This is a genomic window from Pseudomonas sp. MF6747, from assembly GCF_963890955.1.
Lineage (GTDB): Bacteria > Pseudomonadota > Gammaproteobacteria > Pseudomonadales > Pseudomonadaceae > Aquipseudomonas.
In genome coordinates this window covers 340237-517135 of record NZ_CAWPSZ010000001.1, presented here as the reverse complement: position 1 = coordinate 517135, position 176899 = coordinate 340237, and the positions used below count along the sequence as shown (strand labels likewise).

General features: G+C 58.2%; 166 protein-coding genes and 6 pseudogenes. 86 read left to right on the top strand and 86 right to left on the bottom strand.

Annotation, left to right across the window (positions count from 1 at the left end; all coding sequences use genetic code 11):
• Positions 1-31 precede the first annotated feature (31 nt).
• The 8 genes from tssH to tssA all read right to left on the bottom strand — a co-directional run bounded on the left by tssH (position 32) and on the right by tssA (position 9891).
• Positions 32-2689, bottom strand: coding sequence for a type VI secretion system ATPase TssH (gene tssH / locus AACW30_RS02420; RefSeq protein ID WP_200622626.1), 2658 nt, complete (start codon positions 2687-2689; stop codon positions 32-34).
• Positions 2682-3725 (bottom strand): type VI secretion system baseplate subunit TssG, encoded by a 1044-nt coding sequence (gene tssG / locus AACW30_RS02415; RefSeq protein WP_179610027.1) that lies wholly within the window; start codon positions 3723-3725, stop codon positions 2682-2684. Before tssG ends, tssH begins: the two co-directional genes overlap by 8 nt.
• Positions 3689-5548: a type VI secretion system baseplate subunit TssF gene (gene tssF / locus AACW30_RS02410; RefSeq protein WP_200622623.1), complete on the bottom strand. Its 1860-nt coding sequence runs from the start codon at positions 5546-5548 to the stop codon at positions 3689-3691. Before tssF ends, tssG begins: the two co-directional genes overlap by 37 nt.
• Positions 5545-6060 carry a type VI secretion system baseplate subunit TssE gene (gene tssE / locus AACW30_RS02405; protein WP_005792513.1) on the bottom strand — a complete coding sequence of 172 codons (516 nt, stop codon included), beginning with the start codon at positions 6058-6060 and terminating at the stop codon, positions 5545-5547. The genes tssF and tssE overlap by 4 nt, the downstream gene beginning before the upstream one ends.
• Positions 6061-6153: 93 nt before the next feature.
• Positions 6154-6642 carry an Hcp family type VI secretion system effector gene (locus AACW30_RS02400; RefSeq protein ID WP_005792512.1) on the bottom strand — a complete coding sequence of 163 codons (489 nt, stop codon included), beginning with the start codon at positions 6640-6642 and terminating at the stop codon, positions 6154-6156.
• Between the two features lie 169 nt (positions 6643-6811).
• A complete protein-coding gene (gene tssC / locus AACW30_RS02395) occupies positions 6812-8308 on the bottom strand; it encodes a type VI secretion system contractile sheath large subunit (protein WP_119737190.1) in 1497 nt (498 codons plus the stop codon).
• A gap of 2 nt (positions 8309-8310) precedes the next feature.
• Complete coding sequence (tssB, locus tag AACW30_RS02390; protein ID WP_017135823.1) at positions 8311-8817, bottom strand: type VI secretion system contractile sheath small subunit; 507 nt, start codon at positions 8815-8817, stop codon at positions 8311-8313.
• Between the two features lie 54 nt (positions 8818-8871).
• Positions 8872-9891, bottom strand: a complete 1020-nt coding sequence (gene tssA, locus AACW30_RS02385) for a type VI secretion system protein TssA (protein WP_106575883.1) — start codon at positions 9889-9891, stop codon at positions 8872-8874.
• A 404-nt stretch (positions 9892-10295) separates the two neighbouring features.
• On the opposite strand from tssA, the gene tagH reads away from it, so the two are divergent.
• The 13 genes from tagH (at position 10296) to AACW30_RS02320 (ending at position 27832) form a co-directional block, all read left to right on the top strand.
• Complete coding sequence (gene tagH / locus AACW30_RS02380) at positions 10296-11660, top strand: type VI secretion system-associated FHA domain protein TagH (protein WP_200622621.1); 1365 nt, start codon at positions 10296-10298, stop codon at positions 11658-11660.
• Positions 11661-11716: 56 nt separating this feature from the next.
• Complete coding sequence (gene tssJ, locus AACW30_RS02375) at positions 11717-12226, top strand: type VI secretion system lipoprotein TssJ (protein ID WP_106575881.1); 510 nt, start codon at positions 11717-11719, stop codon at positions 12224-12226.
• A gap of 18 nt (positions 12227-12244) precedes the next feature.
• A complete protein-coding gene (tssK, locus tag AACW30_RS02370) occupies positions 12245-13579 on the top strand; it encodes a type VI secretion system baseplate subunit TssK (RefSeq protein ID WP_200622615.1) in 1335 nt (444 codons plus the stop codon).
• A 6-nt stretch (positions 13580-13585) separates the two neighbouring features.
• Positions 13586-14875: a DotU family type VI secretion system protein gene (locus AACW30_RS02365; RefSeq protein ID WP_200622613.1), complete on the top strand. Its 1290-nt coding sequence runs from the start codon at positions 13586-13588 to the stop codon at positions 14873-14875.
• On the top strand, positions 14872-18372 hold the full coding sequence (gene tssM, locus AACW30_RS02360; RefSeq protein WP_200622612.1) for a type VI secretion system membrane subunit TssM: 3501 nt from the start codon (positions 14872-14874) through the stop codon (positions 18370-18372). Before AACW30_RS02365 ends, tssM begins: the two co-directional genes overlap by 4 nt.
• The gene (gene tagF / locus AACW30_RS02355; RefSeq protein WP_106575877.1) at positions 18369-19022 is read left to right on the top strand and encodes a type VI secretion system-associated protein TagF; all 654 of its coding nucleotides are present in this window, start codon (positions 18369-18371) and stop codon (positions 19020-19022) included. The genes tssM and tagF overlap by 4 nt, the downstream gene beginning before the upstream one ends.
• Positions 19023-19742 (top strand): PP2C family protein-serine/threonine phosphatase, encoded by a 720-nt coding sequence (locus AACW30_RS02350; RefSeq protein WP_106575876.1) that lies wholly within the window; start codon positions 19023-19025, stop codon positions 19740-19742.
• Entirely contained in the window at positions 19739-22726 is a 2988-nt protein-coding gene (locus tag AACW30_RS02345) for a serine/threonine-protein kinase (RefSeq protein WP_200622606.1), read from the top strand. The genes AACW30_RS02350 and AACW30_RS02345 overlap by 4 nt, the downstream gene beginning before the upstream one ends.
• Positions 22726-23430 (top strand): ABC transporter ATP-binding protein, encoded by a 705-nt coding sequence (locus tag AACW30_RS02340; RefSeq protein WP_106575874.1) that lies wholly within the window; start codon positions 22726-22728, stop codon positions 23428-23430. Before AACW30_RS02345 ends, AACW30_RS02340 begins: the two co-directional genes overlap by 1 nt.
• Complete coding sequence (locus AACW30_RS02335; protein ID WP_119737202.1) at positions 23430-24614, top strand: ABC transporter permease; 1185 nt, start codon at positions 23430-23432, stop codon at positions 24612-24614. The genes AACW30_RS02340 and AACW30_RS02335 overlap by 1 nt, the downstream gene beginning before the upstream one ends.
• On the top strand, positions 24607-26319 hold the full coding sequence (locus AACW30_RS02330; RefSeq protein ID WP_119737204.1) for a formylglycine-generating enzyme family protein: 1713 nt from the start codon (positions 24607-24609) through the stop codon (positions 26317-26319). The genes AACW30_RS02335 and AACW30_RS02330 overlap by 8 nt, the downstream gene beginning before the upstream one ends.
• Before the next feature lie 84 nt (positions 26320-26403).
• A complete protein-coding gene (tagQ, locus tag AACW30_RS02325; RefSeq protein ID WP_106575871.1) occupies positions 26404-27327 on the top strand; it encodes a type VI secretion system-associated lipoprotein TagQ in 924 nt (307 codons plus the stop codon).
• Positions 27328-27451: 124 nt separating this feature from the next.
• On the top strand, positions 27452-27832 hold the full coding sequence (locus AACW30_RS02320) for a helicase (RefSeq protein ID WP_119737206.1): 381 nt from the start codon (positions 27452-27454) through the stop codon (positions 27830-27832).
• 135 nt (positions 27833-27967) lie between these two features.
• Here AACW30_RS02320 and AACW30_RS02315 read toward each other — a convergent pair whose 3' ends face one another.
• The 6 genes from AACW30_RS02315 to exbB all read right to left on the bottom strand — a co-directional run bounded on the left by AACW30_RS02315 (position 27968) and on the right by exbB (position 34855).
• Positions 27968-29368 carry an aminoacyl-tRNA deacylase and HDOD domain-containing protein gene (locus tag AACW30_RS02315; protein ID WP_119737208.1) on the bottom strand — a complete coding sequence of 467 codons (1401 nt, stop codon included), beginning with the start codon at positions 29366-29368 and terminating at the stop codon, positions 27968-27970.
• Positions 29369-29445: 77 nt separating this feature from the next.
• On the bottom strand, positions 29446-31521 hold the full coding sequence (gene recG, locus AACW30_RS02310; protein WP_119737210.1) for an ATP-dependent DNA helicase RecG: 2076 nt from the start codon (positions 31519-31521) through the stop codon (positions 29446-29448).
• Positions 31522-31529: 8 nt separating this feature from the next.
• On the bottom strand, positions 31530-32450 hold the full coding sequence (locus AACW30_RS02305; protein ID WP_015886540.1) for a hydrogen peroxide-inducible genes activator: 921 nt from the start codon (positions 32448-32450) through the stop codon (positions 31530-31532).
• A 246-nt stretch (positions 32451-32696) separates the two neighbouring features.
• On the bottom strand, positions 32697-33446 hold the full coding sequence (locus AACW30_RS02300; RefSeq protein WP_200622594.1) for an energy transducer TonB family protein: 750 nt from the start codon (positions 33444-33446) through the stop codon (positions 32697-32699).
• Positions 33443-33868, bottom strand: a complete 426-nt coding sequence (gene exbD, locus AACW30_RS02295) for a TonB system transport protein ExbD (RefSeq protein ID WP_003195519.1) — start codon at positions 33866-33868, stop codon at positions 33443-33445. The genes AACW30_RS02300 and exbD overlap by 4 nt, the downstream gene beginning before the upstream one ends.
• A 6-nt stretch (positions 33869-33874) precedes the next feature.
• Positions 33875-34855 (bottom strand): tonB-system energizer ExbB, encoded by a 981-nt coding sequence (gene exbB, locus AACW30_RS02290; protein ID WP_200622592.1) that lies wholly within the window; start codon positions 34853-34855, stop codon positions 33875-33877.
• Positions 34856-35043: 188 nt separating this feature from the next.
• Between exbB and AACW30_RS02285 the strand changes: the two genes are divergently transcribed.
• On the top strand, positions 35044-35901 hold the full coding sequence (locus AACW30_RS02285) for an SDR family oxidoreductase (RefSeq protein WP_200622575.1): 858 nt from the start codon (positions 35044-35046) through the stop codon (positions 35899-35901).
• Here the strand turns inward: AACW30_RS02285 and AACW30_RS02280 are convergent.
• The 7 genes from AACW30_RS02280 to AACW30_RS02250 form a co-directional block, all read right to left on the bottom strand.
• The gene (locus AACW30_RS02280; RefSeq protein WP_200622573.1) at positions 35898-36671 is read right to left on the bottom strand and encodes a hypothetical protein; all 774 of its coding nucleotides are present in this window, start codon (positions 36669-36671) and stop codon (positions 35898-35900) included. The two genes, AACW30_RS02285 and AACW30_RS02280, sit on opposite strands and share 4 nt — an antisense overlap.
• 77 nt (positions 36672-36748) lie before the next feature.
• The gene (locus AACW30_RS02275) at positions 36749-37492 is read right to left on the bottom strand and encodes a hypothetical protein (protein ID WP_200622571.1); all 744 of its coding nucleotides are present in this window, start codon (positions 37490-37492) and stop codon (positions 36749-36751) included.
• Between the two features lie 56 nt (positions 37493-37548).
• Positions 37549-37929, bottom strand: a complete 381-nt coding sequence (locus AACW30_RS02270) for a RidA family protein (protein WP_003176922.1) — start codon at positions 37927-37929, stop codon at positions 37549-37551.
• A 24-nt stretch (positions 37930-37953) separates the two neighbouring features.
• Positions 37954-40059, bottom strand: coding sequence for a bifunctional GTP diphosphokinase/guanosine-3',5'-bis pyrophosphate 3'-pyrophosphohydrolase (gene spoT / locus AACW30_RS02265; protein WP_083356111.1), 2106 nt, complete (start codon positions 40057-40059; stop codon positions 37954-37956).
• A gap of 60 nt (positions 40060-40119) precedes the next feature.
• Positions 40120-40383 (bottom strand): DNA-directed RNA polymerase subunit omega, encoded by a 264-nt coding sequence (gene rpoZ / locus AACW30_RS02260; protein ID WP_003176920.1) that lies wholly within the window; start codon positions 40381-40383, stop codon positions 40120-40122.
• A gap of 167 nt (positions 40384-40550) precedes the next feature.
• Complete coding sequence (gene gmk, locus AACW30_RS02255) at positions 40551-41171, bottom strand: guanylate kinase (RefSeq protein WP_106575862.1); 621 nt, start codon at positions 41169-41171, stop codon at positions 40551-40553.
• A 10-nt stretch (positions 41172-41181) separates the two neighbouring features.
• Complete coding sequence (locus AACW30_RS02250) at positions 41182-42045, bottom strand: YicC/YloC family endoribonuclease (RefSeq protein ID WP_200622569.1); 864 nt, start codon at positions 42043-42045, stop codon at positions 41182-41184.
• A 217-nt stretch (positions 42046-42262) separates the two neighbouring features.
• Here AACW30_RS02250 and rph point away from each other — a divergent pair, with 217 nt between their 5' ends.
• Positions 42263-42985: a ribonuclease PH gene (rph, locus tag AACW30_RS02245; protein ID WP_106575860.1), complete on the top strand. Its 723-nt coding sequence runs from the start codon at positions 42263-42265 to the stop codon at positions 42983-42985.
• Between the two features lie 22 nt (positions 42986-43007).
• A complete protein-coding gene (locus AACW30_RS02240) occupies positions 43008-43376 on the top strand; it encodes a DUF4870 domain-containing protein (RefSeq protein WP_200622567.1) in 369 nt (122 codons plus the stop codon).
• 58 nt (positions 43377-43434) lie between these two features.
• Here AACW30_RS02240 and AACW30_RS02235 read toward each other — a convergent pair whose 3' ends face one another.
• Positions 43435-44214 carry an exodeoxyribonuclease III gene (locus tag AACW30_RS02235; protein ID WP_003195493.1) on the bottom strand — a complete coding sequence of 260 codons (780 nt, stop codon included), beginning with the start codon at positions 44212-44214 and terminating at the stop codon, positions 43435-43437.
• An 83-nt stretch (positions 44215-44297) separates the two neighbouring features.
• On the opposite strand from AACW30_RS02235, the gene pyrE reads away from it, so the two are divergent.
• A complete protein-coding gene (pyrE, locus tag AACW30_RS02230) occupies positions 44298-44942 on the top strand; it encodes an orotate phosphoribosyltransferase (RefSeq protein ID WP_106575858.1) in 645 nt (214 codons plus the stop codon).
• Between the two features lie 198 nt (positions 44943-45140).
• Here the strand turns inward: pyrE and argB are convergent, their stop codons facing one another.
• The 4 genes and pseudogenes from argB to coaBC all read right to left on the bottom strand — a co-directional run bounded on the left by argB (position 45141) and on the right by coaBC (position 49397).
• A complete protein-coding gene (argB, locus tag AACW30_RS02225; protein WP_015886532.1) occupies positions 45141-46046 on the bottom strand; it encodes an acetylglutamate kinase in 906 nt (301 codons plus the stop codon).
• Between the two features lie 19 nt (positions 46047-46065).
• Positions 46066-47487 (bottom strand): annotated as a pseudogene (locus AACW30_RS02220) (phosphomannomutase/phosphoglucomutase); the annotation flags it as partial.
• 240 nt (positions 47488-47727) lie between these two features.
• Positions 47728-48183 (bottom strand): dUTP diphosphatase, encoded by a 456-nt coding sequence (dut, locus tag AACW30_RS02215; protein ID WP_200622556.1) that lies wholly within the window; start codon positions 48181-48183, stop codon positions 47728-47730.
• 5 nt (positions 48184-48188) lie between these two features.
• A complete protein-coding gene (coaBC, locus tag AACW30_RS02210) occupies positions 48189-49397 on the bottom strand; it encodes a bifunctional phosphopantothenoylcysteine decarboxylase/phosphopantothenate--cysteine ligase CoaBC (protein WP_010207499.1) in 1209 nt (402 codons plus the stop codon).
• A gap of 143 nt (positions 49398-49540) precedes the next feature.
• Here coaBC and radC point away from each other — a divergent pair, with 143 nt between their 5' ends.
• The gene (gene radC / locus AACW30_RS02205; protein ID WP_119737230.1) at positions 49541-50215 is read left to right on the top strand and encodes a RadC family protein; all 675 of its coding nucleotides are present in this window, start codon (positions 49541-49543) and stop codon (positions 50213-50215) included.
• A 27-nt stretch (positions 50216-50242) separates the two neighbouring features.
• Here radC and AACW30_RS02200 read toward each other — a convergent pair whose 3' ends face one another.
• Complete coding sequence (locus tag AACW30_RS02200) at positions 50243-51835, bottom strand: ABC transporter substrate-binding protein (protein WP_169367842.1); 1593 nt, start codon at positions 51833-51835, stop codon at positions 50243-50245.
• Between the two features lie 458 nt (positions 51836-52293).
• Here AACW30_RS02200 and rpmB point away from each other — a divergent pair, with 458 nt between their 5' ends.
• A complete protein-coding gene (gene rpmB / locus AACW30_RS02195) occupies positions 52294-52527 on the top strand; it encodes a 50S ribosomal protein L28 (RefSeq protein ID WP_003176907.1) in 234 nt (77 codons plus the stop codon).
• A gap of 11 nt (positions 52528-52538) precedes the next feature.
• Positions 52539-52694 carry a 50S ribosomal protein L33 gene (rpmG, locus tag AACW30_RS02190; RefSeq protein ID WP_003176906.1) on the top strand — a complete coding sequence of 52 codons (156 nt, stop codon included), beginning with the start codon at positions 52539-52541 and terminating at the stop codon, positions 52692-52694.
• A 71-nt stretch (positions 52695-52765) separates the two neighbouring features.
• On the opposite strand, the gene AACW30_RS02185 is transcribed toward rpmG, so the two are convergent.
• The gene (locus AACW30_RS02185) at positions 52766-53128 is read right to left on the bottom strand and encodes a cupin domain-containing protein (protein WP_145158135.1); all 363 of its coding nucleotides are present in this window, start codon (positions 53126-53128) and stop codon (positions 52766-52768) included.
• Positions 53129-53358: 230 nt separating this feature from the next.
• On the opposite strand from AACW30_RS02185, the gene AACW30_RS02180 reads away from it, so the two are divergent.
• Complete coding sequence (locus AACW30_RS02180) at positions 53359-54852, top strand: aldehyde dehydrogenase (protein ID WP_179610014.1); 1494 nt, start codon at positions 53359-53361, stop codon at positions 54850-54852.
• Between the two features lie 187 nt (positions 54853-55039).
• Positions 55040-56182, top strand: coding sequence for an MFS transporter (locus AACW30_RS02175; protein ID WP_200622554.1), 1143 nt, complete (start codon positions 55040-55042; stop codon positions 56180-56182).
• A 124-nt stretch (positions 56183-56306) separates the two neighbouring features.
• Here the strand turns inward: AACW30_RS02175 and AACW30_RS02170 are convergent, their stop codons facing one another.
• Together AACW30_RS02170 and AACW30_RS02165 are read right to left on the bottom strand one after the other, a co-directional pair.
• Positions 56307-57875, bottom strand: a complete 1569-nt coding sequence (locus tag AACW30_RS02170) for a phospholipase D family protein (protein ID WP_179610013.1) — start codon at positions 57873-57875, stop codon at positions 56307-56309.
• A 62-nt stretch (positions 57876-57937) separates the two neighbouring features.
• Positions 57938-59362, bottom strand: coding sequence for an aminotransferase-like domain-containing protein (locus AACW30_RS02165; RefSeq protein ID WP_200622552.1), 1425 nt, complete (start codon positions 59360-59362; stop codon positions 57938-57940).
• A 165-nt stretch (positions 59363-59527) separates the two neighbouring features.
• Here AACW30_RS02165 and AACW30_RS02160 point away from each other — a divergent pair, with 165 nt between their 5' ends.
• A complete protein-coding gene (locus AACW30_RS02160) occupies positions 59528-59752 on the top strand; it encodes a DUF1127 domain-containing protein (RefSeq protein WP_169367839.1) in 225 nt (74 codons plus the stop codon).
• Here the strand turns inward: AACW30_RS02160 and AACW30_RS02155 are convergent, their stop codons facing one another.
• The gene (locus tag AACW30_RS02155) at positions 59753-61045 is read right to left on the bottom strand and encodes an NAD(P)/FAD-dependent oxidoreductase (protein ID WP_200622550.1); all 1293 of its coding nucleotides are present in this window, start codon (positions 61043-61045) and stop codon (positions 59753-59755) included.
• A gap of 115 nt (positions 61046-61160) precedes the next feature.
• On the opposite strand from AACW30_RS02155, the gene AACW30_RS02150 reads away from it, so the two are divergent.
• Entirely contained in the window at positions 61161-61514 is a 354-nt protein-coding gene (locus AACW30_RS02150; protein ID WP_003176897.1) for a YkgJ family cysteine cluster protein, read from the top strand.
• A gap of 128 nt (positions 61515-61642) precedes the next feature.
• On the opposite strand, the gene AACW30_RS02145 is transcribed toward AACW30_RS02150, so the two are convergent.
• Complete coding sequence (locus AACW30_RS02145; protein ID WP_003176896.1) at positions 61643-62131, bottom strand: Lrp/AsnC ligand binding domain-containing protein; 489 nt, start codon at positions 62129-62131, stop codon at positions 61643-61645.
• Between the two features lie 155 nt (positions 62132-62286).
• Here AACW30_RS02145 and dadA point away from each other — a divergent pair, with 155 nt between their 5' ends.
• The 6 genes from dadA (at position 62287) to AACW30_RS02115 (ending at position 68387) form a co-directional block, all read left to right on the top strand.
• The gene (gene dadA / locus AACW30_RS02140; protein ID WP_106575845.1) at positions 62287-63588 is read left to right on the top strand and encodes a D-amino acid dehydrogenase; all 1302 of its coding nucleotides are present in this window, start codon (positions 62287-62289) and stop codon (positions 63586-63588) included.
• Positions 63560-63913 carry a RidA family protein gene (locus tag AACW30_RS02135; RefSeq protein WP_016970573.1) on the top strand — a complete coding sequence of 118 codons (354 nt, stop codon included), beginning with the start codon at positions 63560-63562 and terminating at the stop codon, positions 63911-63913. The genes dadA and AACW30_RS02135 overlap by 29 nt, the downstream gene beginning before the upstream one ends.
• 80 nt (positions 63914-63993) lie before the next feature.
• A complete protein-coding gene (gene alr / locus AACW30_RS02130; RefSeq protein ID WP_119737240.1) occupies positions 63994-65067 on the top strand; it encodes an alanine racemase in 1074 nt (357 codons plus the stop codon).
• Between the two features lie 116 nt (positions 65068-65183).
• Positions 65184-65732 carry a cupin domain-containing protein gene (locus tag AACW30_RS02125; RefSeq protein ID WP_106575843.1) on the top strand — a complete coding sequence of 183 codons (549 nt, stop codon included), beginning with the start codon at positions 65184-65186 and terminating at the stop codon, positions 65730-65732.
• 182 nt (positions 65733-65914) lie between these two features.
• The gene (locus AACW30_RS02120) at positions 65915-66331 is read left to right on the top strand and encodes a c-type cytochrome (RefSeq protein WP_099488297.1); all 417 of its coding nucleotides are present in this window, start codon (positions 65915-65917) and stop codon (positions 66329-66331) included.
• Positions 66332-66464: 133 nt separating this feature from the next.
• Positions 66465-68387 carry an acetyl-CoA hydrolase/transferase family protein gene (locus AACW30_RS02115; RefSeq protein ID WP_200622548.1) on the top strand — a complete coding sequence of 641 codons (1923 nt, stop codon included), beginning with the start codon at positions 66465-66467 and terminating at the stop codon, positions 68385-68387.
• 152 nt (positions 68388-68539) lie between these two features.
• Here the strand turns inward: AACW30_RS02115 and AACW30_RS02110 are convergent, their stop codons facing one another.
• Positions 68540-69112, bottom strand: coding sequence for a xanthine phosphoribosyltransferase (locus AACW30_RS02110; RefSeq protein ID WP_094948722.1), 573 nt, complete (start codon positions 69110-69112; stop codon positions 68540-68542).
• Between the two features lie 58 nt (positions 69113-69170).
• The gene (gene rep / locus AACW30_RS02105) at positions 69171-71180 is read right to left on the bottom strand and encodes a DNA helicase Rep (RefSeq protein ID WP_200622547.1); all 2010 of its coding nucleotides are present in this window, start codon (positions 71178-71180) and stop codon (positions 69171-69173) included.
• Between the two features lie 269 nt (positions 71181-71449).
• On the opposite strand from rep, the gene AACW30_RS02100 reads away from it, so the two are divergent.
• Entirely contained in the window at positions 71450-73114 is a 1665-nt protein-coding gene (locus tag AACW30_RS02100) for a putative bifunctional diguanylate cyclase/phosphodiesterase (protein WP_106575841.1), read from the top strand.
• A 138-nt stretch (positions 73115-73252) separates the two neighbouring features.
• Here AACW30_RS02100 and AACW30_RS02095 read toward each other — a convergent pair whose 3' ends face one another.
• Positions 73253-74656, bottom strand: a complete 1404-nt coding sequence (locus AACW30_RS02095; RefSeq protein ID WP_200622545.1) for a NorM family multidrug efflux MATE transporter — start codon at positions 74654-74656, stop codon at positions 73253-73255.
• Between the two features lie 136 nt (positions 74657-74792).
• Between AACW30_RS02095 and AACW30_RS02090 the strand changes: the two genes are divergently transcribed.
• Positions 74793-75713 carry a LysR substrate-binding domain-containing protein gene (locus AACW30_RS02090; RefSeq protein ID WP_124418743.1) on the top strand — a complete coding sequence of 307 codons (921 nt, stop codon included), beginning with the start codon at positions 74793-74795 and terminating at the stop codon, positions 75711-75713.
• Positions 75714-75890: 177 nt separating this feature from the next.
• Entirely contained in the window at positions 75891-77867 is a 1977-nt protein-coding gene (locus AACW30_RS02085; protein ID WP_200622543.1) for a methyl-accepting chemotaxis protein, read from the top strand.
• A 3-nt stretch (positions 77868-77870) separates the two neighbouring features.
• Here the strand turns inward: AACW30_RS02085 and AACW30_RS02080 are convergent, their stop codons facing one another.
• Positions 77871-78785, bottom strand: a complete 915-nt coding sequence (locus AACW30_RS02080; protein ID WP_177410054.1) for an ABC transporter six-transmembrane domain-containing protein — start codon at positions 78783-78785, stop codon at positions 77871-77873.
• A gap of 113 nt (positions 78786-78898) precedes the next feature.
• Between AACW30_RS02080 and AACW30_RS02075 the strand changes: the two genes are divergently transcribed.
• Positions 78899-79477 (top strand): TetR/AcrR family transcriptional regulator, encoded by a 579-nt coding sequence (locus AACW30_RS02075; protein ID WP_200622541.1) that lies wholly within the window; start codon positions 78899-78901, stop codon positions 79475-79477.
• Positions 79478-79703: 226 nt separating this feature from the next.
• Here AACW30_RS02075 and AACW30_RS02070 read toward each other — a convergent pair.
• Positions 79704-80303, bottom strand: a pseudogene (locus AACW30_RS02070) (ATP-binding protein); the annotation flags it as partial.
• A 310-nt stretch (positions 80304-80613) separates the two neighbouring features.
• Between AACW30_RS02070 and AACW30_RS02065 the strand changes: the two are divergent.
• Both AACW30_RS02065 and AACW30_RS02060 read left to right on the top strand, forming a co-directional pair.
• Positions 80614-82275, top strand: coding sequence for an ATP-dependent nuclease (locus AACW30_RS02065; protein ID WP_200622656.1), 1662 nt, complete (start codon positions 80614-80616; stop codon positions 82273-82275).
• Positions 82214-83455 carry a UvrD-helicase domain-containing protein gene (locus tag AACW30_RS02060; protein ID WP_325167477.1) on the top strand — a complete coding sequence of 414 codons (1242 nt, stop codon included), beginning with the start codon at positions 82214-82216 and terminating at the stop codon, positions 83453-83455. Before AACW30_RS02065 ends, AACW30_RS02060 begins: the two co-directional genes overlap by 62 nt.
• 40 nt (positions 83456-83495) lie before the next feature.
• Here AACW30_RS02060 and AACW30_RS02055 read toward each other — a convergent pair whose 3' ends face one another.
• The 4 genes from AACW30_RS02055 to arsN2 all read right to left on the bottom strand — a co-directional run bounded on the left by AACW30_RS02055 (position 83496) and on the right by arsN2 (position 86056).
• Positions 83496-83939: a hypothetical protein gene (locus AACW30_RS02055; RefSeq protein WP_234452435.1), complete on the bottom strand. Its 444-nt coding sequence runs from the start codon at positions 83937-83939 to the stop codon at positions 83496-83498.
• The gene (locus AACW30_RS02050) at positions 83932-85101 is read right to left on the bottom strand and encodes a DUF3800 domain-containing protein (RefSeq protein WP_200622531.1); all 1170 of its coding nucleotides are present in this window, start codon (positions 85099-85101) and stop codon (positions 83932-83934) included. Before AACW30_RS02050 ends, AACW30_RS02055 begins: the two co-directional genes overlap by 8 nt.
• Before the next feature lie 61 nt (positions 85102-85162).
• Positions 85163-85531: a hypothetical protein gene (locus AACW30_RS02045; protein WP_200622529.1), complete on the bottom strand. Its 369-nt coding sequence runs from the start codon at positions 85529-85531 to the stop codon at positions 85163-85165.
• A 72-nt stretch (positions 85532-85603) separates the two neighbouring features.
• Positions 85604-86056 carry an arsenic resistance N-acetyltransferase ArsN2 gene (gene arsN2, locus AACW30_RS02040; RefSeq protein ID WP_234452434.1) on the bottom strand — a complete coding sequence of 151 codons (453 nt, stop codon included), beginning with the start codon at positions 86054-86056 and terminating at the stop codon, positions 85604-85606.
• A gap of 141 nt (positions 86057-86197) precedes the next feature.
• Here arsN2 and AACW30_RS02035 point away from each other — a divergent pair, with 141 nt between their 5' ends.
• From AACW30_RS02035 to AACW30_RS02000, 8 genes are read left to right on the top strand one after another with little or no spacing between them, the layout of a single operon-like run.
• Complete coding sequence (locus AACW30_RS02035; protein ID WP_083375579.1) at positions 86198-86620, top strand: arsenate reductase ArsC; 423 nt, start codon at positions 86198-86200, stop codon at positions 86618-86620.
• Positions 86617-86973 (top strand): metalloregulator ArsR/SmtB family transcription factor, encoded by a 357-nt coding sequence (locus AACW30_RS02030; RefSeq protein WP_032894886.1) that lies wholly within the window; start codon positions 86617-86619, stop codon positions 86971-86973. The genes AACW30_RS02035 and AACW30_RS02030 overlap by 4 nt, the downstream gene beginning before the upstream one ends.
• 24 nt (positions 86974-86997) lie before the next feature.
• A complete protein-coding gene (locus AACW30_RS02025) occupies positions 86998-88281 on the top strand; it encodes an arsenic transporter (RefSeq protein ID WP_200622511.1) in 1284 nt (427 codons plus the stop codon).
• Positions 88282-88297: 16 nt separating this feature from the next.
• Complete coding sequence (locus tag AACW30_RS02020) at positions 88298-88768, top strand: arsenate reductase ArsC (RefSeq protein ID WP_150580699.1); 471 nt, start codon at positions 88298-88300, stop codon at positions 88766-88768.
• Positions 88769-88815: 47 nt separating this feature from the next.
• Positions 88816-89529: an arsenical resistance protein ArsH gene (gene arsH / locus AACW30_RS02015; protein WP_150580698.1), complete on the top strand. Its 714-nt coding sequence runs from the start codon at positions 88816-88818 to the stop codon at positions 89527-89529.
• 20 nt (positions 89530-89549) lie between these two features.
• Positions 89550-89972 (top strand): arsenate reductase (glutaredoxin), encoded by a 423-nt coding sequence (arsC, locus tag AACW30_RS02010; RefSeq protein ID WP_200622508.1) that lies wholly within the window; start codon positions 89550-89552, stop codon positions 89970-89972.
• Between the two features lie 37 nt (positions 89973-90009).
• Positions 90010-91083, top strand: a complete 1074-nt coding sequence (locus AACW30_RS02005) for an ArsO family NAD(P)H-dependent flavin-containing monooxygenase (RefSeq protein ID WP_200622498.1) — start codon at positions 90010-90012, stop codon at positions 91081-91083.
• On the top strand, positions 91083-92270 hold the full coding sequence (locus tag AACW30_RS02000) for an MFS transporter (protein WP_234452433.1): 1188 nt from the start codon (positions 91083-91085) through the stop codon (positions 92268-92270). Before AACW30_RS02005 ends, AACW30_RS02000 begins: the two co-directional genes overlap by 1 nt.
• On the opposite strand, the gene AACW30_RS01995 is transcribed toward AACW30_RS02000, so the two are convergent.
• Both AACW30_RS01995 and AACW30_RS01990 read right to left on the bottom strand, forming a co-directional pair.
• Entirely contained in the window at positions 92251-92808 is a 558-nt protein-coding gene (locus AACW30_RS01995) for an arsinothricin resistance N-acetyltransferase ArsN1 family B (protein WP_200622496.1), read from the bottom strand. The genes AACW30_RS02000 and AACW30_RS01995 overlap by 20 nt on opposite strands.
• 118 nt (positions 92809-92926) lie before the next feature.
• The gene (locus tag AACW30_RS01990) at positions 92927-93259 is read right to left on the bottom strand and encodes a hypothetical protein (protein WP_200622494.1); all 333 of its coding nucleotides are present in this window, start codon (positions 93257-93259) and stop codon (positions 92927-92929) included.
• A gap of 464 nt (positions 93260-93723) precedes the next feature.
• On the opposite strand from AACW30_RS01990, the gene AACW30_RS01985 reads away from it, so the two are divergent.
• The gene (locus tag AACW30_RS01985) at positions 93724-94164 is read left to right on the top strand and encodes a 3'-5' exoribonuclease (protein ID WP_200622484.1); all 441 of its coding nucleotides are present in this window, start codon (positions 93724-93726) and stop codon (positions 94162-94164) included.
• Between the two features lie 158 nt (positions 94165-94322).
• Positions 94323-95804 carry a Shedu immune nuclease family protein gene (locus AACW30_RS01980; protein WP_200622475.1) on the top strand — a complete coding sequence of 494 codons (1482 nt, stop codon included), beginning with the start codon at positions 94323-94325 and terminating at the stop codon, positions 95802-95804.
• 274 nt (positions 95805-96078) lie between these two features.
• On the opposite strand, the gene AACW30_RS01975 is transcribed toward AACW30_RS01980, so the two are convergent.
• From AACW30_RS01975 to AACW30_RS01965, 3 genes are read right to left on the bottom strand one after another with little or no spacing between them, the layout of a single operon-like run.
• Positions 96079-96468, bottom strand: a complete 390-nt coding sequence (locus AACW30_RS01975) for a hypothetical protein (protein WP_234452432.1) — start codon at positions 96466-96468, stop codon at positions 96079-96081.
• Between the two features lie 2 nt (positions 96469-96470).
• Positions 96471-96941 (bottom strand): hypothetical protein, encoded by a 471-nt coding sequence (locus tag AACW30_RS01970; RefSeq protein WP_177068470.1) that lies wholly within the window; start codon positions 96939-96941, stop codon positions 96471-96473.
• Between the two features lie 40 nt (positions 96942-96981).
• The gene (locus tag AACW30_RS01965; protein WP_007246714.1) at positions 96982-97377 is read right to left on the bottom strand and encodes a DUF6957 family protein; all 396 of its coding nucleotides are present in this window, start codon (positions 97375-97377) and stop codon (positions 96982-96984) included.
• Positions 97378-97534: 157 nt separating this feature from the next.
• Between AACW30_RS01965 and AACW30_RS01960 the strand changes: the two genes are divergently transcribed.
• Positions 97535-97990 carry a helix-turn-helix domain-containing protein gene (locus tag AACW30_RS01960; RefSeq protein WP_007246715.1) on the top strand — a complete coding sequence of 152 codons (456 nt, stop codon included), beginning with the start codon at positions 97535-97537 and terminating at the stop codon, positions 97988-97990.
• A 43-nt stretch (positions 97991-98033) separates the two neighbouring features.
• Here the strand turns inward: AACW30_RS01960 and AACW30_RS01955 are convergent, their stop codons facing one another.
• The 6 genes and pseudogenes from AACW30_RS01955 to AACW30_RS01930 form a co-directional block, all read right to left on the bottom strand.
• Complete coding sequence (locus AACW30_RS01955; protein ID WP_200622473.1) at positions 98034-99074, bottom strand: DUF4062 domain-containing protein; 1041 nt, start codon at positions 99072-99074, stop codon at positions 98034-98036.
• A gap of 89 nt (positions 99075-99163) precedes the next feature.
• Positions 99164-99625, bottom strand: coding sequence for an SH3 domain-containing protein (locus AACW30_RS01950; protein WP_200622655.1), 462 nt, complete (start codon positions 99623-99625; stop codon positions 99164-99166).
• 121 nt (positions 99626-99746) lie between these two features.
• Positions 99747-100223, bottom strand: coding sequence for a hypothetical protein (locus AACW30_RS01945; protein ID WP_200622471.1), 477 nt, complete (start codon positions 100221-100223; stop codon positions 99747-99749).
• A complete protein-coding gene (locus AACW30_RS01940; protein WP_200622468.1) occupies positions 100220-100429 on the bottom strand; it encodes a hypothetical protein in 210 nt (69 codons plus the stop codon). The genes AACW30_RS01945 and AACW30_RS01940 overlap by 4 nt, the downstream gene beginning before the upstream one ends.
• Positions 100430-100475: 46 nt before the next feature.
• A pseudogene (locus AACW30_RS01935) lies at positions 100476-100651 on the bottom strand (NAD-dependent dehydratase); the annotation flags it as partial.
• 34 nt (positions 100652-100685) lie between these two features.
• Entirely contained in the window at positions 100686-101759 is a 1074-nt protein-coding gene (locus AACW30_RS01930; protein ID WP_200622466.1) for a hypothetical protein, read from the bottom strand.
• A 555-nt stretch (positions 101760-102314) separates the two neighbouring features.
• On the opposite strand from AACW30_RS01930, the gene AACW30_RS01925 reads away from it, so the two are divergent.
• The 5 genes from AACW30_RS01925 (at position 102315) to AACW30_RS01905 (ending at position 107444) form a co-directional block, all read left to right on the top strand.
• Positions 102315-102716: a hypothetical protein gene (locus tag AACW30_RS01925; RefSeq protein ID WP_200622464.1), complete on the top strand. Its 402-nt coding sequence runs from the start codon at positions 102315-102317 to the stop codon at positions 102714-102716.
• 84 nt (positions 102717-102800) lie between these two features.
• Positions 102801-103265 carry a hypothetical protein gene (locus AACW30_RS01920; RefSeq protein WP_200622462.1) on the top strand — a complete coding sequence of 155 codons (465 nt, stop codon included), beginning with the start codon at positions 102801-102803 and terminating at the stop codon, positions 103263-103265.
• Positions 103266-103337: 72 nt separating this feature from the next.
• Positions 103338-104039 carry a DUF3223 domain-containing protein gene (locus tag AACW30_RS01915; RefSeq protein ID WP_200622460.1) on the top strand — a complete coding sequence of 234 codons (702 nt, stop codon included), beginning with the start codon at positions 103338-103340 and terminating at the stop codon, positions 104037-104039.
• A 353-nt stretch (positions 104040-104392) separates the two neighbouring features.
• Entirely contained in the window at positions 104393-107005 is a 2613-nt protein-coding gene (locus AACW30_RS01910) for a UvrD-helicase domain-containing protein (protein WP_200622458.1), read from the top strand.
• A gap of 220 nt (positions 107006-107225) precedes the next feature.
• Complete coding sequence (locus AACW30_RS01905; RefSeq protein ID WP_200622443.1) at positions 107226-107444, top strand: hypothetical protein; 219 nt, start codon at positions 107226-107228, stop codon at positions 107442-107444.
• An 8-nt stretch (positions 107445-107452) separates the two neighbouring features.
• Here the strand turns inward: AACW30_RS01905 and AACW30_RS01900 are convergent, their stop codons facing one another.
• From AACW30_RS01900 to AACW30_RS01875, 6 genes and pseudogenes are all read right to left on the bottom strand, one after another.
• On the bottom strand, positions 107453-108004 hold the full coding sequence (locus AACW30_RS01900; RefSeq protein WP_200622441.1) for a hypothetical protein: 552 nt from the start codon (positions 108002-108004) through the stop codon (positions 107453-107455).
• 79 nt (positions 108005-108083) lie between these two features.
• Positions 108084-109457, bottom strand: a complete 1374-nt coding sequence (locus AACW30_RS01895) for a tyrosine-type recombinase/integrase (protein WP_200622439.1) — start codon at positions 109455-109457, stop codon at positions 108084-108086.
• Positions 109447-109980, bottom strand: coding sequence for a hypothetical protein (locus AACW30_RS01890; RefSeq protein ID WP_200622433.1), 534 nt, complete (start codon positions 109978-109980; stop codon positions 109447-109449). The genes AACW30_RS01895 and AACW30_RS01890 overlap by 11 nt, the downstream gene beginning before the upstream one ends.
• Position 109981: 1 nt before the next feature.
• Positions 109982-112039, bottom strand: coding sequence for a hypothetical protein (locus AACW30_RS01885; RefSeq protein WP_200622430.1), 2058 nt, complete (start codon positions 112037-112039; stop codon positions 109982-109984).
• Positions 112032-114359: a hypothetical protein gene (locus tag AACW30_RS01880; protein ID WP_200622428.1), complete on the bottom strand. Its 2328-nt coding sequence runs from the start codon at positions 114357-114359 to the stop codon at positions 112032-112034. Before AACW30_RS01880 ends, AACW30_RS01885 begins: the two co-directional genes overlap by 8 nt.
• A gap of 514 nt (positions 114360-114873) precedes the next feature.
• Positions 114874-115665: pseudogene (locus tag AACW30_RS01875) on the bottom strand (YifB family Mg chelatase-like AAA ATPase); the annotation flags it as partial.
• 48 nt (positions 115666-115713) lie between these two features.
• Here AACW30_RS01875 and AACW30_RS01870 point away from each other — a divergent pair.
• The 3 genes from AACW30_RS01870 to AACW30_RS01860 all read left to right on the top strand — a co-directional run bounded on the left by AACW30_RS01870 (position 115714) and on the right by AACW30_RS01860 (position 120048).
• A complete protein-coding gene (locus AACW30_RS01870) occupies positions 115714-117396 on the top strand; it encodes a recombinase family protein (RefSeq protein WP_200622426.1) in 1683 nt (560 codons plus the stop codon).
• A gap of 254 nt (positions 117397-117650) precedes the next feature.
• Positions 117651-118040, top strand: coding sequence for a hypothetical protein (locus tag AACW30_RS01865; RefSeq protein ID WP_200622424.1), 390 nt, complete (start codon positions 117651-117653; stop codon positions 118038-118040).
• Positions 118041-118296: 256 nt separating this feature from the next.
• Complete coding sequence (locus tag AACW30_RS01860; protein WP_200622416.1) at positions 118297-120048, top strand: replication endonuclease; 1752 nt, start codon at positions 118297-118299, stop codon at positions 120046-120048.
• Positions 120049-120051: 3 nt separating this feature from the next.
• Here AACW30_RS01860 and AACW30_RS01855 read toward each other — a convergent pair whose 3' ends face one another.
• The 5 genes and pseudogenes from AACW30_RS01855 to AACW30_RS01835 all read right to left on the bottom strand — a co-directional run bounded on the left by AACW30_RS01855 (position 120052) and on the right by AACW30_RS01835 (position 125707).
• Complete coding sequence (locus AACW30_RS01855) at positions 120052-121578, bottom strand: relaxase/mobilization nuclease domain-containing protein (RefSeq protein ID WP_200622407.1); 1527 nt, start codon at positions 121576-121578, stop codon at positions 120052-120054.
• A gap of 6 nt (positions 121579-121584) precedes the next feature.
• Positions 121585-122337 (bottom strand): hypothetical protein, encoded by a 753-nt coding sequence (locus tag AACW30_RS01850; RefSeq protein WP_200622397.1) that lies wholly within the window; start codon positions 122335-122337, stop codon positions 121585-121587.
• A gap of 266 nt (positions 122338-122603) precedes the next feature.
• The gene (locus tag AACW30_RS01845; RefSeq protein WP_234452431.1) at positions 122604-125075 is read right to left on the bottom strand and encodes an AAA family ATPase; all 2472 of its coding nucleotides are present in this window, start codon (positions 125073-125075) and stop codon (positions 122604-122606) included.
• A gap of 30 nt (positions 125076-125105) precedes the next feature.
• A pseudogene (locus AACW30_RS01840) lies at positions 125106-125231 on the bottom strand (hypothetical protein); the annotation flags it as partial.
• A gap of 212 nt (positions 125232-125443) precedes the next feature.
• The gene (locus AACW30_RS01835) at positions 125444-125707 is read right to left on the bottom strand and encodes an accessory factor UbiK family protein (RefSeq protein ID WP_058421153.1); all 264 of its coding nucleotides are present in this window, start codon (positions 125705-125707) and stop codon (positions 125444-125446) included.
• 423 nt (positions 125708-126130) lie between these two features.
• Between AACW30_RS01835 and glnK the strand changes: the two genes are divergently transcribed.
• From glnK to sutA, 4 genes are all read left to right on the top strand, one after another.
• Positions 126131-126469 (top strand): P-II family nitrogen regulator, encoded by a 339-nt coding sequence (gene glnK, locus AACW30_RS01830; RefSeq protein WP_002555808.1) that lies wholly within the window; start codon positions 126131-126133, stop codon positions 126467-126469.
• Positions 126470-126504: 35 nt separating this feature from the next.
• Entirely contained in the window at positions 126505-127845 is a 1341-nt protein-coding gene (locus AACW30_RS01825) for an ammonium transporter (RefSeq protein WP_017135897.1), read from the top strand.
• A 208-nt stretch (positions 127846-128053) separates the two neighbouring features.
• The gene (locus AACW30_RS01820) at positions 128054-128479 is read left to right on the top strand and encodes a secondary thiamine-phosphate synthase enzyme YjbQ (protein WP_071485166.1); all 426 of its coding nucleotides are present in this window, start codon (positions 128054-128056) and stop codon (positions 128477-128479) included.
• Positions 128480-128581: 102 nt separating this feature from the next.
• Positions 128582-128908: a transcriptional regulator SutA gene (gene sutA / locus AACW30_RS01815; protein WP_106575834.1), complete on the top strand. Its 327-nt coding sequence runs from the start codon at positions 128582-128584 to the stop codon at positions 128906-128908.
• 207 nt (positions 128909-129115) lie between these two features.
• Here sutA and AACW30_RS01810 read toward each other — a convergent pair whose 3' ends face one another.
• The 6 genes from AACW30_RS01810 to lptM are packed head-to-tail and all read right to left on the bottom strand — an operon-like array spanning position 129116 to position 133701.
• Complete coding sequence (locus AACW30_RS01810) at positions 129116-129811, bottom strand: HAD family hydrolase (RefSeq protein ID WP_119737255.1); 696 nt, start codon at positions 129809-129811, stop codon at positions 129116-129118.
• Positions 129808-130707, bottom strand: coding sequence for a tyrosine recombinase XerC (gene xerC, locus AACW30_RS01805; RefSeq protein ID WP_124418740.1), 900 nt, complete (start codon positions 130705-130707; stop codon positions 129808-129810). The genes AACW30_RS01810 and xerC overlap by 4 nt, the downstream gene beginning before the upstream one ends.
• A gap of 2 nt (positions 130708-130709) precedes the next feature.
• Complete coding sequence (locus AACW30_RS01800) at positions 130710-131426, bottom strand: DUF484 family protein (protein ID WP_106575831.1); 717 nt, start codon at positions 131424-131426, stop codon at positions 130710-130712.
• A gap of 13 nt (positions 131427-131439) precedes the next feature.
• The gene (gene dapF / locus AACW30_RS01795; RefSeq protein ID WP_200622395.1) at positions 131440-132270 is read right to left on the bottom strand and encodes a diaminopimelate epimerase; all 831 of its coding nucleotides are present in this window, start codon (positions 132268-132270) and stop codon (positions 131440-131442) included.
• A gap of 3 nt (positions 132271-132273) precedes the next feature.
• Complete coding sequence (lysA, locus tag AACW30_RS01790) at positions 132274-133521, bottom strand: diaminopimelate decarboxylase (protein ID WP_179610006.1); 1248 nt, start codon at positions 133519-133521, stop codon at positions 132274-132276.
• 9 nt (positions 133522-133530) lie between these two features.
• Positions 133531-133701 (bottom strand): LPS translocon maturation chaperone LptM, encoded by a 171-nt coding sequence (lptM, locus tag AACW30_RS01785; RefSeq protein WP_106575828.1) that lies wholly within the window; start codon positions 133699-133701, stop codon positions 133531-133533.
• 238 nt (positions 133702-133939) lie between these two features.
• Here lptM and cyaY point away from each other — a divergent pair, with 238 nt between their 5' ends.
• From cyaY to rnk, 3 genes are all read left to right on the top strand, one after another.
• A complete protein-coding gene (gene cyaY, locus AACW30_RS01780; RefSeq protein WP_094948747.1) occupies positions 133940-134272 on the top strand; it encodes an iron donor protein CyaY in 333 nt (110 codons plus the stop codon).
• Between the two features lie 2 nt (positions 134273-134274).
• Positions 134275-134493, top strand: a complete 219-nt coding sequence (locus AACW30_RS01775; protein ID WP_106575827.1) for a DUF1289 domain-containing protein — start codon at positions 134275-134277, stop codon at positions 134491-134493.
• 131 nt (positions 134494-134624) lie between these two features.
• Positions 134625-135035 carry a nucleoside diphosphate kinase regulator gene (rnk, locus tag AACW30_RS01770; protein WP_106575826.1) on the top strand — a complete coding sequence of 137 codons (411 nt, stop codon included), beginning with the start codon at positions 134625-134627 and terminating at the stop codon, positions 135033-135035.
• An 11-nt stretch (positions 135036-135046) separates the two neighbouring features.
• Here the strand turns inward: rnk and AACW30_RS01765 are convergent, their stop codons facing one another.
• The 3 genes from AACW30_RS01765 to AACW30_RS01755 form a co-directional block, all read right to left on the bottom strand.
• Positions 135047-137887 carry a class I adenylate cyclase gene (locus tag AACW30_RS01765; protein ID WP_200622393.1) on the bottom strand — a complete coding sequence of 947 codons (2841 nt, stop codon included), beginning with the start codon at positions 137885-137887 and terminating at the stop codon, positions 135047-135049.
• 168 nt (positions 137888-138055) lie between these two features.
• Entirely contained in the window at positions 138056-138310 is a 255-nt protein-coding gene (locus AACW30_RS01760) for a TIGR02647 family protein (RefSeq protein ID WP_106575824.1), read from the bottom strand.
• A 151-nt stretch (positions 138311-138461) separates the two neighbouring features.
• On the bottom strand, positions 138462-138746 hold the full coding sequence (locus AACW30_RS01755; RefSeq protein ID WP_106575823.1) for a hypothetical protein: 285 nt from the start codon (positions 138744-138746) through the stop codon (positions 138462-138464).
• A gap of 127 nt (positions 138747-138873) precedes the next feature.
• Between AACW30_RS01755 and AACW30_RS01750 the strand changes: the two genes are divergently transcribed.
• Entirely contained in the window at positions 138874-139533 is a 660-nt protein-coding gene (locus tag AACW30_RS01750) for a glutathione S-transferase family protein (RefSeq protein WP_200622391.1), read from the top strand.
• Positions 139534-139690: 157 nt separating this feature from the next.
• Here AACW30_RS01750 and argH read toward each other — a convergent pair whose 3' ends face one another.
• Positions 139691-141085 (bottom strand): argininosuccinate lyase, encoded by a 1395-nt coding sequence (gene argH / locus AACW30_RS01745; protein ID WP_200622389.1) that lies wholly within the window; start codon positions 141083-141085, stop codon positions 139691-139693.
• A gap of 388 nt (positions 141086-141473) precedes the next feature.
• Here argH and AACW30_RS31455 point away from each other — a divergent pair.
• From AACW30_RS31455 to rsd, 8 genes and pseudogenes are all read left to right on the top strand, one after another.
• Positions 141474-141590 (top strand): annotated as a pseudogene (locus AACW30_RS31455) (sensor histidine kinase); the annotation flags it as partial.
• A complete protein-coding gene (locus AACW30_RS01740) occupies positions 141587-142333 on the top strand; it encodes a LytR/AlgR family response regulator transcription factor (RefSeq protein WP_119737269.1) in 747 nt (248 codons plus the stop codon). The pseudogene AACW30_RS31455 and the gene AACW30_RS01740, both read left to right, overlap by 4 nt.
• A gap of 137 nt (positions 142334-142470) precedes the next feature.
• On the top strand, positions 142471-143412 hold the full coding sequence (hemC, locus tag AACW30_RS01735; RefSeq protein ID WP_200622387.1) for a hydroxymethylbilane synthase: 942 nt from the start codon (positions 142471-142473) through the stop codon (positions 143410-143412).
• Positions 143409-144158, top strand: a complete 750-nt coding sequence (locus AACW30_RS01730; RefSeq protein WP_200622380.1) for a uroporphyrinogen-III synthase — start codon at positions 143409-143411, stop codon at positions 144156-144158. Before hemC ends, AACW30_RS01730 begins: the two co-directional genes overlap by 4 nt.
• A 41-nt stretch (positions 144159-144199) precedes the next feature.
• Positions 144200-145315 carry a uroporphyrinogen-III C-methyltransferase gene (locus AACW30_RS01725; protein WP_106575817.1) on the top strand — a complete coding sequence of 372 codons (1116 nt, stop codon included), beginning with the start codon at positions 144200-144202 and terminating at the stop codon, positions 145313-145315.
• 5 nt (positions 145316-145320) lie between these two features.
• A complete protein-coding gene (locus tag AACW30_RS01720; RefSeq protein ID WP_106575816.1) occupies positions 145321-146562 on the top strand; it encodes a heme biosynthesis protein HemY in 1242 nt (413 codons plus the stop codon).
• Between the two features lie 236 nt (positions 146563-146798).
• Positions 146799-147320, top strand: coding sequence for a disulfide bond formation protein B (locus AACW30_RS01715; RefSeq protein ID WP_200622378.1), 522 nt, complete (start codon positions 146799-146801; stop codon positions 147318-147320).
• Between the two features lie 209 nt (positions 147321-147529).
• Entirely contained in the window at positions 147530-147988 is a 459-nt protein-coding gene (gene rsd / locus AACW30_RS01710; RefSeq protein WP_200622377.1) for a sigma D regulator, read from the top strand.
• Between the two features lie 53 nt (positions 147989-148041).
• Here the strand turns inward: rsd and AACW30_RS01705 are convergent, their stop codons facing one another.
• The gene (locus AACW30_RS01705; protein WP_119737275.1) at positions 148042-148719 is read right to left on the bottom strand and encodes an FKBP-type peptidyl-prolyl cis-trans isomerase; all 678 of its coding nucleotides are present in this window, start codon (positions 148717-148719) and stop codon (positions 148042-148044) included.
• A gap of 192 nt (positions 148720-148911) precedes the next feature.
• Here AACW30_RS01705 and AACW30_RS01700 point away from each other — a divergent pair, with 192 nt between their 5' ends.
• Entirely contained in the window at positions 148912-149988 is a 1077-nt protein-coding gene (locus AACW30_RS01700) for an AlgP family protein (protein ID WP_200622375.1), read from the top strand.
• On the opposite strand, the gene AACW30_RS01695 is transcribed toward AACW30_RS01700, so the two are convergent.
• Complete coding sequence (locus AACW30_RS01695) at positions 149985-150449, bottom strand: TIGR02444 family protein (protein ID WP_200622365.1); 465 nt, start codon at positions 150447-150449, stop codon at positions 149985-149987. The two genes, AACW30_RS01700 and AACW30_RS01695, sit on opposite strands and share 4 nt — an antisense overlap.
• A gap of 50 nt (positions 150450-150499) precedes the next feature.
• Between AACW30_RS01695 and AACW30_RS01690 the strand changes: the two genes are divergently transcribed.
• The 3 genes from AACW30_RS01690 (at position 150500) to AACW30_RS01680 (ending at position 153704) form a co-directional block, all read left to right on the top strand.
• Positions 150500-152410, top strand: coding sequence for an ATP-binding cassette domain-containing protein (locus AACW30_RS01690; RefSeq protein WP_119737279.1), 1911 nt, complete (start codon positions 150500-150502; stop codon positions 152408-152410).
• A complete protein-coding gene (locus AACW30_RS01685) occupies positions 152410-152982 on the top strand; it encodes a mechanosensitive ion channel family protein (protein ID WP_106575809.1) in 573 nt (190 codons plus the stop codon). The genes AACW30_RS01690 and AACW30_RS01685 overlap by 1 nt, the downstream gene beginning before the upstream one ends.
• A gap of 89 nt (positions 152983-153071) precedes the next feature.
• Positions 153072-153704, top strand: coding sequence for a LysE family transporter (locus tag AACW30_RS01680; protein WP_106575808.1), 633 nt, complete (start codon positions 153072-153074; stop codon positions 153702-153704).
• 138 nt (positions 153705-153842) lie between these two features.
• Here the strand turns inward: AACW30_RS01680 and AACW30_RS01675 are convergent, their stop codons facing one another.
• From AACW30_RS01675 to AACW30_RS01660, 4 genes are read right to left on the bottom strand one after another with little or no spacing between them, the layout of a single operon-like run.
• A complete protein-coding gene (locus AACW30_RS01675) occupies positions 153843-154583 on the bottom strand; it encodes a penicillin-binding protein activator LpoB (RefSeq protein ID WP_106575806.1) in 741 nt (246 codons plus the stop codon).
• Positions 154584-154586: 3 nt separating this feature from the next.
• Positions 154587-155174 carry a penicillin-binding protein activator LpoB gene (gene lpoB, locus AACW30_RS01670; RefSeq protein ID WP_106575805.1) on the bottom strand — a complete coding sequence of 196 codons (588 nt, stop codon included), beginning with the start codon at positions 155172-155174 and terminating at the stop codon, positions 154587-154589.
• 35 nt (positions 155175-155209) lie between these two features.
• Positions 155210-155581 (bottom strand): YcfL family protein, encoded by a 372-nt coding sequence (locus AACW30_RS01665; protein WP_106575804.1) that lies wholly within the window; start codon positions 155579-155581, stop codon positions 155210-155212.
• A gap of 10 nt (positions 155582-155591) precedes the next feature.
• On the bottom strand, positions 155592-156986 hold the full coding sequence (locus AACW30_RS01660; RefSeq protein WP_200622354.1) for a COG3014 family protein: 1395 nt from the start codon (positions 156984-156986) through the stop codon (positions 155592-155594).
• A 257-nt stretch (positions 156987-157243) separates the two neighbouring features.
• Between AACW30_RS01660 and AACW30_RS01655 the strand changes: the two genes are divergently transcribed.
• Complete coding sequence (locus AACW30_RS01655; protein WP_200622352.1) at positions 157244-159139, top strand: FTR1 family protein; 1896 nt, start codon at positions 157244-157246, stop codon at positions 159137-159139.
• Positions 159140-159141: 2 nt separating this feature from the next.
• Positions 159142-159597: a YaiI/YqxD family protein gene (locus tag AACW30_RS01650; protein WP_101273534.1), complete on the top strand. Its 456-nt coding sequence runs from the start codon at positions 159142-159144 to the stop codon at positions 159595-159597.
• A gap of 228 nt (positions 159598-159825) precedes the next feature.
• Here the strand turns inward: AACW30_RS01650 and elbB are convergent, their stop codons facing one another.
• A complete protein-coding gene (gene elbB / locus AACW30_RS01645) occupies positions 159826-160491 on the bottom strand; it encodes an isoprenoid biosynthesis glyoxalase ElbB (protein WP_119737287.1) in 666 nt (221 codons plus the stop codon).
• A 116-nt stretch (positions 160492-160607) separates the two neighbouring features.
• Here elbB and AACW30_RS01640 point away from each other — a divergent pair, with 116 nt between their 5' ends.
• Positions 160608-161843, top strand: a complete 1236-nt coding sequence (locus AACW30_RS01640; protein ID WP_106575800.1) for a sterol desaturase family protein — start codon at positions 160608-160610, stop codon at positions 161841-161843.
• On the opposite strand, the gene AACW30_RS01635 is transcribed toward AACW30_RS01640, so the two are convergent.
• Positions 161824-162471: a DedA family protein gene (locus AACW30_RS01635; RefSeq protein ID WP_106576073.1), complete on the bottom strand. Its 648-nt coding sequence runs from the start codon at positions 162469-162471 to the stop codon at positions 161824-161826. The two genes, AACW30_RS01640 and AACW30_RS01635, sit on opposite strands and share 20 nt — an antisense overlap.
• Positions 162472-162679: 208 nt before the next feature.
• On the opposite strand from AACW30_RS01635, the gene hemB reads away from it, so the two are divergent.
• On the top strand, positions 162680-163693 hold the full coding sequence (gene hemB / locus AACW30_RS01630; protein WP_200622350.1) for a porphobilinogen synthase: 1014 nt from the start codon (positions 162680-162682) through the stop codon (positions 163691-163693).
• A gap of 18 nt (positions 163694-163711) precedes the next feature.
• The gene (ppk1, locus tag AACW30_RS01625) at positions 163712-165934 is read left to right on the top strand and encodes a polyphosphate kinase 1 (RefSeq protein ID WP_106575798.1); all 2223 of its coding nucleotides are present in this window, start codon (positions 163712-163714) and stop codon (positions 165932-165934) included.
• A 138-nt stretch (positions 165935-166072) separates the two neighbouring features.
• Here the strand turns inward: ppk1 and ppx are convergent, their stop codons facing one another.
• Positions 166073-167575 (bottom strand): exopolyphosphatase, encoded by a 1503-nt coding sequence (gene ppx, locus AACW30_RS01620; RefSeq protein WP_106576072.1) that lies wholly within the window; start codon positions 167573-167575, stop codon positions 166073-166075.
• 483 nt (positions 167576-168058) lie between these two features.
• Here ppx and AACW30_RS01615 point away from each other — a divergent pair, with 483 nt between their 5' ends.
• The 4 genes from AACW30_RS01615 (at position 168059) to AACW30_RS01600 (ending at position 172578) form a co-directional block, all read left to right on the top strand.
• Positions 168059-168706: a DUF1120 domain-containing protein gene (locus AACW30_RS01615; RefSeq protein WP_106575797.1), complete on the top strand. Its 648-nt coding sequence runs from the start codon at positions 168059-168061 to the stop codon at positions 168704-168706.
• 132 nt (positions 168707-168838) lie between these two features.
• Positions 168839-169528, top strand: a complete 690-nt coding sequence (locus AACW30_RS01610; protein ID WP_200622348.1) for a fimbria/pilus chaperone family protein — start codon at positions 168839-168841, stop codon at positions 169526-169528.
• Positions 169529-169598: 70 nt separating this feature from the next.
• Positions 169599-172037, top strand: coding sequence for a fimbria/pilus outer membrane usher protein (locus AACW30_RS01605; RefSeq protein WP_234452430.1), 2439 nt, complete (start codon positions 169599-169601; stop codon positions 172035-172037).
• Positions 172027-172578, top strand: coding sequence for a hypothetical protein (locus tag AACW30_RS01600; protein WP_106575794.1), 552 nt, complete (start codon positions 172027-172029; stop codon positions 172576-172578). Before AACW30_RS01605 ends, AACW30_RS01600 begins: the two co-directional genes overlap by 11 nt.
• Here the strand turns inward: AACW30_RS01600 and AACW30_RS01595 are convergent.
• The 4 genes from AACW30_RS01595 to AACW30_RS01580 are packed head-to-tail and all read right to left on the bottom strand — an operon-like array spanning position 172550 to position 175392.
• Positions 172550-173287, bottom strand: coding sequence for an amino acid ABC transporter ATP-binding protein (locus tag AACW30_RS01595; RefSeq protein ID WP_200622338.1), 738 nt, complete (start codon positions 173285-173287; stop codon positions 172550-172552). The two genes, AACW30_RS01600 and AACW30_RS01595, sit on opposite strands and share 29 nt — an antisense overlap.
• Entirely contained in the window at positions 173274-173924 is a 651-nt protein-coding gene (locus AACW30_RS01590; protein WP_200622336.1) for an amino acid ABC transporter permease, read from the bottom strand. The genes AACW30_RS01595 and AACW30_RS01590 overlap by 14 nt, the downstream gene beginning before the upstream one ends.
• Positions 173921-174589, bottom strand: a complete 669-nt coding sequence (locus AACW30_RS01585; RefSeq protein WP_064454658.1) for an amino acid ABC transporter permease — start codon at positions 174587-174589, stop codon at positions 173921-173923. The genes AACW30_RS01590 and AACW30_RS01585 overlap by 4 nt, the downstream gene beginning before the upstream one ends.
• 17 nt (positions 174590-174606) lie before the next feature.
• On the bottom strand, positions 174607-175392 hold the full coding sequence (locus AACW30_RS01580; RefSeq protein ID WP_106575791.1) for a transporter substrate-binding domain-containing protein: 786 nt from the start codon (positions 175390-175392) through the stop codon (positions 174607-174609).
• A 255-nt stretch (positions 175393-175647) separates the two neighbouring features.
• Between AACW30_RS01580 and AACW30_RS01575 the strand changes: the two genes are divergently transcribed.
• Both AACW30_RS01575 and trxA read left to right on the top strand, forming a co-directional pair.
• A complete protein-coding gene (locus tag AACW30_RS01575) occupies positions 175648-176343 on the top strand; it encodes a FadR/GntR family transcriptional regulator (protein ID WP_106575790.1) in 696 nt (231 codons plus the stop codon).
• Positions 176344-176464: 121 nt separating this feature from the next.
• Positions 176465-176794, top strand: a complete 330-nt coding sequence (trxA, locus tag AACW30_RS01570; RefSeq protein WP_106575789.1) for a thioredoxin TrxA — start codon at positions 176465-176467, stop codon at positions 176792-176794.
• The last annotated feature ends 105 nt before the right edge of the window (positions 176795-176899 follow it).

Genomic DNA, 176899 nt, shown 5'->3' with positions numbered 1-176899 from the left:
GCTCCCACAGTTTTGATCGCATTCCGTCAGGTCAATCGTTGAAGTCGTAGTGCAATTCGTTATCCCGCGTGCTGATCCGCACGCCCGCCAGCGCCTTGCCTTCGAGCATGCGGGTGAGGAACTCGCGGCTCATGTCCGGCAGCAGGCTGTTGGTGAGGATGGTGTCGATCATCCGCCCACCGCTTTCGGTTTCGGTGCAGCGGGACACGATGAGGTCGACGACTTCGTCGTCGTAATCGAAGGCGACTTTGTGGGTGTTCTCCACACGCTTTTTGATGCGGTTGAGTTGCAGGCGGGTAATTGCCTTGAGCATCTCGTCGCTCAGCGGGTAGTAAGGAATCGTCACCAAACGGCCGAGCAGCGCCGGCGGGAAAATTTCCAGCAATGGCTGGCGCAACGCCTTGGCGATTTCTTCCGGCTCGGGAATATTCGCCGGGTCTTTGCACACCTGCGAAATCAACTCAGTGCCGGCGTTGGTGGTCAGCAGAATCAGGGTGTTCTTGAAGTCGATAACGCGGCCTTCGCCATCTTCCATCACGCCCTTGTCGAACACCTGGAAGAAGATCTCGTGCACGTCCGGGTGGGCTTTTTCCACCTCGTCCAGCAGCACCACGCTGTAGGGTTTGCGCCGCACCGCTTCGGTCAGCACGCCGCCTTCGCCGTAGCCGATATAGCCCGGCGGCGCGCCCTTGAGGGTCGACACGGTGTGGGCTTCCTGGAACTCGCTCATGTTGATGGTGATCACGTTCTGCTCACCGCCGTACATGGCTTCAGCCAGCGCCAGCGCGGTCTCGGTCTTGCCCACACCCGAGGTGCCGGCCAGCATGAACACGCCAATCGGCTTGCTCGGATTGTCGAGGCCGGCGCGGGAAGTCTGGATGCGCTTGGCGATCATCTGCAGGGCGTGGTCCTGGCCGATGATGCGTTTTTTCAGGTGCTGGTCGAGGTTAAGCACCGTTTCCAGTTCGTTGCGCGCCATGCGGCCCACCGGGATGCCGGTCCAGTCGGCGACCACCGAGGCCACGGCCTGGTAATCCACGGTCGGCAGGATCAGCGGGGTTTCGCCTTGCAGGGCGGTGAGGCGTTGTTGCAGGTCCACCAGCTGTGCGCGCAACTCATCGTTGCCGCTGTCCACAACACCGGCTTTCTCGCGCAGGGTTGCACGGGTGGCGAGCAGCTCATCGACCAGGGTTTTCTCTTCGGCCCAGCGGCTTTCCAACGTCGCGAGGCGTTCACGTTCAGCGCTCAGCAAGGCTTCGCTGTTGCTCTGGCGTGCGCCGATGGCGATGCCGATGGCATGCTCGCGGGCGATGATTTGCAGCTCGGTTTCCAGCGCTTCGATGCGACGGCGGCTGTCGTCGACTTCGGCCGGCACGGCATGCAGGCTGATGGCGACGCGAGCGCAGGCGGTGTCCAGCAGGCTCACGGATTTATCCGGCAGCTGGCGCGCCGGAATGTAGCGGTGCGACAGCTTCACCGAGGCTTCCAGGGCTTCATCGAGGATCTGCACCTGGTGGTGTTTTTCCATGGTCGAAGCCACGCCGCGCATCATCAACAGCGCCTTGTCTTCCGACGGCTCGGCCACCTGTACCACTTGGAAACGGCGAGTCAGGGCCGGGTCTTTTTCGATGTGTTTTTTGTACTCGGCCCACGTCGTCGCGGCCACAGTACGCAAGGTGCCGCGGGCGAGGGCGGGCTTGAGCAGGTTGGCGGCGTCACCGGTCCCGGCAGCGCCACCGGCACCCACCAGCGTGTGGGCTTCGTCAATGAACAGGATGATCGGCTTGGGCGAGGCCTGGACGTCTTCGATGACCTGGCGCAAGCGCTGTTCGAACTCGCCTTTCATGCTGGCGCCGGCTTGCAGCAGGCCCACGTCGAGGCTGCGCAGCTCCACGTCTTTGAGTGCGGGCGGCACGTCCCCGGCGACGATGCGCAGGGCGAAGCCTTCGACCACGGCGGTCTTGCCCACACCGGCCTCGCCAGTGAGGATCGGGTTGTTCTGGCGCCGACGCATGAGGATATCCACCAGTTGGCGGATCTCTTCATCACGCCCGACGATTGGGTCGAGCTTGCCGCTGCGGGCTTGTTCGGTCAGGTCCACGGTAAAGCGCTTGAGCGCCTCCTGCTTGCCCATCGCGCTCGGTGCCATGGCGCCGCTGGCTTCGCCGGGTACAGCGCCGGCATTGAAGCCGTCGCTGGCACTCAATGCATTTTCGGGCGAGTCGCCGACGTATTCGTCGAAGCGTTCGCTCAATGCTTCAGCTTTGATTTTGTCGAACTCGGACGACAAGCCCAGCAGTGCATGGCGCAGGCTTGGGGTCTTCAGAATGCCGAGCACCAGGTAACCGGTGCGCACCTGGCTTTCGCCGAACATCAGGCTGCCGTACACCCAACCGCGTTCCACCGCTTCTTCCACGTGGGACGACAGGTCGGTGATCGACGTTGAGCCCCTTGGCAGGCGGTCCAGTGCTTCGGTCAGGTCACGGGCCAGGCGGGCGGGCTCGACGTTGAACTGGCGAATGATACGGTGCAGGTCCGAGTCCTGCAGTTGCAGCAACTGGTGAAACCAGTGGGCCAGTTCCACGTACGGGTTGCCCCGCAGTTTGCAGAACACAGTGGCGGCTTCGATGGCCTTGTAGGCCACGCTGTTGAGTTTGCCGAACAGTGCGGCGCGACTGATTTCACCCATGCTCTGGATTCCTTGAGGTGGTGGCGTGGTCGGCGTAATGCCGAGCCAGGATTAGGTCGTTGGCGTCATGCTCGGGTCGGCCGAGCCAGGTGTTGAAGCCCAGGCGGAACTGGCCATTGAGCTGCAGCGCCGGTACTTCGGGTTGTTGCAAAACCAGGTTCAGGTCCCAGTCCAGTTCATGGCCCAGGTACTCGGCCACCCACGCCACCAGCTCGTTGAACGGCTGGCTGCCGGGCAGCATGCCCATGTAGTCATCCAGCGTGAGCGGGCCGAGGCGGATGCGGAATTTATGCTGGCGGTCCCACACGTGGCTGCCCAGGCAAAAATCCACGCCCAACTGGTTCGCGCTGACGCTTACGCGGCTGCGCTCGGGCAATTCCAGCCATTGGCCGACGTATTCTTCAATCTCCACCGGCAGGCCGAAATACTCGCTCAGAATCGCCTTAAGCCCATCCGGGTAGCGGGTTTGCGCTGACAGGTGGCCGCTGTAATGCAGCTTCGCCGTGTCGGGAATCAGCCCCTGATTCAGCAGGCTCGGCATTCCTCGGCCGCTCAGTGCTGCCAGGCGTGCCGACCAGTAATCGTCATCCGGGCGGTCGTGGCTGACCGTTGGCCGCGCCTCAGCCCAGGCCCGGTAAAACAGGCTGAGCAGGCGATGGTGGAACACGTCCAAAAACTGCTTGCTGGTGCTGTCGGCGTTGTTGCGCTGGCGCTCGCGCACGTACTCGGTGATGTGCAGCGGCAACGGGCCGTTGGGGCCGCCGAGGCCGAAGAAGAACTGCTCAAGCCGCGCTGGTTTGCCCTCGCCACCGGGATCGACCGAGGCCAAAGTGGCCGGGGCGAAGGTGCAATCGGCCTGTTGCCCTAGGCGCAACGGGTCATCCGCCAGGCGCAGGGAATGGCCCAGGCGCGGCAGCTGCGGCGATTCGCACTCGATACGCCGCAGCGCCTGGAAGAAATCGTATTCCCAGGGCTCCTGATGCATCGCATCCAGTGTGTTCACAGGGTCGGACGCCGCCCGGGCTTGGCTTTCCATCGCATGATCTCGCCGCGTTCGGTGGTACGGATCACCGTCTCGGTAAAACTGTTGATCGACACGTAGCGTGCCAGGAAGCGCTCCAGCACCGCACCGAGCAGAAACACGCCGGTGCCGCGAAACGCGTTTTCATCGAATTCCAGGGTAATTTCCAACCCACGGCCAAACACGATCGGGCCAGGCATCGGCAGGCGCCGGGTCACGGCTTTGCTGCTGACTTCGCGCAGGCCTTCGATTTGCAGTTGCAGCGCCGCGTCGTTGCTGTCGCCATACAGGCGCAGCAGTTCACGCAAAGCGCCGGCGCCCTGGCCCTGTTCGCTCAGCGACAGGTAGTTGAGCGACAACTGGCTGATCAGGCGCCAGGCCTTGGCGTCATGCGCGTGGCTGGCGCGTGGGCGGCTCGGGCCGGCGACGCAGCGCACCGACAACACGGGCGCGCTGTCGGCCAAAGTAAAGTCGGTCTTGCCGTTGCCCACGCTCATGAACAACGGCAGATCGCGGTTGGTGCACAGCGCGGTCACGCCGAGTTGGCGCAGGTCGTGGCGGTAGGGCGCTTGCTGGCTGTCGACCAGGCTGACAAAGGTTTCGCTGCCCACGTAGGTAGAGCGCGGGCCGTTGCGGCGTTGGTCGCTGGACAACACGCGCGGCTCGCGGCGCAGCGTGTAGTAAGCCTGATCGCGCCCATAACGTGACGGGTCGCGCACCGCGTAGAACGGCAGGAACGGCTGCTCCGGCCCGGTGCCGTGGCCGGTGATGCCGCTCAGCGAGTGAATCTCGAAATCCATTGGCCGCGTGCGGTCGGCAATCACGTGGTGTTCGTTAACGCGGTCAGACAAATGAATACGGTCCACGCGTTTGGGGAACAGGTTGATCGCCGGCGTGCAGAACGGCATGAACTGCGCCGGGCCGACACTGCCTTCCAGGCTCGGCTCGTGGCGGTCGAACAGCACGATCAGTTCCAGCTCCTGACCGTCGCAGCGTTTGACCGCGCGGCTCAGTTCAGCAAATTCGACGAACAGGAAGCGGTGGGGCAGGGCGAAATATTCCTGCAACAGGCGATAGCCCTGGAATGCCCGGGCCACCACCGGCATGGCCGCATCAGCGTCGTCAAAGCCGCGCGAACGCAACGCGTCGTGCGGCAGGCGTTCGACCCAATCACCGCCGGGTTTGCGCGCAAACACCGCGCAGGCGTTGCCCAGCAATTGTTCGTAGAGGCGAAACGGCTGCTCGTCGGCGCCGCTGAGGTACAGCGGCAGGTTGTCGAGGCCGAGGCTGTTGAACGGCAATTCGGCGCCGGTGCGCAGGGTCAGGCGCAAACCGGCCTTGGCCTTCGGCTCGCTGGCGGCCAGGCGGCCGAGCACGGCGGCAGGGTTGCCGAAGTACTCGGCGCCGCTGACCTGCAACGGCCACAGCGTCACCGGGTGCGCGGTGCGGTACTCGCAGCAGGTCTGGGTTTCGCGGCCCAGCGCGGCACGCAGCACGGTGTCGCGCGGCAACGGAAAACCGCTGGCCAGCGAGCCTTCGTCCGGGTCGGTCTGCAATTGCACCACGGTCATCGACGGCGTCGGCGCCAGGTAGTGCGGGTAGGCGATTTCCAGCAGGTTGTGGGTGAAGGTCGGGTACTCGGCGTCGAGCTTGAGTTGCACGCGGGCGGTGAGGTAGGCAAAGCCTTCGAGCAGGCGTTCGACGTACGGGTCGGCGCAGTCCATACCGGACAGGGTCAGCCGACTGGCGATCTTCGGGTATTCCTTGGCGAACTCGGCGGCGCTTTCGCGCACGTGGTGCAGTTCCTGGTTGTACAGCTCCAGCAGGCGCGGGTTCATGGGCGCCTCCGCTGGTCGGCGTTCACCACGCGCACATGGCCGGATTCCAGGTCGAGGTCGGTTTGCAGCAGCAAGCGCAATGGCACCGGCTGCGCCCACAGGTCGCCTTCGATCTCGAAGCTCAGCGCGTTGTGGTTCATTTCGCCGTGGCCGACACGGGCCTTGACGCGCAGGGTGTGGCGCAAAATACGCGGTTCAAAGGTGGCGATGGCCTGGTAGATCAGGGCTTCCAGGGCTTTGATATCGACACTGGAAACGCTGTTGCCCGCCAGTGCCGGCAAACCGTAATTGACCACCGACGTACCGGCCGGGGTGTGCAGCGTAGCATCGGCGTCCAGCAACGACGTGGTGTTGAGCAGCCACGCCAGGTCGCGCAGCACCGAGGCTTTCAATTGGGTCAGGGAGAGCACGCGTTTGTCGGCGCTTTCCTTGGGATTGGTTGGGTCGTCGTCGGTCAACCGGTCCAGCAGGGACGGTTGCAGACGGTCGCGGGAAGCGATTTCAGTTACCACCAAAGCAGCTCCACGGACGGGTTGTGAGAGGGACGGTTTCTGCGAGAAGCCGATGCCTGGGGCCGTGGCGGCGAGCCACGGCCACCGGGTTTATCAGCGCTTGGTGTTGGAACGGATGTTCCAGCCAAACTTGATCGCGCCGCCGTCTTTGGTGCCGTCGGCTTTCTGCGGCTGGTAGTCGACCATCACTTGGGCGAAGTTCAGGGTGACGTTTTCGGTCAGGCGATCATCGGTGCCCGAGCCGCCGGTGCTCAGGGACGTGACCAGCACTTCTTCCAGGTTGATCACCATGTACTCGACCTGGCTTTCGCCACCGGCCTTGCGCACGGTCAGCTTGACCTTGTCGATGTGCTTGCCGCTGGCGCAGTGCATCATCAGGTTTGGCGAAGCCTTGTCGACGTACTTGGTCAGCGACAGGTCCTGGATATTCACCTTGCCCGCACCGCCGCCACCGCCAACGTGCATGTTGCCGGACTGAGCCATGCCCCAGCTCCAGTTCAGCACGTCGATTTCGTCCTTGTGGGCCTTGTCCATGGACTCGCCCTTGATGTCGCCGATCTTGATGAAAATATCAACAGCCATGTTTTCTCCCTGTGTGGACTCAGCCACGATATTTGTTTAAGCCCAATGGGCAGTGCTTTCTGTGGGAGCTGGCTTGCCTGCGATTGCATCAACGCGGTCTGACTGGCAGACCGTGTCGCCTAAATCGCGGGCAAGCCCGGCTCCCACAGAAGAGCCGGCTCATTCGTGGTTACGCGCTTTTCGCCGAAGGCAGCTTCGATACCAGACGCAACGACACGGTCAGCCCTTCAAGCTGATAGTGCGGGCGCAGGTAGAACTTGGAGTTGTAGTAACCCGGGTTGCCTTCGACGTCTTCCACGATCACTTCGGCGGCAGCCAATGGGTGCTGGGCCTTGGTGGTTTCGGTGGAGTGCGCCGGGTCGCCGTCGACGTAGTTGAGGATCCAGTCCTGCAACCAGCGCTGCATCTCGTCCTTCTCTTTGAAGGAACCGATCTTGTCGCGCACGATGCACTTCAAGTAGTGCGCGAAACGGCAGGTGGCGAACAGGTACGGCAGGCGCGCGGCCAGGTTGGCGTTGGCAGTGGCATCCGGGTCGTCGTATTCAGCCGGTTTCTGCAACGACTGGGCACCGATGAAGGCGGCAAAGTCGGTGTTTTTCTTGTGCAGCAGCGGCATGAAACCGTTCTTCGCCAGTTCCGCTTCACGGCGGTCGCTGATAGCGATTTCGGTCGGGCACTTCATGTCCACGCCACCGTCATCGGTCGGGAACGTGTGGGCTGGCAGGTTTTCCACTTCACCGCCGGACTCTACGCCACGGATGCGCGAGCACCAGCCGTAGTGTTTGAACGAGCGGTTGATGTTCACCGCCATCGCGTAGGCGGCGTTGGCCCAGGTGTACTTGGAGCTGTCGGCGCCGTCGGTGTTTTCTTCGAAGGCGAAGGCTTCCACCGGATCGGTCTTGGCGCCATAGGGCAGGCGCGCCAGGAAGCGCGGCATGGTCAGGCCGATGTAGCGCGAATCTTCCGATTCACGCAGCGAGCGCCAGCCGGCGTATTCCGGCGTGGTGAAGATTTTGGTCAGGTCGCGCGGGTTCGACAGTTCCTGCCACGAGCCCATGCCCATCACGGTCGGCGACGCCGCAGCGATGAACGGGGAGTGCATGGCGGCGCAGACTTTCGACAGCTCGCCCAGCAGCTCTACGTCGGGTGGCGACTGGTCGAAGTAGTAGTCGCCGACCAGGCAGCCGTACGGTTCGCCGCCAAACTGGCCGTATTCTTCTTCGTACATCTTCTTGAAGATCGGGCTCTGGTCCCACGCGGTGCCCTTGAATTTCTTCAGGGTCTTGTGCAGGTCCGGCTTGGAGATGTTGAGCACGCGAATCTTCAGTTGCTCGTCGCTCTCGGTGTTGTTGACCAGGTAGTGCAGGCCACGCCAGGCGCTTTCCAGTTGTTGGAAATCCGGGTGATGGATGATCTGGTTGACCTGAGCGGTGAGCTTGGCGTCGATGGCGGCGATGATCGACTCAATCGACTTGATCGCGTCATTGGACACCAGGTCCGTCTGTGCCAAGGCCTGTTCGGCCAGGGTGCGCACAGCGGTTTCCACGGCTTCGCGGGCACGCTCGGTCTTGGGTTTGAATTCTTGCAGCAGCAGGTTGGCGAACTCGCTGGCTTCTTCGGTGGCACCCAGGATCTGGGAGCCTTCGCGGGCGGTATTGTCAGTCATGATTACTGGTCCCCTGCAGGCTTAGGCGCGCTGGCAAGTGCCTGAAGCAGTGCCGGGTCCTTGATCGCCTTCATGATGATTTCTTCAGCGCCAGTCTTGCCGTCCATGTAGGTCAGCAGGTTGGCCAGCTGGGTGCGGGCTTCGAGCAGTTGCTTGAGCGAATCGACCTTGCGGGCCACGGCGGCCGGGCTGAAGTCGTCCATGCTTTCGAAAGTGATGTCCAGGCTCAGGTTGCCTTCGCCGGTCAGCTCGTTCGGTACGTGGAACGCTACGCGTGGCTGCATGGCCTTGAGGCGCGAGTCGAAGTTGTCGACGTCCACTTCAAGGAACTTGCGGTCGGCCACGGGTGCGAGCGGTTCGGCAGGCTTGCCGGCGAGGTCGGCCATCACACCCATCACGAAGGGCAGCTGGACCTTTTTCTCGGCGCCGTAAAGCTCGACGTCGTACTCGATCTGCACTCGAGGCGCACGGTTGCGCGCGATGAATTTCTGAGAACTTTGCTTCGCCACGTTGCTGCTCCTGGTCGCTTGAGCGACGGTGTTGTTACTGCACAGCCGGGCGGCTTACTCGCCGTCCGGGCCGCGCAGGTTTTCAAATTGGGACATGCCGTCGGGAATCAGATTGCGCACGATGGCCGCGAAGTCGGCGTGCACCAGATTCTTCGCCCGGTTCAACAGCACCGGCAGCGGGCTCGAAGGCTCGTGACGGGTGTAGTACGCAAGGATCTTGTCGAGGCTGCGCAGCACGTCATCGCGGCTGGCGATGTCGCCAGTGGGGCGCGGTGCGGCGGGGGCAGCGGCGAAATCGACCGAGGGGGCATTGTCGTCACTGACGGCCTCGGGTTCGCTGCTGGTATCGCTGTTCGGTACGAATTGGTTGAGGACTTGCAGCGCCTGCTTGAGCGGTTGCTTCAACAGGCTGAGGTCCACGCCCTGGGCCGAACCGACCTGGTCGCTGACCTGTTGTTCGATGGCTTCGCAGGCGGCGCGCGCGGCGCTCAAGGCATCGCGCGTGGCTTGCAGTTGTTCGGGATCGCTGTCCAGAAATGCCGCGTTGAGTTGCTGGGCACCGAGCTGTTCATCGGGGAAGCTCATCAGGCCGCTGGCGTTCAGCGCGGCACGCAGGCTCACCGGCCCGAACGTGCGCGAGCGTGTGAGGATGCTTTCGCGCAGTAGACGAATGGTTGCGTCGCTGGTCAGGCCGGATAAGGCATTGATGCGTACGGTGGGGTCGTTATCGTCGTCGGCATCCAGGCGCGGGTGCAGGTCGGCCCAGTACTCGCGCAGCAGCGCGTTGATCAGCGTGAGGACTTCGGCCAGCCCGGCCACACCCTGAAGGGCGAGGGAGCTTTGCAACAGAAAGTGGGTGATGCGCAGGTCTTTGCTGCGCTGCAACAAGTCGAGGCTTTGCTGCTGGATGCTGCGCCATTCCGGTGGCTCAGCGGGCAGGATAGAGTCGCCCATGCTGCGCTCGGGTTGGCCCTTGGCGTCACGCTCCAGTTGGAGAAATTGCGCGTCATATTCCATGTCTTCGCCACATGGCGAAGTCGCGGAAACGGCGGCGAGCAGCAACGGCACATCCACTTGATTCGATCTCCCTATCAGCCCGTTAGATGCCGGGCAATGCATGCATTAGTTGCGCGATAAACTTTGCATGTTTTCTTGGTCATACAGTCAGAGTGCCACTACCGTGCCACCACTGATGTTCAAGAAGTTGTGCATTTTTGGTGTAGTAGTTACGCCTTGTCAAGGTAAGCTATTCGCCCTCTGTGACAGATGTGCGGTGCTTAACACCCTGCGCGACTGGCGGGTCGAACGGCGCACCGGGACAGGGTTTTTGTCATAGAGGCCAGTTAAGATCAGCGATCATGCTGGTAAAAGCATATTTTTACGGTCGTTAACGCGACTGGCGGTATCGCTCGGGAAGTCTGGTTCCTTCAGGTAGACCCTTGGATAGACCGCGCGCGATGTATCAGCAAGGAGGCAAGATGTCGCTGTGTTTGACTATCACTAGTTATCACAAGATCACCCCTGGGCAATGCCCTGAAAAGTCCATGAATCAGGGCGTGATGGCTATTGGCCGCAGTTCTGATAATGACTGGGTATTGCCTGATCCAGAGCGCCTTGTCTCCTCGCAACACTGCGTTATTCAATACAAAGATGGCCGTTACTATTTAACCGATAACAGCACCAACGGCGTTGAATTGGTTAACGCCGGTATTCGTATGCGCCGAGGGAACAGCGAACCGTTGCAAGACGGTGAATTGATCCGCATCGGCGACTACGAAATCCAGGCGCGTATCGACTTCAACGTGCAAACCATCGATAGCCAGCCGTTTGCCGGCGATTCGCCGAACAGCTTCGAGGCGTTGATGGGCGCGGTGGTGAACGCGCCCGCGCCGACGCCGGTGATCGCGCCGCAGTTTCATGGCGCCTCGTCGATGGACACGCTACCGGACCTGTTCGATTTCCTCACGCCCACCGCCGTGCCACCACCGACCGTGGCGGACCACGTGCCGTCCGAGCAACACGACTTTCGCCCGCCGACCCCCGTTGCCGTGCCGGTGGTGGAGAAGCCGGCGGTGTCTGGTTCGGTGATTCCCGAAGACTGGGACGTGTTTGGCGACACACCCACGCCTGTGGCCAGTACCCCGAAGCCCGTTGCACCGCCTCCCGCGCCGTCGGTCATCCAGTCGCCACCCGCGCCGCCAGTCATCCAGTCGCCGCCCGTGGTCGAGCCCGCGGTCCCCGTGGCGGACAGCCAACAGCCCGACCTGTTGCAAGCCTTCCTGCGCGGCGCCGGCCTCGACCAGCTGCGCCTGGACAAGGCTGACGCCTGCGCGCAGATGGAGAGCATTGGCCGCAGCTACCGGTTGATGGTCGAAGGCCTGATCGACGTATTGCGCGCCCGCGCCAGCCTCAAGGGCGAGTTCCGTATGCAGCAGACGATGATCCGGCCTGCCGAAAACAATCCGTTGAAGTTCGCGCCCAACGCCGACGAAGCCTTACTGCTGCTGCTTCGGCATGGAAACCAAGCGTTCATGGCGCCGGATATCGCTGTGCGCGACAGTTTCGACGACCTGCGCGCCCATCAACTGGCGGTGATGGCCGGTGTAGAAGCAGCCATCAAGCACTTGCTCGCGCGCTTTGAACCGGCGCAACTCGAAGAGCGCATGGGCAAGCCCGGCGGGCTGTCGAGCATTTTCAACGGCTCGCGCCAGGCCCAGTACTGGCAGCAGTTCACCGAGCTTTACAGCAATATTTCGCGCGAAGCCCAGGAAGATTTCCAGGACCTGTTCGGTCGCGAATTCAGCCGAGCCTACGAAGAACACAGCGCACGACAGCGTCGCTAAACCGCAACGCAGTAATGGATAAAACGGATAGCTAAGTACGTCATTGAGGACGCAGGATGATTCCCAGGTTTTTACTCGCAGCCGCCACGGCGCTGCTGCTGACGGCGTGTGCCAAGGATGCCGCCAAGCCCGAGGCGGCCACTGAAGCCGAAGCGGACACCGCCGCCATCGAACTGCATTTTCACGCCATTGCCGGGCTCAACCCCGGCGCCAACGGCCAGGCCGCGCCGGTTCGCGTACGCATTTTTGAACTGAAAAACGCCGCCACCTTCAGCCGCTCCGATTACTTCGCGCTGGCTGATCGCGCGCAATCCACGCTCGGCCTCGATCTGCTGGACCAGGACGAAGTGATGGTGCAACCCGGCCAGCAACTGAGTATTCAGCGCAACCTCGACCCGTCCACGCGCCAGATCGGCCTGCTGGTGGGCTATCGCGAGTTGGACCGCGCGCAATGGCGCACGGTGCTTACCGTCCCGGCACGCCAATACACCGAATACCAGATCAGCCTCGATGTGCGTGCCGTACGCGCCGACGTCGTGGTTCCCCCATCCAGCCCTGCCCAATAAGAAGCAAACGGAGCTCCCATGTCCTGGAACAATCGCGTGGTCTGGTCGGAAGGCATGTTCATCGGAACGCAGCACTTCCAGCAGCATGACCGTTACCTGGAAAACCTGATTGACGCCCGCAGCCGCCCGTTGTCCGCCGGTGCCTGGGGTTTCTCCGAATTGCTCATCGACCAGGGCCTGCTGGCCCAGGGCAAGCTGGCGATTGTGTCGGCACGTGGCCTGTTGCCGGATGGCACGCCGTTCAATATTCCCCAGGATGATCTGGCGCCGAGCCCTTTGAATATCGACGACAACCTGCGCGATGGCCTGGTGTACCTGGCCTTGCCGCTCAAGCGTGCAGGCGCGCGTGCCACCGTCGATGACGGCGAAGACCTCGGCGCTGCGCGTTACGTCAGCCAGGTGCGCGAAGTGCGAGATGACAACGCCCCGTTCGAAAACCGCGCGCCCGTGGCCTTGGGTTCCCGTGCGTTGCGCCTGCTGACTGCGCAGGATGGCATCAGTGACTACGCCGCCATCGGCCTGGTGCGCATCAAGGAAAAACGCGCCGACCGCGCGCTGGTGCTGGATGACACCTACATCCCGCCCGTGCTGGACGTGGCCGCAAGCAAACCGCTGACGGCCTTTCGCAGCGAATTGCTGGGCCTGCTGCACCAGCGCGGCGAAGCCCTGGCCGGCCGCGTGGTCGCCTCGGGCGCCGGTGGTGCGTCAGAGATTGCCGACTTCATGCTGCTGCAACTGGTCAACCGCGCGCAGCCGCTGCTCCAGCATTTCAGCCAGTTGAGCCCGCTGCACCCGGAGCGTTTTTTCAGCGAACTGGTGAGCCTGGCCGGTGAGTTTTCCACCTTCTCGACGTCGGGCCGTCGCCCCCAGGAATACCCGCAATACCAGCACGACGACCTGGCCCTGAGCTTCACTCCGGTGATGGCAGCGTTGCGTGAGGCGCTGTCGATGCTGATCGACAGCAAAGCCACACCGATCCCGATTGTGGAAAAAGCCTACGGCATCCACGTGGCGATGCTCGCCGACAAAACCCTGCTCGACAGCGCCAGTTTCATCCTCGTGGTGCGCGCCGATGTGCCCGGCGAAACCTTGCGCGCGCGTTTCGGCCAGCAGAGCAAAGTCGGCTCGGTGGAGCACATCCGCGACATGGTCAACCTGCAACTGCCGGGCATCGGCCTGCTGCCGTTGCCGGTGGCGCCACGCCAGATTCCGTACCACGCGGGCAGTACCTATTACGAGCTGGACCGTGGCAGCGAGCACTGGCAACAACTGAATAACTCCGGCGGCTTTGCCTTCCACATCGCCGGGCAATTCCCGGGTTTGAACCTGGCCTTCTGGGCGATCCGAGGATAATCCGCGATGCATCCCAATGATGATGACCGCACCCAGTTCATGCCGCGCCCGGGTGGCCGTGCGCCGGAACCTGCGCGTGCAGAGCCGGCGCCGCTGTCGGTGCCGGCCGCGCCGATCCTGACCGGCAAAAGCCAGGGCCTCAACCCGCTGGAAAGCGCCGCCGGCCCACTGTTGGCGCTGTTGACGCGCCTGCGCAACACCATCGCGCACCCGGCACCGGCCAGCCTGCGTGCGCAGTTGCTGGCTTACCTGCGCCAGTTCGAAGAGCGCGCCGAAGCCGCTGGCGTGGCGCGCAACGAAGTGCTGCTGGCACGTTACGCGCTGTGCACCGCACTCGATGAGGCGGTGCTCAGTACGCCGTGGGGCAGCACCAGCGACTGGGGCAAGCAGAGCCTGTTGATCACGGTGCACAACGAAGCCTGGGGCGGCGAAAAAGTTTTCCAGTTGCTCGACCACTGCCTGCAAAGCCCGCGCGAGCGCCTGTACCTGCTGGAGCTGCTGTACCTGTGCATGTGCCTGGGTTTCGAGGGCCGTTACCGCGTGATGAACGACGGTCGCAGCCAGCTCGAAGCCTTGCGTGAACGCACCGCCGCCGCCATTCGCAGTGCGCGTGGCGAGCACGAGCGCGAGCTGTCGCCGCACTGGCGCGGCGTGACCGTGGCGCGTGATCGCCTGGCGCAATTCATGCCGCCGTGGATCGCCGTGGCCATCGGCCTGGCGCTGCTGCTGGCGTTGCTGTTCGGCTTGCGCATGAAACTGGCGTCGGATGCCGAGCCGGTGTTCAAAAATATTCATGCCCTGGGCGAGATCCCGGTACAGGCCATCGACCGTCCGGTGGCGCAGCCCAAAGTCATCGAGCGGCCACGCCTGGCCGGTTTCCTGGCGGAAGACATCAAGGCTGGCCGCGTGGCGGTGGAAGACAAGGTCGACCGCTCCGTGGTGACGATCCGGGGCGATGAGTTGTTCGCCTCGGCCAGCTCCAGCATCGTCGATGACTATCAGCCGCTGATGCTGCGCATTGCCGATGCCATCCGCAAGGTCAAGGGGCAGGTGCGCGTCACCGGGCACAGCGATAACCGCCCGATTGCCACGCTGCGCTTCCCGTCCAACTGGGCGCTGTCCGAAGCCCGCGCCAAGTCGGTGCTGGAGATCCTGGCAGCCAAGACCGGCCAGGCGGATCGCTTCAGCGCCGAAGGCAGAAGTGACACCGAGCCTGTGGCGACCAACGCCACCGCAGAAGGCCGTGCCCGCAATCGTCGGGTTGAAATCACCGTATTGGCGGAGGGCGTCGAGTGAAGGCGTTTTTCAGTTTCATGATTCGCTGGGTGATTCCCGTGCTGGGCCTGATCGCCCTGAGCCTGATCATCTGGTTTGTGGGGCCACTGCTCGATGTGCTGGTGCCGGAAGGGCGGCGCTGGGCGCTGATCATTCTGGTGTTTGCGGTGTGGATCGCGTATCGCGTGTTCCGCATTATCCAGGCCCGCCGCCAGGCCGCCGAAGTGATGCGCAGCCTGGCCGCGGAAACCCCGGTCGACCCCAACAGTGTCGCCACCGCCGAAGAACTCAGCACCCTGCGCCAGCGCATGGACGAGGCCCTGGCGCTGCTGAAAAAGGCCAAGCTCGGTGGCGATGAACGCCGCAACCTCTACGAGCTGCCGTGGTACGTGATCATCGGCCCACCGGGGTCGGGCAAGACCACGGCGCTGGTCAATTCCGGTCTGCATTTTCCACTGGCTGCGCAATTGGGCGCGGGTGCGGTGCGGGGCGTCGGTGGCACGCGCAACTGCGATTGGTGGTTTACCGACCAAGCCGTTTTGCTCGACACCGCGGGCCGCTACACCACCCAGGACAGCAACTCGACGGTGGACAAGGCGGCATGGCTGGGCTTTCTCGACCTGCTGAAAAAGCAGCGCTCGCGCCGCCCGATTGATGGTGCGTTTATCGCCATCAGCCTCTCGGATTTGCTGCTTGGCACAGACGCCGAACGGGCTGCCCATGCGGCGGCGATTCGCTTGCGTATTCAGGAGCTGTACACCCAGTTGGGCGTGCGGTTCCCGATTTACCTGATGCTGACCAAGCTCGACCTGGTGCCGGGCTTCATGGAGTTCTTTGACAACCTGAGCAAGGAAGAGCGCGCTCAGGTGTGGGGCATGACCTTTGCGCTCGATGACGGCAAGCACAGCGACAGCCCGTTGGCGACGCTGCAAAGCGAGTTCGCCGGCCTTGAGCAGCGCCTCAACGAACGGTTGGTGGAGCGCCTGCAACAGGAGCGCGACCCGGCGCGGCGCGACCTGATCTACGGCTTCCCGCAGCAGTTCGGCGCGTTGAAAGATTGCCTGCAAAGCTTTCTCGAAGGCGTGTTCAAACCCAATGCCTTTGAAGAGCGCGTGCTGCTGCGCGGCGTGTACTTCACCAGCGGCACCCAGGAAGGCAGCCCGATTGATCGCCTGATCGGTGCCATGGCCCAAAGCATGAACCTGGACCGCCAGCACCTGGCGCGCCAGAGCGGCACCGGGCGCAGTTACTTCATCGAAAAACTCTTCACCGCCGTGGCCTTCGCCGAGCGCGGCCTGGTGGGCGTGAACCCCAAGGTCGAGCGTCGGCGCAAGTGGATCGCACGCGGCGTGCTGGCAGCCACCGTCGCTTTGGTGGTGGTGGTCAGTGGTTTGTGGTGGGTGAGTTATCGCGCCAACCAGGCGTATATCGCTCAGGTGGATCAGAAGGTCGCGCCGTTGGGCCAGGCCGTACAGAATCTCAGCCCGGCGCAACGCGAAGTGCTCGCCGTGCTGCCGTTGCTCAATGCGGTGAAGAGCCTCGCGGGTGATTCGCCAAGCTGGTCCGAAGGGCTGGGCCTGTACCAGGGCGACATGCTCGAAGCCGAATCTGCCAGCGTCTACCGCAAGCTGTTGATCGCCGTGTTTGCGCCGCGTCTGGTGACGCGCATCGAAGAGCAACTGCACGGTGGCGGCAATTCCGATTTCCTGTACGAAGGCCTCAAGGCCTACCTGATGCTCGCCGACGCCGAGCACTACGACCCGGACTTCATCAAGGCCTGGATCGCTCTCGATTGGGACCGCAACCTGCCGCGCGACCTGCCGGCCGATCAGCGTCAGGCGCTGACCGGGCACTTGCAGGCGTTGTTCGAGCGCCACCCGCCAAACGCGCGCCTGGACCCACGGCTGATCGACGACCTGCGTCGCCAGTTGCAACAACTGCCGGTGGCGCAACGCGTCTACTACCGGGTCAAGCGCCAGAAGCTGCCCGACGGCATCCCGGACTTTCGCATCAACGAAGCCGCTGGCCGCGATGCTGCGCTGGTGTTCAGCCGCAAAAGTGGCAAGCCGCTGGGTGAGCCGCTGAGTGGGTTCTTCACCGCCAAGGGGTATCGCCAGGCGTTCTTGCTGAGCAGCCTGAACCAGACCGGCACCCTCGCCGAAGAGCAATGGGTGCTGGGCCGTGAACAGGCCGACCAGCAGAACGTGGTCAGCCTCGCTGCGGACGTGCGCCGCTTGTACTTCCAGGACTACCAGCGCCAATGGGACGCCTTGCTCGCCGACATCGACTTTGTGCCGATCACCAGCGTGGCCCAGGCGGCCGATGTACTGCGGGTGATTTCCGGCCCGACCTCGCCGCTGAAAAAACTGCTGGTGGCCGTGTCCAAGGAAACCGATCTGCAAGCCGAAGAGCGCCAATTGGCCGCTAAAGGCGTGCCGGTGGAAGGCGGCGTCGACAAACTCAAGGAGCGCCTCGGCAGCCTGCTCGGCCAGGAACAACCGACCGCCAACGCGCCGGCTGCTGCGGATGACCCGGTCACCGCGCACTTCGCCGAACTCAACAGCATCGTCAGCAAGAATGAAGGCGAACCGGCTGCCATCGACGGCCTGCTGGCAGACATGAACGCGCTGTACGTGCAGGTCAGTGCCATGGTCGGCGCCAGTGGCGATGCTTTGCTTGGCGAGGCCAAGAACCAGGCGGCGGCTGCGGCCACGCGGGTCAGCCTGAATGCCGAACGCCAGCCGCCGCTCGTACAGGGCATGGTCAAGTCGGTGGTCAATTCCACCACCAACAGCATGATGGGCGGCGTGCGTAACCAACTGAACGCGGCGTGGGTCAGCGAAGTGGTCAACGTCTACCGCCAGTCGCTGGCCGGGCGTTATCCGATGTCGCCGGGCAGCGCTCGCGACGCCACGCTGGATGACTTCGGTCAGTTCTTCGGCGTGGGCGGGGTGATGGACAACTATTTCCGCAAGTACCTGCAGCCTTACGTGGACACCTCCGCGCAGACCTGGCGCTGGCAACCGGGCGCCGCGCAGAAGCTCGGGATTGCGCCAGGCGTGTTGCAGACGTTCCAGCGTGCGGCAGCGATTCGTGATGCGTTCTTCCGCGCCGGTGGTACGCAGCCCATCGTGCGTTTCGAACTCAAACCAGTGTCGATGGACCCGACCATCACCCAGTTCCTGCTTGATCTGGACGGCCAGCAATTGAGCTACGACCACGGCCCAAGCCGCCCGGTCGCCATGCAATGGCCGAACCCCGGCAGCATCGGCGTGGTGCGTATTTCGATCATGCCGCCATCGGCCAGCGGCCGTTCGGGCGTCACCCTGGACGGCCCGTGGGCCTGGTTCCGCTTGCTGGAACAGTCGGACCTCACCGCCGGCAATTCGCCGGACCGTTTCAACCTGCGCCTGCGGGTGGACGGGGCGAGCATCGCCTACGAGTTGCGCGCCAACAGCGCCTTCAACCCGTTCAAGAGCCGCGTACTCAGTGGCTTCAGCCTGCCGGAGCGGTTATGACGACGCTGGGTTTCTACGGCAAGTTGGCCAGCCGCGGTGACTTTGTCAGCCGCGCCTTGCCCCAGAGTTTTATCGGCCCCTGGGACAGCTGGCTGGCGGCAGGACTGCTCGCCAGCCAGAACAGCCTGGGTGGCGACTGGCTCAATGTGTACCTGGTCAGCCCGTTGTGGCGCTTTGTGCTGGCGCCGGGTGTGTGCGGGCCGGACGCGGCGGCGGGTGTGGTCATGCCCAGCATTGACCGTGTCGGCCGGTATTTTCCGTTGGCGGTGGTGGCGTTGCTCGATCACGACACCAACCCCGCATCGCTGGTGGGCGGGCCGGACACCTGGTTTGAGCAGGCCGAAGAGCTGCTGCTCAGCACGCTGGATGCCGGCGCGACCTTTGAAGGCTTCAACGATGGCGTCGACAAACTCGGCATCCCGGCCAGTGAGCAACGCGCCGTGGACAGCCGCTTTGCCGGGCTGCAACGCGTTGCCGCCACCGTGCCCCACAGCCGCATGACCGCGCTCGCCGAACAGGCCTGCGAGGGCGCGAGCCTGTGGTGGGGGCGTGGCTCGCAGGTGATTTCCCCAGGTTTATTGCGGTGTCAGGGTTTGCCTGCCGCCGGCGATTTTGCGCAGTTTTTGCTCGGACAAGAAGGTGTGGTGTAGATGGGGGCGACGTTCAAATCCGCGAGCAAAAGCCATGTGGGCATGGTCCGTCAGGTCAATGAAGACGCCTGCCTGGACCTGCCGGAAAACCGTCTGTGGGTGGTGGCCGACGGCATGGGCGGGCATGCGGCGGGCGACTACGTCAGCAGCCTGATCGTCGACAGCCTGCGCGCTGTGCCGGTGGGGCGTTCCCTCGACGAATATTCGGCGGCCCTGCGCAATGACCTGATCCGCATCAACGCAACCGTGCGCGAAGAAACCGCCAACCGTGGCGTGACCATGATGGGCAGCACCGTGGTGGTCCTGGCCGCACGCGGCTTGCGTGGTGTGTGTTTGTGGGCCGGCGACAGCCGCCTGTACCGCCTGCGCGACGGCGTGTTGGAAGGCATTTCCCGCGACCACAGCTACGTGCAGGACCTGCAAGACAGCGGCTTGCTCAGTGAAGCCGATGCCCGTGTGCACCCTCGCGCCAATATCGTCACCCGTGCGATTGGCGTGGAGGCGCAGTTGGAGGTGGCGGTGGTCGACCTGCTGATCGCTCCAGGTGACAGCTACCTGCTGTGCAGCGACGGCCTGAACAAGACCGTCGAGGATCATGAAATCCGCGAAGTGCTGGGCCACGACGCGCCGGATGAAATCGTGCGCAGCCTGGTGCACCTGGGCCTCAACCGGGGCGCGCCGGACAACATCACCGCCATTGTCGTGAAGGTTTCGCCATGAACATCGTGATTCCGGGTTATGACATCGAAGGCGAGATCGGCGAAGGCGCCATGGCCAGCGTGTACCTGGCGACCCAGCGTTCGCTGGAGCGCAAGGTGGCGTTAAAAGTGATGGCGGCGGCGCTGGCGGCGGACCCGAGTTTTTGCGAGCGTTTCCTGCGCGAGGGCAAGACCCTGGCGCGCCTGTCGCACCCGCACACGGTGACCATCCATGACATCGGCAACGTCGGTGAGCTGTATTACATGGCCATGGAATACCTGCCCAACGGCACGCTCAAAGAGCGCATTGCCGCCGGACTGACACCGGAGCAGGGCGTGACGTTGATCCGCCAGATCGCCTCGGCGCTGGGCTATGCGCATGCCCAGGGCCTTGTCCACCGTGACGTCAAGCCGGCGAACATTCTGTTCCGCGCTGACGGCACCGCCGTGCTGTCGGACTTCGGCATCGCCAAGTCTCTGGATGACCGTACCCAGTTCACTCAAGCCGGGTTTGCCGTGGGCACGCCGAGCTACATGAGCCCGGAGCAGGCGCGGGGCCAGGAGATTGATGGCCGCGCTGACCTCTACGCACTCGGCGTGGTGCTCTATGAAATCCTCGTCGGCGAGTTGCCTTACACCGGCACCGATGCACTGTCCACGGCGCTGGCGCACCTGACCGAACCGCTGCCGGAACTGCCGGTGCACCACGGCCGTTATCAGGAGGTGCTGCGCAAGCTGTTGGCCAAGGACCCGGCGGAGCGTTTCCCGGACGCGGCGGCGTTGCTGCGCGCGCTGGACCAACTGCCGCCCGACTCGCCAGAAGCCACGCTGGTGCGGCCGCTGCCGATTCCGCTGAGCTTCGACCTGGCGGGCATGACGCCGGTGTCTATCGACATTCCGACCGACAAACCCCAGCCGCAGCCGGTGCGCCAACCGGTGGTGACGCCGACCCAACACAGCAATGTGTCCGAGCAGCGTCGCGGGCCGGTATTGGCCTTGGCTGCAGTCGCAGTGGCTGTCGCCCTTGCCATCGGTGGCGCGAGCTACTGGTGGTTGAGCCGCGGCGATACACCCGCGGCGCCGCCCGCTGCGGTGGTGCCGAAAACGCCCGCGCCTCCTGAAGCAAAAACGGTTGTGGCCGATGCGGACGGCGGTCAGCGTCCCTTGCTGATGGCGGGCAAGAAGACCTTGTTCCAGCGTGTGCTGAGCAAGCCGGGCGCCAAGCTGTCCCACGATGCCGGCGGCGCCTCCGACGAGGGGCTGCCGGCGTTTTCCGTGCTTTACGTTTACCAGCGCAAAGACGTCGATGGCAGCCCGTGGCTGCGTGTCGGTGCCGCCACCGATGGGCGCAGCGACGGCTGGTTGCCGGCCGCTCAGGTCAGCGACTGGAAACAAAGCCTGGTGCTCAAATTCACCGAGCGCTCGGGCCGGGCGCCGGTGATGTTCCTGCGCCAATCCAGCGAAGTGGAAAAACTGCTGGCCGATCCTGCGGCCGCCAAAGGCGTTCTGGCCAAGGCGCAGAAGAACAGCGAAGACAATCAACAGGTGTTGGCGCTGGAGCCGACGGCCAGTGCGGTGCCGCAGGACCAGTTCTACCTGCTGCCGATTTTCGATTCCAAAGAGAGCTTCGACGAAAACGGCCAGCCGGTGCAGTTGCTCAATGTGGCCTCTATCGACCCCGGCAGCAGCGCGGCTGCCAAGCCGGCCGCCCGAGCGATCAACACCAACGCCGACGCCTTCCGCACCGCCGTGGTGCTGGTGGTGGACACCACGGTGTCGATGCAGCCTTACATCGACCAGGTCCGCGACGTGGTGCACGAGCTGCAAACCCGCATCGCCGAGCGTGGTGAGCTGGACAGCGTGAGCTTCGGCCTGGTGGGTTTTCGCAACAGCATCAAGAAAACCCCAGGGCTTGAGTACGTCGCCAAGACGCTGATCAGCCTCGACCAGGGCCGCGACCCAGAGCGCCTCCTCGACATGGCGCGGCAGGTCAAAGCCTCCACCGTGTCCAGTCACTCGTTCAACGAAGACGCGTTTGCCGGGGTGATGCAGGCCGTGGATGGCATGGACTGGTCCGGCTACGGTGGGCGCATCATCCTGCTGGTCACCGACGCCGGTGCACTGCGCAAGAACGACCCGTTTGCCGCCACCCAGATGAACGAAGCCGAGGTGCGCCAGGCCGCGCTGGGCAAGCAGATCAAGATCTACGCCCTGCACCTGCGCACCGACGCCGGCAAGAAAACCCATGCCGGTGCCGAAACCCAATACCGCGTGCTCACCGCTGACGCCAACCCGCAGATCGGCGACCTCTACACGCCGGTGCCAGGGGGGGATGTGCGCAAGCTGGGTGAGCGTGTCGATGAGATCGGCAGCGTGTTCGCCAATCTTGTGCACCAGGTGCGCAGCAACACGCCGCAGCCGGTGCCGCTGCTGAGTGCCGCGCCGACCTTGGCCGACAAGTCCGCGGCCGTCGGCTACGCCATGCACATGGATTTCCTCGGCCGCAAAACCGCGAGCCAGGCGCCGCAACTGGTCAGCGCCTGGACCGCCGACCGCGACCTGACCAACCCGGCGCTGCCGGCGTTCCAGGTGTGCGTGATGCTGACCAAATTGCAGCTCAACGACCTGCAGCAGTCGCTGAAACTGATCGTCGATGCGGCGCGCAAGACCCAGACCTCGCCCAAGGATTTTTTCCAGGAAATCGCCAGTGCCTCGGCCTACATGAGCCGCGACCCGCAGGCCCTGCGCAAGGGCGGCAACCTGGCCGACGGCGGCATCCTCGGCGAATACCTGGAAGGCCTGCCGTACCGCAGCAAGTCGCTGAACATGACCCAGGACTTGTGGTTGTCGTTGAGCGTGGCCGAGCAGGAAGACTTTATCGACGAGCTGGATTCGAAAATCCGCCTCTACGAAACCTTTCACAATGATGTGGCCAACTGGGTCCGTTTCGGCGATGCCGAGCCGGGCGATGCGTTGTACCGCGTGCCCTTGTCGACGCTGCCGTGATGCTGAACTTGAGCGCAGTGCACAAAAGCCGCGGCGTTGGCAGCCAGCGCTATAGCCTGGTGATTCCGGCGCTGGCGCTGCGCGCGGGTGAGCAGTTGGCAATCGTCGGGCCGAGCGGCTGTGGCAAAAGCACCTTGCTCGATCTGCTGGCGCTGGTGTTGGCGCCGGATCAGGTTGGCCGGTTTGAATTTGATCAGGTCGATGTCGGCGCTCTGTGGCGTGCCGATCAGCAGTCGACGTTGGCCGCGTTGCGCAGCACGCACTTGGGCTACGTGCTGCAAACCGGCGGCCTGCTGGGCTTTCTCGATGTGCGCAGCAATATCGCCTTGTCCCGCCAGCTGCTGGGGCTCAAGGACGACGGCAGCGTCGCGCGTCTGGCCGAACAGTTGGAGATCAGCGATCAGTTGGGCAAAAAACCGACTGCGCTGTCGGTGGGCCAACGCCAACGCGTGAGCTGCGCCCGTGCACTGGCCCACGCGCCGCAACTGGTGCTGGCGGATGAGCCGACGGCGTCGCTTGACCCGCTGAACGCCGAACGTGTGATGCAGGCGCTGCTGGCCCAGGCCCGCGAACATCGCGCAGCCTGCGTGATCGCCACCCATGACGAGCCGCTGGCCCGCGCCAGTGGTTTGCAGGTGCGGCGCATCAGTTGCCGCCGTGACACCGACGGCGGCGTCACGGCCACCCTCGGGGAGGCGTGCTGATGCGCATCGGTCTGGTGGCGTCCCTGGCCTGGCAGGATTACCGCAACGACGCCTGGCTGTCGGCCTGTTCGGTGCTGGCATTGGTGGCCGTGATCGCGCCGTTGCTGGTGTTATTCGGCCTGAAATTTGGACTGGTTAGCAGTTTGACCGAACGCCTGGAGACCGACCCCGCAACCCGTGAAATTATTCCGTTGGGCGGCGGTCGATTCAACGCAGCGTTTATCGAGCAACTTGCCCAGCGTGGTGATGTGGCCTTTGCCGTGCCGCGTACCCGCCAGATTGCGGCGACCGCGCAGGTGGGCACGCTGACCCTGGAAATGCTGCCGACTGCAGCGGGTGATCCGCTGCTCGTGGGGTTGCCGATGCCTCGGGGTCTGGACCAGATCGTGTTGAGCCACACCGCCGCGGAAAAACTCGCGGCGCGGCCTGGCGATTGGCTGGAGACCAGCTTTGCGCGGCAAGTGGCAGGGCGTGTCGAAGCCCAACGCACGCGGTTGCAGGTGCTGGCGGTGCTGCCGCTGGAAGCGTTTGCGCGGGACGGTTTGTTTGCCGATTTGCGCCTGCTGGAAGCGGCGGAAGATTACCGCGACGGCCGCGCGGTGCCGGCGTTGAGTTGGGACGGTGACGCGGTCGGCGCGACTGAGCAGCGGGTTTATCCGGCGTTTCGCCTGTATGCCCGCCACCTCGCCGATGTGGAGCGGTTGCGGGTGTTTTTCGCCGGGCAGAACCTGTTGGTGTCGACCCAGGCGAACGCCATTGCCCAGGTGCAGTCGTTGAGTCGCAACCTGTCGATCGTGTTCTGGATCATTGCCGGGTTGGCCTTGGCGGGCGCATTTGCGGCGATCTTCGCCGGCGTGTTGGCCGCCGTGGCGCGCAAGCGTCGGGAATTGTCGGTGTTGCGCCTGCTGGGGTTTTCCACTGCCGGGCTGTTGCTGTTTGTGGTGGTGCAGGCGCTGTACAGCGCAGGGTTTGCCGCCGTGCTCAGTGCCGGGTTGTATGGCCTGGCCGAGGCGGGTTTGAATAAATTATTCGTGCAGGTGCCGGGCGAATACGCCAGTCACCTGTTGGCGCCTCATTACGGCCTGGCCCTGGCTGCAGTCCTCGGCGTCAGCGCCGTGGCGGCGGCCTGTGGCGGTTGGCGAGTGGCGCGTATCCAGGCTTCTGAAGGAATCAGAGATGTATAAGTTACTGGGCGCCGCCATGGCGCTGAGCTTGGCTTCAATGGCGTGGGCGGATGAGGCGAGCGACAAACTCGACAACCCCAAACCGTTGCCCGATGACGTGAGCCTGCCGCTGCCATGCGAAGGCAACATGGTGTTCCGCTACGCCTATGTGCTGGCCCAAGGCACCCTGGATGACCGCGAGATCAGCCTCGGTTACCCCTTTGCCGAGGGTGAGGCGGGTTATCAGCAGTCGTTTATTTCCGGCTACCGGCGCGACTTTATCAACGGCCAGTTCACGCTCAAGGATTTGCCCAAGGACTGGAACGCGGTTATTGCGCCCTTGATGCCGAAGACCGACGCCAAAACCCCGCTCAAGCCGATGCTGTACTTCATCGGCAAGTACGAAGTCACCGCACGCCAGTATGCCCAAGTGATGTCCCAGGCACAGTCGCTCGCCAGTGGTGAGCCGGCGCCAGCGTGCGATGCGCCTACCGGCATGGCTGCACGCTTGCCCAAGGTGAAACTCTCGCGCTTTGAAGCCGAGCGCTTCTCGGCGGTGTACAGCGCCTGGTTGATGAAATACCACCGCGACGTGCTGCCGGTCAGTGGTCGTGGGTCATCGGCCGAAGACGGTGGCCTCGGTTTTGTGCGCTTGCCCACCGAAGTGGAGTGGGAATTCGCCGCGCGTGGTGGCCAGGCAGTGAGCCGGCAGGACCTCGAAGGGCGGCTGTTTCCCCGTCGTGTCGAAGGCAGTGAAAGCGACGGGCCGCTGGGTGATTACGCGGTGTTCAACCAAGTCGCCGGCGGTACAGGCCAGGCGGCACGCCTGATGCCCATCGGCACCAAATTGCCCAACCCGATCGGCATGTTCGATGTGATTGGCAATGCGGCGGAAATGGTCCAGGAGTCGTTCCAACTGGTGCACGCCGGGCGCCGCCAGGGCACCTACGGCGGCTTTGTGGTCAAGGGCGGCAACTACCTGGAAGGCGAGGGCACGCTGTTCACGGGCATGCGCCGCGAGTACCCGCTGTTTGCCGCCGACGGCACCGAGCAGAGCAACGAGACCACCGGTTTTCGCGTGGCGATAGGTGCGTTGTCTGCGCCGCGTTCGCGCTACAAGGAGCTGTTCGCGCAGTGGCAGAAAGAAGGCCGCCTGGCCTCGCTGACCGACGCCATCGACGACGCCCAGGACCCGACCAAGCGCCTGGACAGCATCATCGCCGCCAGCGTCGATCCCAAGCTGCAAGCCGAACTGGGCCTGGTCAACGAAGAACTCAAGCGCAACGTTTCGCTGATCGCCCAGCAACGCGAAGAGGCGGCGGGCAACCTGATTCAATCGGCCGCGCTGGTGGCCGAGACCATCAGCAACTACAACATCCGCCTGATGAACTTGCAGAAGAGTCGCCAGCAGGCACTGGACAACAAGGACGCGGCCAGCGCGCAGCTGTTTGCCACGGCCATCGACAATGGCCGCAGCGCGCTCGACGGCGCGGTGGCGATCTACATCGACAACCTGGCCACCGGCACGCGCTACACCGACGCGGTGATCCAGGCGCAGTTTCAACGAATCAAGGAAGAGTTGGATCGCAAGCCAGTGCTCGGCAAGAGCCTGGTGACGCGCGCGACACTGTTCGTTCGCCATGTCGGCAACTACCGCAAACAACAGCGGGCCGACCCGGCAACGATTTTGAAGGAATTGCTCGCAGCGAGCGGTCAGCGGTCTTGATCGCTGGTTGTATGGCGAGCTTGGAAGGGACTCAGGCGGCGGTGGGCCGTGCTGGGCAAGTCAAACTTAACAGAGAACACACCTATGCTTTTTTCCCGTAAGGCGGTTTCCAAGCGTCACTTGCTGCTGATCGCGGCTGGTTTCAGCACCGTGTTGACTGGCTGCGCCACGTCGCCGGCGTCCAAGGTCGCGTCGAGCACCAAGGTCGAGTACTACCCGAACTGCTACGAGCCGGTGCAGCACTTGCGCGCGACCGACTCGGACATGACCAAGTCGGTTGTCACCGGTGCGGCCATCGGCGCTGCCGGCGGTGCTCTGCTGGGCGCGCTGACCGGCGACTCCGACAAGCGCGGCCGTAACGCTGCCATCGGCGCCGCGGGCGGCGCCCTGGCGGGTGGCGCGGCGGGTTACTACACCGAGCGTCAGAAGCAGATCAGCGATGACAACCAGCGCATTGCGTCCTACGCGGCTGACGTCAACAAAAGCGCTTCCGACATCGACCGCAGCACCGCATACGCCAAGGCGTCCCAGCAGTGCTACCAGAGCGCATTCACCAAGCTGGTGGCTGACCGTAAAGCCAAGACCGTCAACGACACCGAAGGCCGCAAGCGCCTGGCGGAAATCGTTTCCGGCCTCAAGGAGTCCAATGACCTGATTGTCGCGGTCAACGGCAAAGCCAGCGAAGACCTGAACAACTACACCCAGGCGTACGAGCAAGACCTGCAACAAGTGGGTGTGCAGCGTGCCGACGTCGTGACCGTGGCCACCGCTGATACCACGCCGGTGGTGACGCCGGCCAAAGGCAAAAAAGCCGTCAAGCCGGCGAAAAAAGCAGCGCTGCCGACCGTGCCGAAAGAAGCGGTCGCCACCGAAAAAACCATCCAGACCGCGCAGACCAAGCAAGCTGAAAGCAAGCAGGTCGCCAGCGCTGGCAAGGCGCAGATCGAAGGCACTTGCCGCGATCCAAACCTGGCCGACTGGGCGCCGGTGCCTTGCCCTAACGTTTAAGTAACATGTTGCTATAAGCGTTAAACGCCAGCCGATCTCCCGCTAAAGCGCGAGATCGGTGGCGTTCCTCCAACAAATCGTTACACTGCTGCGGCCACTTAATAATGATACCGAGGCCGTGTGCATGAAATTTCGTCTTCTGCTGTGGGTGCTTGGCCTGATGATGGGCAAAGCCAGCCGCACCAATCCTGCTTTCCAGCAACAGCTGGGTGACAAAGACCTGGCGTTCCAGTTGCAGACCCTCGACGGCAAGGTTGCCCGTCACTTCATCGTCAAAGACCAGCGCATCACCAGCCGCTCAGGGGTTCACCCGCAACCTGCGTTTGCTATCGCCTTCAAAGATGCCGCCTACGGCTTCGCCACGATGCAGGCGAAGAACAAGCAACTGGCGTTCATGACAGGGATTCAGGACAAGTCGATTCAGATCAAGGGCAACCCGGCGCTGGTGATCTGGTTCCAGGGGCTGACCAAGTATTTGAAGCCGAAGAAAAAGAAGAAGGCCTGAAGGGTTTCTTCAGGGGTACCGAGTTGAATTCATCGCAGGCAAGCCAGCTCCCACAGTTGACTGCATTCCAGGGTTGGAACTCGGTCAACTGTGGGAGCTGGCTTGCCTGCGATAGCGGTTTATCAGGCGACAGCGTCAGCCCTGGCTGAACTGGGATGCCAGTTCACGCAACAGCACCTCGGCATCCAGTACTTTGCCGACCACTTCCTCGGCCTTGTCACGGCTCAAGCCCAAACGCTCAAGCAGTGCATCCGGAATCGCCTCATCCGGCCCGGAGCCAATGCCACGGCTGCGCAACAAGCGCACCGCCAGGCACACCAGGTTCGGGTATTCGGCATATTGCCCGTCGTAGGTCGGGTCGTGCTGGAAGCGCAGGGCGGTGGACAGTTCGTCCGGCATGTCCCAGTAGCGCATCAGCCAGGCACCGATCTGCTCGCGGCTGATGCCCAGCAAGTGTTGCTCGACATAGCTGTGGCACAGGTGCGGGTTGACCTCCAAGTGACGGCAGATCAGCGAGAAGTGCGGGGGAAACACGTGGGCCAGCAGCAGATAACCGAAGTTATGCAGCAGGCCGGCGAGGTAGGTCAGGCCGGCTTCCGGGCGCTGGGCGCGTGGCATGGCGCGGGTCAGGCCTTCGATCACGGCGGCGGTGTAGATCGACTGGTGCCAGTACGGCGTGGACTGATGCGGATGGTCTTTGGGCAGGCTCAAGGTTTTACCCAGGGCCAGGCCCAACGCCAGGTTGATCACCAGATCAAAGCCCAGTACGCGCACGATGGCGTCTTCAACTGAACGAATTTTGCCTGGCGAGGCGTAGTACGGCGACGCGGCCCAGCTCACCACTTGGGCGGCCAGGGCGGGGTCGGTTTCCACTACGCCAGTGATGTCATCGATGGTGGCGTTGGGGTCGACGCGCAGCTTGATGATCTTTTGCGCGGTATCGGCCAGCGGTGGAATTTCGATGGTCGCTTCCAGGCGTTGCTGGATGCGGCGGGCGGTGAACGCCTGCATCGCCTGGGTGATTTCCTCGCGGTCATCATTGGGGCGGTCGAGGTTCGGGCGAATGTTGCTCAACGGCTCGCCGAACTGCCCGGCGCTGGCTTTGGTGAGCATGGTCTTGAAGTCGCTGCTGGCAATTTCCAGCAGCAGCCCGGCTTCGCCTGAATGCACCAGCAGGCTCGGTTCGCTCAGCAGGCTGCCTTCGTACAGGCAGGGCGAACTGGTCAGGGCCGGCAGGCCGGGCAGCAGGCTCAACTCATGCTTGGCCAACATGCGCTCGATGCGATCCGGCGATACCGCGGTAAGGCGGCGACCGGTGAGTTCGGCGAGTCGGTTGAGGTCGAGCAATTGGCTCTGCGGGAACAGCACCATGAGGGCGCCAACGGCATCTTCCAGCAAGACCGCCTGGACCTTTTGCGCGGGATTCAGGCCAGCCTGTTCGGCGACTTCCGTATAAGGAATGGCGAGCTTTGCGAGCAGAGCCCGAATGACCGGCGGGGCGGTCAGTGGGGCTGTGGCGAGGGCTACTTCTGACATGGCCTGATCCAATTTCTTACAGTCACCGAAGTATAACCAGCTTGATACAACTGTTGGTTGGATAAGTGAGTCAGGCGTCACACTTGGCCGTATTGCTGCCCATGCCGTAGCCAGCGATCGAGCAACGGGCTGACGTGATCCGGCCAGCGCTCGAGCAGCGCTTGCGCCGCATCACGCACGGCCGGCAGCAGGTCAGCGTCGCGCATCAGGTCGGCGACCTTGAATTGCAGCAGGCCAGTCTGGCGGGTGCCGAGCATTTCACCGGGGCCGCGCAGCTCGAGGTCTTTTTCGGCGATGACAAAGCCGTCGTTGGTTTCGCGCATGATGCCCAGGCGCTGACGACCGATCTGTGACAACGGTGGATGGTAGAGCAGCACGCAATGGCTGGCAGCGCTGCCCCGGCCGACGCGACCCCGTAATTGGTGCAATTGGGCCAGGCCCAGGCGCTCGGGGTTTTCGATGATCATCAAGCTGGCATTGGGCACGTCCACACCCACTTCGATCACCGTGGTGGCCACCAGCAATTGGAGGTTGCCCGCTTTGAACTCGGCCATTACCGCAGCTTTTTCCGCAGGCTTCATGCGGCCGTGGATCAGACCGACCTTGAGTTCGCCCAAGGCACTGGTGAGGTCTTCATAGGTGGTTTCGGCGGCCTGGCACGTCAGCTCCTCGGACTCTTCGATCAGCGTGCACACCCAGTACGCCTGACGGCCTTCGGCGCAGGCACCGCGCACGCGCTCGATCACTTCCACGCGACGGGTGTCGGTGACCAGCACGGTGTTGACCGGAGTACGGCCGGGCGGCAGTTCGTCGAGGATCGAGGTGTCGAGGTCGGCGTAGGCGCTCATGGCCAGGGTGCGTGGGATCGGTGTCGCGGTCATGATCAACTGGTGCGGGCTCATGCGCCCGCCCACGCCTTTTTGGCGCAGGGCCAGGCGCTGCTGCACGCCGAAGCGGTGCTGTTCGTCGATGATCACCAGCGCGAGGTTCTTGAATTTCACTTCGTCCTGGAACAGCGCATGGGTACCCACCACCATCGGTGCGCCATTGGCGATCTGTTCCAGCGCCGCCGCGCGCACCTTGCCCTTTAGTTTGCCGGCCAGCCACGCCACTTCCAGACCCAGTGGTTCGAGCCAGCGCTTGAAGGTGATGAAGTGCTGCTCGGCGAGAATCTCGGTGGGCGCCATCAGCGCCACTTGGTAACCGGCTTCCAGTGCCTGCAAGGCGGCGAGGGCGGCGACCACGGTCTTGCCAGCGCCCACGTCACCCTGGATCAGGCGCAGCATTGGTTCTTTCTGGCTGAGGTCGTAGGCGATTTCATTGCCAACCCGTTGCTGGGCGCCGGTTGGCGCGAAGCCCAGGTTCGCCAGGTATTGCGCAGGCAGGCGCGTGGCCTTGGGCATTGCGGGCGCGCGCAGGGAGCGCATGCTTTCGCGCAGGCGCTGCTGGGACAACTGGTGAGTCAGCAGCTCTTCAAAGGCCAGGCGATGTTGCGCCCAGTGATGACCCAGGGCCAGTTCGTCGACATCGGCATCGGCGGGCGGGTGGTGCAGATAGCGGATGGCATCGTCCAGCGGCGCCAGTTGGTAGTCGCGGGCCAGTTCCACCGGCAGCCAGTCGGGCAGGCTTTTGGGGCCGAGCATCGTCAGGGTCTGCATGCACAGTTGGCGCAGGCGTTGTTGGGTCAGGCCTTCGGTCAGCGGGTAGATCGGCGTGAGGGTGGTATCCACCGGCGGCGGCTCGTCGCCGGTAATGGCGCGGTATTCGGGGTGGTAGATTTCCAGGCCCGACGCGCCAGGCCGTGCCTCGCCGTAGCAGCGCACGCGGGTGCCGCGCTTGAGGCCTTCCTTCTGGGCGTTGCTGAAATGGTAGAAGCGCAGGCTGAGGCCACCGGTGCCGTCCTGCAGGCGTACGACCAGACTGCGGCGCTTGCCCATCACCACATCCGCGCCACTGACGGTGCCTTCGACCACCGCGTCCTGTCCTGGGCGCAAATGGCCGATGGGCACGACGCGCGTGCGGTCCTGATAGCGCAGGGGCAAGTGGAACAGCACGTCCTGGAGGTTCTCCAGGCCGACCTTGGCCAACTTCTCGGCCATGGCTTCACCAACACCCTTGAGTGCGGTGACCGACACGTGCGACAGCTCAGTCATACCCTTGCTTAGCTCGCAGCAGGCGGCTTGGCCACCGAGCACAAACGGATCGAGTCGGCGAGGATCTCAATGGCTTTCGGGCGTGGGAAGCTGGCGCGCCAGGCGATCGCCACGGTCCGGAATGGCACCGGCGGCGTGAGCGGGCGCACTTCGATTACGCCGGGGGCGTAGTGATGACTGTCCACTGCCGACAGCGGCAAGATCGAAATACCCAGGCCGGACGCGACCATATGGCGGATGGTTTCCAGCGAGCTGGATTCCACGGTGGTGTGCTTGGCGCCGTCGTTGCCCTTGGTCAGGGTCGGGCAGGCTTCGAGTACCTGGTCGCGGAAGCAGTGGCCTTCGCCGAGCAGCAACAGGCTCTTGTCGTTGAGCAGGCCGGCGTCGATGGTGTCTTTTTGCGTCCACGGGTGGGAGGCCGGCATCAACACGTAGAACGGCTCGTCGTAGAGCGGCAAGGTCAACACGTCCGCTTCGTTGAACGGCAGGGCGATGATGATCGCGTCCAGTTCACCGTTGCGCAGTTTGTCGCGCAGCACGTGGGTGAAGTTTTCTTCGATATACAGCGGCATCTGCGGCGCGACGCGGTGCAGTTGCGGAATCAAATGCGGGAACAGGTACGGGCCAACGGTGTAGATGGCGCCGACTTTGAGCGGTGCAGTCAGCTGGTTCTTGCCGGCCTGGGCCAGCTCGCGAATGCTTTGGGCTTGTTCCAGCACCTTTTGGGCCTGGGCGACAATGCCTTCGCCCACTGGCGTGAGGCGCACGGCGCTCTTGCTGCGCTCGAAAATCAGCACACCGAGTTCGTCTTCAAGCTTTTTCACACCCACCGACAGCGTCGGCTGGCTGACATGGCAACGCTCGGCCGCGTGGCCGAAGTGCTGCTCTTGGGCGAGGGTCACGATGTAGCGTAATTCTGTAAGAGTCATAGCGGGCGTCCATGAGGTTGCGAGCCAAGCATACCGGCTGCAATCGATAGACGCACGTTATCAGAACTTTGCTGGGGATTGAGCGGGGAGTGGCTCGGATTTAACTGAAAAATGGATTTTTAGCGTCAACAAACAAAATGTGGGAGCGCACTGGCTCGCGAATGCGCGGTGTCAGTGAAGAATGTATCGACTGACACTGCGCTTTCGCGAGCAAGCTCGCTCCCGCATTGGCCTGCTTCGCAATCCTTAGCGGCGACGCTTCTCGATGTTGTAAACAAACGGCGCGACGATCTCGACGCTGCCGCCTTTCAACATGTCGGCCGGTGGCTTGGGCAATGGCTGGGCACGACGAATCATGTCCAGGGTCGCGCGGTCCAGGTCGGCGTTGCCGGAACGGCCCACCAACTCGTAAGACAACACATTGCCGTCGGCATCGACCACGAAGCGCAGGCGGTTAAGCCCCTCTTTGCCACGCTGTTGAGCGCCTGGCGGGTACTTCTTGTACTTCTGCAAGTGCGCCAGCAGGGTGCCTTCCCAGGACGCTTTCGCTGCTACCTGGGCTGGCGACGGGCCGGGCACGGGTTGAGCGGATTTTTCCGCCGGCGCATTGGTCGGTGGGGTTTCGCTCGGCGGCTCTTCGGACGGTTTCTCCTTGGGCGGCTCGGGCTTTTTCTCCACTGGCTTGGGCGGCTGGGGTTTGGGCTTGGGCTTGACCGGCTTGGGCACCTGGATCGTTGGCTTGGGCGCCTCGGCCAGTTTCGGCAAAGGCAGCTCTTCCACCGGCGCCGGCGGCTGTGGTGGCGTGACCACCTTGGGCGGCGCGGGAGGCGGTGGTGCCGGCATCGGCGCCAGGTCGATGACCATGGCGGCCGGTGGCAGCGTCACCGGATGCGGCGCGGACCATTGAAGCGCGATGATGATCGCGACGGCATGCACGCCCAGCACGACGGCGAGGCTGGTGCCATAACGCGTCAGTTTGTGGCGCGTCGTGATCATTTCTTGGCTGCCGTCTCAAGTCCGACCAGGCCGACCTTGAGGTAGCCGGCTGCCCGCAGGGCATCCATCACGCTCATCAGGTCGCCGTAGTCCACGCCCTTGTCGGCCTGGAAGAAGATCGTCGTGTCTTTCTTGCCTTGGGTCTTGGCGTCGAGCACCGGGCCCAGGGTTTCAGCTTTGACTTCTTCTTCGCCCAGGAACAGGCGTTGGTCCGCCTTGACGCTGAGGAAGATCGGCTTCTCTGGACGCGGCGCAGGCTTGGCGCTGGAGGCCGGCAGATCGACCTTGATGTCCACGGTGGCCAACGGTGCCGCCACCATGAAGATGATCAGCAGCACCAGCATCACGTCAATAAACGGCGTGACGTTGATTTCGTGGTTCTCGACGAGTTCATCGTCGCCTTGATTCAAATGCAGGCCCATGGCCGATTACCCCACTTTCACCATGTGCGGTTGCGAGCTGCGCTCGGTAGGGGCGTGATCGAGGTCGCGGCTGACCAGCAGCAGGACTTCTGCCGACGCGTCCGATACCTGAGCCTTGTAGCCGGCAATGGAACGGGCGAAGACGTTGTAGATCACCACCGCAGGAATCGCGGCAACCAGACCCAGTGCGGTTGCCAGAAGGGCTTCGGCGATGCCTGGGGCAACGACGGCGAGGTTGGTGGTTTGGGTTTTGGCGATGCCGATGAAACTGTTCATGATGCCCCACACGGTACCGAACAGACCCACGAACGGTGCGGTGGAACCGATAGTGGCGAGCACGCCGGTGCCGCTGCTCATGTTACGACCGCAGGCCGCCACCAGGCGCTCGAGGCGGAAGCTGACGCGTTCCTTGATGCCTTCTTTTTCGCGGGTGTTGACCGACAAGCGCATTTCTTCGAGCGCGTCGTGGACCAGCAGGTTGGCCAGGGTGCCCTTCTTGGTAGCGGTGTCGCTGGCTTCCTTGAGGGTAGTGGCTTTTTTCAGGTGGACGATTTCAGTACGCAGACGACGCTTGGCGCCCAGCAGCTCGAAGCCCTTGGCGATCCAGATGGTCCAGGTAATGATCGAGGCGATGGCCAGGCCGATCATGACGGCTTTTACCACCACGTCAGCGTTCTGGTACATGCCCCACGGGGACAGGTCATGGGCCATGCCCAGGCTGTTGTCTTCTTCCAGGACAACACCGGAGTCGTCGGCAGGCGCAGGGGCTGCGGCCTGGGCCGGGTCGGTGGCCACAGGTGCTGCGGCAGGGGCTGGCGGCGTGGTTGCGTTCTGCTGGGCCGCGGCCGGAGTAGCTGGGGCGGTGGCGTCAGCGAAAGCGGCGGTCGGTGCCAGCAGAACGCTGAACAGCAGCGCAGCAATCGCACGCCAGGCGCGAGATGGGCTGAGAGGCTTGGTTGGCGAAGCGGGGTTTGTATTACGTGTCATGCTGGCCGGACCTGAGAGAAAAAATGAGTGATCGTCCTGCCAGACCCTGATGGGTCGAGGACAAATGGGCGGTTATTATTGCAAGTAATTCTTGTTAACAAAAGTAATACAGTTACTTAATTTGTCGTTTTGCTGGCCGCTGGTCATCTTCGGCGGCTAATCTGCGCCTTTAAGAATGGAGTTTTGTGATGTCTGCGCCTTCTGTTGTGATTGCCGGTTGCGGCGATGTGGGTAGTCGGCTGGCTAGCCAATTGCTGGCCTCGGAATGGGAGGTTCATGGCCTGCGACGTGATATTTCACGCCTGCCAGAGGGTGTCATCGGCATCGCCGGTGACCTGTTCAAAAAGGATTGCCCTGACACCTGGCCGATCGGCGCAGTGGATTATCTGGTGTATTGCGCCGCTGCGACCGACCACGATGAGGCCGGCTATCGTGCGGCCTACGTGCAAGGGCTGCAGCATGTGTTGGAGTGGCTGAACGACTACGGCCAGGAGCCCAAGCATTTGCTGTTTGTGTCGAGCAGCAGTGTGTATGGCCAGCAGAAGGGTGAGTGGGTCGACGAAACGTCCGACACTCAAGCGAAAGGGTATTCCGGCCAGGTAATGCTGGAAGCTGAGCAAGTGGCGCTCAATAGCGGTATTCCTGCGAGCATCGTGCGGTTGACCGGTATCTATGGGCCCGGCCGTGAATGGCTGCTGACCCAAGTGCGCCAAGGCTATCGCGTGGCGGTTGATCCCCCTTTATATGGCAACCGGATTCACGCGGATGACGCTGCCGGATTGCTGGCCTTCCTGCTGCGGCATGTGGAGCAGGGCGGTTCGCTGGACAGCATTTACATCGGCGTTGACGATGCGCCCGCGCCCTTGGCAGAAGTGGTGAGTTGGTTGCGCGACTATCTGGGCGTGACCGAATGGGCTGACGACGCCAGTGTGCGCCGCGCCGGCAGCAAGCAATGCAGCAATGCCCGAGCCAAGGCGTTGGGCTGGGTGCCGACCTACCCGACTTATCGCGAAGGGTACGCGGTGATCCTTGAAGGTAAGTGCTAGATGTGAAGAAGGAGCCGTGAGGCTCCTTTTTTGTTACTGCTTTCCAGCAGCCATTGGCGTGGCCCGGGGCTGAGCTGGGGGATTTCGTCTGGCTGGGAAAGGTTGATCGCCTGCAGAATTTCCAACTGTTTGCCGTAGCGCACGAAAATCCAGCCGTCGCCGACCGCTCCTTTGCCCAGATAGACGACGTCATTGCCGGCACCTTGAGTGGCGCAGTCGCCTCCCAGGCACAGTTCATAACGGTCATTGTTGCCCAGGCCGGACAGGCTGCCATCGGCGCTGAACCTCACAAGGTTGCCTGTGCCTTGGCCTTCAATAATTTTCCACTGACCGCCCATGTAGGCTGAGTTCAGGGCTTGCCTGAACGCCGTGCCCCACTTGGCACCTGCGGCAGCGGGTTGGGTGGGGCGGCTGAACGTCTGCCCTGCGTAAATCTTGCCGGTCTGTTGGACCAGTTGCTCGCCGTTCAATTGCAATTCGTCGCTGCCATGGCCGTTGTAATCCACCGACCAAATGCCAGGCGCCTCCTGCAGCAGTTGGCCTTCGCCCTCCTCGAACGCAGTGCTGAATTGCGCTTTGCCGGTACGGGTGTCGATGTTCCATTCCAGGTTCATGCCGTTGGCGTCCAGGGCTTTAAGCAGCGGCCGCCCCTGGGCGGCGGTATCGATAGCGGCCTGGTTGATCCATAGCCCGCTGATGTCCGCGGTTTGCTGCTGCAGGTGTGTGCAGCCGCCCAGCAGGATCAAGCTGATGAGGAGTAGCGTGTGCATGGAGTGGTCCGTCTGCTGGTGAAAAAACCATGGCGCAGACTAAAGAAAAAGGAGCCGGTAGGCTCCTTTGTTCTGTATCACTGTTTTTCCAACAACCACTGCCGTGGCCCCGGCGTAAACGAAGGCACTTCATCCGCCTGCGCAGTGTTCACGGCCTGGAAGATTTCCAGCTGCTTGCCTTTGCGCGCGAAGATCCACGGGTTGCCCTGGCCGTTGAGTTGCAGCCAGATACTGTCGTAGCCGCCGCTCATTGAGGCGCAGTCACCCGCCAGGCACAGCGAGTACCGATCGACACCGGGCAAACCGGCGACTTTGCCGTCGGCCTGGAACTGCACCGTGGCGCCGTCGCCGTTCCCGTCGGTGATCTTCCAGTCGCCACCCATATAGGCGGCATACAGGGCGCGCTCGAAGTTGGCGCCCAGTGGCGCGCCTTCGGGGGCTGGGTCATTGGCACGGGCGAACAGCTGCTCAGGCTCATTGTCGTTGGCCACTTGCAGCAGTTGTTTGCCTTTGCGCTTGAGTTCGGTGGCGGAGCTGCCGTAGAAATCGACGCTCCAGGCGCCGGGTTTCTCACTGAGCAGCTTGCCTTCGGCGACTTCAAAACCGTTGTAGTAACGCGCCTGCGAAGCCTTGGTGTTGACCTCCCATTCGAGGTTCGGACCATAGGCTTGCAGCGCTTCACGCAAAGGGCCGCCCTTGGCTGCCGCGTTGATGGCGGCCTGGTTGATCCAGGTGCCGCTCACATCCAGGTCGGCGGGGTTGCTGGCGCAGCCGCCGAGCAACAAGGCGAGCAACGAAGAGGCTACAAGCGCTTTGCGCATCACGAAATCCTTCTGAAACGAAGTCGGCGCGGCCTGTGGAGGCTGCGCCGGGTGTTTTACTCGATGACCAGAATCGCGTCCATCTCGACCTGTGCGCCCTTTGGCAGGGCGGCAACGCCGATAGCGGCGCGGGCTGGGTACGGCTGTTCGAAGTACTTGCCCATGATCTCGTTGACCTTGGCGAAGTGGCTCAGGTCAGTGAGGAAGATGTTCAGCTTGACGATGTCTTTGAACGAGCCGCCAGCGGCTTCGGCCACCGACTTGAGGTTTTCGAAGACCTGGACGGTTTGTGCTTCAAAGCCTTCAACCAGCTCCATGGTCTTTGGGTCCAGTGGAATCTGGCCGGACATGTAGACGGTGTTGCCCGCCTTGATCGCCTGGGAGTAAGTGCCAATGGCGGCAGGGGCTTTGTCGCTGGTGATAACAGTCTTGGTCATGAGTGACTCCTTGTAAGAGATCGGCTATGCGCGCATGCGGGTGATGCGAATCACCCCGGTCAGGGCGCGCAGTTTCTTGATCACGCGGGCCAGGTGCACGCGGTCGTGCACGCTGACCACCAGCTGGACCACGCTGATGCGGCCATCGCGCTCATCCATGCTGATTTTCTCGATATTGCCGTCGGCTGCGTTGACGCTGCTGGCCAGCAGGGCGATCAGGCCGCGCTGGTGCTCCAGCTCAACGCGCAGCTCGACGTTGAATTCGCCGGTGACGTCCTTGGCCCACGAGAGCTGGATGCATTTCTCGGGGTTGTGACGGATTTCAGTAATGTTGCGGCAGTTGTCCAAGTGCACGACCATGCCTTTACCAGCCGACAAGTGGCCGACAATCGGGTCGCCCGGGATCGGCGTGCAACATTTGGCGTAGCTGAGCACCAGGCCTTCCGTGCCGCGAATCGCCAGCGGGCCTTCGGGGCTTGGCAGCTGTTCGCCTTCGCCGAGCAGGCGACGGGCGACCACATACGCCATGCGGTTACCCAGGCCGATGTCTTCCAGCAGGTCTTCGATGGTTTCCTGACGATACTCGTGGAGCATCGCTTGCACGCGCTCGGCCGGGATCTTCTCCAGGGCGCTGTCGAAACCATTGAGCACCTTGTTCAGCAGGCGTTCGCCGAGGCTGATGGATTCGGAGCGGCGTTGCAATTTGAGCGCGTGGCGAATGTGTGTGCGCGCTTTTCCGGTGACCACGAAGTTGAGCCAGGCCGGGTTCGGGCGCGCGCCGGGTGCGCTGACGATCTCGACCGTGGAGCCGCTTTGCAGCGGCTCGGACAGCGGCGCGAGGCGTCGATTGATCCGGCAGGCAATACAGCTGTTGCCCACGTCGGTGTGTACCGCGTAGGCAAAGTCGACCGCTGTGGAGCCTTTGGGCAGCTCCATGATCCGGCCTTTGGGCGTGAAGACGTAGACCTCGTCCGGGAACAGGTCGATCTTCACACTTTCGATAAATTCCAGGGAGTTGCCGGCTCGTTGCTGCATTTCCAGCACGCCTTTGACCCACTGGCGGGCGCGGGCATGCGTGCCTTTAGGCTGTTCGTCGCCGCTGGACTTGTACAGCCAATGCGCGGCGATGCCGTTGTTGGCCATCTCTTCCATTTCACGGGTACGGATCTGGATCTCGATCGGTACCCCGTGCATACCAAACAACGTGGTGTGCAGCGACTGATAGCCGTTTGCCTTGGGAATCGCGATGTAATCCTTGAAGCGGCCTGGCAGGGGTTTATACAAATTATGTACAGCACCCAGCACGCGGTAGCAGGTATCGACCTTGTCGACGATGATCCGGAACGCGTACACGTCCATGATCTCGTTGAAGGCCCGACGCTTGCCGCGCATTTTTTTGTAGATGCCGTAGATGTGTTTCTGCCGGCCGCTGACTTCGCCTTCAATTTCGTCGATCGCCAGGCAATGGCTCAGCGACTCTTCGATCTTGTTGACGATTTCCTTGCGGTTGCCCCGGGCGCGCTTGACGGCCTGATAAATGCGCGCGGAACGCATCGGGTGCATGGCTTTGAAGCCGAGGTCTTCGAATTCGATACGAATGGCATGCATGCCCAGCCGGTTGGCGATGGGCGCATAGATTTCCAGGGTTTCCTTGGCGATGCGCCGGCGTTTTTCGCCGGACAGCACTTCCAGCGTGCGCATGTTGTGCAGCCGGTCGGCCAGCTTCACCAGGATTACCCGAATGTCTCGGGCCATGGCCATGGCCATCTTCTGGAAGTTTTCCGCCTGGGCTTCGGCCTTGGTTTCGAAGTTCATCTGGGTCAGTTTGCTGACCCCATCGACCAGTTCGGCAACGGTCTCGCCAAATTGCGCACTGAGCGCTTCCTTGGCGATGCCGGTGTCTTCGATCACGTCATGCAGCATCGCAGCCATCAGGCTCTGATGGTCCATGTGCATGTCGGCAAGAATATTGGCCACGGCAAGAGGATGCGTGACATACGCCTCACCACTGCGGCGGCGTTGGCCGTCGTGGGCTTGTTCGGCGTAGAAATACGCTCGGCGGACCAGGTTGACCTGGTCTGGGCCGAGGTAGGTCGATAAGCGATCGGCGAGGGCGTCTATGCTCGGCAAAGTATTAACTCCTGCCGTTGGCTGTGACCCCGCGCCGTGCTACGTCGACCAGGCATAGGCTTAGACGGCCTCGTTGGACTCGTCCTCGAACGCTGCAAACAGCGGTTCGTCTTCAACGATTTCGGCGTTGGCGATGAACTCGTAGCTCATCAGGCCTTCAGCGATTTCACGCAGGGCTACAACGGTAGGCTTGTCGTTTTCCCACTGGACCAGGGGCTCTTTGCCGCCAGTGGCCAGTTGACGGGCACGCTTGGTAGAGAGCATGACCAGCTCAAAGCGGTTATCCACGTGTTCTAGGCAGTCTTCAACGGTTACGCGGGCCATGGTATTCCTCGGAGCGAATGCAAGATGCGCGCTGCCCGGTTGGGCGAGCGGACTGAACAGTTTAAAAAATCACCAGCGTTTAGGGAAGCGCTGATTTTTCCCGCGGCCTCGCAAAACGGCTACAAGTGCCAATGTAAAGCCCTTGCAGCGGTTTTGGGAAGAACCAATCAGCCAAGCAGTTCGGCGAGTAATTTGCCGAAACGCTGCTGTTGGCGTTTCTGCTGGAGCTGATTGGCGCGGAAAATTGCCTTCAAATCGTCCAGGGCGCTGGCGAAATCGTCATTGATGATCAGGTAGTCGTAGTCGACGTAGTGGCTCATTTCGCTGACGGCTTCACGCATGCGGCCTTCGATGATCTCGTCACTGTCCTGGCCACGGTTGGTCAGGCGCTGGTGCAAGGCTTCGAGCGACGGCGGCAGGATAAAGATCGAACGCGCCTTCGGCATCAGTTGGCGCACTTGCTCGGCACCCTGCCAGTCGATTTCCAGGATCAGGTCGTGGCCTTCATCCAGGGTCTGCTGCAGGTGGCTTTGTGAGGTGCCGTAGAGGTTGCCGAACACTTCGGCGCGCTCCAGGAAGTCGCCGTGCTCGATCATCTTGACGAACTCGGTGCGCTCGACGAAGTGGTAGTGCACGCCGTTCACTTCACCCGGACGCATGGCGCGGGTGGTGTGCGAGACCGAGATGCGGATCTGCTCGTCAGCGTCGGTCAAGGCCTTGACCAGGCTGCTCTTGCCCGCGCCCGAAGGGGCGGAAATGATGTAAAGGGTGCCGGTGCTGTGGGTCATGGAAGTTGCCTTACTCAATATTCTGTACTTGTTCGCGCATCTGCTCGATCAACACTTTGAGGTTGACCGCAGCTTGGGTGCTGCGCGGATCAAACGCTTTGGAGCCCAGTGTATTGGCTTCGCGGTTGAGTTCCTGCATCAGGAAGTCCAGGCGCCGACCAGCGGCACCGGCAGACTTGAGCACGCGGCGCACCTCGAGGATGTGGGTGCTCAGGCGGTCGAGCTCTTCGGCCACGTCACTTTTCTGCGCCAGCAGCACCATTTCCTGTTCCAGGCGCGTCGGGTCGAGGTCGGCCTTCATGTCGGTGAAACGGTCCAGAACCTTCTGGCGCTGGGTGGCGAGCATCTGCGGCACCAGTTCGCGCAGGGTCACCACGTCCTCTTCGATGGAGGTCAGGCGGTCGCTGATCAGGCGCGCCAGTTCGGCGCCCTCACGCTCGCGGCCGGCTTTAAGCTCCTTCAAGCCCTGATTGAACAGGGCGAGGGCTTCGGCATTGAGGGCCTGCGGGTCGGTGGCGTCGGCCACCAGTACGCCGGGCCAGGCCAGCACTTCCAGCGGGTTCAGCGCGGCGGGTTGCTTGATCAGGCCGGCGATGGTTTCAGCGGCAGCGACCAGTTGCGCGGCGCGGTCGCGGTCGATCTGCAGCGGCTTGCCGGTAGTTACTTCGGTAAAACGCAGGGTGCATTCCAGCTTGCCGCGGGAAATACCCTGGCGCAGCGCTTCACGCACGGCGCCTTCGAGGTCGCGCAAGGATTCCGGCAGACGCAGGTGCGGCTCCAGGTAACGGCTGTTGACCGAGCGCAGTTCCCAGCTCAGGGTGCCTTGGGCGCCGGCTTTTTCGACGCGGGCGAAGGCGGTCATGCTGTGCACCATGGAGGTACCTCGCGATGCAGTCCCGCAAATACGGGCTGATGGGTAAATTGAAGCCGACAGGCTGCGAAGGCGCAGGATTGTAGCGCAGTGAGGCGAACGCGCCCAAACAATGGGCGCCAGGCCAGCCATTCGTAACCGAATTTTTTAGAAGTGCCCCGAATCGGCTGGCGGCTCTATAATGCTCGGCAGTTTTTCGTCCTCCGTACAGGTATCCCCTATGAAACGTCCAAGTGGTCGCGCTGCCGATCAGCTCCGCTCGATCCGCATCACCCGCAACTACACCAAACACGCCGAGGGATCTGTACTGGTCGAGTTTGGCGATACCAAGGTGATCTGCACCGTCAGCGTCGAAAACGGCGTGCCGCGCTTCCTCAAGGGCCAGGGCCAGGGTTGGTTGACCGCCGAGTACGGCATGCTGCCGCGCGCCACCGGCGAGCGTAACCAGCGTGAAGCCAGCCGTGGCAAGCAAGGCGGCCGCACCCTCGAAATCCAGCGCCTGATCGGCCGTTCGCTGCGCGCAGCCCTGGACATGTCCAAGCTGGGCGACGTGACCCTGTACGTCGATTGCGACGTGATCCAGGCCGACGGCGGCACCCGCACTGCCTCCATCACCGGCGCCATGGTGGCCTTGGTTGATGCGCTGAAAGTGATCAAGAAGCGTGGCGGCCTGAAAGCCGGCGACCCGCTCAAGCAGATGATCGCTGCCGTATCGGTGGGCATGTACCAGGGCGAGCCAGTGCTGGATCTCGACTATCTGGAAGACTCGGCTGCCGAGACTGACCTGAACGTGGTAATGACCAGCAGCGGTGGTTTCATCGAAGTGCAGGGCACCGCCGAAGGCGCGCCATTCCAGCCGGCCGACCTGAACGCCATGCTGGCCCTGGCCCAGAAAGGCATGACCGAAATCTTCGAACTGCAGAACGCCGCACTGGCTGACTGAAACGGCCGCAAGGAGCAACGCCATGAGTGACCACCAACTGCCTGTACCCACGCCTCCTTACGAAGCGCGTCAGGGAGCAATGTTGTGTCACCTCTCGGCGTTCCTGGGGTTTGTGTTTCCCTTCGGCAGTGTCGTCGGGCCGCTGATCCTGTGGCAGATGAAGAAGGAAGTGGACCCGTTCATTGATGATCAAGGCAAGGAGGCCTTGAACTTCCAGATCACCGTGGCCATTGCCTGGCTGGTTTGCATCGTGCTGGCGTTTGCGGTGATTGGTTTTTTCCTGATGACTGCCCTGGCGATCGCCACGGTGGTGCTGACGATCATCGGCGCAATCAAAGCCAGCAAGGGGATTGCCTATCGCTATCCCTTTACCTGGCGATTGGTCAAATAATGAGCGCCCACAAAAAAACCGACAGCGATGTCGGTTTTTTTGTGCCTGGAAAAAGACTTTAGATGGTCAATGTCCAGTCGTAGTCCACTATCAGCGGCGCGTGCTGCGAGAAGCGTGGCTGACGCGGCAGGCGTGCGCTGCGAACAAAGCGGCGAAGCCCCGGGGTCAGCAGTTGGTAGTCGAAACGCCAGCCCAGGTTAAGCATCTCGGCCTGTTCGTTATCCGGCCACCAGCTGTACTGGTCGCCTTCGCGGCTGACTTCGCGCAGGGCGTCAACATAGCCCATGTTGCCGACAATCTCGTCCATCCAGGCACGTTCCGGCGCCAGGAAGCCCGGGGATTGTTGGCTGTCGCGCCAGTTCTTGATATCCAGCTTCTGTTGCGCCACGTACAGCGAGCCACAGTAAATGTACTCGCGACGTTTGCGTCGCTGTTTATCCAGATAACGGGCGAAATCGTCCATTAGCTTGAACTTCTGGTTCAAGTCTTCATCGCCGTTCTGCCCCGAAGGGAGCAGCAAGGTCGCGATGCTGACCTTGTCGAAATCGGCCTGCAGGTAGCGCCCGTAGCGGTCGGCTGTCTCGAAGCCGAGGCCGCTGATGACCGCCTTGGGTTGCAACCGCGAGTACAAAGCCACGCCACCTTGGGTGGGCACTTCGGCATCGCAGGCATAAAGGAAGTAGCCATCCAGTTGGAAGGCTGGGTCGTCCAGTTCAAAGGCGGAGGCGCGGGTGTCCTGCAGGCAGATGACGTCGGCATTCTGTGCTTGCAGCCAACTGAGCAAACCACGCTCGACTGCAGCCTGAATACCATTGACGTTCACACTGATGATCCGCATAAATGGCCCCAAAAATCGCGTGCGTGTATGATACACGCCGTCTACCTAATTAGCTAAATCCGTGGTATCTGAGGCTTTTTTTCATGCAGGCGTATCAACGCGATTTCATTCGTTTTGCCATCGATCGCGGCGTTTTGCGCTTCGGTGAGTTCACTTTGAAGTCCGGGCGCACCAGCCCGTACTTCTTCAATGCAGGCCTGTTCAACTCGGGTTCGGCCCTGGCTCAGCTGGGTCGTTTCTACGCGGCAGCCATCGTTGAAAGCGGCATTTCCTTCGACGTTTTGTTTGGCCCAGCCTACAAGGGCATCCCGCTGGCGGCCGCGACTGCCGTGGCGTTGGCTGAACATCACGGGCTGGATCTGCCGTGGTGCTTCAACCGCAAAGAGGCCAAGGCACATGGCGAAGGCGGTAGCCTGGTTGGGGCTCCGCTCAAGGGCGACGTGCTGATCATCGATGACGTGATCACCGCCGGTACCGCCATCCGTGAGGTGATGCAGATCATCGCATCCCAAGATGGCGCCAAGGCCGCCGGCGTGCTGATCGCGCTGAATCGTCAGGAGCGCGGCAACGGTGAGTTGTCGGCAATTCAGGAAGTGGAACGTGATTTCGGCATTCCGGTGGTGAGCATTGTGTCGCTGAACCAGGTGTTGCAGTTCCTGGAAGACGATCCGCAGCTCAAGCAGCACTTGCCGGCGGTGCGTGCGTACCGCGAGCAGTTCGGCGTCTGAGGCGATCCAAAGGCGTCGCAAACCCCTTGTGGGAGCGGGCTTGGTCGCGAATGTAGTCAGTCATTCAGCAGAAGTATTGACTGACGCTCCGCATTCGCGAGCAAGCCCGCTCCCACATTGGATTGCATTCCACCTTGAAGACCTCATAAAAAAGGCCCCGCTCAATGTCATTGAGCGGGGCCTTTTGTTTTCTGAAGCTTAAGGACGCTTGCGATTACTGATCAGCGTGCCCACACCGGTATCGGTGAAGATTTCCAGCAGGATTGCATTAGGCACGCGGCCATCCAGAATCAGCGAGCTACCCACGCCGCCTTGTACGGCTTCCAGCGCGCAACGGATCTTCGGCAGCATGCCGCCGTAGATGGTGCCGTCGGCGATCAGCTCGTCCACCTGCTGGGTGGTCAAACCCGTCAGCACCTTGCCTTCCTTGTCCATCAGGCCGGCAATGTTGGTCAGCAGCATCAGCTTTTCAGCCTTCAGCGCTTCGGCCACTTTACCGGCTACCAGGTCGGCGTTGATGTTGTAGGACTCACCGTTGGCGCCCACGCCGATTGGCGCGATCACCGGAATGAAGTCACCTTTGACCAGCAGGTTCAGCAGGTCGGTGTTGATGCCGATCACTTCACCGACCTGGCCGATGTCGATAATTTCCGGCTGGGTCATCTCTGGCGTCTGACGGGTAACTGTCAGTTTTTTCGCGCGGATCAGCTCCGCGTCCTTGCCGGTCAGGCCGATGGCGCTGCCACCATGTCGGTTGATCAGGTTGACGATGTCTTTGTTGACCTGGCCACCAAGGACCATCTCCACCACGTCCATGGTCTGCGCGTCTGTGACGCGCATGCCATCAATGAAGTGACTCTCGATCGACAAGCGCTTGAGCAGATCGCCGATTTGCGGGCCGCCACCGTGCACCACCACCGGGTTGATCCCGACAGCTTTCATCAACACGATGTCGCGGGCAAAGCCGGTTTTCAGCTCGTCGCTTTCCATGGCATTGCCGCCGTACTTGATCACCAGCGTCTTGCCGACGTAGCGTCGAATGTAAGGCAACGCTTCGGACAGGACCTTGGCAGTATTGGCAGCGGCTTCGCGTTCGAGGGTCATTCAGGGCTCCGGTAAAAAATCAGAACGGTAATTGGAGATCAGGGGCAACACGTTTCAACTGGGCGTGGAACACGTCCTTGATGCGCTGCAACTCAGCCTCGGTATCCGCCTCGAAACGCAGGACCAGCACCGGTGTGGTGTTGGACGCACGAACCAGGCCCCAGCCTTTGGCGTAATCGACGCGCACACCATCAATGGTGGTCAGGTTGGCGCCTTCGCCCCATTGCGCATCGTGCAGTGCGTCAATGATGCTGAATTTGCTCTCCTCGGTCACATGGATATTGATCTCTGGCGTAGAAATATCATTCGGGAAGGTCTGAAACAGCTCCTGCGCCGTGGATTTTTCCTTGCTGAGGATCTCCAGCAGACGGGCGGCGCTGTAAATGCCGTCGTCGAACCCGAACCAGCGCTCTTTGAAGAACACGTGGCCGCTCATTTCGCCGGCCAACAGCGCGTCGGTTTCCTTCATTTTCTTTTTGATCAACGAGTGGCCGGTCTTCCACATTAGTGGGCGACCGCCGTATTCCTTGATCAGCGGGGTGAGTCGGCGGGTGCACTTCACGTCGAAGATGATTTCGGCGTTGGGGTTACGGGCCACCACGTCGCGGGCAAACAACATCAGCAGGCGGTCGGCGAACACGTTCTCGCCGGTGTTGGTCACCACGCCGACGCGGTCGCCGTCACCGTCGAACGCCAGGCCCACGTCGGCGCCGGTTTCCTTGACCTTGGCGATCAGGTCCACCAGGTTTTCAGGCTTGCCCGGGTCCGGGTGGTGGTTAGGGAAGTTGCCGTCGACGTCGCAGAACAACGGGATCACTTCGCAGTTCAGGGCTTCGAGCAGTTGCGGGGCAATCACGCCGGCCGCGCCGTTGCCGCAGTCCACCACCACTTTCAGGCGGCGGGCGAGTTTGACGTCGCCAGTGATCTGGTCAGAGTAGCGTTGAAGAATATCGACTTTGGTGATGCTGCCGGTGCCGGTGGTCAGATCGTTGGTCTTCAGGCGCTCGTGCAGCGCCTGAATCTGTTCGTTGGCGAGGGTGTCACCGGCGATGACGATCTTGAAGCCGTTGTAGTCCGAGGGATTATGGCTGCCGGTGAGCATAACGCCGGACTTGCCAGCCAGTACGTTGGCTGCGTAGTACAACGCAGGGGTCGGCACCAGGCCCACATCGCTGACGTGGCAGCCGCTGTCGGCCAGGCCCTGGATCAGTCGTTCCACCAGATCCGGGCCGGACAAGCGGCCATCGCGGCCTACCGATACATTGGGTTCGCCCTGGGCCAGGCTTTGGGAGCCGATGGCACGGCCGATCCAATAGGCGGTTTCGGCGGTCAGGGTCTTGGGCACGACGCCACGGATGTCATAGGCGCGAAAGATGCTGTCGGGAAATGTCGGGGCTACTCGGGCTGCGGTACTCATTGCGGGGGGAAACTCCATCTGAAGGGGGAAAAGCTGGCTTTAAAGTGGCTGACCGGCAGGCTCAAACTGAAGGGTATGACGGCGTTTTCGGCAGAGAGTTCGTGGTGCAAAAGTGCCATCGGAGCTGGCACTCAGTGCTTATGGCTGCGTAATGCATTGATTTCAATGATGAAATCTCGCTGATTAATTCCGCGCATTCTTCGTCCTGAAAAGCCTTGCGGTGGCATCGGGCCGGACAAAAGCGTCCGGCCTGATTCAGCTTAGTCAGTGGCTGCCGGAATGCCCAAAACCGCCTGCGCCGCGTTGAGTCTCATCAAACTCCTGAACCAGTTCGAAGTGCGCTTGCACCACCGGCACCAGCACCAGTTGCGCGATACGCTCGCCAACAGCAATGTTGAAGGCGGACTGGCCGCGGTTCCAGCACGACACCATTAGCTCGCCCTGGTAGTCGGAGTCGATCAGGCCGACCAGGTTGCCCAGCACGATGCCGTGTTTGTGGCCCAGGCCGGAGCGCGGCAGGATCAGTGCCGCCAGGCCCGGATCGCCAACATAAATCGACAGGCCGGTAGGGATCAGGAGAGTCTGGCCCGGTTCAAGAACGGTGTCTTGCTTGAGCATGGCGCGCAGGTCCAACCCGGCGGAGCCTGGGGTGGCGTAGGTCGGCAGTGGGAATTCGTTGCCGATGCGTGGGTCGAGAATCTTGGCTTGCAAAGCGTGCATGTCAATTAAACCTGGTTCAGCCGTTGGGCGATAAATGAGATCAGTTGGCGGGCAATCTTGCCTTTGCTGGTCTGGGCGAAAACGGTGGCGTGCAACTCGCGGTCGATCACGCTGATGGCATTTTCCTCGCTATTGAAGCCGATGCTCGGGTTGGCGACATCATTGGCAACGATCAGATCGAGGTTTTTGTCTTTCAATTTGCGTGCCGCGTAGTCCAGCAGGTGCTCGGTTTCGGCGGCAAAGCCGACGCTGAAAGGGCGGTCCGCACGCGTGGCGATGGTCGCCAGGATGTCGGGGTTGCGCACCATTTGCAGGAGCAGGCCGTCGCCGCTTGTAGGGTCTTTCTTAAGCTTTTGCGGGGCTACGACTTCCGGGCGGTAGTCTGCAACCGCCGCCGAGGCGATAAACAGGTCGCAGGGAATGGCTGCCTCGCAAGCCGCCAGCATGTCCCGGGCGCTGACTACGTCGATTCGCGTGACCCGATCAGGCGTCGGCAAATGCACCGGGCCGGTGATCAAGGTGACACGTGCGCCTGCCTCAACCGCCGCTTCGGCCAATGCAAAGCCCATTTTCCCTGAGCTATGGTTGGTGATGTAGCGCACCGGGTCGATGTTTTCCTGAGTCGGGCCGGCGGTGATCAGCACGTGTTTGCCGGTAAGGGCCAGGTGCTGGAAACACTCGGCGGCGCACAGCGCCAGGTCGGTGGCTTCGAGCATGCGGCCCATGCCGACGTCGCCGCAGGCCTGGCTGCCGGACGCCGGGCCGAACACCTTGAGGCCTCGGCTTTGCAGGAGCTGGGTGTTGGCCTGGGTCGCCGGGTCGCGCCACATGGCCTGGTTCATGGCCGGGGCGATGGCGACGGTGGCGTCGGTGGCCAGCACCAGCGTGGTCAGCAGGTCATCGGCGATGCCTTGGGCCAGGCGGGCGATCAAGTCGGCGGTTGCCGGGGCGATCAGTACCAGATCGGCCCATTTGGCCAGCTCGATATGGCCCATCGCGGCTTCGGCCGCCGGGTCCAGCAGGTCCAGATGAACCGGGTGGCCGGACAAAGCTTGCATGGTGAGCGGGGTGATGAACTCGCTGCCGCCGCGGGTCATGACTACGCGCACTTCGGCGCCCTGGTCCAGGAGCCTGCGAACCAGCTCTGCGCTCTTGTAGGCGGCAATGCCGCCGCCGACGCCGAGAACGATGCGTTTCCGATACAGACGCTGCATTGGTTTGCCTTTCCAGTTCAGTGATGCCAGTTCAATGACGCCTGCGATGCCCCCTCCCCAGGAGAAATCGCACGCAAAAAAGAGGGCTTAAGATAACACAGCGTCCGCCGGGCAACAGCGGCGCACATGCACACGGAGGTGGGATGAGTATTCGCGATTGGCCTGTGGCGGAACGTCCGCGGGAGAAACTTTTGGAATGGGGCGCGGCAACGCTGTCGGATGCCGAACTGCTGGCAATCTTCCTGCGCACCGGGGTGTCGGGCAGAAGCGCGGTCGACCTGGCGCGCCATTTACTGGCGCAATTTGGCGGCCTTCGCCCGCTGTTGGAGGCCAACCAGACGCTGTTCAGCCAGCATTTGGGGTTAGGGCCGGCAAAGTTTGCCCAGTTGCAGGCTGTGCTGGAGATGTCCCGACGGCACATGGCCGAACGCCTGCGCGCGGACTCGGTGCTGGAAAGCCCGCTGGCAGTGCGTGACTACCTCAAGGCGCTGCTGCGTCATGAGCCTCACGAGATCTTTGGCTGCCTGTTTCTCGACTCAAAGCACCGCGTTCTGGGCTTTGAGGCGCTGTCCCAGGGCACCATCGACACTGCCATTGTTTACCCGCGGCAAGTGGTCAAGCGTGCGTTGGCGTACAACGCGGCAGCATTGATTCTGTGTCACAACCATCCTTCCGGGAGTGTCGAGCCGAGTGCGGCTGATCGAAAATTGACCAAGTTGCTGCAAAAGGCGTTGGAGGTGGTGGATGTGCGGGTGCTGGATCACATCATCGTCGGTGATGGTGATCCGTTGTCGATGGCGGAATACGGGTGGATGTAGCCCCGCCCGCAAAGGCGGGGCAGGTCATCAGGGCTTGACGCTGACTTTCGAGAAGTCCTGGCGCCCGAACGGGCTCACCTGATAGCCCTCGACATTCTTGCGTGTCAGGGCAAACGCGGTCGGATGCGCCAGCGGCAGCCACAACGCCTGCTGCTGGATCTGCGCCTGGGCCTGTTGATACAACTTGGTGCGTACGCCTTGCTCGCTGGTGGTCTTGCCAGCGCTGATCAGTTTGTCCAGCGCGGGGTCGCAGTAGCGGGCAAAGTTGGTGCCGGATTTCACCGCCGCGCAAGAGAACTGCGGGGTGAGGAAGTTATCCGGGTCGCCGTTATCGCCGGCCCAGCCCATGAACAGCAGGTCATGTTCACCGGCCTTGGCGCGGCGAATCAGTTCGCCCCATTCGATCACGCGGATCTCTGCCTGGATGCCGATCTTGGCCAGGTCTGCCTGCAACAGTTGTGCACCCAGGTTAGGGTTGGGGTTCAGCAAGCTGCCGGTTGGGCGTGTCCAAATGGTGGTCTTGAAACCGTCCTTGAGCCCCGCGCGGTCGAGCAGCGTCTTAGCCTTGGCGATGTCCTGTGGATAACCCGGCAGGTCTTTGGCATAGCTCCAGGTATTGGGTGGATAAATGCCATTGGCCGCCTCGGCGGTGCCTTCAAACACGGCCTTGAGGTAGCTGTTCTTGTCGAACGCCAGATTGATTGCCTGGCGCACTTCCGGCTTGTCCAGCGGCGGATGCTGGCTGTTGATGGCCACGAATGCAGTCATGAAGGCGGCGGTTTTCTCCACCTTCAATGCCGGGTCTTTTTCGGCCTCGCCCACATCCAGCGGCTTGGGCGAGAGGGCGATCTGGCATTCGTCGCGATGCAATTTCTGCAGGCGCACGTTGGCGTCCGGGGTAATGGCGAACAGCAAGTTATCCACAGCCGGTTTGCCGGCGAAATAGTCCGGGTTGGCTTTGTAGCGAACCACGGCATCTTTCTGGAACCGGACGAAAACAAACGGGCCGGTGCCGATAGGTTGGCTATTAAGCTTCTCCGGAGTGCCGGCCTTGAGCAGCTTGTCGGCGTATTCGGCCGGGTAGATTGAGGCAAAGCCCATGCTCAACGCGGCGAGGAAGGTCGAGTCGGCATGATCGAGCGTGAAGCGCACGGTCAGCGGGTCGAGGGCGTCGATCTTCTTGACCAGCGTCGGCAACTGTAGCGACTGGGCATGCGGGAAGCCGCTTTGGGCGATCTTGTGCCATGGGTTGGCCGGGTCGAGCATGCGCTCGAAACTGAAGCGCACATCTTCGGCGGTGAGGGTGCGGCTTGGGGTGAAGTATTCGGTGCGGTGGAATTTCACATCCGGGTGCAGCTTGAAGGTGTACGTCAGGCCATCTGGCGAAACGTCCCAACTGTCTGCGAGGCTCGGCACCAGCTTGCCGCTGGCGGCGTCGTAGTCCACCAGGCGGTTCATCAGGACGTCGGCCGAGGCATTTGTAGTGGTGAGCGAGTTGTATTGCACCACATCGAACCCTTCAGGGCTGGCTTCGGTACACACGCTTAAACTGGTAGCAGCCAGGGCCGCCGGCGCAATAAATAGAGGGGCTAGCAATAGCGGTAGGGCAGCGAGGCGCATGTTCGGTTTCCTTTGCAGATCGAAGGCCCATCTGCGAGTGCAGTCTGGAAAAAGCCTACCGTAGTGGTCTGATTGATAAATGACTAGTCCATTTTTGCCTGTGCTTTTGGCGCAAATGCTGTTTTGATGGCGCCTCAGCGCGTTTCGCCGTGCACTTCATCGTGCGTGCGAGCGCTGTAAATCATTCTGTGCGACGAGCGGTCGGCTGTTACAGCGGCCACTCCTGGCAACGGTTCAGGCGTCTGTCGCCAAGATTTACGCCGGTAAAAACACACGGGCTGTTGTTGCACCTTGGTCTTTCTGGTATAAAGCAGCGCTCTTTTCTAGGGGCCCGGTTCCTTCACTGTAGGTGTAGCCGGTAAGACCCTTAAAGAAACGCGGCGCCTGGCGCCAAATGACTGAGAGATTAAGCGGCCAACCCATGCCGGGTTGGGCATGTGGTTTTAGAGGGCTGAGGCATGTCGAGAGTCTGTCAAGTTACCGGTAAGGGTCCGGTGACTGGGAATAACATTTCCCACGCAAATAACAAAACCCGTCGTCGTTTCCTGCCGAACCTGCAGCATCACCGCTTCTGGGTTGAAGAAGAGAAACGTTTTGTTCGCCTGCGTGTATCTGCCAAAGGCATGCGTATCATCGACAAGCGCGGCATCACTGTCGTGCTGGCCGAAATCCGCGCCGCTGGCAAGATCTAAGGAGCTTTATCATGCGTGAATTGATTCGAATGATCTCTAGCGCCGGTACTGGTCACTTCTACACTACCGACAAGAACAAGCGTACTACCCCGGACAAGCTCGAAAAGAAAATGTTCGACCCGCGCGTTCGCAAGCACGTGATCTACAAAGAAGGCAAAATCAAGTAATTGATTTTCTTCCTTGTGAAAAAAAGCCCGTCTCTCACGAGTCGGGCTTTTTTTTGCCTGTGATTTGCTGATCAGGCTTTCTGTTCAAACACCACGTAGATCTTGCGGCACGGTTCCAGCACTTCCCAGGTGCCGCTGAAACCCGCGGGGATCACGAAGCGGTCGCCCGCACGCAAGGTCTTGGCGTTACCGTCGGCATCGCGCAGCACCGAAACGCCCTGCACGATCTCGCAATATTCATGCTCGCTGTAGTTGACCTTCCATTGCCCGACTTCACCTTCCCAGACCCCGGCGCTCATCTGGCCGCACGGGCTGTTGTAGTGGTTGTAGAGGGTTTGCTCGGGATCGCCCTTGAGGACTTTTTCGGCGGCCGGCCGGTAGCGTTCGGGGGCGGTATTGGCTTGGCTGAAGTCGACGATGTCCTGGATGCTCATGTGCGTGTCCCGTCTGGCCTGCGGTTGGAGAGTCCAAAGTCTATGTTTATTAAAATGAACATCGCAAGGGCGTTTACCGGCGTTGTGTCAAATATATTGAAACACCCCCAGCCGCTGGTTTAGGGTGGCAGCTGCCTTGAGCCGAACAGCAGGCTGGCCGGGCAAGAATTCTTTGAGGCTGCCGGGGGACATCACCTGGCCCTTGTATTCAATAAGAGGAGGACACTCGCATGACCACCCTGACCCGTGCCGACTGGGAACAACGCGCCAAGGATCTGAAGATCGAAGGCCGCGCCTACATCAATGGCGAATACACCGCCGCTGTTTCCGGTGACACGTTCGAATGCATCAGCCCGGTCGATGGCCGCCTGCTGGCAACCGTCGCCAGCTGCGACGCCGCCGACGCCCAGCGCGCCGTAGAAAATGCCCGCGCCACCTTTAATTCCGGCGTCTGGTCACGTCTGGCACCGGCCAAGCGCAAGTCCGCCATGATCCGTTTCGCCGCGCTGCTCAAGGCCAATGCCGAAGAGCTGGCCCTGCTCGAAACCCTGGACATGGGCAAGCCGATCAGCGACTCCCTGGGCATTGACGTGCCTGGCGCAGCCAACGCGCTGAGCTGGAGCGGCGAGGCCATCGACAAGATCTACGACGAAGTTGCCGCTACTCCGCACGATCAATTGGGCCTGGTGACCCGCGAGCCGGTCGGCGTTGTCGGCGCGATCGTACCGTGGAACTTCCCGCTGATGATGGCCTGCTGGAAACTCGGCCCGGCGCTGTCTACCGGTAACTCGGTGATCCTCAAGCCGTCCGAAAAATCCCCGCTGACCGCCATCCGCATCGCGGCCCTGGCCGTTGAAGCCGGTATTCCAAAAGGGGTGTTCAACGTGCTGCCGGGCTACGGCCACACCGTGGGCAATGCCTTGGCGCTGCACATGGACGTCGACACCCTGGTGTTCACCGGTTCCACCAAAATCGCCAAGCAGCTGTTGATTCGCTCCGGCGAGTCCAACATGAAGCGCGTGTGGCTGGAAGCGGGCGGCAAGAGCCCGAACATCGTGTTCGCCGATGCCCCGGACCTGCAAGCGGCGGCCGAATCCGCCGCTGGCGCCATCGCCTTCAACCAGGGCGAAGTCTGCACCGCCGGTTCGCGTCTGCTGGTGGAGCGCTCCATCAAGGATAAATTCCTGCCGCTGGTGATCGAGGCCCTCAAAGGCTGGAAGCCAGGCAACCCGCTGGACCCGGCGACCAACGTCGGTGCGCTGGTGGACACCCAGCAGATGAACACCGTGCTGTCGTACATCGAAGCTGGCCACGCCGACGGCGCCAAGCTGGTTGCGGGCGGCAAGCGCACCCTGGAAGAAACCGGTGGCACTTACGTTGAACCGACGATTTTCGACGGCGTGACCAACGCCATGAAGATTGCCCAGGAAGAAATCTTTGGCCCGGTTCTGTCAGTGATCACCTTCGACAGCGCCGAGGAAGCCATCGCCATCGCCAACGACACCCAATACGGCCTGGCCGCAGCGGTGTGGACGGCGGATATCTCCAAGGCGCACCTGACGGCCAAGGCCTTGCGCGCCGGTAGCGTGTGGGTCAACCAGTACGATGGCGGTGACATGACCGCGCCGTTTGGTGGCTTCAAGCAGTCCGGTAACGGTCGCGACAAGTCGCTGCACGCGTTCGACAAGTACACCGAACTGAAGGCAACCTGGATCAAGCTGTAACCCTGTAGGAAGCACCGCAGGCCAAATGTGGGAGCTGGCTTTTGTGGGAGCTGGCTTGCCTGCGATAGCATCACCGAGGTGTGACTGACACACCAAGGTGCTTGCATCGCAGGCAAGCCCGGCTCCCACATAGGCTCGCTCCTACAGTTCGTTTGAAACCCTGAAAATTATCCACAGGAGCGTGGACATGCGTTGGGCGACTTACTTCGCCGTCCTGGCCTCGGTACTCAGCGTCGGTCTGGCCCTCGGGGTCAGCATGCCGCTGGTGTCCCTGCGCCTGGAAGGCTGGGGCTATGGCAGTTTCGCTATCGGCGTAATGGCGGCCATGCCAGCCTTCGGCGTACTACTGGGCGCCAAGGTCTCCAGCCGCATGGCCTCATGGCTGGGCACCGCCAACCTGATGCGCCTGTGCCTGTGGGCCGGTGCAGTGTCCATCGGCCTGCTGGCAATCCTGCCCAGCTATCCGGTCTGGCTGGTGCTGCGGCTGATGATCGGGGTGATCCTGACCATCGTGTTTATCCTTGGCGAAAGCTGGATCAACCAGTTGGTGGTGGAGCAGTGGCGGGGCCGCTTGGTGGCGCTGTATGGCTGCAGTTACGCCTTGAGCCAACTGTCGGGGCCGCTGCTGCTGGGTGTGATTGGCACCGATCATGATTACGGCTTCTGGGTGGGCGTAGGTCTGCTGATGGCCGCGCCACTGCTGTTGCTGGGGCGCTCCGGCGCGCCGACGGCTGAGTCCTTCAGTGTCACCTTTGGCGACTTATGGCGCTTTTGCTTGAGCCTGCCGGCGATTGCCTGGGCGGTGGCTTTATTCGCGGCGTTCGAAGCGATGATTCTGACGCTGCTGCCGGTGTATTGCCTGCAACAGGATTTTACGGCCGAGGTCGCCTTGGCCATGGTCAGCACGGTGGTGGTGGGTGATGCGCTGTTGCAATTGCCTATCGGCGCACTGGCTGACTACCTGCCGCGTCGCACGCTGTTCTTGAGCTGTGCGGTGCTGTTGCTGATCTCGAGCCTGGCGATTCCACTGCTGATGCACACCCCGCTCATCTGGCCGGTGTGGGTGGTCTTCGGCGCCAGTGCCGGCGGGTTGTTCACCTTGTCGCTGATCCTGATCGGCGAGCGTTACCGCGACGATGCGCTGGTGCGCGCGAATGCTCACGTGGCGCAGTTGTGGGGCATCGGTTGCTTGATAGGGCCACTGGTGGCCGGGGCGGGCAGCCAGTGGATCAGCGGGCATGCGTTGCCGTTGCTGATGGCCGCCGGCGCGTTGGGGCTGGTGGTGCTGTTGTTGCGTCAGGGTGCATTTGGCGTCGCACAGCCCGCCTGATTTGAAACGGGAGCGAATGTGGGAGCGGGCTTGCTCGCGAATACGGTGTGTCAGTTAACGGCAATATTGACTGATCCACCGCATTCGCGAGCAAGCCCGATCCCACACTGGATCTTCATAGTTCCTACAGCATCCGCTCCAGGCCGACTGAAGTGGCAAACCAGGCATTAAACCTGCGCCACCAATTGCCGGGTTCCTCGGTCAGCGTATGCAGTTGGCCGTTATCCTCAGTGACCCATACCACCCGGCCATCCTGCAATTTCGCCTGGTAGCTCAACGCCGGCGCCATACCTTGCAGCGCCAGGTTGCGCACGTGTTCCGCCAGCTCGGGGCTGTCCACCAGCACGCCGACTTCGGTGTTCCACAGCACCGAGCGCGGGTCAAAATTGAACGAGCCGATAAACGACTTTTCCCGATCAAAGATCATCGCCTTGCTGTGCAGGCTGGAATCCGAGCCGTGCAACGAGCCCCGGCGAAACAGGTGCGGGCCGCTGCCTGCACTGGGGTCGCCGGGTTGGCGGCGCAACTCGTAGAGTTTTACGCCGTGCTCCAGCAGTGCCTTGCGGTATGGCGCATAGCCGCCATGTACCGCCGGTACATCGGTGGCTTCGAGCGAATTGGTCAGCAGGCTCACCGACACCCCTGCGTCGGCTCGGCCGGTCAGGTACACGAGCCCAGGCTGGCCGGGGACGAAATACGCCGAAATCATGATCAGCTCATGGTTGACGCCTTCAAGCTCCGGCGCCAGTTGGGTGGTGAGCAGCAACTGCGGGTCCGGGTCGGCCTTGGCCAGCACCTTGCTCGGCGCATCCCACAGTGCCTGGTTCCAGGCCCAGATCAACTCGCGGCGCCAGATGTCCATGCGGGGTTGGGTCTGGTAGGTGCGCAAGCGGTTGTACAGCGCATGGTTTTGCTGGCGGGACTCGGCGAGCGAATCTTGCAGGCGCACGCGGGCGGCGGCCAGGTCACGTTTGGAGGGGCTGTTGGAGACGAAGTCATCAATCGGTTTGCTCAGTGCGCTGTTCCAGTACTGATCAAAACTGTGCCCGAGTTGCTCGGCCACCGGGCCCACGCTGAGCATATCGATATCGGTGAAATTCAAGTTGGGCTCGGCGTCGAAATACTCGTCGCCCAGGTTGCGCCCGCCGACGATGGCGACACTGTTGTCCGCCAGCCACAACTTGTTGTGCATGCGCCGATGTTGCAGCGACAAGTTGAACAGGCGCCCCATGGCCCGAGTGACGCCGGTGCTGCGGCCCAGGTGCAGCGGGTTGAACAGGCGAATTTCGATCTGCGGGTGGGCGGCGAGGGTGGCGATGACCTGGTCGAGACCGTCGCTGGTGGTGTCATCCAGCAGGATGCGCACGCGCACGCCGCGGTCGGCTGCCTTGAGCAATTCGTCCACAAGCATGCGCGTGCTGATGCCGTCGTGGACGATGTAGTACTGCAGATCGAGGCTGCTCTGGGCGTTGCGGATCAGTTCGGCGCGGGCCATGAAGGCTTCGCTGCTGTTGGGCAGCAAACGAAAACCCGAGCGGCCTTGATGCGGCGCCGCTTGCGCCTGGATCGAACGGCCGAATGAGGATTGCGCGGCGGGCAGGGCGTCGCTGGGGATGCGCGGCGTGTCGACTGTTGCGCAGCCGCCCAGCGCCAGGGCGCCCAGCAGGAAAAACGGTAAAAGCCGTTGGATCATCAAGGGCGCTGCTTCCAGGTCAGGGCGATTGTGGGCATATGACGGCTAATTCCGGCGAAAGGTCAGTCTGGCGTCTCGGCGAGCATCTTGATCGCGGCGGCGCCGACTTTGCGTACTGCGTCTTCAATTTGCGGGGTCGGTTTGGCAGCGTAGTTCATGCGCAGGCAGTTCCGGTATTTGCCCGAAGCGGAAAAGATACTGCCTACCGCCACCTGTACGCCTTGCTCCACCAACACGCGGTTGAGCTTGAGCGTATCGAAGCCTTCCGGCAGCTCTACCCACAACATGAAGCTGCCTTGAGGCCGGCTGGCCCGTGTGCCGGTCGGGAAATAGCGGCTGACCCAGTCGAGTATCAGGTCGCGATTGCGCTGGTATTGAGTGCGCATCCGCCGCAAATGCGGTTCGAAATGGCCATTTTTCAAGAACTCCGCAATCGCGATCTGTGGTTGGGTCGCGGTGGAACCGGTGCTGATGTATTTCATGTGCAGCACCCGCTCCAGGTAGCGACCGGGCGCTACCCAGCCAATGCGCAAACCGGGCGCCAGGGTTTTCGAGAACGAGCTGCACAGCAGCACGCGGCCGTCTTCATCGAAGGATTTGATCGTGCGCGGGCGAGGGTAGCTGTAGGCCAATTCGCCATACACATCGTCTTCAATGATCGCCACGTCAAAGCGCTGGGCCAGGGTCAGCAACGCACGTTTGCGTGCCTCCGGCATGATGTAGCCCAAGGGGTTGTTGCAGTTGGGCGTTAGCTGGATGACCTTGATCGGCCACTGTTCCAGCGCCAGTTCCAGCGCTTCAAGGCTGATGCCGGTGATTGGGTCCGTGGGGATTTCCAGGGCCTTCATGCCCAGGCCTTTCAGGGTCTGCATGGCACCGTGAAAGCTTGGCGAATCCACCGCGACGATATCGCCCGGCTCACAGATCGCGTGAATGCTGGCGGACAGCGCTTCGTGGCATCCGGTGGTGATCACAATGTCTTCAGCCGTCAGCTGGCAGCCGGAATCCAATGACAGGCGTGCAATTTGCTCACGCAATTCCATACAGCCGAGGATGTTGTCGTAATACAGCCCCGGCAGATCCTGGCGGCGACTCACACGCGCCAGGCTGCGCAGCAAGGGTTTCAGGGTCGGCGACAATACATCCGGCATGCCTCGGCCCATCTGTATGACATCTTTGCGTGGCACCGCGCGAATCAGTTCCAGCACCTGGTCCCACTGTGAAATTTCCACCGGCCGCTGGGCCGGGCGGCCTACCTCGGGCAGCGCCGGCAGCTCGCGCCCAACCGGTACAAAGTAGCCGGACTTGGGTTTTGGCATCGCCAGGCCGTTGTCTTCCAGCAACCGGTAGGCCTGTTGCACGGTGCTCAGACTAACCCCATATTCAACGCTCAACGCGCGCACAGACGGCAAGCGATCGCCGGGACGATAGAAGCCCTGTTCGATGCGAGTGCCCAGTAATTCGGCAAGGTTGACGTAAAGGGTCATGGCGGTCGCTCCCGAGGACCAGTACAGATAGGCGGAAAATACAGGATTCAGGCGGTCATGGGCAGTATCTGTATGGATTTAATAAGGGTGTGTTGAATCTGTCATGGTTTTGCCGTTGCGCTCAGGCTAGTCACTCATGGCAACAAGCAACTGAGGGGCAGCATAATGAGCGGCATGAGCGATGTGCGTCTGATGTTACACAGTCAGGAATTGCAGGCAGGGCAAGAGCGCGCGACGGCGCCACGGGAGATCAGCCGCTGGCGTTTGTTCTGGCACCGCCGTCACACGCGCAAAGCCTTGCTGCACCTGACTCGCGAGCAACTGCGCGACGTCGGGCTGACCGCCGAACAAGCGCGCCAGGAAGGCCTGAAGCCGTTCTGGCGTGATTGATCAGACCAGCTCTTTGAGGCGGTGCCAGAGCATCCCCAGCGCCAGCAACGGCGAGCGCAAGTGTTGGCCGCCGGGGAAGGTGATGTGCGGTACTTGGGCGAACAGATCGAAGCGACCCCGCTGCTGGCCACTGATTGCCTCGGCCAGCAGCTTACCCGCCAGGTGCGTGGCATTCAGGCCGTGCCCCGAGTAGGCCTGGGCGTAATACACGTTGGGTTGATCCACCAACCGGCCGATCTGCGGCAACCGGTTGGCGCCAATGCCGATCATGCCGCCCCACTGGTAGTCGATCTTCACGTCGGCCAGTTGGGGGAACACTTTGAGCATTTTTGGGCGCATATAGGCGCCGATGTCTTGCGGATCACGTCCGGAATAGTGACAGGCGCCGCCGAACAACAGGCGGCGGTCGGCGGACAGCCGGAAGTAATCCACCGTTACCCGTTGATCACAGACGGCCATGTTCTGGGGCAGCAGGTGGGCAGCTTGGGCTTCGCTCAACGGCTCGGTGGCGATGATGTAGCTGCCGGCGGGCAGCACTTTGCCGCTCAGGTAGGGGTTGAGGCCATTGAGGTAGGCGTTGCACGCCAATACCAGGGTCTTGGCGCGCACATTGCCAAGGGCGGTGTGCACGTTCACTTCAGGGCCGTAGTCGATGCGTGTCACTTCGGACTGCTCGAACAGCTTCACGCCCAGCTTCTGCGCGGCGACGGCTTCGCCGAGGGCCAGATTCAGCGGGTGCAAATGGCCGGAGCCCATGTCGATCATGCCGCCCACGTAGCGGTCGGAACCGATCACGCTGCTCATCTCGTTGGCTTGCAGCAGGCGTACTTCATGGCGATAGCCGAGGCTGCGCAGTTCTTCGGCATCTTCGGCCAGGTCGTGCAGGTGCTGAGGTTTGTTCGCCAGGTCGCAGTAACCCCAGGTCAGGTCGCAGGGGATTTGATAGCGCTCGACGCGCTCGCGCACGATCTCCACGGCTTCCAGGCCCATCAACTTCATCTGGCGCACGCCGTCGGTGCCGATCACGTTGGCAAACTGGTCCAGGCCATGGCCGACGCCGCGAATCAGCTGGCCGCCGTTACGACCACTGGCGCCCCAGCCAATCCTGCGCGCCTCCAGCAGCACCACGCTGTAACCGCGTTCGGCCAGTTCCAGGGCGGTGTTGAGCCCGGAGTAACCGCCGCCAATTACGCACACATCGGCGCTGACTTCGCCCGTCAACGCCGGGTAATCGGGTTGTGGGACGCTGCTGGCGGCGTAGTAGGAATCGGTGTGCCGGGCGCTGGCGGTCATGGGGAGCATCCCTGTTTGGAAAATTTGACGCAGGATACAGCGGTCGGACGAAGCTGTCTGCGCAGGGCGTTTTGCGTCAGAATCCACGCCTATTCGCCGTCCGGTATGTGTTTCGATGAGTTGCAACAGTCAGAAAATCAGCGCGCTGCGCAGGCAGATTCCTTCGTTCGAGTGTGTTCCGGGTTGCCACGACTGCTGTGGGCCGGTGACGACCTCGCCCGAGGAAATGTCGCGCCTGCCACGCAAGACCGCAGCCGAGCAGGACGCCGCCATGGACGAGCTGAACTGCGTGCACCTTGGGCCCAATGGCTGCACGGTGTACGACGAACGCCCGCTGATCTGCCGGTTGTTTGGTACCACCAAGACCTTGCCATGCCCCAACGGGCGGGGCCCGGTGGAGTTGATTCATCCGCGGGTTGAGAAGCAAATCCACGAATACATGGCCAGCACCCGGCAAGTCTTGGTCTAGTGAATTTACCTACTCTAAATGTGGGAACGGGCTTGCTCGCGAATGCAGCGGGTCAGTGAAAAATGCGCGGGCTGATACACAGAATTCGCGCGCAAGCCTGCTCCCACAATTGACCGCATTGTGGCAGTTCAATCCGGGATCGGCAGGTTCAAGCTCTCCTTCACCTCTTCCATCACGATATAGCTCTTTGATTCGCGCACATGGGGCAACTTGAGCAAGATGTCGCCGAGCAATTTGCGGTACGAGGCCATCTCGGAAATCCGTGCCTTCACCAGGTAGTCGAAGTCTCCCGACACCAAATGGCACTCCAGCACATGGGGCAGTTTGAGCACGGCGCGGCGGAATTCTTCAAAGGTGTCGCCGGACTTGTAATCGAGGCTGATCTCGACAAATACCAGCAAACTGCCCTTCAAATGCTGCGGATTGAGCCGCGCGTTGTAGCCCATGATGATGCCTTCGCGTTCCAGTCGGCGTACGCGCTCGGTGCACGGCGTGGTCGACAGCCCGACTTTTTCCCCCAGTTCCGTGAACGAAATGCGCCCGTCGGTTTGCAGGATGCGCAGGATATTGCGGTCGATCTTGTCCAGCTCCCGCTTGGTCTGGGTGTTGGTACGCATAGGGGATACGCCTCTGTCAAAAGGGTTTTTACCGAGAATTGTCGCCAAATATAGGCATTTATATAGTGAAATGCACTGGCAATTGCTTTTTATACTGCGCTCATCATTGCTCGAATAACACACGTCAGCGGCCAAGCCCGCGATGAGGATATAAAATGCGCGTTCTGGTCTTGGGTAGCGGCGTCATTGGTGTGACCAGTGCGTACTATTTGGCGCGGGCCGGCTTTGAAGTCGTCGTGGTCGACCGTCAGCCAGCCGCTGCCATGGAAACCAGTTTCGCCAACGCCGGCCAGGTGTCGCCTGGTTACGCCTCGCCCTGGGCCGCCCCGGGCGTTCCGCTCAAGGCGATCAAGTGGCTGCTGCAGCGCCACGCGCCGCTGGCGATCAAGGCCACCGCTGATATCGATCAATACCTGTGGATGGCGCAGATGCTGCGCAACTGCACCGCCAGCCGCTATGCAGTGAACAAGGAGCGCATGGTGCGCCTGTCCGAGTACAGCCGCGACTGCCTCGACGAACTGCGTGCTGAAACCGGCATTGCCTACGAAGGCCGCAGCCTCGGCACGACGCAATTGTTCCGCACCCAGGCGCAACTGGACGGCGCGGCCAAAGACATCGCCGTGCTCAAAGAGTCTGGCGTACCGTTCGAGCTGCTCGACCGCGCCGGTATCGCCCGCGTCGAGCCGGCCCTGGCCAGCGTCACGGATATTCTTGCTGGCGCGCTGCGCCTGCCGAACGATCAGACGGGCGACTGCCAGATGTTCACCACGCGCCTGGTCGACATGTGCAAGCAGCTGGGCGTTGAGTTCCGCTTCGACCAGGACATCCAGCGCCTCGACTCCGCAGGCGACCGCATCAATGGCGTGTGGATCGACGGCAAGCTGGAAACCGCGGACCGTTATGTACTGGCCCTCGGCAGCTATTCGCCGAAACTGCTCAAACCGCTGGGGATCAAGGCACCGGTGTACCCGCTTAAGGGTTACTCGCTGACCGTGCCGATCACCAACCCGGCGATGGCACCGACTTCGACCATTCTGGACGAGACCTACAAGGTTGCGATCACCCGTTTCGACAATCGCATCCGCGTCGGCGGTATGGCTGAAATCGCCGGTTTTGACCTGTCGCTGAACCCGCGCCGGCGTGAAACCCTGGAGATGATCGTCAACGACCTTTATCCTCAGGGCGGCGATTTGACCGAAGCCACGTTCTGGACCGGCCTGCGCCCGACCACGCCCGACGGCACGCCGATTGTCGGCGCCACGCCTTTCAAGAATCTGTTCCTCAATACCGGGCACGGCACACTTGGCTGGACCATGGCCTGTGGCTCTGGTCGTTTGCTGGCCGACCTGATGGCGAAGAAAACCCCGCAGATCAGCGCCGAAGGCCTCGATATTTCCCGCTACGGCAACCACCAGGAGTCCGCAAAACATGTCAATCCAGCGCCAGCTCACCAATGAGCGCATGAGCCAGATCGTTGTTCACAGCGGTACCGTGTATCTGGCAGGGCAAGTCGGCGACGACATGAGTGCCGGGATTGAAAAGCAGACCCGTGAAACCCTGGCCAATATCGAGCGTTTGCTGGACTTGGCCGGCACCGACAAATCCAAGCTGCTGTCGGTGACGATCTACTTGAAAGACATCGACGCCGATTTCGCCGGCATGAACGCGGTGTGGGACAAGTGGCTGCCTAAAGGCGTTGCCCCGGCCCGTGCCACGGTTGAAGCCAAGCTGTGCGAACCGGAAATCCTGGTAGAGCTGTCCGTCGTGGCCGCTCTGCCCTAAACAACGATCCCTCTCCCGGTGCCGACGCTGTTGGTCGGTGCCGGTTTTTTTTTCACTCTGCCGCCTAGAAGCCTGCCGCCATGCGTCCTGCCCGTGCCCTGATCGACCTCCAAGCCCTGCGCCACAATTACCAACTGGCCCGTGAAGTCACGGGGGCCAAGGCCCTCGCCGTGGTCAAGGCCGATGCCTACGGCCATGGCGCCGTGCGCGTGGCCCAGGCGCTGGAAGCCGAGGCCGACGGGTTTGCCGTGGCCTGCATCGAAGAGGCACTGGAGCTGCGGGCCGCCGGGATTCGCGCGCCGGTATTGCTGCTGGAAGGCTTTTTTGAAGCTGACGAACTGCCGCTGATTATCGAGCACGATATGTGGTGCGTGGTGCATTCGCTGTGGCAGTTGGACGCGATTGAGCAGGCCCGGTTGAGCAAGCCGCTGACCATCTGGCTCAAATTGGATTCGGGCATGCATCGTGTCGGCCTGCATCCCAAGGATTACCACGAGGCTTATCAGCGCCTGCTGGCCAGCGGTAAAGTGGCGAAAATCGTATTGATGAGCCACTTCGCCCGTGCCGACGAGCTCGACTGTGTACGCAGCAATGAACAAGTGGCGGTGTTTGAAGCGGCGCGCCAAGGTTTGTCGGCCGAAGTCAGCCTGCGCAACTCGCCTTCCGTGATGGGCTGGCCGAACGTGTCCAGCGACTGGGTGCGCCCAGGCATCATGCTCTACGGCGCCACGCCGTTTGGTGAAGACCAGGCCATCGCCGCGCGCTTGCAGCCGGTGATGACGCTGGAATCCAAGGTCATCTGCGTGCGCGAACTGCCGGCCGGCGAGCCGGTGGGCTACGGCGCCAAGTTCATCACACCCAAACCGATGCGGATCGGCGTGGTCGCCATGGGCTACGCCGATGGCTATCCACGGCACGCGCCAACCGGCACACCGGTGTTGGTGGCGGGCCAGCGCAGCCAGTTGCTGGGCCGCGTATCCATGGACATGCTGTGTGTCGACCTCACCGACGTCCCGCAGGCCGGGCTCGGTTCCACCGTGGAGCTGTGGGGCAAAACTATTCTCGCCAGCGACGTCGCGACTGCTGCCGAGACCATTCCCTACCAGATCTTCTGCAACCTGCGCCGCGTGCCAAGGCTCTATTGCGGGGCCTAAGCGCTGCCTACGAGTGAAGCCGGCCGGGATTTAGGCCCAAGTGTTGTAAATACTGAACGCTGTCGCCATGATAACGCTCAATTACAACAAAGCCTGAATCCTAGGAGGCTCCTGCATTGGACGTCGGCGAACGACTGCAATCCATCCGTAAACTGAAGGGTCTTTCCCAGCGCGAGCTCGCCAAGCGCGCGGGTGTCACCAACAGCACCATTTCGATGATCGAAAAAAACAGTGTCAGCCCCTCGATCAGCTCCTTGCGCAAGGTACTGGGTGGCATTCCCATGTCGATGGTCGAATTCTTTTCCGAGGAGATCCTCCAGGAAAAACCGACCCAGGTCGTCTATAAAGCCAATGAGCTGATCGACATATCGGACGGCGCCGTCACCATGAAACTCGTGGGCCGCGCACACCCGAGCCGGGCGATTGCGTTTCTTAACGAGATTTACCCGCCGGGCGCCGACACTGGCGAAGAAATGCTCACCCACGAAGGCGAGGAAACCGGGATTCTGGTGGAAGGTCGCCTGGAATTGGTGGTCGGTCTTGAAACTTTTGTGCTCGAAGCCGGCGATAGCTACTACTTTGAAAGCACCAAGCCCCATCGTTTTCGCAACCCGTTCGATGTGCCGGCGCGACTAATCAGCGCAGCCACACCCGCGAACTTTTGACACAAGAGGCGTGCTGCCAGCGTTGCAGACACACCCGTAGCTGTATTCCGCAGGGCTGAATCTCCCTTTATTTAATAGGGTTGTTTCAGCCGGACGGGCTAACCGTTATACTTTCGCCGCCTGCGAAACCGTGGCCGCAGGCGTGAATAGCCACCATTGAGGGTGAACGCGTGAACCTAATTATGAAAATGCTGGCTGCACCAGCAACCGTACTGGCCCTATGGGCTGTCAGCGCTCAAGCTGCGACCAATGATGAAATTGCCAAGCGCCTGGAGCCTGTCGGCCAAGTCTGTGTTCAGGGCCAGGAATGCAAAGGCATGGAAGTGGCGGTGGCAGCCGGTGGCGGCGGCGGTGCAAAAACACCGGATGACGTGATCGCCAAGCACTGCAACGCCTGCCACGGCACCGGCCTGTTGGGCGCACCGAAAATTGGTGACACCGCGGCGTGGAAAGACCGTGCCGACCACCAAGGCGGCCTCGATGGCCTGCTGGCCAAGGCGATTACCGGCTTGAACGCCATGCCGCCCAAAGGCACCTGTGCCGATTGCTCGGATGCTGAGCTTAAAGGTGCGATCGAGAAGATGTCGGGCTTGAAGTAGACCGATCTTCGCCAAAAAAGCCGCTGCCCAGCGGCTTTTTTGTGCCTGGGATTTGTACTTCGAGACTGTTCATTGCAGCAAAGACCCGGCAAGCTCGGTCCAACCCCTAATCATGGAATGTCAGGAGGGTCGGATGGTGCAGTTGTGTTCAATCGAGCAAGCAGTTGACGACGTATTGGCGCGCTTGCCCGCGCATATCCACATGGGCATGCCGCTGGGCCTGGGCAAGCCCAACCTGTTCGTCAATGCGCTGTACCGGCGTATCGCCAAGTTGCCGGAGCGCGCGCTGACAATCTACACCGCGCTGGCCCTGGGTCGTCCGACCTTGGGCGACGGTTTGCAGAAGCGCTTTCTCGAGCCCTTCATCGAACGCGTCTTTGGCGACTACCCCGAGCTGGATTTTCTTGCCGACCTGCAAAAGGACAGCCTGCCCGCGAACATCCGCGTGCAGCAGTTCTTCATGCAGCCCGGCAGCCTGCTGCACAGCGCATCGGCGCAACAGGATTACGTCAGCAGCAATTACAGTCACGCGGCGCGCGACATCAACGCCGCCGGCCTGAATCTGGTGGCGCAACTGGTGGCCAGCAGCACTGAGCATCCGGATCGCCTGAGCTTGAGCTGCAACCCCGACATCACACTCGACCTGCTGCCGATGATCGAGAAGCGTCGCGATGCTGGCGAAACCATCCTGATCGTTGGCCAAGTGCATTCCGATCTGCCCTACATGCCGGGCGATGCTGAACTGGGCATGGACGCGTTCGATTACCTGATTGACGCAAAGGACAGCACCACACTGTTCTCCACGCCGAACATGCCGGTGGGTTTTCAGGACCACTTTATCGGCTTGCATGCCAGCACCCTGGTGCGCGATGGCGGCACGTTGCAGATCGGTATCGGCTCCATGGGCGATGCGCTGACCGCCGCCTTACTGGCGCGCCAGGCGGATAACGAGGCTTATCGACTGCTGCTCACCGACCTTGATGTGTATCAGTGGGCGCCCCTGATCAGCCGCGAAGGCGGTGTGTCGCCCTTTGCCCGTGGCCTGTATGGCTGCAGCGAAATGTTCGTCAACGGCCTTCTGGTACTGGCTGACGCCGGCATTATCCGGCGCAAGGTTTACCCGGATGTGACGACCCAGGCGCAAGCCAATGCCGGCACGCTGGATGACGCGGCGCAACCTGACGGCGTGTCGATCCATGGCGGTTTCTTCCTCGGGCCGCGCAGTTTTTACCAGCGCTTGCAGGAAATGACTCACGCCAAGCGTCTCGAATTCAACATGACTCGCATCAGCTACATCAACGAGCTGTATGGCCAGGAAGAGCTCAAGCGCCTGCAACGCCTGGACGCGCGGTTTATCAACAGCGCAATCATGGTGACCTTGCTCGGCGCAGGTGTGGCCGATCAGCTGGAAGATGGCCGCGTGCTCAGCGGCGTCGGCGGGCAGTACAACTTTGTTGCCCAGGGCCATGCACTAGAAGGCGCGCGTTCGATCCTGATCCTGCGCAGCTGGCGCGAGTCGGCCGGGGAGGTCAGTTCCAATATCGTCTGGGAGTACGGCCACTGCACCATTCCGCGGCACCTGCGCGATATCGTCATCACCGAGTACGGGATTGCCGATTTGCGTGGGCAGACAGATGCCAAGGTGATCGAGGCGCTGCTGAATATCACCGACTCGCGCTTTCAAAACGACTTGATCGAACAGGCGCAAAAGGCCGGCAAGCTGCCCAAGGATTTCGAGCTGGACCCACGCTTTGCCGACAATACGCCGGAGCGGCTCAAGGGTATTCAGGCGCGGCATCACCGGCTGTTTCCGGAGTATCCGCTGGGCACTGACTTCACGGATGAGGAGAAGGATCTGCTGCGCGCGCTGAATTGGCTCAAGAGCAAATTCAAGCTGACCGAGATTCTGGAGTTGGGCAAGGCGGCGCTGGATGCACCGGAGCCGGAGGCGTTTCCCAAGCATCTGGAGCGGATGCGGTTGGATCAGCCGGAGGGGTTGAAAGAGGATCTGTACCAGCGTTTGCTGCTCGCCGGTCTACAGGCCACCGCACACTAAAAACCACCTCGAAACCAACTGTGGGAGGGGGCTTGCCCCCGATTGCGGTGTATCAGTCACCCAATGTGTCGGCTGACCCACTGCTATCGGGGGCAAGCCCCCTCCCACATTTTTTGAGTTGTGCTCACCCCAAATATTTGGCGTGTTATCGATTACTCGATGAAAGTAACCACACCACCGGCCAACGACTTCACCCGCGCCAGCGACTCAACCCGATAACCCTGCGCATCCAGCTCGGCACGGCCACCCTGGAACGACTTCTCGATCACAATCCCCAGGCCTGCGACGGTCGCGCCAGCTTGTTTGATGATCGAGATCAGCGCCTGGGACGCCTTGCCGTTGGCCAGGAAGTCATCGATCACCAGCACGCGGTCGCTGCTGGTCAGGTGGCGCGGCGAGATTGCCACGGTGCTTTCGACCTTCTTGGTGAACGAGTACACCGTTGCCGACAGCAGGTTCTCGGTCAGGGTCAGGGACTGCTGCTTACGCGCGAAAATCACCGGCACGCCCAGGTTCAGGCCGGTCATGATCGCCGGCGCAATGCCCGAGGCTTCGATGGTGACGATCTTGGTGATGCCCGAGTCCTTGAAGCGCTCGGCGAATTCGTCGCCGATCAGTTTCATCAGCGCCGGGTCGATCTGGTGGTTCAGAAAGGCGTCGACCTTGAGTACCTGATCGGAAAGCACGATGCCTTCTTCGCGAATTTTCTTGTGCAGTGCTTCCACGGAAAGCTTCCTCTAATGGCGCGGTGTGCGCCGAAAGTAGATTAAAAAGTAGTCGATTCTAGCGCTTTAACATCGCGCGTATATCCGCCAAGGCGGTATTGCCGCGAACGGCCTTCACCTCGGTCGGGGTGTCGTCATTGCCTTCCCAGGCCAGATCGTCCGGCGGTAGCTCGTCGAGGAACCGGCTGGGGGCACAGTCGATGATTTCGCCGTATTGCTTACGCTTGGCGGCGAAGGTGAAGGCCAGCGTCTGACGCGCGCGGGTAATGCCCACGTAGGCCAGGCGCCGTTCTTCTTCGATCGTGTCGGCTTCGATGCTGGAGCGGTGCGGGAGGATTTCCTCTTCCATGCCCATGATGAACACGTAGGGGAATTCCAGGCCCTTGGAGGCATGCAAGGTCATCATCTGCACGCCTTCGGCGCCGTCTTCCTCTTCCTGCTGGCGCTCGAGCATGTCGCGCAGCACCAGCTTGCCGATGGCGTCTTCGACGGTCATTTCGCCGTCTTCGTCTTTTTCCAGGGTGTTTTTCAGGGCTTCGATCAGGAACCAGACGTTGCCCATGCGGTAATCCGCGGCTTTGTCGCTGGAACTGTTGGTGCGCAGCCAGTTTTCATAGTCGATGTCCATGACCATGCTGCGCAGCGCGCTGATCGGGTCTTCGCCGGCGCACTGCTCGCGCACCTTGTCCATGAAGCGCTTGAAGCGCGACAGGCGGTCAGTGAAGCGTGTGTCCAGGTGCTCGCCCAGGCCGATTTCGTCGGTGGCGGCGTACATCGAGATTTTGCGTTCCGTGGCGTAGTTGCCGAGCTTTTCCAGCGTAGTCGAACCGATTTCCCGGCGTGGGACGTTGATCACGCGCAGGAAGGCGTTATCGTCGTCCGGGTTCACGATCAGGCGGAAGTAAGCCATCAGGTCTTTGACTTCCTGGCGTCCGAAAAAGCTGTTGCCGCCCGACAGGCGATACGGCACCTGGTGGTGCTGCAATTTCAGTTCGATCAGCTTGGCCTGGTAGTTGCCGCGGTACAGGATCGCAAAGTCGCTGTAGGGGCGGTCGGTGCGCAAGTGCAGGCTGAGGATTTCCACGGCCACGCGCTCGGCTTCGGCGTCTTCATTGCGGCAGCGGATCACGCGGATTTCGTCGCCGTGGCCCATCTCGCTCCACAGTTGTTTTTCAAACTCGTGGGGGTTGTTGGAGATGAGCACGTTGGCGCAACGCAGGATACGGCTGGTGGAGCGGTAGTTCTGCTCCAGCATCACCACTTTCAGGGACGGGTAGTCGTCCTTGAGCAGCATCAGGTTTTCCGGGCGCGCACCGCGCCAGGCATAGATCGACTGGTCGTCGTCGCCCACCACGGTGAACTGGTTGCGCGTGCCGATCAGCATTTTTACCAGCAAGTACTGGCTGGCGTTGGTGTCCTGGTATTCATCCACCAGCAGGTAGCGGACCTTGTTCTGCCATTTTTCGAGGATGTCGGCGTGTTCCTCGAACAGCTTTACCGGCAGCAGGATCAGGTCGTCAAAGTCCACCGCGTTGAACGCCTTGAGCGTGCGCTGGTAGTGGGTGTAGACGATGGCGGCGGTCTGTTCCTTGGGGTTGCGTGCATTTTCCAGGGCCTGGGGCGGCAGGATCAGGTCGTTTTTCCAGGCGCCGATCATGTTCTTGATCTCATCCACGCCGTCGTCGCCTGCGTATTCCTTTTGCATGATGTCGGTCATCAGCGACTTCACATCGGTTTCGTCGAAAATCGAGAAACCGGGCTTGTAGCCCAGCCGCGCATGCTCCTTGCGGATGATGTTCAGGCCCAGGTTGTGGAAGGTACACACGGTGAGACCACGGCCTTCGCCGCCCTTGAGCAGCGTGCCGACACGCTCTTTCATTTCGCGCGCCGCCTTGTTGGTAAAGGTCATGGCGACGATGTACTGGGCGCGGATGTCACAGTTCTGGATCAGGTGCGCGATCTTGCGGGTAATCACGCTGGTCTTGCCGGAGCCTGCGCCGGCGAGCACCAATAGAGGGCCGCCGACGTAGTTCACGGCTTCTTGCTGCCGGGGATTGAGTCGGGACATACAGAATTCAGGGAGTCGTTGTTCAAAAGGGCGGGCATTTTAACAGGCTCGCAGGATTCTGCTCTCACAGAACGACAGTGTGACGTACCACTCGATCTAAATTTGCCGGTTTTGATACTTTGCCGCAGGATGTGGGGGCCTTCTGTCCTTGAAGATCGGGACGAATGCTTACAGCCAGCGTATTTGATAACCCTTATCATTGGTGATTATCAGGCCGCGCGTCATAATGCCCGCCGCCAACGAAATTTTGCAGAGTCTAGGGAGCTAGCTTGTCTACGCCTGTCGAACCCTTGCGTTTGCTGCTACTGGCCGATGAGCCAGCGTGGGCAGCGTTGTTGCGCGAGTGCCTGGCGCCGATGGGCGATGGGGCTGTGCTGATCAGTGCGCCCAACTGGGACTCGGTGAGTCGTCTGTTCGATGACGACCACACGGCCGTGTTATTGACCACGCCCAGCCTGCAACCCGGCCCCGGCCGTTGCAACCTGCCGTGCGTATTGCTGCTGGAGCAGGAACCGCTGGTTTCCCCGCTAGGTGTCAGCGATTGGTTGATCCGTGAGGTGTTGGATGCCGATACATTGCGCCGCTGCCTGCGCCATGTCCGCGAGCGCGGCGTGCTGGAGACCACCTTGCAGCGCCTGGCCGAACAGGACCCGCTCACCGGGATCGCCAATCGCCAGGGTTTCCAGACTCTGCTGGCGGCGCGGCTGGTTGAAAACGAAGGCCGTGGCCTGGCGCTCGGCCACCTTGACCTCGATAACTTTCGCCATGCCAACGACGCTTTAGGCCACCAGGCCGGCGACCGGTTGATCCTGCAAGTGGTTTCGCGCCTCAAGAGCCAGCTCGAAGCCGGGGACCAGTTGGCGCGCCTGGGCAGCGATGAGTTCGCCCTGCTGATTGATACGCGCCGCGCGCCCCAGCGTGCCGAATGGATGGCCGAACGCATCACCGAAGCCATGGCCGAACCCTATTGGGTGGATGGCGAAAGCCTGTTGATCGGCTGCAGCCTGGGCGTGGCGCATGCCCGCGCGCGTGCTGGCGCCGACCCACTGATGTGGCACGCGCACATCGCCATGCAGCAAGCCAAAAGTACGCAAGGCTGCACCTTTCATATCTTCAACGAACGCATCAACCGCAACGCGCGCAGCCTGGCCGACCTGGAAAGTGAACTGCGCCGCGCATTGCGCCGCGACGAGCTGGAACTGCACTACCAGCCGCGCCTGGACCTGGACGACGGGCATATTGTCGGCCTGGAAGCCTTGGTGCGCTGGCGCCATGGCGAACGCGGCCTGTTGCCACCCAGCGAGTTCGTGCCACTGGCCGAACAGAGCGGCCTGATTGTACCGCTGGGCTACTGGGTGATCTCCCGTGCCCTGCGCGACATGCAAGACCTGCGCGAACGCGGCCTGCCGCCGCTGCACATGGCGGTCAACCTGTCGTTTCGCCAGTTCCAGGACAGCCAACTGCTCTCGACCCTCAGCCGGCTGATTGCCGAGCGTGGTGTGGAAGCGCAGTGGCTGGAGTTCGAATTGACCGAAACCGCCGTCATGCGCCGCAGTGACTTGGTCAAACAAACCATGGACGCCCTCGGCCGCCTGGGCGTGCGGTTTTCCCTGGATGACTTTGGCACCGGATTTTCGTCGTTCGTGCACCTCAACAGCCTGCCGATTGCCCTGTTGAAGATCGACAAGAGCTTTGTCGGCGGCATGGAAGAGCGCGAAGAGAATCGCAAGCTGGTGCACGCCATGATCAACCTGGCGCACAACCTCAACCTGGAAGTGGTGGCTGAAGGTGTGGAAACGCCCGAGCAGTTGGCGCTGTTGCGCTTGTTCGGTTGCGACCAGGCGCAGGGTTATTTGATCAGCAAGCCGTTGCCGTTGCCGGAATTGGTGGAGTATTTGACGTTTGGCAAGAGCCAGCAGGCTTTGCTGGGTTGAAGTGCGAACCCAATCTACTGTAGGAGCTGGCTTGTGTGGGAGCTGGCTTGCCTGCGATGCAGACACCTCGGTGTGTCAGGCATAACCAGGTGATGCCATCGCAGGCAAGCCAGCTCCCACATTGAACGAGTACAGTCTCTAGTCGGGTTGCATGGCCTGAAACTCAGCACGAATTTCCGGCTCCCGCCTAATCATCCGCTTCATCTTCGCCTCAAACGCCCAGGTCAAACTGACGGCCGCGCAGGCCAGGCCCAACGCCAGACCCCACCACACACCGGTCGGCCCCCAGCCGAGGGTGAACGCCATCAACCACGCCGCCGGCGCGCCGATCAGCCAGTAGCAACCCAAGCCCACCAGAAAGGTCGTCTTGGCGTCCTTCAACCCACGGATGCAGCCCATGGCGATGGTCTGCACACCGTCAAACAATTCGAACCAGGCCGCCACGGCCAGCAGGCTGACGGCCAGGACGATTACGTCATGGAAAGCCGGGTCGTTATGGTCGAGGAACAGCCCGATAAGCGCATCGGAAAACAGCCACAGCACTGCGGCGAATCCCAACATCACTGCCGCACCGAATCCGATGCCGACACGCCCGGCCATGCGCGCCTGCAGCAACTGTCCGGCGCCGTAATGCTGGCCGATGCGCATGGTGATCGCGTATGACATTCCCGCTGGCACCATGAACGCTACCGAGACGATTTGCAGGGCAATCTGATGCGCCGCCAGTTGCGTACTGCCCATGGTGCCCATGCACAGCGCCGCGAAGGCAAACAAGCCGACCTCCACCGCATAGGTGCCGCCAATCGGCAAGCCCAGGCGCCACAGCTCGCGCAGATACAGGGTGTTGAGGCGCAGCAGGCCTGAACTCAGCGGGTAGGCAGCGTAAGCCCGGTTACTGCGGATGTACCACATCAGCGCCAAAGCCATGCTGTTGGCGACAATCGCGGTGACCAGGCCAATACCCATCAATCCCAGTTTCGGCAGGCCGAACATGCTTTCTATCAAGGCGTGGTTGAGGAAGTAGTTGAGCACCGTACCGCCCAGGCTGATCACCATCACCGGCGTGGCTTTGCCGATAGCGCTGGTAAAGCCGCGCAAGGCCATGAAGCTCAGGTAGCCGGGCAGGGCGAACGGCAGGATGGTCAGAAATTGCCCCGCCGCGTGCACGTTGGTTTCGGTCTGGCCAAACATCAGCAATACGGGCTTGAGGTTCCACAGCAGCAAGCCGGCCACCAATGCCATCAGCCAGGCAAGCCACAGCCCGGCCTGGGTCAGGCGGGTGGCGCCTTCGATGTCGCCCGCGCCTTGGCGGATGGCCACAAGCGTGCCGACTGCAGCAATCACGCCGATGCAGAAAATCGCCACAAATGAATAGCTCGCTGCGCCCAGGCCGCCACCGGCGAGGGCTTCGGGGCTCAGGCGGGCCATCATCAGGGTGTCGGTCAGTACCATCAACATGTGCGCCAACTGTGAGGCAATCAACGGCCCCGACAGCCGCAGAATGGCCCAGAGTTCAGTACGCACCGGATGCTGCATGATCATCACGCTCAAAAAGTCAGAGGGTTGGGGAGGGGTTGATTCTCGGCGCTCCCAACGCATTACACAAAAGGATAAAAGCGATCGTTCGCATGATTAAAACTCATGGTAGGGTTTGGTCTTGCTCTGTCGGAGGTTCCCTATGCCACGTCGTCTTCCTCCGTTGTACGCCTTGCGCGCGTTTGAGGCCGCTTCACGGCACAACTCCTTTACCCGCGCGGCAGAGGAGCTGTCGATCACGCAAAGTGCCGTCAGCCGGCATATCCGCACACTCGAAGAGCATTTTGCCTGCCGCCTGTTCCAGCGCAGCGGCCGCAACCTGCAGCTCACCGAAGCGGCGCGCTTGCTGCTGCCCGGCGTGCGCGAGGGTTTTGCTGCGCTGGAGCGGGCCTGTCACACCCTGAATGCCGAAGACGACATCCTGCGCATGAAAGCGCCGTCGACCCTGACCATGCGCTGGCTGCTGGCGCGGCTCAGCCGCTTCCGGGCGTTGCAGCCGGGCAACGAGGTGCAACTGACCAGTGCGTGGATGAGCGTGGACGAAGTGGACTTCAACCAGGAGCCGTTCGACTGCGCGGTGTTGCTGAGTTATGGGCATTTTCCGGCGGACTGGGAAGCCAGTTACCTGTTCCCCGAACTGCTGATCCCCGTGGGCGCCCCCAACCTGCTGGCAGACGGGCCGTGGGACGTAACGCGTCTGGCGTGCGCTGAGCTGCTGCACCCCACGCCCGACCGCCGCGACTGGCGCAATTGGCTGCAGCGCATGGGGCTTGCATCTCAGGTCTCGCTCAAGGGCGGGCAGGTGTTCGACACGCTTGAGCTGGGCATGATCGCCGCAGCACGGGGTTACGGGGTGTCGATGGGCGATTTGCTGATGGTCGCCGAAGACGTGGCCCAGGGACGATTGAGCCTGCCGTGGCCGACCGCCGTGGCCAGTGGCGAAAATTACTACCTGGTGTGGCCGAAAACCCGCCCTGGTGGCGAGCGTTTAAGGCGCCTGGCAGAATTTCTTCAAGGTGAGGTCAAGGCCATGGAGTTGCCCCAGGTCGAGCGCCTTGACTGAAGCGTTACTGGCCTTTTATGCAATCGTATGCGCGATACCCCTGTGAATCGCTCAAGTATTCCCCGCGCCCGCCGAATAAGGTGTGTTGGAACTACCGTGCACCAACGTTTCCCACTAGATAATTTGCCGAGTAGCGCTATGAGATCAGGATGATCCTGGCCTCGGCCAGGAGCTGTCATGTCTCAACCTCGCGCTCGGATTGCCTCCCAGTTAGGCCTCGCATTAGCCGTGATACTGGCTGTCGTCATCAGCGGCAGTACGGTTTTCGCCTTGCGGTCGCTCGACTCCGCCAACCTCGACACCCGCGAGGAACACCTGGCCAGCGAAGCGCGTTTGCTCGCCGACCAACTCAATACCTTCCACAGCACCTTGCGCGAAAGTACCCAGCGTTTGAGCGGGCTGTTTGAAAAGCGCTTTGGTGCGGGGTTGAGTGTACGCGGCGAGCAGCAGGTCGCAGTGGCGGGTGTACAAACCCCGAGCCTGTTCATGGGCAACGACCTGTTGAACAACGATTTCGATGAGGTCGATGAATTCAAGGACACCTCCGGCGGCGTGGCCACCGTGTTTGTGCGCAGCGGCGAAGACTTTGTCCGCATCAGCACGTCCCTGACCAAACAAGACGGCAGTCGCGCCATCGGTACGGCGCTGGACCACCAGCATCCGGCGTATCAACGCCTGCTTGCCGGGCAAAGTTACGTCGGCCGCGCCGTGCTGTTCGACCGCTCCTACATGACCCAATACACACCGGTGCGCGATGCCGGCGGCAAAGTGATTGCGGTGCTGTTTGTCGGTTTCGACTACACCGATGCCCAGAACGCCCAGTTTGAAAACCTCAAGCGCTTCCGTATCGGCCAGACGGGTTCCCTTGCGCTGCTGGACGAACAGAAGCACTGGCTGGTGCCACCCGCCGGCGTGCAGGCACTGGACCAGGCGGTACCGGTGGTGCTCGACCTGGCCAAAAAACCGGGCGAGGGGCGTTTCTGGAGTGACAAAAACGAAGATTTCTACAGCGTCTCGGTGCCGTTTGAAGGCGGCCCGTGGTCGGTGGTGGCGAGCATGCCGAAATCCGAAATTCGCGAAGTGACCTGGGCCGTTGGTATTCGCCTGGTGATTGGCAGCGTGTTGGCAATGTTGTTCGCGGTGGGCGCGGCGGTCTGGCTGTTGCGCAGTAAGTTGCAACCCTTGAGTGACCTCGTGCGTCAAGCCGAAGCCCTCGGCGCGGGTGACTTGAGTGCGCGCCTCAATGTGTCCAGTAATGACGAAATCGGCCAATTGGCGCGCAGCTTCAACCAGATGGGTGAAGCGCTGTCGACCATGGTCTCGCATATCCGCAAGGCCGCCGAAGAGGTCAACAGCCGTGCCCAGGCATTGTCCGGTTTGTCGGGTGGCGCCTATGAAGGCATGGAGCAGCAGTCCGGCGAAATCACCAGCATGGCCGGCGCGGTAGAAGAGTTCAGTGCTACCTCGCTGAACATCGCCGACAACATGGGCAACACCGAGCGGCTGGCCCAGGAAAACGCCCAGCAAACGCGCATCGGCCGCACCTCGATGCAGGAGGCCTCGTCGTCGCTGGAACATATCGCCACCGCGCTGAACAGCACGGCCACGGTGATCAATACCTTGGGCCAGCGCTCCCAGGAAATCGGCGGGATCGTGGGTGTGATCACCTCGATTGCCGAACAGACCAACCTGTTGGCGCTCAACGCGGCCATCGAAGCCGCCCGCGCCGGTGAGCAAGGCCGTGGTTTTGCCGTGGTCGCCGACGAGGTGCGCAACCTGGCCTCGCGCACCCGCCAGGCTACTGATGAAATCTCCGGGATGATCCAGAGTATTCAGCAGGAAACCGGTAATGCCATCAGCACCATGGAACACGGCAATACGTTGATGCAGGAAGGCCTGTTGCGCAACGCCGACGTGGCTTCAGCCCTGGCGCGTATCGACGAGCAAAGCCGCTCGGCCGGTCAGCAATTTGCGGCAATTACCACGGCAACCCAAGAGCAGAGCAGCACCGCGACCTTGCTCAGCAGCAACCTGCAAAGCATTGCGCTGGCCAACAGCGAGCAGCGTGAAGTGGTGTCGAACCTGGCCGTTACCGCCAAGGAGCTGGAAACCCTTGCGGCGGGTTTGCGGCATGAGGTTGATCGGTTTCGTTGAGGCTTAGCGCTCGCCCAGGCCCGGGTCCACGCGTTTGCCGATGTCTTTGAGGCGCGCCAGTTGATCGACCATGCCGGGCGCCTCGTCCAGGCTGCTGACGAAGGTCCACAGGTAGGTCATCACTGCGTACACGTGGCCGGCCTTCACCGCCGGCGACAACGCCAACTGGCTGATGGCGACCACAAACAGCAGGGCTGCCAGCGTACCGATAAACAGGAACGCGGCGGCCTCGCGGTCTGACAGCCAGATGCGCAGGCGCGACAGCACTTGATAGTGGCGCTGCAAGGTGTGCGCACCGACCTTTTCCACCAGGCCGATTTCCTTCTCCAGGCGGTCATTCAGGCGTTCATGCAACTGCTGATTGCGCCGCGCAAACCGTGGCAGCAAGGTGGTGCACAACAGCAATGCACTCAGGCACGCCAGGCCGATCCACGGCTCGATCACTAGCAACATCACCGCCGCGCCGACGATCGAAACCAGCGCCGTGGCGATGATCGGCACGTGTTTTTCGAAGAAATCCACAAAGTCCCGCGCCAGTACCACCCGCGCCGCCGCACGTGAGGTGCTGTGGTTTTGCAGGCGCTGGTTGAGAATCACCGGTACCGCGAGGTCGGCGTAGATCCGCGTGAAGGTGCGCGTGTCCAGCGCACGGCGTGCCGCCCCGACCACCCAGAATGCCAAAACCACCGCGGCGTAAAACAGCGCGCTGGCGGCATCGCCACGGATGATCGAATCCACCGCGAACCCGGCAAACAGCGGGTAGGCCAGCAGCAGCGCATTTTCCAACGCGACCAGTGACAGTGTGCAAAAGAGCTTTCCGGGATATGCGCGGGCGATTGCCTTGAGCGTCTGGCTGGCGGACTGTTGGCCGATTTTCTTGCTTTCTTCAATCAGGATTTGTGGGGTGACGGATGACATGGGTGCACCAAAGGAGTGATAGACGCTATTATTGAGCGACTGCTCAAGTATCCTTGAGCGACCGCTCAAAAAGCAAGCGCCACTCATCTTCCGACGCCTGAGGGAAATGCCGAATGTCGCGTATCGACCGTAAAGACCAGATCATCGCCGCCGCCCTGGAGCTGTTTCGCAACAAAGGGTTTGCCGATGTGTCCACCCGCGACCTGGCCGAACATGCCGGCCTGTCGCGTAGCCACGTTTACCACTACTTCAGCGATTGGAATGAACTGCGCCGGGAAGCCTTTGTGCGCTTTGCCAATGAACAGTTGGAGCAAGTGCGTGCGCCGCTGGTGGGCGTGGCGCCGCTTGAGGCGCTGGTGGGTTTCTTGCGCGACTGCCTGCCGTGCACGGCCGACGCGGGCTGGGCGCTGTGGCTGGATGCCTGGGACGAAGCGATGCACGACCCGCAGATGGCCCAGGCGTACTTGGTGATCAACGCGCAGTGGCAGGGCATGCTTGCCGAGGTGATCGAGCGCGGCGTCGCTGCCAACGTTTTCCGCTGTGATGCGCCCCATCGTGCAGCCCGGCAGATCTTCGCCATGGCGATGGGGTATGCCGATGACCTGATGCTGAATCCTTCTACCGCGTCGGCAGAAGCGGTGCTGGATGAAGTCATGGAAGTGGCGAGGCTGTTGCTGGATTTCACCGCTTAGGCCTCCGCCCCACTTTTGGCGGCCACCATATTCCTGCGTGGCGAGCGGGCGTGCCCCGCGTTGGAGTGCGAAGCGCTCCCAGTCCGGCTGCCATGCTTTAACTGTTAGACCGCGTCGCCAATTTCTGGGGCTGCTGCGCAGCCCAACGCGGGGCAAGCCCGCTCGCCACAACAGCCCGCTCGCCACAAGAAGCCTGTTCACTGCAGGGGCTGATGCTGGCCTCAGGTTAACCGACCGCCGCAGGCCGATATTGCAATGCCTCGGCCAAATGATGCCGAGCGATATTCTCAACCCGCTCAAGGTCTGCCAGCGTGCGCGCCACCTTGAGCAAGCGATGTGCCGCGCGCAGTGACAGCGTCAGCCGCTCGCAGGCGCTTTCCAGCCAGCCTTCATCGGCTTTCGCCAATTGGCAGTGTTTGCGTAACCCTGGCAAATCCAGAAAGGCATTGGCGCAACCCTGGCGTTTGAGTTGGCGCTCGCGGGCGTCGGCCACCTGTGCCGAGGCCTTCGCCGTGTTATCGCCAGGCGGCTGGGTCGGGTTTAGTGCTGTGGTTTCCCGGGCGACGGTAAGGTGCAAGTCGATCCGGTCCAGCAGGGGGCCGGAAAGTTTGTTGCGATAGCGCTGAATCTGCTCCGGCGTACACCGACAGCGCCCACTCGGTTCGCCCATATACCCGCAAGGGCAGGGGTTCATGGCCGCCACCAGTTGAAAGCGTGCCGGGAAACTCACTCGGTCGCGCGCACGGGAAATGACGATGTGTCCCGATTCAAGCGGTTCGCGCAGCACCTCCAGGACCTTGCGATCGAACTCCGGCATTTTGCTTAATTCCCGCCAGGTCGTTCATTTGAAGTGTTCGGTGATCCCCCGCCAAATCTCACCGAGTGGACATAGCCTTTGCCGGCTGGCTTTTTTTCACCTTTAGAAAGACAAGGCTCTATCCGATAGGTAGTGCGCCTGGACAAATCCATCTGTGCCACCTCTGTCTCTGACATATCCCTTTATTCGATCCCCCTAAGCTCCCGTCTCGCCATCTTTTGCCTTCAAATACTTGATATGGACAGTATCAACCTCGCGATGTACCGTCTGCTTGCTTGGGCGAAGCGCCATTATGGATAGTTATCTTGAGGGATTTAGGGTGCATGTTAAGTCGATCAAACTCATCAATTTCAAAAAATTCCGGGACGATCATCTCGAATTCAACGATGACGTGAATATTTTTGTTGGCGACAACAATGCCGGCAAAAGTACGATTCTCGAAGCGCTTGAGATCGTGCTTAACTTTAGTCACCGTGGTCGCCCCTTCAGTGGCGAGTTTTCTCCTGATCTATTTAACCAAGAAGCAGTCACGCAGTTTTTGGATACCGATCTAAGCGCCCAGCATCTGCCCAAGCTAAGCATTGAGGCCTACATTGAGGGGGTGCCAGAGTACCGAGGTTCGAATAACAGCCACCAAGCCGATGCTCAGGGTGTCTTGGTGCAGGCTTGTTTCGATCCTGCACTTGCCGAAGTCTATGAACTTCGCCGACAAGCCAAGCCGTCTTTCACAAGCATTCCCGTTGAATTTTACAAGGTCGAATGGCTAGATTTTGGATGGAGTCCCATAAAGCCAATTGCTAAAAAATTCAAGGCGCTTTACATCGACCCGACTCGAATTCACCCCACGTTAGGCAAGAATCAGTACATTTCCAATATCCTCAATACAGCTCTAGAAAAGGAGGAGCTTGTTAAGCTGACGCTCAATTATCGCGAGAACCTTCAAGTATTCAACACCTCAGGCGAGGTGATGGCGGTTAATGCAAATCTTGATGCAGGCCATCTGATAACTGATAGCAAGCTGTCTATAGCTGCCAGTACCTTACCCGTGGGATCCATCCAAACCGGCCTGCAACTTGAGGTAAATGATGTTCCCTTTCACTTTATTGGAAAGGGTGAGCAGAGCAATGTGCAGATCAAACTTGCTATCCAGAACAAAGCCCATGACATTGATTTGGTGATGATGGAGGAACCGGAAAATCATCTGTCACATACCAACCTGAACAAACTTGTGCACTATATTGAAACTCAGCGTGGTTCCAAGCAGCTGTTCCTCACTACGCACAGCTCCTACGTGCTGAATAAGTTAAGTATCGACAAAATCTGCCTTGTGCAGTCTGGCTACAAGAGGCTACATACTCTAGATCCTGATGTTGTAAAGACGCTGAAGCGTCTGCCTGGATACGACACGCTGCGGGTAGCACTGTCTAGAAAAGTCATCTTGGTTGAGGGGCCTTCTGACGAGCTTGTGCTGAAAAAAATCTACCTGCGTAAATATCACCATCTTCCGGAGAAAGATGGGATCGACATTATTGTTGTAAGAGGTGTGGGCTTCAAAACCTTTATCGAGGTTGGAAAGGAGATTGGTACTCGCATTCACGTACTAAGGGACAACGACAAGGACTACTTCCAGAACGTCGTGCCTGCTCAGGCGGAGTACAAGGACTATGCAAACGTAAAAATCTTCTCGTCAAAAAACGACCTGGAGTTCTCACTAGAACCGGCGATGATATATGCAAATTCAGTTGATCAGGCGTCTCTAGCTGCTTTCGCGAAGGAAATTCTATCGGCTCAGACATATAAACTTTATGGGGCCGAGGCTTCCTTGGATGAACGAAGAGAATTTTTGATCGAGTGGTTCAGAAGTGTGAAGGGCAATGGAAAGGGAACACGCAAGGTAGACTCAGCTATCCGATTGTTTGATGGCGACCTTGATTTCAAATATCCAGTATTTTTGGATGAGGTGCTCGATTTTGGCGAATGAGCTATGGATAGCGGGGGCAGGTTCGGGTAAGACGCACAAGATTATCAGCGATGCCGTGGACATCGTTAAGGCTGGTGGGCGGGTTCTCGTCGTCACCTACACCACCAATAATCAAGCAGAATTACGGGCGCGTTTTGTTGAACTCAACGACGGGAAAAACAGTGAGGATTTCGTCGTAAAAGGGCTGTTTTCATTCTACTTGGAAGACATGATCCGGCCTTACCAGAGCGTGGTTTTCCCAAGTCGAATTGCTGCCCATTTCTTCACTGAAAATAACCCCCATCACCTCCCAGGTGTTTTCGTAAAGGGGAGGCCTGTGTACATCAAAGGGAGAGCCGAAAAACTCACTGGAGGGGCGGTCAACCCCCTGCATTATTTGACTCCTTGTAAGACTATGGCTTATTCAGGCTACCTCGCTAAACTGGTCGCTCTCGTAGGAAAACGATCCAAAAATGCACCCGCCACTCGGCTATCTAGTATTTATCAAAAGGTTTATTTCGATGAGGTGCAGGATCTTGTCGGCTGGGACTATGAGGTTATCAAGTCGCTCAATAAGATAATGCCTGATGGGATCTGGTGTGTAGGCGATTTCCGGCAGACGATCTACAGCACGACATTTGGGCACAAGGCACCGTTGACGTCTCAAGAAAAGATCGATTATTTCGTTGGTCAGCTGGGTTTCGTGGAAAAGACCATGCCCAACAATCAGCGATGTATCCAAGAAATTTGCGATCTATCCGATACCATCAATCCTGGGGTTTACGAGAAAACAATCTCTGCTGTGAAAGACGTTCCAGCCGAGATGTCTGATCACCTCGGCAGCTTCGTTGTCAGGCAATCTCAAGTAGATGACTACATATCCGCATTTCACCCGAGCGTGCTTCGGTGGAACGCCCGAACGGGTGCCGGTTACCTGCCGCCAAACCTCGTTTGTTATAATTTCGGTTCTTGCAAAGGACTAGGGTTTGACCGTGTGCTTGTGATCCCTGCGGAAAACCATCTTAAGTTTTTGGCGGGAGACGGCAAGGCGTTTGATAAGGATAAGACCGGAGAGTCCCGGAACAAGCTCTACGTTGCAATCACCCGTGCTCGCTACAGCTTGGCATTTTTGGTTGAGGACAAGAAAGTGAATGAGCTGCCGTTTCCCGTGTGGCCGGGTGTAGCCCGAGCAGTCATATGATAATAAAGCCTTATCTCAGATAGTGATGCGCGGGCCATGGTCATAATGTCGAAGCTTCGGCGTGTCTAGACTGGCTTAATTGAGCAGGGGTCAGAATCAAGTCGAACCTCATGGTTCTGGTCGGCGCCATTCCCTGCCTTTCAGCATCGGCAAAGAGATCGTCTGCCGTGGTGAGATCAATTGCGCCCATACGGCCCGTAATCTTTAGCGGGTTCAGCATACAGCGGCCCTTGATCTGGATTCTCGCGATGCCATCTTCCAGCGTATCTGTAGCGTCGTAACCTGCCTGCCTTGCAGGATGTAGTAACAGGCCGAGTCTAGTAGCAGCTTCGTACTCTGCGACCTCGCCTGTCACGCCCAGCGGCTTGCCGGTCAGGCGATAGAATCTACGCGCGAGCACCTTGGCTTCTTTCAGAATCTCTAGGATTTCATCCTGGATCAGTGCAGCCTGCTGAGGTTCGTTGCCATGACTGAGTTCAGTCATCTGCAAAAGCCTCGAGCGCAGCGAGCAGCTTGGCTAGCTCAGCAAGGTTGGCAGTGACGATGTCATATTCTCCTCGACTGCTCAGCCGATACACATCGCGCGCTTTTTTAACGCGGTCGAGAAGAGGGACGACGATGCCGGATGCCCGCTCTAGGAAGTCGTTGATGTCCGCACGTGTCTGGGGGATTTTGTAACCCTTCGCCGCACTTGTGATGATGACGTCCGCATCGCGGAGTTTGGCAATGCCACTGGAGCGGACTCTCTGGCCGTTGACCTCTCCCAGTCCGCTATCTTTTAGATGGGCCATGATCTCCGTAGTCAGCACGTAATCCTTGGTGACGAATTCGCTCTGGAATCTCAAGAACCTCAAGATGCTTAGCTGCAGTCGCTCATCTTCATCGGGGTGCTTACCAACGCGCTCGCTAAAGCGGTCGGCCTGGCGGAGAGCTTCTTGGTGTACCTGGTAGTCTGCATACCCAGATTCATCCGTCGGCGGCGGCAGAAGAGACTGGTACTTGGATGGCCACTCAAGCATTCCAAGAGTCAGGCTGCGGAGGATTTTCTTGTAGGCAAGAACTGCTTCTTCCGAAGCTTTCTCTTCGTAGATCTGAGCGACTGAGCCAGCGAAGAAATCTGCAACCTGAACCAAAACGTTGTCCTTACTGGCCATCGTCTGGAAGGCATCCTTATCGCCAAATAGGTCGTCCACGAATCGTTCTGCAACGTAGCTTTTGAGGCTCTCCTGAAATTCCTGGCCGCCATGCTCGTCTACGATCATCTGGAGGTCAGGGTATGCGCGAAACAAACGTTCATAGAGCAACCCGTTCACGTATTTTATGAACGAGGTCTTGATACGGAGGCCGCCGTCTTTGTGAATTCGGGACTTATCAACGACGGTGAAATAGAGCTTGAATGGCAGCTCAGCTAGCTCGTTGAGGATTCGGGCACGGCGATCTGAATCCTTCGGCTTCAGATTGCTGGATTTGATCTCGCCTGTTTGAAAATGACGCATGCGGAGTGCTTGAGCTTGGGCATAAGCAGCTTCCAGGTCTTTCTCTGCCACCAGAATGGAGCACACGATGAAGAAGCCCGAGCTTCCTCCCTTTGACGTATCAAGGTCGGAATTCCCGGACTCATCCACGAAGGCATATGTTCTGTCCATGAGCATGCTCCATCAACAACGTACTGAGCGCGGTGGGTCGCCCAATGGCAAGGTGGCGAACTTAGTTCGTCGCAGTGGTAGTGCCTGGAGCGGGGCCTTCGCTGAACGTGTAGTTGATGACCACGTCATTTCGGATCAAGACGTCGAGAGTTTTCTGAGTGCCTGTAGTCGTCACCTTCATGGTGACCACGTAGCTTTGAGCATGGGCTGAGCCATTGGTGTAAGTGTAGATCCACTTTTCGTCACTCTCGCTGACAGCACTCTTGGCGTAGGGCTCACCGAATAGAGATTTCAACTCAGAAGTGGTGGTTTTGCCTTTGGTGATGCTCGCTACACTGGCCGACGGAAAGTCTCGTCCTGCGGTGTAGTGGGACGTAGCGCAACCGCCAAGTGCGACGCAGATCCCCATTACTGCGATGAGCTTTTTCATATCCTTCCTTGATCGTAGAAAGCTCCAAATCTAGCTGGCATCGGGGCTAAAAGCCATCACCCAGGTGATCAGCTACTTTCGTGCATTCGCAGATAATGCCTTGCACATGTAGCAAGCCGAGCCAGGGCAAAGCCCCCTGAACTGCTCCGTCTGAGAAATTAGAGGCGGCGCAGAATCTCGTTGATTGACTGCATAGCCCTGCTGTTCAAAAAAGCCTGATGCAGTTGGTGTCAGCAAATGAAATCGAGCGATTCCCTGCTCGGCAGCTATTGCTTCAATGACTCGAAGCACTTCAGCCCCAACCCCTTTCGATCTGTATGCCGGCTCTACGACCATGGAGCGCAGCAATCCATCTGTCCCATGCGTTTCAAACCCTCCCCATCCAACAGTCTCACCATCCCGTGTGAACTCAAAAAAGGTTCGGCCTGGAAGATCAATATCGTCTGCTGGAAGGTCAGCAAATTTCAGCGCATCGCGAAAGCGCTGCGACTGCCCTCCGGCTATTTCCGTTGCCTGGATCATCATATCCCCCTCCATCCTCTCATCTCCGTTATGCCGATACGCATGGAGCGTAAGGGCACATGCCGAAACAGCAGACATCATATTCGCTTTACCGAATATTCGCCAAAGCGTATATTCGATTTTCCATATACATCGAGTTAGACCATGAGCCCTGCTATCAAAGTGCTTTTCGTGTGCGTTGCCAACTCAGCCCGCTCTCTGCTTGCAGAGGCTTTGCTGCGGCACACCGACCCGCGCTTCGAGGCCTTCAGCGCAGGATCTGAACCGTCTGAGGTTGATCTGCGCACTACTCAAGCATTGGAGGCGGTTGGAGTCGATGCAACGGGCCTGCGCAGCAAGTCCATCAGCGAGTTTCAAGCTGATCGATTCGATTACGTAATCACTCTTTGTGATAAATCCGCAAGCGAGTGCCTACCAATGCCCAACGCAGGTGAAGTCATTGCCTGGGATTTTCCTGACCCAGTAACCAGCGATGATCCTGGCGCATTTCGCCACACGCTCCACGACATCCACGAGCGCATCAAGCTCTTCGTTTTGGTCAAGACCAAACACCTGGAGGATCTATGACAGAACCCTTGAACCCCACCACCTTATTCAAGTGCCTGGCGGATGACACCCGAGCAAAAATTTCGCTGCTTGTCGTGAGTGAAGGTGAGCTGTGTGTATGCGAGCTAACTGCAGCACTCGACCTGAGTCAGCCGAAGATTTCTCGTCATTTGGCGCTGCTGCGCTCTGCCGGTTTGTTGTTGGATCGTCGCCAAGGCCAATGGGTGTACTACCGACTGAATCCTGATTTGCCCGCGTGGGTGACTGCAGTTTTGAAGGAAGTGGTAGACGCCAATCAGCAATGGCTGGAAACCGAGGCTAAGCGCCTCTGCGGCATGAACGACCGTCCGATCAACCAAGCCGTGTGTAGCTGATTCACGCCCAACCGGATTAATGAAATGCTGATTGCCATATTGATCTTTATCGCCACCATCGTCCTTGTCATCTGGCAGCCCAAGGGGCTTGGGGTTGGCTGGAGTGCGATGTTCGGTGCCATCGTGGCGTTGCTGGCAGGTGTCGTTACCCTTGCCGACATACCAGAGGTTTGGCGCATTGTCTGGAATGCCACTGGGACTTTCATCGCGGTCATCATCATTAGTCTGCTGCTTGATGAGGCAGGTTTTTTCAAGTGGGCTGCGCTGCATGTGGCCCGATGGGGAGGCGGGAGCACCCGCAAGCTGTTCGCATTTATCGTCCTGCTGGGCGCAGCGGTGTCGGCCCTGTTCGCCAATGACGGAGCAGCATTGATCCTCACACCCATTGTGATCGCGATGTTGTTGGCGTTGCGTTTTTCTCCTGCTGCTACTTTGGCATTCGTCATGGCAGCCGGTTTTATCGCCGATACGGCGAGCTTACCGCTGGTGGTTTCCAACCTGGTCAACATCGTTTCTGCCGACTACTTCGATATCGGCTTCAACGAATATGCATCGATCATGGTGCCGGTAAACATCGTCAGCGTGGCGGCGACTTTAGCCATGCTGCTGTGGTTTTTCCGCAAAGACTTACCAAAGACCTATGACCTCAACCAACTGGACAATCCGGACGAGGCAATCCACGACCGGGCCACTTTTGTAGCCGGCTGGTGGGTGTTGGCACTACTACTGATCGGCTTCTTTGTCATTGAGCCATTGGGGGTGCCAATCAGCGCCATTGCAGCGATCTGTGCATTCATTCTTTACGTTATCGCGGCTCGTGGTCACGCCATCAACACAAGCAAGGTGCTCAAAGAGGCGCCATGGCAGGTGGTGATTTTTTCTTTGGGTATGTACTTGGTTGTTTATGGCCTGAAGAACGCCGGCCTGACCGACCACATCGCGCAAATCCTGAACGTGTTCGCCGGTTACGGCGTTTGGGGCGCGTCCCTAGGTACAGGGCTGCTAACAGCGTTGCTGTCATCGATCATGAACAACATGCCCACCGTTCTGGTAGGCGCCTTATCCATTCATGCCGCCGAAGTCGATGGTGTAGTCCAGCAAGCGATGGTTTACGCCAACATCATCGGCTGTGACCTGGGCCCGAAGATCACCCCAATTGGGAGCTTAGCCACTCTGCTGTGGCTGCACGTGCTAGCCCGGAAAAACATAACGATCAGCTGGGGTTACTACTTCAAGACCGGGATCGTGCTGACCGTGCCCATCCTCGTCGCCACATTGTCCACCCTGGCACTGCGCCTCAGTTTCTGAATCAAGGAATCGTCTGATGAAAGTCTTGTTCATGTGCACCCACAACAGCTGCCGCAGCATTCTGTCCGAGGCGCTTTTCAACCACTTGGCGCCCAAGGGTGTAGAAGCCGTCAGTTCAGGAAGCTTTCCCAGTGGCCGGGTGAATCAACGGGCATTGCAAACGCTGGAGGCGGCGGGTATTTCCACGGTGGGCTTGAGCAGCAAGGCTTCGGATGCTTTTGAGGGCTCGCCTCCAGACATCGTGATCACTGTCTGCGACCGCGCAGCGGGTGAAGCATGCCCAATCTTCTTTGGGCCAGCTTTGAAGGCGCATTGGGGGCTGGCCGACCCGTCTGAGGCTAGCGGGTCGGAAGCCGAGATCACCGCAGCGTTTGAAGCCACACTGGCCAAAATTCACGAACGCGTGAGTGCGTTTCTTGCACTGCCGCTCAAGACCATGAGCCCTGACCAACTGAAAGCTGAACTGAACCGCATCGGTTCGCTTTAAAGATCAACCGAGGCGGCATCCTAGCCGGCGCCGTGGTAGGAGTTTATATGCAAGATACATTGCCGAACGTACACACCGACCTGATCGACATTCCGTCGTTGGAGCAACTGGAGCCGCGTACACCGTCACTCCATAAGCCTCGAATTCTGCTTTTGTACGGATCGACGCGAGAGCGCTCTTTCAGCCGGTTAGTCACGCAAGAGGCGGCACGCCTGCTGAATGAGTTTGGTGCTGAAACCAAGATCTTTGACCCATCGGGTCTGCCGCTTCCGGATGACGCTCCCGATACACATCCCAAGGTCGCTGAGCTGCGCGAGCTGATGCAATGGTCTGAGGGACAGGTGTGGTGCTCCCCTGAGCGTCACGGCTCCATGAGTGCAGTATTCAAAGCCCAAATTGACTGGGTTCCGCTGGCGATTGGCGCTGTACGACCTACGCAAGGCAAAACCCTTGCTGTGATGCAGGTCTGCGGCGGCTCGCAATCTTTCAACGTGGTCAATCAGCTGCGCGTACTGGGTCGATGGATGCGGATGTTCACCATCCCAAACCAATCTTCGGTGGCAAAGGCGTTCACCGAGTTCGACGAGGCAGGTCGTATGAAACCGTCCTCGTATTACGACCGCCTGGTGGACGTGATGGAGGAGTTGATGAAGTTCACGCTGCTCTTGCGGGATCGCCAGGATTATTTAGTTGATCGGTACTCCGAGCGTAAAGAGTCAGCCGAAGAGCTGTCCAAACGCGTCAACCAGCGCTCCATCTAACGTCAGCACGAGGAAGCAATATGAGCCAGATCACGATCTACCACAACCCCGAATGCGGCACCTCTCGCAACACCTTGGAGTTGATCCGCAACAGCGGAGAAGAGCCGGTTGTTATCGAGTACCTACAGACCCCACCTGACCGCACCACGCTTGTCAGGTTGATCAAGGATATGGGTATCGAGGTGCGAGCCCTGCTTCGTATCAAAGGCACTCCCTACGAGGAGTTGGGACTCGGCGATACGTCACTTACTGATGATCAGCTCATCGATGCCATGATGGCTCATCCCATCCTGATCAATCGCCCCATCGTCGTGACGCCCTTGGGTACACGCTTGTGTCGTCCGTCAGAGGCAGTCCTCGACCTTCTGCCGCAGGAGCAGCGCGGCAGCTTCGTCAAAGAAGACGGACAAGTCGTCATTGATGAGCACGGTCGCAGAGTCTGATACGACGACGGTGAGGTGCCGCGATTGAGCCTGGAGGATGCTAGTGGGTCAGAATTCAAAACTTGATGTTGTGGTCATTGGCGGTGGTCAATCCGCGCTGACAATCGCCTATTTTTTGAAGCGGTCAGGCTTGTCTTACGTGCTGCTCGATGCGGAGTCGGCACCAGGAGGAGCCTGGCGGCATGGCTGGGACTCGCTGCGACTCTTCTCTCCATCGGCATGGAGCTCGATTGCGGGCTGGCCGATGCCTGCCGTATCAGAAGAAACGCCTCACCGTGATGATGTTATCGACTATCTGACTCTGTACGAGCGTCGATATGACTTCCCCATCATCCGATCCACCAGGGTGACCCGTGTCGAAAAAATCGAAGATGGATTACGGGTTGTCTCCGGGGATAGAAACTGGGATGCCAAGGCGGTTATCAGTGCAACAGGCACCTGGAGCCGCCCATTTACCCCTAGCTATGCCGGACAGGAGTTGTTCGTAGGGCAGCAGCTTCATTCCGCTCATTACGTTGGGCCGAATGAGTTTGAGGGGAAAACCGTCCTTGTCGTGGGTGGTGGCAACTCGGGAGCCCAGATTTACGCCGAGGTTTCTAAAGTGGCTCAGGCAATCTGGGTAACTCAAGAGGCCCCAAAGTTTCTACCTGATGAGGTTGATGGGCGCGTCCTGTTCGAACGAGCTACTGCTCGATTGAAGGCGCAACAGGAAGGTATGGAGCCTGAACAACCCGCTGGGGGGCTGGGCGACATCGTAATGGTGCCGTCGGTGAAGGACGCTCGTGAACGCGGTGTATTGAGCGCAGTACGGTCATTCACGCACTTCACTTCAACAGGCGTTGTTTGGTCATCAGGAGACGAAACAGCGGTGGATGTCGTCATCTGGTGCACTGGGTTTTCTCCAGCGCTCGACCACCTAAACAGCCTGGGCATTGTAGGCCAGGATGGCAAAGTGGCTGTGGACGAAAACCGGAGTGTTGCTTCACCCAATCTGTGGCTGGTGGGTTACGGCGATTGGACGGGGCTCGCCTCCGCGACATTGATCGGAGTAACCCGCACCGCTCGAGATGTAGTCAAGCAAGTGCAAAGCTATCTCGCTGAGTTGGACTGATGTCTACCGCAGCCCCGACGACAAGGCAGCATGCGACCCTGATTGGCTCAATGGGTTGTAACCAAATTCTTGCCTGGGGCTCCACGTTTTATCTGCCGGCAGTTCTAGCTGAACCCGTTTCGCACTCACTAAATACATCCGTTCCCGCTGTAGTGGGCGCCTTATCGTGGTCTCTGCTTGTCGCTGGAATATGCGCGCCTGTAGTCGGCAGGACTATTGATAAGCATGGCGGAAAATGGGTGCTCGCCAGCAGTTCGCTTTTGCTGGCCCTTGGTTTAATCACCATGTCTTTCGCATCAGGGCTGTTCGTCTACTACATCGCATGGACAGTTTTGGGTTTGGGCATGGCCGCAGGCCTGTATGACGCTGGATTCGCGACACTGGGCCGACTGATGGGGGCAAGGGCGAGAGGCTCGATGACCGGACTGACACTCATAGCGGGCTTCGCAAGCACGGTCGCTTGGCCTTTCCTGGCGTCGATGGATGCGAGCCATGGATGGCAAACCACTTGCAGGGTGCTCGCCTTAATCCATCTTGCTGTAGGTTTGCCCCTTCACCTGCTAACGGTTCCATTGCCTACGCCGCGAGCAACTGAGTCCGCCAAGATCGCCAAAGCATCGTACGCGCCTGCTGATCCACGCTTAGCGTGGATCGCCTTGCTGTTCACATTACATGCGTTCGTGATGTCAGCTTTGGCGGTCAATCTAATAGCGCTCCTGCGTAGCCATGAAATTTCCGCCGCCATGGCAGTAACGCTCGGAGCGCTGATGGGGCCGTCTCAAGTTGTCGCTCGGCTTTTGGAATATGCGTTTGGCCGCAGCGCTCATCCGGTATGGATAGCAAGGCTAGGGATTCTGGCTTGCATCGTCGGACTGTTGGCCTTGGGGCCGGGGATGGTGATGCTGTCCCTTATCGCAGTGATTACCTTCGGCGGTGGAAATGGGATCATGACCATCGCCAGAGGAACAGTCCCACTTACACTGTTGGGCAGCACCAACCTAGGCATGCACCTTGGCCTGATCGCTCGTCCAGTGTTGGTTGCACAAGCGGTAGCGCCCATGGCATGCGCATACATCTTGGTGCAGCTTGGCCCAAACTGGCTAATTTGGATCATGGCCGGGATATTGGGCATCGGCGCTTTGGTCGCATTCACCAAACTACGAGCCTTCACCCCATCACTGGCTTGATTTCAACCTGGGGGAAGAGAATAGGTTCCAGCGGAGGGGTTGCCTGGCACAGCCCGAGCCGCCAATAGCCGACGTCGTGCCATTTCCCAAGCTTGAAGCCTACCTCTGGATACGTCCCTATATGGGTGAATCCTAGCGACTCGTGCAGGCCGACGCTGCCTTCATTGGGCTGCGCAATTCCAGCGTAAGCGGCGCGAAACCGCTGTTTCTCAAGTATTGGAAGTAGAGTCTCGTAGAGTTCGCGGCCAACACCCTGGCGGCGAGCTGATTCAGCTATGTACACCGTCACGTCAACAGCCCATCGGTAGGCTGCACGTGCACGATGCTGGCTTGCGTATGCATATCCCTTGATCTCACCACCTTCTTCAGCCACAAGGTAGGGATATGTCTGAAGTGTCGTCGCTACCCGCTGAGCAATCTCCTCAACGCTTGGCGGGGTTTCTTCGAATGAGATCGCCGTGTTCGAAACTATGGGGGCATAAATGCGCTGGATGGCTCCTGCATCTGCTACTGCCGCCGTACGGATTTTCAAAGCCATGTAGGTCGTCCCTGATTCGAAAGTTAAACATTACCCTTTTTGGATCAGCCTTGGACATGGTCGAAATATGAAAATGTTATGGACGCTACCATTCGCCTAATTCGGTTAGCTAGAGCCTCTACATCGATTTGACTGATTCAACCTCAACATATTTGTACTTCTTCCTCGCAGCCTTCACAGCCTGCTGCTCAGCAAGCAACGAGCTCAACGTATCAGCCTCGTGAATCAGCTCGACCATTTTCCCCTCAAACTCGTTTCCAACCCGTAACGTGACCCTCAGCCTGGGCGTAAAAGCTTTCGCTTTCTTCTTGGCTGCTGGAGCAACCACCGGTTTCGGGGGCACAACTTCTTCCACAGGCTCCTTTACTAGAGGAGCGGGCACCTGCTCTTCGGGCTGAGGCGTACCGAATAGAGCACGACGCATTTCTTCTTCAGTTAAATCAGAGTTCATGGAACATCTCAAAGCGACGCATTTCGCTGGGCAAGTTTTAATAAGATTGTTGCTGACTGGTGTTCGAGGAGCCTGTGCGGACGTCAAATCCCCAGTTCGATTTCAAGACAAGAGCCTCGTAAGGCTTGCGAAAGCTTCACCTTTGGCAGCAGTGTAATGAGCCCATCTACTAAGTTACTAGCGTGACGAGCGTACAGCGTAACTTTGCCTGCATCAGGCGTTCGACCTGGCACGATTGCACCTACCCGCTGCTGGGCAATTTTCAGTATGCTCAAGACGTCCTGACTCACCTGATTGATGGACAGGTGCTCAACCAATGGTCTGGGTGGAGGCGCGGCGCGGCTCCACATTTCTATGACCGCTTGGAGGAGTCCGTCTGAGCCAAGATGCTCGAGGGCCATTTCCTATAGCTGACCTTCCTGCGCCATATCCAGGCGAGCCCTAGCCATTGCGGAGTTCACAATATGAGGTTCTTTCTTGATTGCGAGTTCACCGAGCTCTCAGCAGCAGCGAAGCTGATATCACTCGCATTAGTGGCTGAGGATGGGCGCGAATTCTACGTGGAATTGCTCGACTCATGGCGAGAAGAAGACTGTAGCGATTTCGTCGTAGAAGTCGTTCTTCCGCAGCTGTGGGGAGGGAGCTACTCGCTACCCACAGCTGAAGCCAGGTTGTCTCTGCTCAAGTTTCTGACGTTGTTCAAAAATGAGGTCGAGATCGTCACGGATGCCCCTCAGTACGATTGGGAGCTTTTTTGCGACCTGGTATATGAGGACGGACGATGGCCCAGAAACGTTCGTAATTTCCCTACTGACGCAACGACACTTACTCCGACTAGCGAGGGTGAAGAGCTGCCCCACCACGCGTTGCTCGACGCCAGGATTATTGCTGGCATGTTCAGTTAAAACATAAACGACTTGGAGCCATCACAGTGTTATACCGTTCTCTCCGGCAAAGCTTCCGTCAATCCCTTCTCCAAAACACTAGCGGCTCGCTAGACTCGCACTCGCCCCGTCAGTGCGCGGGCAAGTAGAAACCATATCTCGATCAAGGACGAAAGCACATGCCATCTATGCGCCCCTCACAGTACGCCATGCAACAGCGCGTGGATGGCGGCCCATTCCTTCGTTTCGACCATGGCGAAGCGAGAGGATTGAGCGAGGGAGAACTCGAAGAGCTGGAGTCGGGCGAATACAACGAAAATGACTTCTATGGCCCGACACTCGTTTTCTACAGCGATGTACCTCTGCTAGACAATGGGTCAGGCTGGCATCTCTTATTGATGGTCACCTCCGAGTATTTGACCATTTATCCTATCAACGCCCGCTCGGAACACTCTGAGTACGGTAAACCCAAGTACGACACCATCCAGTCGATAGTGGTTACTCGCCCTGTCTTCCAAGAATATCCACATCCTAACAATCAGGATGAGCTTGAGGATTTACTAGGACTTCTCCCAGTAGGGCTCACCAAAGACTGGCGCTACGGTCTCGGCTTCCACTACGAGTACCGATATATCATCCAGGCTTTAAATGATCTGGAGGGGATCGACACACTGTTCCTGCATGGTGGGCCAGGGAATTTTGATGCGAAAATCGAGGGCAATCATTTCTGTTTAGGCGTTGCTCAGCTTGAGAAAATGGAGCGAAGCCTTGATCGGCTAACTCAGCGGCATCAGCGAGAAACCGCTGCCGACAAAAAACTTGTTTGCTACACGGGGCTCCTGCACAAAGCGGCCCCCGAGCTTTATCCTCCGCGTGAACGCAAGCTCCCGCCAGATCTGCTTGCAAATCTTGTAGCGCTGGGGTCAGTGGCGCCTCGTCTATCACCCAAAGATCAAAAGCAGGCAGTCATGCTTGCCCAGCAAAGCGTCTCCGCGCTGGCGAAATCTTCACCGAAAACCCTCTATCAGCTGAAGTCTGAGATCGAGCTCATAACGCTCGGCGAACTCATTGAGGTGTACCGGAAAATGCTGGAAAGCAACGCCGCCGAGAACAAGTGGCAACGCTTCCTGAGTGAGCACTCTTTCGTACTCGACATGGCGTTCGGTTATCCCGTCAAGATGATTGCAGAACAGCCCTATGTAGGTGGTAAAGACATCAGAGGTCAAGGGGGCCAGTATTCCGACTTCTTGATGGCTGCGAAGGCCACCGGAAACCTTGCTCTGATCGAGATCAAACACCCTCAGCACGACCTACTCGGAAAAGCCTACCGCAAGACATACGTACCCTCTGACGAGCTCAGCGGATCCGTGGCCCAGGTCATTAGCCAGCGAAGCGTTCTGCAGAAGAACATTCTCGGTTTGAGCGAGGATCTCGATGACCGTGTCCACGCACATGCCGTGGCGGCAATTGTCATCATTGGCCGTACCCCATCAAAGATTGGTGAGCAGCGAGCCTTCGAGCAGTATCGGAACAGCCTCAAGGATGTCCTCGTAATTACTTTCGACGAGATGCTAGGTCGGCTTGAGGGCATTCATAAAGCTTTGACGCCAAAACCGCCAGTAGCGCACTTGCCCCTCAGTGATGAAGACTTACCATTTTAAAATGTGCGTCACTGGATATAGGGGCCGCTGAGGCTTTACAGCCGTTTTGGGTCGCCCAAAGAGGTCGGGCTGCTGATCTATAGTGTCCAGACTGGTTAGGGGTTGAAAGCCACCCCGTGAATCTGACGATCAAGATAGCAAGCAGAGCGCGCAGGCGCTAAATGAGCCAGAGGCCTGAGGGTGGAAGCTCGCCAAGGCAGAAACCCGGCTTTTCCGGGATTGGTTCACGACACCCGTCCCTGAAGAGGGGCAAGCCCAAAACAACGATCAACGACTACTGGAGGCGATCAGGCGTTGGCAGATACCTGTCTCCCGCTATGCGCATGAACTCACGCAGACTACGCCGTCCGACATCACGCCTAAACGTCGCAATGACATACTTGGAGTTGACCGTGTTGATCACCCAAAACCTACCTTCCTTCGTAACGGACTGAATGTCCGATGTCCGAATCAGCCTACCATCTGCAAATCGTTGGTACGGCCCAGGGCAAATGTGACTGAACACAACGCCAACTGCACTGCATGCATGAATATGGACATTCACCAGATAGGCTGTTACCAGCCCGCCGTAGTCTTGACTCACTGCTTTCGCGATGCGGAGGAGGTCGAAGTTCGAGTAGCGCTTTTCGTGTAAATCGACTGCGACGGTATTGATGTCGTCCATAGCTACACAGCCTCCGACGCTGAGACCACGCCGGTGGATGCAGCACTACGCCGATATAGCTCCCTGACCCCAACCAAGGCATCAACATCCAGGTCGCGCTGATGGGTATTCACGTACACATCACCACTCTCGACCTGCAGAACACAGATTGGCACTTCTGCCCGGTTGAACCCCATGGAAAGTGATTTCAGCTTTTCCATCTTCCAGCCTGACCCTTTGTTCATCCATGCCGGGGTAACGACCTGGACATCTTGAATGACCATGCTCTCGTCTTGGGAGACCAGCAGCTCCACCAAGCGAGGTTCATCGTTCAGCATCTCTTCATAAGCTACGAACCGCCCCTCATGCCGGCGTTTGAGGCTTACGTGATACCAATGAGTAACCAAGGATCGCGACATGGCGTGAAAGTGAGCGAGACCGTCCCCGAACATACCCACCGGGCCGGCCTGGTCTTGCATGCTAATCCTGAACATTGCGTATCTCGTGTGGAGCAGGCCTGATTAGCGCCTGCGATTAACATAAGCCGAATATTGTCTTGAGCGATGCGGTCATCTCACGCCCCTTGCCCACTAGGGCATACACCGTATTACGGGTCTCGAACAAGCAAACGCCGTCGAACGACTTGCAGAGGGTCGAGCGTACCCAGCCCCCTGGAGGGAACCGACCCTGGCTGTCGTAGGTGACGCAATGGGAATAAAGGAACATTGTCTGCAGGCCTATGGCGCGCACCCTGGCGAGCGATTCAGGAGGCTCGTCCACATGAAAGATCAGCCAATCCTCCACCAAACAGTACGGTTTCCGACCGAAACGATCCGACACCAATGCCTCTATTTCGGCTTGAGGTAGCTCTGTTCCAAAGGACGATATCTCACCCTCGCGGAGCAACTCATGCTCCGAAGAATTACCCATAAATTGATGATCCTCATGGTGCGAACCCAAAAACCAGGCTCTGCGAACACGCAAAATACCGGGCAACAAGCCAAAAATCCCATCGATATGATTATATGCATTTGTGTGGGATCTATCAAACGCGTCATACCGTCTCTTTTTAGGAGAGGTAGGTTGGATGTCCCTGCGGAAGGCTTATGCGGCGACGCTACAGTGGCTGAGGATTCGAAATGGCTTATCGCAAGCAGACCTCCAGCATCAAGCTGACCAGGCTCACATAAGCCGCTTGGAGGCTGCGACGACGACACCGACTATTGATCTGAGTGCGGATCTGGCGCATGCGCTGGGCCTAACGCCTTTGTCGCTGCTGACTCTGGTGGCCGCAGCCGATGAGGGGAAGACAGCACGCTCTGTCTTGAATGAATCGATGATAGAACTCATGCGGTTAGGAGTTCTTGATGAAGCGCTGCCTGCCGAGCCGCAGAAGATCACCACACCACAGAGAATCGCAGCCGCAGAAAGGCTCGAGGCAGTACGCAAACTAAAGGCAGAAGGTCTTTCTCAGGCAGAGGTCTGCCGGCATCTGGAATTACCCAGAAGCACTGTTGGGCGCCTGTGGCACGTTGACGATTAAAAGCCCCCCTTGGCTCAAATGACAGAGGCACGGGTGTCACTGATCAATAAGCCAAACTTCTGGCCATTCTTACGATGCTTTCCTGTATCCATTGCTCCACGATGGGCCGCGTGGCAGGGATGAAAAGTCGTGACTCACTAACGAGCTTTTCACGGCGCATAGGCATCGAATAGCTGCTGGGGGCAGTCGCTGGCGGCTCCTCTATCTTCGCCATGTCTAAATTCTTCAAGGTAATGCGATACCATCCGCTGTTGAATCCGGACACCTCGAAGCAGGACATAATTAGCTTTGATAGGTTGGTCGGAGACACGAAATAGAGACCAGCCGTACGCCCCTCGACTGGCACACTTGCGTCAGTTTCCAAAAGGACGAGCCCGTCGTCAAAAACGCGCCAAGACGTATCTCCGGACTTCAGTCCTGTGAACAACTTGTCATCCCAGTCTTCGTAACCTTGCTTGAACTTCGCCAAGCCCAGGTTATGGAAGCTATGGAAAATCTCATCACGGCGTTGGGCCGCTCCGTGCACAGCGTGCTGCTCAATGGGTTGTGGCAGAAACGCGAACTCAAGCTGTGGCGCATAGGAGTGACCGCCGTAGGAGCGAGAGCTTGATGCCTCTGTAATGCGCTCGTGAAAGGCGTTCTCAGAAATTGCGCTTTTGGATTTCTCCATTCTACTCAGGCCCTGGACAATAGCTTTCAAGAGCTCTTGGGGGTCTGAGAATGAGGCTCTGAAAAAACCTTGTTTGTAGTCAGACACCTCGTTGACGAACACTGTCTGCTTCGCGTCAAAGTCAGTCTGCTGGATGAAGACCAAAATCGGTTTACGCTTGCTCACTGCCTGGTGGAATTCTTGCTGCGTAACCGAGAGACCTGGCTGAGGTTCATAGCCGTAGTTAGCGCCAAGAATCAGGATATAAACGTCGCACTGGTCGACCTCTGTCAGGCAGGCGTGCTCCGAGGAATAGGTTCGCGCTCCGAAGTGCTCGCTCATGACCGGCTTCATGTCCAGTGTCTCCACCGCGTCTTTGGCGGCGGCTCTGAACTGCTCGAATCCTCTTACTACGGAGCTTATGAACACCTTCATCAGTGCATCCTCTGAACGCTGGCATATGTGTCCGTTTGGACTGTAACTAGGTGTGATCGTTGCAGATTGTCTCAATGGTGAACAGCAGTTCAGACACCGTAACGTTTGTTACCGCCAGAGGTAATGCAATATCGACCACCGCGAGGCCCGATACACACGTTCCCAGAGGAACAAGGGCAGGATGAACCGTAAGCTGGGGTCTGTCGGCGAGCAGGCTGTTTCGGCTGAATCCCTGGTCTTGGCCTTAAGGCAACGTAGCAGTCTGAGCCGCTGCACAGGCTTTTGGACGAAAGCCACTTTGAAGGTTGACTATCAATGCTGATGCGCGTCCAACCCTTTCGGGTCTCAAAAACTTGAACCTTCTCCCCGCGCTTCAGTTTTGCGATGACCTTTCCGCCTGGTTGATCCCGGACATTGAGGTTATCAGCGCTCACGAATTGCTCAGTTGCTGAGGTTGGCGTGGGTGGGGATGGAGACGTCGGCGTGGTTGATACTAGCGTGCTCAGAGTGCTCGGCTCTACCGAGGTTTGAGGCGTGTCTTTTTTCCCCATTGCCCACAGGATGGCAAAAAGAATCAGGAGAGGGATAAACCACGACTGGGACTTTTTGCGCATATCCATTGCTCCCGCTTAAGACGCAATACGCCCGCTGCCATGCAGACCTGTCGTTGGACTACTGCGAGCTTAGCCAAGCTTCCAATTTTTTCAGCCTATCAAAATCTAAAAGTTTGAGCCTTCCCGAATTCAGGATTTCAAAAAGCCGCTGCTTCGTTTCGGAAGAGGGAAACCAATCAGCGACCTCGACGTTGCAGTGCTTAGAATCACTTAGCACCCATTTCATCACCATGTCAGCTGCAGCTCTGTAGTGATCCGCCATGAACAGCCTTTTGCCGTCTTCTGACCAGCCTCGCTTCGCAAGCTTGTCGGTTACGTCGATGACTCCAGCGTCTCCAAAGAAATCGGTCGTATCTGGATAATGAATACCTGCCAAGGACACTTTCGCTATGCCCGAATCGCGGTCGAAGTAGGACAGGAAATGCCATCCGCCAGTGATGCTTCCAGGGTGCGGAAAGTTGATCGCAGCCTTGCCAGTGATGTAATGCGTGCGGGAAACGCGTTTGAGATCAAAATCGAAAAGCGGCTGGGTCATGGGAGTTTTTTGAGCCGGGCCAGCCCCTGTTTGATATGGCCAGCGTTCTCACCAATTGTGTAAAGCGTGCCACGAACGTTGTCGCCAACTTCCGCATGTCCTTGGGCTTCCACCTGGAGGGTTAGCTCCATGAGAGCAGCCTCAAGGGCGAGCTGATTTTGGTACATCCTTTCCAGCACATCTGATAGCGAGTATTCCCTTGCCATTTTCCTTCTCCTTGAAATCATCTGAGCATATGTGTTCTGGGACGACCTAGGGTATCAAGCGCATCTTCCGTAGTTTGCCCCAACACAAAAAAATGGTTGATCGCTCGCTTGGTAGGCGGTTGAGCCCATTGCACGGCTTTTTGACATATCCGTCACGACTTCGATTGGTCGAGTAAGGCCTGCATCGGTATTCCTTGAGGATATCAAGCAATCCACAGGCGAATTGCTGCCTAGCCGGATTGGCCAGAGCGCACTGCTAAATTTTCTCAGATAAGCCCTCGTAAGAGGGATCATCATCCTTTACGAAGAAAGTCATAGCCGTCCTGGACTGTAAGCAGTTCTCGGCTTGTTCACTTATGAGTGATCGAGCGTAAGGATCAGCCCACATCTGCATCACACCTTCTCGTCGAAATACTTCAAGCGGCAACGGCGTTGTAGCAAAAGGGTTGAGATAGATACGCAGCCCATCGGTGATCCCTTCTGAGGCTTCGTTGCCTCTGGACACAGTGCGCTTCATCTCGCCATTCGGTAGCGACCAGACAGACGATATGACCGCATTCGGATTTCCGCACATGGCATCTACTTTTCCCCAAGTGGCCAGATTACTGAATATCACGGCGCTAATGTGGCTGAAGCGCAAGCAATCGAAAAACCCCAGTTCGATTTCAGCACCGTTATCTTTCTGTACGCTTCCCAAAGATTTCCCCTCTAATCCGTTAGGAAAGCGCTCCGGATTAGCCAGGTATTCCGCTTCATCTACGTAGTAATCGAATAGCAGGGCTTCGATAGCCCGGTAGGCCTGGAGGTTGAAACCCGGCTGTTCGAACGGTGCTACTGCTAAGACAAATGGGCGTCCTTGGACATGCGGATGATGCTGATACTTATCTTGGAATTTTTGTGATTTGCTCATGAACGCGTTGGCCAACCTGATTATCGCGACCCGATTGAGCTCATTGAAATCAACGTCTTCAAAGAACTCCGCTGTCATGGGCCTACCCCACTCCGGGGTAGCGTCAATGGAATGGTTGGCAGTGGTTGCTTCCACTGTAAACGTAATGTCTGCTGACGAAACTAGGAAATCAGGGGCTGGATAAGTCCAGTCGAAAGCAAAGCGATACTCGCGGAACACTGCGTGAAGATAGATTTCCCAAAAGCTTGAGTTAAACGTGGTCTGAAACTCACGTACGAATTTGTTATCCCTGTCTGGAAATCCATCAAGCCAGCGTTGCAGCTCCTCTCGCTGGTAAAGCCTGCCGGGTCGTCCGTCAGATATGGTGCGAAAGTGTGGATGAAGCCTGTCCTGTTCGTACAAGGGCTTTAGCAAGTCCATTTCGGCCTCCCAGAGTGCAGAATCAGGAATGTTTACATTCTAGTTAAAGCGTATTTTCAGGCTACCTCGAACGAAGATCACTTCTCACGTGCCTCGCAAATCTTTCTGAGTTGAAGCTTGTTCGGGAACGCCAACAACTTGCGTTGAACGAGCCTCCTTGGCCTCTTTGAGCCTCTGCTCAGCGTACATAGCCGGGTCATCATTTGGCAGCGGATATCCTGCGGCTGAGAGAGCTTCGGCGCGCTCTTCAATGAGCAGGCGCTCAGGATCACGAGCGACTTGGTAGGTTCTGCTTGATACACGTCGAGTTGTGTCCTTTCGCGGCTCCCCCCTGAAGGCCGATGACTAAGAGCGACTAAACTACTTTTGGAACGATAACAGAACGCTCTGAATAGCGATGCTCCGCTGCGAGTCACGAGGGAGGGTGCGTTACGATCTATGTCTCACAGGCGCAAACGCCAAGCAAGCAGAGCGCGCAGGCGTGAGGGATGTGAGCCCGTAGGGTCGAGACACGCCTTGGCGGCACGCCATTAACGCCAACAAGAGGTAACTCAAATGCCCGACTATGAACTCCGCGAACTGGAGGCCAAGAGACGAAAGGCTTTGTGGAGGCTTGCGAACATATCTCCAGGCGATTCGAAGGCGTTCGATGCCTTATCCATCCTTGATGACCTTGACCTTCAAGAAGGGAAATACTCCCCCAATGCTGACAAGGCACTTGAGCTCAACCAGCTTCGGCATTGTGTCACGCTGCAGCATCACCATTCCGGCATCGACATCATCCTGGAGCAGACTATCCCGCAGCCATGGAGGGAGCGCTTCAATCAAGCAAGTATCGGCTCGACCAGGTTGCTTCGTGGGCCATACGCCTCAGACTGGGATAAATTTTTGGTTGAATGGGAGCGTGAGATGCAGCATCTGCAAGACCATCGACTTGCAAAGGCTGCTAACAGCTAGAACGACTGGCTCGAGCGATGGCGGCGCAAACACAAGCAGTCGGTGTTGCCGCTGAAAATCGCAACCTCAAACAGGAGCAGCAAGGTGGAACGGCCTTCGTTTTTTATTGATTTTGAAGCCTCTGGAATAGCTCCTGATAGCTATCCTATCGAGGTCGCCGTCGTGTCGAGTGAGACCTCCTTCAGCTCGCTTATCAAGCCAGTCCGATACTGGACGCACTGGTCGTTCGATGCGCAAGACATGCATGGTCTCACTCAGGATCATTTGCTTAAGGAAGGTCATACCCCGGACGCTGTAGCGAGAAATATGAATCAGCTGTTTTCAGGTCAGGTGCTTTGCAGCGACTCACCTCAAGACAGTTTTTGGTTTGATCTGCTTTTCGAGGCCGCAGATCTGACGCCCACGTTCGAGTTGAAGCCTTTGGAGGTGTTAGTGGGCCGGGAGGCTGCCAGTGAAATCTACCGGCGACTGCCGACAGCCAGGCACCACCGAGCTCTAAATGACGCAACTGCTTTGATGAACACCTGCCGTGTTTTTTTCGAAGCTTGACCTATCAAAGAGGTAGTTAGCTCTCCCTGCCATACCGATTAATTTGCGAGAGAAATTACCCGAGGGAAGACGGTGCCATATCTAATCAATGATGAATGGTTTGCAACCAAGGACGCTGTCACAGATCGCTGCAGACAGATCCTGGCCAGGACACCTGATAGCACGATGGTAAGTGACCCTGACTCTGATTTTCTGCACGGACTTTTCCAACACCATGATGAGTGGGGAGAGAAAGCCGGAGTGGGCGTCAAAGGCATCACCACCCAAATGACGTCTCACGGTACTCGCTGTTTTATGCTTCTTCGGCATTGCGATACGGAAATTGATATTGGGTTTACGCACTCGATAAAGCTCATCCCTAGCACTCGAGCAAAAGAGCGCCAACCCCAAAGACTCTTGGACTTTCGCGCAGGTGCTCGCACAGCTATCACAGAGCAGATCCGACTTTTCCGTGACCAGAGGTTGGTCGGTGATGTTTCGTGCCCAGTGACAGGAGAATCGCTGGGGCGACATAACGTGGCCGTCGATCACATTGCCCCCAACAGTTTTGATCAGCTACTTTTCAGTTTCTGTCAGGCAAACTTGATTAATCCGCTCGGTGTGATTGTTGGATCATGCGATGGTGTGGTCGCCGTTCTGGAGGACACGAACCTGCGCGTAGCCTGGGAAGACTATCACCTCAAGCATGCACATCTGAGAATCATCTCGAAGACTGGCAACCTCAAACTGCCCAAACCATCCATCCCTTGGGCTCAGCTATGTAGCCCTTTGTGAGTGGCCGGTAGTGTGCAGGTGCGAGTATCGGGGACTGTAGGTTAACGCGAAATTCGCCTCAAACCGCATTGCCCGAAGTTTCCTAGTTAATGATTTCAGGGGGCACTGCTAGAAGACATCGTAAATGCAAAAATGCCAGATTTCAGACTGCATCTAGAGCACATCTTCAGCTTTGTCCAAAGGCATGAACCCACGCGGCTTCAGTACCTCTTTAAGGACGTAGATACGCCCCTAATCACCCCTATGGAGCAGCCGGTGGTATTCATCACGCATGATGATAGGCTACCCGATTCGGAAGATCCGCCCGGCCCGCCTTGGGGCACTAGGCCAAGCGAACAGGAGTTACGCCTGCTGTGAACCCCCAGAACAACCCTCAATTGACTCCCTCGCCCGCTTCTCTAGAAGCTAATCAACCTCAACATTTCTCACCTGGTATCGTTGAGAGAACTCTGGTGTGGATAGGGGTTTTGCCAGCCCACATGGGGCCCATTGACTCGCACTCCCAAAAGAGTGTGCTTTTAAAGCTGATCGACAGGTGTCTGGACATTTGCCGTATTCAGCAGGCTTCCTCATGGCGACTTGGTTGCGAGGAAGGCTGGCAGAGGGGGTATGCCAAGGGACATGAGAGCGGGCACAAAAAGGGCGTCGAAGAAGGCAAGCAAATCGTTGTATTAGAACCAGGGCCACTGCCCGTTCCGGGAGAGCCAGGCATCAAGCCTCCAGCTATGTTTAAGTCTTGGATGTTTGGCATCACCCAAGATCTCGAGGACGAGATTCGCGAAGACTTTAAGCGCCTGAAAAATCAGCCATCCCCGGCTCAATGGGAAATGATTCTTTCGACAACACCTACCACGTCGGTAGTAGCAGGTGCCGGCAGTGGTAAATCAACGACCATGGTTCTGCGACTTCTCGTCCTTCATCATTACCTCGGTATCCGGCTTGAGAGCCTAACCGTCATCACCTTTACTCGAGAGTCAAAGCTCGATTTTGCAAAGAAGGTTCGCGAGGTCTTCGCACTCTGGGAGTACGAAATTTCAGAGAAAGAATCGCTGGATATCGTCCGTACCTTCCATTCAAGGATCTTATCCTTTACGCGCAGCATTCCAGGCCTGGGTGGAGTTCAAGCTTTTGAGTTCCTGGACAAAAAGAATGATGAGGACGAGAAAGAGGGATCAATGTTTCAGGTGAAACTGGGAAGCGAGCAGCTCGCCATAATGAACACCTGCTACCAACAGCTATATGAATCTAACCCCGTGTTCAAGGACTTGATTGCTTTCCTGGTACGTCGTGCTGTGATGTTGGAAAGAATGGACGCAGACAGCCCCGACGCGGTAGAGCGTCGAGGCAAGGCAGCCAAGATAGCTCTCATTGATGAAGCCGCCTGCAACAAGGTGGAGGCTCTCTGGGAAGCGTCCAAGCGCTGGCCGATTGCCGGAATTGAGCCAAAGCGGGAAAAGGTGACATTGCTCGGGCGCGAGTTTCTCTCGAACGGTTTCATTCCTGAGTTAGGCGCCTACGTCATCCTAGGGATGGATAATAGCGAACCGCCCGACACCAAGGCAGAGCCAGGCCGGAAGCGAGATTTGCGGTGGGACATTCTGGATAAAAAGATCCTGTTCCAGGCATTTTGCTCCAAGCCGGTTATATTTCTTGATCGATACACCGATGCCGCAGCTTCCATTGAGGCGATTCGGAACCTCACGACGACCTGCCCCAAATTCAGGTACAAGGTGACGGGCGAGCTATCATCGCTGTATATCCTTGAAGCTTTTTATTCCGCAGCCTCCTTTATTGAGAATCTGGGGCTCGATGTTATTCCTGCCATAAAGGCGATGAACCTAAGAACAGATGACCCTGACCGTAAATTTTTCTCAGCGCTCGGTCTGTACTGGGTGGCACTAAAGGCTCTACTTCGATCCATGAGCCCTCCAGTTCTCACCTTTAACAGCATGTTTGCAATGTTCAGTGAGCGTGGTGAGAGGAACCTACGCGCATTGCCTGATGGTGTCCTTCAGCCTATGTCAACGTTGCTGATTGATGAGTTTCAAGATGTCGGTGCAAATACCATTTCATGGGTGAAGGCGACCTTTGCCGAGATTGAACGCAGGGATCTTTCGGTTTGGTCAGATGGCCCTCCAGCCTACGCCTCCCTTATGGCCGTAGGTGATGATTGGCAAAGTATTTACGGTTGGCGTGGAAGCTCGCCCCAGTTCTTCATGGAGTTCGATAAGCATTTCGTCGCCCCTCCATCCACCCAAGTTTTTATGCAGGAGAATCACCGGTCACATCAATGGATCATTGATGCGGCAGAGGCTATCGTCAGGCGAACCGGTGGTTTCAAGAACAAGCAAGGGAAAGCAGCTAACCCTCTGGTTCTCGGAAATAAAGTTGCGGTGGAAGTAAGAGACCCGAGTTTTGCGCATTTGAAACAAACGGTGAAGGAGCACTACGAGGCTGGTAGATCGGTACTAATCCTTTATCGAGTTGGACGCACCAAAGATGCCGTCGAGACGAACTTGAAAGATCTCCTCAGACGTGCAAAAGATGATAAGCGAGAGCATGAACTCAAGCTGTTGACGTATCACGCCTCGAAGGGGCTTCAAGCGGATGCGGTATTCCTGCTCGGTGACTGTGAAATGACCACCAAGTCCCCTTTTAAGAACGATATTTTCAAGCAGGCACAGCTGGGTGACCTTTCTGATCCTTGCGGGTACGACACTTCCCAGAAGCATGAAGCCCTGCGAACTGCCTACGTAGCTATCACTCGTGCGATCTCCTACTGCTATTGGTATCTTGATCGTAAAGAGGGCAAGGTTCCTGCCTATGAAAAAGCCTCACGCTACGTGGATCCCGCGTTGCCATGCTGGAATGTTGTCCCATCTACGCGACCTCCGGGTGGGAGCGGTGGCCAAGCTAAAAGCAGCCGACCAAACGGATCCAAGCGTTACTGGAAGACTTCTCGCTGAATCTAGGCGCCCATTCGGAGCGTGCAGCCAGTAAATATGCGGGCTGGGCCTGACTACCTACTTTTTAGGGCAGCAAGCAAGCGGAGCGCGCAGGCGTGCGGGATGGAAGCCCGAAGGGCCGAGACGCAGACTCGGTTCACGACAGACCATCCCCGAAGGGGCACGCCCCCGCCGCCAGGCCGTAAGCCAGAAGCCGAGACCATGCTGCGAGGATTTTCCGATGGGAATGACTGATGACGACGACACAGTGTACTGCGACGTTCAAATGCCCTTAGCTCAGGGCCGTGAGCTGTTGCAACTGTTGACGACATTGAGAGAGTCGAAAGCCCATCCGAAACTCGACAAAGTTTTAGAACGCATACAGGACGAGCTCAGCACCTCAATTGACTTCGTTGAAAACCCGCCAACCTGGGGCCTTGGTGTCAGTAATGATGTCTAGTGGAGGCCTCAAAGCTCTGCATCCCATGCATCCATAGCCTCGCTCACAGCCGCGTACCAATGGAGCTCACCGAGCTGTAGGGCATTCGCAATTTTCCTGTTGGCGCTGCCGTCAAACCAACCACGGAGACTCTCCTGTCCACCGGAGAAGAGACTAGCCGTCGCCACAGCGTAACAACCGGTATTCGTAGACTGGAGGCACACGTAGCGCACAGCAGCGCCGGTCAGCAACCGACGCCACGCCACCACCTCGATACAGTCCATGGCACTCATTGCATCCTCAACGGCGGTACTCGTTTCCTGTTCTACCTGGACGTCCTCCGCCATTTCGAAAGACGTGTTAGGCGCTACTGGTTTGTGGACAAGATGTTTAAGCTGCTCACGGGAGGAAATGATCTGCTCTCGAAGCTCTTCGGGATCGATAGACATGCCGCCCCGGTCGGTCGTCTTAAGGGTCTTGAGACTATTCACTGCTAAGATAAAGTCCTGCTCTCGCGCTTTTTCCCGTGCGGTTCTTTTGTCTCGGAAAAGCAACAACAATAGTTTTCTGAGTAAACTCACAAATACCTCCAGCTGAACGCTGAAACCAGATAACTTGGGTAAGGGAACTGACGCGAATATCTCCTAAATCCTAGGTCGATTAATCATCGCTCGGCGTCAGAATTGCTAAAGTTTCATCAAGCAGCTTTTTAAGTCTCATAGCGTCATTTTTTATTGCGCTCCCCTTATTCGCGATGTCGCGTATGGTTTCCAGATTTGCGCGGAGTGCAGACGTCGCCCTAGAATCTAGTCCACCTATGCTCGTCTTGAGATTAATGAGCTTTTCAAAATGGTTGTAGGGCACTTGTGAATGGATGGAAGAATGACCATGTTTTTCCATCGAACGGAGTGCAAATTCAGGCACACCTTTCAGCCCAATTATGCGAGCTATGGCTTTTTCGTTAGGATGCTCTTCGAAGTAGTCAATCCTGTCCTGAGTAACCGATCCATGGCGGAGCATGTGCGGGCTGACAGCTCCCTCAAGGCCGGTAAGTTTTTTAAATCGTGAAAACTCAGCGGTAATGGTGTTTGGCTGGATTGCTTTTCCAGTTTTGGCGCTGGCAAAAAGGGGGGTGCTACCGATGACCTTCATGTTCTTCGAATCTAGAAAAGGCATAAGGTCAAATTTTATATAATCCTCTAGTAATGTGAGAAGAGCAGGGCTTATTTCAACAAGGCGCGTAGATATTCCACCTCTCTTTGAAGTGCTGAGCAGAAGACTCGGAGATAACATATTTTTTGCTTCCCAAACGGCACTCACTAGAATTGGGGCCGCCTCTTCACGCCTTGCGCCTGTCTCTTCAAGAACCAAAAACACCGTTCGTTGACGGCTGCGTATATACTCCCCGGAATTGCTCGTTCGTATCGCATGCTTGATAGTTGCAACCTGGTTACTACTAAGCAGTTTGTTCTTGCTAGATACCGTGCTTTTAACAATAGGTACCTCACTATGGAACCATGTCTCAACAAATCGTCTGCCGGATGGGGTTTGTATTTGGACTATTTTCTTTACTGCTTGGATCCTCCCCTGCGGGGCTACTAAGTCCAATATGTTATAAAGTTTCCCTATGAATTCGAGGAAGTCTAAGGTTTTTCTACCTATAACTCCATTCTGTTTAGGTGAACGCGAACGGTCGCTCGCCGCTCGACTTTCTTGTTTGAGTTCTTTCATAAATTTAACGAAATGATATTCGTTGAAGTTATGTAATGACAGGAGGTTGTCATGCGCATATCTTAGAACCCACGTAATCTGGTAACCATACTGAACACTGGTCACGGGATCCAGACCCTCAGCTCTTAACTCGTCAATCCAGCAGTTAGCTTCGAAGCACGCAGAATAGTCCGGCCATGAAATCAAGGCTAGGCCACCACATTTTCTGAACACCGGATTACATCCTGCTTCGGCTGCAATCGGGACTCCGAAGTCATCCCCAGCTCTAACCAACAAGCCGAGGGAGAGTGGATTATCTTTCATCAATATTCGACCCCTTAAACCCGAGTCTATATAGTTCTTGGGCTCTTGCTTTCATGAAGTAATCAGTGCCTGTAGATGACTCAAGTTGCTTTGCACAGGTTGCTAGAAGATGAGCGAGTCTAAAAATCACGGCGTCCCTTACAAAAAGATTTTGCCGCAGGATCAATACCTCAAGTTTTCGATCCCGGTTGTCTATTCTGCGGCCTTCTTTGCTGTTTTTTCCAACATTACTGGATTGAAGAGATCGTCTCAAATCGGCATACGCACGCTTTCTCTGCTTATCGAGCTCAGCAAAGCCTCCTTCCAGATGCTTGTCTGAAACCCGCTTTAGAGTGCTCATTGAGCTTAAATAAATTGAGCGTTCGGGTATATTGAGCTTTCCCAAGTTAATTTGAGTATTCAATGCTTCAAGAAGTCGATTGTCTGAGTTGTATTCAGAAGGAGCAGCCTGGATGTCTATTAGTAGCCTTAACAGATTTCTAGCCGAAGCAATATTTCTATCGAGATTTCTATCATTTGCCATGCTAGCTCTCACTTACGGTTATTGATATCAGCATCTCATCGCGATCTTCAATTGAGAGAAAAGTGGTATCAATTTTTATTTTTTCATTTCGTATCAACGATTTATAGTAGCTCTCCAGGCGCTGTCGCTCGATGACCTTGAGTACAGTAGTGGGGGGGAACACGCCGAGTTTATTCAAGAGGTCTTGGACGGCTGCGCCTTGGGTAATAGTTTCTTCGGCTAGATACGCAGATTTGATGTCAATCATTTCTTTATTACCTACTACCGTCGTCAGATATCGATAAATTTGTTTGAAATCCATGTGTCCAAAGTAGTAGCTAAGCACGGAAAGGTTGCCGCGCGTATTCAAGTAAAAGAAACTTACTGCAAACGCCCTTCTCAATTGATGTTGCCTTACGTAGTAACGTCTTTCATTGTAGGAGTCAGTCTGAAAATAATCACAAAGAATATCCAGGTGGCAATTGTATTTTTTGGGATCTGGCTTGTTGATTCCCGGTTTACGCTTTAAAGAGAATCTTCCAAAGCAATTGGAGTTCTTAATTTGTTCAGGTGATAAACCGCATTCTTGATGAAAACGCTCTAGCCTGGAAAGCATGCGTGTAACTAGGGGTATGACAGGGATGTCATGAGTGAGCCTGGCTTCACCAATGCCTGTTTTCATTACTAGAGTCGTAATGCAATTATCTTGACCATTTAAATGCTTGAACTTGATGTTTAATAGCTCGGACTGCCGGCGAGCGGTAAAAAACCCTACTGCATACTGAATGCAGCCTAACAATAAATAGTATGTCTGCAAAGCGCCTTCGAGATTACGCATACGCTCTAATGATTGCGCTGCGGCGCCAGGGGTGAAAGTTTTTTTTGCTGAAGCGCATAAATCCCAGGCTGTAAAAGAAATTGGCGCATTGATATTGGCGGCTGTTTCTTTTAAGAAATATGCATTGGGAGTGAGACCCTCCGTAGCAGCACCTGAAATCAACATGGAAAAGTAATTTAATATGGAGTCGGAATGCGTTTCATAAAATAAGATGCTTTTCCGTAATAGATCAATGGTCATCGTGTGTGGTAGAGTCACATAACTTCCTACTTGGGCAAGAAGTGTTGTATGGTCGTTATTTGCGAGGGTGTCTAAACTTAGGTTGGGGATCTTGAGCTTGCTCTCAGAAAGAAACCGCTGAGACATAAAACCTCTCCGTACCTCATTATACCTTAATGCAGTCGCGCTAGAGTTATCCTGACGAACAGGTATATACGGCAGCTCACGACGATGTCCGTATACCGATTGTATTTCCAACTCATAAGGAAGTGGCCGCATGTGGCCGGCCATAATGCAGTGTGGATAAAGTTCTTTCACTAAGGCTGCTGTCTTGATGTGCCCTGGCCAACTCTCTCCTTCTTTAATTTGATAAAAATTGTTATGGTAGAGCCACACCCGGGCACGAAAAATCTCTTGGTCATCTAATGGAAAGTAACGCGTTTGTGCGCCTGGAATGGGCTCTAGGAATATCGGATTTTTTTGGACGAAATTTTCAAAGTCATAGAGTTGTTCTTCCTTGATTTTATCGAGCATAAATACGCTCAGGGTTTGAGACCAAGAGTAAATAGACTCGTGTGAGCTATTACATTTGAGGAACTCATTCATGTAGCTATTGATAGTCCCCGGAGTTACGAGTCCGAACCCATATTCATATAAGCGAAGAGTTTTTGCGTTCAAAAATAGCTTGTCAATCAACCGAAGTACGCTCCAAAGCCGTTTTTTTGCATTGGTCAACTTCATTTTTCTTATTCGAATGGAGCGCGGGAAGTGTTGTTCATGTATCCATTGTTTAACTAGCTTAAGCAACTCATGGTTGGATTTTTCAGTTAGAAGTGTGCCGTTGCCAACAGGGATGTTCAAATCAATATCGAAAATCTTTTTTCCAAATTTGAAATACAAGACGCCTTCATGCTCACAAGAAAACCAAGGAGAAACAAATCCGTCAACATGTACATTTGTCTTGACGCGTAAATGTTCTGGTAAAGGAGCAAGCACGATTGTCCTTGGAATAACATTACGCATATACAGCATCCTTCACCAATGCCATATCAAGATCTTTTAAACCTTCTGCGTATATTTCTTGAAGATATGGATCGGGGTTTTCAGATGAATAAATCCATCGACGTATAGCTCCAGAAAAGGCGGCCCAATATATGCCTTCTGGGTTTGCGCGTGTCGGTTCTAGCTCTATTGCTTGTTCGATGCTCGTGAGAATCGCAATTATACCAGCGTCTATGCCGATGATAACTTCGATGCCGCCAGTTGGGCCGATATCCTTCGTCGGTCGTTTGGGGTATGGCAAATGCAAGGCTTCGCGGAGGTAGTGATCAAGCTCCGCGCGTGTAGCAAAACCTGCTAAATTAGCTGTAGACGGATGGCCATCTAACGCTTGGATGAGCACCCTTGTATTCCACTGTATGATTTCCTGGCGCATAAGCCACAACAACACCAGGTTGGGCACGTAACGCTCCAGAAGTCGCAGGTCGAAGAAAGCGTGGTCTAGATCGGTCGACGCGATAGATAGATCCATATGATCTATCACTTTCAGCACTATGCTGGTGTCTCGGGCTGAGTTAACACTGAGATTGTCCGAAAGATATTTCGCATCCGCTTTGGTGAGACCCAACATTACAACCATGGATTCTGCGTTGAGAAATTTGGTTCGGCTAGTGCCAGTCATATCTGTCGTTCTAACGCCTGTAGGATGGCCGAATCCTTTACCTGTCATAATGAAAAGTCGGCGATGGAGTTTAGGGCTCACCTGGGTTCGTTTGAGATATGTACGAACTGGATGCGTGAGTCGTATTAACACCCGCACGGCCCAAGCTGTCTCGGAATTAAGTACAACCTTTTGTTCTGGCTTTTTTGCGCGGGGCTTGGCGCCAATGAGGAAATCTTCTTCTACTTGAATTTGACCATCGGCAATAAACGTGTACTTAGGAACCGTGCATTTGTCCAAAAAGGAGTTGGTGATCTCCTCGTGCTTCGCTGCGAGATATATCGTGAATGGCGTGAGCATATGCTGCTTTGGTATGCAGAGCCACTCCGACAATTCTCGGCTGAGAAGTTTAGAAGATCTAGGTTCGAGTTTGGTAAAGTGACGATGGCTAGGATAAAAACCATCTGTCATATATATGCGTGTCGTATTTATCCGTTCACGAATTAGCGATGCATCTGATAAGTCTGACCGTGACGTCTTGGGGAGCGGGGCAGATCCAAACTTCGTGATTCGGAGAAGCTCATCCAACCGCGCCTCAATTGACTGGATGAAATGTTCCGCCCATTTCACAGAAATGGATAGATCCTGACGCATCTGTCGAAATATAGCTTCAATCGCTTTGTCGTTGGTAACGTGCATAGGAATGGGTGTAATTGTCTTGCACTTACAAATAATTCCTCCCTCAATTTTCTTGACGTTAGCTGCCAGTCGTTTTGCTTGCTTGCTGATGTCGCCCGGAATAAGAGGGATGTCGTCGGTTGTTATCCTTCCAGAATGTGGTGCAGCAATAACTTGGTGTGGTATCAGATACCCTACCATGAAAGTTCTAAAATGCGCATTCCAGTCATTGATTAGAACATGTTGAGAGCAAGGCCTAGCCCCTGATTCTTTTTTTCCTAGGTTGTATTGAATATGGAAATTGGCAAGCTGCTCGACCAATTTTGAAAACGTGCGGGTATCTAATAATTCTGCTTGGGTATATATGCAATGTTCGCTACCAAGAAAGCAAATAAGCGAATCCAAGCATGGAATGGTGGAAGTTGTCCTCTCCGAAAAATATTGCGAGCATGCCTCATACAGCCTCTCAGTATAATACCTGCCGTATTTTAGGTAGATGGGAAGTAGTTTCAAGTGCATGCTGTGGCTGTCATTAGATACTGTCCATCCTTGCCACAACCAAACTTTCTCCGGGTTTAGTTGCAAGCTTTCTGAAAGTGCTTTGCAAGCCTCTCTTAAGTCTGAATTTTTCTTCCCCATAATTGTGCCCAGCGAAATAGTTGGCGTGTATTCGTTCAAGCTGCAAACTTTGTCGTGGAGATTGCCTAAATGTCGGGCGTAATCTTCATTTCGCGCTTTAGTGCCGTCTAGTATTTTTCCGCTCAGAATAAGCCCAATGCATTTTTGGAAAACATTAGTGAGAAACTGAGTGCGTATTTGAGTTACTGTCAAATTTATCCCGGTAACTTGAAGGATACACTCTATGACGCACATTATTCTCGCCGACCGGCTTGCTTGCGTTTTTTTCAACGCCTGATTTGCTGCTAATAACTGTATGGCCGCATCAATGTCTAAGTTCTCTTGTGGGTGTTCAGACACAGCGATAAGGCTTTTGATAATAGTCATAGCATAAACCGTTTGGATTTCACCGAACCTTAGCAGGCGAGGTTTAGTTTCTCAACACGCTCCTTCGAGCTCAGAGCGGTAATGCGTATGCTCTTGGTTGTTGCTTGGAGCGAATGGCAGATATGAATATTATAAATTGACATGTTGAATATACTTTAACTTTACCCTTAACTTGTTTTTTTAAAGATATTAGCGCCAGGTTTATCTAGCGATGACCAAGTCAAAGCGCTAAGAGAGCCTTACAGTATGTTTTAAGTATATCCATAGTTATAACTAAGAAGGGACGGTTGAGTCTTCGAAAATCGAGGTGACGAACGGTCGGGAATCGACTCTGGTCGTTCTCAAATGCAGTTCGTGTGTCAGCAGCGACGCATTGGGAGTTACCAAATCCTAGGGCGCAATGCTAGGGCGCGCTTTGAAGTGAATCATCGTTCACATCAGCTCTTTGCCTTGTCAGTCCTACGATACTTAGGCTTAGCGCAAATGAACGACTCCGGGGATAAAGCAATGCACTGAGCTCATCCAGAAACAATACGCCGTGGTGGGCGAGGGTGATTTCCCCCGGTTGCGGTTTTGACCCGCCGCCCACCAGCGCCGGCCCCGAGGCCGAGTGGTGTGGCTGACGGAACGGCCGGTGCGGCCAATGGCTCAGTGGTGCGAGGCTGACCACCGACTGGATCGCCGCCACTTCCAGCGCTTCCTGCTCGCTCAACGGTGGCAGCAACCCCGGCAGCCGGCTGGCCAGCAAGGTCTTGCCGGTGCCGGGCGGCCCGCTGAACAGCAGGTTATGCGCGCCCGCCGCGGCGATCAGCAGCGCGCGCTTGGCCGCCAGTTGGCCTTGTACTTCGCTCAGGTCTGGATAGGGCTTGTTCAAGTACTGCAAGCCATCGGACTTATAGGGCTCGATCGGCACCTGCCCATTCAGGTGCGCCACCACTTGCAGTAAGTGATCCACCGCAATCACCTTCAACCCAGAGGCCAGGCACGCCTCCTCGGCATTCGCCCGCGGCACTATCACGGTGCGTCCGGCCTTGCGGGCTGCCAGTGCTGCCGGCAACACGCCTTTGACTGCGCGTACTTCGCCGGACAGTGCCAATTCGCCCAGGCATTCCACGTCATCCAGCATCAACGACGGCACCTGCAGGCTTGCAGCCAGGATGCCCAAGGCAATCGCCAAGTCAAAACGCCCGCCGTCCTTGGGCAGGTCGGCGGGCGCGAGGTTGAGGGTGATGCGCCGGGCTGGGTATTGCAGCGCGCAGTTCAGGATGGCGCTGCGCACGCGGTCCTTGCTTTCCTTGACGGCGCTTTAGGAGCTATATAATAGACACCTGTTCTATGCCGAAGGGTCTATCAAGTGACTGCGCACATATACAGCTATAAGCGAATTTCTAGCCGTACCCAAAAGGAAGGAACGGGTATAGATAGGCAAGAGGCCCTCATCAGTGAGTACCTTGCTAATCACAAGCTTGAACTGACTCGCGAATTTATCGATCTTGGCATATCAGGCTTTCGAGGTAAGAACGCACGTATAGGAGCTTTAAGGGAGTTTCTGGACCTGATTGCTACTGGTGCTATCAAAGCCAATGACGTGTTGCTGGTCGAGAATTTCGACCGGCTCACACGTATGAATGGTATTGATGCAACGAAGCTCGTTGTTGATATTCTTTCCGCAAAAATCATCATAGTTACCCTTGCTGATAACCAAATTTATGATTACCGCCAAGAAGACCATTCGAGCATTTTGTTCAAAATCAATTTCGTATTGAGTCGTGCCAACGAAGAAAGTCGGATTAAACGGAATCGGTCGTTAGGCGCCTGGGCGAAAAAGCATAACGAAGCAAAATCTTCTAATAAGGTGATGACAAAAAGATTGCCTTACTGGGTTAGGTTTGACGATGAAACTGAAACATTAAAACTTGACTCTAATAGGGCTGATGAAGTCAGAAAGATTTTTGACTTATTGGAAATTTATGGATGTGCAAGAACAGCTAATGAAATTAATAAAACGCCTACCGACAAGAAATGGACTTTGATAGCAGTTCGGCATTTGTCTCGCGCTAAATCTGTTTATGGGTGCCTTGAAATTTACAAGACAAAATCAGAAAGCGGGGAAAGTGTAGATTATGAAGAGCTGGAAAATTATTATCCCGCAGTAATTTCAAAAGAACGTTTTTTTAATCTACAAACAAAACTAAACATTCGAACCGAAACCCACGAAAAAGTTGGTAGAGAAAGCAAAGGGTTTAGGAATATTTTTAAGGGTGTTATTTTTTGTGAGCATTGCTCCACTGCGCTCCATCAGAACTTTACCAAGCGAAAAGGTAAAGAATATATGTATTTGATTTGCGCGAAAAGTTTGGTGGGTGCATGTCCTGCTGGTCGTAAAATCTTCATCCCGTATAATTACATCGTGGAACCGTTTTTACTTTATTACAAAAATTATGGACTAGAAAAAATCATTAGAAAATCTGGTGACGTACAAAGTCTTGTCGAAAGTCGAAACGCTTACAATGCAGAGATTGAAGATAAACAAAGCACGATTGAGAGAATTGCTGAAAACATCGAACTAAATGGCGGAGATATTCCAAAAATCCTTTTGACACGAATTAGGAAAATTGAAGCCGAAATTAGTGCTTTGAATATTAAACGCGATTTGGCAGATGTTGAAATAGCCAAGATTAATATTTATGTCGAGGTTGAGCAAGCCATTAGTAGGGCTGATATTGATGAGTTGCTGGATAGTGAAGAAGGGCGTATTAGGTTCAATATGCTTTTGAAAGAGAGCCAAGTACAAATCAGAGTTTTAAAACGCTTTGAAGATAGTGAGCCATTTGAGGGGCAAGACTTTAAAGACGAACATAAAATGAGCGAGGTTGTGATTAATAATAAAGCGAAGGGCTTTGGGGTGAGTTATTACTTTGATAGAAAGCACGCTATGTTGTCGGGTGGTACTTACTACTTCTATACAAAGAAGCTTGTGGGTGGGTGGAAGACTGATTTTACATTGCCGTTAGGTTCACGTGCTGATTTTAACTAAAGGACGACTCGCGCTGAATCGCCCGAACGACGCATAGTCGCGGGCGCAGTATCTGGACGTGAGTAATCCACCTTGACCCGGAGGGTCAATCAGTACGGGTTAATCAACAAGCAGGGCTAGCCAAACAGCTTTTAATGCTTTTGTTTTTCTGCTACACCGGGTGGGGTACGGGAGATTAAAGAGTAATAAAGTAAACTTGGATAAAAGCCGGGCTTCCGAATGTTATAATTAAGCAATAATAAAAAACATCCCACATGGAAGATTTCTTTAAATTCTCGTTAGTGTTGGTCTTACTATGTATTGCGGTAAGAGCCGGCTATTTTGAAGACGCAAGCAATGTACCAGTAGGTACTGTTATTGAAACTAAAGTATCAGCGAAAGACAGGCTAACTGACAAAGAAAGAAAAGAGTCTATAAGAGCTTTTCAAATGGCTGCTAACGACTGTAAAAATAAAGACTCATTTGATGACCGTGGTAGTACATTGCTACAGACAAGCCACTCATTTAATTTTAAGGCCGGGACCTGTGAGGAAGCAAAAACATTATGGACGTTAAAGGACGAAGATTTTTGGAGGGAGCCTGAATATATTAGCAAGGGTGTTACTGTAAAAAGCTACTCTCTCCCAACAAATCCTTATTTCTAAAATTAGTCGAGGGGCTGTACTTCTTGACCGGTGATTACCTAACGCAATGTATAGCCGAGCCGTAGGCTAATGCTTTTGATTTCCTGCTTTTGATTTTGCTCTTCTTGGATAATTCTAAAACAACTCTCACAAAATAGATAAAAGCCATATAACAAAAAGGTTTTATCATTTAATTCAAACGGCTGTTTAGTTTTTCGATTCCATTAATTAAAACGATTGTTTTAATTTAGGTCAGAAAAAAAGAGCCGAAGCTCTTGTGTTTTTCTTACAAATGTTAAGATGTAGCTACCAAACAAACAACTTAACAATGATTTACAATAACAGCATACCATTTTATTTCCAGCGCGCAATATCAAAAGAACGAAATAAAGAAATTTTTCTCAATAAGTTACACTCTCATTTCGAAGCTAAAAAACTAATTAATGAAATATCAAATTTCAAAAAATCCGGCTTCGACCACGAAAAAACCCTGCAAGAACTTCATTCAAGCTTAAAGCCTGTCAACGCAAGCAGCAAACTTGTATCTAATCTTCAAGAAGTATGTACGTCTTTCTACGAAATGGAAGTGCTTGTAAGGGCGAAAACGTTGTGTACAGCAAATCAAAAAAACAAGTTACGATATACAGAGTCCTTGTCGTCGTTCAGGCAGTGGGATAGGGACGCAGTTTGTCTTGCAATTGTGATTAATAAACTATTTTTGCATATAACAAAAAGCACGAAACTAACAAAAAAAGTAATCGAGCTTTCAATGTGTAAAATCACTCGCCAAGAGTTGTTAAGCATTGAGCTAATACAAGGCGTTAAAATTAGAGACTTGAAAGCAAGCGGGACAATATTGGATAAGCTCGATAAATATTATGAAGATGAAGATTTGATTTATGAGTTTGATTTAAACTTGTGCAGTAACGACGAAAAAAGAAGGTTCAACGGCTTTCAGAAACACAAAAGAATAATAAGAAAAATCAGAGTCAGAGAAAATGAACTGATACAGCTTTCCAATAAAGCTATTGGCTCGCATAACAGCTATTGCAGTAATGTCGCTCTTGAATATCGCAAGTATGTCGATGACTGTCAGGCTGACTATCTCAAAAACTCTTATATACAATATGGCAATGATGAAAAAACACAAAAGCCATTGGCTGATGTAGTAATGACTCCTGAACGACGTGTTGCAGAACTATACTCCTGTGTGAAAAATATGGAGCTTGTTGCAGAGCAAAGAAAATATGTATGTTTATTTCTAACTGCGACTTGCCCGGCTTCATTTCACGCAAACCCAAAATTTGGAAAAAATACGTGGGATGGCTCAACTCCACGCCAAGCGTCAGATTATTTGAGTAAAAAGATAGACCAATTGAGTAAGGCTCGCAATCGTTACGAGCTTAATGATTTTGGGCTTTGGACGAAAGAATTACACAAAGACCAGTGTCCGCACTTGCACGCACTATTATTTGTTTGCCCCACAAAAGTCGATGATTTAATACTTCATATAAATAGAATCTTCAAGCATTCAGAAAAATCAACGACCATTGAAATAATATCTGCTGAACAAGCTAAAAAACACGGTAAGAAAAAAGCATCTGCATCTACTTATGTAATGAAATATCTAATCAAAGCAATACAGAACCCCGATAGTGAGTCGTTAAAAGTAAAGGCGGGCTGTATGATTTGGGGCATAAGACGCTATGGATTTTTCGGAGTTGAACGAGCAATATCAGTTTGGCGAAAATTTAATCGCTTCGTAAAAATGGAAGAGTGGCAAATAAAGCTTGAACTTAAACACCCCGTTTTTAGAAAATTAGCATCCCTGAGAAAAGAGTTAAAATTTTTAGATTTTTGTAAGGTCGCAAAAGAACGTCTGGTATGGATAACAGAGCTTAAAATTATTGAGCGTCTATACGATTTTGAAGAAATGGTTGTTTCTAATGTTGGGTTGAGGGTCGTAGGGTCTAATGTAGAATTAGCGACGAAGATAGATTGTTCAATAATTTACAAAGACAAACCCTAAAATTTAGGGCTTATGTACTTTTAATGGTTGCAGTGGGTGAATTCCAACTTCACCTTGCCGGGTTAACTCTTCTAACAATTTCTTATCAGTCTCTTGATTGTCGAATATTTGTTCTGCTTTTGATTTTACTTTGGTACTAGTAGACGTTACCGATTTTTCTTTTTTAGGTTCTTCAGGCTTTTCAGTTTCAAGAGCTTCAATGTATTCTGATTTTAAATGGCTAGGGAATAAATCAGAGAACGAAACTGGCGTTTTTAATAAATCATCGATCTCGAAGTTTTCTTTTTTCAGTGCAGTAATATGACGTTCAAGAAGTAAGATTTTTGCTTTTGGGTATTTTTCTTGATTGGCTTTCACACGTTCGAAAAGTGCAGACAAGTCAGATTTTGAAGGTTGATAATTAGAAACTTCTAAACCCATCATCGCAGATACCAACCATGTTTTACGTTTAAAATCCTGCGAGCCGGTGAGGTAGAACGGTCCTTTAGTGCCTTGTGCGATCAAAGCCTGCATTCCTGCTTTGATACTCATTTCATTTGGGTTTATGAAAGAAACGCTATTAGTATTGACCGTAAAGCCCGTTTTGTATTTCTCGTTTTTGCTTGTGTAGTTCACACCATCCACGGTTTGGAATTTTGTATAAAGGCTTTCACGGCGGTTTGGTTTTGGGTCTGGGTCTGTACCTGGACTCGAAGAAATTTCGGTAAATTCATCTGCTGGCAATGGAGACTCAAAGCGCAAGATTAACTCGGCAATGCCATTTTCATCGAACCTGTATTTTTCGACCAATTTGCTAATTTGGAAGCCAATTGAACTTGGCTTTATAGATGTCGAACCTTTGGTGATGTAGTAGCCTGACAGCCTCGCAGGGTCGGTTTTGCTCTTGTTGGCACGAATAGTAAACCCTTTATCAATCATCGCCTGAAACAACGCCTCCGGCGTTTTGGCGTCGGAAATAATGCCTTTCAACTCGTTCTTATATTTTTTTTCATCCGACTCTTGACCAGTGCGACTTTCGTACTGTTTGGAGGCGTAATTTAATCGGGTCGGATTTGGGTCGTTCCTGCTGTCCGAAATTTGCTCATTTTTGAGTGAGTGTTTTTTTTCGAGCTTTTGCGCAAGAGTCTCCAAGGCGCGATAATTGTCTTTTTTATAAAATGGTTTATTGTCAAAATCTCTATTTTCCATAACCAAATGCAAATGGGGGTTGGTGGTGTCTCTGTGAACCGCGAGCAGGAAGTTACGATTTTCGCCAAAATGGCGTTTAACCAATTCATTACCAATAAGTAGCAATTTGTCATCTGTAATGTCTTGATGCTGTTCTTCAAATGAAACGATATAATGCATTTCATTACTTTTCTGCTTTGCTGTTAAACGACTATTAAAATCCGACTCGATAGACTTCGCTGACTCATTAATATTACCCATATTGATTGGAATATTGCCACCGATGCGAGCGGCTTTATTTAAAACGTACTGGGCGAGATTTTTGGTATTGGGCCGAATGCGTGGAACTTCTTTAATTAACATTTTGTCTCAACCCAATATCACTTCAATCAGGTCAGTGCTACCGGCCATAAGTTTATCATTAACTGTATTTATTCTTGAGACAAAATACTCTAGCGTCTCTTTTAATTGAGATTCTTTATTCGAGCTTTCAACGACATACCTGTTGATATAATCGCAGACTTTAATCAAGTTCTCATCATGGCTAAACGAAATATTAGGGTTTGAAAATATGGCTTGATAAACGGAGAATTCATTTAAAAATTTATATAGCTGACTGAAAAAGGGTTTATCTTTTTCTTCAAGAGTTAGTAGCTTACTTTGGTAAAGCGAGAACTCTTCTTGCGAAAAACTAATCGTATATTGCTTTTCTCGTTTTGAAAGCTGGTCAATAAATAAGGGATGGTTTATAGACGCTTCAATGTCTGGTTTTTTTGAAGTTTGAATTGAGAATGACTCAAAAAGTAACGGCTTTATATTTACCCTTGCTTCCAATATCTTGTTAATGGAGTTGCTGATTAGCTTTATTAGCGCGGGGTCTTCTGTTTCAATCCTATTTAAGTTTGTATGCAGATTTACAATCATTTGATTGTACTTTCTAAACTCTACAGCATTTGTGTTTGTTGAAATTACAACGTAGCTACGTCCGTTTAAAAAATACTGTTTGAATGCATTTGATAGAGAAAATTTTGTAGATGATATTTGATTGTATTCTTTCCTTAACTGCTCAATAACGATTGAGTTTATCTCTGTTAGGCGCGCGCTTAATTTATATTTGCTCATAATGAATTTGTTGGTTATAGAGATATAATAGCATTTTATATTTAATTGCTGGCATATCAGATGTTAGTTTTGATTCGATTTAGATACGACCCTTGTGGGAGTAGATTTGCCCCCGTAATGACCGATAGGGAATGAGTGGGGCAAGCATAAACAACCGAACGACGATAGTCGTGATGGTTTTTTATTCTGCTTGCTTCTTTTGATTTCGATTAAAATTAGACTCCCTGACAAAGCAGAATTTTAATTCTGTTTTGTCAGGGATGTAGTTACTGAAGATTAGTACTGTCAAGAAGCGCCTGATATTGGTCAGGGTCTTTTTGCTTCATTGTGTCAAGCACGAAATTTGCCAGCTTGGTAATTTCGGGAACATCAAGAGGTCTCATACTTCTATCGAATATTTCTTCCAAATGCGATAGCTCGTTATTGACTCTATTTGCCAAGCTTGTGGCTATTTGGTCTCCTCCAAAAAAAGCCTTTAACTTTTCATCGTTAGATTTGTTATTCGGAAACTTGTAAAACAGATAAGCTTCAAGGAATTTTCTGAGGTTGTTCCCGAAGTTATAAAATGATTCGTGCCCGATTTCTATAGCTGTCGAGTTAGCACAGGCATGTACTTGGCTGAACAAATAGTTAAATTCAGTAACGTACTGCTTCAGATACTTGGGCATCAATTTCAAATGACTTACATCGTTTGAGCGCTCAAGTATAAAATACTCACAGTCAATTTTGGGTTTGGGGGAATTATCCATCGGTTTGGATAGTTTTTTAAGGTACTTCAAGAAGTCTAAATTATGAGTCGAGATGAAAAGCTGACTATACTTATAGGTGTTTTTTTGATTCGGTATCTTTATTGGGCTTGCAAGTACGTGTTCTATGAGACTATAGACGAAGAAGATATGGTTGCTGTCCAAGCTTGAGATTGGGTCATCAATCCATACGATAAGTTCTTTTCCCTGCGTCTCAACGTCCTCTAATTTCGCAATAAAGTAGCAGAAAGCGACGAGACTGCACTCTCCTTCACTGAGATTTTCCGCAGGCAAATCACCACGAAATATTTTAAAGTTTATTTCTGTTACCGCTTCATTATCTAACGCTGACAGTTTTAATCCGGTATGACCAAAGTGATTTTCGAGGTAGTGATTGACGCGCTCCGCTCCTCTTCTTTCGTCTTTGAGTTTGTTCTTTAATGCCTGAATATCTTTTTCAAGCTGAAGTATTTCTGTGCTTGTCTTGCTTTTGGTTTCGGCTTTTGAAGTGACCTCGCTATTAAGGTCATCTATCGCGTTAAGCTCTTTTTTATAGGATATATCGGTTACAAATTTTGAAACTTCGTCGAGACGCAATACGGTTCTTGCGGTTGATTGGTCATTGTCTAGAGTTTCCGTTTTCTTGTTGTGTTTTGTTACCACCTCTGACACAGAACTATAAATTGCACCTATGTCTAAATTTTCCGGCATTAACGTGGGTGTGGGGAATGTGCGGAAAATATCGTTAAGGCGCAATGATAATACAGTAGTAATTAATAGTAAGTTGTCGTCATATTGCTTAATGGCCTCTAAAAACTGCTCATTTAAGCCTGAAAATTCTTCATGGTAGGTGCTATAAAAATCCAACTGCTTTATCGGCAGCGATTTAGGTAACTGCTCTCGCTCTGTATTGACTCTATCTAAAAGCGCTTGGATGTCAGTCCGCAAGCTGTCGGACTCTTTACTGAAGTGCGCGTCTAATTTTGCCCATAGGTCTGCCGGTATCGGACTACCACAAAAGGCACAGGTTGACCGAACATTTTTATGGCTTTCAATTCCCTCACGAACCCACTTTTGCAATAAAGCATCATTGATTAAGTCCTGAATGCTTTGTGTTGGCTTAACTTCCTTTTCAAGCAAGAGCCGTGCTTCCGCCAAGAACGTGTTTCTTTTATCGGTAAATTTTTCACCAAAAACTATTTCGGGTTTTGCTTGGTCATTCAATAACGTAATGAATTCAGCTTGTTGTTCAGGCGTAAGGTTTGGCTGTGGTTTCTTATCCAGAGCGGTAATATCAGCCTTGATGTTAGTAATCGTATACGTGAATTGCCTGTAGTTCGGATTTGTTTTTATAGGCCCGTTGGCTTTGTCACGAAGTTTGCTATCTAATCCAGTTTGTGCTGTTTTCACTCGGCCTTGAACTGCCGCTAAATCTTCTGACTCTATTTTTAGTCGATTACGCAGACTACCAATAGTATCTTCTGTTCCGAGTAGACTCTCCTTTTCTTCAATTTCTTTTTCGAGCGTAATGTTTTCATCACCTAACACAGCGAATGGTTTTATACTCCCGTCAGGATTTGAAAGCCATCGAAGATTATCGTCAACAAAGTCTTTGTTGTACACTCTGACGCTGTATTGGCAAGTATCTAAATTTTGCTGGTTTAGTAGTTCAGGCCCTTCATGTGAGAAGCTGTACTCTGCATTTTGATATTTATCATGCTTCTTTTTTAATTCTAGACTTCGGACGATTCTTGAAAGACTGGTTTTCCCGGAATAATTTCGACCATAGATAATGTTCAGCTTTTTAAATTTACCTATGGTCCTACCTTCATCCCTTACTGAAACGTCCCAGTCAAACTCCTTGAAGACAGCGAAATTCTTAATTTTATTGATTTTTGTGAACACAGCCCGCTCCTTGTGCTTGTCGATGGTGGCAGATTGCTTGCCCTCTACAATCTGGCACACACGGGGGGCTAATTGAAGAACAAACATTTTTTGTTTTTGTCTGTTAAGTCGCTAGTAAATCGCGGTTTCCGGCAGACCCACCAGTGTCAGAGATGGCAGACCATTGGCCATGTGCACTTCAACCGTGACGGCAGGGGCTTCGACGCCAATCTGGGCGCGGCTGTGGACGATGGCGAGGGACATGCTCGTTCCTTGAGTGGAGGGCCGCTTCCTGCGGGTTTTTCAAGGGTAGACGAGGTGGCGAAGAGCGAGGGGGGGAGGTTTTACAGAACGTATCCAGAGCGCAACGTAGAGCAAATGTGGGAGCTGGCTTGCCTGCGATGCGGGCGCCTCGGTGTATCAGTTACACCGAGTCGATGCCATCGCAGGCAAGCCAGCTCCCACACTGAGCGTGTTTATTCAGCAGCAGGTGGCGTCAGCCGCGCTTCCAACTCCGCGACTTTCGCCTCGAGGCTCTCCAGCCGTGCGCGCGTGCGGGCCAGCACCACCATTTGGCTGTCAAATTCTTCACGGCTCACCAGGTCGAGCTTGCTGAAGCCGCTTTGCAGCAGCGCCTTGAACTGGCTTTCGATTTCGTTGCGAGGCAGCGGGGTTTCGCCGCTGAACAGGCGAGAGGCGTGGCCGCTCAGGGCGTCTAGGAGATCTTTGGGCGCGAGCATGGGAAACATTCCGGAAAAACTGTTGGCGGGCAGTGTATCACGCAGCGTCTATAGTCTTTTTCACCGCCTGGAGCGCACGCTTTTCGCGCAGTGCTCCGGGCGGCTGCGCACTGTTTTTGTGCGCATTGGCGTCGCCAAAACGCCCCGCAGGTGGGCATAAGTGGGCAAAGGACTGATTTCAGTGATTTTTACGGAGCTGGCAAGCTTTCTGCTTAGACGATCATGACCCATGCACTGATGCAGTCGCTGTGACGAATGCAGTGCGCCGACGGATCAGGGGTACAGGTTTCGTCACCAGTGGTTCGCTGGCGTCGCAACGGTAAATGCCGAGGCGACGACGCGTTACAAAGCCAGGCACTGCGCTTAGACTTGAGACGGGTTTGTTTTCCTGGGGCAAGTCCACCAATTCGGGAGAGAGTTTTCATGAAGCTAGTCACTGCCATCATCAAGCCGTTCAAGTTGGACGATGTACGCGAGTCGCTGTCCGAGATCGGCGTGCAGGGCATTACCGTTACTGAGGTCAAAGGCTTCGGTCGGCAGAAGGGTCACACCGAGCTGTATCGCGGCGCGGAATACGTGGTCGATTTTCTGCCAAAGGTGAAGATTGATGTCGCCATTGACGACAAGGATCTTGACCGGGTTATCGAGGCGATAACCAAGGCGGCCAACACCGGCAAGATCGGTGACGGCAAGATCTTCGTGGTCAATCTGGAACAGGCTATTCGCATCCGTACCGGCGAAACCGATACCGACGCAATCTAAGCCGCCAAACCCCCAACGCCCCAGGAGAAAACAATATGACTCTGCGTAAATTCGCAGGGCTAGGAGCCCTGTTGTCCCTCGTAATGCCGGCCCTGGCATTGGCGGCGGACCCAGCCCCCGCTCCAGTCCTCAATTCCGGCGACACGGCGTGGATGCTCACATCCACCGCGCTGGTGCTGTTCATGACCATTCCAGGCCTGGCGCTGTTCTATGGCGGCATGGTTCGCTCCAAAAACATTCTTTCCGTGATGATGCAGTGCTTCGCCATCACCGGCTTGATCACCATTTTGTGGTTCGTTTACGGCTACAGCATGGCGTTCGACACTACCGGTATGGAAGCAGGCGTCGTCAACCTCAACTCGTTCGTGGGCGGCCTGTCCAAACTGTTCCTGTCGGGTGTCACCCCGGCGAGCATCACCGGCCCTGCGGCGCTGTTCCCTGAGGCGGTGTTCGTCACTTTCCAGATGACGTTCGCCATCATTACGCCTGCGCTGATCGTCGGTGCCTTCGCCGAGCGTATGAAGTTCTCCGCGATGCTGATCTTCATGGGCGTCTGGTTCACCCTGGTCTACGCACCGATTGCGCACATGGTGTGGGGCGGTCCGGGTTCGTTGCTGGGCGATTGGGGCGTGCTGGACTTCGCCGGCGGCACCGTGGTGCACATCAACGCCGGTGTGGCTGGCCTGGTGGCGTGCCTGGTACTCGGCAAGCGTAAAGGCTTCCCAACCACGCCGATGGCGCCTCACAACCTGGGTTACACCCTGGTCGGTGCTGCCATGCTGTGGGTCGGTTGGTTTGGCTTCAACGCCGGTTCTGCGGCTGCGGCCAACGGCACTGCCGGTATGGCGATGCTGGTCACTCAGATTGCGACCGCTGCTGCCGCGCTGGGCTGGATGTTTGCCGAGTGGGTCACTCACGGTAAGCCAAGCGCACTGGGCATCGCCTCGGGTGTGGTGGCAGGTTTGGTTGCAATCACCCCGGCTGCGGGCACCGTGGGCCCAATGGGCGCCCTGGTGATTGGTCTGGCGGCGGGCGTGGTGTGCTTCTTCTGCGCCACTACCCTGAAACGCAAACTGGGCTACGACGACTCCCTGGACGCCTTCGGCGTGCACGGTATCGGCGGTATCCTCGGCGCGATCCTGACCGGCGTGTTCGCGGCTCCGTCTCTGGGCGGCTTCAACGCGGCGACCACTGACATCGCAGCGCAAGTCTGGATCCAGTGCAAAGGCGTCGGCTTCACCGTGATCTACACGGCTATCGTGACCTTCATCATCCTCAAGGTGCTGGACATGGTCATGGGCCTGCGGGTTACCGACGAAGAAGAGGCCGTGGGCCTCGATCTGGCACAACACAACGAGCGCGGCTACAACTTGTAAGTACGCGAAAAAAAGATGCCCGGCTTGCCGGGCATTTTTTTGTCTGGGGTTTGTCTGTGGCTAAAGGTGTACGGGTTTATGCCGACTTTGTGATGGGAACCACACGGCACTTTTAAGGGTGTGAATGTCTTACAGGCATGTAGGTGTATTCGGTACTTTGTTTTTTTCCAGAGCGCGCTAGAATGCGCGCCGATAGGCGGAGAACTGTATGTGGCAACAGACCCTGATAACCCTGCGGGCCAAGCCCCGGGGCTTTCACTTGGTGACGGATGAGTTGCTCGCCGGCCTGCCTGAATTGAAGGCGTGCCGTGTGGGCCTGTTGCATTTGTGGTTGCAGCACACCTCGGCTTCGTTGACGGTCAACGAAAATGCCGACCCGGCGGTTCGCCGTGACTTCGAGCGTTTTTTCAACTCGCTGGTGCCGCAAGGGCGTGCAGGGTTCGAACACAACGACGAAGGTCCGGATGATCTGCCGGCGCACTTCAAGGCCAGTCTCCTGGGCTGCCAGCTGAGTTTGCCGGTCAAGGCCGGCCGCTTGGCGATGGGGACCTGGCAAGGTGTTTATCTGGGCGAGCACCGTGATCATGGCGGTGCTCGTAAAGTCCTCGCCACCTTGCACGGTGATGGGGCATAAGCCACTGGCAATCCAGTGGATGTTGATTTTTTTCCGGCGACCTCGACAGAGGGTGAAGCTGGGCTATAACTAATCTGCTTTTCGCAAGTCATGAGGTAGAACATGAGCGACGATGATCTGGAAAACGACGAACTCGAAGTCGGTGATGACGACGAGGCCGAAGAAGGTCTTGAGGCGGCAGCTGAGGACGTTGCTGACGACGACGGTGGCGACGATGCACCTGTCCCGGCAGCCAAAGGCAAAGCCAAGGCCGCTGTTTCGGTAGATGAACTGCCAAGCGTTGAAGCCAAGAACAAAGAGCGCGATGCGCTGGCCCGTGCGATGGAAGAATTCCTCGCCAAAGGCGGCAAAGTGCAGGAAGTCGAGGCCAACGTGGTAGCAGATCCACCGAAGAAGCCGGATAACAAGTACGGTAGCCGTCCTATCTGAGGTCAGCCGCTCGCTTGCATGAAAAAGCCCGCCGTCGCTGCGGGCTTTTTCATGGATGTAATAAATCCTAAGGGTCACCACCCATCAAATGTAGGAGCGGGCGTGCTCGCGAAAGCGCTTTGTCAGTTGCTGATGTGCTGACTGATACACCGCCTTCGCGAGCAAGCCCGCTCCCACATTTTGGTTTTTAGTGTTGCCGCGATAGCGTTACTGCCAACTGCGAAGCAACGGCGGCAGTTCTTTCAAGCTGCGAATTTCCGCATCCGGGCGTTTATCCGCTTCCCATGCTTTGCCCGTCGGGTTGAACCACACCGCCCGCAGCCCCGCCTGCTGCGCCCCGGCGATGTCATCGCCGGGGTGATCGCCAATATGCACGGCCTGACTGGCGTCCACGCCGGCGCGTTGCAGCGCTTCCTGAAACAGTCGCGCATCCGGCTTGGCGATGCCGATATCTTCGGCGCGCAGCGCAAAGTGGAAATAATCTGCCAGGCCCACGCGCTGCACGTCGGCATTGCCGTTGGTGATCACGCCCAGGAGGAAATGCTGGCGCAACGCTTGAAGCATCGGCTCGGCTTCGGGAAATGGCGTGAGCTGGTGCCGGGCATGAATGAACGCCTCATAGCACACGTCTGCCATTTGCGTGGCTTCGGGCTGTGGATAACCCGCCTCTTCAAACGCGTGCATCAGTACGCGGTGGCGCAGGAGGCTGATGCGGTACTTGAGTTCGGGATGGCGCTCCAGCACCTGCTGGCGAAGGCTGGCGAAATGCTCAAGAGGCAAATCGCCGACCTTGGAGGCATGGGTCGCCAGCCATTCGCGCATCGACGCTTCGGCGCCGATGATGACGGGTACGTTGTCCCAGAGTGTGTCGTCCAGGTCGAAGGTGATCAGCTTGATACTCATGAGTCGCCGCCCTTGATGCGTTTGGCCCGTGGATGGGCGCTGTCGTACACCGTAGCCAGGTGCTGGAAGTCGAGGTGGGTGTAGATCTGCGTGGTCTTGATGTCGGCGTGGCCGAGCAGCTCCTGCACCGCGCGCAGGTCCTGGGACGATTCCAGCAGATGGCTGGCAAAAGAATGTCGCAGCATGTGCGGGTGCAGGTTCTGCCCCAGCTCGCGTTCACCGGCGAGCTTGACCCGCACCTGGATCGCCCGTGGCCCCAGGCGTCGGCCTTGCTGGCTGACAAACACCGCGTCGTCCGCGGGGTTGGTCAACAGACGCAGCGGCAACCATAGCTGCAAGGCTTCCCGAGCCTTGCGGCCGACGGGCAGCACACGGGTCTTGCTGCCTTTGCCGAGCACTTGCACCAGGCCGTCCGCCAGGTCCAGTTGATCGAGGTTCAGGCCGGTCAGCTCTGACAAACGCAGGCCCGAGGAATAGAACAGCTCAAGGATGGCCTGGTCGCGGTGGGCGAGGAAGTCGTCTTCGACGGCACCGTCCAGCAATTGCAGGGCACGATCAGTATCGAGGGTCTTGGGCAGGCGCCGTTCGCCCTTGGGCGGGGCCAGGCCATTGGCCGGGTCGTGATCGCACAGGCCTTCACGGTTGAGGTAGTGATACAGGCCGCGCACCGCCGAAAGCAGGCGCGACAGGCTGCGTGAAGACTGGCCTTGCTGGTGCAGACGCGCGATGAGGCTGCGCAGGCTCTGGATATCCAGGGCTTTCCAGCTGGCGATCTGTTGTTTTTCGCAGTACGCCAGAACCTTGTTCAAGTCCCGTCGATAGGCTTCCAGGGTATGGGGCGACACCTGGCGCTCGTTGCGCAGGTGAGCGCAATAAGCGTCCAGTTGCCGTTCCATGACTAGCGCACCGCGCGCAGGGCGGTGGTGAAGCGCGGCAGTACCCGGCCCAGCACTTCAGCGATGTAGGTCAAAAACAGCGTGCCTACAGAGCTTTTGTAATGCTGCGGGTCACGGCTGGCGATCGCCAGTACGCCGTGCAGGCCTTGATGGCTGAGGGCGACCACGGCGGTGGAGCCGATCTGTTTGCGCTGTTCGGCGCCAAACAGAAAATCCAGCTCATGCTCACGCAAGGTGCCGCTGATGGTCTTGCCTTCAGAGAGCAAGCCGCCAATCGCGGTTTGCGCTTCACCACCGCTGACCCAGCGACCCACCGGCATCGGGTTGTCGCTGAACAGGATCAGGCTCACAAACGGCACCTGGAAGTCCTGGCGCAGGCTGTCTTCCACGGCAATCACCGTTTCTTCCAGGCTGGTGGCGTCCATCAGGGTAAGAATCAGGCGACGGGTCTTGTCGAAAAGGCGGTCGTTGTCGCGGGCCACGTCCATCAACTGCGAGAGCCGATGGCGCATTTCGATATTGCGCTCGCGCAGGATCTTCATCTGCCGCTCTACCAGCGACACGGTATCGCCGCGCTGGTGGGGGATGCGCAGGGCGGGCAACAGCTCTTCGTGTTCGACGAAGAAGTCCGGATTAGCCTCAAGGTACGCCGCGACAGCAGCGGCCTCCAGACTTTCGCTCGGGGATGCTTGGGCGGGTACTTGAGGCGTGTCGGTCATTAGCTTTGCTCACTCATAGGCGGACCTGTCCTTCGTATACGCGCGAGGCCGGCCCGGTCATCATCACCGGGTGGCCAGGGCCTGCCCATTCGATGGACAAACGTCCGCCGGGCAGGTCGATCAACAGCGGCGAATCCATCCACCCCTGGCTGATCGCGGCCACGGCCGCAGCGCAAGCGCCGGTGCCGCAGGCCTGGGTTTCGCCGGCGCCGCGTTCCCACACACGCAATTGTGCGCGGGAGCGGTCGATCACCTGCAGGAAGCCCACATTGACCCGGGCCGGAAAGCGCGGGTGATGTTCGATTTTCGGCCCCAATTCATGCACCGGGGCGTTATTGATGTCGTTGACCCGCAGCACGGCGTGCGGGTTGCCCATCGACACTGCGGCGATATCCACGTACTTGCCATCAACGTCGAGCGCATAGCTGGTCGCCTGCTCGGTGGCCTGAAACGGAATATCCGCCGGCACCAGGCGTGGCGCGCCCATGTTGACGCTGATCTGGCCGTCGCTGCGAACATCCAGTTCGATCACGCCGCTTTTAGTTTCGACGCGAATCTGGCGCTTGGCGGTCAAGCGCTTGTCCAGCACAAAACGCGCAAAGCAACGCGCACCGTTGCCGCACTGTTCCACTTCGGAACCGTCGGAGTTGAAGATCCGGTAACGGAAATCGACTTCCGGGTTGCTCGGCGCCTCGACGATCAGCAATTGATCAAAGCCAATGCCGGTGTGACGGTCGCCCCATTGTTTAGCGTGCTTGGGCAGGATGTGCGCGTGCTGGCTGACCAGGTCGAGGACCATGAAGTCGTTGCCCAGCCCGTGCATCTTGGTAAAACGCAGCAGCATGGCTTACTCCGGCAGCAGGCTTTCGCCAGCATACAACTCGGCTACCGTCTCGCGGCGACGCACTTCAAACGCTTGATCACCGTCCACCAGCACCTCGGCGGCGCGGCCGCGCGTGTTGTAGTTGGAACTCATGACAAACCCATAGGCACCGGCCGAATGCACGGCCAGCAGATCGCCTTCTTCCAGGGCCAGTTGACGCTCCTTGGCCAGGAAGTCACCGGTCTCGCAGATCGGGCCGACGATGTCGTAGCTGCGGCCAACGCCAGCACGTGGCTTGACGGCTGTCACATTCATCCAGGCCTGGTACAGCGCCGGGCGGATCAGGTCGTTCATCGCCGCGTCGACGATGGCGAAATCCTTGTGCTCGGTGTGCTTGAGGTACTCGACTTGCGTCAGCAGCAGGCCGGCGTTGGCGACGATGTAGCGGCCCGGCTCGAACATCAGGGTCAGGCCGCGGCCTTCAGTGCGCTCGCGCACAGCCTGGATGTAGTCGGCGATCTGCGGCGGCTCTTCATCGCGATAACGCACACCCACGCCACCACCCAGATCGATGTGTTGCAGGTAAATGCCGCACTCGCCCAGGCGATCGATCAACGCCAGCAGGCGGTCGAGCGCATCCAGAAACGGTGGCAGGCTGGTCAGTTGCGAGCCGATATGGCAGTCGACACCCAGCACTTCCAGGTTCGGCAATTGCGCGGCACGGATATACACGTCCTCGGCGTCAGCAATGGCGATGCCGAACTTGTTCTCTTTGAGACCGGTGGAAATGTAGGGGTGAGTGCCGGCGTCGACATCCGGGTTGACGCGCAGCGAGATCGGCGCACGAACGCCCATCTCGGCGGCGACGACTTGCAGGCGCTCCAGCTCGTCGGTGGACTCGACGTTGAAGCAATGCACGCCGACTTCCAGAGCGCGACGCATGTCTTCGCGGCTTTTGCCGACGCCGGAGAAGACGATTTTGTCAGCCTTGCCGCCGGCCGCCAGCACACGTTCCAGCTCGCCACGGGAGACGATGTCGAAACCGGCACCCAGGCGCGCCAGGACATTGAGTACACCCAGGTTGGAGTTGGCCTTGACCGCGTAGCACACCAGGTGTGGAACGCCGTTCAGTGGGTCGGTAAAGGAGCGGTATTGGGCTTCGATGTGCGCACGCGAGTACACATAGGTCGGGGTGCCAAAGCGCTCGGCAATCGCGGACAACGCCACGCCTTCCGCGAACAGCTCGCCGTCCCGGTAGTTAAAAGCGTCCATGGGTTTCCCTTATTGATAGGTGTCGTGCTTGTGCGCTTTTGACGGCTTTTGTGACGACTGCGCCTGGTCATTTGGGTCTTTGCTGTCATCGGGCAGGTAGAGCGGGCCTTTTTGACCACAGGCACTAACGAGGCAAGCGACCGCGACGAGCGCAGCAAGGGAAGAGATCAGGCGCTTCATGGCGAAATCCTTGAATATGCATTAATTGCGCCCGAGTATACCGACCACCCGCCAGCTTGCCTATGCGCCGAAATACCCGTCCGGCGGGGGTTTGCCGACTTGAGCGCGAAGCAGGCTACGCTGGCCGGGGATATTTCATAGCTCCATCGGTAATGAACTCGGTATCCTTTGCAATCAGCGGGGCTCGCCCGTATCGTGCGGCGCTTGAGCAGAACCAGACACTTTTGAGGTTGCCACAATGAGTTTGACCGAAGCCCGTTTTCACGACCTGGTGGATGCGACCCAGCAGGCGCTGGAAGATATTTTCGACGACAGCGGCCTGGACGTGGACCTGGAAAACTCGGCCGGCGTGCTGACCGTCAAGTTTGAAAACGGCACCCAACTGATCTTCAGTCGCCAGGAGCCGTTGCGTCAGCTATGGCTGGCGGCCCGTACCGGTGGTTTTCACTTCGACTATGACGAGGAAGAAAACCGTTGGGCGCACGACACCACCGAGGAGCTGCTGAGCGAAATGCTTGCGCGCCTCACGAAGGAACAGTCCGGCGCCGACCTGGACTTCGACGAGATCTGATCGTGACCCAGCCTGCACCCGTACGCCCGCCCAAGCCGCTGTTCAGCAATGTCAGCCCGGCGGTGCCGTCACCTTGTATCAGTTTGTGTCGCCTGGACGAGCAGAAAGTCTGCCTCGGCTGCTTCCGCCATGTGGAAGACATTCGTGAATGGCGCTCCGCTGACGATAACCGGCGCCGGGTGATCTGCGCCGAGGCCGAGCAACGCAGGGAGCGTGCCTGAGGTCGTCTTGTTTATTTGTGTCGCTGTGGTAGTGTCCGGGTACACCTCAACTCATCGAGGTCCGTGAGAACCCCGCCTTTTTCTGGCGGGGTTTTGCTTTTTTGTGCAGAAAAAAGGAGTCTGCCTGAATCATGACCGCACCTTCCATCATACTTACCCGTCTCGACGTACAGCGTCTTGAGCAATTGATCGACCGTGTAGGCGAGGACTCGCCGGGCGTCGAAGCCCTGCAACACGAACTCGACCGCGCTGAAGAAGTGGTTGGCCACGAGGAAGTGCCTGCAAGTGTCGTGACGATGAACTCCAGCGTGCATTGCCGTGAGCAAGGCAGCGGCAAGGACTATCACCTGACCCTGGTTTACCCCAAGGATGCCAATGCAGACGAGGGCAAGATCTCGATCCTCGCGCCGGTAGGCAGTGCATTACTCGGCCTGAAGGTGGGCCAGCATATCGACTGGCCGGCACCCGGCGGCAAAACCCTCAAGCTTGAGCTGCTCAGCGTTGACGGCCAGCCCAAAGACGGTGGCGCGTTCTCTCTGTAACAAGAGCCGCTTTAAACCTGCTTCAGTGCGTTGTTGAGCGACAGCTCCAGCTCGGCCTTGTAACGCAGGTACAGGTTGCTCGGGCTTTGCACATCACCGAGCAGGCCGGACAGGTCCAGGTCGGTGATGTAGCAGCGGTAACGTTCGGTTTCTCGACGTTGCCCGACGATTTCCTGGGCGACCACGGCAAACAGCTGGTCGCCAAACTCCAGTTCGCAAAACTCCCGCTGGTTGCAGTACAGGGTGATGCCCACTTGGCCGGGCGCCGCCTTGCCGATAATCGCCTGCACGTCATAAAACGGCTTATTGGCCGGGTTCTGCGGCGCGGGGCGCGGCTCGATGCCACGTGCGCGATTGCTGCCTGATGGCAACAGTTGGTAATACAAGATTTGCACTTCGCCCAACGGCTGCAGCGTATCCAGCGGCGCCAGCGCTTCGCGGCGATAGATGATCGATTGCAGAAAACGCTGCAACGGCGCCAGCAGGCTCTGCTCATCATGAAACGGCAGGCGTTGCTGCCAGAGCGCGTTGAACTCATCCAGCACATACAACTCGGCAACGCCTTCATTGACCCGGTAGAACACCTGCACGCAATCGGCCAAGCCCATCGGCAGCAGCAGCGCCAGGTCGTGGTCTTCCAGGGCCATGGCGTCCAGGTGCAACGGGCTGTAGCTGGCCAGTTCTTCGCTGAGGTAGGCAATCAGCGCGTCTTGGGTCGGCAGCGACACATGGGTGGCCTGGCCCGGCATCAGCTCCATCACGTGGTAGTGCTGCTGCACCTGCAACAGGTAGCGGTGATTGGACTGGCTAAGCAGCAGGTTTTGCGCGGTGTCGAAAATTTCTTCTACACGCTGGGCAATGAACTGCGCACGGTTGTGACAGAAGCAGCGCACTCGCAGGCGTGGCAAGTGATCCGACGGCAGTTGATTGAGGTAGTCACGCAGGCAGTCGAGCAGTGCGTGGGGGCCGTCGTAGCGGCTGACCATGACCTCGTTCCAGCTATTGAGCGTGACCTGATCCAGGGTCAGCACCAGGTTGTCGCGTACGCCGGCATAGCTCAGGGAGTCGGTGCGCTCGGTGGTCATCAGGATGTTCAAATCGCGATGATGTTTGAGCGGGTCGACACCGACGTTGATCAACAACAGCACTTCTTCCGGTACCGCCGAGCGCAACAGGCGATCCTCATCGACGCTGGCCAGGGGCAGGGCGATGGTGTGTTGCAGGCTGCCCAGCAGGTTGAACAGCTCGAATTCGGTCATGTCACTGACGCCCGGGTGCAGCGCCAGGCGGGTGCTGCTGTCGATCACGCCGTTGCGATGGCACCAGGTGAGCATTTCCAAGAGGTCGCGGCTGCGCTTGATCGGCGCGAAGTGCTCCCATTCCAGCGCCGTGAGGTTACCGTTGTACAGGCCCCAGTGATGCTGGCCCGGCTCCTTGCGATTGGGGGACTGCACCAGCGTGAGCGTGTCTTCGGCCAAGTCAGGCGCGATGCCGGGGTTGATGAACTCGACCTTGCCGGCCTTGCGTTCGAACGCTGCATACAAGCGCCGGCCCAGCACGTTCAAATCACGCTTGTTGATCAGGCTGGCGGTTTGCTCGGTGCGGGCGAACTGGGTGAGGAAGCGGTAGCTGTAATTCAGTTCGTTGACCAGCGCGCGGCGCTCGGAGGCGACCTGGCGCACTTTCCACTGGCTGCGGCTGTCCAGCAGAGCCAGTTGGCGCTGGTCCCAACCCCATTCATTGGCCAGGCGCTCCAGCAGGCGTCGTTGCCAGCCAGTGCTGCGTTGGCCGACGCTGAGCTTGCGATTGACCTTCAGGTAGAGCGCGCGCCGCACCAGTTCAAGGCGCTCCGGCTCATTGCGCGCCTTGAGGTATTCCTCGATGCGGCGGTAAACCACGATGTACGGGTCTAGCTCGTCCAGGTCCATCTGATTGGCGAACACGGCGCGCTTGAAGCGCAGGCTCAGGCAGTGCACGTTCGGGGTCTCGCTGGCGTAGACCTCGGTCAGCAGCAGCTTGAGCACTGATTTGTAGGGCGACTCGATGCCCTTGAACAACTGCCACAGCCCGGCGCCGATGAATTCGCCCGGAGGGATGTGGGCCAGGTGCCCAAGGTCCAGGGTTTCGTCGGCGCGGATGAAGCGCTTGGAGATCAGCGTATGGGTGAACTCGGCGTAGCGGCTTTCCTCGTACACCGGCACCAGCCACCAGATCGGCGTACGCCCGGCCAGCCAGATGGCGGTGCGGTAGAACTCATCCAGCAGCAGGTAATGCTGGGTGGTGCCGCAGTCGTCTGAGCTCAGTTGCGTGTCGCGCTCACCCAATACAAAGCGCGTCGGTTCGATCAGAAAAAAATGCGCCTCGGCGCCCATGGTCAGGGCCCAGGCTTCCAGCAACTGGCACTTTTTGCGCAGCTCGGCCAGTTCGGCTTCGCCAAGTTCGGGCGAGTGGCAGACCCACACGTCCATATCGCTCTGGTCCGCTTGAGCCAGGGTGCCAAGGCTGCCCATCAGGTACAGGCCAAGGATAGGCCGTGGCGGATTGCCATGGCGTGGCTTGTAGGAGAACGAACGGGTCAGGCGCTGAGCTTCAGTAAGCGCCTGGGCGTCCGGTTCGAAATTGGACAGCCCGGCCGGCGTGCTGCCCGAGACATAACCGGGCAGCAGGGGGTGGTTGACGTGGAAAAACAGCGGCAACAGCGTCAACACGCTTTGCTGGCGCGGGGTCAGACCTTCGACGGCCCGGGCCATGCGCCCTTCATTGAGGGCCATGAAACGCGCGCGCAATTGGGCCAGCACCTTGCGGTCGATGCCTTCGTCCAGGTCGGGGCGGATTTCATGGGTGCGGGTCATGTCGAACTCGTTGGCTCGCAGGGCCCGACGTGGGCGGCCGTGTAGGAGTTTACAGACAGAAGCGTAGGAGGTTTAGAGGGAAATGGTTTCTGGCGTCAGAATTTTGTGCCATCCACAGCAGTGCCCTCGGAATCCGCAGAAAGCGGACTCCATGGGCGGTATCAGGGATCAGGCAGCTTCTTTGGTGGTAGCGGTCGTCAGAATGGTCAGCAGGGTTTGGGCCTGCTCTGCAGCGTCCCGGCCAAGGCTGGTCAGGTAGCCCCCGTCTGGCTGGTCGATAAGGCCTTTCGCATGGAGGCGCTTGGCCGCGGCGATGGCAGCGGGAGCAGCGGTCTGGTGGACTTTCAGACCTTCCTTGGTGCTGTCCAAGGGGAAGAGTACAAGGATTTCCAGTTCGGCAACCAACTCAGGGGTATACGACATAAGGACTCCAGACTTTCTAAAATTTATTAGAGGCTAGCAGGGCATAAGGTGAACGCACTTTGCCGGGCTGTCCAGTGTGAAAGTCATGGGTCTTGATATGGCGCAGGTTTGTGGCGAGGAAGCAGGCTTCCCGGCCACGAAAGTGCTCGATTCAGTCGTTTTCCGGGGGTAATTCCGGCAATGCGCGCAGCGCGGTTTCATACCATTGGGTATCGAAGGCGCGGTCTTCTTCAAGCATCTTGTCGATTTCAACAGCCAGCACGTGGGCCATGAGATTCAGAATGTCTTCGCGCTCGTAGCCCACCAGGGTCAGCTTGTTGAAGGTGGCCTTGGCGGCAGGCGGGTTGTCGCTTTCGATCTGGTTTTCGATGGCCTGGGTCAGCGTGCTTTCGGTGAATTCTTCTTCGTCGTTGTCGATATCGGTCGGCTCGCTCATGGCGGGGCTCCTCAAGGAAAGGCCGCCAGTCTACCCCCATTCAGGCAGGTGATGCTGCTGGTCAGGTCGGGCCGCACGCTCTATAACTTCTGCAGCCAACCCCACACCCGGCCTGGAGGCATTCGCGATGCTCAAGCTTTACGGATTTTCGGTCAGCAACTACTACAACATGGTCAAACTGGCGCTGCTGGAGAAAGGCCTACCGTTTGAAGAAGTGCCATTTTATGCAGGCCAGACGCCTGAAGCGCTTGCGGTAAGCCCGCGAGGCAAAGTGCCGGTGCTGGGCGTCAAGCAAGGCTTTATCAATGAAACCAGCGTGATTCTGGAGTACATCGAACACACTCAGGAAGGCCCTTCGTTGCTGCCGGCCGAGCCTTTTCAGCGGGCTCAGGTGCTGGCGCTGTGCAGGGAAATCGAGCTGTACATCGAGTTGCCCGCCCGCGCGTGTTTCGCCGAGGCGTTCTTCGGTATGCCGGTGCCCGAGGCGATCAAGGAAAAATCCAAGGCTGAGTTGCTGTTGGGGATCAGTGCTTTAGGTCGACACGGCAAGTTTGCGCCGTACGTGGCGGGGGAGAGCTTCACGCTTGCCGATCTGTATTTCATGTACAGCGTGAACCTCGCCTGTGCCGTGGGCGAGAAGCTGTTTGGCCTGGATCTGCTGGCTGAGTTGCCGAAGGCGAAAGCGCTGCTGGAGCGACTGCACGCGATGCCCAACGCGCAGAAAGTGGCGGCGGACAGGGAGGCAGCGATGCCGGCGTTTATGGCGATGGTTGCGGCCAAGAAGTAATCAGCCGTGCACACATCAAATGTGGGAGCGGGCTTGCTCGCGAAAGCGGTGTGTCAGTCAACATATAGCGACTGGTCTACCGTATTCGCGAGCAAGCCCGCTCCCACACTTTGAGTGAACCCATTCAAAGGTGGGAGCTGGCTTGCCTGCGATGCTTTTAGCGGCTGGCGAGCAGTTCCTGGCCGCGTACGACGGCGGCCTTGACCTGCGCCGGTGCAGTCCCGCCCACGTGATTACGCGCATTCACCGAGCCTTCCAGGGTCAGCACGGCAAACACGTCCTGCTCGATCTGGTCGCTGAATTGGCGCAACTCTTCCAGGCTCATTTCTGCCAGGTCCTTGCCGGTGTCCACGCCGTATTTCACGGCATGGCCGACGATTTCGTGGCAGTCACGGAACGGCAGGCCACGGCGCACCAGGTAGTCCGCCAGGTCGGTTGCCGTGGAGAACCCGCGCAAGGCCGCTTCACGCATGATCGCGTGCTTGGGCTTGATCGCCGGGATCATGTCGGCAAATGCACGCAGCGAATCGCGCAGCGTGTCGGCGGCGTCGAACAGCGGCTCTTTGTCTTCCTGGTTGTCTTTGTTGTAGGCCAGTGGCTGGCCCTTCATCAAGGTCAGCAAGCCCATCAGCGCGCCGAATACACGGCCGCTTTTGCCACGCACCAGCTCAGGCACGTCGGGGTTTTTCTTTTGCGGCATGATCGAGCTGCCGGTGCAGAAGCGGTCCGGCAGGTCGATGAACTGGAATTGCGCACTGGTCCACAGCACCAGTTCTTCGGAGAAGCGCGACAGGTGCATCATCGCGATGCTGGCGGCAGCGCAGAATTCGATGGCGAAGTCACGGTCCGACACGCCGTCCAGGGAGTTGCCGCCAACCGCGTCAAAACCCAGCAGTTGTGCGGTGTATTCGCGGTCGATCGGGTAAGTAGTGCCGGCCAGTGCGGCGCTGCCCAACGGCATGCGGTTGGCGCGCTTGCGGCAATCCAGCAGGCGCTCGTAGTCGCGGCTGAGCATTTCGAACCAGGCCAGCAAGTGGTGGCCGAAGGTCACCGGTTGCGCAGTTTGCAGGTGGGTGAAGCCGGGCATGATAGTGCTGGACTCACGCTCGGCCTGCTCGAGCAAACCTTTTTGCAGGCGGGTGATTTCGCCCAGGATCAGGTCGATTTCGTCACGCAGCCACAGGCGAATATCGGTAGCCACCTGGTCGTTACGGCTGCGACCGGTGTGCAGTTTCTTACCGGTCACACCGATGCGATCGGTGAGACGGGCTTCGATGTTCATGTGCACGTCTTCCAGGTCGACGCGCCAGTCGAACGTGCCGGCCTCGATTTCACCGCGAATGGTGGTCAGGCCATCGATGATGCTGTCGCGCTCGGCGTCGGTCAGCACGCCGACCTTGGCCAGCATCGTGGCGTGGGCGATCGAGCCCATGATGTCGTGGCGGTACAGGCGCTGGTCGAAAGTGACGGAGGCGGTGAAGCGCGCGACGAAGGCGTCGACGGGTTCACTGAAGCGGCCGCCCCAGGACTGGTTGGTCTTGTCGGTGCTCATGGATTCGCTCGTGATCTGCTTAAAAGAGGCGTTGAGGTGTGCCGCCGATAATAACAGGGTTGCACTTGGAGGCGGTGCTGCGGGTGGTCGGCATTTTTATTTGTGCCAAAGGTGGCTAAGTGCCTTGCCGCCGAACGCTTCCGGGAAGAGACTGGAACAGGCCTTTATTGAAACGATATTTGACGATTGAGCAATATCGTCTCAGCGAGCGTCTACAGTTGCACTGATAGAGCGTGAATGCACCAAAGTCGGGTGATGCGGTCATAGCCTGACTATCCATTAAAAAAGGGGGGTATTCGGATTGTGTATCAGCAAACCCTACGACGATGCCCGAAGGCAGCAGGTCTTGGGCGCAATTGAACAGGTCCGGGTAAATATGGGTGCCGCTGCCGGGGCACTTTTTGCCGCTCGCGCTAGTCTTAGCGTGGATCGCTGTGACGCAAGTCACCGCACCTGTCTACGCTATCCTTGTGCGAGACTCACGCAGGAATCCAGCGCAATATGAATGTCCTGATCGTTGATGACGAACCCCAAGCCCGCGAGCGACTGAGCCGTTTGGTCAGTGAACTCGAGGGTTATACAGTCCTTGAACCGAGCGCCACCAACGGCGAAGAGGCGTTGACGCTGATCGACAGTCTCAAGCCGGATGTGGTGTTGCTCGATATTCGCCTGCCGGGCCTTGATGGCTTGCAAGTGGCCGCCCGCTTGAGCGAGCGAGAATCGCCGCCTGCCGTGGTGTTGTGTGCAGCTCAAGAAGAGTTTTCTGCGCAAACCCTGGAAGACAGCGGTGTCAGCTTTCTTGCCAAGCCGGTGACCGCTGAGGCGCTGCTCAAGGCCCTGAAAAAGGCCGAGCGTCCCAACCGCGTCCAGCTCGCCGCTTTGACCCAGCCAGCAGCTCAGAGTGGTAACGGGCCACGCAGCCATATCAGTGCACGGACCCGTAAAGGTATCGAGCTGATTCCGCTGAACCAGGTGGTCTACTTTATCGCCGACCACAAGTACGTGACCTTGCGTCACGAGACGGGTGAAGTGTTGCTCGATGAGCCGCTCAAGGCCCTTGAGGACGAATTCGGCGACCGCTTTGTGCGCATCCACCGCAACGCGCTGGTGGCCCGTGAGCGAATAGAACGCCTGCAGCGCACGCCGCTGGGGCACTTTCAGTTGTTCCTCAAAGGGCTTAACGGCGATGCCTTGATCGTCAGCCGACGCCACGTCGCCGGTGTGCGCAAGATGATGCAGCAGCTTTAGCCAGGGGCTTTGGCGAGGTCTGCATGCTGTATCCCGGTGCGACGCGGCCAGGGAGGCCCCGCACTTGCTGATTCAAATCAAAGCGTGTTTGCCTGAGCTGTTATTATCTGCCGTATCTATTCAGTACGGATTGATCCATGTCCTCTCGCGAAATCCGCATCGCCACCCGTAAAAGTGCCCTGGCCTTGTGGCAGGCCGAATACGTCAAAGCACGCCTTGAGCAAGCCCACCCAGGGCTGAAAGTGTCTCTGGTGCCCATGGTCAGTCGCGGCGATAAGCTGCTCGACTCGCCATTGTCGAAGATTGGCGGCAAGGGCTTGTTCGTCAAGGAACTGGAAACCGCACTGCTGGAAAACGAAGCCGACATCGCCGTGCATTCGATGAAAGACGTGCCGATGGACTTCCCTGAAGGTCTTGGCCTGTATTGCATCTGCGAGCGCGAAGACCCGCGTGACGCGTTTGTATCCAACACTTACACGTCGCTGGATGAGCTGCCCTTGGGCAGTGTCGTCGGCACCTCAAGCCTGCGTCGCCAGGCGCAGTTGCTGACTCGCCGGCCGGACCTGCAAATTCGTTTTCTGCGCGGCAACGTCAATACCCGTCTGGCCAAGTTGGATGCGGGCGAATATGACGCGATTATTCTTGCAGCGGCTGGCCTGATTCGCCTGGGCTTCGAAGACCGCATCACCTCGGCCATCAGCGTGGAAGACAGCTTGCCCGCGGGCGGACAAGGCGCTGTGGGTATCGAATGCCGCACCGCGGACAGTGAAATTCACGCCCTGCTCAAACCCCTTGATCATCAAGACACCGAAGTGCGTGTCACGGCCGAGCGCGCGCTGAACAAACGCCTCAACGGCGGCTGCCAGGTACCGATCGCCTGTTACGCCGTGCTCGAGGGTGAAAACCTGTGGCTGCGTGGCCTGGTAGGCGACCCCGCAGGCGGCACGCTGCTCACCGCCGAGGTTCGCGGGCCGCAGCGTGATGCTACCGCGCTGGGAATTCAGGTGGCAGAAGAGCTGCTGGAAAAAGGCGCCGGTGTCATTCTGCAAAAAATCTATAGCGAGGCTGGTCCGCAGTGACCGACTGGCGTCTGTTGCTGACGCGGCCTGTCGAGGAAGCGATGGCCCTGGCCGCGACGTTGTCCGAGGCCGGCATTTTCAGCAGCAGCCTGCCATTGTTGGCGATCCAGGCCTTGCCGGTGACGGCTGAGCAACAAGCGGTCTTTTGTGATCTGGGTCGTTATAGCGCGGTCATCGTGGTCAGCAAGCCTGCCGCGCGCCTGGCCTTGCAACAGCTGGATCGGCATTGGCCGCAACTGTCCTGGTTCAGCGTCGGCGCGGCCACCGCGCAAGTACTGGCCGATCACGACCTCACTGTTCATTACCCGCAAACCGGCGACGACAGTGAGGCCTTGCTTGCACTGCCCGCCTTGCGCGAGGCTATCGCACACCCCGATGCGCGGGTGTTGATCCTGCGTGGCGAAGGCGGGCGGGAGCTGCTGGCTGAGCGTTTACGCGAGCAAGGTGCTAGTGTCGATTATCTGGAGTTGTATCGTCGCTCCCTTCCGGTGTACGACGCCGGGGAGCTGATGCAACGCATACAGTTGGAACGCTTGAACGGCGTGGTGGTCAGCAGTGGGCAGGGTTTTTTGCACCTGCAAGCGTTGGCTGGCCCCGATTGGCCGCAGGTGGCACGGCTGCCATTGTTCGTGCCCAGCCCTCGCGTCTATGAAATGGCGCGGGCCGCTGGCGCAGAAAAAGTTGTGGATTGTCGCGGTGCGAGTGCCGCGGCTTTGTTAGTGGCGTTGCGCAGCGCTGCCTTGTGAGGCAAGCCGCGCCCACTCTCTGATACGCAAAGGACGGATACGTGAGCGAAACAGCCTTGCCTAAAGATGAAACCCAGCCCGCACTCGATGCGCCGGTTGAGTCACCGGTCGCCGCGCCACGCCGTGGCAATGGCCTGGCAATCGTGGCCTTGTTGCTCGGCGCCGCAGGTGTCGCCGCTGGCGGATGGGGCATTTGGCAGGTCCGCGCCCTGCAAGCCGGCAGTCAACAACAGTCGAGCCAGGTGCAGGCACTCGACGAGCAATCCCAATCCCTCAAGCAGAGCCAGCAACAGCTGACTACCCGACTGGCGCAATTGCCCGGTGCAGATGAGCTGGAAGAGCGCCGCCGTCTGGTCGCCCAGTTGCAGGGCGATCAGCAGCGTTTGAGCCAGCGCCTGGAAACCGTGCTGGGTGCCAGTCGCCAGGACTGGCGCCTGGCTGAAGCCGAGCATTTGATCCGTCTGGCCAGCTTGCGTTTGTCTGCCCTGCAGGACATCAACAGCGCGCAGTCACTGGTCCAGGGGGCTGACGAAATTCTGCGTGAGCAAAGTGATCCGGGCTCCTACGCCGCACGCGAGCAACTGGCCAAGAGCCTTGCCGCGTTGCGCAGTACCGAGCAGCCGGACCGCACCGGGCTTTATCTGCAACTCGCCGCGCTTCGCGATCAGGTTGTACAACTGGCGGCTATTGCCCCGGAATATCAGCTCAGCGAGCCGGGCTCTCAAGGTCGTCCGACCAGCGATACGCAAGGTCGCCTGAGCCAATGGTGGGAGGAGATTTCCCGCTACTTCCGCATCGACTTCAACCCGGACGACAACATTCGACCGTTGCTCGCCGGTCAAGGCCTGAATCAGGTACGCCTGGCGTTGAGCCTGGCTCTTGAGCAGGCGCAATGGGCTGCGCTCAATGGTGAAACGGCGGTGTACAGCCGTTCCCTGGGCGAGGCGCGCAGTGTCCTGCAAGATAACTTCAACCAGGACAACCCGCAGAGCAAAGCGATGCTTGCGCGTATCGCCGAGCTTGAGCCCAAGGCCGTTTCCGTGGTCACGCCTGACCTGGCGGCCAGCCTGGCCGCCGTGCAGGCCTACCTCGAACGTCGTCATCTGTCTGCCGATGAAGCCAAGGCGTCGGCGGGCACGCCAGCGACCCAGGAGTAGAGCCGATGAAGCGTTTCTATGTGATCCTGGTCCTGGCGATTGCAATCGCCCTGGCGCTGGGCGTGGGCATTTCCAAGCACACCGGCTACGTGCTGATTACCTATCCCCATCTGCTGCATTACGAGTCGAGCCTGTGGGCAACGCTGGTGGCCGTGTTTGCCGTCGGCCTGGCGATCTATCTGATCCGTGTGTTGCTGAGCCTGCTCAGCACCTCCGGTGGAGTGGTCAACCCATGGTCGCGACGTAACCGCAGTCGCCGGGTACAAATTGCGATTGAGCAGGGCCAGCTGGACCTCGCCGAAGGTCGCTGGGCCAGTGCCGAACGCCACCTGCACCGCGCCGCCGAAGCGGAGCGCCAGCCACTGCTGTACTACCTTGGCGCGGCACGTGCGGCCAACGAGCAGGGCCGTTATGAAGAATCCGACGGTTTGCTGGAGCGCGCGCTGGAGCGCCAGCCCCAGGCTGAGCTGGCGGTTGCCTTGAGCCATGCGCAATTGCAGATGGACCGTGGCGATACAGAAGGCGCCTTGGTGACCTTGCAGGCGATGCACGAGCGTCATCCGCACAATCCGCAGGTGCTGCGACAGTTGCAGCGTCTGCATCAGCAGCGGGGCGATTGGTCATCAGTGATTCGCTTGTTGCCGGAGCTGCGAAAAGACAAAGTCCTTCCCGCCAGCGAGCTGGCCGAGCTGGAGCGTCGCGCCTGGGGTGAAAACCTCGGGCTGGCGGCCCAGCGTGAAGAGCAGGGTGAAGCAGGCTTGCAGTCTCTTGATCGGGCGTGGGAGCAACTCACATCCGCCCAGCGCCAGGAGCCGCAGCTGGTTCTGGCATACGCCGAGCAACTGCGCCGGCTGGGGGCCGACGCCAAGGCTGAGGACGTGCTGCGCAGCGCCATCAAGCGCGGCTATGACAGCCACTTGATCCGGCTTTATGGTTTGTTGCGGGGCGCTGATTCGGCCCGGCAATTGAAGTTTGCCGAAGGCTGGCTCAAGGATCACCCGGGTGACGCCAGCTTGCTGCTGACCCTGGGTCGCTTGTGCCTGCAAAACAGCTTGTGGGGCAAGGCGCGGGATTACCTTGAAAGCAGCCTGCAGGTTCAACGCAACCCTGAGGCCTGCGCTGAGCTGGCACGGCTGTTGGCCCAATTGGGTGACACCGAGCGCAGCAATCAGCTGTTCCAGGAGGGTCTGGGGCTGCTGGACAGTCGCTTGCTGGCATCACCGTTGCCCATGCCCGCGCGGGTATGAAGTAGGAAAGTTGGCGAAGGTTGGCTCGGACGTTTCTGAGAGCCAACCCTTCGTTAGCCTGTAAATACTGGGTCTAAAGCGCTACGTAGTAAATTCCTACTGATAGCTGCTTAAAGTCATCCAGGGTCTGACGAGATATCCCTATGCTCTCGCGGAATTGTCTGCTCTAACGAGTATTGAAAGGGGTCAGGCCTTTCCTCTACCGTGACGGCCTATCTCTTGCGGTACGGATAACAATGTCTTTGGCCCCTTCACGCTCCTTGTTTTTCCTGGCGTTCATGGCTGGTGTGCTGACGTTGGGCGCGTCGTTTTATCTTGAGTACGGCGCGTTGCTACGCCCGTGTTTCCTTTGCCAGCTGCAACGTATCTTTCTGGCAGCCTTCACGCTGATCAATCTGATCGCGGCCATTCATAATCCAAAGCGCTCTGCGGTTTACCTCTACGGGTTTGCCAGCATGGGCTGCGCATTGCTCGGCGCTATCACTGCCGTACGCCAGGTGCTGCTACAAAATGCCGCACCGGGGCAGACCACCGATTGTTGGCCAAGCCTGCACTACATGATTGAAAACCTGTCGCTGTGGCAAGCACTGCAGTTGACCGTCAAAGGCACTGTCGATTGCGTTGAGATCAACTGGACACTGCTCGATCTCAGCGTTCCCGAATGGAGCTTGCTGTTCTTCCTGGCCATGCTGATGCTGGGCATCCTGCAGTTTTCGCGGTTGTTTTTAAGTCGCCGATGGGGTCTCGCAAGGCCTTGAAAGTGTGTCGCGGGTCGTAGGACGGGATTAAACACTTGTATGAACTTTCTCTCCTGCGTACCTTGAAGCCATAGTCATGCGGGCATAATCTGGCCCGCACGCATTATCGAAACCGTTTGCCAAATGCGGCCTTGTCCGGCTGCTGCTTTTATCCTTGAGTGTTGCGCGGGCACAGGCGGCAGCGCCCCCTATAGGGAAGAGAGATCATCATGCTGGAAAGTTGTCAGAATGCTCAGGAACGCTGGGGTGGGGTGCACAAGCTGATCGACAGCTGGTTGAAGGCACGTCACGAACTGGTTCGGGCCTTTGATGCTCTTGGCGCCAAGCCCGAAGCATTGGGTGAGAATCGCGAGCCGCTGCAAGACTTTTGCGTTGTGTTGGTGGACTACGTGTCTGCCGGACATTTCGGCGTCTACGAACAACTGACCAAAGAGGCGGAAGCCTTTGATGATCAGCGTGGTCTGGACTTGGCCGAGACCATCTACCCGCGCATCGATGTCATCACGGAAAAACTGCTGGTGTTCACCGAATTGTGCGATGCCGGCAAATGTGTTGCCGAAAAATTCAAAGAGCTTGGCGGGTTACTGCACGAACGTTTCGAGCTGGAAGATTGCCTGATCGAAGTGTTGCACAACGCTCACAAAGAAGAGGCCGCCACCCAGGCCTGAGCCTTGGCGGCGAGACAAAAAACGGTGCGCATGGCGCACCGTTTTTTATTGGGTCAATGGCGAGTGCCGAGCAGTTCGATCTCGAACACCAGCGGCGTATAAGCAGGGATCAACTCGCCAGCACCGTCGGCGCCATAGGCTTGGGCGGAAGGGATCACCAGACGCCATTTCGCGCCTACCGGCATCTGTTGCAGCGCGCTGCTCCAGCCGCTGATCACACTGTCCAGGCGAAACCATTGCGGTTGTGTGCTCTGATCGAAGACAGTCCCATCGGGCAACCGCCCTACGTATTTCACTTGCACCTCATCACTGGCCAACGGCTTGCTGCCGGTACCCGGCGTCAGCTCCGTCAGCAGGATGCCATTCGATAACTCACGCACGCCGGCTGTTGCTTTTTCCTTGGATAAAAATTGCTGTTCGGCAGCGAGTGCTTTTTCGCTTTGCGGTGCCTCAGCCTCGGCCGCGCTCTGTGCTTCGTGCTCGGCGAGGATCTGCTCGATCCGTGCATTGTCCAGCGCCAGTGGTTTGCCTTGATAGGCTTGTTTAAGGCCATCGATCAACGCCTGGATCTGCAGGTCGGGCACTTCCTGGCGCAGTCGTTCGCCGAGGCTGGCGCCCAAGCTGTAAGCAAGGTCGTGCGGGTCTTGGGCTGTAGTTTTTGACGGCGATTGTTCTGCCGCATGGGTCATGGAAACCACCAAGCCAAGCATTAAAAAAAGGTAACGCGACATGGTTATTCTCCCGCCGAAAGTGCGACGGATTATGCCAGTGTGAGTGCGTAAAAAGTGCCGTGGTTTTTCGTTATATCGATAAGAATTTTCCTACGGTGCAACGCAAGGCAAACGATACTGTCAACATGCCCTAGCGGCGGTAAGAGCAGAGGGCTAGTATGAGCCGCACCCACGTCAGCCAGGAGGTAAACCATGTCGGCCAAACAGAAGCCTGTAAATACCCCGTTGCATTTACTCCAACAACTTTCGGGCAGCTTGCTCGAACATCTGGAAAGCGCGTGTTCCCAAGCCTTGGCTGATGCAGAAAAACTGCTCGCCAAATTGGAAAAACAACGCGGTAAAGCGCAAGAAAAGCTGCACAAATCCCGTACCAAACTGCAAGACGCCGCCACCGCCGGCAAGGCTAAGGCACAAGCCAAAGCCAAAGACGCCGTCAAGGAACTTGAGGATCTGCTGGACGCCCTCAAGGATCGCCAAGCTGAAACCCGCACCTACATTTCCCAACTCAAACGCGATGCTCAGGAAAGCCTGAAGCTGGCCCAGGGCGTTGGTCGTGTGAAAGAAGCCGTGGCTAAAGCACTGGGTGCTCGCACGCCAGCAAAAGCCGTTGCGTCGAAGGCTTCGACTAAAGCAGCGTCCAAATCCGCGGGCAAAACTGCTGCTGCAAAACCAGCTGCTAAAACTGCTGCTGTAAAATCAGCCGCCAAGCCAGCCGCTAAAACTGCTGCTGCAAAACCAGCCGCCAAACCAGCCGCCAAAACTGCTGCTGCAAAACCAGCCGCCAAGCCAGCCGCTAAAACTGCAGCTGCAAAACCGGCCGCCAAGCCAGCCGCTAAAACTGCAGCTGCAAAACCAGCCGCCAAGCCAGCTGCCAAAACCGCTGCTGCAAAACCGGCCGCCAAGCCAGCCGCTAAAACTGCTGCTGCCAAACCAGCCGCCAAGCCAGCTGCCAAAACTGCTGTTGCAAAACCAGCTGCCAAGCCAGCCGCTAAAACTGCTGCTGTAAAACCAGCCGTCAAGCCAGCCGCTAAACCCGCTGCTGCAAAACCAGCGGCCAAGCCAGCTGCCAAACCGGCTGCTGCAAAACCAGCTGCCAAGCCAGCCGCAAAACCCGCTGCTGCAAAGCCAGCCGCCAAGCCTGCACCGGCCAAGCCAGCAACCCCTGCAGCTCCGGCTGCTACCCCGGCACCGTCCACCGCTCCAACTGCGTCGGCCAGCAGCACGCCTGCACCGGTAGCGCCAAGCACCACCCCAACCAGCGCTTCCTAAGTGCCGGTGGCCTCGACGCGCAGCGACTGCAGCGCGTCGTGGTCAAGGTTGGCGGCTTCGGTCGCCAAGCCTTCAAGCCATCTCGATTGACCCCCTTTCTCGCCCGTCGGCCATGCTTGCGCCAACGCTTGCAGGCGTGTCAGCAACTGCCGTTCAGCTTCCAACTCCAGGGCCTTGACCCTTTCGCGTAGCGTCGCCAATTGCGCATCCTGCTGCGCCATGGCTCGCCATTGCACGCGTATCTGCCGCAATGGTTCGACCACGTCTTGCTGCCACGGCTGCGCAATCTGGCGCAACGCCTGCATGCGTTCGGCGGTCGGTGCAACACCGCGCTGCTCCAGCCAGGCGCCGCAGAGCAACAGGCACACATCCGCGCCTTGTGCCTGCAAGCGCAGGCAAGCGGCTTCGACGCCCGAGTGGGCATACGTCGAGAGGGCAAAGCTCCACAGGTCAGCGCACATATTCACACCCAAGCCAGCGGCCAACGAAGCTGGTAGACTCCGCCGCCATTATGATCCGACTTCAAAGCCTAACATTACAGCGTGGCCCGCAACGTCTTCTTGAAGACGCCGAGCTGACCCTGCACGCCGGTCACAAAGCCGGCCTGATCGGTGCCAACGGCGCCGGCAAATCCACGTTGTTCGCCCTGTTGCTCGGTGAGCTGACCCCGGATTCCGGGAACTGCCTGCTGCCGGCCGACTGGCGCATCGCCCATATGCGCCAGGAGATCGACACCCTGGACCGCATCGCGATCGACTACGTGCTCGATGGCGACCTGCGCCTGCGCCAGGTACAACACGACCTGGCCGAGGCCGAGAAAGCCCAGGACGGCGCCGCCCAGGCCCGCCTGCACTCGGAACTCGACAGTGCCGACGGCTACACGGCCGACGCTCGCGCCCGCAAGATGCTGGCCGGCCTTGGTTTTACCAATGAACAGATGGACCGCCCGGTCGCCGACTTCTCCGGCGGTTGGCGCATGCGGCTGAACCTGGCCCAGGCGCTGATGTGCCCATCCGACCTGCTGCTGCTCGACGAACCGACCAACCACTTGGACCTCGATGCGATCCTGTGGCTGGAGGATTTCCTCAAGAGCTACCCGGGCACCTTGTTGCTGATTTCCCACGACCGGGATTTCCTCGACGCTGTGGTCGACAATATCGCCCACGTCGAACAGAAGAAAATCACGCTCTACCGTGGCGGCTACACCGCGTTCGAACGCGCCCGCGCCGAACGCCTGGCTCAGCAGCAGCAAGCCTTCGAGAAGCAGCAAGCGCAACGTGCGCACATGGAAAGCTACATCGCCCGGTTCAAGGCCCAGGCCACCAAGGCCCGTCAGGCCCAGAGCCGGATCAAGGCGTTGGAGCGCATGGAAGAGCTGTCGGCGGCCCACGTCGATTCGCCGTTCGACTTCGTGTTCCGCGAGTCGGTAAAGATCTCCAGCCCGTTGCTGGACCTTTCGGATGCACGCCTGGGTTATGGCGACAAAACCATCCTGGAGAAGGTCAAGCTGCAGCTCACGCCGGGTGCGCGTATCGGTTTGCTCGGCCCCAACGGCGCAGGCAAGTCGACGCTGATCAAGAACCTGTCGGGTGAACTGCAACCCCTGGCCGGCCGCCTGACGCGCGGCGAGAACCTGGTGGTGGGCTACTTCGCGCAGCATCAGCTGGATTCCCTCGATTCCAAGGCCAGCCCGTTGCTGCACCTGCAGCGTCTGGCGCCGACCGAACGTGAGCAAACCTTGCGTGACTTCCTTGGTGGCTTCGACTTCCGTGGCGCACGCATCGATGAGCCGGTGTTGAACTTCTCCGGCGGCGAAAAAGCCCGTCTGGCCTTGGCCCTGATCGCCTGGGACCGGCCAAACCTGCTGCTGCTCGACGAACCGACCAACCACCTGGACCTGGAAATGCGCCTGGCGCTGACCATGGCCTTGCAGGAATTCAGTGGTGCGGTACTGGTGGTGTCTCACGATCGCCACTTGCTCAAGAGCACCACCGACAACTTCCTGCTGGTGGCTGACGGCAAAGTTGAAGAGTTCGACGGCGACCTGGACGACTACGCACGGTGGCTGACGGACTACCGTCTGCGCAACGCGCCAGCCAGCAACACGCCGGTCAACCCGGACAAAACTGACAAGAAGGCCCAGCGCCAGGCCGCCGCCGCACTGCGCCAGCAGTTGGCGCCGCACAAGCGCGAAGCCGACAAGCTGGAAGCCGAGCTGGGCAAGGTGCACGAGCGCCTGGCCAGGATCGAAACCAGCCTGGGCGACAGCGCCGTGTACGAGGCGGCGCGCAAGGACGAGTTGCGCGACCTGTTGGCCGAACAAGCCAAGCTCAAGGTGCGTGAAGGTCAGTTAGAGGAAACCTGGATGGAAGCCCTCGAACTGCTGGAAACCCTGCAAGCGGAGCTGGAGGCGCTGTCCTGATGGAAGCGCTGCAATTGCCATTGCCGACGCAGTGGGTCGAACCGGTCTGGATCGCTGTGCAAATCCTGCTGATCCTGCTGGCGGGTTATCTCGCCCAGCGCTTCGTCGCCAAGGGTCTGAATCGTCTGGGGGAGCGCTACCCGTTCCCGCCACAACTGCTGATGCCCCTGCGTGGCGGCCTGCGCTGGCTGATCATGGGCAGCGCGTTGATCTTTGTGCTGGGCCGTCTTGGTGTGTCAGCCACGGTGCTGTGGACGGCGCTGTCGGGGTTTGTCGCAGTGGCCGCCGTGGCGTTTTTCGCGATGTGGTCGGTGCTGTCCAACCTGCTGTGCGCGATCTTGATTTTCACCGTCGGGCCGTTCCGCCTGGGTGACATCGTTGAGTTGGTGGATACCGTCGACAAACCGGGCGTCAAAGGCCGGGTCGTGGCGATCAACCTGCTCTACACCACATTGATCGAAGTGCAGGACGCCGGTACCGACAGTGCGATGGTGCAAGTGCCTAACAGCCTGTTCTTCCAGCGCTCGGTGCGGCGTTGGCCCGGCACCCATGTGTTTCCGGGCGACCGCTAGTATTTACATCCTGTAAAAATATCTAGCCAGCCTTTGCTCGGCGGAGTTAGCTTTAGGCTCAACCGCTAACTCTCCCTCTGAGGTGTGTAATGGCACTCGACACATGGCTGGCCTTTTTTGTGGCCAGTTGGATCATCTCCCTGTCCCCCGGCGCTGGCGCCATCGCGTCGATGTCCAGCGGCCTGCAATACGGTTTCCTGCGCGGCTATTGGAATGCCATTGGCCTGCAACTGGGCCTGGCGATGCAGATTGCTGTGGTCGCGGGTGGCCTGGGTGCCATTCTGGCGGCGTCCTCGAACGCGTTTTATGCGATCAAATGGTTTGGCGTGGCGTACCTGGTGTACCTCGCGGTCAAGCAATGGCGCGCGCTGCCCATGGACATGAGCGAAGATTCAGCCATACGCCCGATCGGCAAGCCGCTGGCGATGATGTTCCGTGGTTTTCTGGTCAATGCCAGCAACCCCAAGGCGCTGGTGTTCATGCTGGCGGTGCTGCCGCAGTTCGTGAACCCGCAGGCGCCACTGCTGATTCAGTACCTGATCCTGGGCGCGACCATGATCTGCGTCGATATGATCGTGATGGCGGGCTATACGGGGCTGGCGTCGAAGGTCTTGCGCCTGCTGCGCACGCCTAAACAGCAAAAACGCATGAACCGCACCTTTGCCGGGTTGTTTGTGGGGGCTGCGGGTTTCCTGGCCAGTCTGCATCGCGCAACGGCTTGATTGACGAAACCGGATCAAAAATGTGGGAGCCGGCTTGCCTGCGATAGCATCACCGAGGTGTAACTGACGCACCGCAGTGTCTGTATCGCAGGCAAGCCAGCTCCCACATTTGTTATGTGTTGGCTCTGAGACGAGTGCTCAGCGCAGAATCTTCGGCGCTTCGTCCCTTGGCAGGTTGTTGCGCAGCGCAGGCTTGCCGGGTTCTTGATACCCGCCGCCCAGCTGCTCTGCCAATTGCCGGGCCACATCTTCACCCAAGGCTTTCGACACGTCCCTTACCACCCGCGGCCGGTTCAGGCTCACGCGTAGATCGCGGCTGTTCACCAGCTTGGTGTCCTGGCCTTCACCCATCGCGGTAAATGCCGAGGTGATCTCGAAGGTGCGCGTGTTGATCAGGCTGAAATCCGCCACCAGCGTCAGGCCCAGCACGGCCGAGTAGCTGTTGGTGTGGTCCAGCGCGTTGATGTCCTGGGTGAAGTCGATGTCTGACAAGGTGCCGAACAGCACGTAGTCGGCGCCCTTGAAGTTGCCGGCCTTGATGCGCTTGATCACGTCATACACATCGCCCTTGGCGTCGGCGGTGTAAGGCGTGCCCTGTACCAGCTGGAACTGGTGCGACTTGAGAATCTCGCCCTTGATATCACCACTGAATTTACGCAGCTCAGCCTGTTCGATGTAGCTGGTGCGGCTCTCATACTCGCTGTAGCTCGACGCACCGCTGGCCTGATAGGCGCTGGCCTGGAAGTTGTTGCTGGCCGAGACCGCGTGGATGTACTCCTCGACGCGTGCCTCGTAGGCAAGGTCAGTCACCGCGATCTTCGGGGCGGCCGAGGCGCCAAAGGCGCACAGCAGGCCGATCATGCCGATCCATGCACGCATTGCTCAGCGCTCCGTGGTTTTGCGGATTTCTTTCTCGTCCATCCATTCGGCCAGGCCGCTCTCGACGTCGATCAGCTGCAGGCTGAATTTGTAGAAGACGTCTTTGTAGTCCGAGCTGCGCTTGACGATGGAGCTGATGGAGCCTTCCAGGCGGTACTTGGCGGCGACCATATTGCCGGTCTTGCTGACCGTGGCTTTTTTGTACAGGCCACTCTGGTTTTGCAGCTTGAGCTGATCAACCTGGCTCTGCATATCGGTGTTGTCGCTGGCGAAGCGCGCAGTGCCGGTCTTCATCAGCTGGGTCTTGATCGACGTGGTGATCTCACGGGTGTCGATGTACTCGCTGGTCTTGTTCTTCACGTCATACACCTGCACGACCGGGCGGCCCTGCAAGATGCCGGACTGGGCCAGGGAGCGGGTCATGCTTTCGGCGATCATCTGCAGGTCGGTCGAGCCGAACTCGTTGGTGACCAACTCCACGGCCTTAGAGTCGCCGTAGCTGATGTTCTTGCCGCCAAGGACCGGCGAGGTGTTGGAGCAACCGCTGGCCAACAGGGCAACCACGGCGAGAATCGAGACGCGTGCAAACATGGGGAAATCTCTCTGAAAACTGATAGGTGAAGGCTTCAAGGCGTTTTCACTTCAAGACGAAAGTCCGCCGCCTGAGGCAGGTTGGCGATGGCCGGCAGGAAAGTGGCCTGGTTGGCGTACAGGTTCAGCACTTTCCAGGTTTCTTCATCGCCCACCGGGAAGCCGTCGGCGCCCAGCCAGGCAAAGCGGTAATACATCATCTGGTTGCTGCTGGTGATGTTGCTCAGCTGCACCTTGGCGGTGAGAAAGCCATTTTCGCGGGCCACACGAATGGCACCGACGGCGATGCCCTTGAACGTGCCCATCACCACGATTTTGCTGGCGGCGCTGCCAGGCTCCGGCGGCGGCGGGGTGGCACAGCCGGCGAGCAGGACCAGCGCCAGGGCGCCGAGAATGAAATGACGCATAGCGTGCTCCTTAAGGTTGTTTGAGGGCGATGGCCTGGTTGGCAGCACTCGGCACCACGTGGGCCGCGAGGCCGCCCGCGAATACCTGGTTGCCGACCACGCGCAGGGTGATCACTTGATAGCGCTGGTCGGCCTTGACCGTCACCAGCGTGCCGCCCAGGGCGTTGGGCAGGCTGACCTGGTGGTCGCCGTGCTTGAGGCGCAGTCGCGTCACTTGGGTCAGGTCCGGCAGCGTGCGCCAGGTGCGAGTGTCGGCGCCTTCGGTCACGGCCGAGGCGATGCCCAGCACCAGGCCCGCCATGGGGTTGGTCTTGTTCAGGTTGTTCTGCGCCACGCCACGGCTGACCGCACGCACGGTGGTGCGCAGGATGATCCCCGGCATGTCGTCACGCAGCGCGCGGCGCGACATGGCCGTGGTGCTGTTGAGTGCGGTGAGGTTCTGTTGCTTGCCGTCCACGCCGATCTGGCCAAAGGTCGCCGTGGAGTTATCGGCCTTGATCACCGGGAACGACAGCGGGGTGATCACCAGGTTGCCATTGATCGGGATTGGCAATGGCAGGCGGATCGAATCGCGTGCCGGTGCCAGGCCGCTCTGGACCACGATCAGCACGTCGGTCTCATCGGCGCCGCCCCTGGACTTGTCCAGCTCGAGCAACGCCTGCTCCAGCAGCGGCGTGTTGGGGCGCAGCTCGGCGGCCTTGCGGTAGCCGGGCGCAGCCAGGTCTTTTTCGCCGAGGGCTTCGTAGACGAAGCCTGCCAGGTAATGGCTGAACGCACTCTGGTAGCTGTTTTTCAGGCCGACCACATCCGGCGCGTCCAGCGCTTCCACCGGGTAACCGCGCAGGTCTTTGATCTGAGTGGTGACGCCTTGGCGCTCGGCTTCGTTTTCGCGCTTGAGGTATTCCTTGTCGCGCAGGTCGGCGATCACCGCTTCACGTTCGTGGGTCTTCTTGATCTCGGTGCGGGCACCGTCGAAGTCATTCACGGCCAGCAGGTTCAAGGCCATCTGGGTGGTGAGCATGACTTTTTCGTAGTCATAACCTTCGTAGCGACGCACTTTGTCGTTGACCAGGAAGCTGCCGAACTGGGCGAGGTACTTTTCGCTGTCGAACTTGACCGACTCTTCCCACTTGTAGACTTGCAGGTCGGCGCTGCGCCAGGCGGTCTGGCTGCCGGTGAGGTCGCCCTTGGCGCGCAACAGCTCGCCCTTTTCGAAGAAATAGAGCAGGTCTTTGTCGTCGCCGGTATTGTTTTTTTCCAGCAGGGTCAGGGCACCGTCGACATTGCCGGTGGCCAGCTGTTGGTTGGTGGCTTGCAGCTCCGTGTCGTAGCTGCGAAACATCGAACAACCGGACAGCAAGGTCACCGCCGCGAGTGCGAGCGGGGTTAAGGCGCGAAATGCCATACAAACTTCTTCCCTGAAAATAATCAGCCGATGTGCCTATTCCTCATAAAAACGAGGAAATAAATTCCCTTTCGCAATAACAGGGCGCGGCATTATAGGCGCCATTACTGGCAAAACAATGGCTTTTTGCTTCGTTTATTTGTGCGATTGCCATCATGCCGACAGCGATATTTCCATCGCCTTATCACTGACGTCTTGAGTCAAACCCCTTAACGTTAAACAATGTGTTACTTCGCATTTCCCTTTGAGATTCATTCATGACTGCCCTTTACCGTTTTCTCGCCTGGCTGATGCTGCCGGCGCTGATGTCGTGCAGCTTTAATCTGTTGGCGGCCACTGCCGAGGGCGCGCCTCAAGCCTTGCATCTGCTCGATTACATCGGGGCCGACTACCCGCCGACGGTGGACGCGGGCACGGTCGTGGATGAATCCGAATACCGCGAGCAGGTGGAGTTTCTTGGGGTATTGCAGGGCCTGGTAGCGGATTTACCCGAGAAGCCCGAACGCGCCGATTTGATAAAGGGCGTCAATGAATTGCTGGCGGCGGTGACCGCGCGTGAAGAGGGCACGATCGTCGCCCACCAGGCCCGTCAATTGGGTGCCAAGTTGGCAGTGGCGTACGAAGTCAGCCAGGCTCCGGCGATCACACCAGACCCCACGCGCGGCGCACCGCTCTATGCCCAGCACTGCTCGGTGTGCCACGGCACTGCGGGCGCCGGTGATGGCCCGGCCAGCACCGGCATGACGCCGCCGCCCGCGAACCTGCGTGACGCCGCGCGCCTGGACCGCCTGAGCCTTTACGCGATCTACAACACACTCGGCCTGGGCGTCGAGGGCACTGACATGCCGTCTTTCGCCGACCAACTCGATGACCGTCAACGCTGGGACCTGGCGACCTACATCGCCGGTTTCACTGCTGACCCGGCTGCGGCAAACAGCGAACAACCCTTCAACCTTGCCGACCTGGCCCGCCAGACCCCCAATGAAGTGCTGGCCGCAAACGGCCCGGCCGCCGCCGCGACGTTCCGCGCCCAACGTGCGCAGCCGCCGCAGGTCAAGCGTGGCCCGGCACAGTTGCTCGATTACACCGCGACCACGCTGGACAAGAGCCTCGCCGCGTTCCGTAACGGTGATCACGAACAGGCCTACGACTTGTCGGTAGCCGCCTACCTGGAAGGGTTTGAGCTGGTAGAAAGCTCGTTGGACAACGTCGATGCCAACGTGCGCAAGGACACCGAGAAAGCCCTGATGGCCTACCGGCAGTCATTGCAGGACGGCCTGCCGATCGAGCAGGTGCAACAGCGTCTGGACGTGGCCAAGGGCAAACTCACTGAATCTGCCGGTCTGCTGGGCAGCGATGGCTTGAGCTGGTCGTTGAGCTACATCTCCGGCCTCCTGATTCTGTTGCGTGAAGGTCTGGAAGCGATCCTGGTGCTGGCGGCGATTCTGGCTTTCCTGCGTAACACCGGCCAGCAATCGGCGGTGCGCAGCGTCAACGTCGGTTGGGGCCTGGCGCTGTTGGCCGGGCTGGCGACGTGGGCATTGGCGGCGTATGTGATTGACGTCAGCGGCGCCCAGCGCGAATTGCTTGAGGGCTGCACGGCACTGTTCGCCAGCGTGATGGTGCTGTGGTTGGGCGTGTGGATGCACGACCGACGCCACGCGGCGGCCTGGCAGGATTACATCAAGAGCAGCCTGGTGGGCGGCGGCGGCCGCTTCGGCTTTGCGATGCTGGCGTTCTTCTCGGTGTACCGCGAGCTGTTCGAAGTGATCCTGTTCTACGAAACCCTGTGGCTGCAAGCCGGCCCTGCCGGGCACAACGCGGTGCTGGCCGGTGGCGCCACGGCGCTGGTGCTGCTGGTGGGCCTGGCGTGGGTGATCCTGCGCGGCTCGGCGAAGCTGCCCTTGGCGTTGTTCTTCGGCATCAACGCAGCGCTGCTGTGCGCGCTGTCGGTGGTGTTCGCCGGCCATGGCGTGAAGGCCTTGCAGGAAGCCGGCATCTTCGGCACACGGCCGGTGGCGTTCTTTGACTTCGACTGGCTGGGCATCCACGCCGACGCGTATTCGTTGAGTGCGCAGGCCGTGGCGATCCTGGCGATTGTGGTGCTGTACGGCCGCAGCCGCCTGGCAGAAAAACGCCGCGTGGCAGCCTGACCATGCGCGTGTGGATCGATGCGGATGCTTGCCCACGGGCGGCCAAGGACCAAGTGGTGAAATTCGCCCTCAAGCGCCAGTTCGAGGTGGTGTTGGTGGCGGGGCAAAGCCAGATCAAACCGAGCTTTGCGTGTGTGAAGTTGATCGTGGTACCCAGCGGCCCGGATGCGGCGGATGACTACCTGGTGGAACACGCCGTGCCCGGTGAGCTGGTGATTTGCAGCGACGTGCCCTTGGCCGACCGGCTGGTGAAGAAGGGCGTCACGGCCCTTGACCCACGCGGTAAGGAGTTCAGCCCGGCAAACATGAGCGAACGGCTGGCGGTGCGTAACCTGTTTACTGATCTGCGCGAGCAGGGCCAGATGGGCGGAGGGCCGCCGCCCCATGGGGAAAAGGATAAGCAGGCGTTTGCCAATGCGCTGGACAGGATATTGACCAAGCTAATGCGCGAGGCCTGACGTTGGCGGGCGGTGTTCCTGTGGTGAGCGGGCTTGCCCTGCGTTGGGGGGCGAAGCCGCCCCAAAACTGCGCGCCGCAGATTAACTGACTGACCGCGTCGCCTGAATTGGGGCTGCTGCGCAGCCCAACGCGGGGCAAGCCCGCTCGCCACAATAAGCCCTGCTCGCCACGAAGAGCTTGCCCGCCACAATAGGTGGGCTAGCCACCCTTAAGTGTTCGGGAGGCGATCAATCATCCTCGTGAGTCAATTCCAATACCCGATCCACGAGTTTGTTGATACCTGAGGCCACTTCGCTGATGTTCTTGCCAAGCATGTAGGCCGGGGTGCTCACCAGTTTGCGCGGGGTGTCCTCGACGATGTCTTCCACTGTGCAGTCGCGGTGGGTGGCGCCCATCTTGTCGAGGGCAGCGGCGGTGTCGGCATCGTTGCCGATGGTGCAGGTCACGCCGGGGCCGTAGATTTTCGCGGCCAGTGCCGGCGAAATGCAGATCAGCCCCACCGGCTTGCTCGCTTCGGCGAAGGCTTCCGCCAGCGCCAGCACCTGCGGATTGACGCTGCAACCTGCGCCTTCCACGGCAAAGTTCGACAGGTTCTTCGCCGCGCCAAACCCGCCGGGCACGATCAGCGCATCAAAGTCTTCGGCGCGGGCCTCTCGAATATCTTTCACGTCACCCCGGGCAATCCGCGCCGACTCCACCAGCACGTTACGCGACTCGGGCATCTCTTCGCCGGTGAGGTGGTTGATCACGTGATGTTGCGCGATATCCGGCGCAAAACATTGCACCTGGGCGCCCCGCTGGTCCAGGCGCAGCAAGGTGATCACGCTTTCGTGGATCTCTGCGCCGTCGTACACGCCACAGCCGGAAAGGATCACTGCAATCTTTTTGCTCATGAGTATTTCTCCCTATTTCATGGCGTTAAATGTCTACTAATTTGTCACCTGTTGCCAATGGGATCTCGCGCCGCTACACCTAATCTTGATGTAACAAAAACAGACCGGACTAGCCCATGGACTTCGTGCCTTACGCGGTACCGTTTTTCATCGCCTTGATCGTGGTTGAGCTGCTGGCCGACCGCTGGCGCGGCGAGCGCAACTATCGGGTGGCCGACGCCATCAACAGCCTCAGCACGGGCGTGCTGTCCACCACCACGGGCTTGCTGACAAAAGGCGTCGGGCTGCTGACCTACGCCTTCGCCCTCAAGCACCTGGCCCTGATCGAACTCTCGGCCCAGAGCGTGTGGACCTGGGTATTCGCCTTTGTGTTCTATGACTTCTGCTACTACTGGCTGCATCGCTGCGGGCATGAGCGCAACATCCTGTGGGCCGCGCACTCGGTGCATCACCAGAGCGAGGACTACAACCTCACCACCGCCCTGCGCCAGACCAGTACCGGCTTCTTGCTGAGCTGGATTTTCTACCTGCCCCTGGCCGTGGTGGGCGTGCCGCTGGTGGTGTTTATCAGCGTGGCCTCGCTCAATCTTCTGTATCAGTTCTGGGTGCACACCCGCCACGTGCCCAAGCTTGGCTGGTTCGAATGGTTCTTCGTCACACCGTCCAATCATCGGGCTCACCATGCACAGAACGCTCTTTACATGGATCGCAACTATGGCGGCGTGTTCATTATTTGGGACCGGCTGTTCGGCAGCTTCCAGGAAGAAGACGACAACGAGCCGGTGATCTTTGGCGTGACCACGCCCTTGGCCAGTTGGAACCCGCTGTGGGCCAACCTGCAGTTTTATGCGCAGTTGTGGAGTGATGCGCGGCGTACCGAGAGCTGGTGGGACAAGCTGCGCATCTGGTTCATGCGCACCGGGTGGCGCCCGGCGGATGTCAAAGCCAAATACCCGCTGGCCAAGCCCGATTTGAGCCAGTTCCGCAAATTCGAAGTGCCGCTGGACGCACGCCAGCAAATCTACGTTGCCCTGCAATTTGCGGCATATGTGGGGTTTGGCAGCTATCTGATGAATGCCGGCGAAGGGCTGCCCACGGCGGCGTTGATCCTGGGCTGGAGCGCGATGGCGTCAGGGTTGTTCACGCTGGGCGTGGCGTTGGAAAATCGCCCCTGGGCCCTGAAAGCTGAGCTGGTGCGCCTGGGGCTGAATGTACCGTTGGTATGGCTGGCGCCGGTGGTGGGGCTGTGGCCGGCCAGCAATTTGGGCTGGCTGGGCCTGGTGAGTTACAGCTTGCTCAGCGTGATGGGTCTCTACTGCTGCAGAGACCGGCTTACTCGATTGGCGTCTTAGGCGCGTCGACCTTGGCGGGCTCGGCGAGTTGCTCTGCGGCCAGCCGGGCCTTGGCATCTTCGCAGGCCTGGCGGGCAATGCGCGCGTTCTTGAAGCGGCGGCGCAGCCACAGGCCCAGGCCCAGCAACAGCAGCGCGCCCAGCACCCACAGCTCATATTTCTTGATGCTGCCGAGCATGCCTTCCAGCACCGCGCCAAAATGATAAGCCGCAGCGCCCAGCGCCGCCGCCCACACCGCCGCGCCAATGCCGTTGAGCAGCAGGTAGCGCAAAGGCGGGTAGCCGGACAAGCCAATCGCCACCGGCATCACGGTGCGCAGCCCGTAGACGAACCGAAAGCTCAACACCCAGATATCCGGATGCTTGCGGATGTGTTCCAGCGCTTTGTCGCCCATCAATTGCCAGCGCGGCTTGCGCGCCAACAGTTTGCGGCCATGCTTGCGCCCCAGGAAGTACCACAGCTGGTCACCGGCATAGCTGCCAAAGAAGGCAACGACCACCACCAGGTTGATATCCATGTATCCACGGAACGCCAGGAAGCCTGCGAGAACCAGAATGGTTTCGCCTTCGAAGAACGTGCCCAGGAAGAGCGCAAAGTAGCCGAAGTCATGCAGAAATTGTTGAAGCATGGTCTGGGGTGCTGGCGAAATGAACGCGCAGCCTACGCCTTCGTGAACATTCATGAAAGTATCGAGATGTGTCACGAAGTGAACAATTCCTACATATGCGACGAATGCGACTGCAGGTCGCATCGATAAGCACAACTGTCATTCCTTCGTCATAATGGCCGCTTATAACTGCAACGCTCGCCCGTAAACACGGGCTCAGGAGTCTGTCGTGAGCTTTACCCCTGCCAATCGCCTGTTCCCTGCTACCCGCCTGCGCCGCAATCGCCGTGATGATTTTTCTCGCCGCCTGGTGCGTGAAAACGTGCTGACGACGAACGATCTGATCTTGCCGGTGTTTGTGCTGGACGGTGAAAACCGTCGGGAAGCCGTGGCATCGATGCCGGGTGTGGAGCGTTTGACCATTGATCAGCTGCTGATCGAGGCGGCGAACTGGGTGGAACTCGGAATTCCGGCGCTGGCGCTGTTTCCAGTGACGCCGTCTGAACTCAAGTCTCTTGACGCTGCGCAAGCCTGGAACCCGCAAGGCATTGCCCAGCGTGCCACCCGCGCGTTGCGCGAGCGTTTCCCGCAGCTGGGGGTGATCGCCGACGTGGCGCTGGACCCGTTCACCACCCACGGCCAGGATGGCATTCTTGACGAAGACGGCTATGTTCAAAACGACATTACCGTCGATGCGCTGGTCAAACAGGCGTTGTCCCACGCAGCCGCTGGCGCCCAGGTCGTCGCACCGTCGGACATGATGGACGGTCGCATCCAGGCGATTCGCGAAGCCCTGGAGCTGGCCGGTCACGTCAATGTGCGGATCATGGCCTACTCGGCCAAGTACGCCAGCGCCTATTACGGGCCTTTCCGCGATGCGGTGGGCTCGGCACTGAATCTGGGCAAGGCCAACAAGGCTTCGTACCAGATGGACCCGGCCAACAGCCAGGAAGCCCTGCACGAAGTCGCGGCGGATCTGGCTGAGGGCGCCGACATGGTGATGGTCAAGCCAGGGATGCCGTACCTGGACATCCTTTATCGGGTCAAAGAGGAATTCAAGGTGCCGACCTTTGTCTATCAGGTCAGCGGTGAATACGCGATGCACATGGCCGCGATCCAGAATGGTTGGTTGAGTGAAGCGGTGATCCTCGAATCCCTGACTGCCTTTAAACGTGCCGGCGCTGATGGCATTCTGACCTACTTCGCCGCCCGCGCCGCCCAATTGCTTAGAGAGCAACAATAGCCCTCACAGGAACACTCAATGAATACCGAAGGACTCTCAGAAGTTGCCGTAAAAGACGCTCACCCGGTGGTGGAACAAGTCACCGAAACGCCGCCGGAGCTGGAGCCCGCACCGCCTGCCGTGGTGGCCGAGGCCCCCGCGCCGGCGCCGGTGGTCGCGGTGACCAACCTGGATGACAGCAGCCTGTACATCCACCGCGAGCTGTCACAACTGCAATTCAACATCCGCGTGCTCGAGCAGGCGCTGGATGAGTCCTATCCGCTGCTGGAACGGCTGAAATTCCTGCTGATTTTCTCCAGCAACCTGGACGAGTTCTTCGAGATCCGCGTCGCCGGCCTCAAGAAGCAAATCACCTTCGCCCGCGAACAAGCGGGCGCCGACGGCCTGCAGCCGCACCAGGCCCTGGCGCGCATCAGCGAGCTGGTGCACGGCCACGTGGACCGCCAATACGCGATCCTCAACGACATCCTGTTGCCGGAGCTGGAAAAACATCAGGTCCGCTTCATTCGTCGCCGGCACTGGACCACCAAGATCAAGACCTGGGTGCGCCGTTACTTCCGAGACGAAATTTCGCCGATCATCACCCCGATTGGTCTGGACCCGACGCACCCGTTCCCGCTGCTGGTGAACAAGAGCCTGAACTTCATCGTCGAACTGGAAGGCATCGACGCCTTCGGCCGCGATTCGGGCCTGGCGATCATCCCGGCGCCGCGTCTGTTGCCACGAATCATCAAGGTACCGGAAGAGGTGGGGGGCGCTGGCGACAACTATGTATTCCTGTCGTCGATGATCCACGCGCACGCCGATGACCTGTTCCAGGGCATGAAGGTAAAGGGCTGCTACCAGTTCCGCCTGACCCGTAACGCCGACCTGGCGCTGGACTCCGAAGACGTCGAAGACTTGGCCCGCGCCCTGCGCGGTGAGCTGTTCTCGCGCCGCTACGGCGACGCGGTGCGTCTGGAAGTGGCAGACACCTGCCCTAAACACCTGTCGGACTACCTGCTCAAGCAGTTCAACCTGGCCGAGTCCGAGTTGTACCAGGTCAATGGCCCGGTCAACCTGACGCGCCTGTTCAGCATCACCGGTCTGGACAGCCACCCGGAGCTGCAATACACGCCGTTCACGCCGCAGATCCCGAAATTGCTGCAAAACAGCGAGAACATCTTCAGCGTGGTGAGCAAGCAGGACATTCTGCTGCTGCACCCGTTCGAGTCGTTCACCCCGGTGGTCGACCTGCTGCGCCAGGCCGCCAAGGACCCGCATGTTCTGGCTGTGCGCCAGACGCTGTACCGTTCCGGCGCCAACTCGGAAATCGTCGACGCACTGGTAGATGCCGCGCGAAACGGCAAGGAAGTCACCGCGGTGATCGAGTTGCGTGCGCGCTTCGACGAAGAGTCCAACCTGCAACTGGCCAGCCGCCTGCAAGCGGCCGGTGCCGTGGTGATCTACGGCGTGGTCGGTTTCAAGACCCACGCCAAGATGATGCTGATCCTGCGCCGCGAAGCCGGCGAGATTGTGCGTTACGCGCACTTGGGCACTGGCAACTACCACGCCGGCAACGCCAAGCTCTACACCGACTACAGCCTGCTGACCTCCGACGACGCGTTGTGTGAAGACGTCGGCAAGTTGTTCAGCCAGTTGATCGGCATGGGCAAGACCTTGCGCATGAAGAAGCTGCTGCACGCGCCGTTCACGCTCAAAAAGGGCATGCTCGACATGATTGCCCGCGAGACCCAGTTCGCCCTCGACGGCAAACCGGCGCACATCATCGCCAAGTTCAACTCGCTGACCGATCCGAAGATCATCCGCGCGCTGTACAAGGCCAGCCAGTCCGGCGTGCGCATCGACTTGGTGGTGCGTGGCATGTGCTGCCTGCGTCCGGGCATCGCCGGGGTTTCGCATAACATCCACGTGCGATCGATCATCGGGCGCTTCCTGGAGCACACGCGGGTGTTCTACTTCCTCAACGGCGGCGAAGAGCAGATGTTCCTCTCCAGTGCCGACTGGATGGAGCGCAACCTCGATAAGCGTGTAGAGACCTGCTTCCCGGTGGAAGGCAAGAAGCTGATCATGCGCGTCAAGAAAGAGCTGGAAAGCTACCTCACTGACAACACCCACAGCTGGAGCCTGCAGTCGGACGGCCGCTACGTGCGCAACACGCCGACCGGCAACCAGAACCCGCGCAGTGCGCAGGCGACGTTGCTGGAAAAGCTGGGTAGCCCGATTCTTGCGGTGAACTAAAGCCAACGCGCTCTTAAAATGTGGGAGGGGGCTTGCCCCCGATGAAGGAGTGTCAGTCAACAGATTCATTGACTGGTCCTCCGCCATCGGGGGCAAGCCCCCTCCCACATGTGTTTTTGCAGTGTTCTTTAGATCGGCTCAGCGCAGGTTCAGGCTGAACCCCACCCGCGTCAGCCATTCCGCTTCCTGGGCAAAATCCGCCTGGGTCAGCTGGTTTTCATCCAGCCAGCCTTTGGGGAACACCACATCCAGGCTGTCGCCGTGGGCGCGCAGGGTAACCTGGGGCATTTCCTGGGTGCCGCGAATGTGGTGGAACAGGATCGCAAAGCGCAGCAGCACGCACAGGCGAATCAGCTTGCTGCCTTCGCTGCCGAAGTCGGCAAACTTGTCCTTGGGAATGTTGCGGCGATGGCCACGCACCAGCAGGGCGAGCATCTGTTGGTCTTCGCGCGAGAAACCGGCGAGGTCCGAGTGCTCGATCAGGTAGGCGCCATGCTTGTGGTAATGGTAGTGGGCGATGTCCAGGCCCACTTCATGCACCTTGGCTGCCCAGCCGAGCAGCTCGCGCCACACGCCGTCTGCCAGGTCCCAGTCCTCGGCCACCTGGTCGAAGGCATGCAGGGCCTTGCGCTCCACGCGCGCGGCTTGTTCCAGGTCGACGTGATAACGCTCCATCAACGAGCTGAGGGTGCGTTCACGCACGTCTTCATGGTGATGGCGGCCCAGCAGGTCATAGAGCACGCCTTCGCGCAGCGCGCCGTCGCAGTGGTCCATGCGTTGCAGTTCGAGGGCGTCGAAAATCGCCTCGAGAATCGCCAGGCCGGCCGGGAAAATGGTGCGCCGATCAGGCTTGATGCCGTCAAAGTCGATTTTCTCTGCGTCGCCCAGCTTGAACAGTTTGCGCTTGAGCCAGGCCAGGCCTTCGGCGTTGACCTCACCGGTGCCATGGCCGCCGGCTTTGAGGGCCAGGCCGATCGCGCGGATGGTGCCGGACGAGCCGATGGCTTCATCCCAGGTCAAGCGATGCAGGGCGTGTTCGATGCTCATGATTTCCAGACGCGCCGCGGTGTAGGCCTGGGCATAGCGCGCCGGGGTGATCTTGCCGTCCTTGAAATAACGCTGGGTATAACTGACGCAACCCATCTGCAGGCTTTCGCGCAGCAGCGGTTCGAAACGCTGGCCGATGATGAATTCGGTACTGCCGCCGCCGATGTCCGCCACCAGGCGTTTGCCCGGGGTGTCGGCCAGGGTGTGGGAGACGCCGAGGTAGATCAGGCGCGCTTCTTCGCGGCCCGAAATAACCTCTACCGGATGCCCAAGGATTGCTTCGGCGCGGCGGATGAACTCGCCGCGGTTGCGGGCTTCGCGCAAGGCGTTGGTGCCAACGATTCGCACAGCGCCCAGGGGCATGCCGTTGATCAGTTGGGCAAAGCGCTTGAGGCAATCGAGCCCGCGCTGCATGGATTCTTCATTGAGCTGGCGCTCGTCGTCGATCCCGGCAGCCAGTTGCACTTTTTCGCCGAGCCGCTCAAGGATGCGGATTTCGCCGTTCTGGGCCTTGGCCACGACCATGTGAAAGCTGTTGGAGCCCAGGTCGATAGCGGCGATCAAGGACAGATTCTTGGCTTGGGATTGCGGCATGGTTTGGGGGTCTCGGTCGATAACCTGACCATCGTGCCACGATCGAACGCTGGCGCCAACGCGTTGTGCTTCAGTAATTTGCGTGATGCTGTCTGTGGGGAATTCATGTGGGAAATGTAGGCCGGTTTCGTAAGCATGCGACGAATAAGCCATTCAATGATGTAGGCATTTTGACGTTTGTGGTTTTCAAGGCGGATTCTGAATTTGCCTACAATGATTGAGTCGCTGTTCTCTTAGTTTGTTTTGTTATGGACTACCTTGTTATTAACTGTGAGCCACTATTTATTTTCATCACTCCGACAATAACTGATGTGTTGTCCGATTTTTTAATGAGGTACCAAAGCAGCAGACTGTCACTCGGCAATGTTGCCTGGGTGTTATTTATTTATCGTTATGTATGTCCGGGAAGATAAGTGGTTGGGCGATGGATTCGCCAGGACGCGAATAAACAATGCCTGTTAACTTCGTAGTGACAGGACAAAAATGAAAACAATTGTTGGTTTGACTCTCGGTATCGCCTGCCTGGCTGCAACCCTCAACGCTCAGGCGACCACCAGTGCCCAATTGGTCGTCAGGGGCACGATTACTCCCGCTGCCTGTAACCTCAGCCTCGCCGGCAGCGGCATCATCGACTACGGCACGATTCGCTCCGGCGAATTATCCCAGACCGCGTTCAACACCCGCGAAGAGAAGACCACTTCCCTGGTGGTCAATTGCGGCACGACGCCGGCGAGGTTCGGAATCTCCTTCACCGACCTGCAGGCGGGCAGCAAAGTGCCGGGTGTCCTGGGTCCAGGCTTTACCGAGGCGCAGAATTTTGGTCTGGGTTCTGTAGGGACTCGGCGAACCGGTGGCTATTCGGTCACGCTCAGGGACCTACGTTCTGCCGGCGTGGCGCTGTACCCCATCCTGCGTAATGGCACCGGCGTTTGGCTCACCAGCGATGGCAAAGTTGCTCAATCACCTGCCCAGTATTCGTGGCGCAATAGCACCACCTTTACGCCGGCCTCTATCAACCAGTTGACCGGCACTCTTGCGGTGAAGGCGGTCATCAACCGGGCGCAGGATCTGGACTTGAGTCGCGATGTCTCCCTTGATGGGCGCGCCACACTGGTATTGAGTTACATCTAAACAGCGCAAAACAGCCAATCAAGAAACTGACACTTTCTGGTTGGCTGTTTTTTTGTGGGCGTTTAACTGCCCAGGGTCAACTTTGTCGGTTGCGGGGAACGTCGAGTGCGTGGGTTTTCAATAATAAGTTTTATGTTGTTTTGGAGTGCAGGTGCCTGTGGATTTTTTACCGATGTTGCCCTGGCGGACGGCATGCTTCCGGAAACAACGGTTGTGGTGCTTTATGAGGAAGAGGGCGAGGCCACAATAAACATCAAGAACACCGATGCCGGGCCGGCGTTGCTTCACTCGGTGGTGGAGAACGTGCCCGAGGACCCGCAACTGCTGTTGATCGTTACACCGCCCATCACACGAGTGGAGGCGGGCGACACGCAGTTGGTGCGTTTTATCAGCACCCAGGGTGAGCCGCTCAAGACCCAACGCCTCAAGCGTGTGTCGTTCGAGGGCATCCCCCAGGCGCGCACGGCGGGCGGTGCGACCATCGGTATCACCCTTCGGCAGAATTTGCCGCTGATCCTGCACCCCAAAGGTTTGCCTCGGCACACAACCCCCTGGGAGTTGTTGAAGTGGAAGCGGACCGGGCAGGGCCTCACGGTCCATAACGACAGTGCCTATGTGGTGCGCCTGGCGCCGGAGGTGCGCCTGCTTCCACAAGGCGCCTCGGCCACACTGCCGCGCGCTTACCTTTTGCCGGGTGAAGCATTGACCGCAGAGGTCGATGGCCCACTGGACGGTGTGGCCGAGGTCCAGATCCAGCCCGCCACGGTCTATGGGTTTTCGGTAGAAAACTACCGCGCCCCGATCCTTACCGATGAGGGTTGATCGGCCGATGATTAACCCTTCGAGTCACCGCATTGCGGCATTTTTTAGGCCCGGCAGGCCCACCTTGATCATGGGTTTTGCAGCCCTTTGGAGCTTGCCCGGCGTTGTTTCTGCGCTGGAGCTGGGAGAGGGCTTTGACCTCGCGGCACTGACGACCCACGGTATTGACCCCAAGGTCTCCGACTACTTTCGCAGTGCAGCGCGCTTTCGTGAAGGCGTCCACGTGGTGGGCCTGCGGGTCAATGGAAACCCGCTTGGGCTGGTAGATGCACGTTTCGATCACGAGGGTCGATTGTGTTTTACGCCTGGGCTGCTGGAAAAGGCCGGGCTGGTAAAGCCGCGCGACATCCTCCACGAAGGCGCTACACCGGACGCGGCCTGTCATGACTTTCTCGCTGCGTTCCCGACCACAATGCTGAGGTTGCGCCCCGGTACCGAGGAAGTGACGCTGGTTGTGCCGACCCAGTCATTGCGTGCGCCGCAGTGGGAGGCCGGGCCCTTTTCCACGGGCGGCGCAGCCGCGCTGTTCAACTATGACGTGCTGGGTCTGGACAGTCATTCGCGCAGTGGGCCCAGCCGGTTCATCTCGGCCTACACCGAGGCAGGCTTCAACCTTGACGATTGGGTGGTCCGCAGCCGCCAGTTCTATGTGTCCGACAACGGCAAGACACGCACCGAACACCTTTACGCGTTTGCCCAGCGGGATATTGCTGCGTTGCAGTCGACGTTCCAGGTCGGCCAGATCTCCAGCCATAACCCGTTGTTTGGCGGGGTCCAGTTGTCTGGGCTGCAGTTTTACCCCGATGGCCAATCGCGTGCCGCGGCGGGCGGCAACCATGCGGTGGTTGAAGGGCTCGCCCAGAGCCAGTCGCGGGTTGAAGTGCGCCAGTCCGGTGCGTTGATCTACAGCACGTTGGTGCCTGAAGGCCGGTTCAGGCTTGCGGGGTTGCCGCTGCTCAATGACACCAGTGACCTGGACGTCAGCGTGATCGATGTGCGCGGTGTCAGGCGCAGCTTCGTGGTGCCGGCGGCGTCGTTCGCGGGGGCTGGCCCGGCGGCGCCTGGTTATTATTTCTCGGTTGGCAAGTTGCGCAAAAACACCCTCGAAGAGGGGCCATCACCGCGGGTCGCCATGGCCAGCGGCACATGGGGGCTGGGGCGCGACTCGTCGGCGGGCTTTGGCTTGTTGAGCGCCGATGACTATGGGTCGGCGGGCGGCACCCTGAACAGCGTGTTTGTGCAGCGGGTTTCCGTGGGGGCGCGTCACAACTTGTCGCGAGACAGCAAAAACGCAGTGTCCGGGTCGCGCAGCAGCGTCTCCGTGAGCAGCCCGGTGCTGCCCAATGTTGACGTCAACCTCAGTGCGACCACCCAGACCCAGGGTTATCGTGAGGTCACTGAAGCCGGCCGCGTCTCCCGGCCCGACGAATTGGGTTCGCGCTTCAAGAACCAGTACACGGCAGGCATGAGCTGGGCCGACCCCACGCTGGGGGTGTTCTCGCTGGGTTATACCCGCAGCGCCCAATTTGACGGGCGAACGAGCGAGCATGTGTTCACCTCGTGGAACAAGTCATTCAGCCGCGCCGATGTCGCGTTGATTGCCGACTCGCAAGTGGGCGGCACTCGGTCTGATCGTGACGTCACGCGTGCCGGCAACCGGCGCGAACGGGCGCTGGACAACGATTTGTCCGTGCGGTTACAGGTCAGCGTGCCATTGGGTGGGGAGCGTCGTGTGCACAGTTACACCAGTCGTCGCGGTGATCAGTTCACCGCCGGCACGTCGCTCAGTGAACGGGTCAACGAGTATGTGAATTACGAAGTGGGCGTCGAGCGCGACCTCAAGGCCCGGCAGGCATCGGTGCGCGGGCAGGTGGACCTGCTGCCTCGTTATACCCGGGTCGGCCTGGGTGTCAGCCGCGACCCGCAGGGCACCAGTTACACCGGGCAGTTGCAAGGCGGCGTGGTGGCTCACGCAGGCGGGCTGACCTTTTCGCCTTACCCCGTGCAGGACACCTTCGGCATCGTCTCTGTCGGGGATATCGGCGCGGCAAAAGTCCAGACCCCCCAAGGCCCGGTGTGGACCGATTTCAGCGGGCAAGCCGTGATCGCAGGCCTGCCGGCTTATACCAACAGCCGGGTTGAGGTGCAGACCCCGTCCTTGCCCAGGCGCGTCGACCTGAAAAACGGCACGCAGGTGCTCACGGCGGGCCGTGGATCCTTCAATGCCGTGGATTTCGATGTGGTGAAAGTGCGCCGTATTTTGCTCACCGCAAAGGATCAGCATGGCCGGCCATTGCCTCAAGGCGCCTCGGTGTTCGGCACGGGCGATCGCTTCGTGACCAGCGTGGTGGGCGAGGGCATGGTGTTCCTCAATGACGTCAATGAGGCGCAAAGCCTGCGTGTTTCATTGCCGGACGCTTCTACCTGCCTGCTACGCATTGACCTCAAGAGCCAACCCGACAATGACAAGTTCTATGAAACCACCTCGGCGGTGTGCCATGGCCGTTAAGCTTAAAAGTGTGCCGTTGGTAATGCTCTGCGCACTGCTCGCGACGCCTGATGCCCGGGCGGAAAATTGCCGGTTATCGGTGAGCCAGCCGCGCATAGACTACGGCGCTATTCGCAGGGAGGCGCTTGTTGAAAGCACGTCCATGGCGCTCGGCACTCGCTCGTTGAGCGTGAATGTACTGTGTGCTGAGCCCGCGGCAATCGCGTTGCGTTTTGTCGGCGTGGCGGCCGATGGCGAGAGCTTTCGTTTTGGGCGCCAGGGGCGTTTGCGCCTGAACCTCAAACACGCGCGTTTAGATGGGCAAGCCGTCGGCTGGGCGCCCGCGCACTCAGCCGGCGAGACGGTCAGCGGGCACCTGTTGCCCGGCCAGACGTTGATAGCGCGAGTGGCCGGGGGGCCGAGGGCAGGGCGTCAATTCACGGCTCAGGTCGATATCGACACCGACCTGGCTGCCGATGCCTTCCAGGTGCGTAGCGAGACGCACCTTGAAGGGCAGGGCAGTTTCGAACTGGTCAGCCCGGTTGTTCCACTGAGCCAATGAAGTTGGCGAATTCCGGCGTTTTTGGGTTGGCGAACAGTGTCTTGGGGTCGCCCACCTCATGCACTTTGCCTTGGTGCATGAACACCAGTTTGTCGCCGACTTCCCGGGCGAAGCGCATTTCGTGGGTCACCATGATCAGGGTCATGCCGTCGTTGGCCAGTTGACGCACCACGCTGAGCACTTCATTGACCAGTTCAGGGTCCAGGGCCGAGGTGATTTCGTCGCACAGCAGCACCTTGGGTGACATGGCCATTGCACGCGCAATGGCGACGCGCTGTTGCTGGCCACCGGACAGGCGATCCGGGAAGGCGTCGAACTTCTCGCCCAGCCCGACGCGCTCCAGCATCTGCCTGGCAAGCTGTGCGGCTTTGGCCTTGGGCACTTTCTGCACCACTTGCGGTGCGAGCATGACGTTTTCGCCCACCGTCAGGTGCGGGAACAGGTTGAACTGCTGGAACACCATGCCGACTTTCTGTCGCAGGCTGCGCAGGTCGGCGCGCGCGGCATCGAGGTATTCGCCATCGACTTCGATCACACCGTCGTTGATCGATTCCAGGCCATTGAGGGTACGCAGCAAGGTGGACTTGCCCGAGCCGCTGCGGCCGATGATCGCCACCACCTGGCCCTCTTCCACGGTCAGGTCGATGCCCTTGAGTACGTGGTGATCGCCGTAATACTTATGCAGGGCGGAAATTCTAAGCAGAGGCATGCAGTCTCCTTTCCAGGTAGCGGGCACTGAGGGACAAGGGGTAGCAGAGCAGGAAGTAACCGAGGGCCACCAGGCCGTAGACCATAAAGGGTTCGAAGGTGGCGTTGGCGAGCATGCCGCCGGTCTTGGCCAGTTCGGTAAAGCCGATGATCGACGTCACGGCGGTGCCTTTGACCACCTGCACCGAGAAACCCACGGTGGGTGCCACGGCAATCCGCAGCGCTTGGGGCAGGATCACGTAGCGCAGTTGTTCAAGCGGGTTGAGCGCCAGGCTGGCCGACGCTTCCCATTGCCCATGGGCGATGGATTCAACGCAGCCGCGCCAGATCTCGGCCAGGTAGGCGCTGGTAAACAGGGTCAACGCGATTGCCGCTGCCAGCCAGGGCGAAATATCCACACCCAGCAGGGCAATGCCGAAAAACACCAGGAACAGCTGCATCAACAGCGGCGTGCCCTGAAACAGTTCGATATAGGTGCGCGCAACATTGCGCGCGAAGGCTTTGCGGCTGATGCGCATGGTCATCACCAGCAAACCGATCAGGCCGCCGCCGACAAACGCCACCAGCGACAGCAGCAGGGTCCATTGCAGGCCAACAGCCAGGTTGCGCACGATGTCCCAGAACGAAAAATCACTCATCGGCTGTTCCTCATCACAAACCGCCGGCCAATCCAGTTGAGCAACTGGCGAATCATCAACGCCATGCACAGGTACACCAGCGTGGTCAGTGCGTAGGTTTCAAAGGCGCGGAAGTTACGCGACTGAATAAAGTTGGCGGCAAAGCTCAGCTCTTCGGTGGCGATCTGCGAACACACGGCCGAGCCGAGCATCACGATGATGATCTGGCTGCTCAGGGCCGGCCACACCTTGCCCAGCGCCGGCAGCAGCACCACGTGGCGGAACGCTTCGAAACGCGTCATTGCCAGTGCGGCGGCGGCTTCCAGCTGGCCGCGAGGGATGGCCTGGATGCCGGCGCGAATGATCTCGGTCGAGTAGGCCCCCAGGTTGATCACCATCGCCAGCACGGCGGCTTGCCATTCGGTTATTTTCAGCCCCAGCGAGGGCAGGCCAAAGAAGATGAAGAACAGCTGCACCAGAAACGGCGTGTTGCGGATCAACTCGACATACACACCGAAGAACCACGCAAACGGCTGGATCTTCCACGCCCGCACCACGGCGCCGACGGTGCCCAGGGCCACCCCGAGGATCGCGCCGATGGCCGTCAGCTCAAGCGTGAACAGCGCACCGCGCAACAGCAGGTCGGTGTTGGCGAGCACAGGCATAAAGTCAAATTGATACGCCATGAATCAGCTCCGTCGCTTTAAAGGTCGGCGGGCAGCGGCTCTTTAAGCCACTGCATCGCATTTTTCTCCAGGCTGCCATCGGCTTTGGCCGCTACCAGGATCTGGTTGACCTTCTCCAGCAGCGCCGGCTCGTTCTTGTTCACGCCCACGTAGACCGGCGAGTCTTTGAGTTTCACTTTCAGGGCCGGCACGCGTTTCGGGTTGCGCTCGCTGATTGCCACCATCACCACGTTGCCACTGGCGATCAGGTCGACCTGGCCGGCCAGGTAGGCGGCGATGGTCGAGTTGTTATCTTCGAAGCGCTTGATCGTGGCTTCCTTGGGCGCTACGGCGGTCAACTCGATGTCTTCGATGGCGCCGCGGGTCACGCTGATGGTCTTGCCCTTGAGGTCGTCAGTGGTGCTGATCGGCGCATCAGGCGGACCAAACACTGCCAGGTAGAAGGGCGCATAGGCCTTGGAGAAATCGATGACTTTTTCCCGCTCGGCGTTTTTGCCCAGGCTGGAAATCACCAGGTCGACCTTGCCGGTGGTGAGGAATGGAATGCGGTTGGTGCTGTTGACCGGCGTCAGCTCCAGCTTGACCTTGAGCTGGTCAGCCAGCAGCTTGGCGGTGTCGATGTCCAGGCCGCGGGGCTTCATGTCCGGACCGACCGAGCCGAACGGCGGGAAGTCTTGAGGCACGGCGACCTTGAGGGTGCCACGGGCGACGATGTCGTCCAGACCATTGGCCTGGGCGGGTGCCTGGCTCAGCATCAGGCTGGCAAACAGGGCAGTGAGCAGGGCGCTGTAGCGCTTGGTCATGGCGACTCTCCGAAAAGGGCGAAGGGATTTTCTGATTTTGCTCAGTGCACAGCCCATGCCATCACTGCTGGTATTGCCTGCAAGGCCGGGATTTGTTGAGGTGCGGTGGTCTTACTGGTCTGAACAGTGCGTGCGCTTTTCGCACCTTTTTCGAGCGCCGGTAAAAGCCCGCGAGCCCCTTTGGGGCGTGGCTTGCCGCCGGCTGCGAATAGCTTTACAACTAGCCGCTCAGTTGTCTGGAACTATGAGTTTTATATGAATTCCATCGCCCAAGCCGTACCGGAAGCGGCCCTGCAGGCCATCCGCAAACTGATCAAGGAGCAGGGCTTTGCAGCGGGCGATGCGTTGCCCTCACAGCGCGACCTGGCGGTGCAGTTGGGCGTGAGTCGGGCATCGCTGCGCGAGGCGTTGTCGTCCTTGAGTGCGCTGGGCGTGGTCAGCGTGCAGCCGGGCAAGGGTGTGTTCGTGCAAGAGGTGCAGGAAGCGCCGGGTTTTGCCTGGCCTTTCGCCGCCCAGGCCACACCGCTGGATATCTTCCAGTTGCGCTATGCGCTGGAGGGTTTTGCCGCCGGGCTGGCGGCCGTAACGTTGAGCATCGATGAGTTGGACGGCTTGGAAGACAATGTCGAGGCGATGCGCAAGGTGCTCAAGGCCGGCGACTTTGAAGCCGCCGCCCGGCTCGACTTCGAATTTCACCAGCGGATTCTGCTGGCCAGTGGTAATCAGGCGATGGTGAGCATCCTGAGTGCCAGCGCCGAGGTGTTTCTGGAGAGCCAGAAGCTACCGTTCATCCGGCCGGAACGGGCCATGGAAACCTGGCAGGAGCATCGCAAGATCCTGCGCGCACTGGCGCGGCGCGCCAGTGCGCAAGCCCAGAGAACCATGCAGGAACACGTACGCAATGCGGCATTGCGCACTGGCATTGCCTTCGTGACTCCCGTGACGCCGTAAGTTGAGCTATACCCAAACTCATGCGTCACCATAGCAAGAGTCAATCAGAGGCGGCTTCCTGAACGGGGGAAGGGCGGCTATGATGGGCCACGTTTTTTTTGCTTACAATCCGGAGACATCCATGAGCAACGATCTTATCAAGCACGTCACCGACGCGAACTTTGAGGAACAAGTACTCAAGGCTCAAGGCCCGGTCCTGGTTGACTACTGGGCTGAATGGTGCGGCCCTTGCAAAATGATCGCCCCTGTTCTGGACGACATTGCAACCACCTACGACGGCAAGCTGACCATTGCCAAGCTGAACATCGACGATAACCAGGAGACTCCGGCCAAGCACGGCGTGCGTGGTATTCCGACCCTGATGCTGTTCAAGAACGGCAACGTCGAAGCCACTAAAGTAGGCGCGCTGTCCAAGTCCCAGCTGCAAGCTTTCCTCGACGCGAACATTTAAGCGTCGTCAAAAAAGCCCCGCAAATTGCGGGGCTTTTTCGTGAAACAGGGCTAGACGCTCCGAAACTCAGGTGGTACATTCGGCCCCGCACTGGTTTCTCCACTG

Bases quoted from the DNA above. Each gene is read 5' to 3' on its own strand.
- tssH (WP_200622626.1), bottom strand. From the start codon at position 2,689: ATGGGTGAAATCAGTCGCGCCGCACTGTTCGGCAAACTCAACAGCGTG.
- tssG (WP_179610027.1), bottom strand. From the start codon at position 3,725: ATGGAAAGCCAAGCCCGGGCGGCGTCCGACCCTGTGAACACACTGGAT.
- tssF (WP_200622623.1), bottom strand. From the start codon at position 5,548: ATGAACCCGCGCCTGCTGGAGCTGTACAACCAGGAACTGCACCACGTG.
- AACW30_RS02400 (WP_005792512.1), bottom strand. From the start codon at position 6,642: ATGGCTGTTGATATTTTCATCAAGATCGGCGACATCAAGGGCGAGTCC.
- tssC (WP_119737190.1), bottom strand. From the start codon at position 8,308: ATGACTGACAATACCGCCCGCGAAGGCTCCCAGATCCTGGGTGCCACC.
- tagH (WP_200622621.1), top strand. From the start codon at position 10,296: ATGTCGCTGTGTTTGACTATCACTAGTTATCACAAGATCACCCCTGGG.
- tssJ (WP_106575881.1), top strand. From the start codon at position 11,717: ATGATTCCCAGGTTTTTACTCGCAGCCGCCACGGCGCTGCTGCTGACG.
- tssK (WP_200622615.1), top strand. From the start codon at position 12,245: ATGTCCTGGAACAATCGCGTGGTCTGGTCGGAAGGCATGTTCATCGGA.
- AACW30_RS02365 (WP_200622613.1), top strand. From the start codon at position 13,586: ATGCATCCCAATGATGATGACCGCACCCAGTTCATGCCGCGCCCGGGT.
- tagF (WP_106575877.1), top strand. From the start codon at position 18,369: ATGACGACGCTGGGTTTCTACGGCAAGTTGGCCAGCCGCGGTGACTTT.
- AACW30_RS02350 (WP_106575876.1), top strand. From the start codon at position 19,023: ATGGGGGCGACGTTCAAATCCGCGAGCAAAAGCCATGTGGGCATGGTC.
- AACW30_RS02345 (WP_200622606.1), top strand. From the start codon at position 19,739: ATGAACATCGTGATTCCGGGTTATGACATCGAAGGCGAGATCGGCGAA.
- AACW30_RS02340 (WP_106575874.1), top strand. From the start codon at position 22,726: ATGCTGAACTTGAGCGCAGTGCACAAAAGCCGCGGCGTTGGCAGCCAG.
- AACW30_RS02335 (WP_119737202.1), top strand. From the start codon at position 23,430: ATGCGCATCGGTCTGGTGGCGTCCCTGGCCTGGCAGGATTACCGCAAC.
- AACW30_RS02330 (WP_119737204.1), top strand. From the start codon at position 24,607: ATGTATAAGTTACTGGGCGCCGCCATGGCGCTGAGCTTGGCTTCAATG.
- tagQ (WP_106575871.1), top strand. From the start codon at position 26,404: ATGCTTTTTTCCCGTAAGGCGGTTTCCAAGCGTCACTTGCTGCTGATC.
- AACW30_RS02320 (WP_119737206.1), top strand. From the start codon at position 27,452: ATGAAATTTCGTCTTCTGCTGTGGGTGCTTGGCCTGATGATGGGCAAA.
- AACW30_RS02315 (WP_119737208.1), bottom strand. From the start codon at position 29,368: ATGTCAGAAGTAGCCCTCGCCACAGCCCCACTGACCGCCCCGCCGGTC.
- recG (WP_119737210.1), bottom strand. From the start codon at position 31,521: ATGACTGAGCTGTCGCACGTGTCGGTCACCGCACTCAAGGGTGTTGGT.
- AACW30_RS02305 (WP_015886540.1), bottom strand. From the start codon at position 32,450: ATGACTCTTACAGAATTACGCTACATCGTGACCCTCGCCCAAGAGCAG.
- AACW30_RS02300 (WP_200622594.1), bottom strand. From the start codon at position 33,446: ATGATCACGACGCGCCACAAACTGACGCGTTATGGCACCAGCCTCGCC.
- exbD (WP_003195519.1), bottom strand. From the start codon at position 33,868: ATGGGCCTGCATTTGAATCAAGGCGACGATGAACTCGTCGAGAACCAC.
- exbB (WP_200622592.1), bottom strand. From the start codon at position 34,855: ATGACACGTAATACAAACCCCGCTTCGCCAACCAAGCCTCTCAGCCCA.
- AACW30_RS02285 (WP_200622575.1), top strand. From the start codon at position 35,044: ATGTCTGCGCCTTCTGTTGTGATTGCCGGTTGCGGCGATGTGGGTAGT.
- AACW30_RS02280 (WP_200622573.1), bottom strand. From the start codon at position 36,671: ATGCACACGCTACTCCTCATCAGCTTGATCCTGCTGGGCGGCTGCACA.
- AACW30_RS02275 (WP_200622571.1), bottom strand. From the start codon at position 37,492: ATGCGCAAAGCGCTTGTAGCCTCTTCGTTGCTCGCCTTGTTGCTCGGC.
- AACW30_RS02270 (WP_003176922.1), bottom strand. From the start codon at position 37,929: ATGACCAAGACTGTTATCACCAGCGACAAAGCCCCTGCCGCCATTGGC.
- rpoZ (WP_003176920.1), bottom strand. From the start codon at position 40,383: ATGGCCCGCGTAACCGTTGAAGACTGCCTAGAACACGTGGATAACCGC.
- gmk (WP_106575862.1), bottom strand. From the start codon at position 41,171: ATGACCCACAGCACCGGCACCCTTTACATCATTTCCGCCCCTTCGGGC.
- AACW30_RS02250 (WP_200622569.1), bottom strand. From the start codon at position 42,045: ATGGTGCACAGCATGACCGCCTTCGCCCGCGTCGAAAAAGCCGGCGCC.
- rph (WP_106575860.1), top strand. From the start codon at position 42,263: ATGAAACGTCCAAGTGGTCGCGCTGCCGATCAGCTCCGCTCGATCCGC.
- AACW30_RS02240 (WP_200622567.1), top strand. From the start codon at position 43,008: ATGAGTGACCACCAACTGCCTGTACCCACGCCTCCTTACGAAGCGCGT.
- AACW30_RS02235 (WP_003195493.1), bottom strand. From the start codon at position 44,214: ATGCGGATCATCAGTGTGAACGTCAATGGTATTCAGGCTGCAGTCGAG.
- pyrE (WP_106575858.1), top strand. From the start codon at position 44,298: ATGCAGGCGTATCAACGCGATTTCATTCGTTTTGCCATCGATCGCGGC.
- argB (WP_015886532.1), bottom strand. From the start codon at position 46,046: ATGACCCTCGAACGCGAAGCCGCTGCCAATACTGCCAAGGTCCTGTCC.
- dut (WP_200622556.1), bottom strand. From the start codon at position 48,183: ATGCACGCTTTGCAAGCCAAGATTCTCGACCCACGCATCGGCAACGAA.
- coaBC (WP_010207499.1), bottom strand. From the start codon at position 49,397: ATGCAGCGTCTGTATCGGAAACGCATCGTTCTCGGCGTCGGCGGCGGC.
- radC (WP_119737230.1), top strand. From the start codon at position 49,541: ATGAGTATTCGCGATTGGCCTGTGGCGGAACGTCCGCGGGAGAAACTT.
- AACW30_RS02200 (WP_169367842.1), bottom strand. From the start codon at position 51,835: ATGCGCCTCGCTGCCCTACCGCTATTGCTAGCCCCTCTATTTATTGCG.
- rpmB (WP_003176907.1), top strand. From the start codon at position 52,294: ATGTCGAGAGTCTGTCAAGTTACCGGTAAGGGTCCGGTGACTGGGAAT.
- rpmG (WP_003176906.1), top strand. From the start codon at position 52,539: ATGCGTGAATTGATTCGAATGATCTCTAGCGCCGGTACTGGTCACTTC.
- AACW30_RS02185 (WP_145158135.1), bottom strand. From the start codon at position 53,128: ATGAGCATCCAGGACATCGTCGACTTCAGCCAAGCCAATACCGCCCCC.
- AACW30_RS02180 (WP_179610014.1), top strand. From the start codon at position 53,359: ATGACCACCCTGACCCGTGCCGACTGGGAACAACGCGCCAAGGATCTG.
- AACW30_RS02175 (WP_200622554.1), top strand. From the start codon at position 55,040: ATGCGTTGGGCGACTTACTTCGCCGTCCTGGCCTCGGTACTCAGCGTC.
- AACW30_RS02170 (WP_179610013.1), bottom strand. From the start codon at position 57,875: ATGATCCAACGGCTTTTACCGTTTTTCCTGCTGGGCGCCCTGGCGCTG.
- AACW30_RS02165 (WP_200622552.1), bottom strand. From the start codon at position 59,362: ATGACCCTTTACGTCAACCTTGCCGAATTACTGGGCACTCGCATCGAA.
- AACW30_RS02160 (WP_169367839.1), top strand. From the start codon at position 59,528: ATGAGCGGCATGAGCGATGTGCGTCTGATGTTACACAGTCAGGAATTG.
- AACW30_RS02155 (WP_200622550.1), bottom strand. From the start codon at position 61,045: ATGACCGCCAGCGCCCGGCACACCGATTCCTACTACGCCGCCAGCAGC.
- AACW30_RS02150 (WP_003176897.1), top strand. From the start codon at position 61,161: ATGAGTTGCAACAGTCAGAAAATCAGCGCGCTGCGCAGGCAGATTCCT.
- AACW30_RS02145 (WP_003176896.1), bottom strand. From the start codon at position 62,131: ATGCGTACCAACACCCAGACCAAGCGGGAGCTGGACAAGATCGACCGC.
- dadA (WP_106575845.1), top strand. From the start codon at position 62,287: ATGCGCGTTCTGGTCTTGGGTAGCGGCGTCATTGGTGTGACCAGTGCG.
- AACW30_RS02135 (WP_016970573.1), top strand. From the start codon at position 63,560: ATGTCAATCCAGCGCCAGCTCACCAATGAGCGCATGAGCCAGATCGTT.
- alr (WP_119737240.1), top strand. From the start codon at position 63,994: ATGCGTCCTGCCCGTGCCCTGATCGACCTCCAAGCCCTGCGCCACAAT.
- AACW30_RS02120 (WP_099488297.1), top strand. From the start codon at position 65,915: ATGAAAATGCTGGCTGCACCAGCAACCGTACTGGCCCTATGGGCTGTC.
- AACW30_RS02115 (WP_200622548.1), top strand. From the start codon at position 66,465: ATGGTGCAGTTGTGTTCAATCGAGCAAGCAGTTGACGACGTATTGGCG.
- rep (WP_200622547.1), bottom strand. From the start codon at position 71,180: ATGTCCCGACTCAATCCCCGGCAGCAAGAAGCCGTGAACTACGTCGGC.
- AACW30_RS02095 (WP_200622545.1), bottom strand. From the start codon at position 74,656: ATGATCATGCAGCATCCGGTGCGTACTGAACTCTGGGCCATTCTGCGG.
- AACW30_RS02090 (WP_124418743.1), top strand. From the start codon at position 74,793: ATGCCACGTCGTCTTCCTCCGTTGTACGCCTTGCGCGCGTTTGAGGCC.
- AACW30_RS02085 (WP_200622543.1), top strand. From the start codon at position 75,891: ATGTCTCAACCTCGCGCTCGGATTGCCTCCCAGTTAGGCCTCGCATTA.
- AACW30_RS02080 (WP_177410054.1), bottom strand. From the start codon at position 78,785: ATGTCATCCGTCACCCCACAAATCCTGATTGAAGAAAGCAAGAAAATC.
- AACW30_RS02075 (WP_200622541.1), top strand. From the start codon at position 78,899: ATGTCGCGTATCGACCGTAAAGACCAGATCATCGCCGCCGCCCTGGAG.
- AACW30_RS02060 (WP_325167477.1), top strand. From the start codon at position 82,214: ATGGCGACCTTGATTTCAAATATCCAGTATTTTTGGATGAGGTGCTCG.
- AACW30_RS02055 (WP_234452435.1), bottom strand. From the start codon at position 83,939: ATGACTGAACTCAGTCATGGCAACGAACCTCAGCAGGCTGCACTGATC.
- AACW30_RS02050 (WP_200622531.1), bottom strand. From the start codon at position 85,101: ATGGACAGAACATATGCCTTCGTGGATGAGTCCGGGAATTCCGACCTT.
- AACW30_RS02045 (WP_200622529.1), bottom strand. From the start codon at position 85,531: ATGAAAAAGCTCATCGCAGTAATGGGGATCTGCGTCGCACTTGGCGGT.
- arsN2 (WP_234452434.1), bottom strand. From the start codon at position 86,056: ATGATGATCCAGGCAACGGAAATAGCCGGAGGGCAGTCGCAGCGCTTT.
- AACW30_RS02035 (WP_083375579.1), top strand. From the start codon at position 86,198: ATGAGCCCTGCTATCAAAGTGCTTTTCGTGTGCGTTGCCAACTCAGCC.
- AACW30_RS02030 (WP_032894886.1), top strand. From the start codon at position 86,617: ATGACAGAACCCTTGAACCCCACCACCTTATTCAAGTGCCTGGCGGAT.
- AACW30_RS02025 (WP_200622511.1), top strand. From the start codon at position 86,998: ATGCTGATTGCCATATTGATCTTTATCGCCACCATCGTCCTTGTCATC.
- AACW30_RS02020 (WP_150580699.1), top strand. From the start codon at position 88,298: ATGAAAGTCTTGTTCATGTGCACCCACAACAGCTGCCGCAGCATTCTG.
- arsH (WP_150580698.1), top strand. From the start codon at position 88,816: ATGCAAGATACATTGCCGAACGTACACACCGACCTGATCGACATTCCG.
- arsC (WP_200622508.1), top strand. From the start codon at position 89,550: ATGAGCCAGATCACGATCTACCACAACCCCGAATGCGGCACCTCTCGC.
- AACW30_RS02005 (WP_200622498.1), top strand. From the start codon at position 90,010: ATGCTAGTGGGTCAGAATTCAAAACTTGATGTTGTGGTCATTGGCGGT.
- AACW30_RS02000 (WP_234452433.1), top strand. From the start codon at position 91,083: ATGTCTACCGCAGCCCCGACGACAAGGCAGCATGCGACCCTGATTGGC.
- AACW30_RS01995 (WP_200622496.1), bottom strand. From the start codon at position 92,808: ATGGCTTTGAAAATCCGTACGGCGGCAGTAGCAGATGCAGGAGCCATC.
- AACW30_RS01990 (WP_200622494.1), bottom strand. From the start codon at position 93,259: ATGAACTCTGATTTAACTGAAGAAGAAATGCGTCGTGCTCTATTCGGT.
- AACW30_RS01985 (WP_200622484.1), top strand. From the start codon at position 93,724: ATGAGGTTCTTTCTTGATTGCGAGTTCACCGAGCTCTCAGCAGCAGCG.
- AACW30_RS01980 (WP_200622475.1), top strand. From the start codon at position 94,323: ATGCCATCTATGCGCCCCTCACAGTACGCCATGCAACAGCGCGTGGAT.
- AACW30_RS01975 (WP_234452432.1), bottom strand. From the start codon at position 96,468: ATGGACGACATCAATACCGTCGCAGTCGATTTACACGAAAAGCGCTAC.
- AACW30_RS01970 (WP_177068470.1), bottom strand. From the start codon at position 96,941: ATGTTCAGGATTAGCATGCAAGACCAGGCCGGCCCGGTGGGTATGTTC.
- AACW30_RS01965 (WP_007246714.1), bottom strand. From the start codon at position 97,377: ATGGGTAATTCTTCGGAGCATGAGTTGCTCCGCGAGGGTGAGATATCG.
- AACW30_RS01960 (WP_007246715.1), top strand. From the start codon at position 97,535: ATGTCCCTGCGGAAGGCTTATGCGGCGACGCTACAGTGGCTGAGGATT.
- AACW30_RS01955 (WP_200622473.1), bottom strand. From the start codon at position 99,074: ATGAAGGTGTTCATAAGCTCCGTAGTAAGAGGATTCGAGCAGTTCAGA.
- AACW30_RS01950 (WP_200622655.1), bottom strand. From the start codon at position 99,625: ATGGGGAAAAAAGACACGCCTCAAACCTCGGTAGAGCCGAGCACTCTG.
- AACW30_RS01945 (WP_200622471.1), bottom strand. From the start codon at position 100,223: ATGACCCAGCCGCTTTTCGATTTTGATCTCAAACGCGTTTCCCGCACG.
- AACW30_RS01940 (WP_200622468.1), bottom strand. From the start codon at position 100,429: ATGGCAAGGGAATACTCGCTATCAGATGTGCTGGAAAGGATGTACCAA.
- AACW30_RS01930 (WP_200622466.1), bottom strand. From the start codon at position 101,759: ATGGACTTGCTAAAGCCCTTGTACGAACAGGACAGGCTTCATCCACAC.
- AACW30_RS01925 (WP_200622464.1), top strand. From the start codon at position 102,315: ATGCCCGACTATGAACTCCGCGAACTGGAGGCCAAGAGACGAAAGGCT.
- AACW30_RS01905 (WP_200622443.1), top strand. From the start codon at position 107,226: ATGGGAATGACTGATGACGACGACACAGTGTACTGCGACGTTCAAATG.
- AACW30_RS01895 (WP_200622439.1), bottom strand. From the start codon at position 109,457: ATGAAAGATAATCCACTCTCCCTCGGCTTGTTGGTTAGAGCTGGGGAT.
- AACW30_RS01890 (WP_200622433.1), bottom strand. From the start codon at position 109,980: ATGGCAAATGATAGAAATCTCGATAGAAATATTGCTTCGGCTAGAAAT.
- AACW30_RS01885 (WP_200622430.1), bottom strand. From the start codon at position 112,039: ATGCGTAATGTTATTCCAAGGACAATCGTGCTTGCTCCTTTACCAGAA.
- AACW30_RS01880 (WP_200622428.1), bottom strand. From the start codon at position 114,359: ATGACTATTATCAAAAGCCTTATCGCTGTGTCTGAACACCCACAAGAG.
- AACW30_RS01865 (WP_200622424.1), top strand. From the start codon at position 117,651: ATGGAAGATTTCTTTAAATTCTCGTTAGTGTTGGTCTTACTATGTATT.
- AACW30_RS01855 (WP_200622407.1), bottom strand. From the start codon at position 121,578: ATGTTAATTAAAGAAGTTCCACGCATTCGGCCCAATACCAAAAATCTC.
- AACW30_RS01850 (WP_200622397.1), bottom strand. From the start codon at position 122,337: ATGAGCAAATATAAATTAAGCGCGCGCCTAACAGAGATAAACTCAATC.
- AACW30_RS01845 (WP_234452431.1), bottom strand. From the start codon at position 125,075: ATGTTTGTTCTTCAATTAGCCCCCCGTGTGTGCCAGATTGTAGAGGGC.
- AACW30_RS01835 (WP_058421153.1), bottom strand. From the start codon at position 125,707: ATGCTCGCGCCCAAAGATCTCCTAGACGCCCTGAGCGGCCACGCCTCT.
- glnK (WP_002555808.1), top strand. From the start codon at position 126,131: ATGAAGCTAGTCACTGCCATCATCAAGCCGTTCAAGTTGGACGATGTA.
- AACW30_RS01825 (WP_017135897.1), top strand. From the start codon at position 126,505: ATGACTCTGCGTAAATTCGCAGGGCTAGGAGCCCTGTTGTCCCTCGTA.
- AACW30_RS01820 (WP_071485166.1), top strand. From the start codon at position 128,054: ATGTGGCAACAGACCCTGATAACCCTGCGGGCCAAGCCCCGGGGCTTT.
- sutA (WP_106575834.1), top strand. From the start codon at position 128,582: ATGAGCGACGATGATCTGGAAAACGACGAACTCGAAGTCGGTGATGAC.
- AACW30_RS01810 (WP_119737255.1), bottom strand. From the start codon at position 129,811: ATGAGTATCAAGCTGATCACCTTCGACCTGGACGACACACTCTGGGAC.
- xerC (WP_124418740.1), bottom strand. From the start codon at position 130,707: ATGGAACGGCAACTGGACGCTTATTGCGCTCACCTGCGCAACGAGCGC.
- AACW30_RS01800 (WP_106575831.1), bottom strand. From the start codon at position 131,426: ATGACCGACACGCCTCAAGTACCCGCCCAAGCATCCCCGAGCGAAAGT.
- dapF (WP_200622395.1), bottom strand. From the start codon at position 132,270: ATGCTGCTGCGTTTTACCAAGATGCACGGGCTGGGCAACGACTTCATG.
- lysA (WP_179610006.1), bottom strand. From the start codon at position 133,521: ATGGACGCTTTTAACTACCGGGACGGCGAGCTGTTCGCGGAAGGCGTG.
- lptM (WP_106575828.1), bottom strand. From the start codon at position 133,701: ATGAAGCGCCTGATCTCTTCCCTTGCTGCGCTCGTCGCGGTCGCTTGC.
- cyaY (WP_094948747.1), top strand. From the start codon at position 133,940: ATGAGTTTGACCGAAGCCCGTTTTCACGACCTGGTGGATGCGACCCAG.
- rnk (WP_106575826.1), top strand. From the start codon at position 134,625: ATGACCGCACCTTCCATCATACTTACCCGTCTCGACGTACAGCGTCTT.
- AACW30_RS01765 (WP_200622393.1), bottom strand. From the start codon at position 137,887: ATGACCCGCACCCATGAAATCCGCCCCGACCTGGACGAAGGCATCGAC.
- AACW30_RS01760 (WP_106575824.1), bottom strand. From the start codon at position 138,310: ATGTCGTATACCCCTGAGTTGGTTGCCGAACTGGAAATCCTTGTACTC.
- AACW30_RS01755 (WP_106575823.1), bottom strand. From the start codon at position 138,746: ATGAGCGAGCCGACCGATATCGACAACGACGAAGAAGAATTCACCGAA.
- AACW30_RS01750 (WP_200622391.1), top strand. From the start codon at position 138,874: ATGCTCAAGCTTTACGGATTTTCGGTCAGCAACTACTACAACATGGTC.
- argH (WP_200622389.1), bottom strand. From the start codon at position 141,085: ATGAGCACCGACAAGACCAACCAGTCCTGGGGCGGCCGCTTCAGTGAA.
- AACW30_RS01740 (WP_119737269.1), top strand. From the start codon at position 141,587: ATGAATGTCCTGATCGTTGATGACGAACCCCAAGCCCGCGAGCGACTG.
- hemC (WP_200622387.1), top strand. From the start codon at position 142,471: ATGTCCTCTCGCGAAATCCGCATCGCCACCCGTAAAAGTGCCCTGGCC.
- AACW30_RS01720 (WP_106575816.1), top strand. From the start codon at position 145,321: ATGAAGCGTTTCTATGTGATCCTGGTCCTGGCGATTGCAATCGCCCTG.
- AACW30_RS01715 (WP_200622378.1), top strand. From the start codon at position 146,799: ATGTCTTTGGCCCCTTCACGCTCCTTGTTTTTCCTGGCGTTCATGGCT.
- rsd (WP_200622377.1), top strand. From the start codon at position 147,530: ATGCTGGAAAGTTGTCAGAATGCTCAGGAACGCTGGGGTGGGGTGCAC.
- AACW30_RS01705 (WP_119737275.1), bottom strand. From the start codon at position 148,719: ATGTCGCGTTACCTTTTTTTAATGCTTGGCTTGGTGGTTTCCATGACC.
- AACW30_RS01700 (WP_200622375.1), top strand. From the start codon at position 148,912: ATGTCGGCCAAACAGAAGCCTGTAAATACCCCGTTGCATTTACTCCAA.
- AACW30_RS01695 (WP_200622365.1), bottom strand. From the start codon at position 150,449: ATGTGCGCTGACCTGTGGAGCTTTGCCCTCTCGACGTATGCCCACTCG.
- AACW30_RS01690 (WP_119737279.1), top strand. From the start codon at position 150,500: ATGATCCGACTTCAAAGCCTAACATTACAGCGTGGCCCGCAACGTCTT.
- AACW30_RS01685 (WP_106575809.1), top strand. From the start codon at position 152,410: ATGGAAGCGCTGCAATTGCCATTGCCGACGCAGTGGGTCGAACCGGTC.
- AACW30_RS01680 (WP_106575808.1), top strand. From the start codon at position 153,072: ATGGCACTCGACACATGGCTGGCCTTTTTTGTGGCCAGTTGGATCATC.
- AACW30_RS01675 (WP_106575806.1), bottom strand. From the start codon at position 154,583: ATGCGTGCATGGATCGGCATGATCGGCCTGCTGTGCGCCTTTGGCGCC.
- lpoB (WP_106575805.1), bottom strand. From the start codon at position 155,174: ATGTTTGCACGCGTCTCGATTCTCGCCGTGGTTGCCCTGTTGGCCAGC.
- AACW30_RS01665 (WP_106575804.1), bottom strand. From the start codon at position 155,581: ATGCGTCATTTCATTCTCGGCGCCCTGGCGCTGGTCCTGCTCGCCGGC.
- AACW30_RS01660 (WP_200622354.1), bottom strand. From the start codon at position 156,986: ATGGCATTTCGCGCCTTAACCCCGCTCGCACTCGCGGCGGTGACCTTG.
- AACW30_RS01655 (WP_200622352.1), top strand. From the start codon at position 157,244: ATGACTGCCCTTTACCGTTTTCTCGCCTGGCTGATGCTGCCGGCGCTG.
- AACW30_RS01650 (WP_101273534.1), top strand. From the start codon at position 159,142: ATGCGCGTGTGGATCGATGCGGATGCTTGCCCACGGGCGGCCAAGGAC.
- elbB (WP_119737287.1), bottom strand. From the start codon at position 160,491: ATGAGCAAAAAGATTGCAGTGATCCTTTCCGGCTGTGGCGTGTACGAC.
- AACW30_RS01640 (WP_106575800.1), top strand. From the start codon at position 160,608: ATGGACTTCGTGCCTTACGCGGTACCGTTTTTCATCGCCTTGATCGTG.
- AACW30_RS01635 (WP_106576073.1), bottom strand. From the start codon at position 162,471: ATGCTTCAACAATTTCTGCATGACTTCGGCTACTTTGCGCTCTTCCTG.
- ppk1 (WP_106575798.1), top strand. From the start codon at position 163,712: ATGAATACCGAAGGACTCTCAGAAGTTGCCGTAAAAGACGCTCACCCG.
- ppx (WP_106576072.1), bottom strand. From the start codon at position 167,575: ATGCCGCAATCCCAAGCCAAGAATCTGTCCTTGATCGCCGCTATCGAC.
- AACW30_RS01615 (WP_106575797.1), top strand. From the start codon at position 168,059: ATGAAAACAATTGTTGGTTTGACTCTCGGTATCGCCTGCCTGGCTGCA.
- AACW30_RS01610 (WP_200622348.1), top strand. From the start codon at position 168,839: ATGTTGTTTTGGAGTGCAGGTGCCTGTGGATTTTTTACCGATGTTGCC.
- AACW30_RS01605 (WP_234452430.1), top strand. From the start codon at position 169,599: ATGGGTTTTGCAGCCCTTTGGAGCTTGCCCGGCGTTGTTTCTGCGCTG.
- AACW30_RS01600 (WP_106575794.1), top strand. From the start codon at position 172,027: ATGGCCGTTAAGCTTAAAAGTGTGCCGTTGGTAATGCTCTGCGCACTG.
- AACW30_RS01595 (WP_200622338.1), bottom strand. From the start codon at position 173,287: ATGCCTCTGCTTAGAATTTCCGCCCTGCATAAGTATTACGGCGATCAC.
- AACW30_RS01590 (WP_200622336.1), bottom strand. From the start codon at position 173,924: ATGAGTGATTTTTCGTTCTGGGACATCGTGCGCAACCTGGCTGTTGGC.
- AACW30_RS01585 (WP_064454658.1), bottom strand. From the start codon at position 174,589: ATGGCGTATCAATTTGACTTTATGCCTGTGCTCGCCAACACCGACCTG.
- AACW30_RS01580 (WP_106575791.1), bottom strand. From the start codon at position 175,392: ATGACCAAGCGCTACAGCGCCCTGCTCACTGCCCTGTTTGCCAGCCTG.
- AACW30_RS01575 (WP_106575790.1), top strand. From the start codon at position 175,648: ATGAATTCCATCGCCCAAGCCGTACCGGAAGCGGCCCTGCAGGCCATC.
- trxA (WP_106575789.1), top strand. From the start codon at position 176,465: ATGAGCAACGATCTTATCAAGCACGTCACCGACGCGAACTTTGAGGAA.